This is a genomic window from Pseudomonas sp. BNK-7, assembly GCF_048072025.1.
GTDB classification, from domain to species: Bacteria; Pseudomonadota; Gammaproteobacteria; order Pseudomonadales; family Pseudomonadaceae; genus Aquipseudomonas; species Aquipseudomonas danubii.
Genome location: NZ_CP182252.1, coordinates 5464289 through 5687380, shown reverse-complemented (window position 1 = coordinate 5687380; position 223092 = coordinate 5464289). Strand labels below are relative to the sequence as shown.

Below are 223092 nucleotides of genomic sequence, written 5' to 3'. Positions count from 1 at the left end.
GCCGTAGTTAAAGTAATGTCGCTTGCCGTTGGCGATGATCGCCACTGCCATGCCGGGAATGCCCTGCTGTTGCATCAGCGGACGGATGGTGGCATCCACGGTGGTTTTCAGACGGCTGTCCTGGGGGGCTCGGCCAGGGCGTCGACGCTGCCGAGGAGCAGTACGCAGGCGCTGATGATGCCTAATCCGGTTGAGGTTTTATGGCGCATGATGGGCTGTTTTCCATGGGTTCTGATTTTTTTTGCCGCCTATTCCCAGCGGCTTTCCGGCTTCGGGGTTCTTTGCCCGAACCCCGGAGGCGCAGTGCTTGCGGAGTCTTTCCGGGAAGGGAGGACATGGTCAGCGCTGCGCGAGCGAGGCCAATGTAGGCAGTCTGCGCAGGATCGGCAAACGACGATATTTCGCAGGAGCCATTAGAAAAACTAGGGAATGCCCATGCTCCGTCCACACCTGCCCTTGAACGCGCTGCGGGCTTTCGAAGCCTCGGCCCGTCATTTGAGTTTCACCCGCGCCGCCATCGAACTCTGTGTGACCCAGGCGGCGGTCAGCCATCAGGTCAAGAGCCTGGAGGCCCAGCTCAACGTCACCCTGTTCAAGCGCTTGCCCCGGGGGCTGATGCTGACCAGCGAAGGCGAGACCCTGCTGCCGGTGCTGCGTGAGTGCTTTGATCGCATCGCCCAGACCCTGGGGCGTTTCGAGGGCGGGCACTACCGCGAAGTGCTGACGGTGGGGGCCGTAGGCACCTTTGCCGTGGGCTGGCTGTTGCCGCGCCTGGGGGATTTCCAGGCGCGCTATCCCTTTGTCGACCTGCGCCTGAGCACCAACAACAACCGTGTCGACGTGGCCGCCGAAGGCCTGGACTACGCCATCCGTTTTGGCACGGGAGCCTGGCACGGCATCGAGGCCCTGGAGCTGTTGCAGGCGCCGCTGTCGGTCTTGTGCATACCGCAGATCGCCCACCAGTTGCATAGCCCGGCGGATCTGTTGGGCCAGACCCTGTTGCGCTCCTATCGCACCGATGAATGGCCGCAATGGTTCCAGGAGGCGGGACTGGGCGGCGGCAGCCCCTTGCCCCAGAGCATTGTCTTCGACTCCTCCCTGGGCATGCTCGAAGCGGCCCTGCAAGGCCTGGGCGTGGCCCTGGCGCCGCCGCTGATGTTCGAGCGGCAACTGGCCAGCGGGGCGGTGGTGCAGCCGTTCGACATTGGTATCGTCACCGGCAGCTATTGGCTGACGCGCTTGCAGTCGCGGGCGCAAACCCCGGCCATGAGCGCCTTCAAGGCCTGGCTGCTGGAGGCGGTGGCCGCAGGCCCTCATCAATAGCGCCAATGCCCCGGCGTCCAGAGCTGCTGGCCGGTGTGGCCAGTGGCTTGGCTCAGCCCCGTGGGCCCGGCACAATCCTCGACCTTGCAGGGCAGGCGCCGGCATCGTGCCGATGGCCGGCATGCCCCGGGAGTGTGGAGGAAGGTGGATGCCCGTCTTGAAACAGCAGGACCAGGACCCGGACGCGATTGCACGTCCGGTATGTGCCCTGCGCATCTCGATGCAAGAAGAGCGCTGGGAACGGCCGTGGCACAGCCATCGCAAGGCCCAGTTGCTGTTTCCCGCGGGCGGTGTGCTCAGTTGCGAGAGCGCCGAGGGCCTGTGGCTGGCGCCGCCGCAGTGCGCGGTGTGGATTCCCAGCGCGATCGAGCATCGGGTCCAGGGGCTGGAGAACGCCCAGGGTTATTGCCTGTTGGTCGAGCCCGAGCACGCCCGGTCGTTGCCGCAGGCCTGCTGCACCCTGGTGATGTCGCCGCTGTTGCAGGAGTTGCTCAAGCGCTGTGCGCAACTGCCGTTCCTGTATGACCAGGACGGCGCCGCCGGGCGCCTGGTCGCGGTGACCCTGGATGAGCTGGCGGTCGCGCCCCGTGAGCAGATCCACCTGCCCATGCCCCGGTACGCACAGCTGCGGCGTCTGGCCCAGCAGATCCTTGAACAGCCGCAGCGGCGCCTGAGCCTTGGGCAATGGGGCGAGCAGATCGGCCTCAGCGAACGCAGCCTGAGCCGCTTGATCGTGGCCGAGACCGGCCTGAGTTTCGGTCGCTGGCAGCGCCAGTTGCACATCCTTCTGGGGCTCAAGCAATTGGGCCGGGGCGACTCGGTGGAGTGTGTGGCGCTGACCCTGGGCTATGACAGCGCCAGCGCCTTTATCCGCATGTTCAAGAAAGCCGTGGGCCAGCCGCCGGGGCGGTTTTTTGCCGAGCGTCGGCAAGCCCTGGAAAACCACGCCCTGTAGCCGCTGCCGAGCCCGCGAGGCTGCGAAAAGGCCCGCAGGGCCTTGCCTGGCGATGCCTGGTCAAATTCAAGATCGCGGTGGCCGCCAGGTCAGAGTGCCGCCTGTGGCAGTGGCAATATCTGGCTGGATTGGTCAATAACTTGTCGATCTCGGCTGATGCGGACAGTGGTTCTCGGGAAGATGATAAGCATTCTTGTTTGTCAGCTTCTGGAGGTGTTCCCATGTACTTCGATCATCAGCATTTTCCCCTGGTCTGGATGCGTCGCGCCGAAGGCGCAGGACAGCCGGTAGTCGACCCTTACCAGCAGCTGGAGGCGCTGACGCAGCGTGCCCAGGCTTTTGTCCTGATGAGCGATCTGATACCTGAGCCCGAGCAGCGCAACAGCGCTCAGGGCAAGGCGTTGCTCAAGCAGGGCTCGATGTGGACCAAGTGCAACAAGGCGGCGATCCGCCGCTGGATCAAGGCGATGATCGTCATCGCCCCGCAGCCGGAGAACCAGGCGCAGGTCGAGGCTTTTGCCAGGACCTATGAACAGTTCTGGGGCTACCCACTGCTGCACAGTGCCTCGCCGCTGGCCGCCGTCAGTTTGGCCCAGCAACTGCTGGCGCCGCCGCGCAGCAACCTGAACAACTGGTGAGGGCGGCGCGGCTGCCGTCAGCCGCGCAGGTGCTCGGGGACGTTGGCGGTGATCACCTTGCCCATGCTGACCCGGGGTTCAACCTGATACCCCAGGGCCTGGTAGAAGCCCTGCACCGCGGCGTTGCTGCTGAGGATCTGCAGGTTGATCTTCAGGCAGCCGCGGGCGCCCAGGGCCTGCTCGCCATGGCGCACCAGGGCCCGGCCGGTGCCGAGCCGGCGCTGTTGCGGGTCCACCGCCAGGGAGTACAGCCAGCCACGGTGGCCGTCGTAGCCGGCCATTAAAGTGCCGATGACCTGAGCTTCGGCCAGGGCGACGAAGAACAGCCCGTCATCCACGGCGAGCTTGCGGTCGATGGCCAGCTCCGGGGCGTTGTGGGCGGTGTCGTAACCGAAGACACGCTCCCACAGTTCGATCACCGGCTGGCGGTGCTGGGTGTTGCGGTACTCGACGAGTTGGATCATGGCGTGGGCTCGATAAAGGGTTGAGCACCGGAGCGCGGGTATGGCCGGTGGCAGGTTTCAGTCCTGGTGGCCGGGCCAGGTTTCGGTGGGGAAATAGGCCTCCAGCCCAGGTTCCTTGTGGTCCACGCCATCCCGGGTCCAGTAGCAGCTCAAGCGCGAGTAGTTGTCCAGGTCGCCACGGACCAGGCAGGTGGCGCTGTGCCCGGGCTCGCTGAAGCGCAACACATCGGCCTCGGCCATGGTGGCCCGCTCCACCTTGCCGATGGCGGTGGTGGTCTTGCCGTTGATGGTCTTGACCAGGGTCAGGGCCTGGTTTTCATAGCGGATCACCGCGGTGCCGGAGTAGGTCGGGCCGCCGTCCGGCTCCTTGCCGATCAGCATGAACTGGCCGGGCACCATGCTGTAGTAGACGTGCGGCTCCTGGTCCTGCTTCGGCGCGGCCTGGGCCGCGAGGCTGGCCAGCAGCAGGCCGAGAAGGGGGGCGCGGGAGAAATGCGGCATCGGTGCTCACTCCTGTTGAGGCGGGGGGCCATGATTCCAGACTTGGCGTTGCAGATAAATGCCCGGGCGGCTAGCGGTGTTCGATCACCAGGATTGCCGTGGTGTCGGCTTCCAGAGCTTCAAACACATGCGGCTGGTCGGCGCTGTAGCGGAGGTAGTCGCCGGCATTCAGGCTGATCGGGTTGTCCGCCGGCCCGGCCAAGGCCCGTCCACGGGCAATCACCAGGTGTTCCACGGTGCCCGGCAAATGCGCCTTGGATTGCCGCGGCTGGCCGGGCTGGACGTTGAGGCGGTACAGATCGCGCTGCGCTCCGGGTGGGCAGTGGTCTAGCAGGGTCGCCGCATAATGGGCGTCCTCGGCGTGGGCGGTGGTGCCTTCATGGGCACGGATGACCTTCAACTGATCCGCCGGCTGTTCGAAAAAACGTGTGACCTGCAGGCCCATGGCCTGGGCCAGGGCCCACAGGGTCTCGATGCTCGGGTTGCCCATTCCGGCTTCCAGCTGGGACAGGGTGGACTTGGCCACGGCCGCCCGCTTGGCCAGTTCCGAGACGGAAAAACCGGCGTTCAGACGTTCGCGCTTGATGGCTATGGCCAGCTGGCCAATGGGTGAAAGGGTGCTTGCTTCGTTCGTTTTGTCGTTCATTTGTCTGTTAAATCATCCTTGTTGCCCTTGACGCAGAGAAAATGCGATGTTCATTATATTGGATAAATGTTCGATATAAAAATAAAAGGAGTTTCCCGGATGATTGTGCGGTACAGGGCAAACTCATGGGGCTGAGCCTGCGGTTGGTGGTGATTCCGTATCACGAGATCTGCCTGATGATGCATTGCCTGGCCCATCTGCAACTGTGTTTGGGGGATTGGCTGGTGGCTGGGCAGACCCACCTGTTCGTCGAATCACCCCGCTGGTACAGCCGCTAGCGCCGGGCACTGTACGGGGGCGGTCACGCAAGGGGATCAGCGCCGTTGGCGGGCGCTGGGGTGTGGCGTCAGACCTTGAGCACCTTGCCGCTGGCGGCCACTGCCAACAGCAGCACGGCGATCAGGCCGAACGCCATGCTCAGGCTGCTGCCATGGGCAACGAAACCGATCACCGCGGGGCCGGCAAGGATGCCGGCATAGCCCAGGGTGGTGATGGCCGGTACGGCGATGCTCTCCGGCATGACCTGCTGTTTGCCCACGGCGCTGTAGAGCACCGGCACGATGTTCGAGCAACCCGCGCCCACCAGGGCATAGCCCAGCAGCGCCGCTTCCCAGGCCGGGGCCAGGGTCGCCAGCAGCAGGCCGGCGGCGGCGGTGCTGCCGCCGATGACGATCACCCGGCGCGCACCCAGGCGATGGACGATGGCATCGCCGGTCAGGCGGCCCAGGGTCATGGTCAGGGCAAAGGCGGCGTAACCCAGGCCGGCGTAGGCTGCATCCAGGTCGCGCTCGGCGGTGAGAAACACGGCGCTCCAGTCCAGCACCGCGCCCTCGGCGAGGAACACCACGAAGCACAGGCAGCCGATGAACAGCACCACGCCATGGGGCACGGCAAAGGCCGGGCCCGAGCTCTGGCTGCCGTAGGGCAGCATGTGCGGCGCGGCCTTGAGCAGCGCCAGCAGCGTCAGGACGATCACCACCAGGGTCGCGCCCAGCGGCGACAGGCCGAGGCCGAGCAAGGCGCTGACCCCCGCGGCACCGACGATCCCGCCCAGGCTGAACAGCCCGTGAAAGCCCGACATCATGGTCTTGCCGCTGGCCCGTTCGACGATCACCGCTTGCAGGTTGACCGTGGAGTCCACGCCACCCAGGCCGGCGCCGAACATGAACAGCGCCGCCATTAGCAGCGGGATCGAGCTCAGGGTCGCCAGCAGCGGCAGGGCCAGGCAGATCAGCAAGGTGCCACCGGCCATCACCCGGCGGCAGCCGAAGCGCCCGGCCAGGGCCCCGGCAATCGGCATCGCCAGGATCGAACCCACCCCCAGGCACAACAGCAGCAGGCCCAGGGTGGCTTCGTCGAGCCCGGCCCGGGCCTTGGCGTAGGGCACCAGCGGAGCCCAGGCGGCGATGCCGAAACCGGCGATGAAAAAGGCGATGCGGGTGGACATCTGTTCGAGGCGGCCGGGGGTGGCCTGCATGTGGGTGTTGCTGGCAGTCATAAAAATCCTTGGCGGTCAGGTGCCAGCGAGGGGGGCAACGCTGGCTGACCGGTTGTGCTGTCGCACCGATCCCTTGTTCATGCAGCCTGGTATCGGTGGCGCCTTCAGAAGGCTTCGAGGGTGGCCGGGGGGATTGTGACAAAACTAACGGTTGAAGGTTGCAGAAAAACCCAACCGGGGCCACGAACGGAACATTCGTCGCCGCCTCGGCAATGCTTGAGGCATTCCACGGCCGCTGCTGTTGGCGGAAATATTAGTGCGCAGGGGGCGCATCTATTGCGCATAATCGGCGGCTTTTGCACAAAATCATTCCACTGTGCGCCGTTGTTTTCCGGAGTTGCGCCGTTCATGAACACCAGTCTTGATGCCTATGACCTGAAGCTGCTCGCCGAGCTGCAACGCGATGCCAGTACCGCGCAAAGCGAACTGGGCCTGCGGGTCAACCTGTCCACGGCGGCGGTCAATCGGCGGCTCAAGCGCCTGATGGACGAGGGTGTGATCGAGCGCTACACCGCGCAAGTCGCCCCGGATGCCCTCGGCCATGAGCTGAGCATCATCGTCGAGGTGGAAGTGGAAAGTGAGCGCATCGACCAGATCGATGCGCTCAAGCGCAGTTTCCAGGCCTGTCCCCAGGTCCAGCAGTGCTACTACGTGGCCGGTGAATGCGACTTCGTGCTGATTTTCTGCGTGCGCAACATGGCCCAGTACACCCAACTGACCCGCGAACTGTTCTTTGGCAATGACAACGTCAAGCGCTTCAAGACCCTGGTGGCGATGAACCGGGTCAAGGTCGGGCTCCAGGTGCCCACCGACGGTTGAGGCTCAAGGGGTCTGCAGCGCCTCCAGCAGAAAATCGATGAACACCCGGACTTTCTGTGACAGGTGGCGCTGGCTGGGGTACAGCGCGTAGATCTGGCGGCTGGGCAGGCGTTGTTCCGGTAACACGCGCAGCAGTTGGCCGCTGTCCAGGAGCGGTTGGGCGACAAAGCCGGGCAGGGCGCCGATGCCCAGGCCGGCCACCAGCATGTCGCCGAGCAGCAGGCTGTTGTCCACGGCAAAGTGCACCGGCAGCTCCAGCCGAGTCTGGCCTTCCGGGCCCTCCAGTTGCCAGCGCCCGGGATGCTCCGCCAGCCGGTAGGCCAGGCAGCGGTGGCGATGCAGGTCGGCAATGGCGCTGGGCGTGCCCTGGGCCTGGAGATAGGCCGGCGCGGCACAGATCACCTGCTCAACCTGACCCAGGTGACGCGCGATCAAGGTCGAATCCTCCAGTTGCCGGCGAATCCGCAGGGACACGTCGAAGCCTTCGCCCACCACATCCAGCACCTGATCGTTGAGGGTCAGGTCCACCTGCAATTGCGGGTAGCGCTGCATGAAGGCCACCAGGATCGGCGACAGCACCTTGAGCCCGAAGGACAGCGGCGCATTGATCCGCAGGCGGCCACCGGGTTCGTGGCTGCCGGCCTGGGTGGCGCGCTCCAGGGCGTCCAGCTCATCGAGCAGATGACAGCATTCATTGAAGTAACTCTGCCCGGCTTCCGAGAGGCTCATGCGCCGGGTGGTGCGCAGGATCAGCAGGCTGCCCAGGCGCTCTTCCAGTTGCCGCACCTGCTTGCTGACGGCGGCGGTGGATTGCCCGAGATCGGCGGCGGCCTGGCTGAAGCTGGCCCGTTCCACCACCCGGCGAAAGGTGCGCATGGCCATCAGTACGTCCATATTGTTTCCCCTGGGTTGAATATCTATCCACGAATCGGCTGATTATCTCTGATTGATCCATCAATACCATGGGCACTTCATTTCACAGGAGTGTTGTCATGGCTCATCACGCAATGTCCAAAATCCTTCCTGGGGTGCTCGCCCTGGCCCTTTTCAGCGGTAGTTGCAGTGCCGCCACTGCGGCCCGGGCCGAGGTGGGGATCAGCCCTTGGGGGCCCAAGGATGAGATCGGTCGCTTGAACCTGATCACCCCCGAGTCCCGGGCGGCGATCATGGCCCGGGTCAGCGGCGAGCAGGCCTACGACCTGGCCGTGGATTATTTTGTCGGCATGCCCAGCTGGCAGGCCGCTGGAGATCCGCCCTATCAGATGTGGATGACCCATACGCCCCACGGCAATGTGGTCGCCGATCCGATGCAGGTCGGCGAACCGATGAACCAGCACGTCAGTTACAGCGGTTCGGCGGTATCGATGTACGCCCATATGGGCACCCATATCGACGCCCTCAACCACTTTGGCCTCAACGGCAAAATCTGGAACGGCTACCGCGCCGATCAGCATCTGGGGGACCGGGGCTGGAACGTCACCGGGGCGGAAAAACTGCCGCCGATCATTGCCCGCGGAGTGCTGATCGATGTGGCTGCGGCCAAGGGGCTGGAACAGCTGGCGGACAGCTACCGGGTGACCCGCGCCGACCTGCAACAGGCCCTGGCCAAACAGAAGGTGGCGCTGGAGAAGGGCGACGTGGTGCTGATCCGCACCGGGCGCATGCGTGACTACGACAATGCCCAGCGCTATATGGCCAACCCGCCGGGGCTGAGCCTGGATGCGGCGAAGTTCCTGGTGGAAGAGGGCGGCGCCATGGTGGTGGGAGCGGACAACCTCAGCTTCGAAACCTTCCCTTCCGAGGTCGAGGGCAATTACCTGCCGTTGCACACTTACCTGCTGGCGATGCAGGGCGCGCCGATCCTGGAGCTGGTGAACCTGGAAGGCTTGTCCCGGGACAAGGTCTATCAGTTCGCCTTTATCGGCGCCTCACTCAAACTGCGGGGTGCCGACGCGGCGCCGATCCGGCCCATGGCCTTGCCCATTCGCTAGCCTGGCGGATGGTTGTTCTTCAGCAGCGCGCGGTGTCCACCCAGGCTTCTTGGTTCCCCTGGCCGAGCCGCTGGATTGTCCGTAATGTCAGCGGCTCGGTTTTTTTCTGGAGGCGGTGTGATGGCGGCGTTCTACGATGCCCGGGGCAATATCTATGGCGTGGTGTCGCCCGAGGCGCTGCGCAGCCTGGGCATTGCCTTGCCCGATACGGCGGCGCAGGCGGCCCTGGACCGGCGGCGGTGGGCTGTGCAGGCCATCGCCGCGCTGTGTGACTGGGCGCCGGGAGCTCGGCCGCAAGGGGCCAAGGCTCATCGCTGTGACGGCTTGTTGGTGGGGCCGTTCCAGGCCGGTGCGCCTTTCGATCTGCTGATCGTTAATACCGACGGCACCCTGGCCGAGCGCAGCGGCAATGGCCTGACGATTTTTTCCCAAGCCCTCACCGAACAAGGGCTGATGGCGTTCGAAGGCGAGACGCTATTGCGGGTGCATCATGACCAGCGCGGTGGCGACTCGCCGGTGATCACGGCGGTGGAGCCGGCGCGGGTGGCGGGGGTGTCGGGGTTCTGGCTGGATCTCGGGCAGCCGTGCTTCGGACCTGAGGCGGTGGCAGCTGATGGGGTGCAAAGCCTGACCTTCAATGGTTGCCAACTGAGCCGGGTCGCGCCCTTGCAAGCGTTGAATGCGCAGTGGCAGCACAGCCAGTTCGTGCGTATCGGCAATCCCCATTGCGTGACCCTGGTGGAGGCGGCCGATGCTTTGCCGAGCAACCCGCAGATGCTCGAACCGCCGCTGTTCGAGGGCCTGACCCGTATCGCGTTCGCCCGGCCCATCGGCAACGGCCAGCCCTGTCCGGCCGGGGTCAACTTGCAATGGGCCATGCGCGCAGGTGAAGGGCGCATCGCGGCCCGGGTTTTCGAGCGTGGCGAAGGTCCCACCGCGTCGTCCGGCACCAGCGCCAGCGCTGTGGCTTGCGCGGCCTGGCGGGTGGGCTGGGTTCAGGCCGGACGGGTCGAAGTGCTGATGCCGGGCGGCACCGCGCCGTTGCTGTTGCAAGAGACCGATGGGGTGTTAACCCGGGTGAGCCTGTTTGGCACGGCGTGGGCCCTGGCTGACTGAGCAGGGCGCCGCCGTGGCGCTGGCCGGGTGCAAAACGGCTGGGGTTTATGTAGCGTGGCGGCAGTCGTGGCCTATCTCCCGATACCGCCCGCATTCATGGAAGGGATTCGACATGCAAAAAGGAATGCCCCGCCGCGCCTTGCTCAGAGGCTCGGTTATGGCTCTGGGGGCTTTAGTCGCTGGCAGCCTTGGCGGTTGCCTGACCAGCCAGCTGTACGAAAGCCGCGCCAGCAATGAGGTCTATACGGAAACCGTCAGCCAGTTCTACATCACGGCGGACGAGCAGAGCTTTGTCATCCTTGGCAAGAAGTACCACTACTTCGTGAGGGTCGATCCCGAGTTGCTCAAGGCCATCAAGTCGGATCTGCACGGAAAAATGCAGGCCGAGTTTTCGCAGATTCTCGTCAATGCGGGGCAGAACCTGGACGGTAACCTGCTCCTGAGAATTCCCGGGCTGGACCAGCTCGACGCCCAGCAGATCGAGGCAGCCAAGGCCTTGGGTTTCGTGGTGGCGAGGTCGCAGAACGCCCTGTTGCACCGCTATGCCATTCGCGGCAGCCGCTTTAAGTCCAAGCGGGATATCAGCGCCTATCAGGCCAACCCGTTGAACAACACCTACACCTTGCAGTTCTCGGCGTACCGGGAGAAGAGCAAGGTCGGCCAAGTGCTGTTGACGCCGGTGACCCTCACCGCAGACGGGGTGTTGACGATCCTCGCCCTGCCGCTGTTGCCGGTGGCGTTCATGGCGGCCCAGCCGTTTCGGGTCAAGTAAGCATCGCCACCGTCAGTCGCCGGCCAGTTGCACCTGGGCCATCTGCCGTTGCATCAGCACCTTGCCGTGGCGGATCGAATACAGCGGCAGGCCTTGGCTGCGGAGCATTTCGTAATCGCTGTCGGCCGAGAGGATCAGCAGGTTCGCCGGCCGACCTTCCTCAAGGCCGTAGCTTTCGCCCAGGGCCAGGGCCTTGGCGCTGTTGTCGGTGACCAGGTCCAGGGCGCTCTGCAGGTTGCTGTAGCCGAGCATGTGGCAGATGTGCAGGCCGGCTTCGAGCACCCGCAGGATGTTGCCGTTACCCAGGGGGTACCAGGGATCGACGATTGAGTCCTGGCCGAAGCAGACGTTCATCCCGGCATCCAGCAGCTCCTTGACCCGGGTCACGCCGCGGCGTTTCGGGAAGCTGTCGAAGCGCCCCTGCAGGTGGATGCTTTCGGTGGGGCAGGAGACAAAGCTGATGCCCGAGTGGCCCAGCAAGCGAAACAGCTTGGCGCAGTAGGCGTTGTCGTAGGAACCCATGGCGGTGGTGTGGCTGGCGCTGACCCGCGAGCCCATGCCGCGGCTGCGGGCTTCCTCGGCCAGCACTTCGAGAAAGCGCGAGTGCGGGTCGTCGGTTTCGTCGCAGTGCACGTCCACCAGGCAGCCTGTGCGTTCGGCCAGGTCCATGAGGAATTTCACCGAGCTCACGCCCTGGTCCCGGGTGTATTCGAAATGGGGGATGCCGCCCACCACATCGGCGCCCAGGCGGATGGCTTCCTCCATCAGCTCGCGGCCATTGCGGAACGATTCGATGCCCTCTTGAGGGAAGGCGACGATCTGCAGGTCGATCAGGTGCGCGCTTTGCTCGCGCACTTCCAGCATGGCCTTGAGGGCGGTGAGGTCGGGATCGGTGACGTCGACGTGGGTGCGCACGTGCTGGATGCCGTGGGCGGCCAGGGAGCGGATGGTTTTGTGGGCGCGGGCGCGGGTGTCTTCGGCGGTGATGGTGGCTTTGCGTTCGCCCCAGCATTCAATGCCTTCGAACAGGGTGCCGCTCATGTTCCAGCGCGGTTCGCCGGCGGTGAGGGTGGCGTCCAGGTGAATGTGCGGTTCGACGAAGGGCGGCACCACCAGGTTGCCGCCGGCATCCAGGTGTTCGGGGCCGAAGGCCGGGACGGCGCCGGAGGTGTCGGCGCCTTGCAGGACAATGCGGGCGATGCGGCCGTTTTCCAGGTGCAGTTGGTACAGACCTTCACGGTGGCGCAGGCGGGCGTTGGTGATCAGCATCGGAGCAGTTCCTCGGGTCGGGCAATCAGTGGTTCAGCCGTCGGATCAGGGCAGGTCCTTGTCCCACGGTCGTTGGACGGCCCCCGGTCAGGCGTTAATGCGCGGTGCGGCAGGGGCAGGGTGTTGCGTGACCGGGCCATGATAGACCCGGAAGGTGCCGGGTGAGCAAATCAGGCCTGGATGTCGGCGGCCTGGGGGACGCGTGCGCCCAGCATCGCGCTCAACAGGATGTAGCTCAGGCCGGCAGCCGCGATGCCCACCAGCGGCGCGACCCAGGGCGAGCAGAAAGCCGCCAGGGTGCCGAGGCCATAGGCGCACAGCCCTGGCCAGTTCCAGGCCGGCAGCTGGCTGTCGGCCAGACGCGGATAGCGGCCGCGCCAGCGATAGAAGAAGTCGGCCATGATCACCCCGCCAATCGGCGGAATCACCGTGCCCAGCAGCACCAGATAAGGCACCAGCAAGTCGTACATGCCGAGCATCGCCAGCAGGGTGCCGATCAGCGCGCCCACCAGGGTCACGGTCTTGCGCCGCTGGGTGCGCAGCAGGTTGCAGCCGGCCACGGCGAAGTTGTAGATGGTGTTGTCCTGGGTGCTCCAGATGTTCAGCAGCAGCATGGCCATGGCCGCCATGGCGAAGCCTTGCAGCAGCAAGACTTCCACCACGTCCGGCTGCTGGTAGACGATGGCGCCGTAGGCACCGATCAGCACCATCAGGCCGTTGCCGATGAAGAAACCGATCAGGCTGGCGCTCACCGCCACCCGCGCCGAGCGGGAGAAACGGGTCCAGTTGGTGGCCTGGGTGGCGCCGCTGACAAAGGTGCCGAACACCAGGGTCAGGGCGGTGGACAGGTCCATGGTGGCGCTGGGGCTGAGGGCCAGCAGGCCGTCGAGACCGCCGACCTGGGTGGTCGCCACCGTCATCGACAGCACCAGCAGCAGACCCATGGCCGGCACCGCGATCCACGACAGGATCTCCAGGCCGCGGTAGCCGATGTAGGCGGTGGCGCAGAAGGCCATGCCGAACAGCAGCATCAACCCCAGCACCGCGCCCGAATCCAGCTGGAAGTACTTGCCCAGCACCACTGCGGCGGTGGCGGTGCCCCAGGCGTACCAGCCGACCTGGGTCAGGCCGAGGATCAGGTCGCTGAGCTTGCTGCCCCGTTCACCGAAGCACAAGCGCCCCATCAGCACCGTGTTCAGCCCGCTCTTGAAGGCGATGTAGCCCAGGCTCGCGGCGTAGATCCCCAGCAGCAGGTTGCCGAGGACAATCACCATCAGCAGGGTGGTGAAGTCGAACGCCACCCCCAGCTTGCCGCCGGCGAACATGGTGGCGGTGAAGAAGGTGAAGCCCAGCAGCACCATGGCCATGGAGGCCAGGCCCTTGCGGGCGTGCGCTGGAACTTCGCTCAAGGGGTAGTCGTTGCCGGGTTCGTGCTGGGTCATGGGCCTGTCCCTGGTCGGAGTGATAGCCGGTTGTTGCAGCCAGCGTGCCAAGCGGCCTGACAACCGGGGGCTGCCCGGCAGGTATAGACGATCGCGGGCATTGAGCCACGAATGAGCGCCTGCAGCGGCACGAAAGCGGTGCAGGCAGCGTCATCTTGAGTCACGCCACGCCGCTGTGGATTAGTCGAACAGCACCTGGGTGGTCTTGCCTTGATGAAAGTCGAAGGCCTCCTGGATATCCCGTTCCACGGTGCGGCCCAGGGACAGGGGCGGCAACTGGTCGGGGGCGAAGAAACCGGCCTCGCTGGCTTCGCTGCCAGCCACGGGCGCCGGGCCGCCGTGGCGCTCGCAGAGAAAGTACAGCTTGTAGAAGTCGCGGTGATCGGCCTTGTAGGGGCCCTTGGCCTTGTGCCGGACGCCGTACAAGGCGCGTACCGACACCTCAAGCCCAGCCTCTTCGTGGATTTCCTTGATCACGTTCTCGCTGGCCGACAGGCCGACGTCGGCATACCCCCCGGGCAGGGCCCAGAGGCCGTCGTGCTGCTCGCGCACTAGCAGAATCTTGCCGTCCTCGATCAGCGCGCCGCGCACTTCGACCATCGGCGTCGAGTAGCGCTGGGCAAAGTCCGAGACCAGATCGGTGATGCGCTCCACGGGCACGTTGCCCAGTTGCGCGAGCATGTCGTGGGCGATGTCGGCGACTTCCTGGTAGCGCTCGCGGTCGTGCACGTCCTTGCAGAAGTGCAGGCCGGTGGAGGCGATGGCTTGCAAGCGTTTGGCGTGGGTCAGCCAGTGGCTTTCCATGGGTGGGGTTCCTGCGGCGTCAGAGAGAAGGCGCCTGTTTTAAGCCCTTGGCGCGCAGGGAGCAAGCACCACGCCGTGGCCGGCGGCGTGGTGCCGGTGGATCACCCCGGGAGGTCTTGCCGATGGCAACGCACTTGCTGGGTCGCGCTGCCCTGCAACGGTTGCGGCTTTTCGCAGCCTGGGCCGCGGCGGCTGCAGCGGTCGAGAAAGAAGCAGCCGCTGGGCAGCTTGCGGTTGCCCGGCAGTTCGGTGGGCGCCGAGACCTGGCTGTCCGCCAGGGGGGCGCCCAGGCGTGGCACCGCATCCAGCAGCAGTTGAGTGTAGGGATGGCGCGGCCGCTCCAGCACCTGTTCGGCGCTGCCCAGTTCGACGATCTGCCCCAGGTACATCACTGCCACCCGGTCGGCCATGTGCCGCACCACCGAGACGTTGTGGGAGATCAGCACAAAGGTCAGGCCGCGACTGCGTTGCAGGTCCGCCAGCAGGTTGAGGATCTGCGCCTGCACCGAGATGTCCAGGGCCGAGGTCGGTTCGTCGAGGACGATGATGTCCGGGTTCGACGCCAGGGCCCGGGCAATGGCGATGCGCTGGCGCTGGCCGCCGGAGAACTGGTGCGGGTAGCGCTCCAGGTATTCGCCGCGAATGCCCACCTGCTGCGCCACCGTGGCGGCGATCTCGCGCATCTGTGCGGCCGGGGTGTTGCCCAGGGCGAACAGCGGCTCGGTGATGATCTTCCAGATCGGCAGGCGCGGGTCGAGGGACGATTGCGGGTCCTGGAACACGATCTGCACATGGCTGTGGCGTTCGCGGTCGCTGGCGTAGGCCCAGCGCAGGTCGCCGCTGCTGGGCTGGACCAGGCCCATCAGCAGTTGCGCCAGGGTGCTCTTGCCGCAGCCGGACTCGCCGACGATGCCCAGGGTTTCCCCGGGGCGCAGTTCCAGGTCGATGCCGTTCAGCGCGTGGGCAAAGGCCCGGGGCCGGCCCAGCCAGTCATTGCTCAGGGGGAAACGCACTTGCACGTCGTTGAGCCGCAGCAGCGGCGGGTTGCCGGTTTGCGAGGCGGTGGTGGTCATTGGGCGGACTCCGGGGCGGCCAGCCAGCAGGCGCTCTTGCGCTGCTCGCCGGCGTTGATCGAATGCAGTGGTGGCCGTTGGGCACATATCGCCATGGCCTGCGGGCAGCGCTCGCGGAAGGTGCAGCCAGCGGGCAGGTGGGCGAGGTTGGGCACCTGCCCGGGAATGGTCAGCAGTGGCGCGCCGGGGGCCACCTGTTCCGGCAGGCCGCTGAGCAGGCCGCGGGTGTAGGGATGCTGCGGATCGAGCATGACCTGGGCGGTGCTGCCTTGCTCGACCACGGCGCCGGTGTACATCACATAGACCCGGTCGCAGAACTGCGAAACCACCGCCATGTCGTGGGTGATCAAGAGGATCGCGGTGCCCCGTTGCCGGGCCTTCTCGCGCAGCAACAGCAGCACCTGGCGCTGCACGGTGACGTCCAGGGCGGTGGTCGGTTCGTCGGCGATCAGCAGTTGCGGGTCGCAGGAGAACGCCAGGGCGATCATCACCCGCTGGCGCATGCCGCCGGACAGCTCGAACGGGTAGGCCTGCAGCACCTGCTCGGGGTCGGCGATGTGCATGTCGCGCAGCAGGGCGATGGCCTTGGCCCGGGCCTGGTCCTGGCTTAGGCGCTGGTGATGGATGATCACGTCGAGCATCTGCCGGCCGATGCGCCGGGTCGGGTTGAGGGCGGTCATCGGCTCCTGGAAGATCATCGCCGCGTCGCGGCCACGGATCTGCAGCAGCTGTTTTTCCGGGGTGGCGAGCATGTCGCGGCCCAGCAGCGACAGGCTGCCGGAGGTGATGCGGTAGCTGCGCTCGGGCAGCAGGCGCAGGCTGAGCATGGCGGTCACCGATTTGCCCGAGCCGGACTCGCCGACCACGCCGACGATTTCCCCCGGGTTGACGTGCAGCGACACGCCGTTGAGGGCCTGCACGTTGCTGCGGTAGGCGGGGAATTCCAGGCTCAGGTTATCGATGTTGAGAACGGCGGATGAGCTCATGGTCATTTCCCCTGTTGCCGTGGGTCGAGCAGGTCACGGATGCCGTCACCCAGCAGGTTGAACCCGGTGGCGGTGAACAGGATCGCCAGCCCGGGAAAGGTCGAGTACCACCAGTTGTCGAGGATGAAGTTGCGCCCGGTGGCCACCATCGCCCCCCATTCGGCGGTGGGCTGCTGCGCGCCCAGGCCAATGAAGCCCAGGGCCGAGGCCATGAGGATGGCGCTGCCGATGTCCAGGCTCAGTTGCACCAGCAATGGCGGCATGGCGTTGCGCCCCACGTGCCAGCTGACGATGTGCCAGCGCCCGGCGCCGTAGGTCTGGGCCGCCTTGACGTAGCCCATCTGGCGGATGCTCAGGGCCTGGCCCCGGGCCAGGCGCACGTAGAACGGAATGCGCACCAGGGTGATCGCCAGCATGGCGTTGAACAGGCTCGGGCCCAGGGCGGCGGCCAGGGCCATGATCAGCACCAGCGACGGCACCGAGAGCATGATGTCCATCAGGCGCATGATCAGGCTGTCGAAGCGCCCGCCGGTGATCCCCGACAGGCAGCCCAAGAGGCCCCCGGCCAGGCACGAGGCGAAGGCCACGAACAGGCCCACGCCCACCGACTGGCGGCTGCCGTGGAGCACCCGGCTGAACAGGTCGCGGCCGACTTCGTCGGTGCCGAACCAGTGGGCGGCGCTGGGGGCGGCCAGGCGCTGGGCCAGGTTCAGGGCGTTGGGGTCGTGGCTCGACAGCCAGGGAGCGAAGGCCATGCACAGCAGCACCAGCAGGGTCATGCACAGCCCGGCGATGGTCAGCGGGCTTTGCCGCACGCGGTAGCCCAGGTAGGCCAGGCGCGCGCGCCAGCCGTTGGCCTGGGCGACGGGCAGCGGCAGGGGAATGTTCAAGGGAGCGGACATCTCAATTTACCTCGCCAATGCGCGGGTCGATCACCCGGTACAACAGGTCGATCGCCATGTTCAGCAGCACATAAATGAATGACACCAGGATCGCGAAGCCCATCACCGCCGGGAAATCCAGGGCCTGGATCGACTTCACCACGTAGGCGCCCATGCCCGGCCAGGCGAACACCGTCTCGGTCAGCACCGCACCGTACAGCAGGTCGCCCAGGGTCAGGCCGAGCACCGTCACCGAGGGGATCAGCGCATTGGGCAGGGCGTGGCGCAAAATCACTGCCCAGCGCGACAGGCCGTAGGCCCGGGCGGTGCGGATGTAGTCCTCGCCGAGCTGGTCGAGCATCGCCGAGCGGATCTGCCGCGCCACCACCCCGAGGTTGACGAAGCCCAGGGTCACCGCCGGCAGGATCAGGTGCTGCAGGGCATTGAGGAACAGTGGAATATCCCCGGCCAGCAGCGAGTCGATCAGGTAGAAGCCGCTGATGGTTGGCGGCGGCTCCAGGCCCTCGTCCAGGCGCCCGCTGCCGGGCAGCCAGCCCAGGTTGCCGTAGAACAGCAGGATCAGCCCCAAGCCCAGCCAGAACGCCGGGGTGGAAATCCCGGTGACCGCCAGGGTGCGGGCGATCTGATCGATAAAGCGGTTGTGATAGACCGCCGACAGCACCCCCAGCGGCACGCCCACCAGCACCGACAGCAGCAGCGCCGCCAGGGCCAGTTCCAGGGTGGCCGGGAAGAAGGTCTGCAGGTCTTCCAGCACCGGGCGGCTGGTGCGGATCGAGGTGCCCAGGTCGCCGTGCAGCAGGTCGAGCATGTAGCGCCCGTACTGCTGGTACAGCGGCAGGTCCAGGCCCAACTGGTGGCGGATGTTCTGCACGATGGCATCGCTGGCCCGGTCGCCGGCGATCAGCCGCGCCGGGTCACCGGGAATCAGGTGCGAGATGGTGAAGGTAATCAGCGAAACCCCGACCACGACCAGCAACAGGCCGAGCAGGCGTTTGCGCAACATATTCAGGAAGGCCATGAGGCAACCTCGTTAACGCTTGACGAACGGCGGGGGCAACCGCGGTGCCCCGCCGGGGACACGGCAACCCGGCACCGACCCGGTTCAGGGGCCGGCGACGGGGACTGCAGGCGCGGTCCTACTTGCTGATTTCAGCGATGTTGAACACCTGTTCCAGCATCGGATGGAACACGTAGCCCTTCACCGAATCACGCATCGGCAGGCTGTAGTTCTTCTGGTACAGGTAGGCGTAGACGTTGTCCTTGAGGACGATCTTCTGCGCCTTCTGGTACAGCTCGATGCGCTTGGCGGTGTCGTTGGTGGCCGCCGCTTCGCGGATCAGGCTGTCCACTTCGGGGTTGCTGTAGAACGAGCGGTTGCCCGGCAGGCCCTGCAGGCTGGAGTCGAACCAGAAGTTCATGAACATGTAGGGGTCGGCGAAGTCCGGGCTCCAGGAGCCGATGGCCACGTCGTAGTCACCCTTGCCGACCCGTTCACGCATGGTGGCGTTGGCCAGTTTTTCCATCTTCAGGTTGATGCCCAGGGGCGCCAGGCCCGCTTGCAGGGTCAGGCCGATGGACTCCCAGTTGGCGTCCTTGTCCGAGTACAGGTAGGTCAGGTTGCTGATCTTCTGCGGGACCTTGGCCAGGCTGGCCTTGGCGCCGTCGAGGTTCTGCTGCATCAGCGGCAGGCTCGGGTCGTGGGACCACATGCCGTCGGGGATCGGCCCGTTCATCAGCTTGGCCTGGCCCTTGAGGATGCCGTCGACGATGCCTTTGTAGTCGATGGCCTGGACCAGTGCCTGGCGCGCCTCGACGTTGTTCAGGGGCGCACGCTGGTTGTTCAGGTACAGGTAGTTGACCCGCAGCGAGGGGAAGGTCTGGATCACCACCCCGGACTTGCCGGCCAGGGTGCCGAGCTGGTCTTCGGGCATGTCCTCGATGATGTCCAGGTCGCCGCGCTCCAGTTGCAGGCGGCGCACCGAGGCTTCGCTGATGATCTTGATCACCACCTTGTTCAGGCTCGGCTTGGGGCCTGCGTAGTAGCTGTTGGGCTCCAGCGTCAGCGACTGGCCCTTCTGCCAGTTGCTCAGGCGGAAGGCCCCGGAGCCGGCGGTGTGGGTCGACAGGTAGGCGTTGACGTCTTCGCCCTTGTTGGCCACGTCCGGGTTGATGATGCCGCCGCCGTTGTGGGCCAGGGTGTAGAGGAAGGGCGCGTAAGGCTTCTTCAGGGTGAAGCGCACGGTCAGCGGGTCGACCACGGCCACGCTCATGTCATCCGGGAAGGCCCCGGACGGGCCTTGCTTGAGCTGCATCAGGCGGTCGAAGGAGAACTTCACCGCCGCGGCATCCACCGGCTTGCCGTCGTCGAACTTGTTGCCGGGCTTGAGCTTGAAGTCCCAGGTCAGGTTGTCGGCGGAGGTGCTCCAGCTCTCGGCCAGGTCGCCCTGGACTTCGGTGCTGCCCTTGCCGTTCTCGACCTTGTAGGTCACCAGCTTCTGGTAGGCCGGGTAGGTCACGGCCCAGTCGTTGTTGTCGATGGTCACGGCCGGGTCGAGGGTCTGCGGGTCGGCGGCCTTGCCGATCATCAGGGTGTCCTTGGGCGCGGCGGCGCTGGCCGCCTGCCAGGCGCCCAGGCTCAGGGCGGCGCACAGCAGCGACAGGGCGACACGGGTGGACAGACGCACATCAGGGTTATTGCGCAGATTGGGGGTCATGCCGGTTTCCTTGATCATTCGATGTTGGGAAGTTCGTCAGGTTTTTTATAAAAGCTATAACCGGGCAGTTGTTGCTGAAGCGGTGTTGCAGTACGACCGGCTTGGGGCAGTTAGCTGCCTGTTGTTGTGGCCGGTTGGGGAACGGGAGATCAGTGTTCGAAGGGCTGGTCGTGCTCCTGGATCAGGGGGAAGTCCTCGGCGTTGGGCAGCTCGTAGTGCCACCACTCGGTGGGGATCGCCTCGAAGCCGGCGCTGAGCATGATCCCCAGCAGCAGCAGGCGATTGCGCTGCACCTGGGGCGGCAGGTCGCTGTAGAACTGGTGCGACTTGGGCTCCATGGCATCGAAGGCGGTGCCCATGTCCAGGGGCTCGCCAGATTCATCTACCAGGGTCAGGTCCACGGCCACGCCCCGGGTGTGGTGCGAGCCCAGGCGCGGGTCGCGCACGTAGTCCGGGTCGGGCAGAGCCTGCCACAGCAGCTGCTGGGCGTAGGCCGGGCGGTAGGCGTCGTAGATGCGCAGGCCCAGGCCAGCCATGCGCGCCAGCTGGCTGGCCTTGTACAGGCAGGCCGCGGCGTCCTTGTGCAGCAGGCAGCGGGCGTTGCGGTAGATCACCTGGCCGGCCAGGTTGTCGGCGCTGGCGTAGACCAGGTCGATTTCCAGTTGGTGGCGCTGGGCGTCGATTTCGACAAGGGGGCTGTTGTTCACTCACTCACTCCATCTTGGGGCACGCTTGAAGGTCAGGATTCGAACTGGCCGAAGGCTTCCTGCAACGCTCGGTTCTTCGCCAGGCGCTCATCCAGGCGCTCGCCATAGCCCTCGGCCACCGCGGACACCATCAGGTTGAACAGGCAGGTCAGCGGCGCCAGGGAATCCCAGAACTGGCCGACATCGGTTTTCAGTTGCAGCAGGTCCAGCGGGTAGTCCCGAGCCCAGGGGCATTGCAGGTCGGTGACCAGGGCCAGGGGCAGGGCGTTGGCGTTGGCTACTTCGCAGAAGGTCTGGGTGACGGCGGAGTAGGCGCGAAAGTCGGAAATGATCGCGTAGGGCTTGGCGAAGCCCGAGTTCAGGGTTTCCGCGTAGATGCCCGACAGGCCGTCGACGTAATAGACCTTGGGCCGGATGTATTCCAGGTGGCTGTGGAAGGCGTTGAGGATGCCCCGGGTCGACTGGATGCCGATGATGAACACCGCGTCGGCCTCGACGATCTGCCGCACGATGTCGGCGAACACCTGGCTGCGGGCCAGGCCGTAGACGTGCTGGATGGCCTCGATCTCGCGATGCATCGAGCGCTCCAGGGCGTCGTCCTGATGGGCTTCGCTGCGAAAGGCGCCGAGCCGGTCGGTGATCAGCCAGGAGGCCGGGGCATCGCCGCGCAGGCCTTGCTTGACGTCATCGAGGTTGCGGTAGCCCAACGAGCGCAGGAAGCGCCCCACGGAAATCCCCGTGGTGCCGGCTTGCTGGGCGATGCTGTCGGCGGTCTCGAAAGGCAACTGCTGGAGGTTGGCCAACAGGTAGGTGGCGATGCGCTTGCCGGTGGGCGTCAGGCTTGCAAACTGCTGTTCCAGGGTGACTTGGAAACTGTTCTTGTCCATGACCATCTCGCAAGGCGTTCGCGGGAAATGTTATTGAAGTTTCATTTTTGTAATTTGTGTTAGAAACATAACATCGGCCTTCGCGACAAAACAAGGCTTTTGTCCGACGGGGTCGTTTTCGGCAGAAAGTGACGCTGCTGGTTATCTTCAGTGGGCCGCAGGGGCTGCGTTCAACCAGTGCCCGAGGTCACGGATGGCTGTTTCCACACAGCTGCTACGACCGCTCCAGGTGCAGGCCAGCATCAGGTTGCGCGGCAGGTTGAAATCTTCCACCGCAAAGCCCTGGGCATCGCGGCCCTGGGCGTCGTGGGGTACTTGCTGGCGCAGGGTCGCGGGGCCGCTGAAGTAGGCCCACACCGGCTTGCCCAGGGCGATGGCCGCGCCCACTTCGAAGGCGGTGCCGGAATCCGGCTCCAGGCCGCGAAAGTCGTTGAGGTTGGCCAGCAGGGCGTCGCAGGCGCGGATCATGGCCAGGTTCTGCTGGCAGATCCACTGCGCGGTGGCTTCTGGCGAGAGGTTCTGCGGGGCCTGGTTATCCAGGGGGAACAGACCGTGCAGGCCCTGGGCGCTGCACAGTTGCTTGAGGTATTGGCCATGGGCCACGGCATCGCGGCGAAACACATCGAAACCGGCGAGGTAGATACGTGGGCTCATGGGCAGCTTCCTTGCGACCTGTAGATGGCTCGGCTTACTCGCCGCGGTAGATGCAGCCGCTGGTGCAGGTTTCGTGGATGCGAATCGCCGAAAGCTCCGGCAGCAGCGGCTTGAGTTCGTTCCAGATCCACTTGGCCAGGACTTCGCTGGTGGGGTTTTCCAGGCCGGGGATGTCGTTCAGGTAGTTGTGGTCCAGGCGCTCGTAGAGCGGCTTGAAGATGGCCTTGATTTCCGAGAAGTCGCGAATCCAGCCGGTGTGCGCGTCGACCTCGCCGCTGAGGTGGATTGCCACCTTGAACGAGTGGCCATGCAGGCGGCCGCACTTGTGGCCCTCGGGCACGAAAGGCAGGCGATGGGCGGATTCGAAGGTAAATTCTTTGAAGATTTCCACAGTGTCGGTCAGCTCTGTCAGGTGGCGTCGCCCGCGGGCGAGTTGAGGCAGGCGGCGAGTTTATCAGCTTGGCTCCCGGGCTGCGGAAAAACCCTGACTAAAGGGTCAGTGCGCGGCCTGGGGCAGCCTCACAGGCTTTGCAGGCGTTCGCCCAGGCGGTTCTGCGCCGCCAGTTCGAGGAACTCGTCGCCCAGGCGCCGGCTTTCGTCCATGGCGCTGAGCCAGTATTTCTGCCGGCCGGCGTCATCGCCCATGAAGCGCTTGAAGTCGTTGCGGTCCGGCAGCTTGCCGTAGGGCAGGCGCGCCAGGTATTCCTTCGACGGCGCCAGCAGCAGGACGTCGCGCAGGCGCTCCGGGCTGGCCCGGCGCCAGGGCAGGGTCTTGTCGAACCAGCCGGGAATCACCCGGTCGGTGAAGTGCGGGTAGAGCACGATGTCGCTGCCGCTGTAGGGCAGGTCCAGGTGGTAGTCCAGCAGGCCGCCGTCGCGGAAGGTGCCGGCCCCGGCGCCGGGCAGTTCGCGCACGCCCTGCATGACCATGGGGATCGAGCCCGAGGCCAGCAGCGCCTGGCGCAGGTTGCTGCGATCCAGAGGCACGAAGCGCGAAGGGAAGTCTTCCAGGGCGTGCAGCGGCGGTGCCAGGCGCGGGTCATGCAGCACCAGGCGTTCGAAGTGCCGGGACAGGCGCGCGCGGCCGCGCAGGTTGTCGGCGATCACCGAAGACAGGCCCAGGCCGAGGCGCCCGCGGTGATCGTCTGCCAGCAGGCCGTGGCTTTTGACCACCATGATGTTCAGTCGGTAGTGAGGGTTGTCGAGGATCGACGCATCGCGGCCATCGAGCAGGTCGTCGAGCATGCGCTGCGAACTGTGGCTGATCTGCGCCATGGTCACGCCCTTGGCGAAACTCTGGGCGTTGTACAGCTGGCCCAGGCGTCGGATGCCTTCGGCAGCGTCCGGCAGGCAGGCGCTGGCGAAGCGCCAGGAACCCACCGAGGCACCGATCAGCGAGCGTTCGCGGGGCACGGCGGGCAGCCATTCGCCGAACAGCGCCAGGTCCAGGCCCTGAATGCCCAAGGCCTTGGGGCCGCCGGCAGCGCCCGGCAAGGTGCCGACTTCACCGGCGTGCAGGCCTTGGCGGCGGATGCGGGCCAGGGCGCGAGGGCCGGCCTTGAGGGTCAGGGCGGGAAACTTGATATGGATGGCGGTCATACCGGGCTCACTCTTGAATCAGCCGCCGAGTATAGAGAACCCGGGCGCCGGGGGCCGAGTGAAAGTTCTGTCAGGCCCATGATGGCGATTCAGTTTCAATTAAGTTGCCTTGGGTATCGTCGGCGCCATCGGCCTTTGGCCACTGACCTTGGAGACCTGCCATGAAAACCCTGACCGCGCTGTTCAGCGCCAGCCTGATTGCTCTGACCACCAGCCTGGCCCATGCCCGCGACTTGGGCCCGGACGAAGCCCTGCGGCTGCGCGACGCTGGTACCATTGTGTCCTTTGAAAAACTCAATGCCACGGCCCTGTCCCGGCATCCTGGGGCGAGCATCAGTGAAACCGAGCTGGAAGAGGAGTACGGCAAGTACATCTACCAGGTTGAACTGCGCGACCCGCAAGGGCTGGAGTGGGACCTGGAGCTGGACGCCGTGACCGGCCAGGTACTCAAGGATCATCAGGACACTTAATGAACTCGACAATGCGCGCCGGCAGCCGGGTGGCCCTGGCGCTGTTGCTATTCTGCTCCCTGGCCGTGGCCCGCGATCTGGACCAGGACGAGGCCCTGCGCCTGCGCCAGCGGGGGGTGATCCTGCCCCTGGAGCAACTCCTGCAGCAAGCCATGGACCGCTATCCTGGCGCCAAGTTGCTGGAAGCCGAACTGGAAGAAAAACATGATGTGTACATTTATGAGGTTGAGCTGTTGACCCTGGACGGCGTGGTCCGTGAGCTGGACCTGGATGCCGCCACTGGGCGCCTGTTGAAAGATGAGGAAGACGACTGATGCGCCTGCTTGTGGTGGAAGATCACGTATCCCTGGCCGATGAACTGCTGGAGGGCTTGAAACTCCAGGGCTACGCGGTGGACTGGCTGGCCGACGGCCGCGATGCCCTGTACCAGGGTGCCAGTGAGCCCTATGACCTGATCATTCTCGACCTTGGCCTGCCCGGGGTCCCGGGGCTTGAGGTGCTGCGTCAATGGCGCGCCGGTGGTCTGGCGACCCCGGTGCTGATTCTCACCGCCCGCGGCTCCTGGGCCGAGCGCATTGAGGGCCTGAAGGCTGGCGCCGACGATTACCTGAGCAAGCCTTTTCACCCCGAGGAGTTGCACTTGCGGGTGCAGGCGCTGTTGCGTCGCTCCCACGGCCAGGCCAATCAGCAGACCTTGCAGGCCGCCGGGCTGCACCTGGATGAAGGCCGCCAATGCGTGGTCCGTGATGGCCAGGACGTGTTGCTGACCGCCGCGGAATTTCGTCTGTTGCGCTACTTCATGCTGCACCCGCAGCAGATCCTGTCCAAAAGCCATCTGGCCGAGCACCTGTACGACGGTGAAACCGAACGCGATTCCAATGTCCTTGAAGTCCACGTCAATCACCTGCGGCGCAAGTTGGGGCGCAGCGTGATCGAAACCCGCCGCGGCCAGGGCTACCTGTTCGGCGGGAGTGATTCGTGAGGTCGATCCAGCGGCGCCTGAGTCTGGGCCTGATCACGGTGATGCTGGTGGTCGGTCTGGTATTGGCGCAGACCAGCCTCTGGCTGTTTGAGGTGGGCCTGCAGCGTTACCTGGAGGCGGGACTTCAGGAAGACAGCGAAAGCCTGCTGCTGGCGTTGGTCCGGGGCCCGCAAGGTTTGCAATTGGACGAGCGTCGCCTGTCGCCTGCCTATCAACGGCCCTTTTCCGGGCATTACTTCCGTATCGATTTCGCTGATGTGCATTGGCGTTCCCGTTCCCTTTGGGATCAGGAGCTGCCGCAGCTGGAGCGCGCCGGCCTGCAAAGCGACCTGCAACTGGGGCCGGAAGGTCAGCAGCTACTGGTGCTGCGCAGCGACTACAAGCGCCTCGGGCAATCGATTTCCATCAGCGTGGCCCAGGATTACACCCCGGTGCGCGAGAGCTTCCAGCGAATGCGTCAGGTCGGTCTTGGCCTGGGGCTGGCCGGGTTGCTGCTGATTCTGCTGCTGCAGCGGATTACCGTGCGCCGGGCCTTGCGTCCCCTGGAGACCGCACGGGAGCAGATCGCCCAGTTGCAGCAGGGCCAGCGCTCGCAGTTGGACGCCCAGGTGCCGGTTGAACTGGAGCCGCTGGTGGCGCAGATCAACCATTTGCTGGCCCACACCGAAGACAGCCTGAACCGCTCGCGCAACGCCCTGGGCAACCTTGGCCACGCCTTGAAAACCCCTCTGGCGGTACTCCTGAGTCTGGCTTCGGGGCCCAAGCTCGAGGGTCACCCCGAGGTGCGCAGGGTGCTGCTGGAGCAATTGCAGCAAGTACAGCAACGCCTCAATCGCGAACTCAACCGCGCGCGGCTGGCGGGGGATGCACTGCCCGGGGTGCTGTTCGAATGCGATGCCGAACTGCCGGGCTTGCTGGCGACCTTGAACATGATCCATGGCGAGCACCTGGACTTGAGTTACCAGGCGCCACCGGGGCTGCGCTTGCCCTGGGACCGGGAAGACCTGCTGGAGCTGTTGGGTAATCTGCTGGACAACGCCTGCAAATGGGCCGATGCCCAGGTGCGCCTGAGCGTCGAGGAGCGGCCGCAGGGCTTTTGCCTGCGGGTGGAGGACGACGGCCCGGGCATTCCCGAAGCGCGGCGTAACGAGGTGTTCAGCCGCGGCGCACGGCTGGATGAACAAACCGATGGCCACGGGCTGGGCCTGGGCATCGTGCGCGACATAGTCGATGCCTGCGGCGGCCGCCTGAACCTGGGGGACAGCGAGTGGGGCGGCTTGCGGGTGGAGGTCGAGCTGCCCAAGCGCTGAACTTGCCTGGCGCTCGACCGCCGAACCCTGGCGGCCCTGCGTGCCGTTCGCAGCCTGCGGCAGCGGCTACAGCATCCGGTTTGGTGCCGGTGTAGCCGCTGCCGAGCCATGGCGAGGCTGCGACAAGGCCCGAAGGGCCTTTGGACAGGGTCAGACGCGGAACTGGTCCATCAGGCTCTGTTGCTGGTTGGCCAGGCTGTTGAGGGACTGGCTGACCCGCGCCGATTCATTGGCCTGTTCCGACAGCGACTCGGTGACATCGCGAATGGTCGCCACGTTGCTGTTGATCTCTTCGGCCACTGCGCTCTGTTGTTCGGCGGCGCTGGCGATCTGCAGGTTCATGTCGCTGATCACCGTCACCGCATCGCCGATCTGGCGCAGGGCGGTGACCGCCTGACCGACTTGCTCGACGCTGCCCTGGGCCTGGCGATGGCTGTTGTTCATCGACCCCACCACATCCCGGGTGCCGGTTTGCAGTTGCTCGATCACTTGGCGGGTTTCTTCCACCGATTCCTGGGTGCGCTGGGCCAGGTTGCGCACCTCGTCGGCGACCACCGCAAAACCGCGCCCGGCCTCTCCGGCGCGGGCCGCTTCGATGGCAGCGTTGAGGGCCAGCAGGTTGGTCTGCTCGGCAATCGAACGAATCACTTCCAGTACCGTGCCGATCTGTTCGCTGTTGGCGGCCAGACCTTCGACCTGGGTCATGGCGGCGCTCATGTCGGCGGCCAGTTGATCGATGCTGCGGGTGGTGCGGTCGATCACGGTCAGGCCCTGTTGCGTGGCCTGGTCGGCATCCCGCGCCGCCTGGGCCGCCTGGGCCGCGCTGCGGGCCACGTCCTGGGCGGTGGCGCTCATCTCGTGGGAGGCGGTGGCCACCTGATCCACCTGGCGATACTGCTGTTCCATGCCGGCGCTGGTCTGGGTGGCGATGGCCGATGACTGGTCGGCAGTGCCGCGGGCGTCCTGCACCGAGCGTTTCACTTCGGCAATGATCGGCTGCAGCTTGTCGAGGAAACGGTTGAACCAGCCGGCCAGTTGCCCCAGCTCGTCCTTGTTGTTGTATGCCAGGCGCCGGGTCAGGTCGCCTTCACCGCTGGCAATGTCTTCGAGCATGTGCGCCACGCCGAGAATCGGCCGGGTCACGCTGCGCGCCATCAGCCACACCAGCAGCAGGCCCACCACGGCAGCCAGCAGGCCCAGGCCCAGCTCCATCAGGGTGCCGCTGTTGTTGCTGGCGTCCAGTTCGCTTTTCAAGGCTTCGGCCGGACCCACCAGGACCTTTTCCGGCACATCCAGCAGCACGCCCCAGGGCTTGCCGCCAGGGATCGGGGTGAAGGGGGCGAGGACCTTGAGTTTCTGCTGGCTGTGCAGGCTGTGGGTCTGGGTGCTATCGGCCAGTTGGCGGATCAGTTCGGCGCCGTTGACGCTGTCGACACTGTCCAGGCGCTGGCTGAGCTTGCTGGCATCCGCGCTATAGCCGGCCAGCAGGCCTGCGGGGCTGAGGATACTGACGCTGGTCTGGCCGGCGTAGAGCTTCTGGCTGGCATCGCGGCTGATGGCCTGCAGGCTGTTGAGGTTGATGTCCACCGACAGCGAGGCGATGACTTTGCCGTTGACCAGCAGCGGGAAGACGATGCTGGTCATCAGCACCTTCTGGCCGTCGATGTCATAGAAGTAGGGCTCGATCACGCAGGGCTTGAGGGTGCTGCGCGGGCAGGTGAACCAGGCATTGGCCGGTTGGCCGCTGGGTCCGCTGCGGGTGTCGCTCATGTCGCTTTCCGGCAACGCCATGGAGGTCAGCTGGCCCGGGGTGGGTTGGGACCAGTACAGGGCGAAGCGGCCTTTTTCGTTGCTGCCCAATTCGCTCTGGCCGCTGAACAACTCGTCCTTGCCATCCAGGGCGTTGGCTTCGAACACCAGGGACAGGCCCAGCAGCTCGGGGTTGGCCTGCAGCGCCGACTTGACCTGGCGGGTCAGGTCTTCACGCAGGTCGAAGGCGTCGAGGAAACGTTTCTCGGCCTGTTCCCGCAGGAACAGCACCTGGCGGGAAAAGCCGTGGCCGTATTGATAGGCGTCCATGAACTGTTGGCGAATGCCCAGTGCCTGGACTTCACCCTGGGCTTCGATCCGCGCCTGGGCTGCTTCGTTGAGCATCTCCATGCTCGACGCTTTCACCAGCTCGGAGCTGTGCTCCATGCGATACAGCGAAAGCCCCACCAACAGCGACACGATGCCCAACAGGCAGAGTCCGGCCAGCAGGGTGATCTTCCATTGGATGGAAAGTTGTCTGAGCGACATGGAGGCGTCCTTTATTCGATAAATATCTGAGACTTTGCACTGTAACGGCCGACGAACGGCGTTCTTTAAACGCTTGTTCGAAATAAGCCGTGAGGCTCTGGGGCTGCGGTGCAGCCCGTCGGGAACGCGCGCCCTCGCCACGGCTACGGTGGGCTTGGGTGCTTCGCGCGCAAGCTTGCTCCTGCGGGCGGCGGGGTGCGGGTTTTGACAAGCTGGTTGCGCTGCTGCAAAGTGCGCGCCCTCTAATAAGAACCTCTTTCATCTCGATGTCGGCAGCCCGCTGCCTTCCGGTCGGTCACAGGCTTTTGCGCCTTTTTTAGCGGCGCAGTAATGAGGTAACGATGATTAACGCAGTAATTGCCGCGGTTGGCGTGATGCTGGTGCTCAGCCTGTCCCGCGTGCATGTAGTGATCGCCCTGATCATTGGTGCCCTGGTGGGCGGCTTGACGGGTGGCCTGGGGATCGAGGCTACCCTCAAGGCGTTCAACAGTGGTTTGGGTGGCGGTGCCACCGTGGCCCTGTCCTACGCCTTGCTCGGCGCCTTCGCCGTGGCCATCGCCAAGTCCGGCCTGGCCCATGCCCTGGCGGACAAGATCCTGATATTGGTGGATCGCCAGGACGCCCACGGCGGCGGCCAGGTCAAATGGCTGCTGATCGGCCTGTTGTGGGTGGTGGCGATTGCTTCGCAGAACATTCTGCCGATCCACATTGCCTTCATCCCACTGCTGGTGCCGCCGCTGCTCTATGTACTGACCAAGTTGCAACTGGACCGGCGGTTGATCGCCTGCGTCATCACCTTCGGCCTGATCACCCCCTACATGTTCTTGCCGGTGGGCTTCGGCAACATCTTCCTCAATGAGATCCTCCTGGCCAACGTGGCCCGCAGCGGGGTGGATATCAGCCATATCAATGTCACCCACGCCATGGGCATTCCCGCCCTGGGCATGCTCTGCGGCCTGCTGCTTGCGTTCTTCAGCTACCGCAAGAAGCGCGTGTACAACCTGGATCGGATCGAGAAAGTCGAGCAGGTGGCGGTGCAGTACAACCCGCGGACCCTGCTGGTGGCGGGGGCGGCGATCGTCGCTGCGTTCCTGATCCAGTTGCTGCTGGACTCGATGATTATCGGGGCTTTGTGCGGCTTCCTGATGTTCTCGGTGTCGGGCATCGTGCGCTGGCGCGAGACTGACGAGCTGTTCACCGAAGGCATGAAGATGATGGCCATGATCGGCTTCATCATGATCGCTGCCTCCGGGTTCGCCGAAGTGATGAAGGCCACCGGCGAGGTCAATTCCCTGGTGCAAGCCTCGGCGGCGTGGATCGGCCACAGCAAGGGCGTGGGGGCCTTGCTGATGTTGCTGGTGGGGCTGTTGGTGACCATGGGCATCGGTTCGTCGTTTTCCACGGTGCCGATCCTGGCCGCGATCTTCGTGCCCTTGTGCGTGCAGCTGGGTTTCAGCCCGTTGGCGATCGTTTGCATCGTGGGCACCGCCGGGGCGCTGGGTGACGCGGGCTCGCCGGCCTCGGATTCGACCCTGGGCCCGACCTCGGGGCTGAACATCGACGGTCAGCACCATCACATCTGGGACACCGTGGTCCCGACCTTCCTGCATTACAACCTGCCGCTGCTGGCCTTTGGCTGGGTCGCGGCCATGGTCCTCTGATTCCATCCCTCTCTATGCCGGAGCCGGCTTGCCGGTGAAGGCGTCCTTCAAGGCGCTGCAGGGTCTGCCGGCCCTCTAACCGGCAGGCCCGCTCCTGTGAGGTCGGGCTCAACTTTTGTTTTGGTGTGCCGTTAACGGCTTATCACACCAATAAAAAACCAAGAGTGAGCCCACTATGCGCTTGAGCCTGAAGGCCAAAGTCCTGTCCCTGGCGGTACTCCCGGTACTGCTGTTCGCGCTGGTGATCAGCCTGAGCACGGTGTTCATGTTGCGCCAGCAGGCCCAGAAAGAGGTTGAGGAAACCCGTAGTCGTCTGCTGGGCGAGGCCAAGACCACGCTGCAGAGCTATGTCGAAGTCGCCCTGAACACGATCAAGCCCCTGTATGACGCGGCGGCGCCCGGGGATCAGGCGGCCCGGGCCGAGGTGGTCAAGCTGCTGTCCAACATCACTTACGGCAAGGACGGCTACTTCTTCGGCTACGACTCCGAAACCGTCCGCCTGTTCAAGGGCAACAGCCCGGACGGCGTGGGCAAGAGTTTCAAGGACAATCGCGACCCCAACGGCGTTTATGTCAACCGCGAGCTGGTGCGCGTGGGCAAGGACGGCAGCCATTATGTGCAATACAGCTCGACCCAGCCGGGCAGCGACGTGCTGGTGCCCAAGCTGGGTTACACCGAGTACCTGCCCAAGTGGGACATGGTGCTGGGCACCTCGGTCAATCTCGACGGCATCGACGCCCAGGTGGCGGCGGTCCAGGACAGCGTCAACCAACGCATGGAAGGCATGGTCCTGAGCATCCTCGGGATCGCCGCGGTGGTGCTGCTGGTGATTGCGGCCCTGGGCCTGCTGGTGGCCAACACCATGCTGCGGCCGCTGAACCTGATGAAGGCCAACCTGGATGACATCGCCGCCGGCGAAGGCGACCTGACCCGGCGTCTGGCGATCACCAGCCAGGACGAACTGGGAGAACTGGCCGGTTCGTTCAACCGTTTTGTCGACAAGATCCACGGTCTGGTGCGCCAGATCACCGAGATGACCGGGCAGCTCACCGAGCTGGTGACCCAGGTTTCGGATCAGGCCCAGCGTTCGGAACAGGCCATGGAGCGTCAGCGCCACGAGACCGATCAGGTGGCCACGGCGATCAATGAAATGTCTTCGGCTGCCCAGGAAGTGGCGCGCAGTGCCCAGGGGGCGGCGGTGGCGGCGCAACAGACCGATGAGGAAGGCCAGGCGGCCAAGCGCGTGGTGGATGGCAGCATTCAGCAGATCCATGCCCTGGTCAGCGATATTCGCAACAGCGGCACTTCCCTGGACAGCTTGCAGCAGGACGTGACGTCGATCGTCAGCGTGCTGGATGTGATCCGCTCCATCGCCGAGCAGACCAACCTGCTGGCACTGAACGCGGCCATTGAGGCGGCCCGGGCCGGGGAGGCCGGGCGCGGTTTCGCGGTGGTCGCCGATGAAGTGCGGGCCCTGGCCAGCCGTACCCAGCAAAGCACCCAGGAAATCCAGGGCATGATCGATCGCCTGCAGCAGGGCACCCGGGTGGCGGTGGACGCCATGCGCCGCTCTAGCGACGCCGGCGATGGCACCTCGGTGAAAGCCAACGAGGCCGGTGCCTCGCTGGACACCATGGCTCAGCTGATTGGCACCATCAATTCGATGAACGCGCAGATTGCCAGTGCCGCCGAAGAGCAGACCGCAGTGGCCGAGGAGATCAACCGCAGCGTGCATCAGATTGCCGTGGCGGTGGACAGCGTGGCCGATGAAACCCAGCGCGGGGCCCAGACGTCACGCAGCCTGGCGGACCTGGGGCAGCGCCTGGGTCGGTTGGTGGGGCAGTTCCGGATCTGATGTTGTGCTCTGCCAGCCGCCCGGGGCGGCTGGCAAGAGCGCTGCGCTTCAGGCGCTGATGTCGCGCATCAACAGACCAAAGCGCAGGTCCACCTGATCGGGGATCGGCAGGTACACGGTGTGGCCATCCCCCGGGGCGACTTCGATGGCTTGGCCCTTGGCGTTCTGCAGTTCGTGCAGATCGAAATGGAAGTTGCCCTTGGGGGTCATCAGTTCCATGTGATCGCCCAGGGCGAAACGGTTCTTCACCTTCACTTCTGCCAGACGGTCACGGCGTTCGCCGGTGAGTTCGCCGACGAACTGCTGGCGTTCCGACACCGAGCTGCCGTTCTGGTAGTTCTGGTACTCGTCATGTACATGGCGCCGCAGGAAGCCTTCGGTGTAGCCGCGCTGGGCCAGGGATTCCAGATCGTTCATCAGGCTGCGGTCGAACTCGCGCCCGGCCGCCGCGTCGTCGATGGCCCGGCGGTACACCTGGGTGGTGCGCGCGCAGTAGAAGTGTGATTTGGTCCGGCCCTCGATCTTCAGCGAGTGCACGCCCATGCGGGTCAGGCGCTCCACGTGCTGCACCGCCCGCAGGTCCTTGGCATTCATGATGTAGGTGCCGTGCTCGTCCTCGAAGGCCGGCATCAGCTCGTCCGGGCGATTGGCTTCCTGGAGCAGGAACACCTGGTCGGTGGGTGCCCCCAGGCCCAGGGTCGGCTCCGGCTGGAAGGTCTGGACGATGTCCCCGAGGTTGTTCTCGGTGGCTGCTTCGGCCTTGTATTTCCAGCGGCAGGCGTTGGTGCAGGTACCCTGGTTGGCGTCGCGCTTGTTCATGTAGCCCGAGAGCAGGCAGCGTCCGGAATAGGCCATGCACAGGGCGCCGTGGACGAAGACTTCCAGCTCCATGGCCGGCACTTTCTGGCGGATTTCCTCGATTTCTTCCAGGGACAGTTCCCGGGACAGGATGATCCGGGTCAGCCCTTGCAGTTGCCAGAATTCGACGCTGGCCCAGTTCACCGTGTTGGCCTGCACCGAGAGGTGGATCGGCATGGCCGGGAAGTGCCGGCGCACCAGCATGATCAGCCCCGGGTCGGACATGATCAGCGCATCCGGGGCCATCTCGATGACAGGCTCCAGGTCCTTGAGAAAGGTCTTGAGCTTGGCGTTGTGCGGGGCGATGTTGACCACCACGTAGAAACGCTTGCCCTGGGCCTGGGCCTCGCGGATACCGAGGGCCAGGTTGGCGTGGTCGAATTCGTTGTTGCGCACCCGCAGGCTGTAGCGCGGTTGGCCGGCGTACACCGCATCGGCGCCGTAGGCGAAGGCGTAGCGCATGTTTTTCAGGGTGCCGGCGGGGGCCAGGAGTTCGGGCTTGGCGAGGAGCGTCATGGGGCTGTCGGTCGCAAAAGGTCGCGAGGGTAAGCCAGTGCTGGCGGGCATTCATTGATCTGGATCTATGTCTGATGCAGAAAAAACGCACTCGGCATCACGGCTGCGGACTAACCTCAGGACGCCGTGATGGGGCGTTGACTGATCTGGATCGGACATGAATCAAAACAACCTGCAAAACAAAAGCCTGCTGCTGTTACTGGTCCTGGTGACGGTGGCGTTCATCTGGATTTTGCTGCCGTTCTACGGAGCACTGTTCTGGGCGGTGATCCTGGGCATCGTCTTTGCTCCCTTGCAGCGCCGTCTGCAATTGAAGTTCGGCTGGCCGCGCAATCTCACGGCCTTGTGCACCCTGCTGATCTGCCTGGTGATCGCCATCTTGCCGGTGATCATCACCAGTGTGTTGCTGGTCCAGGAAGGGGCCGAGCTGTACAAGAAGATCGAAAGCGGTCAGTTGGACATCGCCGGCTACCTGGCCCAGTTCAAGCACAGCCTGCCACCCTACTTTCAGCACCTGCTGGATCGCTTGGGCCTTGGCGAGCTCAAGGGCTTGCAGGAGAAGACGGTCAAGAGCGCGATGCAGGGCAGTCAGTACCTGGCGACCCAGGCGTTCAGCTTCGGTCAGGGCACCTTCGAGTTCGTGGTGAGCTTCTTCATCATGCTCTACCTGCTGTTCTTCTTTTTGCGTGATGGCGCCGAACTGGCGCGCAAGATCCGCACCGCCGTGCCCCTGGCCGAGTACCAGAAACGCCGGCTGCAATTGAAGTTCAATCGGGTGGTAAGGGCTACGGTCAAGGGCAATGTGCTGGTGGCGGTGACCCAGGGCGCCCTGGGTGGAATGATCTTCTGGTTCCTGGATATTCCCAGTGCCTTGTTGTGGGCAGTGCTGATGGCATTTCTGTCATTGCTGCCGGCGGTGGGGGCGGGGATTGTCTGGGGGCCGGTGGCGGCGTACTTCCTGATCAGCGGAGCGATCTGGCAAGGGGTAGTGCTGGGGGTGTTCGGGGTGTTCGTGATCGGCCTGGTGGACAACCTGCTGCGGCCCATCCTGGTGGGCAAGGACACCAAGATGCCGGACTACCTGATTTTGATCTCGACCCTGGGCGGGCTGGCGATCTTCGGCCTCAACGGGTTTGTCATCGGGCCCTTGATCGCCGCGCTGTTCATGTCCAGTTGGGCGCTGTTCGTCGAAACCCGGCCTCGAGTGCAGTTGCCTTAGTAGTGGACCCTGTGCAGATCGAGTTGCCTGGACAGGGCCTGGGCGGCGGGCAGGGAGGTCAGCGGGCCGCTGACGGCTTCGCCGTCGCGTACCAGGTACCAGCAGGCCAGCAAGCCCAGTTGCCTGAGCGACGCGGGGACGGCACTGCCGATAACGGACATGATCTGAACCTTGGACATGACAACCTCCTCGATTGGCGAGGAGTTACCTTACAAAGCCTCAAGTGCTACGAAAAATCACCCAGTCTGATAGTGGACATTGATGCCGGTGCTAGCGGCTGCGGTCGTTCAGTCCACCACCTGATCGAGCATGTGCAGCACTTCCTGCTCATTGAGCAGGCCCTTGCGCACCAGATTCTGGGCCAGCAGCGAGAGAAACTTGGCGCAGCGATGGCCTTCCAGATGCTTGAGTTCGGTCAGGGCGTCGTACACCCGGCTGGAGGTGCAGAGGCCTTCGACGCGGTGGGGGTTTTGCGTGGGCATGGGGTCGTCCTTGTTGTTATGGGCCTGTGGCGAGCGGACTGGGTCGATCTTGCAGTCCTTGAATGACACAAACATGACAGTCCCGCGTTGCTCAGGGCCGTCGTGGGATCAGCGCACTATTCCCGGATTTGCAGGCAAATACTGTTCCAGTCGCGACATTGTTCGGGATTATTCAGACATCCGGGTGATGGCAAAATGCAACAGGCCCCGCTTCGAGGGCGGGGCCTGTGGTTGTTTCAGTGGACGGTTACCAGCGGCCGGGACGTGGGCCGTAGTAGTAATGAGGGTGGCCGTAGTAGCCCCGTGGCGGACCGTAGTACACCGGCGCCGGGCGGTAGTAGACCGGTTGTTGGACATAGACCGGTGCTGGCTGGTAGTAGACCGGCGGTGGTGGCGCGGCATACACCGGCTGGGGTTGCACATACACCGGCGCCTGCTGCACGTAGACCGGACGATCCTGGTTGGCGATCACCGAGCCCACAACGGCTGCACCGACAACTGCGCCCAGCGCTGCGGGGCCGGCCCAGCCACCACCGTGGGCCGATGCCTGGCCGGCGACAGCCAGTGCACCTATGAGCAGGGCAATCTTGGGGATTTTGGAAATCATGGTTGGTCCTCGGTTCAACCCCTGCGTTTATGGTCTGCACCAGACTCAAGAACTGACGCGGGGATACTGCTAAGACAGCGGTTTCTGGAAAATCTGCACAGCCGCTGAGTAAATATTGTGTAAGGTCTGTACCGGCCTCTTTACCGTCATCCCTGGGCGCTGCAGGGGCCTGCAAACCAGCGCCGATATGATCAGGCACAAGGGGCTTGGCTGACCAAGCCCGTCTATCCGAAAGTGCCCAGCGAGGAGATGAATATGCAAATGAACCCCAACAAAGACACCCAGTTGTGCATGTCGCTGTCCGGGCGTCCGGGGAACTTCGGCCTGCGTTTTCACAATCATCTGTATGAGCAGTTGGGGCTCAATTTCTACTACAAGGCCTTCAGCAGTCAGGACCTGCCTGGTGCGGTGCGGGGGATACGTGCGTTGGGGATTCGCGGCTGCGGCGTGTCCATGCCGTTCAAGGAGGACTGCATCGCCCTGGTGGATGAGCTGGATGCCTCGGCCAAGGCCATTGCTTCGATCAACACCATCGTCAATACCGACGGTCACCTGAAGGCTTACAACACCGATTACATTGCCGTGGCCCAGTTGCTGGCCGAGCACGACGTGCCACGGGAATCGACCTTCGCCCTGCGCGGCAGCGGCGGCATGGCCAAGGCGGTGGCCAGTGCCTTGCGTGATGGCGGTTATGCCCAGGGCGTGATCGTCGCGCGCAATGAAGTCACCGGGCGCGCCCTGGCCAGTGCCTTGGGATATGAGTGGCAGGCGGAGTTGGGCAGCCTGCGGCCGCAGATGCTGATCAACGTGACCCCGATCGGCATGAGCGGTGGCCCGCAAGCGCAGCAGTTGGCGTTCGAGGCCGAGGCGATTGCTGCGGCGGACCGGGTGTTCGATGTGGTGGCCGTGCCGTCGGAGACGCCGTTGATCCTGCGGGCCAGGGCCGAAGGCAAGCAGGTCATCACCGGGCTGGAGGTGATTGCGATTCAGGCCCTGGAGCAGTTTGTGCTGTATACCGGCGTGCGCCCGAGCGAGGAGCAGTTCCGCCAGGCCGTGGCCTTCGCCCGGGCCCTGTAGCCGCTGACGCAGGCTGCGACAAGGTTTGGGCGTCTGCCAGGGCGTCGCCCCTTTTTTGGGGGGCGATCGCAGTTTTCGGCAGCGGCTACGGGAGTCAGCCTTCGAGTTGGGCCAGACGTTCTTCCAGGGCGGCAATCCGCGCTTCCAGTTCTTCGATGCGCTCCACTGAAACCGCGCCGCCGGCGCTGCGCTCCACCGGGTTGCCGCGGGCGGCGAGGATCGCTTCGATATCCGCCGGGTCGCCCAGGGCGTGGGTGTAGCGGTCCTCGCGCTGGCCGGCCTGACGCGGGATGTGCAGGGCCAGGCCCCGGGCGATCAGGCGTTCGAGCTGGTGCAGGACTTGCTCGCTGTCTTCGAAATCGTGCATGCGCCCGCTGCGGGTCAGCAGTTCGTTGACCGTCTGCGGACCGCGCAGAAACATCAGGCCGCACAGGATCAACTGCGCCGGCACCAGTTCCAGGGCCTTGTCCAGGCGCTGCTCCCAGCGGTCGGCGCGGCTGCCCATGACCAACCGAGTGAAGCCCCGTGCTTCAAGGGCGCGCAGGCTCTGGCCGACCTGGCCCTGGGTCAGGTTCATCACCGGTTCGCGGCTGGTTTTCTGATTGCAGGCGATCACCAGGGCATTGAGGGTCAGGGGATAGGTTTCCGGGCTGGTGGCCTGCTTTTCGATCAACGAACCCAGAACGCGGATGTCGGTACTGCTCAGGCGCAGTGCTTCGCTGGGGGTGTCGTGCTCGTTGCTCATAAGTGCTGGTCCCTTGGTCACTGATGGATGAGGTCGTGGAAAACCCGGTGCATGGCGCGCTAAGGCGGTCTTGAGTTTTCCGTGGCCGAGTCGGCCTTCTTCGAGGGGCTCTGTTTTACCTTCACAAGCCGGTTCTGGCCATCAGAACTTGGTGGGGCGGGGATCGGGTTGCGGCGTTCAAGCAAGGCAAGGCCGCCGCGCAGTCGGCGCGGCGGCAGGTTTCAGCTGGATTGCGCAGCTTGTGCCGGTTCGGCTGCGGCCCGCGGCGTGGACGGCGCTGGGGGACTGGCGGCGGGTTCCAGGCACCGCTGGGCAAACCGGGCGATGCTGCGCAGGGCGTTCCTGGCAGAGCGCAGATAGAAGGCCTGCAACTGGAAGACATGCCAGCGCCCGTCGTGAATTTCCAGCTGGCAGGGCACGCCGGACGCCCGTGCCCGTTCGGCCAGGCGGATGGAGTCGGACAGCAGCAGTTCCTGGTCGCCGACCTGGATCAGCATCGGTGGCAGGCTGCGCAGGTCCGCTTCCAGAGGGCGATGTGAAAGCGTCTGTGCAGGGACGGCGTAGGCCTTGAGGGCCTGTTCCAGCCAGTCGCGGCGGATCATCGGGTCGACGGCGGATCGGGATTGAAGGCTGTCAGCGCCCAGGTCGGGATCGGTAACCGGCGAGAGCAGTATCAGCCCGGCCGCGAACGGCTCGCCGCGTTGCTTCAAGGTCAGCGCCAGTGCCAGCGCCAGGGCGCCCCCGGCAGAGTCACCAGCAATCAGCAGCTGTTGCGCCGGGCAGCCCTGGGCACGGATGGCGTCATAACAGGCCAGGCAGTCGTCCAGCGCGGCCGGGTAGGGATGCTCCGGTGCCAGTCGGTAGTCAGGCGCCCAGACGCGGCAGCCAGTCTCCCTGGCCAGGCGGCTGGTGACGCTGTAGTGGGTGTCCGGGTTGCCCAGGCAGAAGGCGCCGCCGTGCAGGTAGAGGATGACCGCGTTCGAGGTCCGGGCCTTGGGCTCGACGCACTGCACCGCCGACTGACCCAGGCTCGTGCGCTTGCGGATTACGCCCAGGCCACCGGGCATCAGCCAGGAGAGGGCGTTGACGAGCTTGCGCTGGCTCACCAGTTGCCGCGGCGGGCCGATCAGGGTCCTGAAACTGGCTCTCAGGAAAAGCCGCAAGAAAGCCGCGTTGCATCGTTCCAGCCAATCCCCGGGTGGGGCCACTCGCTGTCCATCGCTGGGCGAAAACGGCGCCTCCAGGGGGCTGGCAAATCGGTAGGCGGACAGTCCGCCATAGCGGGTCAGCCATCTGTAGCTCCAGGTGAAACCGGGCCAGTTGGTGCTGTTGTGCCCCTGTGCGTCGACATACCAGCTCTGGCAGCCGCTCCACACCGAGGTGGCCAGGCGGCGCTGGATGCGCCACTGAAAACGCTGGTAGGGCGACTCGTCCACCTCCAGGGTTTTCGCCGCGCTTTTGAGCAGCGCCCGGCGGGCCTTGATCACGTGGGATATCTGGCTTTCCAGCATGTGGATGATGGAGTTGTGGCCCAGGTTGGTGTTGGGGCCGTAGAGCATGAAGAAGTTGGGGAAGCCGGGCACGCTGAGCCCCAGGTAGGCTGCCGCGCCATGTTGCCAGGCCTGGTTCAGGTCGACCCCGCCGCGGCCGCTGATGCGCATCGGCGAAAGGAATTCGGTGGCGGCGAAGCCGGTGCCATAGATGATGGCGTCCACCGGGTGCTGCTGGCCGTCGAGGGTTGTGATGCCGTGCTCGGTAATGCGCTCGATGCCCTGGGTCAACAGCTCGACATGGGGGCTGGCGAAGGTTTTCAGGTAGTCGTTGGACAGCAGGATGCGCTTGCAGCCGATGGGATAGTCCGGGGTCATGCGCTGGCGCAGTTCGGGGTTGGGCACCGAGGCATTCAGCAGCTTGTGAAAAGGAATACCGACCACCCATTGGGTCAGGCTCTTGAGGCGGGTAAAGCCCAGGGCCCGGGATTCGAAATGCAGGTAGTAGGCGGCGCGCACCAGTTTGGCCCATAGCGGATGGCGGGCGAATCGCTGCTTTTCCTCCGGGCGGTAGGCGCGGTCGGCCTTGGGCATGATGTAGGCCGGGGAGCGCTGGAAGACCTTGAGCGCGGCCACCTGATCGGCGATCTGCGGAACGAACTGGATGGCCGAGGCGCCAGTGCCGATCACCGCCACCCGCTTGTTGGCCAGAGGGTAGTGATGGTCCCAGGCTGCGGAATGGAATACATGACCCTGGAAACTGTCCAGGCCCGGCAGATTGGGCAGGGCGGGGCGGCTCAGTTGGCCAGTGGCGCTGATCAGCAGGCGGCTGAAGTGCTCCTGGCCATCGCGGCAGATGACCTGCCAGCAACTGCTGGCTTCATCGAACCGGGCGTGGCGCACTTCGCTGCCAAAGTGGATGTGGCGCAGCAGGTCGTAGCGCTGGGCGCAATGCTGCAGGTAACCGTGGATCTCTGCCTGGGGGGCGAACACCCGGGACCAGTTCGGGTTGGGCTCGAAGGAAAACGAGTACAGGTGCGAAGGCACGTCGCAGGCGGCGCCGGGGTAGGTGTTGTCGCGCCAGACGCCACCGACGTCCTGGCCTTTCTCAAGAAGGATGAACTGATCGACCCCGGCCTTGCGCAGGGCGATGGCCATGCCCAGGCCGCCGAAGCCGCTGCCGATGATCAGGGCCTCAAGGGGCGCGGTTGGGCTGGAGGGTGGGGTGCAGGCAGGTGCTGATTGGGGCATGACGACCTCGTTGTTATTGTTGTGCGGCACTGGGTTGATCCTCCCGAGGCCACGTCCTTGTTTCTGTGGTGCAGCCCCGATCAGTGAAGCATGCAGGGAATAAAGTGCAGGCCCCATGCTGTAACGGGACAAGTGCTTTAGTATTTGGGCCAAATCAGCGGTTCATGAGTCCGACCCATGAGTATCCAGACCTACACCCGAGGACCTTCCAGCGCCTTGCTGCTGGTGAGCTTCGGCCGCGAAAAGGGCTTGCCAGTGTCGAGTTTGCTGGCCGGTTCGGGGTTGTCCCTGGAGCAGTTGCAGGACCCCAATAGCCTGTTGACGGCGGCTCAGGAACTGCAACTGGTGAGCAATCTGCTGGGTTTGCTGGGCAATCCCCGGGGCTTGGGTTACGTCGTGGGCGCGCGCTATCACTTCTCCAGCTACGGCCTGTTTGGCTATGGCCTGATCAGCAGTACGACCGCAGCGGATGCCTTGAACCTGGCCTTGCGCTTCTTACCCCTGACTTATGCCTTTGCCACGATCGGCTATCGATTGGAGCAGGAGCTGGGCGTGCTGACGTTTGCTGAGCCTGCGGTGGCGGACCCGGCGGTACGGGAGTTTCTGCTGCAGCGGGACATGGCCGCTGCGGCGGTATTGATGAAGGAGATTGTGGGCCCGGACTTTCGCCTGACGCGGTTTACCCGGTGCAATGGCCGTCCTGTGGCGCGCAGCAAGGGGGAGGTGGAGCAGATCCTCGGCCTGAGTCCCGCCTATCGGGCCGCGCAGCATGGCCTGGCCTTCGACCGGCGCTTCCTGACCCGGGCCTTGCCCCAGGCCAATCCACTGACGGTGTCGATGTGCGAGCAGATGTGTGCACAGTTGCTGGAGCGTCGTGCAGCGCCTCAGGGGGCTACGGCCCTGGTGCGCCAGTATCTTGAGGCCGCCCCCTCCGGCAGGGTACCGGACCTGCCGAGCATGGCGCGGTTGAGTCGGACCAGCGCGCGTACCCTCAAGCGTCGTTTGCGGGAGGAGGGCACGTCGTACCGGCAATTACAGAGCCAGCACCGCAGCGCTCGAGCACTGGAGCTATTGGGCAACCCGGCCTTGAGCCTGACGCAGATCGCCGAGCGGCTGGGCTTCAGCGACCTGTCGAGTTTTTCCCAGAGTTTCAAGCGCTGGTTTGGCGTCGCGCCCAGCGCCTATCGCCAAGGGCCGCCGGGATAAAGGCCCCGGGGTCGGCCGCTGTGGCTATAATCGCTGCTCGTTGTATTTCCGCCATCCATGTCGAGACTGTCATGACTATTTCCCTGTACGCCGCTTCCGTTCCTGTCTTCAAGCAAATGCTCAACGCCTTGAGCGATGTACTGCACAAGGCCGAAGCTCACGCCACGGCGAAGAATATCGAACCCAATGCCCTGCTCCAGGCGCGCCTGTATCCGGACATGTTCCCGCTGGTGCGTCAGGTGCAGATCGCCGTGGACTTCGCCAAGGGCGTATCGGCTCGCCTGGCCGAGGTCGAGTTGCCCAAGTACGACGATACTGAAGTCACCTTCGCCGACCTGCAGGCGCTGATTGCCAAGGTCCTGGCCTTTATCGAAGGCATCCAGCCTTCGCAGATCGATGGCAAGGAAGGCATCGAGATCGTCACCCGTCCGGGCACTCCGAAAGAGAAGCGCTTCAGTGGCCAGTCCTACCTGCTGACCTACGGCCTGCCGCAGTTCTTCTTCCACGTCACCACCACCTACGCGATCCTGCGTCACAACGGTGTGGAAGTGGGCAAGCGCGACTACATGGGCGCGTTCTAAGACGTCCTGCTGAAGAGCGGCACGACCCTTTCAGCGCGCATAAAAAAGCCCGGCCAGGTTGACCCTGGCCGGGCTTTTTAGTGGCCGTGAATCAGGCTGAGGCTTGCGCCTTGTCTTCCTGGGCCATGCACGCGGCGGCGGTGAAGAGCACGTCGGTGGAGGAGTTCAGCGCAGTTTCCGCCGAGTCCTGCAGCACGCCGATGATGAAGCCCACGGCCACCACTTGCATGGCGATTTCGCTGGGGATGCCGAACAGGCTGCAGGCCAGTGGAATCAGCAGCAGCGAGCCACCGGCGACACCGGAAGCGCCGCAAGCGCAGATCGCTGCCACCACACTGAGGAGCACGGCGGTCGGCAGGTCGACGGCGATGCCCAGGGTGTGCACGGCGGCCAGGGTCAGCACGGTGATGGTGATCGCTGCGCCGGCCATGTTGATGGTGGCGCCCAGGGGGATGGACACCGAATAGGTGTCTTCATGCAGGCCCAGGCGCTTGCTCAGCTCCAGGTTGACTGGAATGTTGGCCGCCGAACTGCGGGTGAAGAACGCGGTGATGCCGCTCTCGCGCAGGCAGGTCAGTACCAGCGGGAAGGGGTTGCGGCGGATCTTCCAGAACACGATCAGCGGGTTCATCACCAGGGCCACGAACAGCATGCAGCCGATCAGTACCGCCAGCAGGTGCAGGTAGCCCAGCAGCGCAGCGAAGCCGGAAGTGGCCAGGGTCGAGGCCACCAGGCCGAAAATCCCCAGGGGGGCGAAGCGGATCACTACACGTACGATGACGGTGACCCCGTTGGACAGGTCGTCGAGCACCGTGCGGGTGGTCTGGCCGGCGTGGCGGATGGCCACGCCCATGCCGATGGCCCAGGCCAGGATACCGATGAAGTTGGCGTTCATCAGGGCGCTGACCGGGTTGTCCACCACACTCAGCAGCAGGCTTTGCAGCACTTCGCTGATGCCGCCGGGAGCGGTGATGGCGACGTCCTGGGTCGACAGCACCAGGGCGGAGGGGAACAGGCTGCTGGCGATGACGGCTACCACGGCGGCAGCGAAGGTGCCCAGCAGGTAGAGCACCAGGATCGGCCGGATATGGGTTTCCTGGCCGTGCTTGTGGTTGGCGATTGAGGCCATCACCAGCACGAACACCAGGATCGGCGCCACGGCCTTGAGCGCCGAGACGAAGACCTTGCCGATAAAGGTGGTGGACTTCGCGGCCTCGGGTGCCAGCAGGGTCAGGGCGATACCGGCAATCAGGCCGATAACGATCTGCGTTACCAGGCTCAGGCGTTTGAGGAATTGCAGAAAGGAAGGGGGGGAAGCGCTCATAGCGGTATCTCTGTTTATTTTAATGTGCAGTGCATGCCGGGTGCCCCGGGCCGGAAGTGGCCCGGCTGCAGCGGCACCCATGGCTGCGGTGGTCAATGGCAACCGGCGATCGGGCGACTTAAGTGGCAGTGCGCGATCAGGCCTGTTTTTGGCAGGGGGCGGACTTTATCACAGCAGCCAGTGCTTCCCGCGTCGATGTGACGATCTGCCACTTGGCGCAGCAAGAAAAGCGGCGACGTGGCGGTTGCCCTGACCCGTACTCACTCTGTTAATATTCGTCACCCCCTTTTCCTATCCAGTCAGCGGGCCCTTCGGGCTATCGCTGCTGTCGCCGTTTCTGGAGTTCTTGATGTTGTTGCCCATCCTGCTGTTGTCGGCTGCGGGTTTTACCGTGCTGACCACGGAATTCATCATCGTCGGCCTGTTGCCGTCGATTGCCCGGGACTTGCAGGTCAGCGTGTCCCAGGCCGGCTTGCTGGTGACCCTGTTCGCATTCACGGTCGCCGCTTTCGGGCCCTTCCTGACCGCCTACTTCGCGCGTTTTCCGCGCAAGCAGCTGTTTATCAGCGTGCTGTTGATGTTTGGCCTGGCCAATACCCTGGCGGCGCTCGCACCGAATATCTGGGTGATGTCCCTGGCGCGACTGGTGCCGGCCCTGGGGTTGCCGGTGTTCTGGGCCCTGGCCAGCGAAACGGCCGTGGATATCGTCGGCCCGGACTACGCCGGGCGCGCCATTGCCAAGATCGGCTTCGGCATTGTTTGCGCCACGGTGTTCGGGATTCCCGTGGGCACCCTGATCGCCGATGCCTTTGGCTGGCGCAGCGCCTTTGGCCTGCTCGCTGTGGTGGCCTTCGGCAAGGCCTTGCTGCTGTGGGTCTACCTGCCGACAACCAAGGCGCATAACCAACAGGCGAGCCTGCGTTCGCAGTTTCGCATCCTGCGCAGCCCGCTGATGCAGGGGCATGTGCTGCTGTCGATTCTGGTGTTCAGCGGCATGTTCACTGCCTACACCTACCTGGCGGATATTCTCGAGCGCCTGGCGGGCTTCAACGGCACCGTGGTGGGCTGGTGCCTGATGGGCTTTGGCGCGGTGGGGTTGATCGGAAATTCCCTGGGCGGCCGGGCTGTGGACCGGCATCCGCTGATCGCTTCCATGGTGTTCTGTGGGTTGATGATCGGCGGCATGCTGGCCCTGGTGCCGAGCATTCATTCGACCCTGGGGTTGGCGGCAGCCATGGGTGTCTGGGGCGTGACCCAGGCAGCCCTGTTTCTGGTCAGCCATGTGCGGCTGATCAAGGCGGCGCCGCAAGCGCCGGCGTTCGCTGCGTCGCTGAACATCGCCGGGGCCAACCTGGGGATTGGCCTGGGGGCTATGGTCGGCGGTCGGGTGATCGACACCTTGGGGCTGGGTAGCCTGGGATTTGCAGCGTCCTGCTTCATTGTGCTGTCCATTGCCCTGGCGTTGCTGCTGATGAAGCTCAAGGCGCCGCACGCCTGTCCTTCCTGATCAGTGGTTGATGGGGGTGAACAGTTCCCGTCGGGCCCCTTCGGTAATGGCGACAATGCCGGGGTGCTTGACCTTGCGCTCCACGGAAATGGCGTAGAACGATTCAGTCACGGCATCGGTCTGGCCAATCAGATGCACGCCGTACTGTTGCCGGACCTCATCGGCAATCACGCTGGGGGCGATAAAGATCCCACTGCCGGACTGGCCGAAGGCCTGCATCAGAGCGCTGTCATCGAATTCGCCGATGATGCGCGGTTGCAATTGCTGTTCGGCGAACCAGCGCAGTAGGCGGCTGCGGACCACGGTTTCCTGGCCCGGGATCAGCAGCGGGGCGCCGTGCAGGCCCCGGGGAAAGTCCGCGCCGTGCAATCGCGCCAGTTCCTCGGTGGCGAAGAAACTGACGCCGCATTCTCCGAGTTTCTGGCTGTAGCCCTTGATGTCCAGATGCGAGGGCATGGGGCTGTCGGAGATCACCAGGTCCAGGCGTTGGATGGCCAGGTCTGCCAGCAGGCGCTCTAGTTTGTCTTCGCGACAGGTCAGGCGAATCGGGTCGCTGAGTTCCATGGTGGGCGCGATCAGGCGATAGACGATGGACTTGGGCACCACGTCTGCCACGCCGACGCGGAATTGGATCTGTTGCTCGTCGGGTCTGGCCCGAAGCATGGCTTCGAGTTCACCACCGAGCTGGAACATCTGTTCGGCGTAGGGCAGGGCCTGGCGCCCGGCTTCGCTCAGTTCCAGTTGGCGTCCGACCCGGTGAAACAGTTCGATGCCATAGGTCTGCTCCAGCAGGCTGATCTGGCCGCTGATGGTTTGTGGGGTCAGGTTGAGCTGCTCGCAGGCGCGGACGATGCTGCCGGTCTTGGCTACAACCCAGAAATAATGCAGTTGGCGGTAGTTGAGCATGGTGACTATCAGTTCGTGAAAAGCGAAGTATAACTGCTAAAAATACGAATTTTCCTGAAGTATTACTCTCCTTAGAATGCCCCGCTATCGACGGGGCCCCACTTGGCCACGCCCGTTCTATCGAGGAATACGGTATGTCATTCAAAAAACTGGGTGCAGCGTCGCTGCTGGCACTGTCTATGCTGACCCTGGCGGCTTGCGATCAGGCGGAAAAAAGCGCGCAACAGGTGCTGGACAAGGCGGCCGAGACTGCCAAGCAAGCCATCGACGATACTCACAAGGCTGCAGAGCAAGCGTTGAGTGACGCCACGCAAAGTGTGACCGGCAAGGAAAAACCACAGGAAGACGCGGCGAAGAAGCCGGAGTCGTCTCAGGAAATCTGATCTTTCATACAACCGATTCAGGATTGACCCATGGATTACCTCTTACAACTCGCTGCTAGCCCCACTGCTTGGGTCGCCCTGGCCACCCTGGTGGTGATGGAAATCGTGCTCGGCATCGATAACCTGATCTTTATTTCCATCCTCACCAACAAGTTGCCGGAAAAGCATCGGGCCAAGGCGCGGCGCATTGGTATTGGCATGGCGTTGTTCCTGCGTCTGGCGCTGCTCAGCACCATCGCCTTCATCGTCCAGCTCACCGAGCCGGTGATCGACGTCATGGGGCAGAGCTTCTCCTGGAAGGACATGATCCTGATTGCCGGTGGCCTGTTCCTGGTGTGGAAAGCCACCACGGAGATTCACCACAGCATGACTCCGGAGCCTGAGGCGGACAAAACCCAGGCATCGGGCGTGGCGATCGGCTTTGCTGCTGCGATTGGCCAGATCCTGTTGCTGGACATGGTGTTTTCCATCGACAGCATCATTACTGCCGTGGGCATGACCGAGCACTTGCCGATCATGATCATTGCGGTGGTGGCGTCGGTACTGGTGATGCTGCTGGCTGCCGAGCCGTTGGCCAAGTTCATCAATGACAACCCGACCGTGGTGATGCTGGCCCTGGGCTTCCTGATCATGATCGGCATGACCCTGATCGCCGAAGGTTTCGGCGCCCATGTACCCAAAGGGTATGTGTATGCGGCGATGGCGTTCTCGGCAGCCATTGAAAGCCTGAACATACTGGCTCGTCGGGTCCGTCAGAAGCGTCAGGCGGCGCAAGCCGAGGGCTGATTCGCAACCATGACAAACGGCCGTCTGCACTCCATGGAGTCAGGCGGCCGTGTTGTTTTCGGCAGGGCGGGAATGTTGATCAGTGGGCAGTGGCTGGGCGCCGGGCGGCTTTTCCAGTCTTGATGTCAGGGGTGGACTGCTGGGGCCGATGATGGTGACGGCGGGTGATGCGTAGCACGCCCCAGAGCATTGCGGCGGCTACGGCCAGCCAGCTCAGGATCAGCATCACTATCGTCGTTGTCAGGCTCATAAGTGCCTCCTTGATGCCCTGTCCAGGGCACACACTCTTACCAATGGTTAGTCTAGTAGTCTCTGTGTTTCAGGCTATTGACCAATAGTCGAGAGTCTTCGAACACTTCGCTCTATGGTTTTCAATTAACTGCCGCCTAACGCTATACCCTCGCCCGTGAGGGCCCTATGATCAAGGCCCCAGCCGGGACCGGGTCGTCCGGCGTTTGAATATAGAGAGCGATGATGGTGCGGGTATTTCCTCGATTTCGAGCGGCGTTGCTGGTCAGCGCCTGTGTCTTGAGCCTGGTCGGTTGTGCCGGCAGCGTGCAACCCGAGATCCAGCGCTTGCCGGAGCGGGTAGAGCTCAACAGCGTGCCGTTTTTCCGTGGAGAGATGTACCAAAGTGGCCCCGGAGCCTTGGCTGGCATGCTGTCGCAACAGGGCATCGTGATTACTCCGGGGTTGTTGGACAAACCCTTGCACCTGCCTGGCGCCGAGGCGCAATTGCAGCAGAACATGCTAAGCCTGGCGCGTGAGTACGGGATGGTGGTCTATCCCCTGGACGATCATCTAGCGTCCCTGCTGACCCAGGTGGCGGCAGGTTATCCGGTACTGGTGCGCTTTACCGAAGGTTCGACGTTCTGGGCTGAGCCGCGTTATGCGGTGTTGGCTGGCTACAACCGGGACAAGCAAACCGTGTTGCTGCGTGGAGCGAAAAGCCGTCGGCAACTGATGAGCTTTCGTGAGTTCGAGTCGTCCTGGAAGAGCGCCGGGAGCTTTGCGGTATTGATTCAGGCGCCCAACCAGTTGCCAGCCAAGGTCGATCGCCAGCGCTGGTTGAAAGCCGCCGATGAACTGGGGCAGGCCGGTCAGGAGCAAGCAGCAGCCAGGGCCAGCAAAGCGCTCGATAGCCACTGAAGCCTGCAGACAACAACGGCGCCATTGGGCGCCGTTGTTGTGCTTGAGTATCAGTGCGAGGCCTGAGGTGCTGCAGTCTGGCGGTTCTTGAGGTTCTTATCGGCCTTGTAGCGCAAGGCAACGTCCGGTACCGAGCCGCTCTTGCCGGTTTCTACCCAGTTGCGGATGCGGCTGGCGTCAGCGAAGTGGGTGTATTTGCCGAAGGCATCGAGAATCACCAGGGCTACCGGGCGATTGCCCATGCTGGTGACCAGCACCAGGCAGTGGCCGGCCTGATTGGTGAAGCCGGTCTTGGTGATCTTGATGTCCCATTTCTCCTTGTTGACCAGGTGGTTGGTGTTGCGAAAGCCCAGGGTGTAGTTGGGCTTGCGGAATGCCACGGTCTTTTCCTTGGTGGTACTCAGCTCGCTCAGTAGAGGGTACTTGCGGGCAGCCACCAGCAATTTGCTCAGGTCGCGAGCCGTGGAAACGTTATGGATCGACAGGCCGGTGGGTTCCACATAGCGGGTGTAGGTCATTCCCAGTGACTTGGCCTTGGCGTTCATCGCGGCGATGAAGGCCGGATAGCCTCCCGGGTAATGATGGGCCAGGCTGGCCGCGGCGCGGTTTTCCGAGGACATCAGGGCAATCAGTAGGGTGTCTCGACGGCTTAGTTCGCTTTTGAGCTTGACCCGGGAGAACACGCCCTTCATTTCTGGGGTGTCGCTGATGTTCATGGAGATGTGTTCGTCCAGCGGCAGCTTGGCGTCCAGAACCACCATGGCGGTCATCAGTTTGGTCACCGAAGCGATGGGCACCACGACGTCCGGATTGCTGGAATAGATGACTTTGTTGGTTTGCAGGTCCAGCAGCAGCGCGCTGCCGGATGCAATATGCAATTGTGAAGTGTCTCTTGGCGCCGCGGTGGTTTCGCTGGCGTCGACGCTGTGCGCGATCAAGGTGCCGGACACAGCAAACAATAAGCTGAGGATGGAGAGACGAATTTTCACGCGGGCGGACTCGATAATAATGGATATGCCGTTTGGCAACGGGCTTTTTCGGAAAAGCGTTACATTTTATGAGTATGGCTGAAGAACTGTCGATTGTTCTTCAGTGGTCAGTCGAAAACCCTTAAAAACCAAGAAAAAACACCGTTTTTTCCTGAGCGCTACTGCGGTTTCAGAATAGGCTGAGTGCGATCCTGAACGCTAAGATTCAGGGGCGATAAAGAGCGCTGTGGTGTTGTAACGTTGGCGCATAAAAAAACCCGCCATTGGCGGGTTTTTGTGCGCTGTCGAAAACTCAGCTGTGCAGCGATTCTGCGGCGTACAGGGTGTTTTCCAGCAGGCAGGCGCGGGTCATGGGGCCTACGCCACCAGGCACTGGAGTGATCCAGCCCGCGCGGGGCAGGGCGGTTTCATAAACCACGTCGCCCACCAGCTTGCCGTCTTCCTGGCGATTGATGCCGACGTCGATGACGATAGCGCCTTCCTTGATCCACTCGCCCTTGACCAGGCCTGGCTTGCCAGCAGCAACGACAACCAGGTCGGCACGGCCGACATGGCCAGCCAGATCCTTGGTGAAGCGGTGAGTGACGGTCACGGTGCAGCCAGCCAGCAGCAACTCCATGGCCATCGGGCGCCCAACGATGTTGGATGCGCCGACCACTACTGCATCCATGCCATACAGGTCGGCACCGGTGCTTTCCAGCAGGGTCATGATGCCTTTGGGAGTGCAGGGGCGTAGCAGGGGAATGCGTTGGGCCAAACGACCGACGTTGTAAGGATGGAAGCCATCCACGTCTTTGTCCGGACGAATGCGTTCTAGTAGTAGAGAGGCATCCAGGTGCTCAGGAAGTGGCAGCTGTAGCAGGACACCGTCGATGTTCGGGTCATCATTGAGGCGATCAATCAAGCCCGCCAGTGCTTCTTGAGTGGTGTCGGCGGGCAAGTCATAGGCTTGTGAAAGGAAGCCGACCTCTTCGCAGTCTTTACGCTTGTGCGAGACATAAACCTGAGAGGCCGGGTCGCTGCCGACCAGAATCACCGCGAGGCCCGGAGTACGCAGGCCTTGCTGGCGACGCTCGGCGACACGTTTGGCGATCTGCTGGCGCAGGCTAGCGGCGATCGCTTTGCCGTCGATTAGTTGTGCAGTCATGACGCGTGATTAACCATCGAGAGGGAGAGAAAAAGAGAACGTATTCTCGCATGTCGGAACGTGAGGGCAAAGGCGCTTGGTCTGCAAATTCCCCTAACTCCTTTAATTAAATGAATTTTTTTCAAAAAAGAGTTGACGACCTAAAGGCTCGCCTATAACATTCGTCGCACTTGTCGGGCACAGCCTAGCACTGGTTAAGAAAGTCGGGCAGAGTTGATGTTTGGCTCATAACGACTGAAAGCAATTAGTTTGTAATCGTTAAAGAATACAGATTAATAAGGCGCCCGTAGCTCAGCTGGATAGAGCATCCGCCTTCTAAGCGGATGGTCGCAGGTTCGAGTCCTGCCGGGTGCGCCATTAGGCAGCTTTGGCACAAGTAACGCAATATGGTGGGCGTAGCTCAGTTGGTAGAGCACAGGATTGTGACTCCTGTTGTCGTGGGTTCGATCCCCATCGTCCACCCCATATTCGAAGAAGGCGCCAGATTAATAGTCTGGCGCCTTTGCTTTAAAAGATTGTTAAGCGGACGTGGTGGAATTGGTAGACACACTGGATTTAGGTTCCAGCGCCGCAAGGTGTAAGAGTTCGAGTCTCTTCGTCCGCACCAATAAAGTAGCTAGTTAATAGCAGATTACGGCGCAGCACCTGAAAAGGGCTGCGCCGTTTTCGTTTTTGGGTCCGATATGTCTGGTGTTTCCACGCACAGTGGGGCGGCTGGGTTGGGCAATGGTTGGCCTTTGGTCGCTGGATGCTGGGATCTTGGCTATTGGTTGGTGTTTGTCAGGGAAGCTCTGGCCGGCTCCTTCTATATATAGAAGGGTTGGTGTAGAGGCTCTGGTTGGATTCGTAGTATTTGCTCTCATGGCGAGGCTCAATCCTTTGTCCTCGCCTTCACATTGTCGGCCGTTTTTTACCCGTTTTCAGTAGGGTGACTTCTTGAGTTTGACCCACTAGAATGCATGCCCTTGATTCTGGGGTCGGAAAACGGCCGGCTAACGTCTGTGCAACGAGGAATATCCATGCAAGTTTCTGTTGAAAATACTTCTGCTCTTGAGCGCCGCATGAGCATCACCGTGCCGGCTGAGCGCATCGAGAGCCAGGTCAACAAGCGTCTGCAGCAGACTGCCCAAAAGGCCAAAATTGCGGGCTTCCGTCCTGGCAAGGTTCCAATGAGCGTGATTCGTCAGCGTTATGAGGCTGATGCGCGTCAAGAAGCAGTGGGTGATGTGATCCAGGCTTCCTTCTATGAGGCCGTTGTTGAGCAGAAGCTGAACCCAGCTGGCGCTCCTTCGGTCGAGCCTAAGGTGTTGGAGAAGGGCAAGGATCTGGAATATGTTGCCACTTTCGAAGTCTTCCCAGAGTTCACGGTTGCCGGTTTCGAAAACATCGCCGTTGAGCGTCTGAGCGCTGACGTAGCTGATGCTGATCTGGACAACATGCTGGAGATCCTGCGTAAGCAGAATGTTCGCTTTGAAGTTGTTGATCGCGCTGCGCAGAACGATGATCAACTGAACATCGACTTCGTGGGTAAGGTTGACGGTGAAGCTTTTGCAGGCGGTTCGGCTAAAGGCACTCAGTTGGTACTGGGCTCTGGCCGCATGATCCCTGGCTTCGAAGACGGTCTGGTTGGCGCCAAGGCTGGTGAAGAGCGTGTCCTGAACCTGACCTTCCCTGAGAACTATCAGAACCTGGATCTGGCCAACAAGGCTGCCGAGTTCACCGTGACTGTTAACAGCGTTTCCGAGCCTAAGCTGCCTGAGCTGACTGAAGAGTTCTTTGCTCAATTCGGTATCAAGGAAGCCGGCCTGGAAGGTTTCCGTGCCGAAGTTCGCAAGAACATGGAGCGTGAGCTGCGTCAGGCCATCAAGTCCAAGGTGAAGAATCAGGTAATGGACGGTCTGCTGGCCTCCAACCCGATCGAAGTGCCAAAGGCGCTGCTGGACAACGAAGTTAATCGTCTGCGCGTTCAGGCTGTCCAGCAATTCGGTGGCAACATCAAGCCGGATCAGCTGCCTGCCGAGCTGTTCGAAGAGCAAGCCAAGCGCCGCGTAGTGCTGGGCCTGATCGTTGCTGAAGTTGTTAAGCAATTCGATCTGAAGCCTGATGAAGACCGCGTTCGCGAGCTGATCCAGGAAATGGCTTCGGCTTACCAGGAGCCTGAGCAGGTCGTGTCCTGGTACTACAAGAACGAGCAGCAATTGAACGAAGTCCGTTCGGTTGTGCTGGAAGAACAAGTTGTGGATACTGTTCTGCAGAAAGCTAGCGTGACCGACAAATCGGTCTCTTACGAAGAAGCGGTCAAGCCGGTAGAAGCACCTCAAGCCGACTGATTTTCTTCTCGTTCGAAGCACACACCATAAGCCAGCCTTCGCGCTGGCTTATGCGTATTCAAGACGTGACTATTTGGGAGTGACTGCAGAGCATGTTCCGTAATTCTTATATTCAGCAGAACTCTGATATCCAGGCCGCAGGCGGCCTGGTCCCGATGGTTGTCGAGCAGTCCGCTCGTGGCGAGCGCGCCTACGACATCTACTCGCGCCTCCTCAAGGAGCGAGTGATCTTTCTGGTAGGTCCTGTAGAAGACTACATGGCCAACCTGATTTGTGCGCAACTGCTATTCCTTGAAGCGGAAAACCCGGACAAGGACATCCATCTCTATATCAACTCCCCGGGCGGCTCGGTAACGGCTGGCATGTCGATCTACGACACCATGCAGTTCATCAAGCCTAACGTTTCAACCACCTGTATTGGTCAGGCATGCAGCATGGGTGCCTTCTTGCTGACGGCCGGTTCCCCTGGCAAACGTTTCTGCCTGCCAAACTCCCGAGTGATGATTCACCAGCCCCTGGGCGGTTTCCAAGGCCAAGCGTCGGATATAGAAATCCATGCCAAGGAAATCCTCTTCATCCGTGAGCGTCTCAACACGCTGATGGCCAAGCATAGCGGGCGCACTCTGGAAGAAATCGAGCGCGATACCAATCGTGATAACTTCATGAGCGCCGAAGCAGCGCGTGAGTACGGGTTGATCGATGAAGTAATCAACCAACGCCCCGCTTAAAATAAGCAGCTCAAAATAGGCTTGGTCAGTTGTTCTGATCAGTGGCGGGCTTGAAAAAGCCCGCAATAGCCTTCATCTTGTGTTGCAAGCCTATCGGATTTGGATCGAACGAATGACTGACACCCGCAACGGCGAGGACAACGGCAAACTGCTTTATTGCTCCTTCTGTGGCAAAAGCCAGCATGAAGTACGCAAATTGATTGCCGGCCCCTCGGTCTTTATCTGCGACGAGTGCGTCGACTTGTGCAATGACATCATCCGTGAGGAGGTGCAGGAAGCACAGGCCGAGAGCAGCGCGCATAAATTGCCTTCGCCTAAAGAAATCAGCGGCATCCTTGATCAATACGTGATTGGTCAGGAGCGTGCAAAAAAGGTTCTAGCTGTAGCGGTGTACAACCACTACAAGCGCCTGAATCAGCGTGACAAGAAAAGTGACGACGTCGAGCTTGGTAAGAGCAACATCTTGCTGATCGGCCCTACAGGTTCGGGTAAGACGCTGCTGGCGGAAACCCTGGCCCGTCTGTTGAATGTACCGTTCACGATCGCCGACGCAACCACCCTGACCGAAGCTGGTTATGTGGGTGAGGATGTCGAGAACATCATTCAGAAGTTGCTGCAGAAGTGCGATTACGACGTAGAAAAAGCTCAAATGGGCATCGTCTACATCGATGAAATCGATAAGATTTCCCGCAAGTCTGACAACCCTTCGATTACTCGGGATGTTTCCGGTGAAGGCGTTCAGCAAGCCCTGTTGAAGTTGATTGAAGGTACGGTTGCTTCCGTTCCGCCACAAGGTGGTCGCAAGCACCCGCAGCAGGAATTCCTGCAAGTCGATACTCGTAACATCCTGTTCATCTGTGGTGGCGCGTTCTCCGGGCTGGAAAAGGTTATTCAAAACCGCTCTACCCGTGGCGGCATTGGTTTCAATGCTGAAGTGCGTAGCAAGGAAGAGGGCAAGAAGGTTGGTGAGTCCCTGCGTGAAGTCGAGCCTGACGATTTGGTCAAGTTCGGTCTGATCCCGGAGTTCGTTGGCCGTCTGCCAGTCCTGGCGACCCTGGATGAGTTGGATGAAGCTGCATTGATTCAGATCCTCACTGAACCGAAGAATGCCTTGACCAAGCAGTACGCCAAGTTGTTCGAGATGGAAGGTGTTGATCTGGAGTTCCGCACTGACGCCTTGAAGTCAGTCGCCAAGCGGGCACTTGAGCGCAAGACAGGTGCTCGTGGCCTGCGTTCGATTCTCGAAGGTGTTCTGCTCGACACTATGTACGAGATCCCCTCGCAATCCGAGGTGAGTAAAGTAGTGATCGATGAAAGCGTCATTGAAGGCAAGTCCCAGCCACTGTACATCTATGAAAACAGTGAGCCGACGGCCAAGGCGGCGCCAGACGCGTAAGCGTCGCGCTGTTGGATTGAAAGAAGGGGCCTTCGGGCCCCTTTGCTTTTAGCGTCTTAAAGTGCTGTCTTTAAGCTTGTTTTTTTTACAGGCAGCCCCCATCTTGGTTTCAAGCTTACTTCCATCTGTTTACGGCCGTACGGCCGCCGTAGAGGCGAAATCATGAAGACAACCATCGAATTGCCTCTCCTGCCATTGCGTGATGTTGTGGTCTATCCGCACATGGTTATCCCGCTGTTCGTGGGGCGCGAGAAGTCGATCGAAGCCCTCGAGGCAGCGATGACGGGCGACAAGCAGATTCTCTTGCTGGCACAGAGAAACCCTGCTGATGACGATCCCGGTGAAGATGCACTCTATCGCGTAGGTACCATTGCAACTGTCTTGCAGTTGCTCAAGTTGCCTGATGGCACCGTCAAGGTGTTGGTTGAAGGCGAGCAACGCGGCGCTGTCGAACGCTTCAGTGAAGTTGATGGTCATTGCCGTGCCGAAGTCTCCCTGATTGACGAAGTAGATGCTCCTGATCGTGAGTCAGAGGTGTTTGTTCGCAGTCTGCTGTCCCAGTTTGAGCAATATGTGCAACTGGGTAAGAAAGTTCCTGCCGAGGTGTTGTCCTCCCTCAACAGTATCGACGAGCCAAGCCGCCTGGTGGATACCATGGCCGCGCATATGGCGTTGAAGATCGAGCAGAAACAGGAAATCCTCGAGATCATTGATCTGTCTGCTCGGGTCGAGCACGTCCTGGCATTGCTGGACGCCGAGATCGACCTGCTGCAAGTTGAAAAGCGCATTCGTGGCCGCGTCAAAAAGCAAATGGAACGCAGCCAGCGCGAGTACTACCTGAATGAGCAGATGAAGGCCATTCAAAAGGAGCTGGGCGATGGTGACGAGGGTCACAATGAAATCGAAGAGCTGAAAAAGCGCATCGATGCCGCCGGCCTGCCAAAAGATGCGATGACCAAAGCTCAGGCCGAGCTCAACAAGCTCAAGCAGATGTCGCCGATGTCTGCCGAGGCTACGGTGGTTCGCTCCTATATTGATTGGCTGGTTCAAGTGCCTTGGAAGGCCCAGAGCAAGGTGCGTCTCGACCTGGCGCGTGCCGAGGATATTCTCGACGCCGATCACTATGGTTTGGAGGAGGTCAAAGAGCGGATTCTCGAATATCTCGCCGTACAAAAGCGCGTGAAGAAGATTCGTGGTCCGGTGCTGTGCCTCGTCGGTCCTCCTGGGGTAGGTAAGACCTCTCTTGCGGAGTCGATCGCCAATGCGACCAACCGTAAGTTTGTGCGTATGGCGCTGGGTGGCGTACGTGATGAAGCGGAAATCCGTGGGCATCGTCGAACTTACATCGGTTCGATGCCAGGAAGATTGATTCAAAAGATGACAAAGGTTGGGGTTCGCAACCCGCTGTTCCTGCTCGACGAAATCGACAAGATGGGCAGTGATATGCGTGGTGATCCGGCGTCGGCGTTGCTGGAGGTTCTGGACCCTGAGCAGAACCACAACTTCAACGATCATTATCTGGAAGTTGATTACGACTTGTCCGATGTGATGTTCCTTTGCACCTCCAACTCGATGAATATTCCTCCAGCATTGCTGGACCGGATGGAGGTGATTCGTCTGCCTGGCTACACCGAGGACGAGAAGATCAACATCGCGGTCAAGTACCTGTCGCCCAAGCAGATTCAGGCCAATGGACTGAAGAAAGGCGAGCTGGAATTCGACCCCGATGCGATTCGCGACATCATCCGCTACTACACCCGCGAAGCCGGTGTGCGGGGCCTGGAGCGTCAGATCGCCAAGGTCTGCCGCAAGGCGGTGAAAGAGCATGCGATGGAAAAACGCTTCTCTGTTAAGGTCACTTCCGATCTGCTGGAACACTTTCTGGGCGTGCGTAAATTCCGCTACGGCCTGGCGGAGCAGCAGGATCAGATCGGCCAAGTGACCGGCCTGGCCTGGACTCAGGTAGGCGGTGAGTTGCTGACGATCGAAGCCGCTGTGGTTCCAGGCAAGGGTCAGTTGATCAAGACCGGCTCCCTGGGCGATGTCATGGTCGAGTCGATCACTGCCGCGCTGACCGTGGTACGCAGTCGTGCCAAGAGCCTGGGTATTCCCTTGGACTTCCACGAGAAGCGCGACACCCACATCCACATGCCGGAAGGGGCTACCCCTAAAGACGGCCCTAGCGCGGGCATAGGCATGTGCACGGCGTTGGTTTCGGCGCTGACCGGCATTCCTGTGCGGGCTGATGTAGCGATGACAGGGGAGATCACCCTACGCGGTCAGGTATTGGCCATCGGCGGGCTGAAAGAGAAATTACTTGCAGCTCATCGGGGTGGAATCAAGACGGTGATCATTCCTGAAGAGAATGTTCGCGATTTGAAAGAAATTCCTGACAATATCAAGCAGGATCTGCAGATTAAACCAGTTAAATGGATTGACGAAGTCCTGCAAATTGCGCTGCAATACGCGCCGGAGCCCTTGCCGGATGTGGCTCCCGAGATAGTTGCAAAGGACGAAAAACGCGAGTCTGACTCTAAGGAAAGAATTAGCACGCATTAGTACGCATTAGCCTGGGGGGCTTCCTTGACAGCTTTTTAGAGCCCTTGTTATAAAGCGGCTCTTAAGTGTCTGTAGGCCATTCAGCACTCGTTTTTGCTTTCACCAAAAAACTTAGAATCATACTCATAGATATGTAAGGGGACTTAGAGTGAACAAGTCGGAACTGATTGATGCTATCGCTGCATCTGCTGATCTCCCGAAAGCTGCTGCTGGCCGTGCGCTGGACGCAGTAATCGAATCCGTTACTGGCGCTCTGAAGGCCGGTGACTCTGTTGTTCTGGTTGGTTTCGGTACTTTCTCCGTAACGGATCGTCCAGCTCGTATCGGTCGCAACCCACAGACCGGTAAGACTCTGGAAATCGCTGCTGCTAAAAAGCCAGGTTTCAAAGCCGGTAAAGCACTGAAAGAAGCCGTAAACTAAGTTTCTTCAGGGTCTTTGCCCATCCGGGTCGGGGTCATGCCTGATCTGGCAGCGGGGCGCCAGTAGGCCGGTGCATCACCGGCCAATGCCGAGGGTCGCAGGTTCAGCTCTCGTCCGCTCCGCCAGTTACGAGAAGGCGCATCCTCGGATGCGCCTTTCTTCTATCCGGACTCTACCCACACTCCACGGTTGCTTAAATTGAAGTACAGCCGTTTCTGGGGGACGCATGCTGCAGAATATCAGGGACAACTCACAAGGCTGGATTGCCAAAACCATCATCGGGGTCATCGTCGCATTGCTGGCGTTGACCGGTTTCGATGCCATTTTCCAGGCCACTACCCATAACCAGGACGCGGCCAAGGTCAACGGCGAGGAAATCACTCAGAACGAGTTGAGCCAGGCCGTCGACATGCAACGTCGTCAACTGATGCAACAGTTGGGCAAAGATTTCGATGCCTCCCTGCTGGATGAGAAGATGCTGCGCGAAGCCGCGTTGAAAGGGCTGATCGACCGCAAACTGTTGCTGCAAGGTGCACAGGATTCCAAGTTTGCCTTCTCCGAGGGCGCGCTGGATCAGGTGATCCTGCAAACGCCGGAATTCCAGGTTGAAGGCAAATTCAGCCCTGAGCGTTTCGATCAGGTGATTCGTCAGTTGGGCTACACCCGTCTGCAATTCCGCCAGATGCTGGCTCAGGAAATGCTGATCGGTCAGGTGCGTGCCGGTCTGGCGGGCAGTGGTTTCGTGACCGATGCTCAGGTACTGGCGTTCGCTCGTCTGGAAAAACAGACTCGAGATTTCGCTTCACTGAGCATCAAGGCTGATCCGGCAGCGATCAAGCTGACCGATGACGAGGTCAAGGCCTATTACGATCAGCACGCCAAGGAGTTCATGACTCCCGACCAAGTGGTGATTGATTACATCGAGCTGAAGAAGGCTGCCTTCTTTGACCAGGTCAGTGTCAAGGACGAGGACCTGCAGGCGCTGTATCAGAAGGAAATCGCCAACCTGTCCGAGCAACGTCGTGCCGCGCACATCCTGATCGAAGTCAACGATAAGGTGAACGAGGCTCAGGCCAAGGCCAAGGTCGAAGAGATCCAGGCGCGTCTGGCCAAAGGCGAAAGCTTCGAGGCACTGGCCAAGGAATTCTCCCAGGATCCAGGCTCGGCTAATAACGGTGGCGACTTGGGCTATGCCGGTCCAGGTGTTTATGACCCAACCTTCGAGAAGGCGCTGTATGCGCTGAATAAGGATCAGGTCTCGGCCCCGGTGCGTACGGACTTCGGTTTCCACCTGATCAAGCTGTTGGGCATCGAAGCACCGGAAGTGCCGAGCTTCGCCAGTCTCAAGGACAAGCTGACCCGCGACTTGAAAACTCAGCAGGTCGAGCAGCGTTTCGTCGAGGCGACCAAGCAGCTGGAGGACTCTTCGTTCGAGGCCTCCGATCTGGCACAACCGGCTCAGGAACTGAAGCTGACTGTTCACACCTCCGCGCCATTCGGCCGTGACGGTGGCGACGGTATCGCTGCCAACCGTGCAGTGGTGCAAGCAGCGTTCAGCACCGAAGTCCTCGATGAGGGTTCCAACAGCACCGCCATCGAACTGGACCCGGAAACTGTCGTGGTGCTGCGAGCCAAAGAGCATCGCAAACCTGAGCAACTGCCTCTGGAAAGCGTCGCCAGTGCCATTCGCACGCAATTGGCCAAGGAGCACGCCAGTGCTGCGGCCAAGACCAAGGCTGAAGAGCTGATTGCCAGCTTGCGTGATGGCAAGACCGCGCTGAACAAGCCGGTTGATGGCCAGAACTGGAAAGTCGCACAAGCGGTGACCCGTGGTCAGGATGGTATCGATCCAACTGTTCTGCAGGCGTTGTTCCGCATGAGCAAGCCTGAGTCCAAGGACAAACCGACCTTCACTAGCGTGACCCTGCCTAACGGCAATCTGCTGGTGCTGCAGCTCAATGCCGTCAATGAAGCCGCTGCGCCGACCGAGGAAGAGAAGGCTCAATACCGTCGCTTCCTGGCCTCGCGGGTAGGGCAGCAAGATTTTGCTGCCTACCGCAAGCAGCTGGAAAACCAGGCGGACATCAAGCGTTACTAATGCCTGAACCGCAGTGTTGAAAAGACCCCGGCCGCAATGCCGGGGTCTTTTTTTGAGCTCGGATAAACCTCAGGTGCCGGTGGTGTGCCAGCGCTTGCGCGCATGCAGATAGGCCGCCTGATCGTTGTAACCCAGCTGTAGCGCAATCTGCGTCCGGGATTCGCCTTGCAATTCCAGATGCATTTCCAGCTCGGCGCGGGTCTGGTCCAGCAACTGGCGAAAACTCAGCCCCTGTTCCGCGAGACGTCGCCGCAGCGTGCGTGGGGTTTGATGCAGATGGGCACAAAGGCTTTCCAGGGTTACTGGATGGCCAGCCGCCAGGGCCTGACGACAGGCCCTGGCCACCTTGGCTGGCCAACCGCTCAGCCGTTGGTGCAGGGCCACCCGCCGATCCAGCTCTTCGCTCAACAGGTCGAGCATGCCGGCGTGGCGGGTCTGCAGTGGCAGTTGCAGGCTTTGCGGGTCGAAGTAGAAACGGTTGGCCCGGCAATCAAATTCGATACGGTCGCCAAACCAATGCTGGTATTGCGCGTGATAGTCGGGACGCGAATGGCTGAAGCAGGCCAGCACGGGCCGAACCGCAAGACCAGTACCACGCCGCAGTTGAGTGATGGACATGACTCCATAGTGTTCGATCAGGTAGCGGCTCAACTCCGCCGAGGTGTCGATATGGATTTCAACACCAGAACCTCGGGCATCGGTCACCCGTTGCACGCGATCGGTGTCCGAGCCTAACGGCGCATAGCGAACCCAGAATGCCATGGACGCGGCAACATCCGGGCAGTAGAGGCTGGCGTGGGCAATAACGTGCCAGTCCTGGGGTGTGAAGCGTTCGAACAGTTTGAGGCCTATGGCCGGCTCCAACGCTGCCGCGGCGCGCCATAGCTGTTCCAGGTGCAGCAGGTTGTAGTCCTGGTGCGAGGCGGTGCTCTGGTCATTGAGGAAGCGTTGCAAGACTTCGCCGAGGCGTCCTCGATGAAAGCGCGGGGCCGCTCGGTTGGCCGGATCTCGCTGGATTCTGTCCATTTCGCGCATAGAGAGGGCTGCCTTGCTGATCTCTAATGGTCGGGCGTTGCCCATAAGGATAAGAGCGAGAATGCCATGAACCACGATCTGATGACCAACAACCCCCTGTTGATCGTTTCGGCGATCTTTGTGTTTTTCATCCTCCTGGAAATAGCTTGTTCAGCCTTTCGCCAACCCCGTGGCCAGCGCCGCGACGTGCTGATCGAGGCGGTGGGCTCAAGCCTGTTGCTTGGCGTGACCTTTCCCCTGGTGATGTGGGCCAGCGGTGCGCTCATGGGCCTGGCACTGCCACAAGCCAAGGGCATGCTGGCGGATACGCCCTGGGTGCTTGGTCTGCTGTTGTTCCTGATCTTCGATGACATGACCCAATACTGGTGGCACCGCCTGACCCATCGTCTCCCCGCGCTGTATGCCCTGCACCGGGCTCACCATTCAGCGCCCTACATGAGCATTCGCATCGTTTATCGCAACAACAGCTTCTATTACCTGCTGATGCCAGGAATCTGGTTCTCCGGGGTGCTGATCTACTTGGGGCTGGCGCCGGTCTATTACGGTTACCTGATTCTCAAGATGACGGTGATCTTCGCCGCACACAGCAGCGTGGCCTGGGACGACAAGCTGTACCGCATCGGTTTTCTCCGGCCACTGATGTGGCTGGTGGAGCGAGTCTTTTCAACGCCTTCGACCCATTCGGCTCACCATGGCCTGAGCGCCGAGGATGGCGTGACCCACTACAAGGGCAACTTCGGTAACTTGCTGTTCCTCTGGGATGTGCTGTTTGGCACCGCGAAGATCACCCGCCGCCGGCCCGTTACCTTCGGTATCGAGCACTTGGCGCCGGTGAGCTGGAAGGAGGAGCTGTTCTGGCCGTTGGTACGCAGTCGCAAAGCCCGATCCGCTGCGCACGCAAAAGTGGATACTGCTTTGCAGACTGGCGCTTCGGCTGAAGGCTAGCGACCTGGCAGGCTCCGTTGCCGCGAGAACGCCCGATTGCCAAGGCTTGGGTCGAGGATCAGCGTCTGACTGGAAAGCCCTGGTGCCGGGCGTTCACCGCCACCACCAGGCTGATCAGCAACAGCGCGGCAATCACCCAGGGGAAGATCGCCACTCCCGGCCCTTGCAGCAGCAAGGCGCCACCCAGGCCGCCACCGGCGATCGCCAGGTTCCATAGGGTGACCAGCATCGACTGCGCAGTGTCAGCGTGCTCGCCTGCGGCCTTGGCCAGTGCGGTTTGCAGCAGGGTGGCCATACCGCCGAAGGACAGCCCCCAGATAGCGGTCGCCCCATAGATCGCCACTGGCCAGTCACCCAGCAGCCCCAGCATCAGGGTCGAGCCGATGAACAGCAGGCAACTGACCAGCACCAGTTGACGCAGCCAGCGATCGATCAGCAGGCCCACCAGCCAGATGCTCAACAATGCGGCCAGGCCAAATACCAGCAACACCCGCTCGATCTGCTCACCAAGCCCGACCGGCTGAAGAAAGGGCGCGATGTAGGTGTAGAGAATGTTGTGTCCCAGTACATAGGCAAAAGTCACGAACAGCACTGGTCGGATCCCCGGCAAGGCCAGGACTCGAGCCAGCGACAAGCGCTTCTGCGCGCGCAGCCCCGGGAAGTCCGGCACCTGAACCAGTACCCAGCCAATTAGCCCCAGGGTCAGCAAGGTCATGACAGCAAAGCTCATGCGCCAGCCCACCAGGTTGCCCAGCCAGGTTCCAGCGGGCATTCCCACCGACAGAGCCACCGGCGCGCCGAGCATGGCCAGCGTGATTGCCCGGCCTTGCAAGTGAGGCGCCACCATGCGGCTGGCATAGCCGGCCAGCAAGGCCCAGAGCAGGCCGGCGAAGACCCCGGCGAAAAAGCGTGCCACCAGAATCAGGCTGTAGTCACTGGAGAGGGCGGTAACACTGTTGACCAGGGCAAAGCCGGCGATGGCCAGCAACAGTAAGGGGCGCCGCCGCCAGCCCTGGGTGAGGATGATCAGCGGGATGGCGGCCAGTAGCGAACCCAGGGCATAGAAGGTCACCAGCTGGCCAATCAGTGCAGGTGAGACGCCAAGGTTGGCACTCATTTGTGGCAGCAGCCCAGCCGGCAGGGTCTCGGTCATCAGGGTAATGAAACCGGCGCTGGCGAGAGCCAGCAGGCCGCCGACAGGCAGGCGTTCGCGGGTCTCGGCGGGTGCTTGTAGCAGTTCACAGGCATTGGCGGAGTTGCTCATGGTCGGGCACCGTTGTGCAGGGGCAGAAATGAAGCTCACAGGGTAGGGTTCTGTGCATGGCGGAAAAATAGGCTAAGGTTCCGAACTTATCGGACACAGAAGTCCTTAATCGCAGGAGGCAGAATGGACTGGCTGGGCAGTATTCCGGTGTTCATGCAGGTGGCCGAGACACGTAGCTTTACCGAAGCGGGGCGGCTATTGGGAGTGTCCTCCTCAGCCGTGGGCAAGAGCATCGCGCGGCTTGAGGAGCGTCTGGAGACGCGCCTGTTCCATCGCACCACCCGCAGTATCAGCCTGACCGCCGAGGGGGCCGGGTTCCTCGAGCGCTGCCGCCGGATAGCTACCGAAGCGGAGGCTGCGGAGTTCCAGCTGTGCGATTCCTCCAGTGCGCCTGTAGGTAAGTTGCGGATCAGCGCTCCCCAAGTTCACGGGCTGTTGATGCCGGTACTGGCGGAGTTCATGCAGCTCTATCCACAGATCGAGCTGGACGTGGACCTTTCCGATCGCATGGTGGACGTGGTGGAGGAGGGGTTTGATCTGGTAGTGCGCACGGGCAATCCCAAGGACTCCCGGCTCCTGGCCCGACAATTGGGGCGCTTTCACATGGTGCTGGTGGGCAGTCCCGACTATTTCAAGCAGCGCGGCCTGCCGCAATGCCCCCAGCAACTGCGCGAGCACGCCTGCCTGCGGCACACCTTTCACCACACCGGCAAACTTGAGCCGTGGCCGTTCAAGCCCCAGGCCCACTTACCGGAACCGCTGCTGCCGACCCGCTTGACCAGCAGCTCCATCGAGGCTGTGGAACACGCTGCCCGCAGCGGTTTGGGTATCGCCTGTTTGCCGGATTTCATGGTGCAGGCGGCGGTTCGCCGGGGAGCGTTGCAGACAGTGCTCGACGAGTACCTGGAACACAGCGGCACGTTCTGGGTGCTGTGGCCATCGAGCCGGCATGCAGCGGCCAAGCTGAGGGTGTTGATCGAGCACTTGAGCGAGCGACTTTTTCCGGCAAACAACGGTCAGTAAACTTGTGTGAAATTTAAGACACCAATTACCTGCGCGGTGTGGCATTGATCTGTTGCACAATACGCGCCGGAGCGTTTTCCTCAGGATTTTCGATGTTTAGATCATTTCATCTGCGCGCCGCAGCCACGGCATTGCTGCTGTCCGCTGTCGCCGGTTGTTCGACGCACAAGACCGCCATCTACGAGCATGAAAGCTTCGATGATTCCGGCACTTTTTCGCGCAATTACCCGGTCAGCGATACCGCTTCCTGTGAAGCCGCACGCCGGGCTCTGCTGAGCCAGGGCTACATCATCACCAGCAACGACCCGAAGCTGGTCAGTGGCCACAAGAGCTTCCAGCAGACCGGTGAGACCCATCTGGAGATCAGCTTCAATGTGGTCTGTGCCCAGGATGGCAGCGGCGACCAACGTTCGACGGTGTTTGCCAACGCTTTGCAGGACCGTTATGCACTCAAGAAGGTGAACAACTCGGCGAGCCTGGGCGTCGGAGTGCTGGGTTCGGTGTCGATGCCGATCGGTTCCACCGACGACTCCATGGTCAAGGTGGCCAGTGAGACGGTGTCGTCCGCCAAGTTCTATGAGCGCTACTTTGCCTTGGTCGAGCTGTTTTTGCCCCAGGAAGTGAAGAAGGCTGCACATATCGAAGAGAAGCCCAAGGCTGATCTGGGGGTTCCCGAAAACAAGCCCGAGGCGGAACCCAAGCCTGAGTCCAAGCCACAGAGCGAAGTGATCGAGCCGAGTGCTGTGGTCGCACCGCTGGTGCCCGCCAATGAGCCTGAGCCAACGCTCTCCCAGCCCGTGGCTCCACCAGCGGAAGTCGCGCCGATTGTGCCGGCTGCCAGCAGCGAGCTGGCGCCTGCCAATCAAGCCGTCACTGCACCCCCCGCCAGCAGTCTGCCGCCGCCGACCGAGCCGATTCCCGCTCTGCCGGGCAGCGGGCACTGATCGGTTCCAGGGTGCTCGGGCCGACTCTTTAAAGTCGGCCCGATGTTTACATCGCGCTCGCCTTCGACTGCAATCATTGCCGTTGCATGGGTATCCACAGCTTAAATTTCTCACGGGCTGTTACGTTTTAACGACATAAATCTTGACCGGGGGGGTAGTATTTTTTCTGTCATCCCGGCACTTTATGCTGGTCCCGACAGTCATTAGGCACAGGGTTATTCAATCAACGGAAAAGGAGTCCGCCATGGACGAATACCAAGAGGAACTGCTGGAGTATCAAGCTTTTGAGCTCGATCCCCTGGAACCAGCAGAAGACGCCACCGAGCTGTAACGCCGGTGGCGTTTTTTTTAGCCGAATTGTCGGTGGCTGCGCCGGAATTCCCCCGGGGTCTGCCCGTTCCAACGCTTGAAAGCCCGTTGAAATGCCTCGGCTGAGGCAAAGCCCAACAGATAGGCGATCTCGCCGAATGCCAGTTCGGTATCGCGGATATAGGTCATGGCCAGGTCGCGGCGAGTGTCGTTGAGAATCGCTCGAAACTGCGTCCCTTCTTCCGCCAGCTTGCGCCGCAGGGTCCAGGTCGGCAGCTTCAGGCGCATCGCCACTTCTTCCAGGTCCGGCTCACGGCCACCGTTGAGCAGAGGGCCCAACAGCTGGATGATGCGTTCGCGCAGGCTGCGGGTCCGGGTCAACTGTTCCAGTTCTCTTTCACATAGCTGCACCAGATGCCGCCAGGTGCTGGGGCAATGCTCCGGATTGCGCAGGGCCAGGTTGGCCTGGCTCAAGCGCAGCTGGTTCTGTTCAGCACCGAACTGGATGGGCGTTGGGCCGAGCAGGGCATAGGCGTCGTGATAGTCCGGGCGCTCGAACTCGATGTCGATCTGCTCGGCATGAATGGCCTGGCCGCAAAGACTCGACAGCTGCTGAAGCCAGCCGGACATGATCGAGTCCACGACGAAACGGTTGTAGGCGTTGTAGGGGCTGATGGAATAAAAGCGCAGCCAGGCACCGTTGGCGTCTTCGTGAAAGCTCGACTGGCCGCGATAGTTGGAGCCGTACAAGGCCTCGAAACGGGTCAGGCAGCGAGCCGCTTCGCGCACGGTAGGGGCTTGCGCGGCAGTCACCCCAGCAAGGCCCATCTGGCTCAGGCGACTCAGGCGGCCCATGCGCAGACCCAGTGCCGGGTCACCGGTCAGCTGGATCGCCCCGTGGCCCAGGCGCATGTAGCGGGGGATCGACAAGCGTGCCCCGGCCTCCCCCAGCCTGGCGGCGTCCAGTGCGTATTGTTCCAGCAACGGTGTCGGGTCCAGCCCATGACTGCGTACCGCGTCCACCAGGCTGTGGACGAACCCCACCGAGAGGTCTCCCAGGCGCATCGGCGGCGTCTTCATCGACTACAACCAGATGTTCAGCAAGCGAGCACCCCGGGTGCCCTCGTCGGCAAAGGTCTGGCCATTGCTGTTGATAAAGCTCTGGCCGCTGCTGCGCTGGTCCCAGAACTGGCCACGCAGGAACACGCTGACCCCGGCACTGGCCAGGCTGCTGGGCGGGCGGGCAGTGAGGGTCAGGCGATGCCAGGCCTCGCCTTCGCTGGCTTCCTCGGGCTTGAGGCTGACTTCACTGGGGGTGGCGATGCTCTTGTAACCGCGCCAGGGTTTGTCCCAGCCGTCGCGGCCCATGACAAAGGCTGGGACTGCCACCAATTGAGTGCTCTGCTCATTGAGCTTGCGATAGTTTTCCGGGTACCAGCTGTCGCTGCCGATCAGTACGCCGAGCCGTCCGGCGGGGGTATCGATCACCCGTAGCGCTGTTTCGGTATCGCCCTTCAGGTAGCCGCTTTCGGCATAGGTCGGGTAGATCTGCCGCTGGGGCTGGCCCATGGGCAGGCCATCGCTGCCGAACACCAGGCTGCTGTTGTACAGGGCGCCGCTGCCAATCTGCAGGGTGCCCTGACTGACACTGGGCTCCGGCAGAATGATGGTGCCGGCCACCAGGGTCACCTGGAACTCCTTGGCCAGGCCGCCGAACAGCCACTGATAGTCCTTGGCCATTTTCTTCGCCTTCATGCGCAGATACGCATCGTCCAGGCGACTGTCGCCCCTGGCGCTGATCAGCGCCTTGAGAAACGGCAAGGGGTTGCTCACGGCCAGCCAGTTCATCGCTTCTTTCAAGGAGGTGGTCTGGTACAGCTCGTTCTTTTCACCACTGACCATCAGCCAGGTGCCGATATGCTCCGGTAGCACGACGATGGTCTTGGCGTTGACCAGGCCTTTGTCAGTGGCTTGCTGCAAGTAGGCCGCCAGCTTGCGATGCAGGCGTTCGATGTTCTGGTAGTCGGTGGGGAACAGTTCAGGCTGAATCGCCAGCAGGTTGCCATTATCGGCTGGCACGCCTTGATCCACCGCGAGCTGGATGCGCAGGTCCGACAGGTAGTGCGCCTCTGGACGGTCGCGAGTCCAGATTGCGTAGCGGGTGGCGGCTGCAAGCAGGGCCAGAGTGAGGGTGATGTAGAGAAGTTTGCGCATGGGGAAACAGTCAGCGGCCGTGTGCAGGAGTCGTCGACTAGGGTAGGGCCCGGGCCGACGCTTGCCAAGGGGCGCTGTGCGTTTGGATCAATAAGTTGTCAGTTACGGTCATTGAGCGCCGGATACTGTGCTCTTAGTCTGTGGAGCACTACCGATGGAAGACGCAGAGCTTCCACATTTTCCGTGATTGCCCGATCTGGAGTGACACCATGGCTGCCGCACCTTACCCGCACTTGCTGGCCCCCCTCGACCTGGGGTTCACCACCCTGCGCAACCGCACCCTGATGGGGTCCATGCACACCGGTCTGGAAGAGAAGCCCGGCGGTTTCGAGCGCATGGCGGCGTATTTTGCCGAGCGTGCCCGCGGCGGCGTGGGCCTGATGGTCACCGGCGGTATCGGTCCCAACGACGAGGGCGGGGTGTATTCCGGCGCTGCCAAACTGACCACCGAAGAAGAGGCCCTCAAGCACCAGATCGTCACTCGTGCGGTGCACGAGGCGGGTGGCAAGATCTGCATGCAGATTCTTCACGCCGGGCGTTATGCCTACAGCCCCAAGCAGGTCGCCCCTAGCGCGATCCAGGCGCCGATCAACCCGTTCAAGCCCAAGGAGCTGGACGAGGAAGGCATCGAGAAGCAGATCCGCGACTTCGTCACCTGCTCGACCCTGGCCCAGAAAGCCGAGTACGACGGCGTCGAAATCATGGGCTCGGAAGGTTATTTCATTAACCAGTTCCTGGCGGCCCACACCAACCACCGTACCGACCGCTGGGGCGGCAGCTACGAAAACCGCATGCGCCTGCCAGTGGAAATCGTTCGCCGGGTGCGTGAGGCGGTCGGTCCGAACTTCATCATCATCTTCCGCCTGTCGATGCTCGACCTGGTGGAAGGCGGCAGCACCTGGGAAGAAATCGTGCAGCTGGCCCAGGCCATCGAACAGGCCGGCGCCACCATCATCAATACCGGGATCGGCTGGCACGAAGCGCGAATTCCCACCATCGCCACCAAGGTGCCTCGCGCCGCATTCAGCAAAGTCACGGCCAAGCTGCGCGGTTCGGTGAGCATTCCGCTGATCACCACCAACCGCATCAACACCCCGGAAATCGCTGAGCAGATCCTCGCCGAGGGCGATGCCGACATGGTTTCCATGGCTCGGCCGTTCCTCGCCGATCCGGACTTCGTCAATAAAGCCGCCGCCGGTCGCGCCGACGAGATCAACACCTGCATCGGCTGTAACCAGGCGTGCCTGGACCATACCTTCGGCGGCAAGCTCACCAGTTGCCTGGTCAACCCCCGTGCCTGCCACGAGACCGAGCTGAACTACCTGCCGGTCACGCAGATCAAGAAGATTGCCGTAGTGGGGGCCGGCCCGGCGGGCCTGTCCGCCGCTACCGTGGCCGCTGAACGTGGCCATCAGGTGACCCTGTTCGACTCCGCCAGCGAGATCGGTGGCCAGTTCAACATCGCCAAGCGGGTGCCGGGCAAGGAGGAGTTCTATGAAACCCTGCGTTACTTCAAGCGCAAGCTGCAGACCAGCCATGTCGAGCTGTGCCTGAACACCCGGGTGGATGTGGAGCAACTGGTGGCCGGCGGTTTTGACGAAATCATCCTGGCCACCGGTATCGCCCCGCGTGTGCCGGCGATTCCCGGGGTGGAGCATCCCAAGGTCCTGAGCTACCTGGATGTGTTGCTGGAGCGCAAGCCGGTTGGCAAGAGCGTGGCAGTGATCGGTGCCGGTGGCATTGGCTTCGACGTTTCCGAGTTCCTGGTGCACCAGGGCGTGGCCACCAGCCAGGACCGTGAAGCGTTCTGGAAGGAATGGGGCATCGACACCCAGCTCGAAGCCCGTGGCGGCGTAGCGGGAATCAAGGCTGAGCCCCATGCACCGGCCCGTCAGGTGTTCCTGCTGCAGCGCAAGAAAACCAAGGTTGGCGACGGCCTGGGCAAGACCACCGGCTGGATTCACCGCACCGGGTTGAAGAACAAGCAGGTACAGATGCTCAACAGCGTCGAATACCTGAAGATCGACGACGCCGGTCTGCATATCCGCATTGGCGAGGCAGGAGAACCCCAGGTGCTGCCGGTCGACAACATCGTCATCTGCGCCGGTCAGGACCCGCTGCGTGAGCTGCAGGACGGCCTGCTGGCCGCAGGGCAGAATGTGCACTTGATCGGCGGCGCCGATGTGGCCGCGGAGCTCGACGCCAAGCGTGCCATCAATCAGGGCTCGCGCCTGGCGGCACAGCTGTAACGGCGTCAGCGACACGCAGCGGGCAAAGAGGCGCACTGGTAGACTGCGCCTCTTTGCATGTTGAACCTGACGCCGATGTCCTTTCCCGATTCCTTCGATTGGCTGCCCCAGGCACCGCTGCAACGGTTGGACCTGGACTGGCTGTCTCAAGCCGGGGTCGAGGTGGCGGTGCTGCGCCTGGACCTGATCGATCCACTGATCAGCGGCAACAAGTGGTTCAAGCTGACCGAGCACCTGGCAGCCGCACGCCAGTGTGGTGCCGCCGGCATCATCAGCCTGGGCGGTGCCCATTCCAATCATCTGCACGCCCTGGCCGCTGCCGGTCGACGTTTTGCCTTCCCCACGGTCGGGCTGTTGCGCGGCCATCCACAAGACACCCCGACCGTGCGCGACCTGCAGCGTTTCGGCATGCAGGTGCACTGGCTGGGTTACGCCGGTTACCGGAGGCGCCATGCCCCCGGTTTCTGGGCGCCTTGGCAGGCGCAGTACCCCGATCTGTATCCGGTGCCCGAGGGGGGCGGTGGCCTGGCGGGCGCTTCAGGCTGCCGGCCGTTGCTACAACAGGTGCAGCAACAGTTACCGGCCTTGGGCTGGAGCGACTATCACGGTTGGTGGCTGGCCGTCGGTACTGGCACCACCCTGGCTGGGTTGGTGCTGGCGGAGGCTGGCGTGCACCCGGTGTATGGCGCACTGGCAGTGCCTGCGGATCACGGGGTGGCGCAGCAGGTTGCGGATATTTTGCAGGAGGCCGGGCTGAACAGTGGGCGTTATGAGCTGCTGGACAGCAGTCGTGGCGGTTTTGCCAAGGTCGACGCAGAGTTGCGGGAGTTCATCCAACTGAGTGAGCGATACAGCGGCTTGCCATTGGAACCGCTGTACACCGGCAAGGCCCTGCTGGCCTTGCAGGCGCAGGTCCTGGCCGGGCGTTTTGCCGCGGGTAGCCGGTTGATCTTCGTGCATACCGGCGGCTTGCAAGGCCGCCGTGGATTCGCCGATCAGGCCTGATCCGGTTTGCGCCACATGCGTTGCAGGGTGTTATCGCGCATCACGTAGTGGTGATAGAGCCCGGCCAGGGCATGCAGTCCGATCAGCCAGTAGCCGAAGGTACCCAGCAGTTCGTGCCAGCCCTGGAGTTGTTTGGCCAGGTTTTTGTCCTCTGTCACCAGCAGCGGCAGATCGAAGCCGTAGAACATCACTTGATGGCCCTTGGCGCTGGTGGTCAGCCAACCGAGCAGCGGCATGGCGATCATGAACAGGTAGAGCGCCCAGTGCATGAGCGTCGCCAGCAGCCGTTGCCACTGGGGCGGGTTGGGCACGATCTTCGGTGCGACGCCCTGGGTGCGCGCGAACAGGCGCAGCCAGACCAGAACGAACACCGTCAGGCCGAGCATGAAGTGGGCTTCGACAATCAGCGTGCGAGCGCCGCTGCCCTTGGGAAAGATGCCGCGAAATTCGATACAGGCGTAAACCACCGCCAAGAGCACCAGCATCAACCAGTGCAGGGTGATCGTCATGCTGCTGTAGCGAGACTCAGTGTTTTTCCAGGGCATACGGGACATCCTCGGTCATCAGGTCTGAAGCCTCCGTTCTTGAATGACGGAGTGCTGTAACTGTAATCCGCTATCCGAGGGTTTGCCTGAGTCGACAGGGGCTTTTATCGCCCTTGCCAGGGCCCTGGCGGGGCAATGCCCGATAAAAAAACGGCGGTGCCAGGAGCGCCGCCGTTTGGTTGTGGAGCTGGGGCCTGATCAGTGGCTCTGGGGCATCTCTCCTCGGGCCAGGCGCTGGTTGATGTCGGCGATGACCTGAGGCAGATCGGCAATGGTGTCGATCATGTAGTGCGGGCGCGAAGCCTCGAACAGTTTATGGATGCGCTTGCGCTCGCTGGCCAGAGTGTCGCTGGCCAGGGCACGGAAGCCGTCATAGCTCAGGCCCAGGGCGTTGCCCGAGCAGATCAGGGCCACGGTCCACATGCCGGCGCGACGGCCTTCGAGAATCCCTGGCACGGTGTCGTCGATCTTCACGCAGGCGGCAACATCATCGATGCCCAGGGCGATCACATTGGCCAGGGCCTGGGCCGGCCAGGGGCGACCGTTGGGCACTTCGTCGGTGGCCACTACATGGTCGGCGACGTAGCCGTTGCTGGCGGCCAGGGCCACCACCTTGTCCATCACCTGCTTGGGGTAGCCGGAGCAGGAGCCGATCTTGATGCCTTGCTCGCGCAGCTTGGCAATCACTTCCAGGGCGCCGGGAATCAGTGCCGAATGCTCGGCGATTTTCTCGATCTGCAATGGCATGAAGCGCTCGTAGATGGCTGTGACGTCGGCATCGGTGGGTGTACGGCCGAAGACTTTACGGTAGCGCTCGGCCACCTCCGGCAGGTCGCACAGGGTGCGGATATGGTCCCACTTACCCATGCCCATGGGGCCGCGAGCTTCTTCGATAGACACCTGCACATCGAATTCGGCAAAGGCTTCGACAAAAATCTGCGTCGGAGCGAAGGAGCCGAAGTCCACCACGGTGCCGGCCCAGTCGAGGATCGCTGCTTGCAACTGAGAAGGGTTGCTGTAGTTCATGGTTTCAATGCCTGTGTAGGAGCGAGTTTGCTCGCGGAAAAAGGTTCGGGATCGCAGCGCCTGTTTCGCGAGCAAGCTCGCTGTTGCAGGCACGGCGGGGAGTCAGATGTTCTGGACTTCCATTTCCTGCAGTACCTCGGCGATGGCGGCGACGGCGGCCTGCATGCCGCGGCGGTCGACGTGACCGATGCAGCCCACGCGGAAGGTTTCGACTTGGGTCAGCTTGCCCGGGTAGAGGATGTAGCCCTTGGCCTTGACCCGTTCATAGAAGTCCTTGAACTGGTAACGCGGGTCTTGCGGGGCATGGAAGGTGACGATGATCGGCGCCTGGATTGCTTCCGGCAGAAAGCTGCGCAAGCCCAAGTTCCCCATGCCTTCCAGCAGTGTCCGACAGTTGTCGGCGTAGCGCGCATGGCGTGCCGGCAGGCCGCCTTCTTCGTTGTACTGCAGCAGGGCTTCATGTAACGCAGCGACCACGTGGGTCGGCGGGGTGAAGCGCCACTGGCCGGTCTTGGCCATGTAGCTGTGCTGGTCGTGCAAATCCATGGCCAGGGAATGGGCGTTGCCCGCCGCCTGGGCCAGGGACTCCTTGCGGGCGAAGACAAAACCCATGCCGGGCACGCCTTCCAGGCATTTGCCGGAGGCGGCGATCAATGCGTCGAAGGGGATTTCCCGGGCATCGATGGGCAGGGCGCCAAAGGAGCTCATGGCATCGATGATCAGGCGTTTGCCGTGGCGGGCCACGACCTGGGCGATCTCCGGCAGCGGGTTGAGGATGCCGGTGCTGGTTTCGCAGTGGATCAGGGCCACGTGGCTGATGCGGTGGTCGGCCTGGAGCAGGCGCTCGACGTCGGCGGCGGTGGTGGGTTCGTCCTCGGCGGTTTCAAAGGTGCTGAAGTCGCGGCCGAGCACTTCGCAGATTTTCGCCAGGCGCTTGCCGTAGGCACCGTTGATCAGCACCAGGACCTTGCCGTTGCGGGGCACCAGGGTGCCGATGGCGGCTTCCACGGCGAAGGTTCCGCTGCCTTGCAGGGGGACACAGTGGTGGCTGTCGGCGCCGTTGACGATGGCCAGCAGTTGCTGGCACAGGCTGGCTGTCAGTTGGTTGAAGCGGTCATCCCATGAACCCCAGTCCACCAGCATCGCCTGGCGGGTGCGGGCGGATGTGGTCAGGGGCCCGGGGGTAAGCAGGATTGGCTCGGCGATGCTCATGCTGTGTCCTCGAAAATGATGGGATGAAGCTACGGGGACTAAATTGCAGTTTGCCTTGTCATCAATCAAATTGTTTGTTGTTATGCCAGCCATCAGTGAGGCCGATAGCTATGAACCTGTTTCAACTCCGCGCATTCGACGCCGTGGCCCGTGAAGGCAGCTTCACCCGGGCCGCCGGGCGGCTGTTTATCAGCCAGCCGGCGGTGACCGGGCATATCAAGGCCCTGGAAGAGCATTACCAGATCACCCTGCTGCGGCGCACTGCGCGCCGGGTGGAGCTGACCGAGGAAGGCATCAAGCTGGCGGCCATCACCCGGGCCATGTTCGGCCTGGCCGAAGAGGCCCAGGCCATGCTCGAGGCCAACCGGCAATTGCTGACCGGGCGCCTGGAAGTGGCGGCGGATGGCCCGCACATGGTGATGCCGATGCTGGCCAGCCTGCGGGCGAAGTATCCGGGGGTGACGGTCAACCTGCGCCTGGGCAATGCCCAGGAAACCCTGGCGGCGCTGCTGTCGGAACACGCCGACGTGGCGGTGCTGACCGAAGTCGAGCCGCGCAAGGGCCTGCACCTGCAAAGCCTGGGTGAGTCGCGGATGTGTGCCCTGGTGCCCCAGGGGCATCCCTGGCTGGAGCTGCCCGAAGGCATTGCCATCGAACAACTGGATCAGGTGATCATGGTGCTGCGCGAACCCAGTTCCATCACCCGGCGCACCTTTGATGAGGCTTGCGTGTTGGCCAGGGTCCAGCCCCGCGTGCTGCTGGAACTGGACAGCCGCGAGGCGGTGACCGAAGCGGTGGCGGCGCAGTTGGGGGTCGGGATCGTCAGTTCAGTGGAAGTGGGGCACGACCCGCGGGTGTGCACGGTGCCGATTCGTGGCGCTGGCCTGATCAACCGGCACATGCTCGGTTGCATGGAACGGCGCCGTGACCTGCGCCTGATCCAGGCGTTTTTCGCCCTGGCTCCTGCCTGAGCGCCCCGTAGCAACTGGCTTGTCAGCGAAGAGGCCCGAGGGATCGCCTTCGCCGGCAAGCCGGCGCCTACGGAGCGGTGGGGGAGGCCAGGCTTTCGCGTACCAGATCGAGAAAGGTCGCGACGATCCGCCGTGAACTCTGCTCGCGCAGGCACACCAGGGTTTCGGTCATGCGCCGCTGGCAGTCGATGATCGGCAGGGCGCAGACCCGGGAGTCGGCGCCGAACTCCGCCGCCGAGACCACCCCCACGCCAATCCCCACCACTACCGCTTCTCGCGCGGCTTCCCGGCCCTCCACCTGGATCGTCGGGCGAATCCGCAGGCCGGCCCGGTTCATTTCCTCTTCCAGGGTCTGCCGGGTTACCGAGCCGACTTCCCGCAGCACCAGGGGCGTGTCGTCCAGGTCGGCCAGGCAGATGGACTGGCGATCGGCCCAGGGATGATTGCGCGAGACAAAGGCCACCATCGGGTCGTTGCGCAGGGTCAAGGACAGCAGGCGCTCGTCATCCACCTCCCGTCCCAGCAGGGCCAGGTCGGCCTGGTAGTTGAACAGACGCAGCAGGGATTCATCGGTGTTGCCGGTCTCGATCTTCACATTGATCCCGGGGTACAGCTCGCAGAACCGGGCGATCTGCGGCAGCACATGCACCGGGGCATCCACCGCCAGTACCAGGCTGCCGGTCTGCAAGGCCTGGGAATCCTGCAACAGTTCCTTGGCTTCGGCCTCCACCACGAACAGGCGCTGGGTGATGGCCAGCAGGCGTTCTCCCAGATCCGTGAGGCGTACCGAGCGTTTGTTGCGATGGAACAGGATGACGCCGAAGCGCTCTTCGAGCTTGCGCACCTGATCGGAAATCGCCGGCTGGGTGAGAAACAGGCGTTCGGCAGCCTTGGTGAAGTTGCCGTGCACGGCCACCGCATGAAAGGCCTTCAACTGTGCGTGGGAAACCGACATGGGCAGATCCTCTTACAAGCTGGACTTATATTTGAAATACGATAAATCGATTTCACTTATTAGTTGGTAATTGCTTCCATCTTTCAAGGCCCGGGTGACCCGTCAGTCGACCCGTACCCGGCCCTGATGCCTGTGCGTGCACCTCCAAGTCCCGAAACAGGGAAAGCAACAGGACTCATCTGACCAGCAGTGCCTGCCTCAAGGGCTCTGCTGCAGTGCTCAACAATAAAAAACACAGGCGTTTGCTCCTCATTCTGCCGGCACACTCACCCTGAGGTCAGAACCACAATGAATAAGCACAACGGCACCATCAAACGTTGGCGCGTGCAGATTTTCGCCATCACCTGGATCGCCTACGCGGCGTTCTACTTCACCCGCAAAGCCTTTTCCGTTGCCAAACTGGGGATCGCCGACGATCCCGACTTCACCCTCGACAAGATGGCCATGGCCAACCTCGATGCCATCTACCTGGCGGCCTACGCCGTGGGCCAGTTCACCTGGGGGATCTTCGCCGACCGTTTCGGCCCGCGGGTGGTGGTGCTGGGCGGCCTGCTGATCTCCGCGGCCGCGGCCCTGGTCATGGGCAGCTTCGCCACCTTGCCGGTGTTCGCCACGTGCATGCTGATCCAGGGGCTGGCGCAGTCCACCGGCTGGTCCGGGCTGTGCAAGAACATGGGCAGTTTCTTTCCTGCCCGGGAGCGTGGCCGGGTCCTGGGGCTATGGAGTTCCTGCTACGCCTTTGGCGGGCTGGTGGCGTCGCCCTTTGCCGGCTGGTGGGCCTATACCCTGATCGGCACCTGGCATGCGGCGTTCATCTCCAGCGCAGTGGTGGTGGGGCTGACGGCGGTGCTGTTTTTCATCTTCCAGCGCAACACCCCGCAGGATGTGGGTTTGCCGGCGGTGGAGCCATTGGCGCCACAGAGTGCCGAGGAGGAGGCCGCCGAGCGCCGCCTGAGTGTCTGGGAGCCGTTGCGGGAGATCCTGCGCAATCGCACGGTGCTGGTGCTCGGCCTGTCGTACTTCCTGCTCAAACCGGCGCGCTACGCGATTCTGCTGTGGGGACCGGTGATCGTTTATGAGCAGATGCCGTCGGTGGGCAAGGTGGGGGCGGCGATCGTGCCCACCACCTTTGAGCTGGCCGGGCTGCTGGGGCCGATCATGATCGGCCTGGCCTCGGACAAGCTGTTCGGTGCCCGGCGCATGCCGGCCTGTGTCCTCAGCCTCTTGGCGCTGACAGTGTCTCTGGCGCTATTCATGGGGGCGCTGCACACCGGCAGCGTGCTGCTGGTGATGCTGCTGCTGTTTTTCATGGGGCTGACCCTGTACGGGCCGGACTCGATGATCAGCGGCGCGGCGGCCATTGATTTCGGTTCGGCCAAGGCCGGGGCCACGGCCGCAGGCTTCGTCAATGGCTGCGGCTCGGTGGGGGCAGTACTGGGGGGCTTGTTGCCGGGCTATTTCGACACGGTGACGGTGTTCATCGTGTTTGCCGGCTGTGCCCTGGTCTCGGCGCTGTTGCTCATGCCGTTCTGGAACAGCCGACCCCATGGGAGCGAGCCGGTGCGCGGGCTCGTTCCCAATGGACCGTTGTTGATCAAGCCGTTGCGTTCCTGACTTTTCTGCCCCTTCGCCGGCAAGCCGGCTCCTACGAAGTGTTGTAGGCGCTGGCTTGCCAGCGCACCCACTTGCCGTTTTTTTCCTGGAGACTCACCCATGCGACCTTTCTGGCTGGAACAGGCCCTGCAACAGGAAACCCTGGACCCCTGTCCGCCTCTGCAGGGCGATACCACCTGCGAGGTGGCCATTGTCGGCGGCGGCTACACCGGTTTGTGGACCGCCATCATGCTCAAGGAGCAGAACCCCGGGCTGGATGTGCTGCTGATCGAGGCGGATATCTGTGGCGCCGGTGCCAGTGGGCGCAATGGCGGCTGTGCGCTGTCCTGGTCGGCCAAGTACTTCACCCTGGAGCGTCTGTTCGGCATCGAGGAGGCGGTGCGCCTGGTCAAGGAGTCCGAGCGCAGCATCCACGCCATCGGCGCATTCTGCGAGCGCTATGGAGTGGAGGCTCACTATCGCCTCGACGGTACCTTGTACACCGCCACCAACCAGGCCCAGGTCGGGTCCACCGACGGGGTGATCGCGGCCCTGGAACGCCGGGGCATCAATTCCTTCGAGAAGCGCCCCTTGGCCGATGTGCAGCGCATGGCCGGCTCCAGCCAGCACCTGGAAGGCTGGTACTCGCCGGCCGCCGCCAGTGTGCAGCCGGGGTTGCTGGTGCGTGGCTTGCGTCGGGTGGCCTTGCAATTGGGGGTCAGAATCCATGAGCACAGCGCCATGACCGGGTTGGAAGAAGGGCGCCCGGCGCGGTTGCGCACCCCTTCGGGACAGATCCGTGCCCAGCGTGTGGTGTTGGCGATGAACGCCTGGATGGCCCGGGCCTTTCCGCAGTTCGAACGCAGTGTGGCGATTGTTTCCAGTGACATGCTGATCACCGAGCCGCGTCCGCAACTGCTGCAGCAGATCGGCTTGACCAGCGGGGTGACGGTGCTGGATTCGCGGATCTTCGTGCACTACTACCACAACACTCCCGACGGCCGGATCATGCTCGGCAAGGGCGGCAACACCTTTGCCTACGGTGGGCGCATGTTGCCGGTGTTCGACCAGCCGTCGCCCTATGCCGGGTTGCTGCACAAGAGCCTGGGGCAGTTCTTCCCGGCCTTTGCCGAGGTGCCGGTGGCCGCGACCTGGAACGGTCCGTCGGATCGCTCGGTCACCGGGTTGCCCTTCTTCGGCCAGATGAGCCGCGCCGGCAACCTCTTCTATGGGTTCGGCTATTCCGGCAGCGGCGTGGGCCCCTGTCATATGGGAGGGCAGATTCTCGCATCCCTGGTCCAGGGCCTGGACAATCCCTGGACCCGTTCGCCCCTGGTCAACGGTCCCTTGGGTTACTTCCCCCCGGAGCCGATCCGCTACCTGGGCTCGCTCATGGTGCGCAACGCCATTCGCCGCAAGGAGCGGGCCGAGGATCATGGGCGTCGGCCGCGGCACCTGGATGTGCGTCTGGCGCGTTTCGCTGCGGCCGCTGGCAAGGCCGACAAGGGCTGAAGCCTGGTGGGGTAGGGCCGGTCGCTGACTTTTTGGTCGATCAGGGCCCTGAGGACGTATAAACTTGCCCATCGCGTCGGCCAAATCCAACTCGACGCCATAGATCAAGAGAGTGAGTAATGGGCGCACAGTGGAAGGTTAAACACAAAGAAGCGGCAGCCAACGCCAAGGGCAAGATCTTCGGCAAGCTGGTGAAAGAGATCACCATTGCCGCACGTAACGGCGCTGACGTCGCCACCAACGCCCACCTGCGGCTGGTGGTCGAACAGGCCAAGAAGGCCTCGATGCCCCGCGAGACCCTTGAGCGCGCCATCAAGAAAGGTTCGGGCCAACTGGGCGAGACCGTGCAGTACCACCGCGTGACCTACGAAGGTTTTGCCCCGCACCAGGTGCCGCTGATCGTTGAATGCGTGACCGATAACATCAACCGTACCGTGGCGGAAATCCGTGTGGCCTTCCGCAAGGGCCAACTGGGTGCTTCGGGCTCGGTGTCCTGGGACTTCAACCACGTGGGCATGATCGAAGCCTCGCCAGACAGCCCGGACGCCGATCCGGAACTGGCCGCCATCGAGGCCGGTGCTCAGGATTTCGAACCGGGTGAAGAGGGCGCGACCCTGTTCCTGACCGAGCCTGCGGACCTGGATGCCGTACAAAAGGCATTGCCCGAGCAAGGTTTCACCGTGTTGTCGGCCAAGCTGGGCTATCAGCCGAAGAACCCGGTGAGCGGCCTGAGCGATGAGCAGATGGCTGAAGTCGAGGCCTTCCTCGAAGGCCTGGACAACCATGACGACGTGCAGGACATGTTCGTCGGCCTGGCGGGTTAAGACCGCGATTCGCCGGCCAGCCGGCTCCTGCAAACCTCTGTAGGAGCCGGCTGGCCGGCGAAGCTGTTTTAAAGCCCCGCCAATTCCTCACAGACCTGGGTAAAGTCCGGTCGTGCCAGCACCTCTGGCTGACAGCAGCGCTGCACCAGCGCCGCCAGTTTCTGCCGCTGTTCCAGGCTCAGCGAGCCATCCCCGCGCTCCAGCAATTCTTCCAGCAAGACACCGAAGGCCCGCACTTCCAGGCGTTGCAGCGCCCGGCTTTGCGGGGTTTCGTCCTTGGCATGGAAGGACGCCGCGCCAAAATCCCCCAGCAGGCAGTCGCCTTGTTCATTCCACAGGGTGTTGTGGCCGTAGAGGTCGCCGTGGGTAATGCCCTGGGCATGCAGGTGGGCACCCACCGCAGCGATGCCGCGGGCGATTCGCAGAATCACGCCGGCACGGTAGTGCGCGTTATCCGGGTAGATATCCCGGGAGCAGGAATCCAGGCTCGGCAGCGCCGCAAGGTTGCGGTAGCTGGGGTCGATCAGTTGCATCACCAGTCCGTTCTGGCCCTGGGGATGCTCGACGATGCGGCCCTCGACCCGGATCAGGTTCGGATGTAACCCGGCACTGATACAGGCGTTCATTTCATGCAGCGGCGAGCCATCGCTGGTCATCTCGCCCTTGTACAGCTTGACCGCCACCGCGCGGGCGGGCTCTCCCGTCGGCTGCCACCACGCTTGGTGAATCACCCCGGAGGCGCCTTCGCCCAGGCGTTGCTCCAGGCGCAGTTCGTGCCAGGGGATGGTGCGGGTGGACTCCAAGGCCTGGGCGTCGGCCTCGGATTCCAGTGGATTGCCGGCATAGGCCAGCCAGGTCAGGCGCGGCAGGGCCAGGAGGAACGGCGGCAGCTCGGTCAGGCGGTTGGCGGCGATCCGCAGCAGCTCCAGGTTGTGGCACTGGCCCAGGCTCTGGGGCAGGGCGGTCAGGCGGTTGCCGGCCAGCATGAGCTTTTGCAGCAGCGGGCGCTGGCCCAGCTCTTCGGGCAGTTCACTGATGCGGTTGTCGGTGAGGATCAGCCAGCGCAACTGCGGCGGCAGGGCGGCGGCTGGGACCCGTTCGATGCGGTTGGCCTTGAAGCCGATCATGCTCAGTTGCGCGCAATGGCCGAGGCAGGCCGGTAGTTCACTGAACTGGTTGTCCGAGCAGAACAGGATGCGCAGGCGGGTCAGGCGATGCAGGTCGTCGGGCAGGCTGCTCAGTGCATTGCCGCTGAGGTTGAGGATTTCCAGCGAGTCGGCCAGATCGAAGATCTCCCGGGGGAACTCGGTCAGTCCACAGGACAGGTCCAGGCGCTTGATGCCGGCCAGCTGGCCGGCTCGCAGTTGAGCAAGGGTATCCATGAACAGCGTCAGTACTCGAAAGAAGGAGAAGGGCGGGGAGGATAAAGCAGATCGGCCGGTTTTGCTGCCTGGGCGGCGGTTGGCGTTTGCGCAACTGCAGAAAATCGGTGTCGAGCACCGACAGCATCAAGAACTGGGGTCGCCCGCTTCAGCTTGCAATGCTGACGCTTCATACCTTCGAACAAGTCCTGCCCGGATTTTCTGTACTTCGCTCAATTGCCCGCCAGCCCAGCTCGCCGTCACTGTGAATGCTCGATAAACATCGGCAGGATCAACGATGCAACGATCTCTCTGGCTACAAGAATTAGCGGATGAGCTCAGCCCAGCGCCTGCGCTGGAAGGCCACTGCAATGTGGACATCGCCATCATCGGCGGAGGCTTTGTCGGGTTATGGACAGCCTTGCGCATTCGCCAACTGGCTCCCGAAAAAACCTTAGCCATCCTCGAGCAGGACATCTGCGGCGCAGGTGCCTCAGGGCGCAATGGTGGCTTCGTCATGTCATGGTGGCCCAAGATCAGCTCCCTGACTGCGCTGTGCGGCGCAGCAGAGGCACTGAAGCTGGCTCGAGCTTCCGCGCAGGCCATTGAAGAAATTGAAATATTCTGCGAGCAACATGCCATTGATGCGCACTTCGTGCGGTCAGGCTGGTTATGGACGGCCTCAACCGAGGCCCAACGTGGCGCCTGGCAAAGCGTGCAGCACACCTGTGCAACATTGGGCGAGGATGTGTTCAGCAGTCTGAGCGACGCTGAGATCGCTCGCCGCTGCGGTTCCCCCATGCACTTGGAAGGTGTATTTGAGGCGGGCAATGCCACAGTGCATCCGGCTCGCCTGGTACGCGGTCTGCGCCGAGTGGCCCTGGAACAGGGGGTGCGCATTTTCGAAAACAGTCGGGTTCGGCAAATGGAACGCGGCCAACCCACGTGCCTGCACACTGACCACGGTCAGCTCCGAGCTCAACGCGTAGTCCTGGCCACCAATGCCTGGTCTGCCGAGTTACCGCAACTGCGCCGCAGTGTGTTGCCGGTCAGCAGCACCATCATCGCCACAGCGCCGATCCCCGAGCGCTTGCAGGCCATCGGCTGGACCGGCGGCGAAGCCATTACCGACTCCCAACAGATGGTCGACTATTACCGCACCACCCAGGACGGGCGAATCATCTTCGGCAAGGGCACCGGCCTGATGTCGTTTGCCAGCCGGGTCGGCACTCGCTATGACCAGTTGCCACAGTTGCATGCCGAGGTCGAAGAGGACTTTCGGCGCCTCTACCCGCAGCTTGCCGACGTGGCTATCGAACATCGCTGGTCGGGTCCCATCGACAGGACCTATGACAGCTTGCCCATGTTCGGCCGTCTGCAGGATGCGCCGCAGATCATCTACGGCGTGGGCTGGAGCGGCAATGGGGTCGGACCCAGCCATCTGGGGGGGCAGATTCTCGCCAGTCTGGCTCTGGACCTGGACAACCAATGGAGCCGCTGCGGCCTGGTCAATCGCTCCGTGCGCCGGTTCCCACCGGAACCCTTGCGCTACTGCGGCGGCCTGCTAGTGCGCAATGCCGTCAAGCGCAAGGAGCGTGCGCAGGCATTGGGTCGTGCACCATCCTGGCTGGCCCATTCGCTGAGCAAGCTGGCCCCCGCCGGCCTTGAAGACAAAAAACCTTGAATCAAAGGAGCCGTCATGAGCGCCCCGATTATCTTCAGCAACACTTCAGGCCTGGCGTTGGGAATGCCGGTTGATGTCAAACAACCCATCGGCGAGTTGGTGGCCAGGACTCGCATAAGCATGGAGGATGCTGGCGCGTCGTTACTGACCGGGGTCTGGGAATGCTCGCCTGGACGCTGGCGCCGCCAGGTACTGGAGCGCGAGTTCAGTCACTTCATAGTCGGATACGGCTTCTTTGTACCCGACCACGGCCCGGCGATAGAGATTCACGCCGGCGATGCAGTATTTTTTCCCGCAAACTGCCAAGGCGAGTGGGACATCCGCGAAACCGTCAGAAAGAGCTTCGTGATCATTCCTTGAAGGCAGCGATACGCTCGTGCACCCCGGCGACCTCGGCGCTGCGCAGGGCAAACCAGAGAATCGCCACGTCCTCGGTGTGATCCAGAGAGCGTCCGGTAATTTCCTCGATGCGCCGAATGCGATAGACCAGCGTCTGCTTGTGCACATGCAACACCTTCGCGGCGATCAGCCACGAGCGATTCTGCTGCAGGAATACCTGCAAGGTACGCAGCAATTGCGTGCCTTGCAGTTGGTCATACTCCAGCAGACTGCCCAGTACCCGTTGAAACGTCTGGTGCGCCCCCTCCAGGCTCTGTGCCAGCCATGGAGCCATCGTCTCGGTCTGCTCGTAGCATGCCAAGGGCTGCTCGGCGCTGGCATGCGCCAAGGCCAGACGCGCCTCTCGCAAAGCCTCAAGGCCGCGTTCGGCATGCCCCAGTGGGTTGCTCAGACCCAGGCACCTGTGCAGGCGCACCTGAACGGTCCGGGGGCTGTGCTCCCCCCATAGCAGCAGTAGCAGCTCGTCACCCTGCACGCGCATCAGCACCTTGGCCTCGGTCCGTGACAACAGGTCGTCCAGCTCGTCCAGTTCCCGACCGTCGTTGTGCATCACCGCAACGCGCAGATGCTCCGGCGACGCGCCAAACACTCGCAGACGCTCGGTCAGTTGACGAGCCGACAAGCGTTGCTGGAACAAATCATCAAGCAGTTCCGAGGTCAGTCGCAGATGCCGTTCCCGCTCGACCTGCAGTCGCTCCAGCTCGATACCCAAAACCGCCGCCATGTGATGCAACAAACCATAGTCCGGCAGGTTCTCGCCCTGCGCCACCAGGACACAAGGACGTCGACTGGGCATCAACATCAGCAGGACATCGTTGTCACCTGAGCGCCAGCGTTGCACCACAGGCACATTGCCCGAAGGCTTCAAGCGCTGCTGCAGCGCTGAGCGTTGTGCGGCAACGACTTCTGGAAGCCCTGCCAGATAGGGCTCCAGGGTGTGCGGATCGAGCAGCCTGAGGCTGGCTTTGACGTCTTTTTCCAGACGGTTCAAGAGCGCTTCGAGCCCCAAGCCCTGAATGCCCATGCGCGCACTCTCGTAGAGCCGAGTGATGGCCTGCCGACGCTCAACTTCTTCCTGTTGAGTGGCCTCGACAATGGCCCGGGTCACCGAGGAAAACGGCACACCGTACTCGGTCATCAGCAATGCGAAGCCCAAGGCATCGGCAGCGTCCTGCAGGCCTTGAAGATCCTCCGGTGCCTGCATGCTTTCGCCAATCATCAGCCCCGAGAGTCCGGCCGCCTGCAAGCGGTGTACATAACGCCACTGTTCCTGCGGCCCTGCGGGGATGCCCATTCCGGTGCTCATCAACAGCTCCCCGGGCCCCAGCCATTGCGCCGGGTCGTCCAACTCGCAGACGTGTGCCCAGCGAACCGGTCGGTCAACCCCCTGAGCCCCTCCGATGAGGCGCGTGCGCAATGCTGGAATCTGAATGATGTCGCTGACGGTCAATGACATGGCGTGTTCGATCAGGCCCGGGACTTGAAGGGCCACAGCATGCCACCCCGACACCCACCAGCAAAGCCCGCTCATACGAACGTACCAAGGCCAATCGCGGAATCCTAACTTGGTACGATTGCCGACGCGGCAGGCGACACTAAAACTCGTCCAGGTAGCAGCAGATCCTTTTTTGGACCTAGGCCTCAATCATCTGGAGACGCAAATAATGACTAAGAAACCGACTCTGCCATTGATGCTGCTGGCGTTGTCCTTCGTGACCACTTCGGCCCTTGCCGACCTCACGGTGGTGTCCCACGGAGGAGCGAACAAGGACGCCCAGGTTGCAGCGTTCTACAAGCCCTATCAGGCTGAACACGGTACGCGGATTATCGCTGGCGAGTTCAACGGCGAACTGGCCAAGATCAAAGTCATGGTGGACACCGGCAGTGTCTCCTGGGACGTCGTTGAAATGGAGCTGCCCGAGCTGGCTCGCGCCTGTGACGATGGCTTGCTGGAAGAATTCAGCGTCGACCCGAACCTGGCGAAAGACCTGCTTCCTGGTGCACTGCAAAACTGCGGCGCAGGCTTCTTTGTCTGGTCTACGGTGCTGGCCTACAACGCCGACAAGCTCACCAGCGCCCCGACCAGTTGGAAAGACTTCTGGGATGTGCAGAAGTTTCCCGGTAAACGCGGCCTGCGCAAGGGCCCGATGTACACCCTGGAATTCGCGCTCCTGGCAGATGGCGTAGCCCCAGAGGAGGTCTACAAGGTGCTGGCCACCGAGGCGGGACAGGATCGTGCATTCCGCAAACTCGATGAAATCAAGTCCAGCATCCAATGGTGGGAAGCCGGAGCCCAACCTCCTCAGTACCTGGCTTCTGGCGACGTGGTCATGAGCTCCGCCTACAGCGGCCGAATCAGCGCCGTACAGGGGCAGAGCAACCTGCGCATCGTCTGGAATGGCGGCCTGTATGACATGGACGCCTGGGCCATACCCCGTGGTGCGAAGAATCGTGAGCAAAGTCTCAAGTTCATCAACTACACCCTTGAAGCCGAGCAACAAAAAAATTACGCGCAGCACATTGCCTATGCACCGGTAAACCAGCGCGCCAATACCTTGCTCAGCGAGCAACGGCTCAGCGTACTGCCCGATCTGAAACAGCAGGTGGCAATGGATCCGACCTTTTGGGCCGACCATGGCGAGCAGTTGCACCAGCGCTTCAATGCCTGGGCCGCCAAATAGCGCTTGTTTTATCGTTCAGGCAGGAACGGTGCGCCGTTCCTGCCAGACGCCAACTCGATCGACATCCATCGACGCTTCCCCGAATGCTTCCAGCTCCTCGATCAATTGCCCATGAAGGGGCGAGCTGACGCCAAACGCCGATCACCGGGCCGGCCCGTGACCCTGGAGGAATTGCAAAAGGCTGACGATCGTTCGATAGAGCACGCGGCATTTACAGGCCAGCGTGCATGGCTCTGGCCAACCTGCGGAATGCGGCGGGGTGCCTGAGGTTCCGGACCTCGCCTGGCATCCACTCCAGGCTGTGGTGTTCAAAGGTCTTTTTGACTGCCTCGGTGGCCATCCTGCCCAAGGAGTTGCTTGAGTCAAAGTCGCTTTCCAGGGTGGCAATCAGATAGGCGCCTTTGGCGCTCCATTGGTTGAAACGCATCACATGCCGGTCATCCAGAATCACTGCGCCTTCTTTCTTGTCGTGCGAGAAGTAAAAGGCCAGGCTGTGACCCGGCTCGGTCCAACCTTTGAGGTACTTGAGCAAGGTTGCAAGGCGGACGCCGCGCACCAGGTTGAAGCCACTGTCAACCCGTTGCTGGCCGAAGTAGTAGCACTTGAAAATTACCTCCAGCGTTCGCTGGTGGTAATCCGTCGAGTGGCTCTTTTCGTAGAAGTGAAAGTCCGTGGGGTCGCCGATCAGTTCGTAGCCCTTTGCCGCGAATTCGGCGGGGGAGAACGCCAGCAGGCCAAACCGGTACGGATGTTCGAGCGTCAAGTTGCTCAGGTGCAGGTCAAGCAGCTGGAAAAAAGTCAGCGGCAGCCTGTGCATGCAGGTGTGCGCTGGCTCAGCCATGGGCCGGCCCGGGACCGATTACCTGCAATTGCCCGAGGCGGCTGCGGGTGCGCGCCAGGTCGATGGCGTGGCCGCCGAGACACTCGTGCAGCGGGCGCTGGCCGATCAGCAGCAGGCGTTTGTCCTGGTCGTAGAGCACGTCGATCAGGTTGATGAAGCGTTGCTGGGCGGCGATCGAGCATTCTCCCAGCTCCGGCAGTTCGTCGATGATCCAGGTGTCGAAGTGGCGACTCAGTTCCAGGTAGTCCATGACGGCCGTGGGCTGTTCGCACACATCGTTGAATTCAAAACGGATGCTGCGCTGCTGGATCTGGCGCACGGTCAATTGCCGGGCGCCTACTGTCAGTTGCGCCGCTGCGGCATGGCGCTCGGGCAGTTCCAGGGCCTGGCGCTGGGCCGGGGTGCCGGGCCACACATAGTGACCCTGGGTGAAGAGCTGCTGATCGTGGGAGCGGGCCTGGCTCCGGTAGTCGTGGGGGCCTCCCACCTCCATCACCTGCATGCGCCCGTTGATCAGTTCGATCACCGGCTTGAAGCGGGCGTGGTACAGCGGGTTGGGCAGCAGGCCCTCGGGGGCGTAGTTGGAGGTCAGTAACAGCGTGATGCCGCGGTTGAACAGGGCCTTGAACAGCCGGGTGATCAGCATCGCATCGCCAATGTCATGGACATGGAACTCATCGAAGCACAGCACTCGGCACTGGTTGAGCAGTTCATCCAGGGTGGTTTCCAGAGCGTCGGCCTGCTGCTGATGGCGGAACATGCCCTGGTGCAACCGGGCGAAGAAGTCGTGGAAGTGCAGGCGCTGTTTTTCGGCGATGGGCAAGGCGCGGAAGAAGCCGTCCAGCAACCAGCTCTTGCCCCGGCCGACGGCGCCGTACAGGTACAGGCTCTGGGCCTTGCCGGGGGATTGCATCAGGTCCTCGGCCTGCCGGGCCATGCAGTCGATCACCCGCAATTGGCTGTGGCTGAGGGTGTATCCCAGGTCCCGGGCCTTGTGGCGAAAGTAGTCATGGATCACGCCACCGGCACCGTTCGGGCGGCGCAAGGCTCGGGCGAACAGGCGTCGCCAGGGTGATTGAGTCTGTGCAGGTGTTGGCGGTAAAGCGGCCAATGGTGGTTACCCCGATGATTCCAGGCCGCCTACCTTAAAAGCGGCGCGACAATTTAACCAATAGAAAACCCAACAGCCAGTGATCTCGAAAAGGCATGGCGGCGATAGACGGTCATTCACACCGGGCAGGCCGATTAATACGCTAACTGGCAGTTTCGCCCGCGGTTGCTAACCTGATTTCAGCGAATGCTCCTCATAAGGATTGAGGCCTTGAATGGATATAAGGGTTTGGCAGTCATGAGCGCGTTGCTCAGCGCGACGGCAGGGGCCGCGGATTTGCAGGTGCAGGTCCGGGTCGATGTGCAGCGTGGCTGCCAGTTGGTGGGTCAGCAGCGGGAGGCGGGTGTCGAGCAACTCGGTACCTTGGACTTTGGCAGTACTGCGCGCCTGAACGATCCGGCGGGGCCTTTGGCTGCGGCATGGGTCAGTGGTCGTCTGCCACGCCTGGAGTGCAATCCCGATACCCCTTATCAGATGCGCATCGACGGCGGCCTGCATGGCGGTGTCGGCGAGGTGCGTTACCTGGCCAGCAACAGTGCGTTGGGCAAACCCATTCCTTATCGTCTCTACCAGGACTCGGCCCGGCGCATTGCGTTGCCGGTGAATGTCCCGGTCAGTGGACGGGTGCCGGACTCCGGTACTGTGGATCTGCCCCTGTACGGGCGCATTGAACCTCTGGCCGAGATTCCCCGGGCCGGGGGCTATTCCGATGTATTGAAGGTGACCCTGACCTGGTGAGGTCGGGGGTATGACAGCTGCCACGGGGGACCCGGGCAGAGCAGGGACAGCCGTTCAGGTTGAACGGCTCACGTGGGAGTCCTGATGGAACCGGGATGGGTGCAATGAAAGGCAGGACCTGGACGATCGTCGCCCTGGGCTCGCTGTGTCTGCTGGTTGATGATACCCAGGCGGCGATCAGCGGGCAGATCCAGGCGCGCCTGGTGATCACTGCCAGTTGTCAGGTGAGCAGTGGCGGCAGCGCGCCCTCCACGAACCCCATCAGCAACCTGGGCATGCTCGACTTCGGGCAGCAGGGGCCGACCTGGGTCAACCCCATCAAGGCCAGCCTCACCGACAGTGCCGAAGGCCAGTTGCAGGTGGCCTGCAATCCCTCGGTCACCGGTTTCACCGTGACCATCAATGGCGGCCTCAACGGCGACGGTACAACCCGGCGTTTGAGCAACGGACGCCAGACCATTCCCTATCGATTGTTTGTCGATGCATCCGGTAGCGACAGCTACAGCATCGGCCAGCAGCGCAATTTCGCAGTGAGCAGCGGCAGGCGGATTCCCATTCCGGTGTTCGGCTCTGTGGTCGCGAATACCCGCGCGGTTCCGGCAGGGGTCTACACCGACACCCTGACCATCACGCTGGATTGGTAACTCACGAGAGGACGCACATCATGCACGCGCTTGTATCCAGGATTGGCTGGCCCTTGTTGGGACTGGTCATGGTTTCCACGGCCAACGCCGCCACTACGGTCACCGGTCAGATCAGCTCGACCCTGATCCTCACCAGCAGTTGCCAGGTCAACGGGGTGGGCGGCAGCACCGGTCTGAACTTCGGCGCCTTGAACTTCGGCACCACCAACAGCCTGTTTACGACGGCCACTGGCCAGGTGCTGGGGGGCGGTGGCGGGGCTTTGTCGATTCTCTGCTCCAGCGGCACCACACCCAGCCTGACCATCCAGGGCGGCAACAATGACGGTATGTCCTCGGGTGGCACCCGGGCGTTGTACGACGGGGTGGCCAACTATGTGCCCTACGACCTGTACACCGACTCCGGCCACTCGCAGATCGTGGCGATCAATGGGGTGATCAACCTGGCGCCGAGCACCGGGGTCGCGCAGACCGTGAACCTCTATGGCCAGGCCGTGGGCAAGGCCGGGCTGCCGGCCGGCACCTACACCGATACGGTGTCCGTGCAGCTGACCTTCTGATGCCATGGCCAGCCAAGGTCTTGCGCTGTTTGCCCTGATCTGCGCCAGTGCCTGGCCGGCGTGGATCTGGGCGGCCACCAGCCAGAACTTCCAGGTCAGTGCCACCATCACCGCCGGTTGTCTGGTGGTGGGCGGTGTCAGCAACTACGGCAGCCTGTCCTTCGGCAGCCAGTCGGCGCTGTCCACCAGCACCGTGCGAGTGGCGTTGATCGGGGGCGTGCAATTGCAGTGCACACCGGGAGTGGCCCTGAACATGACCGTGGACGGCGGCCAGTACAACAGCAGCGGGCGACATATGCAGCTCAATAGCGGCAGTGCCCGGGTGGCCTATCAATTGTTTCGCGATGCGGCGTACAGCCAGAGCCTGGGCATAGGCCAGAGCGTGGCCGTGGCTTACAGCGATGCCAATAACATCAGCCTGCCGATTTACGGGCAGGTGCAGTTGCCGGGCAATCAGCCTGGGGGGACTTACAGCGATGTGCTGCAGGTGCAGCTGTCGTGGTGATGGGGCGAGTCGACAACCAGTCGGCAGGCGGACAAGGAGTAGCAGTATGCATTTACCTTTGCGGGGCCTTTGGGCCACCGGTTACCTGATACTGGCCGGAGTGTTGTCCGGCGTGCCCAGGGTCCAGGCCGCCAGCTCGGTGCTGATCTGGCCGATCGATCCGGTTCTGGAGGCGGATCAGCAAGCCAGTGCACTGTGGCTGGAAAACCGCGGTACTGAAACCGCCAACCTGCAGATCCGGGTGTTTGCCTGGAGCCAGAGCGGTTTTGCCGACCAGTACCAGAACCAGCGCGACGTCATCGGCAGCCCGCCGGTGGCGAAGATCGAACCCGGGCAGAAGCAACTGGTGCGCCTGACCCGAACCCGTGAGGTGCCGCCGGGGCAGGAGCTGGCGTACCGGATCATCATCGACGAGATTCCTTCGGCCAAGCCCATCACCCCGGAAGAGGGGGCCAAGAGTGCGGCGGCGATCCGCTTCCAGATGCGTTACTCGGTGCCGTTGTTCGCCTATGGCGCCGGGCTCTGGAGCAAGGAAGACACTTCCCGCCCTCGCGATCCCAAGGGCGCCGGTGTACCGGACCTGAGCTGGCGCAAAGTGGCGGTGGACGGCCAGACGTTTTTCGAGCTGCGTAACCAGGGGGCCGTGCACGCACGCCTGACCGATGTGGCGTTCAAGCAGGGCGGGCAGACCCGGCCGCTGGCGCCGGGCTTGCTCGGTTACGTGCTGCCCGGGGCGGTCATGCGCTGGCCGGTGACGGCCCCCCTGACAATGGATTCGACCCTGCAACTGCGGGTCAATGGCGCGCCGCAGGTGCAGAGTCTGGCGCCTGCGCACTGATCCACTGCAGTCATGCAAGCGCTTGCCAGGTGGCGCTCGGAAGAGGTACGGACGGATGCGAGCGCGGTGACGCATCCGCCTTGGGATGGAGATGTCCATAAATGGACTTGAACCCGCCATGAGCCAGGACGCTGCTCGTTGTTTGCGCTGCTGGAAAGGACTGATGGCTGGCCTGTGCGGTCTGATGCTGGCGCCTTTTTGCCAAGCTGGCGAGCTGCCGCCACCGCCCAGCAGCCTGGAGTCGCTGGCCGATGCGCAGTTGTTTCTGGAACTGGTGATCAATCAGATGAACACAGGGAAGGTGGTGGCGGTGGAGCAGCGTGCCGGACGATTGTTCATGCCGGTGCAGACGCTGCAGGAAACCGGCATCAAGCTGCCGGAGGGGCTGGGCAGCGAAGTCGATCTGGACAGCCTGCCGGGCCTGCACAGCGATTACGACAGTCAGGGCCAGCGCCTGCTGATTGATGTGCCGCCGGATTGGCTGCCGGAGCAGTTCATCGGCAGTCGCCAGGCCTATCCAAGGACACCGGCCCTGAGCAGCTTCGGCGCGCTGCTCAACTACGATCTGTACCTCAATGACACCGATGAAGGCGGCACCTACCTGGCGGCCTGGAATGAAGTGCGGCTGTTCGACACCTGGGGCACCTTGTCCAATACCGGGCAGTACCGGCGGACCTTATCCGGCGTTGCCAGCAGCTCGTTGAACAATGGGTATCGGCGTTATGACACCACCTGGCGTTTTTCCGATGAAGAACGCCTGCTGACCTATGAGGCGGGTGACGTGGTGAGCAGCGCCTTGCCCTGGAGCAGTTCGGTGCGTCTGGGTGGGGTCCAGCTGTCTCGGGATTTCGCCGTGCGCCCGGACCTGGTGACCTATCCCTTGCCGCAGTTTGCCGGTGAAGCGGCGGTGCCATCCTCCCTGGACCTGTTCATCAATGGCTACAAGTCCAGCAGCAGCGAGGTGCAACCGGGGCCTTACACCCTGACCAACATTCCCTTTATCAACGGGGCTGGGGAGGCAGTGGTGGTGACCACGGACGCCCTGGGGCGGCAAGTGTCGACCACGGTGCCGTTCTACGTTACCAGCAGCCTGCTGCAGAAGGGGCTGACGGATTTCTCGGTGGCCGCAGGGAACCTGCGCCGGGACTACACCCTGCGTGATTTTGGCTACGGCCCGGGTGCCACCTCCGGCAGCCTGCGCCATGGCCTGAGCGACAGCCTGACCCTGGAAGCGCATGCCGAAGCCTCGGACTCCCTGACGCTGGGCGGGGTGGGCGGCAATATGCGCCTGGGCAACTTCGGCGTGCTCAACACGGCGCTCAGCCAGAGCCGTTTTGACGGCAGCGGCGGTCAGCAGTTCAGCTTCGGCTACCAGTACAACAACCAGCGTTTCAGCCTGGCGTACCAGCGCATGCAACGTCGTGACCAGTATGCCGACCTGACGGTGGTCGACAGCCCCTACATCAGCCTCAGCCAGCGCAGCGAGCAACTGACCCTGAGCCTCAACCTGGATCGCTACGGCAGCCTGGGGGCCGGCTATTTCGATGTGCGGGCCGCCGACTCGAGCCGCACCCGGTTGTTGAACCTGACCTGGAGCAAGCCGCTGTGGCACAACAGCAGCTTCTACCTGTCGGCCAACCGGGAGATCGGCGATAGCCAGTGGGCGATGCAGGCGCAGCTGGTGATTCCCTTCGACTTGCACGGCAGCCTGAGCCTGAGCAACGAACGCAGCAAGACGGGGGAAAACCGCCAGCGGGTCAATTTCAGTCGTTCGGTGCCCCTGGAGGGCGGGGTTGGCTACAACCTGGGTTATGCCACGGGCAGCGGCGCCGACTATCGCCAGGCGGATGTCACCTGGCGCCTGCAGTCGGTGCGCCTGCAGGCGGGGGTCTATGGCACCCGCGATGCCGAGACCCGCTGGGCCGATGCCAGTGGCTCGCTGGTGTGGATGGACCGCCAGGTGTTCGCTGCCAACCAGATCGACGATGCCTTCGTGGTGGTCAGCACCGATGGTTACCAGGATATCCCGGTGCGCTATGAAAACCAGTTGGTGGGGCAGACTGACAAGAGCGGACACTTGCTGGTGCCCTGGAGCAGTGCCTATTACCGGGGCAAGTACGAGATCGATCCGTTGAACCTGCCGGCCAACGTCCAGACGCCGAATGTGGAGCAGCGAGTGGCGGTGCGTCGTGGCAGCGGCTATTTGCTGGAGTTTCCACTGACCCGGATCATCGCCGCCAGCGTGGTGCTGGTGGACGCCCAGCAACGGGAACTGCCCCTGGGCAGCACCGTGACCCATGAGCAGAGTGGGGCTCGGGCGGTGGTCGGCTGGGATGGGCTGGTGTATCTGGAGAATCTTTCGCAACACAACAGCCTGCAAGTCAGCCTGGCTGATGGCCAGAGCTGCCGTGCGCAGTTCGACATGGATCTGCAACAGCAGCAGGTGCCGTTGATCGGCCCGCTGGTCTGCCAGTAGTTGTGGCGTCACGAGGCAAGGGAGTGCTGAGGGTGGACAGGTTCAAGGGATGGCGACAGGCAATAGTGGGGCTGCTGGCGAGTCTGCTGACGCTGCAGGCCCAGGCGCTGTGCAACGCTGTCAGCACCGCACCGGCGGGGTTCGGCACTGTCAGCTCGATCCTGGTGCGTACCACTTCGCAGCCGGCTTCCACCACCAATGCGGGCTTGAGCTGCACTGGCTCGCTGTTGAGCCTGCTGGCCAGCAACGACCACTTCTACGCCACCATCACGTCCAGCACCAGCGGCATGGTCGGCCCCACGGGCGATGTCATCGGCTACACCCTGTACGCCAACAACAGCACCAGCTATCCGATCACTCGGGGCGTGCAGTTCGACTTCGCGCGCAACTCGATCATCGACCTCCTGGGCTTGCTGGGCAGCCCCACCGTGGCCAAGACCGTGCCCATCTACATGGGGACCATCACCGGCAGCAACGTAGCGGCAGGTGTCTACACCGAGAACCTGAGCATCTTCTGGAGCTGGAACTATTGCGCCGGGATCGGCGCACTGGGGGTCTGCCTGGGACGGGACATCGGCAGCGGCACCCAGGCGCTCACGGTGAACATGACGGTGTCCAACGATTGCGTGATCACCGCGCCGAACATCAGTTTCGGCAGCGCGCCGGTGGTCAGTGCCTTCGCCACGGTCACCGGGCAGACCATCAACCTGTCCTGCACCAAGGGCAGTGCCTATACCGTGGGCTTGAGCGACGGCCAGCAACCCGTGAGCGCGGGAGGGCGACGGCGGATGATTTCCGGCAGCAACTACCTGGCCTACGACATTTTCAAAAGTGCCGGCAACACCCGTTGGGGCAGCGTTGGCAGTGCCCGACGCTCCAGCACCGATGCCGAAGTGAACCCGGGCAATGGCCTGGGTACCGGCAGCCAGATCTTCAACTACAACGCCAGGATCTACACCGACCAGAACACGCCGCCCGCGGGCACCTACATCGACAACGTGGTGCTGGACGTGGGGTTCTGAAGGCCTACAAGGGTATTTCCACCGGGCCGACCATGGCGTAGTTGTAGCCCCCGCCGGACCAGTACTGTGCCTGCAACGGGCCGTCACGGCGGCTACCACGGGGTAGCAGGGTGTTCTGCGGTCCTGGCGGGCGGATGTAGAAGCTGACTTTGCGCCCCTCGCGATCCTGGTACAGAACCATTGCCGCCGGCCCTTGTTCGGTACTGAGCAGGCGCCCGCTGACCGCTTTGAAGCCAGCGTCGTGCAGGTCCGGCAGCGGGCTGGCCTGGGTGAAGTAGCGATCCAGCCAGGCTTGCATGGCACCGTTGTCCTGGACCTTGAAGTCCGCCGGCAGGATGCCTTGCTCGGCGAACAGGCGATACGCCTGGAGGGCATCGGTCATCGGCAGCACGCTGTTGCCGGCCAGGGTCAGCTCCCGGGCCTGCCAGCCGCTCAGACCGCCAACCCCGACCGCCACGAGCAGTGCCGCGGCACTGGCCAAGCGCCGCAAGCCCCGCTGCTGGTAGCGCGTACGGATCAGCGTCGGCTCCAGCGCCGGGTTGGGCGCTTGCAGCAGGGCGCCACCGAGGGCGGCCCGCAGGTGCTGGGCATCCTGCTGCCAGGCCTGGACCTGAGCTGCCGTCTGCGGATGGTTGGCCAGGTAACTGTCCAGCACCCGGCGGTCCGCTTCGCTGAGCTGGTGATCGACGTAGGCGTGCAGGTCGCTGTCGCTGGGGGGCAGGCTGATCATTTGAGTATCCGTAGAGAGGGGCTGCTGATTTCGCCGTCGCTGAGTTGGCGCAGCGCCTGGCGGGCCCTGGACAGGCGCGACATCACGGTGCCGACGGGGACCTGGAGGATCTCTGCCACTTCCTTGTAGCTCAAGCCCTCCACCGAGACCCAGAGCAGCAGGGCGCGTTGCTCGGCGTTCAGGCGGTCGAAAGCGGCCAGGGTCGACTGGGCGACTACGGTGCGCTCCACCGAAGGCTGGGCGTCGTCACGGCCGGTAAAGAATTCGAGCATGCGTGCGTAACGCCGGGAGCGTCGGTGGGCATCAAGAAACTGCCGGTAGAGGATGGAAAACAGCCAGGCTCGCAGATCGCCTTCGGGGCGTTTATGGGCCCGACTCGACAAGGCGCGCTCCAGGCAGGACTGCACCAGATCGTCGGCGCTGCTGGGCTGGCGCGTCAGGGACAGGGCAAAGCGCCTGAGGCGGGGGAGCAGCAGGCGTAGCTGTTCGTCGAAATCGTTCATGAAGTCCTGCAGGTGCTGGGCCAGTCACTAGGCTTGGGACTAGGAAGACGCGCTGCCTCGCAGGTTATTCCACAGACGCGCAAATAAATATCGGGCTGTGGAATAACCGGCACCGGGCTGCGTCTGACTGGTCCTGGTCCCTTGTGGCCCCGCGTACTGGAGATGTCCATGGTTGCCCCATCCTCGCCACCCGATCGTCCGCCCTTGAGTGCTGTCAGCCTGACCTTGCGCCTGGGGGCCATTGCCTGGGTGGTGGCCGCCGCTGCCGCGGCGCTGGCCTACGTGCACGGCAACTTCGACCCGCAACGCCTGACTCCCAAGGCCCTGGTGGATGTGCTGGAGACCAATAACGGCGTGCATCCGGGGTTTCGCCGCAACCACGCCAAGGGCGTGTGTGTCATCGGTTACTTCCAGAGCAGTGGCGAGGCCCGGGCCTACTCCACGGCACAGGTGTTCAGCGAGGCGCAAACGCCGGTGGTGGGGCGTTTTGCCCTGCCCAGCGGCAACCCCTATGCGCCGGACAGCAGCGTGCCGATCCGCAGCCTCGCGTTGCGTTTCCTCCAGGCCAACGGCCAGCAGTGGCGCACGGGAATGAACAGCATGCCGGTGTTTCCGGTGGGCACTCCCGAGGCGTTCTATCAACTGCAGCAGGCCAGTTCCCCTGATCCAGCCACGGGCAAGCCGGACCCGACCAGGGTGCCGGCGTTCTTTGCCGCTCACCCGGAGGCTGGGCCCTTTCTGCAATGGGTCAAGAGCGCCAAGCCTTCAGCCAGTTATGCCAGTGAAAGCTACAACGGGATCAACGCGTTCTACCTGGTGGATGGCAGCGGCAAGCGCCAGGCGGTGCGCTGGGGCGTGGTCCCCGAGACCGGTGAGGCGCCAGCCCCGGGCAGTGCTCCGCAAGGCGCGGACTACCTGGAACAAGACCTGACGCAGCGCCTGGCTCAAGGGCCGTTGCGCTGGCGTTTGCAGATCACCCTGGCGGCGCCCGATGACCCCACCCATGACGCCAGCAAGGCCTGGCCCGCAGAGCGTCCGGTGATCAATGCCGGGACCCTGGTGCTGCAAGGCACCCAGCCGCAGAACAGTGGCCAGTGCCGGGACATCAATTACGACCCGCTGATTCTGCCCAATGGCATCCAGGCCTCCGATGATCCCCTGCTGGCAGCACGCTCTGCTGCCTACGCCAGTTCCTACCTGCGTCGCACCAGCGAAGTCAGTCAATTGCCCTCCGCCCAGGAACCGCGTCCATGAATAGCCACCCTCAACACTTCGCCCCGCTGGCGCGCCTGCTGCACTGGCTGATGGCGCTGATGATCATTGCCATGCTGTTTATCGGTGCCGGCATGGTGACCTCGGTGTCCGCCCGTCATGAGTGGCTGATCCACCTGCACAAGCCGTTGGGCATCGCCATTCTGCTGTTGGCGGCGGTGCGCCTGTTTGTGCGTTTTTCCACTCGACAACCGCCGCTGCCGGCAGACTTGCCGGGCTGGCAGGTGTTGGCGGCCAAAGCCTCCCATGTGCTGCTGTACGCCCTGATGCTGGGCTTGCCGGTACTGGGCTGGGCCATGATTTCGGCGGCCGGGGACCCGGTGATGCTGAGCGGTTCGTTGCAGTTGCCGGCGATCCTGCCGGCCAATGCCCAGGTGTTCGCTCTGTTGCGCAAGGCCCATGGCTACCTGGCTTATCTGCTGTTCCTGACGGTGTTGCTGCATCTGGCGGCGGCACTGTTCCATGGCTGGGTCCGCCGAGACGGGGTATTGCAGAGCATGCTGCGGGGGCGGGTTTGAGTCCCCCTTGAGCAAGCCTGCTGTGTCGTTCAAATGGCACAGCGAGCCTCGGTCCGAGCTTTCCCGGGGTTCAGGCTCCACAGCCAATAGACCAGTGCCAGGCTGTTGATAGCGGCTCCCAACAGGCAGACCCCGATCCAGCCGGCCCAGGCGTAGGTGGCGGTGGCGGCAATCGAGCCGCCGGCGCTGCCCAGGGAGTAGAACAGCATGTAACCGGCGGCCAAGCGGCTCTGGGCTTGCGGGCGCACGCTGTAGATCAGGCTCTGGCTGGTGACGTGGACGGCCTGCAAGCCCAGGTCGAAGGTGATGACTCCCAGTAGCAGTGCCCACAGGGACGATTGGGTAAAGGCAATGGGCAGCCAGGACAGCAACATCAACGCCAGGGCCAGGCCGCTGGTCCACTGTGCCAGGCCGCGATCCGCCCAGCGCCCGGCCCGTGCCGCGCCCAGGGCGCCGGCGGCCCCGGCCAGGCCGAACAGGCCGATTTCGGTGTGAGACAGCGACAGCGGCGGGGCGCTCAGAGGCAGTACCAGCGGGGTCCACAAGACGGTGCCCGCGGCGAAGATCAACATCGCCAGCACTGCACGGTCGCGCAGCACTTTTTCTTCCCTGAACAGTTGCAGCAGCGAGCCGAGCAATTGCCCGTAGCGTTGCACTGCGGGTGGCTGTTCAACTCTGGGCAGCACTCTCCACAGGGTCAGGGCCACCAGCAGGGTCAAGCCGGCCGACAACAGATAGACCGAACGCCAGCCGGCCAGATCGGCCATGGTTCCGGCCACGGTGCGGGCCAGCAGAATGCCCACCACGATGCCGCTGGTCACCATGCCGACCACCCGTCCACGCTGGGCTGTGGGTGCCAGGTTCGCGGCATAGGCCACCAGAACCTGGGTCACCACCGCCAGCAGGCCGGTGCCGGCCATGCCCAATAGCAGCCAGGCGCTGTTGGGGGCCAGGGCCACCATTAGCAAGGCCAGCACTGAAAGCAGAGTCTGGGTGACGATCAGTCGCCGGCGGTTGAGCAGGTCGCCCAAAGGCACCAGCAACAGCAGCCCCAGGCCGTAGCCCACCTGGGTCAGGGTGATGATGATGCCCACCGTGGCCGGCGGCAGGTCGAAGGTTCGGGCCATGGCGTCCAGAAGCGGCTGGGCGTAGTAAACGTTGCCCACCGCCAGGCCACAGGCGATGGCGAACAGCAGCACCACCCGTGGTGAAAGAATCGAGGGGGCAGGAGGGGAAGGATCGCGTGACATGTCGGGCTCCGTATCTGGTTTCGTTATAAAACCAGTTGTACGGTAGAGGTCGTGGTTTTATATTGCAACCACTTTTCTGTGGCCCGAACGGAGACTGCCCAGCATGGTTAAACGCACCAGCCTGCAAGATGCCGAGTGCCCGGTGGCCCGCTCACTGGATGCCATCGGTGATTGGTGGTCGTTGCTGATTGTGCGGGATGCCTTTGACGGCATCCGTCGCTTTGGCGAGTTCCAGCGCAACCTTGGCATGGCCAAGAACATTCTTGCCGCACGTTTGCGCACCCTGGTGGAACACGGGGTTTTTGAAGTGGTGCCGGCCTCTGATGGCAGTGCCTACCAGGAGTACGTGCTGACGCCAAAGGGCAAGGGGCTGTTTCCCCTGATCATCGGCTTGCGCCAATGGGGCGAGGCGTTTTTCTACGAGGAGGGCGAGGCGCATTCGCGAATGGTCGACCGGGAAACCGGGCAACCGTTACGTGCGCTGGAACTGCGTGCGGCGGATGGGCGCTTGCTGGGGCCGGAGGATTGCCGACGGGTGCCGGCTGGCGCCGATGAGTGACGACTGCGCAAATGCTCGCGCAGTCGCCAGTCGGGTTCAGCGCAGGTGGTCCACTAGGTCGGCAAGGGTGCTCATGACATCCTTGCCCAGCTGCATGGAGCGCTTGCCGGACCAGCCGGTGACGGGGTTGGGGTTATCGTCGTGGTCCTTGAAAGGCATCTCCAGGGTCAGCGCCAGGCAGTCGTATTTCTCCCCGACGGCATTGCAGGCCAGGGTCATGTTGGCCTCTCCGGGATTGTCCCGGGCGTAGCCGTGGGTAGTCTGGAAGTCTCGGGTCTGGCGCTTCAAGTGGCTGCGAAAATGCTCTTCGAGTCGCGCCAGGCGTGGCGTGTAGCCTGGGTTGCCCTCGCAGCCGGCGGTGAAGACGTGAGGAATTTCTTCATCGCCGTGCACATCAAGAAACAGGTCGACGCCGTACTTTTCCATCTGCTGCTGGACGAACAGCACTTCCGGGCTCAGTTCCTGGCTGGCGTTCTGCCAGGCGCGATTCAGGTCCTGGCCCTTGGCGTTGGTGCGCAGGTGGCCGTGGAACGCGCCGTCCGGGTTCATGTTGGGCACCAGGTACAGATCGGCCTTTGCCAGCAGCGAGTTGAGCTCCGGGTCATCCCGGTGCTGCAGGCGTTCGATCACGCCTTCCATGAACCATTCGGCCATGTGCTCGCCGGGATGCTGTTGGGCAATGATCCAGATCTTGCGCTGTCCTTCCTTGCCGCTGCCCTTGCGCAGAAGCTGGATATCCCGGCCTTCGACGCTTTTGCCCACTGCCAGCAGTTCGGTGTCGGCCTTGCTCAGGGCTTGATCGATCAGCCAGTCGTGGCGCCCGCGACTGTAGGGCTCGAAGTAGGCGAACCAGGCGTGAGTCTGGGTGGCCTCCAGATTGAAACGCAGGGCGTCACCTTCGAAGATCGTCGGTACGCGAAACCAGTTCACATGGTCATAGGAAGCGACGGCCTGGTAGCCGGTCCAGGCTTTGTTGTAGGAGGACTGGCTGGCGTTGGTCAGGCGGAACCAATGTTCCTGGCCGACATGCAGGCCACTGACCTTGAAGTGAAACCACTGGAAGTGCGGACTCTGGGTATCCGGGCGGATGGCCAGCAGTGCCTGCAGCGGATTGCTGATGTCCAGCACGTTGATATTGCCGCTGTCGAAGTCGGCAGTAATTTGAAACGAAGTGTGATTACCCACGGTCATGGTCGGTCCCTGTATAGGATTGTTATGACCGCTACTCTACACACTGAGGGGGGTAATAGAAGGGGGGCGTCGTCCTTGACGCAGAAGCAGCTTAGTGGCTATGCGATTGATTCTCAAGCGCTACTTTTGTCTTTCCAGGCCATTTAGCACGGCTGCTATCTTGCAAAAGGACATTCTTTTGCTATCATCGCCGCCATTATTTTAGCTGCATCCACGTCTTCATTAGCCTGAAGCCAAGCCAGAAAACTGGCAAAAAAAAGACCCGGCAAAAAGCCGGGTCAAAAACCGTGATTAGCCTGATGAGGAGATAATCCAAAGGTCCGACCTAAGGTCCTTTGGGCTATCGACTGATCTCGCGACCAGTTGCTTGCAATAATAATCATTATCATTTGCAAGTCAAATGTTTTTCCCTGCCCTTCGGAAAATATTTTTCCATTTCTCCTGTTTCCGCTGTTTTTTCCTTGCCGGCGCCTCAGCTGGACTCAAAGCGCTGACTTTCCAGGGACTTGTCCACCAGGGCTTTGGCCAGGTCGATCATGTGCACCACGGAAAAAGCCAGGTCACGCTTGGCCCCCCGCAGATTGTCGGCCGCGTCATAGGCGGTGGCTGCTGCACAGCGCAGCAGATCGGATGCGTGGATCATGGCTTCCTCGCTGCTGAGGTTGCGCCTGACCTCGAAAAACTTCTCTTCCTTGTCCGATCCGGTCAGCGCGGGCTTCAAGTAGTAGTCCATCGCCCGTCGTGCTGCGTGGCTGCCCTTGAGTGAATTCAATGTGGTCTCTGTATCGAGCTCCGGCACGTCCTTGCTGCTTGCGTTCATAAAGTGTTCCGTCCTGTTTGAGAAAAGGAAAGAGGGGTATGAACTAGATTAATACGTATTGTAATTGTGACGAGATTTCAAATACTACAAGTTGTGTGTTGAGGCCGGAAATACACAACGTATTGTTCAGTCCATGGACAAATGGATCGAGTTGGTCAAAGCCAACATGAAAGGCCGCAAGGTCACACAGGAAAAACTCGCCGAGCGTCTGGGCATGTCTCAGGGTGGTATCGGTCATTGGTTGAGCAAACGCCGTCAGCCAAAGATCGAAGACATGAATCGGGTGCTTGAAGAGATCGGCATGGGCTTTCTGGAAGTTGCCCTGGTGGTCCGCGAGAAACCCATGCTCGGTGACGATGGCGAACCCCTGGTGAACGAGCCTTCACTGTTGCACAAGTACAATCCGTACTTCCGTTATCCGGTGAGCGATTGGCGAGCTGCTGGGGAAGTTCGTGAAGATGGCAAGTCAGCCTATGTACCGGAGCGCTATGAGCTTTCCGATTATCAGGCTCAAGGCGCGGCGTTTTGGCTGGTGGTAGTCGGTGACGCAATGATTGCGCCCAGCGGCTTGAGCATCAGTCAGGACATGCTGATTCTGGTGGACCCGGCTATTACCGCCGAACCTGGGAAGTTGGTGGTCGTACAGTGTCCCGGTAATGCCGAGGCGATCTTTCGTAAGTGGGTGAAAGAGGGCAGTCAGCATTATCTGGTTCCCCTCAATCCCACCTATCCGAAGATGCTCTACAGCGACGAGTGCCGGGTTATTGGTGTAGTCGTACAAGCTACTGCGAAGTTTTAACTTGCTTGAAAGGCCCCTTCCTACAGCTAGGAAGGGGCTTTCTTATTGGTGGGTTTACTCCAACTCTACCAACGCACTGCCTTCACTAACCATTTCGCCTTCCTGGCAATACAGTGCCTTGATGACACCTGCCTGGGGCGCGCGGATGCTGTGTTCCATCTTCATCGCCTCCAGCACCACCAGTTGCGCGCCGGCTTCGACGCTTTGCCCGGCGCTGACCAGCACCCGCACGATGCTGCCGTTCATGGGCGCAGTAAGTCCGCCCTGGTGACTGTGACTGGCATCGGCTGCAGCAATCGGATCGTAAGCCGTGACGCTGTGCATCTCGCCCTGCCAGTGCAGGTACAGAGTGTCACCACGGCGAATGGCGCGATGTTCACGACGCAACCCTTGTTGCTCTACCCACAGGTGTTCACCTTGCAACTGGAAGGCTGGCGAGCGAGCGCCCAGGCTGATGGCCTGATCCTGTCCGGCACAGCTCAGGTGCAGGCTGGTCTGGGCCGGTAACGCGCTGCGCCAGCCATTGACTGCCGACCATGGGGACTGCAGGTCGTCGCTACGCACCCGTTCCGGCTGGCTTTGTGTGAATGCCTGTGCGGCCGCTTGCCAGAAGTCCGCGCCGAGTTCGCAGGGCGCTGGCAGTAATTGTTCCTGATAGCGTGGGATAAATCCGGTATCCAGTTGCGCCTCGGCGAACGCTGGATGGGCAATGATGCGCCGCAGGAACGCCAGGTTGGTTTTCAGGCCACCGATGGCGAACTCGTCCAGCATGCTCAACAGGCGCAGACGAGCCTGCTCGCGGTTTTCGCCCCAGGCGATCAGCTTGCCCAGCATCGGATCGTAGAAGGGCGACACGCTATCGCCTTCCTCGACCCCGCTGTCGACCCGACGGCCCGGGCCAGCGGCGGATTCGCGATACAACTCCAGGCGCCCGGTCGCGGGAAGGAAGTCGTTGCCCGGGTCTTCGGCATACAAGCGCACTTCAATGGCGTGCCCCAGCAGCGGGACCTGTTCCTGGCTGATGGGCAGGGCTTCACCCTGGGCCACGCGTATTTGCCAGGCCACCAGATCGAGGCCGGTAATGGCTTCGGTAACCGGGTGTTCCACCTGCAGCCGGGTATTCATTTCCATGAAGAAGAATTCGCCGCGAGCATCCAGGAGAAACTCCACGGTGCCGGCGCCGACGTAGCCGATGGCCTGGGCCGCGCGCACGGCGGCTTCGCCCATGGCCTTGCGCAACTCGGGGCTGAGGCCGGGAGCGGGGGCTTCTTCGACCACTTTCTGGTGACGCCGCTGGATCGAGCAGTCGCGCTCGTTGAGGTACAGGCAGTTGCCGTGTTGGTCGGCGAACACCTGGATCTCCACGTGGCGGGGCTTGAGCAGGTACTTTTCCACCAGCATCCGCGAATCGCCAAAGGATGATTGGGCTTCACGCTGGGCCGAGGCCAGGGCTTCGGCCAACTGGCTGACGTCCTCGACCACTTTCATGCCCTTGCCGCCGCCGCCAGCGGTGGCCTTGAGCAGCACCGGGTAGCCGATGCGCTCGGCGGCACTGCGGAAGGTTTCCAGGTCCTGGGCTTCGCCGTGATAACCCGGCACCAGAGGTACGCCGGCGGTTTCCATCAGTGCCTTGGCCGCCGACTTGCTGCCCATGGCGTCAATGGCCGAGGCGGGCGGGCCGAGAAAGATCAGGCCCGCCGCTTCGATGGCTCGGGCAAAACCGGCGTTTTCCGAGAGAAAGCCGTAACCGGGGTGGATGGCCTGGGCGCCGCTGGCCTTGGCCGCAGCGATCAGCTTGTCGATCTGCAAGTAACTGTCGGCGGCCTTGCTGCCCCCCAGGTCGACGCGGATATCTGCCTCGCGGCTGTGCCGGGCATTGCGGTCGGTGGCGCTGTGCACGGCCACGGTGGTCAGGCCCAAGGCCTTGGCGGTGCGCATCACGCGGCAGGCGATCTCGCCACGGTTGGCCACCAGTAAAGTGTCTAGAACGGGGGCGCTCATCAGCGGGACTCCTTGGTCGTGGGCTCGGACTGCCAACTGGGCGGGCGTTTTTCCAGGAAGGCCCGCAGGCCTTCCTGGCCTTCGGCGCTGACCCGAATCCGCGCGATGGCATTTTCGCAGTAGCGACGCAGGGCTGTGGTGAGGGCGCCATTGCCCACTTCTCGCAGCAGGTCCTTGCTGGCACGCATGGCTTGGGGGCTGTTGAGCAGCAGATTGTCGATCCATTGGGTGACTTGCTGTTCCAGCTCGGCAGCCGGGTAACTCTCCGCCAGCAAGCCGATTTCCCGTGCCCGTTGGCCGCCAAAGCGCTCGGCGGTGAGGGCGTAACGTCGGGTGGCGCGCTCGCCAATGGCCTGGACCACAAAGGGACTGATGACCGCTGGCGCCAGGCCAATGCGGACTTCCGACAAGCAGAACTGCGCATCGTCGGTACCGATTGCCATGTCGCAGCAACTGATCAGGCCCAGGGCGCCACCAAACGCTGCGCCTTGCACCACGGCCAGGGTCGGGATCTTCAGCTTGGCCAGGTTGTACATCAACTCCGCCAGTTCCCGGGCGTCGTCGAGGTTGGTCTGGTAGTCGAGTTCGGCGGACTGCTGCATCCAGGCCAGGTCGGCGCCGGCACTGAAGTGCTTGCCGCGTCCGCGCAGCAGCAGGAAGCGCAGGCTCGGGTCGCTCTGCACCTGATCCAGGGCCAGGATCAGCTCGCGGATCATCTCGGCGTTGAAGGCGTTGTTCTTGGTTTCGCGGCTGAGCCACAGGGTGGCGAAGCCACGAGGGTCACGCAGCAGTTCCAGGGTATTGAAGTCGCTCATGTTCTTCTCGCGCAGGATTACATGCGGAACACGCCGAAGCGGCTCTGTTCGATGGGTGCATTAAGGGCCGCAGACAGGGCCAGGGCCAGGACGTCACGGGTCTGTGCCGGGTCGATGACGCCGTCGTCCCATAGCCGGGCGCTGGAGTAGTAAGGGTGCCCCTGGTGCTCGTATTGATCGAGGATCGGCTGTTTGATCTCGGCTTCCTGGGCGGCGTCGAAAGGGTGTCCGCCGCGTTCCGCCTGCTCGCGCTTGACCTGGACCAGCACCCCGGCCGCCTGTTCGGCCCCCATCACGCCAATCCGCGCGTTGGGCCACATCCACAGAAAGCGTGGATCGTAGGCGCGACCGCACATGCCGTAGTTACCGGCCCCGAAGCTGCCGCCGATGATCACGGTAAATTTCGGCACCTTGGCACAGGCCACCGCGGTGACCAGCTTGGCGCCGTGCTTGGCGATGCCGCCAGCCTCGTATTTCTGGCCCACCATGAAGCCGGTGATGTTCTGTAGGAACAGCAGGGGAATCCCGCGCTGGCAGGCCAGTTCGATGAAGTGCGCGCCTTTTTGCGCGGCTTCGGCGAAGAGGATGCCGTTGTTGGCGAGGATGGCGATAGGGTAGCCATGCAGGTGAGCGAAACCGCAGACCAGGGTGGTGCCGAACAGGGCCTTGAATTCATCGAACAACGAGCCGTCCACCAGCCTGCTGATGACTTCGCGTACATCGAAGGGCTGCTTGGGATCGGCCGGCACCACGCCGTAAAGCTCTTCACGGGCATACAGCGGAGCGAGCGGGGTGCGTTGCTGCAACTGGCCCTGCTTGTGCCAGTTGAGGTTGGCCACGCTGCGCCGGGCCAGGGCCAGGGCGTGTTCATCGCTGTCGGCGTAGTGGTCGGCAACCCCGGAAATCTTGCAGTGCACGTCGGCGCCGCCCAACTCTTCGGCACTCACCACCTCGCCGGTGGCAGCTTTTACCAGGGGCGGGCCGGCGAGGAAGATGGTGGCCTGTTCACGAACCATGATGGCTTCGTCGGCCATGGCCGGCACGTAGGCTCCGCCGGCGGTGCAGGAACCCATGACCACGGCGATCTGCGGAATGCCCTGGGCGCTCATGTTGGCCTGGTTGAAGAAGATCCGGCCGAAGTGCTCGCGGTCCGGGAATACTTCGTCCTGGCGCGGCAGGTTGGCGCCGCCGGAGTCCACCAAGTAGATGCAGGGCAGGCGGTTCTGTTGGGCGATGGTCTGGGCCCGCAGGTGTTTCTTTACCGTCAGCGGGTAGTAGGAGCCGCCTTTCACCGTGGCGTCGTTGGCCACGATCATGCATTCGATGCCTTCTACCCGACCGATGCCGGCAATCACGCCGGCGGCGGGCACGTCTTCGCCATAGACCTCGTAGGCGGCCAGGGGGCTGACTTCAAGAAACGGCGAGCCAGGGTCGAGCAGGCGGTTGATACGCTCGCGCGGCAGCAGTTTGCCCCGGGAAGTGTGGCGCTCCTGGGCCTTGGCACCACCGCCTTGCTGGACCTGGGCGAGCAGGGTATGCAGGGCGTCGACTTGGGCCAGCATGCTGGCCGCGTTCTGCGCGAACTCGGGGGATTTCGGGTTGAGCTGAGACTTCAGAATCATGGGAGGGCCTACGGCAGCTTCAAGCGACACGCTTCAAGCTGCAAAAGTAAGTCGGTATTACGGCAGCTTTGGCTTGCCGCTCGTAGCTCGCAACGTGCGGCTGCTCTTACTTGGTTTCGTTGAACAGTTCGCGACCGATCAGCATGCGGCGGATTTCGCTGGTGCCGGCGCCGATTTCGTAGAGCTTGGCGTCACGCAGCAGGCGGCCCGCGGGGAATTCGTTGATGTAGCCGTTGCCGCCAAGGATCTGGATCGCATCCAGGGCCATCTGGGTGGCACGTTCGGCGCTGTAGAGAATCACCCCGGCGGCGTCCTTGCGGGTGGTTTCGCCACGCTCACAGGCCTGGGCCACGGCGTACAGGTAGGCGCGGCTGGCGTTGAGCTGGGTGTACATGTCGGCGATCTTGCCCTGGATCAACTGGAACTCGCCGATGCTCTGACCGAACTGCTTGCGGTCGTGGATGTAGGGCACCACCAGGTCCATGCAGGCTTGCATGATCCCGGTCGGGCCGCCGGAGAGCACCACGCGCTCGTAGTCCAGGCCGCTCATCAGCACTTTGACCCCGCCGTTGAGCACGCCGAGGATGTTTTCCTCCGGCACTTCCACGTCATCGAAGAACAGCTCGCAAGTGTTGGAGCCGCGCATGCCCAGCTTGTCGAACTTGTTGCTGCGGCTGAAGCCCTTCCAGTCACGCTCGACGATGAAGGCGGTGATGCCGTGGGGGCCCTTTTCCAGGTCGGTCTTGGCGTAGATCACGTAGGTGTTGGCGTCGGGGCCGTTGGTGATCCAGGTCTTGCTGCCGTTGAGGACGAAGTGGTCACCGCGCTTGTCGGCGCGCAGCTTCATCGACACCACGTCGGAGCCGGCGTTGGGTTCGCTCATGGCCAGGGCGCCAATGTGTTCGCCGCTGATCAGCTTGGGCAGGTATTTGCTCTTTTGCTCATGGTTGCCGTTGCGGTTGATCTGGTTCACGCAGAGGTTGGAGTGGGCACCATAGGACAGTGCCACCGAGGCGGAGCCGCGGCTGATCTCTTCCATGGCCACCACGTGGGCCAGGTAACCCAGCCCGGCGCCGCCGTATTCTTCCGCTACGGTAATGCCCAAGAGGCCCATGTCGCCGAACTTGCGCCACATGTCGGCGGGGAACAGGTTGTCGACATCGATCTGTGCCGCCCGAGGAGCCAGTTCCGCCTTGACGAAGGCCTGGACCTGTTCGCGCAGCATGTCAATGGTTTCACCGAGGGCGAAGTTCAGGGTCGGGTAACTCATGGCGGGGCACCTTCAAACTTGTTTTTATTGAGGGAATGGGCTGCAGAGAGCGGCGCTGTCTAGCTCTCACCTTTACGTTAACGTAAACCTGCGACCGAAGGCTGTCAATCGCCCTTTACGTAAACGTCAACTTGCGCCAGAGTAGCAGGGCTTTCGATTGGAGCCAGGCTTTTTCGCACCATCGGCCAGGCTCCTGAACACCCACTAATAAAGACAATAGGGGTCGTCATGGAACACTCGGGTTTCCAGCCGGATCGCAGTTACACCCGTGGTACGCAAGACAAGCCATTGCTGGCGCTGACCATCGGTCAGGCCTTCGACAACACCGTCGCTGCCTATCCCCAGGGGGAAGCCCTGGTGGTGCGTCATCAGCAGTTGCGCTACAGCTGGCAGCAACTGCGCGAGGCCGTCGACCTGCATGCCAGGGCGCTGCTGGCCTTGGGGCTGAAGACGGGGGATCGACTGGGGATCTGGGCCCCCAACTGCGCCCAGTGGTGCATCGCCCAATTTGCCAGTGCCAAGATCGGCGCGATCCTGGTGAACATCAACCCGGCCTATCGCAGTTCCGAGCTGGAATATGTGCTCAAGCAGTCCGGCTGCCAGTGGCTGATCTGCGCCGGAGCCTTCAAGACCTCTGACTACCACGGCATGCTGCAGGGGCTGATCCCTGAATTGGCGGAGCAATCCATCGGTCAATTGCACTGTGAACGCCTGCCCGAGTTGCGTGGGGTGATCAGCCTGGATGCCCAGCCGCCCTCCGGCTTTCTGCCCTGGTCGCAACTGACGGCCCTTGCCGCTGGAGCCACCGCCGAGCAATTGCAGGCGCGCCAGGACAGCCTGGATTTCGATCAGCCGGTGAATATCCAGTACACCTCCGGCACCACCGGTTTCCCCAAGGGCGCGACCCTGAGTCACTACAACATCCTCAATAACGGTTACATGGTGGGGGAGAGCCTGGGCCTGACCGCGGCAGATCGGCTGGTGATCCCGGTGCCGCTGTATCACTGCTTCGGCATGGTCATGGGCAATCTGGGTTGTATCACCCACGGCACCACCATGATCTACCCCAACGATGCCTTCGACCCGTTGCTGACCCTCAGTACCGTGGCCGAGGAGCGGGCTACCGGCTTGTATGGGGTGCCCACCATGTTCATCGCCATGCTTGACCAGCCCAGGCGTGGTGAGTTCGACCTGTCGAGCCTGCGTACCGGGATCATGGCCGGTGCCACTTGTCCGATCGAGGTGATGCGCCGGGTCATCAGCGAGATGCACATGAGCGAGGTGCAGATCGCCTACGGCATGACGGAGACCAGTCCGGTGTCGTTGCAGACCGGTCCTGCCGATGATCTGGAGTTGCGGGTCACCACCGTGGGCCGTACCCAGCCGCACCTGGAGAGCAAGATCATCGACGAGGCCGGCAATCTGGTGCCCCGGGGCACCATCGGTGAACTCTGCACCCGGGGTTACAGCGTCATGCTCGGTTACTGGAACAACCCCCAGGGCACCAGCGAGTCCATCGATCAGGCGGGCTGGATGCACACCGGCGACCTGGCCACCATGAACGAGCAGGGTTATGTGTGCATTGCCGGGCGCAACAAGGACATGATCATCCGCGGTGGCGAGAATATTTACCCGAGGGAGCTGGAAGAGTTTTTCTTCACCCATCCCGCCGTGGCCGATGTACAGGTGATCGGCATTCCCTGCGCCAGGTACGGTGAGGAAATCGTCGCCTGGATCAAGTTCCACCCCGGGCATTGCGCCAATGAAGTCGAGCTGCAGGCCTGGTGCAAGGAGCGCATCGCCCACTTCAAGACGCCGCGTTACTTCAAGTTCGTCGAGGAGTTTCCGATGACGGTAACCGGCAAGATCCAGAAATTCCGCATGCGCGAAATCAGCATCGAGGAGTTGCGCGAGCAGGTGAGCAGGGTGTGAGCATTGCTGGAGCGTGCATCTGGACGGGTGCACGCTTTATGGGCGAGAAGGGCAGGCAAAAGCTAAATTGCAGAAAGCACAAAGGGGAGCCGAAGCTCCCCTTTAATTTGTCGTTGCGTGCTCTTTTTTTATTATTGAGGGGCGGTCTATTGTTGTTTTTGGCAACCGTGGCCCTTTACCGCTGTTTTTGGCGATCCCCATCCGGGATCAAGAGCAAACGTATTTTTTTGAGCGCTGATCTAACGTGTCGCCAGGGCGATCCAACCAGTTCGGGAGCTACCTCAAGGGTAGTTTTATTGTTCTCTGACCGGTTGCGGGTGGCTCTTGCAAGCCCTCCTGCACATCACATCCTCTCCAAAAAAATCTGTTAGCTGCGTCTCTGCCGTGTTGTTTTTGTTATGTCAGAGTCGTTACGTCTTATTTTTATTAGGTTTGCTGCTTTTTATTCTTGTTATGCCATAGAGATAGCAGGAGCCGTGCCAACTTTTTAAAGTCCTTTAAAATCAATGGCTTGATGTTTTTGTAGGACAATCTGCATCGCAATAAAATCGACAAACTGTTTCCGTGTTACTCGTTCCCGCCACCGTTTAGAGCGGCCGGTAACACCCGGCCGCACATTGGCTCACCCGGCGCTACGTGCCTTGGCCACACGAGAACCGCTGGGACGGCCCAGCACCGTGCAGATCTGCCGGCCAGCATCGATCAGGCGATCCATGTCGATACCGCTGTGTATGCCCAGGCCGTTGAGCAGGTACAGCACATCCTCGGTAGCAACGTTACCGCTAGCGCCCTTGGCATAGGGGCAGCCGCCGAGGCCGGCGATCGAACTGTCGAACACCGCGATGCCCTCCAGCAGACTGGCGTAGACGTTGGCCAGGGCTTGGCCATAGGTGTCGTGGAAGTGGCCGGCGAGCTTCTCCCGTGGCACCTGGGCGCTCACCACTTCGAACATTCTGCGGGTGGCGCCGGCGGTGCCGGTGCCGATGGTGTCGCCCAAGGACACTTCGTAGCAGCCCATGGCGTACAGCTCACGGGCCACCAGGGCCACTTGCTCCGGGGCTACCTCACCTTCGTAAGGGCAGCCCAGCACACAGGACACATACCCGCGCACGCTGACGCCATGCTGCTTGGCGGCCTCCATGATCGGCACGAAGCGCTGCAGGCTTTCGCTGATGGAACAGTTGATGTTGCGCTGGGAGAAGGATTCCGATGCGGCGGCGAACACCGCGACTTCCTTGACCCCCGCCGCCAGGGCGTCTTCGAAGCCCCGCAGGTTCGGCGCCAGCGCGCCGTAGACCACCCCCGGCTTGCGCTGGATGCGGGCGAAGACCTCGGCCGAACCGGCCATCTGCGGTACCCACTTGGGCGAGACGAAACTGCCGACTTCTATATAGCCCAGGCCTGCCGCCGTCAGGGCATCGACCAGTTGCACCTTGTCATCGACGCTGATGGGCTGGGCTTCGTTCTGCAGACCGTCGCGGGGGCCCACTTCGATCAGGCGTACATGGCTGGGGAGTGACATTCAGGTTCACCTTCTATGAGGGAGGGCGGATGCCGGCGCGAGCGGCGCAGGTGTCCCAAGGATTATTGTGCGGTGCTTTTCTGGTTCTGGATGGTTTGTTCCAGCGCCTGGGTACAGCGCTCTTCGGCGGTGTCCAGTTCCAGCTTCATCTGTTCGATGTCGAGCAACTGCTGTTCGAGCTGCTCTCGCCGTTCGCCGATTTTCGCCAGCATGCTGTGCAACTGCTTCAGGTTGCCGCTGCTGGGGTCGTAGAGCTCGATGAGTTCACGGCATTCGGCCAGGGAAAAGCCGATGCGCTTGCCCCGCAGGATCAGCTTCAGACTGACTTTGTCCCGTGGGGAGTAGATGCGTTCCTGGCCGCGACGCTCAGGGGCCAGCAGGCCCTGCTCTTCATAGAAGCGTATGGCCCGGGTAGTGATGTCGAGCTCGCGGGCGAGGTCGGAGATGCTGTAGGTCTGGCTGCTCATGGAGGCGCTCAAGGTGGGACTTGGCGCTAAGCTAAAGGCAGGTTTACGTATACGTCAAGCAATCCGCGTCGATCCCGTTCGCCGGCAAGCCGGCTCCTACAGTGAGGGCTTGCCGGCGAAGGGGTCAGGCTGTCTGCTGGTCGAGTTTCTTTTCGTGGGCGGTCACCTGTTGGCACAGCTCGATCATCTGTTCGCGCATCCAACGGTTGGCCGGGTCCTGGTCGGTGCTTTCGTGCCAATAGAGGTGGGTTTCCACCGGTGGTACATCATTGACCGGCAGATTGAAGGCCTGCAGGTCATGGCGTCGGGCAAAACGTTCCGGGACGGTCATGACCATGTCGGTTTGTTGCAACACTTGTGAAGCCATCAGGTAGTGCTGGGAGCGCAGGGTGATCTTGCGCTGGATGCCCATCTTGCCCAGCGCCAGGTCGACATGGCCCAGGCCGCTGCGACGGCTGGAAATATGGATGTGGGTCAGGGACAGGTAGTCGTCCAGGGTGAACTTTTCCTTGCCGGCCAGGGGGTGGCCCTTGCGCATGGCGCACACGTAACGGTCTTCCATGAGCTTGACGTGGCGCACCTGGGGGTCGGTGTTGAGGGGGGCGTCCACGGCAAAGTCCAGGCGCCCGGCTGCCAGTTCCTTGGTGGTCTCCCGGCGCTTGGAGAGGAAACTCTCGATGATCACCGCCGGTGCCAGGCGGCGCAGGCGCTGGAACAGGGGGGGCAGGATCACTGCCTCGGTCAGGTCGGTCATGCTGATGCGGTAGGTCTTGACCGCTTGCAGAGGGTTGAAAATCCGACTTTCCTGGACTGAAACCCGCAGCAGTGACAATGCATTGCGCACCGGACCGATGATGTTCTGTGCCATGGGGGTGGGCACCATGCCCTGGGCGGTCCTGACGAACAGCGGATCATTGAAGGTCTCGCGCAGACGCGCCAGCGCGTTGGACACCGCCGGTTGGGTGATGCCGACGATCTGCCCGGCGCGGGTCAGGTTGGCTTCGGTGTAGATCGCGTCGAAAACGATGAAGAGGTTGAGGTCGACCTTGCTCAGATTCATGGCGCTGCACTCTTATTGTTAGGGCCTGTGAGGGAGGCTCGGAGGCCTTTCGGATCAGCCGATCATATATCGGTGATGAATGTTAATACACGCCGAGAATAGGCTAGGTAAATTTTCGTAGCTGATCTAGCATCGATTTCAGTCCCCCAACACCCGTTCTTCACAAAGGTAGAACTGCCCATGGAATTCGCCTATTCCCCCAAGGTTCAAGAGCTGCGTGAGCGCGTCACCGCGTTCATGGATGCCTATGTTTATCCGGCTGAAGCGGTCTTCGAGCGTCAGGTTGCCGAAGGTGATCGTTGGCAGCCGACCGCCATCATGGAAGAGCTCAAACTCAAGGCCAAGGCTGAAGGTCTGTGGAATTTGTTTCTGCCTGAGTCGGAACTGGGGGCCGGCCTGACCAACCTTGAATATGCGCCACTGGCGGAGATCATGGGCCGATCGCTGCTGGGCCCCGAGCCGTTCAACTGCTCGGCGCCGGATACCGGCAACATGGAAGTGCTGGTGCGTTATGCCAGCGAAGAACAGAAGCAGCGCTGGCTGGAGCCGCTGCTGCGTGGCGAGATCCGCTCCGCGTTCGCCATGACCGAGCCGGATGTGGCTTCCTCCGACGCCACCAACATGGCGGCCCGCGCGGTGCGCGACGGCGATCAGTGGATCATCAACGGCAAGAAGTGGTGGACCTCGGGCGCCTGTGATCCGCGTTGCAAGATTCTGATCTTCATGGGCCTGAGCAATCCGGATGCGCCGCGTCATCAGCAGCACTCGATGATCCTGGTGCCGGTGGATACCCCCGGGGTGAAGATCGTCCGTCCACTGCCGGTGTTTGGCTACGACGATGCGCCGCATGGTCACGCCGAAGTGTTGTTCGACAACGTCCGCGTACCTTATGAGAACGTGTTGCTGGGAGAGGGGCGTGGTTTCGAGATTGCCCAGGGCCGCCTCGGCCCGGGCCGCATTCACCACTGCATGCGTTCCATTGGCATGGCCGAGCGGGCGCTGGAATTGATGTGCAAGCGTGCGGTGAATCGCACCGCGTTCGGCAAACCGCTGGCTCGCCTGGGGGGCAATATCGACAAGATCGCCGACTCGCGGATGGAGATCGACATGGCTCGGCTGCTGACCCTCAAGGCGGCCTACATGATGGACACCGTGGGTAACAAAGTGGCCAAGAGCGAGATTGCCCAGATCAAGGTAGTGGCGCCGAATGTGGCCCTGCGGGTGATCGACCGGGCGATCCAGATTCACGGTGGGGCCGGGGTATCCAATGACTTCCCATTGGCCTACATGTACGCCATGCAGCGCACCTTGCGCCTGGCCGATGGCCCGGATGAAGTACACCGCGCGGCCATTGGCAAGTACGAAATCGGCAAGTATGTGCCGAAGGAAATGCTGCGCAGCAGCCATTGATGATCATGCAGCCGGCCTGCCGGGCGACGCCTGTGGCAGGCCGGTTGCTGTGTATTCAGTACACCCAGACTTCTACGCGCCGGTTCTTGATCCGGCCCTCGTCGGCGTTGTTGGCCGCCACTGGCAGCTCAGCGCCGAAACCGCGGATCTCGCGAAACACCACGCCGCTTTTCACCAGTTCCCTGCGCACTGTCATGGCCCGCAGCTTGGACAGCAGGGCAGCGCGTGCCGGGTCGCTCTTGGCATCCCCGAATCCGGCCAGAGTGACGTGCCGGTTCATCTTGGCGTGCTGGCGCAGGTAATCCAGGACGCGATTCAGGTCCTGGCGTGCCTTGTTGTCCAGATTGGCGCTGCCCTCCTCGAAGCGAAAGTTCACGCTCAGGCGTTGCGCATCCCGGCTCAGTTGCTGGTAGGCCTTGGGCATCTGTGGGCTGGGCGTTACCCGCATGGCTTGCACGGTCTGGGCGACAAAGCCGTTGGCGGCGACGATGGCCTGGCCTTTGGCGCTCTGGGAAAAACTCACCAGGGCGTCCGCCCAGGGGTTCTGCCCATTGGGCGGCAAGTACAGGTACAGACGCCGCGACAGTGGGTAGTCCTCAGTGGCGATCAGACTGTTGAGGGGCGGCATGGGCTGGGAGTCACCGTCGATAATCGCCACGGCCTTGGCCTGGCGTACGTAGGGCAGACCGATGAAGCCGATGCCTTGAGGGTCCCGGCTCACCGCGTCCGACAGCTGTTCGCTGGACTCGAAACGCTTGGCCGCCGGGTTCAACGCCTTGCCGCGACGGCTGAGGACCAGCTCCTTGAAGGTGTCGTAGGTGCCGGACTGATCATCCCGGGCATACAGGTGGACCGGCCCGCCCGTGCTCCCCAGCTCTTCCCAGGTCTTGATCTCGCCACTGAACAGGCGGGCCAGTTGCTCGGTGCTTAACTGGCTCAGCGGATTGTGCGGATGAAGGATGATTGCCAGACCGTCGATGGCGATGACCTGTTCGGCGCCAGGGCTTTTCAGGTCTCCCAGGCTTTCCAGCTCCACCAGTTCGCTGTCCTTGATCGGTCGGGAGGCGGCCGCAATATCGGCCTGGGCGTTTTTCAGTGCGCTAAAGCCGGTGCTCGAACCGTGGGCGGCAACGTCCACTCTGACTGTCCGACCTTGGGCGCTCTGTCCTAGAACGCGTTTCTCATTGTCCTTGCCACCGCCCTCGATCCTGACGTTGTGCAGGCCCTGTTGTTCAAGCAAGCCCTTGACCAGCGCCGGGCCAAGCTGGGCGCCGATGGTGTTGGAGCCCTGGATACGCAGCACGGCGGCATTGTCGGGCGCCAGGGGCAAGGCGGCGAACACTGACCAAGGCAGGGCATAGCAAACAAAGCCGATCAGAAACAGGCTGATGGTCCGGCACCAGATATCTCGTTCACTGACGGTGGAAGCGCGGGGCATGGCGGCACTGGCCTTCTATAAAGAAAGAGGAGAGTGCTGGCGAGATTAAGTCAGGGAGGTGACAGGTATGTGACGAGCGGCACTTTCTGGCGATAAATGGCGAAAGTCCTACATCGTAAATAGCTGTTTTCTCTAGATTTTTTGAGACTTGTCCTAAAGACCAGTCTTCGGAGGCTGCGTAGAGTTGGCAACTTTGTCTGGCGGGGATTGGGGCGACTGCCAACGCGTCATCCCCCCGCAGATGCCTCGGCAGTGTTGTGCTGCTATTTCGTAGTAAGCAAAGGAGTTACAAATGAGTGCCTGGTTCGAGCTGAAGCAGTATGGCAGTGGTGCATGCAGATTCTTGCTGAAGACAAAGGAGGCGCAGACCATGCTTCAAAGCGACCGATTCCCTTGCCGGGACAGTGCCGAGGCGGCTCTCGGCCTGTTCCGCGCACACTGCGCTTCTCCTGAGCGCTACGTCAAGAAAATTTCATCGGGCGGTAAACCTTATTTCAAGCTCAAGGCCGGCAAGGAAGTGATTCTGGTCAGTCATTTGTACGACTCGGAGCCTACTCTCGAGAGCGCCATCAACGCCATCGCAGCAGCTGGCACCACTGAACGGGTTGAAGTGGTCCAAATGTAAGCGGTAGTAAAAAGCCCATCTTGCGATGGGCTTTTTTGTGCCTGTGAATCAGCTCAACTCGAGCCAGATCGGCGCATGGTCAGAGGGCTTTTCCATGCCCCGCAGTTCATAGTCGACGCCGGCGTCCTTGACCCGGGGCAGCAGCCCCTGGGATGCCATGATCAGATCGATGCGCAGGCCACGCTTGGGTTCGTCCTCGAAACCGCGACTGCGGTAGTCGAACCAGCTGAAGCGATCGTTCACCTCGGGGTTCAGGTGACGGAAGCTGTCTACTAGACCCCAGTTCTTCAAGCGTGCCATCCACTCGCGCTCTTCCGGCAGGAAGCTGCATTTGCCGGTCTTGAGCCAGCGCTTGGCATTTTCGGCGCCGATGCCGATGTCGCAGTCTTCCGGGGAAATATTCACGTCACCCATGACCACCAGGGGCTGGTCGTTGCTAAAGCGATTTTCCAGCAGGTGCTGCAGGTCATGGTAGAAGCGTTCCTTGGCCGGGAACTTGGTGGGATGGTCGCGGCTTTCACCTTGGGGGAAGTAGCCGTTCATGATGGTCACCGGCGTGCCGTTGGCATCGGCGAAAGTACCCCAGATAAAACGCCGCTGGGCGTCTTCGTCATCGCCCTCGAAGCCTTTATGCACGGCCAGTGGTGCCTGGCGCGAGAGCAGGGCGACACCGTAATGGCCCTTCTGGCCGTGGTAGTGCACGTGGTAGCCCAGGGCCTGGACGTCGGCGAGGGGAAACTGCTCGTCGGCGACCTTGGTTTCCTGCAGGCCGATCACGTCCGGCTGGTGTTTGTCGATCAGCGCCGCCAGCTGATGGGGGCGGGCGCGCAGCCCGTTGATATTGAACGAGACGATCTTCATGGTCGGCGGTCCTGGCAAAACAGCGATGCTAGCTGACTACGCCCGGGTCGACCAGCATGGCAGCCCCGCGAATGCGCTGCTAATGTCCTTGAGCGTGGGAACGATCAGCGCCGCGCCAGGTTCGTAATAACAAGAGTGCGGCCATTCGAGCCGGGCCCAGGGGAGAGTGACCGACATGCCTGATACCGCCAACGCCATCGCCGATATCCATATGCTCGACAGCGGCTATTCCCGTGAAGCGCGGTCGCTGCTGTACCAGGCCTATCGCCATGAGCCGACCTTCGGTTTCATTTTCGAATCCGAGCGTGCCGGTTATGAACAGCGGGTGCGGGCCACGGTGCGTGAGCTGGTGAAACAGCATTTTCTGCAAGACCTGCCGGCCATCGGCCTACTGGTCAACGACCGCTTGATCGGCATTGCCCTGATCGCCCCACCGCAACGCCGCCTGGGCATTACCGAAAGCTGGGCCTGGCGGTTGCGCATGGTGCTGAGTACCGGGTTTCGTTGCACGCGGCGATATCTGGAGTACCACGAGGCGGTGCAGGCCTGCCTGCCCGGCGATGCGGTCCATGTCTTGCCATTGCTAGGCGTGCACCCGCAATTCCAGGGGCAGCATTTCGGCGAACAGCTGCTGGAGGCGGTGCACAATTGGTGTGCTGTGGATGAGCATTCCCAGGGCGTGGTGCTGGATACGGGTAATCCGCGCTATCTGGAGTTCTATAAACGCCAGGGTTATGAAGAGATCGGAGAGATCGCGGTAGGGCCGGTCCGCGAGCACGTATTCTTTCATCCGAACCCGCAACTCTTACAAAGAGCAACAGCCTGATATAGAACTTTCCCAGCACTTGAGCGCTCTATCGCCCCCCCAAGCTCGTGATAGCATCCGCGCCTATGAAGTTTCCAGGAAGATTTACCAGCGGCTTTTTGCTGTTGTTCACAAGCTGTGCGGCGCTGGCGCAGAGCGAATTGGATGTCAGGGTAAAGCCCGCCAATGACGAGCTGAAAGCCAATGTGGAAGGTTACATTGGCGGTGTCGGTGATCGTGATGAAGAAGCCCTGCTGCGATTCAGCCGGGGCGCCGAGGAGCAGGCGAAGAAAGCCGCCCAGGCATTGGGCTACTACCAGCCCCGTATCGAAAGCGAAGTGCGCGGCGGCGAGAAACCCCGCCTGTTGTTGCGTATCGACCCCGGCGAGCCGGTGCATCTGCGCAATGTGACGATCCGGGTCGAAGGCCCGGCAGCGTCCCTCAAGTCCTTCCGCACCCCTGACAGTGACCAGCTCAAGCCTGGCGCTGTGCTCAATCATGGCCGTTACGAAGATGCCAAGCGCCTGATTCAGAACCAGGCCTCGCGCTACGGTTTTTTCAGCGGACGTTTTACCCGCCAGCAATTGTCGGTAGACCCCCTGGCCGGGGTGGCGGACATCGAACTGGTGTATGACAGCGGTCCGCGTTACGCCCTGGGCAAGGTCAGCTTCACCGGGGACTCGTTGTTCGACGAAGACCTGTTGCGGCGCATGGTGCCCTTCAAGAACGGTGCTCCCTACGACTCCGAGCTGATTGCCGAACTCAACCAGGCGCTACAGTCCAGCGGCTATTTCGAGGGCGTGCGGGTCGATGCCGCGCCCACTGCTGCCGAGCACGAGGTGATTCCAGTGGCGGTCCTGCTGGAAACCCGCAAGCCCCGGACTATGGGGCTTGGCCTGGGTTACTCCACTGACGTCGGCCCCCGGGTCAAGGCCAACTGGACCCGACACTGGGTCAATCCCCAGGGTCACAGTTATGGCTGGGAGGCTGAAGTCTCCCAGCCCCGGCAGAACGTCGGCCTGTGGTATGACATTCCCCTGGACCCGCCGCTGACCGACAAGCTGCGCTTCGCCGGTGGTTATCAGAATGAAGAAATCTCCGGCACCGATACCCTGAGTAAGCTGCTCACAGTGGGCCCCGAGTGGCACAGCAAGTTGCCCAGCGGCTGGCAGCGCGTGGTCTCGCTGAAGTATCAACGTGAGGAGTATCGCCTTGGGGACGACTCGGGCCTGAGTAATCTGCTGATGCCTGGCCTGACCTATTCCTACCTGCGCAGCGACAATCGTATCGATCCGCACAACGGTTATCGCATTCAATTCGATACCAAGCTGGCCAAGGAAGGCGTGGGCTCCGACACCAACCTGTTGTACGGAACGGTCCTGCTCAAAGGCCTGACAACGGCCTGGGACAATCACCGCTTTCTGGGGCGTGTGCAGTTCGGAGGTAGCGCCACCAACGGTTACAAGTCCATTCCGCCGTCCTTGCGCTTCTTCGCCGGTGGCGACCAGAGCGTGCGTGGTTACGACTACCAGACTCTGTCCCCGAAGAACTCCGAAGGGGATCGCATTGGCGGTCGTTACATGGTGGCTGGCAGTGTCGAGTATCAGTACTCCATTGCCGAGAAATGGCGGATCGCGACCTTTGTCGATCAGGGCAACTCGTTCAACAAACTGGAGCTACCGAACCTCAAGACCGGGGTTGGTGTGGGGCTGCGCTGGGTGTCGCCGGTAGGGCCGATCCGGGTCGACCTGGCCCACGCGATGAATGACGACGGTGGGATTCGCTTGCACTTTTCCATGGGGCCAGAGCTTTGAAGCGCACCTTGAAGATAACGCTGCTGGCGATTCTTGCGCTGGTGATCCTGACCCTCTTGGCCTTGACCACGGTGCTGGGGACCCAGGCTGGCAGCCGCTGGGCCCTGGGCCTGGTGCCGGGGCTGACCCTGGACAATTTCCAGGGCCATCTGGGTAGCCAGTGGAGCACAGACCATCTGCTCTGGCAGCAGGACGGCAGCCGGGTTGAACTCGATTCGGTGAAATTTGCCTGGTCTCCTGCCTGCCTGTTGCGCATGACCCTGTGCATCGAGCAGTTGGAGGCCGATCAGGTCAGCCTGCAGTTCGCTCCCAGCAACGATGCCGAAGAAAGCACAGGGCCCATCAGCCTGCCGGAACTGCGTCTGCCCGTGGCCATCGAGCTGGGACAAGTACGGGTCGGCCGCTTGTTGTTCAACGGCAGTGAAGAGCTCAAGGGGCTGCAACTGGCGGCGCGCTGGACCGCTCAAGGCTTGCAGATCGACTCGGTGCACCTGCAGCGCGATGACCTGAGCCTCGACCTGTCCGGCCTGTTGCAACCCAGTGGCGACTGGCCCCTGACGGCTCAGGGCACCCTCGGCTTGCCCGCTCCTGGCGGTGGTCCCTGGGCGCTGGCTATGCAGGTCGAAGGCGATCTGCTCAAGACCCTGAAACTCAAGGCCGACAGCAGTGGCTATCTGCAAGGGCAGTTGAGCGGTGAGCTGCAACCCCTGGTGGAGAACCTGCCGGCGCAAGTGCGGATCATTGCCAGTGGCTTCAAGGCCAGCGCTGACTTGCCGGACACCCTGCAACTGGATCAGTTGGAACTGACCGGCAAGGGGGACTTGAAAAACGGCTACCGGCTCGACGGCAAGGCCAGTCTGCCGGCGGAGCAAGGGCCGGTGGCTCTGCTGTTGCAAGGCAAGGTCGACGCCAAGGGCGCACAGATTGCCACGCTGGAGTTGCGGGCCAACGACAAGCAGAGCCTCAATCTCAGCGGTCAGCTTGATTGGAGCCAAGGCTTCTCGGCCGAGGCCAAGCTTGCCTGGCTGGATTTCCCCTGGCATCGCCTTTACCCATTGATCGAAGAACCGGCCGTGGCGCTGCGCAGCTTCAATGCAGAAGTGGCCTATCGGGATGGCAACTACCTGGGCAACTTCAAGGGTGACCTGGATGGCCCGGCAGGCGCCTTCAGCTTGAGCAGTCCCTTCAGTGGCGACCTGAGCAAGATCTTCCTGCCGCAATTCCAACTCACGGCCGGACAAGGCAAGGCCCAGGGGCACCTGAACCTGCAATTTGCCGACGGTGTGGCCTGGGATACGGCGCTGGAACTGTCGGCCATCAACCCGGCCTATTGGCTGGCCGAGTTGCCCGGTACCCTGGCCGGCCCTTTGCGCAGCCAGGGGGAAATGAAGAACGAACAGCTCAAGGTCACGGCCGACCTCGACCTCAAGGGGCGCCTGCGGGGGCAGCCGGCCGTGCTGCTGGCCAAGGCCGACGGAGCAGGGGAGCAATGGAACCTCAGTGCCCTGGATATCCGCCTGGGGGACAACCGCATCAACGGCTCCGGCAGCCTGCAGCAGAAAATCGCCGGCCAGCTGGACATCAAGCTGCCGCGTCTGGGCCAGCTATGGCCGCAGTTGCGCGGGCAACTCAATGGCCGGGTAGATCTGGCAGGCACGCTCAAGGCGCCACAGGGCAAGGTGGACCTCTCGGGGCAGCAACTGGCCTTTGCCGACAACCGCCTGCAAAGCCTCAAGCTGGGGGCGACTCTCGACGGCGCGCAACAGGCCCAGGTGGATCTCAAGGGCAGTGGAATTCAGGCCGGAGACACCCAGCTTGGCACCCTGACCCTGGCCGGCCAGGGCGATATCAAAAAACAGAAACTGCAACTGGATTTGCAAGGCCCACTGTTGAAACTGGCCCTGGGGCTGGACGGCGCGCTGGATCAGGGCAACTGGCGGGGGCGCCTGGCCAGTGGCGATGTACAGACCGGCGGCCAGGACTGGAAACTGCAGAACCCGGCGAAGCTGGAGCGTTTGGCCAATGGCACCCTCAACTTTGGCGCCCATTGCTGGACCAGCGGCGATGCCAGTCTGTGTGGCGAAGACCAGCGATTGATGCCCGATCCGAAGCTGCGTTATCACCTCAAGCGTTTCCCCATCGACAGCCTGGCTCAATGGCTGCCCAAGGATTTCGCCTGGAAGGGCATGCTCAATGCCGAGGTACAGTTGGACCTGCCCGCCAGCGGTCCCAAAGGCCAGATCCTGCTGGATGCCAGTGGTGGCACCCTACGGGTCAAGGACAAGGGTCAGTGGCTGGACTTCCCCTATCAGGCGTTGAAGCTCGACACCCGCCTCAACCCGCGACGCATCGATACCCAGTTGCAGTTCGACGGCGGCAAGTTGGGCGAACTGATGGTCCAGGCACAGATCAATCCGTTGCCCAAAAGCAAACCGTTGTCCGGGGAGTTCCGCCTCAGTGGTCTGGATCTGTCCGTGGCACGGCCGTTTGTGCCCATGGTGGAGAAACTCAGTGGCAACCTGAACGGCAGTGGTCGCTTGTCTGGCGGGCTGTTGGCGCCTCAGGTCAACGGCAATCTGCAACTCAGTGGCGGTGAGGTCTCCGGTTCCGAGCTGCCCATCAGCCTTGAAGACTTGCAATTGAGCGCGCAGATCATGGGCGAGAGCGTGCAACTCAACGGCGGCTGGAAAAGCGGCAAGGCCGGGCAGGGCAACCTCAATGGCAATATCGCCTGGGGGCGAGCCTTGGCGGTGGACCTGAGCCTCAAGGGCACGCAGTTGCCCGTCACTGTCGAGCCCTATGCCGCGCTGGAAATGGCTCCGGACCTGAAGATTTCACTGCAAGACGACAAGCTGGCAATCAACGGCAAGGTGCTGATCCCCAAGGGGCAGATCACCGTACGCGAATTGCCGCCCTCGACGGTCAAGGTTTCCGATGACACGGTCATCGTCGGCCAGCAGACCGACGAAGGTAAGAAGCCCATGGCCATGGCGATGAACATCGATGTGGAGGTGGGCCAGGACAAACTCAGCTTTGCCGGGTTCGGACTTACCGCCAACCTGCGGGGGCATGTGCACATTGGCGACAACATGGATACCCGCGGCGAGCTGTGGCTCAACGACGGTCGTTATCGGGCCTATGGCCAGCGCCTGACGGTGCGTCGTGCACGGTTGCTGTTTGCCGGCCCCATCGACCAGCCGTACCTGGATATCGAGGCGGTGCGCCAGACCGACGACGTGATTGCCGGCATCCGCTTGAGTGGCAGCGCCGAGCAACCGGCGACGCAGATCTTCTCCGAGCCGGCCATGAGTCAGGAACAGGCCTTGTCCTACCTGGTACTGGGACGGCCGCTGAGCTCTACCGGTGAAGACAACAACATGCTGGCCCAGGCGGCCCTGGGCCTGGGTTTGATGGGCAGCGCCGAGCTCACCGGCGGCATTGCCAAGAACCTGGGCATCCAGGACTTTCAGCTGGACACCCAAGGCAGTGGCAACAGCACCAGCGTGGTGGCTAGCGGCAATATTTCCGAGAAACTCAGTCTGCGTTATGGCGTCGGGGTCTTCGAACCCGCCAGCACCATTGCCTTGCGCTACAAACTGAGCAAGAAGGTCTACCTGGAAGCGGCCAGCGGTTTTGCCAGCTCCCTGGACATCTTCTACAAGCGCGACTTCTAAGGCTCGCTGCCAAAGGGGGCATGGCCCCCTTCTTGTCCACACCACCTCTCCCTGATCGAACAAGGCGCCCGCCGGTTTTCAAGCCGGCGGCGCTGCGCCGTTGATCAAGCAAATAAACAGCAAGCTAATCACTGCGTTGACATTGGCTGCCTAGGCAGTAATATCTCGACACACACTCTCTGCCTAGGCAGCTAACTGGTGGTCAGATGAAGCATTTCAAACCCGACGACTTTCACAATTGCCATCTCGGCTTGCTGCTGGGGCGTGCCGCCCTGCTCAAGGACCGGATCATTGACACCCACATGGAGCCCCACGGCATCACTGCCGCGCAGTTCAAGGTGCTGATCATCATGGCCCAGTTCGGCGTCGATACCCCGGCCGAATTGTGCCGCCACCTGTCCCTGGACAGCGGTTCGATGACCCGCATGCTCGACCGCCTGCAGCAGAAGGACTTCCTGGCGCGTCAACGCTCGGAGGACGACCGGCGCCAGGTGCGCCTGGTGCTGACCGAGGAAGGTCGCAAGCTTGCTGATCGGCTGCCTTACATCGGTGCCAATGCAATGAACCAGTTGGCGGGTGCCATCTCTCCCGAGGAGTTGCGCACCCTTGAGCAGATTCTCAAGAAAATTTTGCTGGCTGCCGGTGACCCGATCACCATCCTGCGTTTAGGTGAAAAATGAGCAGTAAAACCTCGCGTACCCGCCTCAGCCTGGTGCTGTTGGCCATGAGTCTGGCCGGTTGTGCCAATTACAGCGGCCTGGATACCTCCGGCGTAAGCCTTGAGGCGAAAAGCCTCGCAGCTGGACAGTCTCTCAACGGTGTGACTTTGTCGCCGGCAGCCTGGCCACAAAGTGACTGGTGGAAAAGCCTGGGCGATACCCAGCTTGACGGGCTGATCCAGGAAGCCCTGCGGGACAGCCCGGACATGCAGATCGCCAGTGCCCGTGCCCATCAGGCCAGTGCTGCGGCTTATGCCGCGGATGCCGGGCGGATGCCGACCCTGGATGCCAGTGCCGGTATCAGCCGCTCGCGCCTGGCCCGTGACCAGGACCCGCTGGGGCAGGGCGGGGCCTATTCCACGGTGCGCAACATTGGCGCCAGCTTCAATTACAACTTCGATCTCTGGGGGGGCCAGCGCGCGGCCTGGGAAGCAGCGCTGGGGCAGGCCCGAGCCGCTGAAGTCGACCGCCAGGCAGCGAGTCTGACCCTGGCCGCCGATGTAGCGCGTGCCTACAGCGACCTGGGGCGTGCGCATATCGTGTACGACCTGGCGAACGAGGACCTCAAGCGTACCCGGCAGATGCTCGACCTGAGTCGCCGTCGCCTGGACTCCGGGATCGACAGTCAGTACCAGTACCAGCAGACCGAAAGTCTGGAGGCCAGCTCCCAGGCCAGCCTGATCGACGCCGAGAAGCAATTGCAGAGCGCGAAGATCGCCTTGGCTGTGTTGCTCGGCAAGGGGCCGGATCGGGCCGATGACATCTCCCGGCCCAAGGTCCTGCAAGCCAGCGCCGTAGCCCTGCCTTCGACGCTGCCCGCTGAACTGCTGGGGCGCCGGCCTGATCTGGTGGCGGCTCGCTGGCGGGTGGAAGCGGCGAGCAAGAACATCGATGCCAGCAAGACCCGTTTCTACCCCAACCTCAACCTCAGTGCGCGAGCGGGCACCGAGGCGTTGCTGGGGGATGCGCTGTTCGGTTCCGCCAGTCGCTTCTTCAGTATCGCGCCGACTGTCTCGCTGCCGATTTTCGACGGCGGGCGGCTGCGGGCTGACCTGGACGCCCGGGATGCCGACTACGACCTGGCAGTCGCGCAATACAACAAGACCCTGGTGGCTGCCCTGGGGGATGTCAGCGACAGCATCTCCCAACTGCGGGAAATCGGACGGCAGATCGTCGCCCAGCAGCACGCCACCGACATCGCTCAGGACTCTTACAACACCGTGGTCCAGCGTTTCGGCTCCGGGATCGGCAACTACCTGGACGTGCTGAGCATTGAGCAGCAACTGCTGCAGGCCCAGCGCCAGCTGGCCACGCTGAATGCTCAGCAGATCGATCTGTCGATTCAATTGATGCAGGCGTTGGGGGGCGGCTTCGGTGCCCATAACCTGGCTTCGGTCGACCCAGCCCCAGTTCCTCAGACTAAATAATTCGAGGTATTTGTCATGGCCACTGCCGACACTCAAGCAACCGAATACACCCCGGACGCCGGTAACTCCCGCAAGCGCAAAGTCATGCTCCTGGGGCTGACGGCCATCGTCATTCTCGGCGGTCTGGGCGTGTTCGCCTGGCACGAACTTTATGGGCGCTGGAATGAAAGCACCGACGATGCCTATGTCAACGGCAACGTCGTGGAGATCACCCCGCTGGTCACCGGCACTGTGGTCAGCATCGGCGCCGACGATGGTGATCTGGTGCATGAGGGCCAGGTGCTGATCAACTTCGATCCCAACGATGCCCAGGTCGGCCTGCAGAGTGCCGAGGCCAATCTGGCCCGCACCGTACGCCAGGTGCGTGGCTTGTACAGCAACGTTGATGGCATGCGGGCTCAAGTGGCGGCGCAGAAGGCCGAAGTGCAGAAAGCCCAGGACAACTTCAATCGCCGCAAGAACCTCGCGGCCAGCGGAGCGATTTCCCAGGAGGAACTGTCCCACGCTCGTGATGACCTGACCTCGGCACAAAATGCCCTGGCCAACGCCCAGCAGCAGCTCAACACCACCAATGCCCTGGTGGACGACACCGTAGTCTCCAATCACCCGGATGTGCAGGCCGCGGCCGCGCAGTTGCGCCAGGCCTACCTGAACAACGCCCGCAGTACGCTGATTGCGCCAGTGACCGGTTATGTGGCCAAACGCACCGTGCAACTGGGCCAGCGGGTCCAGCCGGGCACTGCACTGATGGCGGTGATTCCCCTGGACCAGCTGTGGATCGACGCCAACTTCAAGGAAACCCAGCTGCGTGACATGCGCATTGGCCAGCCGGTAGACATCGAGGCCGACATCTATGGCAGCGATGTGAAGTACAGCGGCACCATCGATAGCCTCGGCGCCGGCACCGGTAGCGCCTTTGCCCTGTTGCCGGCGCAGAACGCCACCGGTAACTGGATCAAGATCGTGCAGCGTGTGCCGGTGCGTATCCACATCAATGCCGAGGAGCTGGCCAAGCACCCGCTGCGGGTCGGCCTGTCGACCCTGGTGAACGTCAACCTGCGGGATCAGAGCGGCCCGGTACTGGCCCAGCAACCACCGCAAAAGGCTTCCTTCAGCACCAACGTCTATGACCGTCAGTTGGGCGAGGCCGATGCTCTGATCGCCCGTCTGATCCACGACAACAGCGCGACCATCGGCAAGACGGCCCAGCGCTGATTCGCCAATCCGTCAACCCTGGTGTCGTCTAGAGACCAGGGTGCCAGCCCAGTTCCTAAGGATTCGCGATGAGCAATAACGCGTCTTTCACGCCTCCCAGCCTGCTGCTGAGCACCATCGGCCTATCACTGGCGACCTTCATGCAGGTGCTCGATACCACCATCGCCAACGTGGCGTTGCCGACCATCTCTGGCAACCTCGGGGTGAGTTCGGAGCAGGGTACCTGGGTCATTACCTCGTTCGCCGTGAGCAACGCCATTGCCTTGCCACTGACCGGCTGGCTGAGCCGGCGTTTCGGTGAAGTGAAGCTGTTTATCTGGGCCACCCTGCTGTTTGTGCTGGCCTCGTTTCTCTGCGGTATTTCCACCTCGATGCCCGAACTCGTTGGCTTTCGGGTGCTGCAAGGGGTGGTAGCAGGTCCCCTGTATCCCATGACCCAGACCCTGCTGATTGCCGTCTACCCGCCCGCGAAGAGGGGGATGGCCCTGGCGCTGCTGGCCATGGTCACGGTGGTGGCGCCGATTGCCGGGCCGATACTCGGTGGCTGGATCACCGACAGCTACAGCTGGCCGTGGATCTTCTTTATCAATGTGCCGATCGGCCTGTTTGCTGCCTGGGTGGTTCAGCAGCAATTGAAGGCGCGACCGGTGGTGACCAGCCGCCAGCCGATGGACTATATCGGCCTGCTGAGCCTGATCGTCGGGGTCGGTGCCTTGCAGATCGTTCTCGACAAGGGCAACGACCTGGACTGGTTCGAGTCCAACTTCATCATCGCCGGCACGCTGATCTCGGTGATTGCCCTGGCGGTGTTCGTGATCTGGGAAATGACGGATCGGCATCCTGTGGTCAACTTGCGGCTGTTCGCCCATCGCAACTTCCGCATCGGCACCATCGTGCTGGTGGGCGGTTACGCCGGGTTCTTCGGGATCAACCTGATCCTGCCGCAATGGTTGCAGACCCAGATGGGCTACACCGCCACTTGGGCCGGTCTGGCCGTGGCACCGATTGGCATTTTGCCGGTGCTGATGTCGCCCTTTGTCGGCAAGTACGCCCACAAGTTCGACCTGCGCCTGCTGGCTGGCCTGGCGTTCCTGGCCATTGGCCTGAGCTGCTTCATGCGTGCCGGATTCACCAATGAGGTGGACTTCCAGCACATCGCCCTGGTGCAGCTGTTCATGGGGATTGGTGTGGCGCTGTTCTTCATGCCGACCCTGAGCATCCTCATGTCCGACCTGCCGCCGCACCAGATCGCCGACGGCGCGGGCCTGGCGACCTTCCTGCGGACGCTGGGGGGTAGCTTTGCGGCGTCTCTGACGACCTGGATCTGGATTCGTCGGGCGGATCAGCACCATGCCTACATGAGCGAAAGCATGAGCATCTTCGATCCGGTCACCCGGGACGCGTTGAACAACCTCGGCGGTGCCAGCACCCAAGCCTACGCGCAGTTGGACCAAGTGCTCACCAGCCAGGCGTACATGCTCTCGACCGTGGACTATTTCACCTTGCTGGGCTGGGGGTTCATGGGCCTGATTCTGTTGGTGTGGCTGGCCAAGCCACCGTTTGCCGCCAAGGCCGGCCCGGCGTCGGCGGGGCATTGATGCCCATTGTCGTATGAGCTGGCTTGCCAGCGAAGGCGTCCGTAAGGGCGATGCAAGGCTTGCTGGCCACTTCGCCGGCAAGCCGGCTCCTACGGTGGGGCATTTGTTGTAGGGGCTACTTGCCGGCGAAGGCGTCTGTTCAGGACGAACCGGGCAACGCCAGCTGCGTGGGTACGAAATCGAACGCAGCCAGTTGGAAACCCTGCTCGTCCACTTGCAATGCCCAGCCCTGTCGATCCCAGTCCCCCAGCACGATGCGTTTGGCGGCCTGTTGGCCAATCTGCAACTTGTGAATCGCCGGGCGGTGGGTATGGCCATGAACCAGGGTGCCCACTCCATGTTCGCGCATGACCCGCGGTATTTCGTCCGGGGTCACATCGACAATGTCGTTGGCTTTCATGCGCGTCTGGGCGCGACTTTCGTTGCGCAGCTTGCGCGCCAGCTTGCGCCGGGTGCGCAAGGGCAGGTGCCGCAGAATCCACAGGCTCAACGGGTTGCGCAGGTAACGACGCATGCGCATGTAGGCTTCGTCGCGGGTGCACAGGCTGTCGCCGTGCATCAGCAGTACCGGCTCACCGTAGAAGTCGACGACGCTGGGGTCCTTGAGCAGGGTGGCGCCGGCTGCCTTGCAAAAGGCCTGGCCGAGCATGAAGTCGCGATTGCCATGCATCAGGAAGACCTGGGTACCGCTGTCGCTGAGTTCGCGCAGTGCCTGGCAAATGGAAAGCTGGTAGGGGGTCATGGCATCGTCGCCGATCCATACCTCGAAGAAGTCCCCGAGGATGTACAGCGCCTCGGCGGCGCGGGCGCGCCCACCGAGTAAATCCAGAAACGCCCGGGTAATGTCCGGGCGTTCCTCTTCCAGATGCAAATCTGAAATCAGCAGTATCACTCAATGATCTCGGCTTTCTCGATGATCACGTCTTCTGCGGGTACGTCCTGGTGGCCGGATTTCATGGTGGTGGCCACGCCTTTGATCTTGTCGACCACTTCAGTGCCGGCGATCACTTTACCGAATACTGCGTAGCCCCAGCCTTGAACGGTCTTGCCGCTGTGGTTGAGGAAGCTGTTGTCGGCGACGTTGATGAAGAACTGCGCGGAGGCCGAATGCGGCTCCATGGTACGGGCCATGGCGACGGTGTACTTGTCGTTGGAAAGGCCGTTGTCCGCTTCGTTCTGGATGCTTGGACGCTTGTCTTTCTTTTCTTTCATGCCAGGTTCGAAGCCGCCGCCCTGGATCATGAAGTTACCGATGACGCGGTGAAACACGGTGTTCTCGTAGTGCCCGGCTTTCACGTATTCGACGAAGTTGGCCACGGTCAACGGGGCTTTCTCGGCGTTCAATTCCAGCACGATCTCGCCGTGGTTGGTGGTCAGTTTGACTTGGGTCATGGTCGGTACTCTTTATAAGGAGAAGCGTTTTCAAGAAAATCCTGGGTGGCGGGGCACGCATGCGGTCCGCACCGATTTGGCCATCCTGCAGCCAAGGAGCGCAGTTTAGCGTGACCGCCATGAATTTCGAGGCTGTTTTTTCACTTGCACGCTATTAATAGCCGCAGTTTTAAAGCTGCGCTCTGTCAGGCACTTGACAGCATCGGCTATGATACTCGTTTTGATTTATCAGGCCGCACCCGGCCGCGCACTTGTACGTTCAAGGATCCTATGAGCAAGCCCACTGTCGACCCTACCTCGAATTCCAAGACTGGACCGGCCGTACCGGTCAACTTCCTGCGCCCGATCATCCAGGCGGACCTGGACTCGGGTAAGCACACACAGATCGTGACCCGCTTCCCTCCGGAGCCCAACGGTTACCTGCACATCGGTCACGCCAAGTCGATCTGCGTGAATTTCGGCCTGGCTCAGGAGTTCGGTGGTGTCACCCACCTGCGCTTTGACGACACCAACCCGGCCAAGGAAGACCAGGAGTACATCGACGCCATCGAAAGCGACGTCAAGTGGCTGGGCTTTGAGTGGTCCGGTGAAGTGCGCTATGCCTCGCAATATTTCGACCAACTGCACGACTGGGCCGTGGAACTGATCAAGGCAGGCAAGGCCTACGTCTGCGACCTGACTCCCGAGCAAGCCAGGGAGTACCGCGGTAGCCTCACCGAAGCGGGCAAGAACAGCCCGTTCCGCGAGCGTTCGGTTGAAGAGAACCTGGACTGGTTCGCCCGCATGCGTGCCGGCGAATTCCCGGACGGTGCACGGGTGCTGCGGGCCAAGATCGACATGGCCTCGCCGAACATGAACCTGCGCGACCCGATCATGTATCGCATCCGCCATGCCCATCACCACCAGACCGGTGACAAGTGGTGCATCTACCCCAACTACGACTTCACCCACGGCCAGTCGGACGCCATCGAAGGCATCACCCATTCGATCTGCACCCTGGAATTTGAAAGCCACCGTCCGCTGTACGAATGGTTCCTCGAGCACTTGCCAGTGCCGGCGCACCCGCGTCAGTACGAATTCAGCCGCCTGAACCTGAACTACACCATCACCAGCAAGCGCAAGCTCAAGCAACTGGTGGACGAGCAGCACGTGAATGGTTGGGACGACCCGCGCATGTCGACCCTGTCGGGCTTCCGCCGCCGCGGCTACACCCCGGCATCGATCCGCAACTTCTGCGAGATGGTTGGCACCAACCGCTCCGACGGCGTGGTCGATTACGGCATGCTGGAATTCAGCATCCGCCAGGACCTCGACGCGAATGCCCCGCGCGCCATGTGCGTGCTGCGTCCGTTGAAAGTCGTGATCACCAACTACCCGGAAGACCAGGTCGAGAACCTCGAACTGCCGCGTCATCCGCAGAAAGAAGAACTGGGCGTGCGCAAGCTGCCGTTCGCCCGTGAAATCTACATCGACCGTGATGACTTCATGGAAGAGCCGCCAAAGGGCTACAAGCGCCTGGAGCCCAACGGTGAAGTGCGGCTGCGCGGCAGCTACGTGATCCGTGCTGACGAAGCGATCAAGGATGCCGAGGGCAATATCGTCGAGCTGCGTTGCTCCTACGATCCGGACACCCTGGGCAAGAACCCTGAAGGCCGCAAGGTCAAGGGCGTGATCCACTGGGTGCCGGCTGCCGCCAGCGTCGAGTGCGAAGTGCGCCTGTACGATCGTCTGTTCCGTTCTCCGAACCCGGAGAAGGCCGAGGACAGCGCGAGTTTCCTGGACAACATCAACCCTGACTCCCTGCAAGTGCTCACTGGTTGTCGTGCCGAACCCTCGCTGGGCAACGCACAGCCGGAAGACCGTTTCCAGTTCGAGCGCGAAGGCTACTTCTGCGCGGATATCAAGGACTCGAAACCCGGTGCTCCGGTATTCAACCGTACCGTGACCCTGCGCGACTCCTGGGGTCAGTGATTCAGTCAAGGAACTAACGTGCTAACGATCTACAACACGCTCACCAAGAGCAAAGAAGTCTTCAAGCCTTTGGATGGCAACAAGGTGCGCATGTACGTGTGCGGCATGACCGTGTACGACTACTGCCACCTGGGGCACGGCCGCAGCATGGTGGCCTTCGACCTGATTACCCGCTGGCTGCGTTTCAGCGGTTATGACCTGACGTACGTGCGCAACATCACCGATATCGATGACAAGATCATCAATCGTGCCAATGAGAACGGTGAGTCCTTCGAGGCCTTGACCGAGCGTATGATCGCGGCGATGCACGAGGACGAGGCGCGGCTGAATATCCGCAAGCCGGACATGGAACCGCGGGCCACCGACCATATCCCTGGCATGCACGCGATGATCCAGACCCTGATCGACAAGGGTTATGCCTACGCTCCGGGCAATGGCGACGTGTACTACCGCGTCGGTAAGTTCATGGGCTATGGCAAGCTGTCGCGCAAGAAGATCGAAGACCTGCGCATCGGTGCGCGGATCGAAGTGGATGAGTCGAAGCAGGACCCGCTGGACTTCGTGCTGTGGAAAGCCGCCAAGCCGGGCGAGCCGAGCTGGGAGTCGCCGTGGGGGGCTGGTCGTCCGGGCTGGCATATCGAGTGCTCGGTGATGTCCACCTGCTGCCTGGGTGAGACCTTCGACATTCACGGCGGTGGCAGCGATCTGGAGTTCCCGCACCACGAGAACGAGATTGCCCAGAGCGAGGCGGCGACCGGCAAGACCTACGCCAATGCCTGGATGCACTGCGGCATGATCCGCATCAATGGCGAGAAGATGTCCAAGTCCTTGAACAACTTCTTCACCATTCGCGACGTGCTCGACAAGTACCATCCGGAAGTGGTGCGTTACCTGCTGGTGGCCAGCCACTACCGCAGCGCCATCAACTACTCGGAAGACAACCTCAAGGACGCCAAGGGCGCGCTGGAGCGTTTCTATCACGCGCTCAAGGGTCTGCCAAAGGTCGCTCCGGCCGGTGGCGAAGTCTTCGTCGAACGTTTCACCCAGGTGATGAACGACGACTTCGGTACTCCGGAAGCCTGTGCCGTACTGTTCGAGATGGTGCGTGAGATCAACCGCCTGCGTGAGAGCGATATCGATGCGGCGGCGGGTCTGGCAGCGCGTCTGAAAGAGCTGGCCAGCGTGCTGGGCGTGCTGCAACTGGAAGCCGATGACTTCCTGCAGGCCGGTGCTGAAGGTCGGGTCGATGGGGCACAGGTCGAGGCGCTGATCCAGGCCCGTCTGGCAGCCCGTGCCAACAAGGATTGGGCTGAGTCCGACCGTATTCGCGATCAGATCACCGCCATGGGCGTGATTCTGGAAGACGGCAAGGGCGGTACGACCTGGCGCCTGGCTGACTAAGCTGGCGTTTGCTGCAACAAGAAACCCGCCTGGTGCGGGTTTTTTGTTGCCCTTCGAACAGTGCCAGATCAGGCCAGCGAGGCGAGGCGCTCCACTGTGTCCGGGTAGCGTTCCACCAGGCGCATCAAGGTCGTGGCCTGGGCGTTGGGTGTGGCGCGGCCTTGTTCCCAGTTTTCCAGGGTACGGGTGTTGGTCCGCAGGTACATGGCGAATACCGAGCGCGAGAGATTGAGTTGCTGGCGGATGTTCATCACCTCGGTGGCAGTGATGGGGGGCAGTTTGTCCAGCTTCACTTTATGGCTGCGCAGGGTGATCTTGCCCTGGCGTTCCTGGGTGAGGGCGTCGATGCCTTCTACCAGTTCGGAAAAGATGTCACGTTTGGTCATGTCTTCTGGCCTCGATTTCACGTTCCAGCAGTTGTTTGAGCTGTTGTCGCTGCTGCGGTAGCAGGTCGTCCATCTGCTCCTTGTCGAACAGGGTGAAGAGCCAGAACTGCGCCCCTCCGGACCACCAGTAATAGATCACCCTCAGCCCGCCACGCCTGCCCTTGTTGCGTCGCTCATTGACGAAACGCATCTTGCGCAAGCCGCCAGTGCCCTGAATCAGAACCCCTGCGTACGGGTGGCGCAGCAACTCGATCTGCAGTTCGCAGAACAGCTCGTCGTCAAGGAAGTCCTTTCGGTATCGTGCAAATGCCGGTAGTTCAATAAACAGAGCATTCATTTCATACGCTTCCTGCGTATAGACTGGATGACGCTGCAGCTTTGGTCAAGGCCCGCTGAGCGCCGCGTTTGATCTGGCAACAGTCTATGCCTGCGGCATTGGGCTGAATGTCGGAGCGGGCCGACGTGACAGGAAGGGCGATTCCGAGTTTCGCTGGGAAGAGGGGAGGGCAGGGCTCTGAAATGCAAAACGGCACCCGAAGGTGCCGTTCTGTTTGTTGCGTTGAAACCTAAGCGATCAACCCGCCAGGCCGGAGTGCTGGACCAGGGTCAGCAGCGGCTGTGGGTATACGCCGAGGAAGAACGCCAGGACCGCGATGGCCAGCAGCATGACGCCACCGGCTTTCTGTTCCCAGTGCAGTTGGGCATCGACGCGACGCAGGTTCGGCTCGATCAGGTACAGGGTGACCATCACTCGCAGGTAGTAGAAGACGCCGATGGCGCTGCCCATGACCAGGGAACCGACCAGCCACCATTGATGCGCTTCGACACCGGTCGCGATGATGTAGAACTTGCCGATGAAGCCTGCGGTCAGCGGGATACCGGCCAGGGACAGCATCATCACGGTGAGGACGGCGGTCAGGTACGGACGGCGCCAGAACAGGCCGCGGTACTCGTACAGGGCGTCGGCATCACGGCCTTTGTACGGCGAAGACATCAGGGTGATCACACCGAAGGCGCCAAGGCTGGTGATCACGTAGGTGACCAGGTAAACGCCGATGGCTTCCATGGCCAGGCCCTTGCTCGCCACCAGGGCGATCAGCAGGTAGCCGAAGTGAGCGATGGACGAGTAACCCAGCAGACGCTTGAGGTTGCTCTGGGTCAGCGCCAACAGGTTGCCCACCAGGATCGAGGCGATGGCGATCACGGTCAGCACGTTGCTCAGGACACCGCTGCTGGCCACTGGCGACAGCTGGAACAGACGCACCAGTACCGCGAACACCGCTACCTTGCTGGCGGTGGCCAGGAAGGCGGCGACCGGGGCCGGGGCGCCTTCGTAGACGTCCGGAGTCCACAGGTGGAAAGGCACCAGCGACAGTTTGAAGGCCAGGCCGATCAGCATCATGCCCAGGCCCAGTTGCGCCAGCGGGCTTGGCAGCCCAGTGGCGGCCAGGGCTTGACCGATACCGCTGAAGCTCAGGCTGCCGGCTTCTGCGTAGAGCAAGGCCATGCCGAACAACAGGAAGCCCGAACCGGCGGCCGACAGCACCATGTACTTGATGCCGGCTTCCAGGGAGCGCTTGTTGAAGAAGGCATAGGCCACCAGGCCGTAGACCGGTACCGAAAGCAGCTCCAGGCCGATGAACAGGCCGGCCAGGTTCTGCGCGCTGACCAGTACCAGACCACCGGCGGCGGCCAGCAGGATCAGCAGGTACAGCTCTTCTCGGTTGCCCGGGTAACCGCTGCTGCCGTCGCCCAGGTAGGCGTGGGCCAGGGTGACGCAGGCCAGGGTGGCCACCAGGATCAGGGCCATGTACAGGCAGGCGAACTGGTCGATCTGCAACAGCGGGGTCACTGCCAGCGGTGCCACTTTCAGCACCGGGAAAATCGACAGCAATGCCAGGTTCAGACCGGCCACCGACAGCAGGAAGGTCTGGGCGTGGTTGCGCCGCCAGGCGATCGCCAGCATCACCACCACAAGGGTGGCGCTGGTGATCAGCAGCGGCGCCAGGGCTATAAAGTGTTGAATCGTAAAGTCCATAGCGCTCTTACCGGGCCGAAGCGAGTTGAGTGAAGGCGGTGCTGAGCCATTGCTGCACGCCATGCATGGTGGCGGCAGAGGTATCGAGGAACGGTTGCGGGTACACGCCGATGTAGATCAGCAGTACCGCCAGTCCCAGCACCATGATCAGTTCGCGAGCATCCATGCCGTGCAGTACCGCGTCCGACTTGGACGGGCCGAAGTAGGCACGGTGGATCATGATCAGCGAGTAGACCGAGCCGAACACTAGGCCGGACGTCGCGATCGCAGTGATCCATGGCGCGCTGACGAAGGTACCAATCAGGATCAGGAACTCGCCGACGAAGTTGCCGGTGCCCGGCAGGCCGAGAGAGGCGGCTGCAAAGAACAGGCTGATAGCCGGCAGGTAGGCGATACGCGACCACAGGCCGCCCATTTCACGCATGTCGCGGGTATGGGTGCGTTCGTACAACTGGCCGCTGAGGATAAACAGCGCGGCTGCCGAAACACCGTGGGCCAGCATCTGGATCACCGCGCCCTGCAGGGCCTGCTGGCTGCCGGAGTAGATCCCGATCAGCACGAAGCCCATGTGGGAAACGCTGGAGAAGGCGATCAGACGCTTGATGTCGGTCTGGGCGAAGGCCAGGAAGGCGCCGTAGAAGATGCCGATCAGACCCAGGGTCATGGCGATCGGTGCGAACTCTGCCGAAGCATTGGGGAACAGCGGCAGGGCGAAACGCAGCAGGCCATAGGCCGCCGTCTTCAACAGGATACCCGCCAGGTCCACGGAACCGGCGGTCGGTGCCTGGGCGTGAGCGTCAGGCAGCCAGGAGTGGAACGGCACCACCGGCAGCTTCACCGCGAAGGCGATGAAGAAGCCGAGCATCAGGATGTACTCGGTGGCGGTGGACATCTTGCTCTTCAGCAGCTGGGCGTAATCGAAGGTGATCACCCCGGTGTTGTTGAAGTTGACCAGCACCAGGCCCAGGATCGCCACCAGCATGATCAGGCCGGAAGCCTGAGTGAAGATGAAGAACTTGGTTGCTGCGTAAATCCGGGTTTTCTTGCCGTCTGCCGAACTGTGACCCCAGAGCGCGATGAGGAAGTACATCGGCACCAGCATCATTTCCCAGAAGAAGAAGAACATGAACAGGTCCAGCGCGAGGAACACGCCGACCACACCGCCCAGGATCCACATCAGGTTCAGGTGGAAGAAGCCCACGTGACGCTGAATCTCTTTCCAGGAGCAGAGTACCGAGAGGATACCCAGCAGGCCGGTCAGCAGGATCATCAACAGCGACAGGCCGTCCAGGGCCAGGTGCACGTTGATGCCGAAGCGCTCGATCCAGACATGCTTGAACTCGATGGCCCAAGTTGGATCGGCGCCAGGCGCCGGAGCATATGAATAGTTACCGTGGGCCCACAGCCAGAGGCCGAGAGCGAGTTCCAGGGTCATGGTCAACAGCGCAATCCAGCGGGGGAGGGTGGCGCCGAAGCGCTCACCCAGCCAGCACAGCAGGCCGCCGATGAAGGGGATCAGGATTAGCCAAGGCAGAATCATGACGGGCTCAATTCCTTTCGCAAGTTCGCAAGGTTCATATCAGACCGCTACCAGCACAATGGCGCCGATGACCAGCACGGCACCGGCTGCCATCGAGGCGGCGTACCAACGCAGTTGACCGGTCTCGGTACGGCTCAGGGAGTTGTGACCCCCTTTGGCCATACGCGGGATCAAACCGATGGTCTGATCGAGCGGGTCCTTGCGCAGTACATGGCTGATGGCCAGGTATGGCTTGACGAACAGTTTGTCGTAGATCCAGTCGAAGCCCCAGGCGGCGAACCACCAGGCCGAGAGCAGACGCCCGATGCCGCTGTTGGCGATGGCGGTCACAACGCGACGCTTGCCAAGGAACAACAGGGCGGCCAGCAGGATACCGGCCAGGGCGATGGCGCCCGAGGCGATTTCCAGGCTGTGCTTGGCTTCGCCACCGGCATGACCGACGCTCAGCGGCAGTACACCATGCAGGGGCGGAGTGATCATCGCGCCGATCCCGGTGGACAGCACGATCAGCACCACCAGCGGCAGCCAGTGGGAAATCCCGTGGCCGGCGTGGGCTTCGGTCTTGGCTTCACCGTGGAAGGTGATGAAGATCAGGCGGAAGGTATACAGCGAGGTCATGAACGCACCCACCAGGCCGGCGTACAGCAGGCCGTGGTTGCCGCTGGCGAAGGCTTCCCAGAGGATCTCGTCCTTGGAATAGAAGCCCGCGGTCACCAGAGGCAGGGCCGCCAGGGCTGCACCACCGACGATGAAGCTGGCGTAGGCCAGAGGCAATTTCTTCCACAGGCCGCCCATTTTGAAGATGTTCTGCTCGTGGTGGCAGGCAACGATCACCGCACCGGAAGCCAGGAACAGCAGGGCCTTGAAGAAGGCGTGGGTCATCAGGTGGAAGATCGCACCGTCCCAGGCGCCAACGCCCAGGGCCAGGAACATGTAGCCGATCTGGCTCATGGTGGAGTAGGCGAGGATCCGCTTGATGTCGGTCTGCACCAGCGCGGCGAAGCCGGCCAGTACCAGGGTCACGCCACCCACCAGGCCCACCAGGTGCAGGATTTCCGGCGCCAGGGTGAACAGACCGTGGGTACGGGCGATCAGGTAGACGCCGGCGGTGACCATGGTCGCGGCGTGGATCAGTGCCGAAACCGGGGTCGGACCGGCCATCGCGTCCGCCAGCCAGGTCTGCAGCGGCAGTTGTGCGGATTTGCCCACGGCGCCGCCCAGCAGCATCAGGGTCGCCAGGGTGATCCAGAAGTCGCCGGCCTGGAATTTCTGCGGTGCCAGCACCAGCAGTTCCTGGACGTTCAGCGTGCCCACCTGTTGGAACAGAATGAACAGGCCGATGGCCATGAACACGTCGCCGATACGGGTGACGATAAAGGCCTTGAGTGCGGCATTACCGTTGTTGCGGTTGCTGTAGTAGAAACCGATCAACAGGTAGGAGCACAGGCCCACGCCTTCCCAGCCGAAGTACAGGAACAACAGGTTATCGCCCAGCACCAGGAACAGCATGCTGGCGATAAACAGGTTGGTGTAGGCGAAGAAGCGCGAGTAGCCGGCTTCACCGCGCATGTACCAGGACGCGAACAGGTGGATCAAAAAGCCCACGCCCACCACCACACCCAGCATGGTCACGGACAGACCATCCAGGTACAGGGCGAAGTTCGGCGCGAAACCGTCCACCGACATCCACTGCCACAGCACCTGGGTGTAGTGACCACCCTCGGGCGGCGCGACGTTGAATTGCCAGATCACGTAGGCGGCCACGATGGCCGATAGGCCAATGGAGCCGACGCCGATCAGGGCCGAGAGGTTTTCCGAGAGGCGTCCCCGGGAGAACGACAGCAGCAGGAAACCGATCAGGGGGAATACGAAAGTCAGAAAGAGAAGGTTCATCCGCGCATCTCGCTGGCTGCATCGATATCGAGAGTGTGGAAGCGGCGGTACAGCTGCAGCAGGATCGCCAGGCCAATACTGGCCTCGGCGGCTGCCAGGCTGATCACCAGGATGAACATCACTTGTCCATCCGGTTGCGCCCAGCGGGCGCCCGCAACGATGAAGGCCAATGCCGAGGCGTTCATCATCACTTCCAGGCTCATCAATACGAAGAGGATGTTACGGCGGACCATCAGGCCGACCAGACCGAGGCAGAACAGGATGCCGGCAACTGCCAGGCCATGTTCCATCGGGATAGTACCGAGAGGGATAGTAGGCATCGTGTTACTCCTTCGCCTCGTTGCGGCCCAAGTGGAACGCCGTGACGGCTGCGGCGAGCAGCAGCATCGAGGCGAGTTCGACCACCAGCAGGTAAGGGCCGAACAGGCTGATGCCCACGGCCTTGGCGTCGACGGTGGTTTGACCGATACCGGCACCGCTCTGGTGGCTGAACAATACGTACAGCAGTTCAGCCAGCAGCAGGGCGGCGAGAATCACCGGGCCGATCCAGATGCCGGGCGTGAGCCAGATGCGCTCTTGCTGGGCCGCGGCCGGGCCGAGGTTGAGCATCATCACCACGAACACGAACAGCACCATGATGGCGCCGGCGTAGGCGATCACTTCCAGGGCACCGGCGAACGGTGCGCCGAGGCTGAAGAAGGTCATGGCCACGGCGATCAACGAAATGATCAGGTAGAGCAGGGCGTGCACAGGGTTGGTGTTGGTGACCACGCGCAGCGTGGAAACAACGGCAACACCTGATGCGAAATAGAAAGCGAATTCCATCGTTCTTCCTTAAGGCAGCAAGCTCTTCACGTTGATCGGCTCGGCTTCATTCTGCGCGGAGCCTTTTGGCTTACCGGCAATGGCCATACCTGCAACACGATAGAAGTTGTAGTCAGGGTTCTTTCCGGGACCGGAGATCAAGAGATCCTCTTTCTCGTAAACCAGGTCCTGACGTTTGAACTCGGCCATCTCGAAATCCGGTGTTAGCTGGATTGCGGTGGTCGGACAGGCTTCCTCGCAGAGACCGCAGAAAATGCAGCGTGAGAAGTTGATGCGGAAGAAGTCCGGGTACCAGCGACCGTCTTCGGTTTCAGCTTTCTGCAGCGAGATGCAACCCACAGGGCAGGCCACGGCGCACAGGTTGCAGGCTACGCAACGCTCTTCGCCATCGGGGTCGCGAGTCAGGACGATACGGCCACGGTAGCGTGGCGGCAGGTACACCGGCTCTTCGGGGTATTGCAGGGTGTCGCGTTTGCGAAAGCCGTGACCGAACACCATCACCAGGCTGCGCAACTGGGTACCAGTACCCTTAACGATGTCGCCAATATATTTGAACATGGGTCAAATCCTCACTGAACCGCGCCCGCAGGCGTGTTCAACAACACAAGCGCAGCGGTCACCAGCAAATTGATCAGGGTCAGCGGCAGGCAGAATTTCCAGCTGAAGTCCATCACCTGGTCATAACGCGGGCGCGGGATAGAGGCGCGCAGCAGGATGAACAGCATGATGAAGAACGCGGTCTTCAAGGCGAACCAGACGAAGGACAGTTGCGGCAGGATGCCGAACGGACCGTGCCAGCCACCGAAGAACAGGGTGACCAACAGTGCCGAGATCAAGATGATGCCGATGTACTCACCAACGAAGAACATGCCCCATTTCATGCCGGCGTATTCAATGTGGTAACCGTCGGCCAGTTCCTGCTCCGCTTCCGGCTGGTCGAAGGGGTGACGGTGAGTCACGGCCACGCCAGCGATGAAGAAGGTACAGAAGCCGAAGAACTGCGGAATGATGAACCACAGGTTCTGCGCCTGGTACTCGACGATGTCGCGCATGTTGAAGGAACCGACCTGAGCCACGATGCCCATCAGCGCCAGGCCCATGAACACTTCGTAGGACACGGTCTGGGCCGAGGCCCGCAAGCTGCCCAGCAGGGCGAACTTGTTGTTACTCGACCAGCCGGCGAACAGCACCGCGTAGACCGACAGGCCAGCCATGGCGAAGAAGAACAGCAGGCCGATGTTCAGGTCCGCGACGCCCCAGGTCGGGGTGATCGGGATGATCGCGAAGGCGATCAGCAGGGCAGACATGGCGACCACCGGTGCCAGGGTGAAGATCACCTTGTCGGCAAACGGCGGGGTCCAGTCTTCCTTGAAGAACATCTTCAGCATGTCGGCGGCGATCTGGAACATGCCGAACGGGCCAACGCGGTTCGGACCGTAACGGTCCTGCCACCAGCCCAGCAGGCGACGTTCGACGAAGCTCAGCAGCGCACCGGCGATGACCACCGCCAGCAGGATCACGACGGCCTTGACGACCGTCAGGATCACGTCGATCACTTCAGGGGTAAACCAACTCATTGCGCCGCCTCCTGCAGACCGTCAACGGATTTGCCAAAGAACGCCGGAGGAATCCCCGCCAGACCGGCAGGCAGGCCCACCAGGCCAGCACCCAGCTCTTCGTTGATGCGCAGTGGCAGACGCAGGGTCTGGCCGGCTACGTTCACCGCGAGCAGGGCACCGTCGTTGACACCCAGGCGATCGGCTTCGGACTTGGCCAGGGCCACGTAGGCCGCCGGAATGCGTTCCTGTACCGGAGCGGCTTTCGAAGAGTTCTCTTCGCTGCCGAACAGGTGATAGAACGGCACCGCTTGCCAGGTGCCCTGAGCCGGAGAGAAGGCCCGCGGTACGCTGGCGAACCAGTTGAGACGGTCGCCCTGGCTTTCGATCAGGCGAGTACCCGGATCACCGGCACGCAGATGGCCGCCGACTTCGTCCTGGAACTTGTTCCAGGCTTGCGGCGAGTTCCAACCCGGCGACCAGGCGAACGGCACTTGCGAGCGCGGTTCGGCGGAGCCCGAGTAACCTTCCATGGAGTAGGCGAAGGCGGTATCCGGGTCTTGCGGGGTGCGCGGTTCATGCACGCTCTGGTTGGCGCGCATGGCGGTACGGCCGCTGTAGCGCAGCGGTTCGCGGGCCAGTTTCAGGCCTTTGATACGGAACGCTGCGGAAGGTGCCGCGTCGATGATGGAAGCCAGTTGCGGGGTGCTCGCGGCACAGGCAGCGGTCACGTGGTCCAGCTGGGTCCAGTCCACCGGCTTGTTCAGCAGAGTGCTGCGCAGGGCATGCAGCCAGCGCCAGCCTTCGTGGACCATGATGCTGGCGTCCAGGTAGGTCGGATCGAAGACCTGGAAGAAGCGCTGGGCGCGACCTTCCTGGCTGACCAGGGTGCCGTCGCCTTCGGCGAAGCTGGCCGCCGACAGCACCAGATGCGCGCGCTCCACGGTGGCGGTCTGTTGATGATCGGCAACGATCACCACCTTCGCCGCGTTCAGTGCGGCATCCACCTTGGCTGCGTCGGTGCGGGTGTACAGGTCGTTTTCCAGGACCACGATGGCGTCGGCCTTACCGTCGATCACCGCCTGCAGGGCCGCGTCCACGGATTCGCCACCGAGCATGGCCAGGCCGAGGCTGTTGGCCTCTGGCACGATCAGGCTGATGGAGCCGGCTTTGTCGCGCAGCTTCAAGGCTTTGGCGATGTTCGCTGCAGCTTCGATCAGCGCCTTGGAGCCCAGGGATGTACCGGAAATGATCAGTGGGCGCTTGGCCGCCAGCAGAGCTTCGGCAATACGCTTGGCCAGTTCCAGGGCTTCGCTGTCCAGGCCTTCCACGGCAGGGGCGCTGGCGTCGATGGCGTGGGCCACGGCGAAACCGATGCGCGCCAGGTCGTCCGGAGCGGCGTGTACACACTCCTCGGCGACGTCGTCGAGCTTGGTTTCAGCCAGGCTGGCAATGAACAGCGGGTTCAGCGCGTGCTGGCCGATGTTCTTCACGGCGGCGTCGAGCCAAGGCTGGACGCGCATGGCGTCGGCCATTTCCTCTGCCTTGCCCTTGACCGACTGGCGCAGGGCCAGGGCCATGCGTGCGGCGGTTTGGGTCAGGTCTTCGCCAAGGACGAAGATGGCATCGTGGTCTTCGATCTCGCGCATGTTCGGAACCGGCAGCGGACTGTCGTTCAGCACCTGCAGAACCAGGCGGATGCGCTCCAGTTCAGAAGCTTCGATACCACTGTAGAAGTGCTCGGCACCGACCAGCTCACGCAGGGCGTAGTTGCTTTCCAGGCTGGCGCGAGGCGAGCCGATACCGACGATGTTGCGACCGCGCAGCAGGTCGGCCGCCTGGTCCAGGGCCTGGTCCAGAGTCAGCTTGGTGCCATCGGCCAGTCGTGGCTGGCGCGGACGGTCCTTGCGGTTGACGTAGCCGTAGCCGAAACGGCCACGGTCGCAGAGGAAATACTGGTTCACCGAACCGTTGTAGCGGTTCTCGATGCGCCGCAGCTCGCCGTAGCGCTCACCCGGGGAGATGTTGCAACCGCTGGAGCAGCCATGGCAGATGCTCGGCGAGAACTGCATGTCCCACTTGCGGTTGTAGCGCTCGGAGTGAGTCTTGTCGGTGAACACACCGGTCGGGCAGACCTCGGTGAGGTTGCCGGAGAACTCGCTTTCCAGGGTGCCGTCTTCAACACGACCGAAGTACACGTTGTCGTGGGCGCCGTAGACGCCCAGGTCGGTGCCGCCGGCGTAGTCCTTGTAGAAGCGCACGCAGCGATAGCAGGCGATGCAGCGGTTCATTTCGTGGGAAATGAACGGGCCGAGGTCCTGGTTCTGGTGGGTGCGCTTGGTGAAGCGATAACGGCGCTCGTTGTGGCCGGTCATCACCGTCATGTCTTGCAGGTGGCAGTGACCGCCTTCCTCACAGACCGGGCAGTCGTGGGGGTGGTTGGTCATCAGCCATTCGACAACGCTGGCGCGGAAGGCCTTGGATTCTTCATCGTCGATGGAGATCCAGGTGTTGTCAGTGGCTGGGGTCATGCAGGACATGACGATACGACCACGGGTGTCGTTCTCGTCGGTGTACTGCTTGACCGCGCACTGGCGACAGGCACCAACGCTACCGAGAGCGGGGTGCCAGCAGAAATAAGGGATGTCGAGGCCTAGTGACAGACAAGCCTGTAACAGGTTGTCCGCCCCATCGACTTCGAGCGCTTTGCCGTCTACGTGGATAGTGGCCATGGTTCAAAGTTCTTCGTTGGCCCGGTGTCAGCGGGCGTGGCTAATGGAATCTTGTTATGCGTGCGAGTCAACACAGCCGTTCACGGCGTCATCGCACGTCGAGCGCAGGGCACGGACCCTGCGCCCTCATCTAAGTGTTACGCGCCGACTACGATCGGTCGGGCCAGAGGCGGGACGGCGGCGCTGGTGGGCGCGATGCCGGCTTCGAACTCTGGACGGAAATACTTGATGGCACTGCCCAAAGGCTCCACGGCACCCGGTGCGTGAGCACAGAAGGTCTTGCCTGGGCCGAGGAACCCCACCAGACCCAGCAGGGTCTCGATGTCGCCTTGCTGGCCCTGGCCGTTCTCCAGAGCCATCAGCAGTTTGACGCTCCATGGCAGGCCATCACGGCAAGGGGTGCAGAAGCCGCAGGATTCACGGGCGAAGAATTGCTCCATGTTGCGCAGCAGCGACACCATGTTGACGCTGTCGTCCACCGCCATGGCCAGGCCGGTACCCATGCGGGTGCCCACTTTGGCGATGCCGCCGGCGTACATTTGCGCATCCAGGTGTTCCGGCAGCAGGAAGCCGGTACCGGCGCCGCCGGGCTGCCAGCACTTGAGCTTGAAGCCGTCGCGCATGCCGCCGGCGTAGTCTTCGAACAGCTCGCGTGCGGTTACGCCGAAGGGCAGCTCCCACAGGCCAGGGTTCTTCACTTTGCCGGAGAAGCCCATCAGCTTGGTGCCGTGGTCTTCGCTGCCTTCGCGGGCCAGGGATTTGTACCACTCCACGCCGTCGCCGATGATCGCCGGCACGTTGCACAGGGTCTCGACGTTGTTCACGCACGTCGGCTTGCCCCACACGCCTACGGCAGCAGGGAAGGGCGGCTTGGAGCGTGGGTTGGCGCGACGGCCTTCCAGGGAGTTGATCAGTGCGGTTTCTTCACCGCAGATGTAACGCCCGGCGCCGGTGTGGACGAACAGCTCGAAATCGAAACCGCTGCCCAGGATGTTCTTGCCCAACAGGCCGGCGGCCTTGGCTTCCTCCACGGCACGCCGCAGGTGCTTGGCGGCGGTGGTGTATTCGCCGCGCAGGAAGATGTAGCCGCGGTAGGTCTTCAGTGCACGGGCACTGATCAGCATGCCTTCGATCAGCAGATGGGGCAGTTGCTCCATCAGCATGCGGTCCTTCCAGGTGTTGGGTTCCATTTCGTCCGCGTTGCACAGCAGGTAGCGGATGTTCATGGATTCGTCTTTGGGCATCAGGCCCCACTTCACGCCAGTGGGGAAGCCCGCACCGCCGCGACCCTTGAGGCCGGCATCCTTGACGGTCTGGACGATGTCGTCCTGGGACAGGTCGGCGAAAGCCTTGCGCGCCGCCGCGTAACCGTTCTTGGCCTGGTACTCGTCGAACCATACCGGCTCGCCGTCGTCACGCAGACGCCAGGTCAGGGGGTGGGTTTCTGCGGTACGCGCAATGCGGTTCGCAGGGCCGAAAGAGGTCAGGGTCATACGTAGCCCTCCAACAGTTTGGCCACGCCAGCAGGCTGTACGTCGCCGAAAGTGTCGTCGTCGATCATCAGCGCCGGGGCCTTGTCGCAGTTGCCCAGGCAGCACACCGGCAGCAGGGTGAAGCGGCCATCGGCGGTGGTCTGGCCGAGGCCGATGCCCAGCTCGCTCTGAATCTGGCTGACCACGGACTCGTGGCCGCCGATGTAGCAGACCATGCTGTCGCAGACGCGAATGATGTGGCGGCCCACTGGCTGACGGAAGATCTGGCTGTAGAACGTCGCCACGCCTTCAACGTCGCTGGCGGGGATGCCAAGGATCTCGCCGATGGCGTAGACCGCGCCGTCCGGCACCCAGCCACGTTCCTTCTGGACGATCTTCAGGGCTTCGATCGACGCCGCGCGCGGGTCTTCGTAGTGATGCATCTCGTGCTCGATGGCCGAGCGCTCTGTTTCGCTCAGGGCGAAACGGTCTGTCTGGATAAGCGTGCTGTTCATGCTTAGCGGTCCACGTCGGCCATAACGAAGTCGATACTACCCAGGTACGCGATCAAGTCCGCGACCATGCTGCCGCGGATCACCGAAGGGATCTGCTGCAGGTGGGCGAAGCTTGGGGTGCGAATCCGGGTGCGGTAGCTCATGGTGCCGCCATCGCTCGTCAGGTAATAACTGTTGATGCCCTTGGTCGCTTCGATCATCTGGAAGGATTCGTTGGCCGGCATCACCGGGCCCCACGAAACCTGCAGGAAGTGCGTGATCAAGGTTTCGATGTGCTGCAGGGTGCGCTCTTTCGGCGGCGGCGTGGTCAGCGGGTGATCCGCCTTATACGGGCCTTCCGGCATGTTGCGCAGGCACTGGTCGATGATCTTGATGCTCTGGCGCATCTCCTCGACGCGAACCATGCAGCGGTCGTAGGCGTCACCGTTGGCCGCCAGTGGAACTTCGAACTCGAAGTTCTCGTAGCCGGAGTACGGACGGGCCTTGCGCAGGTCGAAATCGCAGCCGGTGGAACGCAGGCCGGCACCGGTGACGCCCCACTCCAGGGCCTCCTTGGTGTTGTAGGCGGCGACACCGATGGTCCGACCCTTGAGGATGCTGTTCTGCAGGGCAGCCTTGGTGTACTCGTCGAGGCGTTTGGGCAGCCATTCGACGAAGTCCTTGACCAGCTTTTCCCAGCCGCGGGGCAGGTCGTGGGCGACGCCGCCGATGCGGTACCAGGCCGGGTGCAGACGGAAGCCGGTGATGGCTTCGATCACGGTGTAGGCACGCTGACGGTCGGTGAAGGTGAAGAACACCGGAGTCATGGCACCGACGTCCTGGATGTAGGTACCCAGGAACAGCAGGTGGCTGGTGATGCGGAAGAACTCGGCCATCATGATGCGGATGACGTCGACCTTCTCCGGTACCTTGATGCCGGCCAGCTTCTCGACCGAGAGCACGTACGGCAGGTTGTTCATCACCCCGCCGAGGTAGTCGATACGGTCGGTGTAAGGGATGAAGCTGTGCCAGGACTGACGCTCGGCCATTTTCTCAGCACCACGGTGGTGGTAGCCGATGTCCGGAACGCAGTCGACGATCTCTTCACCGTCCAGCTGCAGGATGATGCGGAACGCACCGTGGGCAGACGGGTGGTTCGGGCCCAGGTTGAGGAACATATAGTCCTCGTTGGCACCGGAACGCTTCATGCCCCAGTCTTCTGGACGGAAGCGCGCGGCTTCTTCTTCCAACTGCTGCTTGGCCAGGGTCAGGCTGAACGGGTCGAACTCGGTGGCGCGGGCCGGGAAGTCCTTGCGCAGCGGGTGACCTTCCCAGGTCGGCGGCATCATGATCCGCGAAAGGTGAGGGTGGCCGGCAAAGTCGATGCCGAACATGTCCCAGACTTCACGCTCGTACCAGTTGGCATTGGGCCAGATACCGGTCACGGTCGGCAGACTGAGGTCGCCTTCGGACAGGGCCACCTTGATCATCACGTCGCTGTTACGTTCGATCGACAGCAAGTGGTAGAACACGCTGAAATCGGCACTCGGCAGGCCTTGACGCTTGGTGCGCAGGCGCTCGTCCACGCCATGCAGGTCATAGAGCATGACGTACGGCTTGGGCAGGTTGCGCAGGAAGGTCAGGATTTCAACGAGTTTGGAGCGGGTAACCCACAGCACCGGCATGCCGGTACGGGTGGCCTGGGCGGTGAACGCCTCAGGGCCAAAACGGTTATTGAGTTCGACGACCACATCCTGGTCGTCAGCCTTATAAGGCGGGATGTACAGAGCACTGCCTGTAGTCATGGTTTTTTATCGCTTTCGGTCAACGTAAAGAGTGAAGCCAGTGTCGTTTCTTTGTCAGAACAGATCTGGATCAGACTTCGTCAGGGCTGCGCAGGTTGGTGACCTGAATACGCTGTTCGCGGCGCTGCTCCTTTTGCGACGGCATCTCGGCGCGATATACGCCTTGATCACCGACGACCCAGGACAGTGGGCGACGCTCCTGGCCAATGGATTCTTGCAACAGCATCAAGCCTTGCAGGAATGCTTCGGGGCGGGGCGGGCAGCCAGGTACGTAGACGTCCACGGGCAGGAACTTGTCCACCCCCTGAACTACGGAGTAGATGTCGTACATGCCACCGGAGTTGGCGCACGAACCCATGGAGATAACCCATTTAGGCTCGAGCATTTGCTCATAGAGACGCTGGATGATCGGCGCCATCTTGATGAAGCAGGTGCCGGCAATAACCATGAAATCCGCCTGACGCGGCGATGCCCGGATAACCTCGGCGCCAAAGCGCGCGATGTCGTGGGGCGCCGTGAAGGCAGTGGTCATTTCCACGTAGCAGCAGGACAGACCGAAGTTGTACGGCCACAGGGAGTTCTTACGCCCCCAGTTGACCGCGCCGCTCAGCACGTCTTCCAGCTTGCCCATGAAGATGTTTTTGTGGACCTGATCCTCTAACGGATCGGAAACGGTTTCCCGTTCGCCGATCGGGTACTGATCGTTAGGAGCATCGGGGTCGATCCTGGTGAGATTGTATTGCATCGCCAAAGCCTCATTGTTTTAGCTTCGCCTGCCGCTTACGACGACCTTCCGGAGCCCAGTCAAGAGCCCCCACTCGCCAAAGGTAGACAAGACCTGCCAACAGAATTGCTATGAAAACGAGAGCTTCGACGAATCCGGTCCAGCCGCTTTCGCGGACGGACACAGACCAGGCAAAGAGAAAGAGGGCTTCGATATCGAAGATCACGAAGAGCATCGCGACCAGATAGAATTTGGCTGAGAGCCGCAAGCGGGCGCCACCGGTAGGTAGCATGCCGGACTCGAACGGTTCGTTTTTGCTGCGGCCCCAGGCTTTTGACCCGAGGAGGCTGGAGACGCCGAGCATGAAGGCACAAAGGCCGACAACACCCAGAAGGAAAATGGCAAAGCCCCAGTTGTGGGCCATGAGTCCTGTCGCTTCGGGCATGCTGGTAATCCTTAACAGAGAGCAAGAGTCTCTGAGCTTGATAAAGAAATAAAGCAGTGACGATATGTCGCAGCGCAATCAATCGCGCTGATTTTATGGCTAAACACCGGGCAAGTAAAATTTCTAAAGCGAAATTGTTTATCGTAATAAGGACATAGCTCACCTCTGTAGCCCCGTAAGCCGCGGCCTGTGGGCATTAGGGGAGGTTTTGTTAATTATGTTTTGTTGCTGCTGCAACGAAAGTTATAGCGGCTAAATGATAATCAATATTGTTTAGGTGTTGTTTTAATCTGCTTTCCTTCGGGGAGTGGGAAAGTTGCTTGTTATATCCCTGTTACTGCAAGTAGCAGGGGCGCACCTTTTAACCTGTTTCGCTCTGGGTAACACCGCTCTGGATCAATGTTTGGCGAGCTTTCTTGCAGGGGTCGGGCGTCTCGAGGTTTTTGAGGGGGTTGCAGGGGAGCGGTTCGCCGGCAAGCTGGCTGCTGCAGGTTTGGCGGGCAAAAAAACGCCCCGAACCAGTCGGGGCGTCAGTTGTACAGCAATGCAGTTGTTTTTACCGGGCCTGCATTGGCCGCTCGATCAAGGCGCGAGGCCTGGGATCAATGGAACTGCTCTTCTTCGGTGGAACCGGTCAGAGCGGTTACCGAGGACGAACCACCCTGGATCACGGTAGTCATGTCGTCGAAGTAGCCGGTGCCCACTTCCTGCTGGTGAGCCACGAAGGTGTAGCCTTTGGCGGCGTCAGCGAATTCCTGCTCTTGCAGCTTCACGTAGGCAGTCATGTCGTTGCGGGCGTAGTCGTGCGCCAGGTTGAACATGCTGTGCCACATGTTGTGGATACCGGCCAGGGTGATGAACTGGTGCTTGTAACCCATGGCGGACAGTTCGCGCTGGAACTTGGCGATGGTCGCGTCGTCCAGGTTTTTCTTCCAGTTGAAGGAAGGCGAGCAGTTGTACGACAGGATTTGGTCCGGGTATTCCTTCTTGATCGCTTCGGCGAAGCGACGAGCTTCGTCCAGGTCCGGCTTGGCGGTTTCGCACCAGATCAGGTCGGCGTACGGAGCGTAAGCCAGGCCGCGGGCGATCGCTTGATCCAGGCCGGCTTTCACTTTGTAGAAGCCTTCCTGGGTGCGGGTGCCGGTCACGAACGGCTGGTCGTACGGGTCGCAGTCCGAAGTCAGCAGGTCAGCAGCGTTGGCGTCGGTACGGGCCAGGATGATGGTCGGTACACCGGCAACGTCTGCCGCCAGGCGGGCAGCGGTCAGCTTCTGTACGGCTTCCTGGGTTGGAACCAGCACCTTGCCGCCCATGTGGCCGCACTTCTTCACGGAAGCCAGTTGGTCTTCGAAGTGAACGCCGGCGGCGCCCGCTTCGATCATGCTCTTCATCAGCTCGTAGGCGTTCAGCACGCCGCCGAAACCGGCTTCAGCGTCGGCCACGATTGGCGCGAAGTAGTCGATGTAGCCGTCGTCGCCCGGGTTCTTGCCGGCTTTCCACTGGATCTGGTCGGCACGACGGAACGAGTTGTTGATGCGCTTGACCACGGTCGGAACCGAATCCACCGGGTACAGCGACTGGTCGGGGTACATGGATTCGGCGGAGTTGTTGTCCGCAGCCACTTGCCAGCCGGACAGGTAGATGGCCTGGATGCCGGCTTTGACCTGTTGAACAGCCTGGCCGCCGGTCAGGGCGCCCATGCAGTTGACGAAATCTTTCTCAGGACGGAAGGACGGCTTGGCACCTTGGGTGACCAGGTTCCAGAGCTTCTCGGCGCCCATGCGTGCCAGGGTGTGCTCGGGTTGGACCGAACCACGCAGACGGACCACGTCGGCAGCGGAATAAGTGCGAGTCACGCCTTTCCAGCGCGGGTTTTCAGCCCAGTCTTTTTCAAGGGCTGCAATTTGCTGTTCGCGTGTCAGTGCCATGGAGATAAACCTCGTCGCGTCTTGTGTAAAAAGTCGTTCTTGGTTGGAGAATTCCGGCTCCGCCGATCACGCGTCGTAACGTTGCGTGGAAGGCTGCTCGCTGACCAGGAAGCTTAGGCGGTCCAGTCGGGTCTGGCGGGGATGGCGACGGGTGAACGATGGGCTCGAGGGGAGAGTGAGCAGGTGAAGGCGAGCTGCGGTGCGCATGCGGGCGTCGTGGGCCTTGGTGCGTTCCATCAGTGTGTTGCCGATCGACCTAAATACGCTTCCGTCCCTCGGGACAACTTCGTTCCAGTCGCAATCTCGTCAAACACACCTTGTGGGCAGTACAGACACGAATCGGCTCAGGTGGGTAGGTTAGAGCGGCGATCCGAAGGCCCTTGCCAGGGCCCCTGATTAGCGGGAGCGAGGCCATCATGCCCGCGGTTTTTTGGCTCGTCAAATGTTTTGTAGTGCTTTTTTTATGGCACTACATCTTTGGTCTAGTACGACTAATCAGTCAGTTTTTGGTGCTTTAGTCCAAGGCGTCGACCTTGACGCGCAAGGTCATGTCATCCCGTCCTTGAGTCGAGTAGCTGCGGCCCAGGGCCTGCTTGTCGGCCTGGGTCTGGCGATTGACCCCGGCCAGGGTGATCCACTCGCCGAGGCGCCCACTGACAGTTGTGTCGGTACTTTGCACGTTCACTACATCAGGGCGTTCCTGGCTCATACGGTCGCGGTTGGTGCTGATACTCAGGTGCACGGTCTCGCCGGTGACGCTGGCTGTCACGTAGAAGCCCTGGGTGACGTTGCGGTATTGGGTCTGGTTTTGCAGGCGACCGTAGGGATCGGTCTGGGTGGTGGTCAGGGGCACGCTCTGGCCAACCTGGATCAGCGCCGGCACGCCTTCGCTGGCCTGGATCTGCTGTATGCCGCCGTCGCGGCTCTCGGTGCTGCGATTGATGATGCGCGTTTGCGGTGCACCATTGACCGAATAGCCCTGGTTGTCCTGGAAGTTGTTCTCGTTGGTGTCGACGGTGATCAGCAGACGCTTGGCCGCGGTATCCAGTTGCGCAATGAAGGCCCGGAGTTCGGCGATCTTGCCCGGCTCGGCGTTGACGATCAGTTGGTTGCCATAGGCGCTGACCTTGCCGTCCTTGCCCAGAAAATTCTGCGCCACCGGCAGCAGGTCGGCGCTGGTGCGGTTGTTGAGGGGCACGATCTCGGTGGCGGCCATGACCGAGCAGCTGAAGGTCAGCAGCAGCGTCGTGAGCAAGGTGCGTAGGGACATATCCGTTATCTCCGCGAGTAGCTGGCGTAAAGCCTTGAGTTTGACACTTTGTCGGCTTTGGGTGGGGCAAGTTGAATCCTAGACGGCAAAACGCCCCGGCATCCTGGTCTTGCGCCTGGTGGGCGCAAGGGGATGGCGGGGCGTTCGCTCTGGCCATTGCCGCTGGGGCTTGTCGGTCAGGCGCCGCGAACCATGTCGACGTGGGGGATTCCCGCTTCGAGGAATTCCTCGCTGACAATCGAGAAGCCCAAGCGCTCGTAGAACGGTGTGGCCTGGACCTGGGCGCTGAGCATCTGTTGCTTCAGGCCGCGCTTCTCGGCTTCGTCGATCACTGCGCGCATCAGCGCATCGCCGACCTTGAGGCCGCGCCAGTCCTTGAGTACCGAGACCCGGCCGACATGGCCGTCCGGCAGCAGGCGCGCGGTACCGATAGGGAAATCACCCTCGCAGGCCAGAAAGTGCACCGCGCTGTCGTCGTCGGCGTCCCACTCCAGTTCGGGCGGAACCGATTGCTCGGCAATGAACACTGCTTCACGAATGCGCCGGATCTCGGCGTTATCCTTTTGCCAGTCTGCGACACGTACGTGAATCTTATTCATCGGCAAACCCCAGGCTCCCTTGCTTGACCAGTTCACACAGCAGGCCGCGCCCATCTTCATCCGCCAGCCAAGGGCCGAGGTTGTCGATATGCAGGGCGTCGGCGGCGCAAATCATTTTCAGCAGCTCGCGCAGTTTACCGGGAAGCAGGCGACTTTGGCCGCTGGCGAACAGCAGCAGGTCTTCATCGACCTCCGACCAGGCCAGGCGTGCGCTTGGATTGCGGATCAGGATCGCGCCCTGTTCCAGGCTGCCCAGCAGGTCGTCCTCTTCCAGTTCCGGGCCGACCACCAGTTCCGGGTAGCGTGGCTCGGTCATGAACTGGCCGAACCAGGTCAGCAGCAGGCGTTCGTCGCTCATGTGCTCGGCCAGCAGGCCCTTGAGGCGATCGAGGGCGTCCTGCTGGATCTGGTGCGGGTCGCTGGCCGGCTGCACGTCGGCGTCGGTGTAGCGCTCTTCGTCCGGCAGGAACTGGCCGAGGAAGTCGGTGAAGTGAGTCAGCACTTCAGCGGCGCTCGGGGCGCGGAAGCCCACTGAGTAGGTCATGCAGTCGTTCAGCGCGACGCCGTAGTGGGCCAGGCGTGGGGGCAGGTAGAGCATATCGCCCGGCTCCAGGACCCAGCTTTCGGTCTCTTCGAATTCGGCGAGGATGCGTAGGTCCGCGTGCTGCAGCAGCGGGCTCTCGGAGTCGCACATCTGGCCGATCTTCCAGTTGCGCTTGCCGTGGCCTTGCAGCAGGAACACGTCGTAGTTGTCAAAGTGCGGGCCGACGTTACCGCCCGGTGCGGCGAAGCTGATCATCACGTCATCGATACGCCAGCTCGGCAGGAAGCGGAAGTGCTCCAGCAGCTCGGCGACTTCCGGGACGAACTGGTCCACGGCCTGGACCAGCAGGGTCCAGTCGCGCTCTGGCAGCTTGCTGAACTCGTCTTCGGCGAACGGGCCGCGGCGCAGTTCCCATGGACGTTCGCCTTTCTCGATCACCAGGCGCGATTCGACTTCTTCTTCCAGGGCCAGGCCGGCCAGTTCGTCAGGTTCGATCGGGCTTTCGAAGTCAGGCAGGGCCTGACGGATCAGCAGGGGCTTCTTCTGCCAGTAGTCACGCAGAAATTCCCGTGCAGTGATGCCGCCCAGAAGTTGAAGTGGAATGTCAGGATTCATTTGTAACCTATTGAAAAAGTTTACTTTTCTAGCAGGAATAAAAACGCCCGGCGCGGCCGGGCGTCAAAAGGTCGAGCAGTCGGTCAGATGCGCTTGGCCTGGGCCGCGGCATTGCCGATGTAACTGGCCGGGGTGAGCTGCTTCAGCTCGGCCTTGGCCGCGGCCGGCATGTCCAGCCCGTCGATGAAAGTCTGCAGCGCTTCAGGGCTGATGCCCTTGCCGCGGGTCAGTTCCTTGAGCTTTTCGTACGGATTTTCGATGTTGTAGCGACGCATCACGGTCTGAATCGGCTCGGCCAGGACTTCCCAGCAAGCGTCCAGGTCTTCGGCGATCCTCGAAGCGTTGAGCTCCAGTTTGCTGATGCCTTTTAGGCTGGCTTCGTAGGCGATCACGCTGTGAGCGAAGCCCACGCCCAGGTTGCGCAGGACGGTGGAGTCGGTCAGGTCGCGCTGCCAGCGTGAGATCGGCAGCTTGCTCGCCAGGTGCTGGAACAGGGCGTTGGCGATCCCCAGGTTGCCTTCGGAGTTTTCGAAGTCGATCGGGTTGACCTTGTGCGGCATGGTCGAGGAACCGATTTCGCCGGCAATGGTGCGTTGCTTGAAGTAGCCCAGGGAGATGTAGCCCCAGATATCGCGATCGAAGTCGATCAGGATGGTGTTGAAGCGGGCGATGGCATCGAACAGCTCGGCAATGTAGTCGTGCGGCTCGATCTGCGTGGTGTAGGGGTTGAAGGCCAGGCCCAGCTCGTCTTCGATGAAGGCGCGGGCATTGGCTTCCCAGTCGATGTCCGGATAGGCCGACAGGTGGGCGTTGTAGTTGCCCACGGCGCCGTTGATCTTGCCCAGCAGCGGTACGGCGGCGACCTGAGCGATCTGGCGCTCCAGACGGTACACGACGTTGGCCAGTTCCTTGCCCAGGGTGGTCGGCGAGGCCGGCTGACCGTGGGTGCGCGACAGCATCGGCACTTCGGCGAAGCGGATCGCCAGTTCGCGGATGGCGTTGGCGGTCTGGCGCATCAGCGGCAGCATCACGTCATCACGGCCTTCGCGCAGCATCAGGGCGTGGGACAGGTTGTTGATGTCCTCGCTGGTGCAGGCGAAGTGGATGAATTCACTGACGTTGGCCAGCTCAGGCAGCTTGGCGGCTTGTTCCTTGAGCAGGTACTCGATGGCCTTGACGTCGTGGTTGGTGGTGCGCTCGATCTCTTTGACGCGCTCGGCGTGCTCCAGGGAGAAGTTCTCTGCCAGGGCATTGAGGACGGCGTTGGCTTCGGCGGAGAACGCCGGCACTTCGCTGATGGCGCTGTGGGCGGCCAGGCGCTGGAGCCAGCGCACTTCAACGAGGACGCGAGCACGGATCAGGCCGTATTCGCTGAAAATGGGGCGCAGGGCCTGGGTTTTGCCGGCGTAGCGGCCGTCAACAGGGGAAACCGCAGTGAGCGAAGAGAGCTGCATGGGGTGTTCTCGGACAGTCGGGCAACGAAATGGGGCGCGTATCATACATGAAAATATCCGCAGGTCCGTTGCCAACTGACCAGCGTCTTACGCGCAGCTCTTGAAAAATCAGGCGCAGCTCAGCTGCTGCGCATCAATGGATAAAGCTCTTTGAGCAATTTGCGCCGGCTGATCACCAGTTGCCAGCGATGGCCGCCCAACTGGCGCCACAGGCGTGCGGAACGAATGCCGGCCAGCAGCAGGGCGCGAATTTTCGAGGCATTGCTCGGTTGCTGCAGGTTGCGCATGTCGCCATGTACCTGAATGCGCTGGCGCAGGGTGCTCAGGGTGTCCTGGTACAGCCCGCCGCACGCGGCAATGACGTTTTCGTGGGCCGGGCCGAAGTGTTCGACCTGGGACTGGATCTGCGGCAGGCGCTTGCCGATGGTTTCCAGCAGGTCTTCGCGCTTGGCCAACTGACGTTCCAGGCCAAGCATCGACAAGGCGTAACGCAGCGGCTCGCGTTGCAGAGTGCTGGGGTCGCGCTCCAGGGCGCCGATCAGGGCGCGGTAGCCCTCGCGCAGGTTGATGTCGTCGCCGCCATAGACTTCCAGGGTGTCCTTCGGATCACGGATCAGCAGGCTGCCGAGCATGCAGCTCAAGGCAGCTTCGCTGACCTGGCCGGTCTTGGCGATGCGGTCCACCAGCACCGCTGCGAGGAATACCCCACCCAGCGCCGTCAGTTGCTCCTGAATCGGGCTCATGGACGGACGTCCTTGCTGCTCCAGGGTTCGGCGACTTCGATGACGCCGCCGCCAAGGCAGATTTCACCGTCGTAGAACACCACGGACTGGCCGGGGGTTACGGCGCGCTGCGGGTCGTCGAAGGTGGCGCGGTAGCCGTTGGCGGTCTTTTCCAGGGTGCAGGGCTGGTCGCTCTGGCGGTAGCGCACCTTGGCGGTCAGGCGCCGTGGCTGGCTCAGGTCGATAGGGTTGACCCAATAGATGTCGGAAGCCAGCAGGGCGCGAGAGAACAGCCATGGGTGATCGTTGCCCTGGCCAACGATCAACTCGTTGTGCTCCAGGTCCTTGATCAACACGTACCACGGCTCTTCGCCGGCGTCTTTCAGGCCGCCGATGCCCAGGCCCTGGCGTTGGCCGATGGTGTGGTACATCAGGCCGTGATGGCGGCCGATGACTTCACCTTCGGTGGTCTTGATCTCGCCGGGCTGGGCCGGCAGGTATTGCTTGAGGAAGTCGCTGAAGCGCCGCTCACCGATAAAGCAGATGCCGGTGGAGTCTTTCTTCTTTGCCGTGGCCAGGTCGTGTTTCTCGGCGATGGCGCGTACTTCGGGTTTTTCCAGCTCGCCCACCGGGAACAGGGTCTTGGCGATCTGCTCGCCGCCAACGGCATGCAGGAAATAGCTCTGGTCCTTGTTCGGGTCCAGGCCCTTGAGCAGTTCAGTGCGGCCGTCGATGTCGCGACGGCGCACATAGTGGCCGGTGGCGATCAGGTCGGCGCCGAGCATCATGGCGTAGTCGAGGAACGCCTTGAACTTGATTTCGCGGTTGCAGAGGATGTCCGGGTTCGGCGTGCGACCGGCCTTGTATTCGGCCAGGAAGTGCTCGAACACGTTGTCCCAGTACTCGGCGGCGAAGTTGGCGGTGTGCAGCTTGATGCCAAGCTTGTCGCACACGGCCTGGGCATCCGCCAGGTCGTCCATGGCGGTGCAGTACTCGGTTCCGTCGTCTTCCTCCCAGTTCTTCATGAACAGGCCTTCCACCTGGTATCCCTGCTCCATCAGCAGGAGGGCGGAAACGGAAGAATCCACGCCGCCGGACATGCCGACAATGACGCGCTTCTTTTGGGTGTCAGAAGGGGCTGGATCACGCATAGGAATTCAATGGGTGTCTTGAAAAAGGACGCGATTCTAACAGGCTGAGGCCTGCAAGGCTAAAACTGCGGTTAAAGCATTGGTCGGATCAGCGCCAGGCTGTGCAGTTGGCCGTCCAGGTAATCGTCCAGGCACTGCAGGATCAGCTCGCTGCGCCAGTTGGCCCGTTGCTCCAGCAGTTGCTCGCGGCTCATCCAGCGTGGGCCGATGATGCCGTCGTCCAGCTGATAGTCCGGACGGTGGCGCAGTGGCTTGGCGGCGAAGCACACGCGCTGGTAGGTCACGCCGTTGCTGGGGGCGGTGTACAGGTAGATGCCGACCACGCCGGTCAACTCCACGTCCCAGCCGGTTTCCTCCAGGGTTTCGCGGATGGCCGCCTGGAGCAGGCTTTCATTGGCATCCAGGTGTCCGGCAGGCTGATTGAGCACGGCCTGTTCGCCCGAGTATTCCTCGACGAACAGGAAGCGGCCCTGGTCTTCGACGATGGTGGCGACAGTGATATGGGGTTGCCATTCCATAAGGGCACTCCTTTATAAGAGGCGGGCATTTTAGGCGGCGGCTTGTCGGCGAAGCGAGCGCCGCATGTCCGGCGTGGAGGCGTTCGCCGACAAGCCGGCTGCTTGTGGGCCCAGAAGCACAAACCCCGGCGCGGGGCCGGGGTTTGTGTGTTCGCTTCTGCTTACACCAGCGCAGCGATGGCCGCGTTGAGGGTGGTGCTCGGGCGCATGGCCTGGCTCACCAGCTCAGGGTTGGCGCTGTAGTAGCCACCGATGTCCACAGGCTTGCCCTGTACGGCGTTGAGCTCGGCGACGATGGTCGCTTCGTTCTCGGTCAGGGTCTTGGCCAGGGTGCTGAACTGCGCTTGCAGGGCAGCATCCTCGGTCTGGGCGGCCAGGGCTTGTGCCCAGTACAGCGCCAGGTAGAAGTGGCTGCCGCGGTTGTCGATGTTGCCGACTTTGCGCGATGGCGACTTGTTGTTGTCGAGGAACTGACCGGTAGCCTGGTCCAGGGTCTTGGCCAGTACCAGGGCTTTCGGGTTGTTGTAGGTGTTGCCCAGGTGCTCGAGGGAAGCGGCCAGGGCCAGGAACTCACCCAGGGAATCCCAGCGCAGGAAGTTCTCTTCCAGCAGCTGTTGCACGTGCTTCGGGGCCGAACCGCCGGCGCCGGTTTCGAACAGGCCGCCACCGTTCATCAGTGGCACGATCGACAGCATCTTGGCGCTGGTGCCCAGTTCCATGATCGGGAACAGGTCGGTCAGGTAGTCGCGCAGTACGTTGCCGGTCACCGAGATGGTGTCCTTGCCGTCACGGGTGCGGGCCAGGGTGAACTTCATGGCTTCAACCGGGGACATGATGCGGATGTCCAGGTCGCTGGTGTCGTGATCCTTCAGGTAGGCCTGAACTTTTTCGATCATCACGCCGTCGTGGGCGCGCATCGGGTCCAGCCAGAAGATCGCTGGGGTGCTGCTGGCGCGAGCACGGTTGACGGCCAGCTTGACCCAGTCCTGGATCGGTGCGTCTTTGGTCTGACACATGCGGAAGATGTCGCCGGATTCGACTTTCTGCTCCAGCAGCAGCTTGCCTTGGCTGTCGGTCACACGAACCACGCCATCAGCCTTGATTTCGAAGGTCTTGTCGTGGGAGCCGTACTCTTCGGCTTTTTTCGCCATCAGGCCAACGTTCGGCACGCTGCCCATGGTGGTCGGATCGAACGCGCCATTGGCTTTGCAGTCTTCGATCACGGCCTGGTAGATGGTGGCGTAGCAACGGTCCGGGATCACTGCCTTGGTGTCGTGCAGTTGGCCGTCGGTGCCCCACATCTTGCCGGAGTCACGGATCATCGCCGGCATCGAGGCGTCGACGATCACGTCGCTCGGCACGTGCAGGTTGGTGATGCCTTTATCGGAGTTGACCATGGCCAGGGCCGGGCGGGCTGCATAGACGGCCTGGATGTCGGCTTCGATCGCGGCTTGCTGATCGGCCGGCAGGGCCTTGATGCGGGCGTACAGGTCGCCGATGCCGTTGTTCAGGTTGAAGCCGATTTCTTGCAGGACGGCGGCGTGCTTGCTCAGGGCGTCCTGATAGAACTCGGCAACGATCTGGCCGAACATGATTGGGTCGGAGACTTTCATCATGGTGGCTTTGAGGTGCACCGACAGCAGTACGCCTTGTTTCTTGGCGTCTTCGATTTCGGCGGCGATGAAGGCGCGCAGGGCCTTTTTGCTCATCACGGCGCAGTCGAGGATCTCACCGGCTTGCACGGTGGTTTTTTCTTTCAGGACGGTGGCGGTGCCGTCTTGGGCGATCAGTTCGATCTTGACGCTGTCTGCGGCTTCGATCAGGGCGGCTTTTTCGCTGCCGTAGAAGTCGCCGTTGCTCATGTGGGCAACGTGGGACTTGGAGTCCTTGGCCCAGGCGCCCATCTTGTGCGGGTGCTTGCGCGCGTAGTTCTTCACCGACAGCGGAGCGCGGCGGTCGGAGTTGCCTTCACGCAGGACCGGGTTCACGGCGCTGCCCTTGACCTTGTCGTAACGCGCCTTGGCGTCTTTGTCGGCGTCGCAGGTCACGGTTTCCGGGTAGTCCGGCAGGGCATAGCCCTGGGCCTGCAGTTCCTTGATCGCGGCTTGCAGTTGCGGTACCGAGGCGCTGATGTTCGGCAGCTTGATGATGTTGGCTTCCGGGGTAACGGCCAGTTCGCCCAGTTCGGCAAGGTGGTCCGGTACCGCTTTGGCACCCAACTGCTCAGGGAAGCTGGCGAGGATGCGGCCGGCCAGGGAGATGTCGCGGGTTTCCACGGCGATATCAGCCGAAGCGGTGAAGGCTTCTACGATAGGCAGCAGGGAATAGGTGGCGAGGGCCGGGGCTTCGTCGGTGAAGGTGTAGATGATCTTCGAGCGGGTGGGCATATTCGGATTAACTCTCTTCTTTGCTAAAGCGTGCGCAGAAACTCGAGGTGCGCCGGGTAAGCGCTTTCGTTCAAAGGTCATCCATGAGCCGAATGTCGAGGTTTCTTCGCGGTGATGTTGGGTGCATCAGTCGAGCGTCAAGCGGGTGGGCTGCGGTAACAACCCGGCTTTGGGCGGCCATTCTCGGCTTGTTTTTTTCGGTAGCAGAGCGTTCGGCCGTCGTGACTCTGTGGTCAGCGGCGGCATTATACATAGGTAGCTAGCAAAACGCCGATGCTTCATAGGAGCCCGTTCTCGTCCATTGGTCTAAAGGTCGCAGGCGGGGGGTAGGCGTAGAGTCGCTCGAGGTGCTCGATTTTGGCACTTTTCCCTTTGCTTTCAGGCTTGTAGGCCGCGAACTGTGCAGCTTTCACGGCATATGGGTGGAACATGAGGTTCCCGTCCAGATTCAACTGGGTTACGCTCGAACGCAGCCAGATGTTCAATCCACACAACGGAGTTCAGCATGGGATACAAGAAGATTCAGGTTCCAGCAGTCGGCGACAAAATCACCGTCAACGCAGACCATTCTCTCAATGTTCCTAACAACCCGATTATTCCTTTCATCGAAGGCGACGGTATTGGTGTTGATATCAGCCCGGTCATGATCAAGGTTGTCGATGCTGCGGTTAAGAAGGCTTACGGCGGCGAACGCAAGATTTCCTGGATGGAAGTGTATGCCGGGGAAAAAGCGACTCAAGTGTACGACCAGGATACCTGGCTGCCTCAGGAAACCCTGGACGCGGTGAAGGACTACGTGGTTTCCATCAAGGGCCCGCTGACCACTCCGGTCGGTGGTGGCATCCGTTCCCTGAACGTGGCCCTGCGTCAACAGTTGGACCTGTATGTATGCCTGCGCCCGGTGCGCTGGTTCGAAGGCGTGCCTAGCCCGGTGAAAAAGCCTGGCGATGTGGACATGACCATCTTCCGTGAAAACTCCGAAGACATTTACGCCGGTATCGAATGGAAGGCCGGTACGGCAGAAGCCACCAAGGTCATCAAGTTCCTTAAAGAAGAAATGGGCGTCACCAAGATCCGTTTCGACGAAAACTGCGGTATCGGCGTCAAGCCGGTTTCCCTGCAGGGCACCAAGCGTCTGGCGCGCAAGGCGCTGCAGTATGTAGTGGATAACGACCGCGACTCGCTGACCATCGTCCACAAAGGCAACATCATGAAGTTCACCGAAGGTGCCTTCAAAGAGTGGGCCTATGAAGTGGCGGCTGAAGAGTTCGGCGCAACCCTGCTGGACGGCGGTCCTTGGATGCAGTTCAAGAACCCGAAAACCGGCAAGAACGTCATCGTCAAGGATGCTATCGCTGACGCCATGCTCCAGCAGATCCTGCTGCGTCCGGCCGAATACGATGTGATCGCCACCCTCAACCTCAACGGTGACTACCTGTCCGACGCCCTGGCGGCGGAAGTGGGTGGTATCGGTATCGCTCCGGGTGCCAACCTTTCTGACACCGTGGCCATGTTCGAAGCGACCCACGGCACCGCGCCCAAGTATGCCGGCAAGGACCAGGTCAATCCGGGCTCGCTGATTCTCTCCGCGGAGATGATGCTGCGCCACATGGGCTGGACCGAAGCGGCCGACCTGATCATCAAGGGCACCAACGGCGCCATCTCGGCCAAGACCGTGACTTATGACTTCGAGCGTCTGATGGAGGGAGCGACCCTGCTGTCTTCGTCGGCATTCGGTGATGCACTGATCTCGCACATGTAAGCGAATTTGGGCTGAAAGCAAACCGGCCGACTCAATCCCTTGAGTCGGCCGGTTTTTTTATGACTGGATGTTGGATGAATCAGCTCAGGGCGCTTTCGGTCTGGACCTCGGCGGTGACGATTTCGCCGGGTACCTTCAAGGCGCTGATTTTGATTGCATGCAGCCCCTTGGGGCCTTGGATGATCTCGAAGCTCACTGCCTGCCCGGCTTTCAAGGTCTTGTAGCCATCCATATCGATGGCCGAGTAATGGGCAAACAGATCGTCAGTCTTGCCCTCCTCATTAATAAAGCCATAACCCTTGGCATTGTTGAACCACTTGACCTTACCGCTAGCCATACTCATATCCCTCTGCAACAGACTCCATCACTGGAGTATCATCCAGTTCATCCGCCGCCAAACTTGGTAAAAAGGTTGACGCCGCGGACGTTTATTACCCAATGTGGGCCCTATTGGTTGTAACACCGTTTTGCCGATAGTCAAGGTGACCCGGCGGTCGGAGTTGAATTCCGTCCAGGGCGCCCCCACCACTGTATTTGCACAACTGACGAACCTTTCTTTCCATGCATGCAATCAGCCAGATTCGACTAACATTCAATCAGGATCGCCCGGACTTGCACGACGACGATTCCGCTGGCTTGGCTGTACAGGAAGCTAAGCCTGCGTTACAGGCGCCGCCGATGTACAAGGTGGTTTTGTTCAACGATGACTACACCCCGATGGATTTCGTCGTCGAAGTGCTCGAGATGTTTTTTAACCTGAATCGCGAGCTGGCGACCAAGGTCATGCTGGCCGTCCATACCGAAGGGCGGGCAGTGTGTGGATTGTTTACCCGCGACATCGCCGAGACCAAGGCCATGCAGGTCAACCAGTACGCCCGGGAAAGCCAGCATCCGCTACTCTGTGAAATCGAGAAGGACGGTTAACGCCGACCACTTGGGTATGAGGTGAAGCTATGTTAAACCGCGAGCTCGAAGTCACCCTCAATCTCGCCTTCAAGGAGGCCCGTTCGAAGCGTCATGAATTCATGACCGTCGAGCACCTTCTGTTGGCTCTTTTGGATAATGAGGCCGCCGCCACCGTTTTACGTGCCTGCGGAGCAAACCTCGACAAACTCAAGCACGACCTGCAGGAGTTCATCGACTCCACCACGCCGCTGATTCCTGTGCACGACGAGGATCGCGAGACTCAGCCAACCCTGGGTTTCCAGCGTGTGCTGCAACGTGCTGTCTTTCATGTACAGAGCTCGGGCAAGCGTGAAGTCACCGGCGCCAATGTGCTGGTGGCAATCTTCAGTGAGCAAGAGAGTCAGGCAGTCTTCCTGCTGAAACAGCAGAGCGTTGCCCGTATCGATGTGGTCAATTACATCGCCCATGGCATTTCCAAGGTGCCTGGGCATGGTGATCATTCTGAAGGTGAACAGGATATGCAGGACGAAGAGGGTGGTGAGTCGTCTTCTTCGGGCAATCCTCTGGATGCCTATGCCAGCAACCTCAATGAATTGGCCCGTCAAGGGCGGATTGACCCGTTGGTGGGTCGCGAGCAGGAGGTGGAGCGCGTTGCGCAGATCCTCGCTCGTCGACGCAAAAACAATCCGTTGTTGGTGGGTGAGGCGGGTGTGGGCAAGACCGCCATTGCCGAAGGCTTGGCCAAGCGCATTGTCGACAATCAGGTTCCAGATCTGCTGGCCAATAGCGTTGTCTATTCCCTGGATCTCGGGGCGTTGCTGGCGGGTACCAAATACCGTGGCGATTTCGAGAAGCGCTTCAAGGCGTTGCTGGGCGAATTGAAGAAGCGTCCTCAGGCAATTCTGTTCATTGACGAGATCCATACCATTATCGGTGCCGGTGCGGCCTCGGGTGGGGTAATGGATGCCTCGAATCTGCTCAAGCCGCTGCTGTCCTCGGGTGATATCCGTTGCATCGGTTCGACCACCTTCCAGGAATTCCGTGGGATCTTCGAGAAGGACCGGGCCCTGGCTCGGCGCTTCCAGAAGGTCGATGTGTCCGAGCCTTCGGTCGAGGACACCATTGGCATCCTGCGCGGTCTCAAAGGTCGCTTCGAGCAGCATCACAGCATCGAATACAGTGATGAAGCCCTGCGTGCCGCGGCTGAACTGGCCTCGCGCTACATCAATGACCGGCATATGCCGGACAAGGCCATCGACGTCATCGACGAGGCGGGCGCCTACCAGCGTCTGCAGCCGGCCGAGAAGCGCGTGAAGCGCATCGAGGTGGCTCAGGTCGAGGATATCGTGGCGAAAATTGCCCGTATTCCGCCAAAACATGTCACCAGTTCCGATAAAGAGCTGCTGCGCAACCTTGAACGCGATCTCAAGTTGACGGTGTTTGGCCAGGATGCGGCGATTGATTCGCTGTCTACCGCCATCAAGTTGTCCCGTGCGGGCCTGAAGTCTCCGGACAAACCGGTGGGTTCGTTCCTGTTCGCCGGTCCTACCGGTGTCGGCAAGACCGAAGCGGCCCGGCAGTTGGCCAAGGCCATGGGTATCGAACTGGTGCGCTTCGACATGTCCGAGTACATGGAGCGGCACACCGTATCGCGCTTGATTGGTGCGCCTCCCGGCTACGTCGGTTTCGACCAGGGTGGCTTGCTGACCGAAGCGATCACCAAGCAGCCGCATTGCGTATTGCTGCTCGATGAAATCGAGAAGGCGCATCCGGAAGTCTTCAACCTGCTGCTGCAGGTGATGGATCACGGCACCCTGACCGACAACAACGGGCGCAAGGCGGATTTCCGCAATGTGATCGTCATCATGACCACCAACGCCGGTGCTGAAACCGCGGCGCGAGCCTCTATCGGCTTCACTCATCAGGATCACTCTTCCGATGCCATGGAAGTGATCAAGAAGAGCTTTACGCCAGAGTTCCGCAACCGTCTGGACACCATTATCCAGTTCGGTCGCCTGAGCCACGAAGTGATCAAGAGCGTGGTGGACAAGTTCCTTACCGAGCTTCAAGCGCAGTTGGAAGACAAGCGCGTACAGTTGGAAGTGACCGATGCCGCTCGCAGCTGGCTGGCCGCCGGTGGTTACGACGTGGCCATGGGTGCACGCCCGATGGCGCGTTTGATCCAGGACAAGATCAAACGTCCCCTGGCCGAGGAGATCCTGTTTGGCGAATTGTCCGATCATGGCGGTGTGGTACACATCGACATCAAGGATGGCGAGTTGACCTTCGATTTCGAGACCACGGCGGAAATGGCTTGATGGCCGCGTAACGCAGCAGTACCGCCAAAGGCACCGGAGGGTGCCTTTGTGCTATCTGGGGTTTGCCGGTTTATTCGAGACGAACAAAAACGCCCGGCATAACCGGGCGTCTTGTATTGACTTGCTTAGCGAGCGCGGTAAGTGATGCGCCCTTTGCTCAAGTCATAGGGCGTCAGCTCGACGCGCACTTTGTCACCGGTAAGAATACGAATGTAGTTCTTGCGCATCTTGCCGGAAATATGCGCGGTTACGACGTGCCCATTTTCCAACTCCACACGAAACATGGTGTTGGGCAGGGTGTCGACGACAGTGCCTTCCATTTCGAAGCTGTCTTCTTTCGACATGCAGTAAAGCCCTCGGTGTCCAATGAATGGCCCGGTGCAACTGCGCCAGGCAAAAGCGGCGTGCATTGTGCCCGAAAAGTGGGGTTTAAGCCAAGACCTTCTAGTTGAGGATCACCCATCTCTGGTTAACCAGCAGCTCTATGGGGCGATATTGGGTCTTGTAGTTCATCTTTTTGCAGTTTTTGATCCAGTAGCCGAGGTACACCGCGTCCAGTCCCAGGCGCAGGGTTTCGCCGATTTGCCAGAGGATCGCGTAGCGCCCCAGGCTGCGGCGCTCTTCATCGGGTTCATAGAAGGTGTAGACCGCCGAAAGCCCGTTGGGCAATAGATCGGTAACGGCCACTGCCAGCAGGCGCCCCTCCAGGCGGAACTCGTAGAAGCGGGAAAACGGCAGGTCACGCACCAGGAAGGTCGAGAATTGGTCGCGGCTGGGGGGGAACATGTCGCCGTCGGCGTGGCGTTGCTCGATGTAGCGTTGGTAAAGGTCGAAGTACTCTTCGCTGAAGCCAGGTTTGGCCGCTTGTACGCTCAGGTCGCTGTTGCGTTTGAGAATGCGTTTTTGCTGACGATTGGGTAGGAACTGCGCCACTGGAATGCGCGCCGGGACGCAAGCGTTGCAGTTTTGGCAGTGGGGGCGGTACAGGTGATCGCCGCTGCGACGAAACCCCATTTCCGACAGATCTGCGTAGACATGCACGTCCATGGGCTGGCTGGGATCGAGGAACAAGGTGGTGGCCTGTTCGTCGGGCAGGTAGCTGCAAGAATGGGGTTGAGTGGCATAAAACTTCAGGCGCGCCAACTCGGTCATGAGTCAACCCTCGGAATAAGCTTTGAAATTAAGTGTAAGCCACAGCCGTCAAACCCGCCTAGGAAACCCATGTGGCGCGGCTCGGCTGATCCAGGTGGCGCGCGAGGTAGTCGGCGAACTCGGGGCGGGAAATGGAGCGCGCACCCAGGCTGTGCAGATGCTCGGTAGGCATCTGGCAGTCGATCAATACAAATCCCCACTCCTTCAGATGCTGTACCAGAGTGGCGAATCCGAATTTCGAGGCGTTGTCGGCACGGCTGAACATCGATTCGCCAAAAAACAGTTGGCCCATGGCCAGGCCGTACAGCCCTCCCACCAACGTGCCTTGATCCCAGACTTCCACCGAATGGGCATAGCCGCGCTGATGCAATTGCAAATAGGCCTGTTGCATCGCCTCGCTGATCCAGGTGCCGTCGGCATAAGCCCGAGGTGCTGCGCAGGCACTGATGACCGCAGCGAAGTCCTGGTCGAATGTCACTTGATAGCGCTGTTTGCGCAACAGCTTGCCCAGGCTGCGGGAGACATGCAGCTCGTCCGGCAGTAGCACGGTGCGTGGGTCGGGGGACCACCAGAGGATCGGTTGCCCCTCGGAAAACCAAGGGAAGCAGCCGTGACGATAGGCCTGAATCAGGCGATCGGCGGACAGATCGCCGCCCGCAGCCAGCAGCCCGTTGGGCTCGCGCATGGCCTTTTCCAATGGGGGGAAATCAAGCTTGTTGCGTTGTAACCAGGTCAGCATGGCATCCAGACTTACGGCAGGGGAGGGCGGTGGCGGGCCGATGATGGCCCGCCACAAGCGTAGGGCGAGGGCTTAGTTGTCGTCGAGGAATTTTTCTGCGTCCAGAGCTGCCATGCAGCCGGCACCGGCGGACGTAATGGCCTGGCGGTAGACGTGATCGGCCACATCGCCGGCGGCGAATACTCCCGGGATGCCGGTGGCGGTGGCATTGCCTTCGCTGCCACCCTTGATCAGCAGGTAGCCGTCACGCATCTCCAGTTGCCCCTGGAACAGGTCGGTATTGGGCTTGTGGCCGATGGCGATAAATACCCCGGCCAACGCCAGGTCCTTGGTGGCTCCGCTGTGGCTGTCCTTGAGGCGGGCGCCGGTCACGCCGCTAGCATCACCCAGCACCTCGTCCAGATGCTGGTTCCAATGCAGGCGGATATTGCCGTTGGCGGCCTTGTCGAACAGTTTGTCCTGGAGGATTTTCTCTGCGCGGAGCTTGTCGCGCCGGTGCACCAGGTGCACTTCCTTGGCGATGTTGGACAGGTACAGAGCCTCTTCAACGGCGGTATTGCCACCACCCACCACTGCCACCACCTGATTGCGATAGAAAAAGCCGTCGCAGGTGGCGCAAGCGGAAACCCCTTTGCCGGCAAACGCTTCTTCCGATGGCAGGCCCAAGTACTGCGCCGACGCGCCGGTGGCGATGATCAGCGCGTCGCAACTGTAGGTACCGCTGTCGCCGATGAGGATAAACGGCCGTTGCTGCAACTGAGCGGTGTGGATGTGGTCATAGACGATCTGGGTGTCGAAGCGCTCCGCGTGTTTCTGCATGCGCTCCATCAGCACCGGGCCGGTCAGGCCTTCGACGTCACCAGGCCAGTTGTCGACATCGGTGGTGGTGGTCAGTTGGCCACCGGCTTGCAAGCCGGTGATCACTGTCGGTTTGAGGTTGGCGCGCGCGGCATAAACGGCGGCGCTGTAACCGGCAGGGCCAGAGCCCAGAATGATCAGGCGTGAATGCTTCGCTTGGTTCATAAAAACACCTCATAAGCCTTTGTCACAAAAGAGAATGCATGCTCCAATTGAACAGTGCGTATTACGCAATTGGCTATGCTTAACAGACTGTTCTGACGTGGCATGGTGTGAACAAACCCGTACAATACGACGATGTACCAGGCTTATTCAGAATTGCACCGTTTCAGAAGCAAGGGGCAGAGTGTTAAAAGTAGCCCCAGTTACGCCGGTCAACTTTATTTACCTGCTCGGATTGAGCAGTATCTTGTAGTCAATCACCCGTTGGACGCGCTTATGGCGCAGGAAAAGACGCGTTTTGAAGAAATCCACCGCAGCACCTAAACCTGTTGTTCCGCTCTGGCGTCAGCAATTGCACTACCGGCTCAAGGAAGGTGCATTGATCGCCATTGGAGCCCTGTGCCTGTTCTTGATGATGGCACTTTTGACCTACGGTAAAGATGATCCGGGTTGGAGTCATAACAGCAAGATCGAAGATGTGCAGAACTTCGGCGGTCCCGCCGGCTCTTACAGCGCCGATATCCTGTTCATGGTGTTGGGTTACTTCGCTTATATCTTCCCGTTGCTGTTGGCGATCAAGACTTACCAGATCTTCCGCCAGCGCCATGAACCCTGGCAGTGGAGCGGCTGGCTGTTTTCCTGGCGGCTGATTGGCCTGGTGTTCCTGGTGCTGTCCGGCGCTGCGCTGGCCCATATCCATTTTCATGCCCCCACCGGCCTGCCTGCCGGTGCCGGTGGTGCCCTGGGCGAAAGCCTGGGTGACCTGGCCAAGAATGCCCTGAACGTGCAGGGCAGTACCCTGATGTTCATTGCCCTGTTCCTGTTCGGCCTGACGGTGTTCACCGACCTGTCGTGGTTCAAGGTGATGGACGTCACCGGCAAGATCACTCTCGACTTGTTCGAACTGTTCCAGGGCGCGGCCAATCGTTGGTGGGATGCTCGCGTTGAGCGCAAGCAACTGGTGGCGCAATTGCGCGAAGTGGATGCCCGGGTCGATGAGGTGGTGTCCCCGAGCATTGCCGACAAGCGCGAGCAGGCCAAGGTCAAGGAGCGTCTGATCGAGCGCGAGCAGGCTTTGAGCAAGCACATGTCCGAGCGCGAGAAGCAGGTGCCGCCGGTGATCACGCCGGTAGCGGTCAAACCGCCAGAGCCCAGCAAGCGCGTGCAGAAAGAGAAGCAGGCGCCGCTGTTCGTCGACAGCGCGGTGGAAGGCACCTTGCCGCCGATCTCGATTCTTGACCCGGCGGAAAAGAAACAGCTCAATTATTCGCCCGAATCCCTGGCGGCCGTCGGCCATCTGCTGGAGATCAAGCTCAAGGAGTTCGGCGTCGAAGTTGCGGTGGATTCCATCCATCCCGGCCCGGTGATTACCCGTTACGAAATCCAGCCGGCGGCCGGGGTGAAAGTCAGCCGTATCGCCAACCTGGCCAAGGACCTGGCCCGTTCCCTGGCGGTGACCAGTGTGCGGGTGGTGGAAGTGATTCCCGGCAAGACCACCGTGGGCATCGAGATCCCCAACGAAGACCGGCAGATCGTGCGCTTCTCTGAAGTGCTCTCGACCCCGGAATACGACAACTTCAAATCCCCGGTCACCCTGGCCCTGGGCCATGACATCGGCGGCAAGCCGATCATCACCGACCTGGCGAAGATGCCGCACCTGTTGGTGGCCGGTACCACAGGTTCCGGTAAGTCGGTGGGGGTCAACGCGATGATCCTGTCGATCCTGTTCAAGTCCGGCCCGGAAGACGCCAAGCTGATCATGATCGACCCGAAGATGCTCGAACTGTCGATCTACGAAGGCATTCCGCACCTGCTGTGCCCGGTGGTCACCGACATGAAGGACGCAGCCAACGCTCTGCGCTGGAGCGTGGCGGAGATGGAGCGGCGCTACAAGCTGATGGCCAAGATGGGGGTGCGCAACCTTTCGGGCTTCAACGCCAAGGTCAAGGAAGCCATCGACGCCGGCACACCACTGGCCGATCCGCTGTACAACCGCGAAAGCATCCACGACGAAGCGCCGCTGCTGACCAAGTTGCCGACCATCGTCGTGGTGGTGGACGAATTCGCCGACATGATGATGATCGTCGGCAAGAAGGTTGAAGAACTGATCGCCCGTATCGCCCAGAAGGCCCGGGCCGCCGGTATCCACTTGATCCTCGCGACCCAGCGGCCGTCGGTGGACGTGATCACTGGCCTGATCAAGGCCAACATCCCGACCCGCATGGCGTTCCAGGTGTCGAGCAAGATCGACTCGCGGACCATCATCGACCAGGGCGGCGCCGAACAACTGCTGGGCCACGGTGACATGCTCTACATGCCGCCGGGCACCAGCCTGCCGATTCGCGTCCACGGCGCCTTCGTCTCCGACGATGAAGTGCACCGCGTGGTGGAGGCCTGGAAACTGCGGGGCGCGCCGGAATACAACGACGACATCCTCAACGGTGTCGAAGAGGCGGGCAGCGGTTTCGAAGGCAGTAGCGGCGGTGGCGACGGCGATGATCCGGAAGCTGACGCGCTCTACGACGAAGCCGTGCAGTTCGTCCTGGAAAGCCGCCGGGCCTCGATCTCGGCGGTACAGCGCAAGCTGAAGATTGGCTACAACCGCGCTGCCCGGATGATCGAGGCCATGGAAATGGCTGGGGTGGTGACGGCGATGAACACCAACGGCTCCCGCGAAGTGCTGGCGCCGGGCCCGATGCGCGACTGATCCCTGTTTCGTTTTCAGCGGCGTGATGCCACGCCGCTCGCATACCCATCCAATTTATGAGGAATTCCATGCGCCTGATTCGCATGTTGCTGCTGCCGGTACTGGCTGTGACCTCCCTGTCGGTCCACGCCGACCCCAAAGACGTGGCGCGCCTGACCCAGTTGCTGGAAAAGTCCCAGACCCTGACCGCGCGTTTCTCCCAACTGACCCTGGACGGCAGCGGCACCCAGTTGCAGGAAACCGCCGGCGAAATGTCCCTGCAGCGCCCGGGCCTGTTCTACTGGCACACCGATGCGCCACAAGAACAGCTGATGGTTTCCGACGGCCAGAAAGTTTCCCTGTGGGACCCGGACCTGGAGCAGGTGACCATCAAGAAGCTCGACCAGCGCCTGACCCAGACTCCGGCCCTGCTGTTGTCCGGTGATGTGTCGAAGATCAGCGAAAGCTTCGACATCACCTCCAAGGAGGCCGGTGGCGTGATGGACTTCACCCTCAAGCCGAAAACCCGCGACACCCTGTTCGACAGCCTGCGCCTGTCGTTCCGCAACGGCATGATCAACGACATGCAGTTGATCGACAGCGTCGGCCAGCGCACCAATATCCTGTTCACCGGGGTCAAGGCCAACGAAGCGATCCCGGCGTCCAAGTTCAAGTTCGACATCCCCAAGGGTGCCGATGTGATCCAAGAGTAAGCAGCCGCAACCGCAAGGTTTCGAAGGTAGTCCATGGACCTGTTTCGTAGTGCCCCGATCGCCCAGCCACTGGCCGCACGCTTGCGTGCGACCAACCTGGACGAGTACGTCGGTCAGCAGCATCTGCTGGCTCGGGGCAAGCCGCTGCGTGAGGCCCTGGAGCAGGGTGCCCTGCATTCGATGATCTTCTGGGGCCCTCCGGGAGTGGGCAAGACCACCCTGGCGCGGCTGCTGGCGGAAGTCTCGGATGCTCACTTCGAAACCGTCTCGGCGGTGCTGGCCGGGGTCAAGGAGATCCGCCAGGCGGTGGAAATCGCCAAGCAGCAGGCCGGGCAATACGGACGGCGGACCATTCTGTTTGTCGATGAAGTGCATCGTTTCAACAAGTCCCAGCAGGATGCCTTCCTGCCCTACGTGGAAGACGGCACGCTGATCTTTATCGGTGCCACCACGGAAAACCCGTCCTTCGAACTCAACAATGCGCTGCTGTCCCGGGCCCGGGTCTATGTGCTCAAGAGCCTGGATGAAGCGGCCCTGGGCACCCTGATACAGCGCGCCCTGACTGAGGAGCGCGGTCTGGGCAAGCGCCAGTTGCGCCTGAGCGACGAAGGCTTCCAGATGCTGCTGTCGGCGGCCGATGGCGATGGCCGGCGCATGCTCAATCTGCTGGAGAACGCCTCGGACCTGGCGGAAGACGGCGGCGAGATCGGCGTTGATCTGTTGCAAAGCCTGCTGGGGGATACCCGCCGGCGTTTCGATAAGGGCGGCGAAGCCTTCTACGACCAGATTTCCGCGTTGCACAAATCGGTGCGCGGCTCCAACCCCGACGGCGCCCTGTACTGGTTTGCGCGCATGCTCGACGGCGGCTGCGACCCGCTGTACCTGGCCCGGCGCGTGGTGCGCATGGCCAGCGAGGACATCGGCAACGCCGACCCGCGGGCGCTGAGCCTGTGCCTGGCGGCCTGGGATGTGCAGGAGCGCCTGGGCAGCCCCGAAGGCGAGCTGGCGGTGGCCCAGGCCATTACCTACCTGGCCTGTGCGCCGAAAAGCAACGCCGTGTACATGGGCTTCAAGGCCGCCATGCGCGCCGCTGCCGAGCACGGCTCCCTGGAAGTGCCGATCCACCTGCGCAACGCCCCGACCAAGCTGATGAAGCAGTTGGGTTACGGCGACGAGTACCGCTACGCCCATGACGAGCCGGATGCCTACGCCGCCGGTGAAGACTATTTCCCCGAAGAGCTCGAGCCTTTGCCGCTCTACCAGCCGGTGCCCCGTGGCCTGGAACTGAAGATCGGCGAGAAGCTCAAGCACCTGGCCGCCCTGGACCGGGCCAGCCCCTTGCAGCGGAGAAAACCGTGATCCCCCTGATCCTCGCAGTTTCCGCCGGCGGCGTGGCCGGTACCCTGTTGCGCTTCACCACGGGCAACTGGATCAACGCCAATTGGCCGCGGCACTTCTATACCGCGACGCTGGCCGTTAATATCGTGGGCTGCCTGCTGATCGGCGTGTTGTACGGACTGTTCCTGGTCCGTCCGGAAGTGCCGATCGAAGTGCGTGCCGGTTTGATAGTGGGCTTCCTCGGTGGCCTGACGACTTTTTCATCCTTTTCACTGGATACCGTGCGTCTGCTGGAAAGCGGACAAGTGGCGCTGGCCCTGGGCTATGCGGCACTGAGCGTATTCGGCGGGCTGCTTGCTACCTGGGCCGGCCTGTCCTTGACCAAACTTTGATAAACGAGAGAACGACATGCTCGATTCCAAACTGTTACGTAGCAACCTCCAGGACGTAGCGGATCGTCTGGCATCCCGCGGCTTTGCCCTGGATGTGGCACGCATCGAAGCGCTGGAAGAACAGCGCAAGACCGTGCAGACCCGCACCGAGCAACTGCAGGCTGAACGTAACGCGCGCTCCAAGTCCATCGGCCAGGCCAAGCAACGCGGCGAAGACATCGCCCCGCTGATGGCCGACGTTGAGCGCATGGGGAACGAGCTGAGCACCGGCAAGGCCGAGCTGGAAAACATCCAGAGCGAACTGGACTCGATCCTGTTCGGCATTCCCAACCTGCCTCACGAATCGGTGCCGGTGGGTGAAGACGAAGACGGCAACGTTGAAGTGCGCCGCTGGGGCACCCCGACCACCTTCGACTTCCCGATCAAGGACCACGTGGCCCTGGGCGAAACCCACGGCTGGCTGGATTTCGAAACCGCGGCCAAGCTGTCCGGCGCGCGCTTCGCCCTGTTGCGCGGCCCTATCGCCCGTCTGCACCGCGCCCTGGCGCAGTTCATGATCAACCTGCACACCGGCGAGCACGGCTACGAAGAGGCCTACACTCCGTATCTGGTGCAGGCTCCGGCCCTGGTGGGCACCAGCCAGCTGCCGAAGTTCGAGGAAGACCTGTTCAAGATCACTCGCGAAGGCGAAGCCGATCTGTACCTGATCCCGACCGCCGAAGTGTCCCTGACCAACATCGTGGCCGGCGAGATCCTCGATCCGAAGCAACTGCCGCTGAAGTTCGTCGCCCACACCCCGTGCTTCCGCAGCGAGGCCGGTGCTTCGGGCCGCGACACCCGCGGCATGATCCGCCAGCACCAGTTCGACAAGGTCGAGATGGTCCAGGTGGTCGAACCTTCGACTTCGATGGAAGCCCTGGAAGGCCTGACCGCCAACGCCGAAAAGGTCCTGCAACTGCTGCAACTGCCGTACCGCGTACTGGCCCTGTGCACCGGCGACATGGGCTTCAGCGCGGTCAAGACCTACGATCTGGAAGTCTGGGTGCCGAGCCAGGACAAGTACCGCGAGATCTCCTCGTGCTCCAACTGCGGCGACTTCCAGGCCCGTCGCATGCAGGCGCGCTTCCGCAACCCGGAAACCGGCAAGCCGGAGCTGGTTCACACCCTCAACGGTTCCGGCCTGGCCGTGGGCCGCACCCTGGTGGCGGTGCTGGAAAACTATCAGCAGGCCGACGGCTCGATCCGTGTGCCGGACGTGCTGAAACCGTACATGGGTGGTCTTGAGGTCATCGGCTAAATGGAATATCTGCCGCTGTTTCACAACCTTCGCGGCAGTCGTGTGTTGGTGGTCGGTGGAGGGGAGATTGCCTTGCGCAAATCCCGTCTGCTGGCCGATGCCGGTGCGCAGCTGCGAGTGGTCGCACCTGAAATAGAAGCGCAATTGCAGGAACTGATCGTCGCCAGCGGCGGTGAGTCCCTGCTGCGCGGGTATGTCGAGGCCGACCTCGACGGCTGCATCCTGATCATCGCCGCCACCGACGACGAATCCCTCAATGCCCAGGTTTCCGCCGATGCCCATCGGCGTTGCGTCCCGGTCAATGTGGTGGACGCGCCGGCCCTGTGCAGCGTGATCTTTCCCGCTATCGTCGACCGTTCGCCGCTGGTCATCGCGGTCTCCAGCGGCGGCGATGCACCGGTGCTGGCGCGCCTGATCCGGGCCAAGCTGGAAACCTGGATTCCTTCCACCTACGGCCAGTTGGCCGGGTTGGCGGCGCGTTTTCGGGCCCAGGTCAAAGGACTGTTTCCGGATGTGCAGCAGCGCCGGGCGTTCTGGGAGGATGTATTCCAGGGCCCCATCGCTGATCGCCAACTGGCGGGGCAGGGCGCGGAGGCCGAACGTCTGTTGCAGGCCAAGATTGCCGGCAAGGCGCCCCATGCGCCGGGCGAGGTGTATCTGGTGGGTGCGGGCCCGGGTGATCCGGACTTGCTGACCTTCCGCGCCCTGCGCCTGATGCAACAGGCCGACGTGGTGCTCTACGACCGTTTGGTGGCGCCGGCGATTCTCGACCTGTGCCGCCGCGATGCCGAGCGCATCTACGTTGGCAAGCGCCGCGCCAATCATGCCGTGCCTCAGGAGCAGATCAACCAGCAACTGGTGAACCTGGCCCGGCAAGGCAAACGCGTGGTGCGGCTCAAGGGTGGCGATCCGTTCATCTTTGGTCGTGGCGGCGAAGAGATCGAAGAACTGGCGGCCCACGGCATTCCATTCCAGGTGGTGCCGGGGATTACCGCGGCCAGCGGTTGCTCGGCCTATGCCGGGATTCCCCTGACTCACCGCGACTACGCGCAGTCGGTGCGCTTTGTCACCGGCCACCTCAAGGACGGCACCAGCAACCTGCCCTGGAGCGACCTGGTGGCACCGGCCCAGACCCTGGTGTTCTACATGGGCCTGGTGGGCTTGCCGACCATCTGCGAGCAACTGATCAAGCACGGGCGCAGCGCCGACACGCCGGCGGCCCTGGTTCAGCAGGGCACCACCAGCAACCAGCGAGTGTTCACCGGCACCCTGGCCAACCTGCCGGCGCTGGTGGCGGAGCACGAAGTGCACGCGCCGACCCTGGTGATCGTTGGCGAAGTGGTCCAGCTGCGCGAGAAGCTGGCCTGGTTCGAAGGCGCTCAGTCCGAGGTCTGAAAAGCTTCGCCGGCAAGCCGGCTCCTACAGATCCCACTGTTGTAGGAGCCGGATTGCCGGCGAAAGCGTCCTCAACCCCTGCACCACACCCCCATCCCGCTCAACCGTTGCCGATCATGGCCGCGACTGAAGTCCTGCAACGGCCCCTTTGGCACGATCCCGGTCGGATTGATGGTGCTATGGCTGGCGTAGTAGTGCCCCTTGATATGGACGAAATCCACCGTTTCGGCAATTCCCGGCCACTGATACAGCTCCCGCAGCCAGTTCGACAGGTTCGGGTAATCGGCTATCCGCCGCAGGTTGCACTTGAAGTGGCCGTGGTACACCGCATCGAAACGGATCAGCGTGGTGAACAGCCGCACATCGGCTTCGGTCAGGTACTCGCCAGCCAAGTAGCGTTGTTTTCCCAGTAACGCTTCCAAAGCGTCCAGCTCGGCAAAGACATCATCGAACGCCGTCTCATAGGCCTGTTGTGACGTGGCGAACCCAGCGCGGTAAACGCCATTGTTCAGCGCGGGGTAGATGCGTGCGTTGAGTTCATCGATGCGTGCGCGCAATGGCTGCGGATAAAAATCCAGGTCATTGCCGGTCAGGCCGTCGAAGGCGCTGTTGAACATGCGGATGATCTCCGCCGACTCGTTGCTGACGATGCGCTGTTGCTGCTTGTCCCACAGCACCGGCACGGTGACGCGACCGGTGTAGTCGGCGCTGTCGGCGGTATAACGCTGGTGCATGAAATCAAAGTGATCCAGCGCATCACCGCTGGAGCCGTAGGCGCTGTCGAAGGTCCAGCCGTGCTCGCGCATCAGCCAGCTGACCACCGAGACATCGATCAACTGTTCCAACCCTTTGAGCTTGCGCAGGATCAGCGTGCGATGGGCCCAGGGGCAGGCCAGGGAGACATACAGATGATAGCGCCCGGCCTCGGCGACAAAGCCGCCTTCGCCGCTGGGGCCCGGGCGGCCATCGGCGGTGACCCAGTGCCGGCGTTGCGCCTGTTCCCGTTGGAAGGCGCCGTCCTTGCCGCTTTCGTACCACTGGTCATGCCAGCGCCCATCGATCAGCAGTCCCATGGAATGCTCCTCAGCTATTGTGCGTTGGAGTGCAGTCTATGCCCCTGGGTTCGAACAAAAAGCGCAAAGCATGGGCGGTTTTGATCGATTAAATCGATCTGTCCCGGGCATCCCAATACTGCTGGGCCAGCGCGAAGGCCTGCTCCCGCGGCGTGCCCAAACCGCGCAAGGCCAGGGCCATGGTCGCCAGCAGGGCCAGTTGCGGGTAACTGTCCTCAACATCACCGCGCCACAGCGCCAGGAGGTGCTCGGGTTCCAGGCTGGCCGGCTTCACATGGCGTTGTGCCGACAATGCCGGCCACTCTTCGTCCCAGCTAACCCCACCGGTGCTGCCGTACAGATGGCTGGTGGTGTCCGGGTTGATCTCGATCTCGCCGCCGTCGCCCTTGATCACGATGACGTTGTCCCCCAGCAGGCCGCTGGCATCGCGGTGCACCGCCTGGTAGCCGGGGTGGAAGATGCTCTGCAGGCCGCAACGGGCGCCCAGGGGGTTGAGCAGGCGCGCCAGGGAATGGATCGGTGAGCGCAGGCCAAGGATGTTGCGCAAATCGATCATCCGTTGCAGCTGGGGCGCCCAGTCGCCTAGCGGCATGAAGGCCAGGTTGCCCTGGTCCAGTGCCTGGCTGACCGATGACCAGTCACGGCACAGGGGAATCCCCAGGGGCTCCAGCAACTGTTCGGTGTACAGGCGCCCGGCGGTATGGGCGCCGCCGCCGTGGAGCAGGATGCGCACGCCGCTCTGCGCCAGGCACTTGGCCGCCAGCAGGTACCAGGGCAGATGACGCTTCTTGCCGGCGTAGGTCGGCCAGTCGAGGTCCAGGGCGATCGCCGGGGCGTTGAGGCGTTCGCGCAAGGCTTCGGTAAAGCCCGCCAGCTCTTCCGGGCTTTCTTCCTTGTGCCGCAGCAGCATGAGAAAGGCGCCCAGCTGAGTGTCCTCCACCTTGTCGTCCAGTAGCATGCCCATGGCTTCCCGGGCTTCCTCGCGGGTCAGGTTGCGCGCACCGCGCTTGCCTTTGCCCAGGATGCGCACGAACTGGGCAAAAGGGTGTTCTTGCGGGGTCTGGGTGAGCAGGGGGGCGAAATCGTTCATAGGCAATTGGTCGGCTTTGGCAGGCCCGCCAGCTTGGCGGCAAGTTTGGCGGGAGTGCCTTTGAACAGTCGGTTCAGGTGCAGGCTGTTGCCCTTGTCCGGGCCCAGCTTGAGGGCGGTGTACTTGATCAGCGGGCGGGTGGCCGGGGACAGCTGGAACTCTTTATAGAAGCCCTGCAGCAGTTCGAGGATTTCCCAATGCTCCGCGCTCAGCTCCAGCTCTTCGTTGGCGGCCAGGGCTTGGGCTACGTCGGCGGACCAGTCGTCGAGATTGACCAGGTAACCGTCCTTGTCCAGTTCGATGGCGCGAGCGCCCACAGTCAGGGTACTCATAGCCAGGTATTGACCTTGTCATGCTCAATCGACAGCTCGACGAAGCCTGGGTAATCCACCGCACGGGCCCAGGTCGGCAGCGCCAGTCCCCGGGCTTGCAAGTCCTCTTCCAGCACATACAGCTTCAGGCCGCTGCGGGCGCCCAGTTCGCCGTAAAGAGTGGTGCCCGGCTGCAGGGCATAGGCGGCATCGCCGCACAGCAGCAGGCCATCGGCGCTGCCCAGCAGGCGCAGGCAACTGCTCAGGCGGGTGTCGGTGAAGGGCGAGTGGGACAACACGTGCAAGGTCGACATCAGAGGGTAATCACCTGGTCAAAACGGTCGATGATCCCGGCCAGTTCCGGGGCGTTGAGCAGCTGTACCGCGTCAAGGCTCAAGGTTGCCGGGTCCAGACCACGAGCAGCAAGGCTGGCGCTGCAGGCAAACAGTTCGTCGACGCCGAACAGCGACAGCGCCTGCAGGTTGGCGCTCAGGTCTTTCTGGCGCAGCAGCGACGCCTGTTGCCCCGGCGCCAGTTGCAGCACGCCATCGTCGAGAAACAGCAGGCCGATCGGCAGGTCGAAGGCGCCGCCGGCCAGGACGATATCCAGGGCCTCGCGGGCACCAGGGCCGGACCAGGGCGCCTGACGGCTGATCAACAACAGGGATTTGGCCATCTCACGCCCCTCCAAAACAGATCAGGCGGTCGGCGGCCTGTACCGCGTCATGCAATTGCCCGAGCCCCGACAGTTCCCAGGGCGCCTCGACGTTCACCGCCGTGCGCTGATAGCGCTGGGCTTCGTCGGCGTTCAACACACCCCGGCGCAGGGCGGCGGCGATGCACACCACGCCATCGAGCTGATGCTGCTCGACAAATTCGCGCCATTCCCGGGGCATGTCCTGTTCGTCCTGGGGCGTGACGATGCTGTTGGCGGCGTTGTAGACGCCGTCCTGGTAGAAAAACAGCCGGACAATCTCATGCCCGCCCGCCAGCGCCGCCTGGGCGAACAGCAGGGCGCGGCGTGAGGACGGCGCGTGAGCGGCGGAGAACAGGGCGATGGCGAACTTCATGACGGACTCGATGGATAAAACTGCGGCCATGATAAAGCTTTCTCCGTGGATCGGCTAAACCCCTTTCGTCCCGAAGGCTCTGGCTCCGGGAGCTCAGGACATATCGGGTAAAGCTTTGCCCGGGCCCTGAAGCAGCAACCAGGGATAGACTCGCGCCTTCAATCAACCTGGGACAAGGAGCAAGGGATGATGGATTTGAATTCGGCGGTGGTGGTGGTCACCGGTGCCGGTCGTGGTCTGGGCGCGGCACTGGCCATCAGTCTGGCGGACCTGGGCTGCAAACTGATTCTCTGTGGGCGCAACCCTGAAGCCCTGGCGCAGGTGAGTGCGGCCATTGAGACGCGCACCGGCCAGGCCGCCGATTGCGTGGTGGTGGATCTGGCCAGCAGCGACAGCGTCAAGGCGGCCCTGGCGGAGATTCATGTGCGTCAGCCCCAGGTGGACATTCTGATCAATAACGGCGCCATGTGGCTGGAGGCCAGCGAGCAGCCCCACAGCGCGGCCGAGGTCACCGGAGTGATCGATGCGGCCCTGACGGGCACCTTCCTCCTGACCCAGGGCCTGATGCCGGCGCTCAAGGCCTCGCAGCGCCCGGACATCGTCACCATCGGCTCCATCAGCGGCCTACCCAATGCCCCCCTGCACAGCGTGTCGCTGCCGTTCTATGCGGCCAAGCACGGGCAACTGGCCCTGGCCGACGGTCTGCGCCAGGTGCTCAAGGGCACGCCGGTGCGCTCGCTGTGTGTGCATCCGCCGTATCTGGAGGATATTTCGCCGCTGGACCCGGCCTGGCAGCAGGTTCCGGCACGACAGAAGGGCGAGCAGGGCACCAACCGTGACGTGGTGGAAGCGGTGGTCTTCGCCCTGACCCGACCGCGGCACATCAGCCTGTCATCGATCGTCATCGATACCGACAGCGGCGGTCTGTTCGACTGATGGACGTACAGGTCAGCGGGTCTTGTAGCCCAGTTGCCAGCGGCGCGGAATCTTCAATGATGCCACCCCTAGCAATGCTGCAAACAACCCGCTGACATACAGCGCCTTGAGCCCCAGGTGCTGTTCCAGCAAGGCCCCCAGCACCGCTCCGGCGAACATCCCGCTCCACGGCACCAGCTGTACCCGCCAGCCGTTGCGCCGTTCGCCGAGTACCCAGCGCCCCAGCCCGCGGCCAAAGCGCGACAGGGCCCCGGTGACGTAGGTCAGGCCGATGGGCAGGCCGTTCACTTCCTCCACCGCCGCATTGAGCATGCCCATGGCGATGATGGCCGCCAGCAGGGCCGGCAATTGCTGCTCGAAGGGCCAGGCGGCGGAGGCGCAGAGCAAGGCGCCAATGCTCAGCAGCAAGGGCAGGGCGCGGTGCCCGGCCAGGCGGCTGACCACCACGCCCAGGGCGTTGCCGACGACAAAGGTCGCCACCAACAGCAGCAGGCGCAGCACCAGGGCCGGTTCGCCATCGCTGATGGCCACCGCCATGCGCGTGGTGTTGCCGCTCATGAAGGACACGAAATCCCCGGTGGCCATGAAGCCGATGGCGTCGGTCATGCCAGCCAGCACCGAAAGGCAAGCCACCAGCCCGAGGCCGACCCGCCCGCGCCATTTCTGCGTGTGCTGCAGGGCGGCGCTGGCCGATTGGGTGGAAGTCGAAGGCAACATCGTCGGTTCTCCTGAACAGGGACTACGGGGGACGCGTGCAGGTCAAGGTTGTGGATCGAGAGGATGCAGGGCGCAGTATTCATCCCACGGCATGCCGGCCATTTCCGCCACTTCCCTGTGCACTTCAAGGCGCTGGGCGTGGAATTCCTCGGGGCTGGCGGCGGTCAGTTGCAGGCTCAACTCCCAGGCGAACAGCCCCAGGCGCTCGGCTTCGGCTTCAAAGGCTTCATGCAGGCGTTCGTTGCGGTACTGCTCGGGCGTCTCGCCCTTGACCTGGGCCTCCAGCGGATTGAGCTTGTCCAGGGCTTCGCGCAGTTCGGGGCGGGCGGCGAGAAATCTTTCCAAGGCTATTTCGTGGTGCAGGGCATCGGCGGGCATCGGGGCTCCTTGAGGGGAACGGGCAGTCTTCAGGCATCAAGCCCGGGACAGGGGGTGTGCTGGCATTTCACTGCGTATCTGCTGCAGATCCTTGTGCGGGATCACGTAGGTGCGGGCGAGCATATCGCCTATTCGCTGGCAGCGGCTTGATTCCACGCAGGCCATCAGCGGGACAAAGGCGAACGCGGCCTCAAGATAGCGGGTGGCGCTTCTGATCAGTACCTGGATCAGCGTCGGCGGCGTTCCGGCGGCGTTGATCACCACCAGGCCCAGGGCACACTTGCCGGGCGTGCGGCCCTTGAAGAAATACTCCCAGGCCACGAAGTACAAGGGCCAGACCAGCATGAACAGCATTGAGTGCAGGTAGGGCTCCAGCCCCGTCTGTTGCTCGAGGTCGAGCAAGCGTCTGACCGGCTGCAACGCCAGCACCCCGTGCAGGCTCAGCGACAGGAGCACATACACCGCCAGCGCCAGCACCTGGTCGAGCATGAAGGCGGCGGCGCGGCGCAGGATCAGTCGGGTTCTTGAGACTTCCATGGTCGATTCCAGAGTTTTTTCCATCATGTCGGGCGCAGTGTAATCCCCGCAGGGCGGGGAGTAGCAGTGGTTTTGGCGGGGGCCTACTGCACCCGCACCGAGTCAGCTGACCACGGGCTGTTCGCGACCGATCTCGCTGCGCAGTTGGGCAATCAGGTGCAGGCAGTGGGTGAGCCCCGGCGACGGCTCGCCGACCCGGCGGCTGAGGATGATCGGCGAGGTGGCCTCGGGTTCCTGCAGCGGGCAAAAACCGATGTCGTCGCGATGCAGCACCTGCACCGAGGCCGGCACCAGGGTGATGCCGATCCCGGCGCCCACCAGGCCGATGGCGGTCTGCAATTCGTTGGTCCACTGGGCGATCTTCAGGTTCAGGCCACGGGCACTGAACAGCGCGATCACATGGTCGGCGTAGCTCGGGCGCGGGTTGGCCGGATACAGCACGAAGGGCTCGTTGGCCAGTTGCTCAAGGCTCAGCTCTTGTCCCAGCAAGGGATGGCCGGCGGGCAGGGCGACTACCAGTCGGTCCTCGGTCAGCACCCTCTGCACGATGGCCGGGTCGTCGATGTGAATCCGCCCGAAGCCGATATCGATGCGTCCCGCCTTCAAGGCTTCCACCTGTTGCAGGGTGGTCATTTCCGACAATCCCAGTTCCAGCTCCAGGGTCTCGTTGCTGCGCAGGCGGCGGATCAGTTGCGGCAGCACGCCGTACAGGGTCGAGGGAGCAAAACCGATGCCCAGCCAGGTCTTGTGCCCCAGGCCGATGCGCCGGGTGTTGTCGCAGACCTTGCCCAACTGCTCCAGCACCCGGTTGGAATGCTCATAGAAAAACCGCCCGGCGGCGGTCAGGCGCAGCGGCCGGCCACGCTCCAGCAACAGCACCCCCAACTCGTCTTCCAGTTGCTGGATCTGCCGGCTCAAGGGCGGTTGGGCAATGTGCAGGCGCTCGGCGGCGCGGGTGAAGTTGAGGGTTTCCCCCAGCACCTGGAAGTAGCGCAGATGACGCAGTTCCATGACAGCTCTCCAGTGGTGATGTGCATACCTTAAAGGTATCAAGCCAGACCAATTCTATATTGGAACCCCGGAAAAAGCCGGGACAGAATCGAGCGCAGAACTTCAAGAACCTCACGGGTATGGACATGCACGCTTCTGCCATTGAATCGATCGAAACGATCATCGTCGATCTGCCGACCATTCGCCCCCACAAGCTGGCCATGCACACCATGCAGAACCAGACCCTGGTGCTGATCCGCCTGCGCTGCGCCGACGGCATCGAAGGCCTGGGGGAATCCACCACCATCGGCGGCCTGGCCTATGGCAACGAAAGCCCGGACAGCATCAAGACCAACATCGACCGCTTCTTCACCCCGCTGCTGATCGGTCAGGACGCCAGCAACATCAACGCCGCCATGCTGCGCCTGGAGCAGAGCATCCGCGGCAACACCTTCGCCAAGTCCGGGATCGAAAGCGCCTTGCTCGATGCCCAGGGCAAGCGCCTCGGGCTGCCGGTCAGCGAACTGTTGGGCGGCCGGGTGCGCGATGCGCTGCCCGTGGCCTGGACCCTGGCCAGCGGCGACACCGCCAAGGACATCGCCGAAGCCGAGAAGATGCTCGACCTGCGCCGCCACCGCATCTTCAAGCTGAAGATCGGTGCCGGTGAAGTGGACCGCGACCTGGCCCATGTGATCGCCATCAAGAAGGCCCTGGGCGACCGCGCCAGCGTGCGGGTCGACGTCAACCAGGCCTGGGACGAAGCTGTGGCCCTGCGCGCCTGCCGCATCCTCGGCGGCAACGGCATCGACCTGATCGAGCAACCGATTTCCCGCAACAACCGCGCCGGCATGGTGCGCCTGAATGCCAGCAGCCCGGCGCCGATCATGGCCGACGAATCCATTGAATGTGTGGAAGACGCCTTCAACCTGGCCCGGGAAGGCGCGGCCTCGGTGTTCGCCCTGAAGATCGCCAAGAACGGCGGCCCCCGCGCCACCCTGCGCACCGCGGCGATTGCCGAGGCGGCGGGTATCGGCCTGTACGGCGGCACCATGCTCGAAGGCGGCATCGGCACCCTGGCCTCGGCCCACGCCTTCCTGACCCTGAACAAACTGAGCTGGGACACCGAGCTGTTCGGCCCGCTGCTGTTGACCGAGGACATCCTCGCCGAGGCGCCGGTGTACCGGGATTTCCACCTGCATGTCTCACGGGCACCGGGCCTTGGCCTGAGCCTGGACGAAGAGCGCCTGGCGTTCTTCCGTCGCGACAAAACCACCCCCGTGCTGCATCACACCTGAGGAGGGCTGCATGCTATTCCACGTGAAAATGACCGTGAACCTGCCGGTCGACATGAACCCCGAGCGCGCCGCGCAACTGAAGGCCGAGGAAAAGGCCCTGGCCCAGCGCCTGCAGGCCGAAGGCAAGTGGCGCCACCTGTGGCGCATTGCCGGGCTGTACGCCAACTACAGCGTGTTCGACGTCGACAGCGTGCAGGAACTGCACGACACCCTGATGCAATTGCCGCTGTACCCGTACATGGCCATCGAAGTTAACGCCCTGTGCAGGCATCCTTCGTCCATTCATGAGGATGACCGCTGAGTTCGCATCAGCCCGTTCACCACTCTAATAAATACAAGATGAGGATTAATCATGAACGTCAGAATTTCCCAGACTGCCAGCGCTCAACGTTTTCTTGAAGAAGCCAGCGGCCAGTTCACCGAAGGCGGCAACCCCCGGGCCAAGGCCATCGTCTACCGCATCCTGCGGGACACCGTGAACATCATCGAAGACCTGAACGTTACCCCGGAAGAGTTCTGGAAAGCCGTCAACTACCTCAACGTCCTCGGCGCCCGCCAGGAAGCCGGTCTGCTGGCCGCGGGCCTGGGCCTGGAGCACTACCTGGACCTGCTGATGGACGCCGCCGACGAACAGGCCGGCAAGACCGGCGGCACCCCGCGCACCATCGAAGGCCCGCTGTACGTGGCCGGCGCGCCCTTGAGCCAGGGCGAGGCGCGCCTGGACGACGGCCTCGATCCGGGCGTGGTGCTGTTCATGCAAGGGCAGGTGACCAACACCGCCGGCCAGCCCCTGGCCGGGGCTGTCGTCGATGTTTGGCACGCCAACACCGGCGGCACCTATTCCTACTTCGACGGCAGCCAGTCGGAGTTCAACCTGCGCCGGCGCATCGTCACCGACGCCGAGGGCCGCTACCGTTTTCGCAGCATCGTGCCGTCCGGCTACGGCTGCCCGCCGGAAGGCCCGACCCAGCAACTGCTGGATCAACTGGGGCGTCACGGCCAGCGCCCGGCGCACATCCACTTCTTCATCTCCGCCGATGACCATCGCCACCTGACCACCCAGATCAACCTGGACGGCGACCCCTACCTGCACGACGACTTCGCCTACGCCACCCGCGACGAGCTGATCGCCAAGATCACCTTCAGCGAGGACCAGGCCCGGGCCAAGGAGTTGGGCGTGAGCGGCCGCTTCGCGGAAATTCACTTCGACTTCACCCTGCAGTCCTCGGCCCAGCCGCAAGAACAGCAGCGCCACGAACGGGTGCGTGCCCTGGAGGACTGAAACGCCGACCCTGCTTGACCCGGCCACGGAGCACCGACCCAGGTGCCCGTGGCTTTTGCCGTTATGCCTGGCCTGACGAGACTGCGTTGCGTGCCTGAAACGCAGACCTGATAAGCACCATCAGAGTGACCCGATCATGCAAATGCATCTGTTGAGTGAACGCAGCCGCGTGTTTGTTCAAGCCGATCCCCATGCCGTGTCCGGTTACGTCAATCAGCACGTGGGCAGCCACTGCATCCGCCTGCCCCGGGCCGGCCAGCCCCAGGCCAGCCTGCAGCACCGGGCCCTGGCCAGCCTGGATTTGTGCAGCATCAGCTACGGCGGCAGCGTGCGCGTCACCTCGCCGGCGCTGGAAAGCATCTACCACCTGCAGGTGCTGCTGCGCGGCCACTGCCTGTGGCGCAGCCGCGACCAGGAACACTGCTTCGCCCCGGGGGAACTGCTGCTGATCAACCCCGACGACCCGGTGGACCTGACCTATTCCGACGACTGCGAAAAATTCATCATCAAGATTCCCACGCCCCTGCTGGAAGCCGCCTGCCAGGAACAGCGCTGGCAGTACCCGGGGCAGGGCGTGCGCTTTCTGCGCCAGCGTTACCAACTGCAGGAACTGGAAGGCTTCGTACCTCTGCTCAGCCTGTTGTGCCAGGAGTCCGAAGCCCTGGAGGCCATGCCCAAGGTGCAAGAGCACTACGCGCACATCCTGGTGAGCAAACTGCTGGGCCTGATGCAGACCAATGTCCAGCGCGGCACCCTGAGTGCCTCGGCGGCGACCTTCGAACGCATTGCCGACTACATCGAGCGCAACCTCAAGCGCGACATCGGTTGCGAAGAGCTGGCGCAACAGGCGTGCATGAGCCTGCGTTCGCTGTACGCGCTGTTCGAACGCAACGTCCGCACCACGCCGAAGCACTACATCCGCCAGCAGAAACTGCAACGGGTGCACGCCTGCCTCAGCGACCCATACAGCCCGGTGCGCAACGTCACCGAACTGGCCCTGGACTTCGGCTTCCTGCACCTTGGGCGTTTTGCCCAAAGCTACCGCCAGCAATATGGCGAACTGCCCTCCGACACCCTCAAGCGTCGCCACTGACCGGCCCTTCCGACCTGTGCCTGGCGATCGCCAGCCGAACCTTTAGCGGCCTTGGAATCCTTGCGTCCCTTCGGGCCGTTCGCAGCCTGCGGCAGCGGCTACACCCCTGTAGCCGCTGCCGAGCTTGCGAGGCTGCGAAGAGGTCCGCAGGACCTTGCCTGGCGATCGCCAGTCGAGCCTTTAGCGGCCTTGAGACCCTTGCGTCCCTTCGGGCCGTTCGCAGCCTGCGGCAGCGGCTACACCCCTGTAGCCGCTGCCGAGCCTGCGAGGCTGCGAAAAGGTCCGCAGGACCTTGCCTGGCGATCGCCAGCCGAACCTTTAGCGGCCTTGAGATCCTTGCGTCCCTTCGGGCCGTTCGCAGCCTGCGGCAGCGGCTACACCCCTGTAGCCGCTGCCGAGCCTGCGAGGCTGCGAAAAGGTCCGCAGGACCTTGCCTGGCGATCGCCAACCGAGCCTTTAGCGGCCTTGAGACCCTTGCGTCCCTTCGGGCCGTTCGCAGCCTGCGGCAGCGACTACAGAGCAATCTGCAGAAAACGGATACAGGTCTGCACGCATCGGCTATTGCCCTGCCAACCCCCGTCCTAGCATGGCCCTGCCTGAATAAAAACAATGGAGGCGGCGGCCATGTCCCTGCGACCCGAATACCTGCATTCCCTGCTTGAAGAAGACCCCGACCAGGGCGTCTACCGCTGCAAGCGGGAGATGTTCACCGACCCCCGGCTGTTCGACCTGGAGATGCAGCACATCTTCGAAGGCAACTGGCTGTACCTGGCCCACGACAGCCAGATCCCCAATCCCAACGACTACTACAGCACCACCATGGGCCGGCAGCCGGTGTTCATCGCGCGCAACAAGAACGGTGAACTCAACGCCTTCATCAACGCCTGCAGCCATCGCGGCGCCATGCTCTGCCGGCACAAGACCGGCAACAAGGCGTCCTTCACCTGCCCGTTCCACGGCTGGACCTTCAACAACACCGGCAAACTGCTCAAGGTCAAGGACCCGGCCGCCGCCGGCTACCCGGCCAGTTTCAACTGCGAAGGCTCCCACGACCTGACCCGCGTCGCGCGCTTTGAGTCCTATCGCGGCTTTCTGTTCGGCAGCCTCAACCCCGACGTATTGCCCCTGGTGGAGCACCTGGGGGAGTCGGCGAAGATCATCGACATGATCGTCGACCAGTCCGCCGACGGCCTGGAAGTGCTGCGCGGCTCCTCCAGCTACATCTACGAAGGCAACTGGAAGCTCACCGCCGAGAACGGCGCCGACGGCTACCACGTCAGCTCGGTGCACTGGAACTACGCCGCCACCCAGAACCAGCGCAAGCAGCGCGAAGCCGGGGAAGACATCCGCACCATGAGCGCCGGCACCTGGGCCAAGCAGGGCGGTGGCTTCTACTCCTTCGACAAGGGCCACATGCTGCTCTGGACTCGTTGGTCCAACCCCGAGGACCGGCCGCTGTACGAACGCCGCGACGAGCTGGCCCGGGACTTCGGCCAGGCCCGGGCCGACTGGATGATCGAGAACTCGCGCAACCTGTGCCTGTACCCCAACGTCTACCTGATGGACCAGTTCAGCTCGCAGATCCGCATTGCCCGGCCGATCTCGGTGGACCGCACCGAAATCACCATCTACTGCATTGCGCCCAAGGGCGAGAGCGATGAAGCCCGGGCCCGGCGCATCCGCCAGTACGAAGACTTCTTCAACGTCAGCGGCATGGCCACCCCGGACGACCTGGAGGAGTTCCGTTCCTGCCAGCTCGGCTACCAGGGCAGCACCACGGCCTGGAACGACATGTCCCGTGGCGCCGAGCACTGGGTCCAGGGGGCGGACGACGCAGCGAAAGAAATTGACCTGCAGCCGATCCTCAGCGGCGTGCGCACCGAGGACGAGGGCCTGTTCGTGATGCAGCACAAGTACTGGCAGCAGACCCTGCTGGCGGCCCTGGAGCGTGACGCTTCACGCCGGATCGATGTGGAGGCCGTGCAATGACTGTTTCCTACGACACCGTGCGCGATTTCCTGTACCGCGAAGCCCGCTACCTGGACGACAAGGACTGGGACAGCTGGCTGGAACTCTACGCCCCGGACGCGACCTTCTGGATGCCCTCCTGGGACGACAGTGACCAGTTGACCGAAGACCCGCAGCGGGAAATCTCACTGATCTGGTACGGCAACCGCAGCGGTCTGGAAGACCGGGTGTTCCGCATCAAGACCGAGCGCTCCAGCGCCAGCATTCCCGACACCCGCACCTCCCACAACCTGAGCAATATCGAGCTGCTGGAGCAGGGCGACGGCCTGTGCAAGCTGCGCTTCAACTGGCACACCCTGAGCTTTCGCTACAAGACCGTGGACAGCTACTTCGGCTGCAGCTTCTACACCCTCGACCTGCGCGGCGAAAACCCGCTGATCCTGGCCAAGAAAGTCATCCTGAAGAACGACTACGTTCGCCAGGTCGTCGATATCTACCACCTCTGAGGCGACTGCCATGAGCCATCAAATCGCACTCAATTTCGAAGACGGCGTGACCCGTTTCGTCAACGCCAACCCGGGCGAAACCGTGGCCGACGCCGCCTACCGCCAAGGCATCAACATCCCCCTGGACTGCCGCGACGGCGCCTGCGGCACCTGCAAGTGTTTTGCCGAGGCGGGGCGCTACGAGCTGGGCGAGGACTACATCGAAGACGCCCTGAGCGCCGATGAGGCCGAGCAGGGTTTTGTCCTCACCTGCCAGATGCGCGCCTTGAGCGATTGCGTGGTGCGGGTGCCGGCTTCGTCCCAGGTCTGCCGCGCCGGGCAGGCTACGTTTCAGGCCAACATCAGCGCGGTGCGCCAGCTGTCCGCCAGCACCATTGCCCTGTCGATCAAGGGCGAGGCCCTGAGCCAGCTGGCGTTCCTGCCAGGACAATACGTCAACCTCGGGGTGCCCGGCAGCGAACAGACCCGGGCCTATTCCTTCAGCTCCTTGCAGCGCGACGGCGAGGTCAGCTTCCTGATCCGCAATGTGCCCGGCGGCCTGATGAGCAGCTTCCTCACCGGTCTTGCCAAAGCCGGCGACAGCATGACCCTGGCCGGGCCCCTGGGCAGCTTCTACCTGCGGGATATCCGCCGCCCCCTGCTGTTGCTGGCCGGCGGCACCGGGCTGGCGCCGTTCACCGCCATGCTGGAGAAAATCGCCGAGCAGGGCAGCGAGCACCCGCTGCATTTGATCTACGGCGTGAGCAACGATTTCGACCTGGTGGAGCTGGAGCGCCTGGAAGACTTTGCCGCGCGCATCCCGCAGTTCAGCTTCAGCGCCTGCGTGGCCAACCCCGAGAGCCAGTACCCGCGCAAGGGCTACGTGACCCAGCACATCGAGCCGGTGCACCTCAACCAGGGTGATGTGGACGTGTACCTGTGCGGCCCGCCGCCGATGGTCGAGGCGGTGAGCCAGTTCATCCGCGAGCAGGGCATCGCCCCGGCGAATTTCTACTACGAAAAGTTCGCCGCCAGCGCCGCCTGAAGGGCGCCTCGCCGCTGTAGGCGCTGGCTTGCCAGCGAAGGCGTCGACAAGGGCGCTGCAAGGCTCAAGGACCCCTTCGCCGGCAAGCCGGCTCCTACGTCGGGTGGCGTGCTCTCCATCTTTTTGCATCCACGAGGTTTCCATGAACCGTTTCCACAACCAAGTCGCCCTGGTCACCGGCGCCGCCCAAGGCATCGGCCGTCGCGTTGCCGAACGCCTGGCCGAAGAAGGCGCTCGCGTGGTGCTGGTGGACCGCTCCGAACTGGTCTTCGAACTGGCCGCCGAACTGACCCCACGCTTCCCGGTCCTGGCCCTGACCGCCGACCTGGAGCAGTACCGCGAATGCAGCCGAATCATGGCGGCGGCCATCGCCCACTTCGGCCGCCTCGATGTCCTCATTAACAACGTCGGCGGCACCATCTGGGCCAAGCCCTTCGAACACTACGAGCCCGCGCAGATCGAAGCCGAAGTCCGTCGCTCGCTGTTCCCGACCTTGTGGTGCTGCCACGCCGCCTTGCCGCAGATGCTGGAGCAGGGCAGCGGGGCCATCGTCAACGTCTCGTCCATCGCCACCCGCAGCCTCAACCGCGTGCCCTACGGCGCGGCCAAGGGCGGGATCAACGCACTCACCGCCTGCCTGGCCTTCGAAACCGCCGGCCGTGGCGTGCGGGTCAACGCCACCGCTCCGGGCGGCACCGAAGCCCCGCCGCGGCGCATTCCGCGCAACAGCGCTGAACAAAGCCCTGAGGAGCAAGTCTGGTACCAGCAGATCGTCGATCAGACCCTCGACAGCAGCCTGATGAAACGCTACGGCAACATCGACGAACAAGCCGCAGCCATCCTGTTTCTGGCCTCCGCCGAAGCCTCCTACATCACCGGCACAGTGCTGCCGGTGGGCGGCGGCGACCAGGGCTGAGGGGCAACCTCCTGCTGACTGACCGACCTGTAGGAGCCGGCTTGAGAGATCGCGTTCGCCGGCAAGCCGGCTCTTACGGCAATCGCGTATTGGATTGGCTTTCGCACGGGAGGTAGGTTGGGGATTGTGTGCGCCGAAAATTAATCCTGAGGATTTATTATTAATCCAGGGGTTGAATATTCATCGGCAGATGGTTCTTAATGCACCACACAGGCAACGGCTGTTCATGGGAATCCCCGGCCGGCCGTGAATGCTCAAGGACGCGAGGCACACATGAACCCAACCCTTCCTTTGTTTCATCAGCAACCCTACCTGCAAACCGTGCAATGCCAGATCCACCGGCTTGAACGGGACGATTCGGGTGCGCCCTTCGCTCTATTGAGCGAGACGGTGTTCTATCCCCAGGGCGGCGGCCAACTGGGGGATCGGGGGCTGCTGACCCTCAGCGAACCCGGGGCCGGTGATGTGCCGCAGGTGATCGAGATCGCCACCACCAAAAGGAAGGACGACGAGATCAGGCATTACCTGAAGCTGGATGACGCCGGGTTCGCGCAACTGCAATCACTGGTGCCGGGGCAGGGGGTGACGGCGACCCTGGACTGGTCCCTGCGCTATCAGCAGATGCGCATTCATTCGGCCATGCACCTGATGCACTGCCTGCTGGAGCAGACACTGGGGCGCTCGATTCCACACCCGGTCCGCTCGCCGTTGAATGACCAGGGCGGGGAAAATCACTATGAGTTCATGGGCGAGTTCGATGAGCAGAGCCTGGAGCGCGCTACGCAAGAGTTGAATCGCTTTTGCGCGGCCGGTCATGCCGTCAGAACCCAGGCCGACACCGACAAAGGACCAGGCTATCGCTGGTGGCAATGCGGCGAGTGGTCGATCCCCTGTGGTGGCGTGCATGTCGGCAATACACGAGAGATAGGGGCCGTCACTGCCAGCATGAAAATCAGGAAGAACACCACCCGGGTCGCTGTTTCGTTCGCGGTAGAGGCTGAGTAAATGTCGGAGAACCAGCAGGCCTTTGGCGCGTTTCTCACCCAGTTGCGCCTCGAAAGCGGCCACCTGAAGATTTCAACTTTTCTGGAAACCGTGAACATTCCGTTTTCCGCCAACCACTACCGGGACGTCGAGGCAGGACGCAAGCACCTGAGCCTTGAGTCAGCCGTCGAACTGCATGACCAACTGGGCATCGTCCCCGCCAGCAAGTCGAGCTTCGATTACTACTGGCATTACTTTCGTGACTTGTTGCCGGCCCCCGTGCACGAAATGCTGTTTGGCAAAGGGGTGGAGGTCAAGGATCTTTCCGCCATGCTCGAGGTGCGCGAACACGACTCCAAGCTGCTGCGCCGCGCCTTGAGCCTGAGCCGCTACGAACGTGAGTTCATCGTCACCGAAGAGATCATTGCAGCCTTCAAGGAACACTTCGAACTGCTGCCGTTGATGACCTATCTGTACATGGTGGACAGCGCCTCGGTGGCCGAAATCCAGGCGGTGTGCCAGCAGCTCGGCCTGGCCTACGACGCGCGTACCGAAGCCTTCCTGAGCCTTGTGGCCAAGGAGCGCAGCACCCCGCAGTCACCCTTCGTGCGCCATGCCCCCACCTTGAGAATGCCCAGAACCGCAGAGGCCCTGGCGCTCAAGGACCGGTTCCTGCGTCACGAGATCGATCGATCGTTGACCAAGCCCGAGCAAAGCGAATATTTCAATGTGTCCGGATCATTCAAGTACAGCGCGATGGTCACGCTCAAAGCGGCGGACATCGAAGAGATCCAGGACCGTCTTGTCGATCTGTTTTCAGTGATCGAAGTGCACAACAAATCTTCCGGACAACTGGAAGACCCAGGGGCTGATCCCTACTTCTTCGGGCTGGTGGTGTCGGGCCGCCCGGAGTACGACGGGCGCGGCGGGGCGCTCGAAAAAAAACAGCAGGGGATGAAGCAGGCGCTGGCCGCTGCCACCCATGGCCACAGCCGAGCTGCGGGTGGAGACGGCCCAGGCGGCGCTATGACCTGTTCTGGGGAATGGCATAGGGCAGGGTGATGGGCGGCGCGTCCTGCAAAGGCCGCGAAGACTGCGCCATCAGATAACCGATGATCTGCGCCGAGCTGAGCTCGATATGCAACAGGTCTTCATCGTCAAACCACGCGTTGGGCCAGAAGATCAGGTCCGAGGCATTGGCTTCGGGGAAGTTGGTTTCCAACAGGCCCAGGGCGTAGTCCGTATCAGACTCCGTGCCCTCGCTTTGGCAGATGAAATCCGCCACGGCGCATGCTTCGTCGAAGCTCAGGTCGTCAACGTAGCGCTCTTGATGAAAGGCCGTGCGCAGAAAGTTCTCCGCGCTGGTATGGCTGTGCATGTCGCGAAATTCGTGGAACTCGAAAGGCCGGCCGGCGTGGCTGTTCCATTGCTGGATCAGCGCACTGATCTCGGGGCTTTCCCGTTCCTGGTTGTCCCAGATCTGGTCGAGGATCTGCTTGAGCAAGTCCTTCATCAACGCCCGTATTTTCGGCGTCGCGGGTGTTGGTTTCAGCCGTTCCGGCATGGCCATGGGGGTCTCCCTGATTGTTATTTCATGCGGCTGGCGGAGGGGCCGCCAGCCCCCCGATTCCCGAGCGGCGCACAGGATAGGCCCTTCGCGCCGCCGACTAAAGCGCTGGCCCCAGCCGCAACAACGCACACAACCCGCCCTCAGGCCGATTGCGCAATTCCAGACGGCCACCGATCTTGCTGACGATCATCTGCACAATCGCCAGCCCCAGCCCGGCGCCATGGGCGTTGCCCTGGCTGTAGAAACGCTCCAGCAAACGTCCGCGTTCCTCTTCGTTGATACCGGGCCCGGCATCTTCCACGCACAGGTGCATCGCGCCATCGGCCTGGGGCCGCAGGCCGACCCGCACCTCGCTGCCCGCGGGGGCAAAGTTCAGGGCGTTGGTCACCAGGTTCTGCAGGGCAATGGCCAAAGCCACCGGGTCGGTGTCGATCAGGCAGCCTTCGTCGCCTTCGAGCACCAGTTCAACATCCTTCTCCAGGGCCAAAGGCGTCAGCTCCGCCAGCTCTTCGCGCACCAGGGCGCTGAGGTCAATGCGGCTCAGGCGCGGGTTGCTCAGCTGCGGCTCGATGCGCGCCATGGTCAGCAGCTGACTGCCGATGCGGGTGGCGCGGTCGACGCCGCTCACCAGAAAATCCAGGGCTTCCTGGCGTTGCTCCGGGCTGCCGGCGCTCTGGGCGTTCTGCGCGTGAATCCGCAGGATCGCCAGGGGCGTGCGCAGTTCATGGGCGGCGTCGGCAATAAAGCGCCGCTCGCGCTCCAGCAGGCTGTCGATCTGGGCCAGTAACTGGTTGAGGGCGGTCTGCATCGGTTCCAGGTCCTGGGGCAGGGGCTTGAGCCCGAGCGGCTGCAAGGTGTCGCTGCTGCGCCCGCGAATGGCCCGGGCCATGGCCCGCAGCGGCGCCAGGCCCCAGCCGATGGTCAGCCAGATCAGCAGCGCCAGCAGCGGCACGCCGATCAGGGTCGGCCACAGGGTATGGCGCACGATGCGCTGGATCAGGTCCTGGCGAATGTCATCCCGTTCGCCGACCCAGATCAGCAGGCCCTGCTGCGGGTCGGCCAGGAGAAAGGCGCACCATTCCTTGCCGTTTTCCAGGATGTCGTGGGCCCCCAGGGTGGTGGGTGGCGCCTCCAGCAGCGGGGCCTCGGCGGAGCGCATCAGCAACTGGCCATCGTCGCGCCACACCTGGAAGGTCAGGCGGGTTTCATAGGGGTGGGCGGCGCCGTCCACGCCGACCCGGCTCATGGCCTGGTCGAAGGCCTGGTGCAGGCGCTCCCAGTCCGCCGCGTCCGTCTGTTGAGCCGGGTCGCGCTGGCGCAGCACCCCTTGCAGCAGCCGCGCGCTCTGGGCCAGCTGGGCGTCGTAGACCTCTTCGATTTCGTGGTGGCTGTCGCGCAGCACCAGCCAGCTGATCAGCAAATCCCCCAGCAGCACCAGGACCAGGACCGGCAGCAGAATCCGCGTGCGCACCGAGTTCATGGCTTGAGCTCCAGCACATAACCGACGCCGCGCACGGTGCGGATCAGTTCGCTGCAGAGCTTCTTGCGCAGGTTGTGGATCAGCACTTCCAGGGTGTTGCTCTCGACCCGGTCCTGCCAGCCGTACAGCGCCCGGGACAGGCGTTCGCGGGTCACCACCTTGCCCGGGCGCACCATCAGCTGATGCAGCAACTGGTATTCCATGGGGGTGAGCACCACCTCGGCGTCCTGGTAATGCACCTGCTGGTTGGCCGGGTCGAGGCAGATACCGGCGTGCTCCAGCAGCGGCTGGGCACGACCCTGGCTGCGGCGCAGCAGGGCGCGGACCCGGGCCTTGAATTCCTCGACATCGAAGGGCTTGACCAGGTAGTCGTCGGCCCCGGCATCCAGCCCGGCGATGCGCTCGGCGGTGCCGTCGCGGGCGGTGAGAATCAGCACCGGCAGGTCCTGGCGGGCGGCGCGCAATTGCTGGAGCAATTCCAGGCCGTCGAGCCGCGGCAGGCCCAGGTCCAGCAGCAACAGGTCGAAGCTTTCCGTGCGCAGGGCATGCAGGGCGCTGGCGCCGTCCTGCAGCCAGTCCAGGGTGTAGCCTTCGGCGCTCAGGGCCACGCGGATGCCCTGGCCGAGGGCACGATCATCTTCGACAAGCAGCAGGCGCATGGGGTGTTCTCGGTTGGGCGGGGGGCAGGGAAGGGGCGCATGATGACGCCGGCCAGGGGCTGCCGGCAGGGGGTTTAGGCGGGGAAAATGTTACCGCGCGTTGCCAACTAAGCTTTCACTAAGCTTGGTTTTGCACAGTGGAATCTCCCCCATTACCGGAGCGTTTCTCTATGCGCAAAGTCCTGCTGCTGTCCCTGGTTCTCGCCAGCCCCCTGGCCATCGCCGGCCCGCAATGCACCACCGCCGAACGCTCGCAATGGCAAGACCCGCAAGCCTTCCAGGACCAGCTCAAGGCCCAGGGCTACCAGATCAGCAAGTTCAAGGTCACCGACGGCAACTGCTACGAGATCTACGGCTTCGACAAGGACCAGCGCAAGGTCGAGATCTACCACGACCCGGTCACCGGCAAGGCGGTGAAGACCGAGATCAAAGGCTGATGCCGCACGCGTCCCTGCGGCTGTGGGACCCGCTGGTGCGACTGTTTCACCTGTCCATCGCCGGGGTCTTTATCGGCAACTACTTCTTCAATGAAGCCGGTGACGACTGGCACGTCTGGCTCGGTTACTACGCCATGGCCTGGCTGCTGTTGCGCACAGTCTGGGGATTTGTCGGGCCGCGCAGTGCGCGCTGGTCCGACTTCTGGCCGACCCGGGCCCGGCTGGCGCGGCATCTGCGCTCGCTGTGGGCCGGGCGCCCCGAGCACCGCCTGGGGCATTCACCCCTCGGGGCTTTGGTGATGCTGCTGATGCTGCTGGCCCTGGTGCTGATCGGCGTCAGCGGTTTCTTGATGGAGGAGGTCGATGCCTTGTGGGGCGCCGACTGGCCGCTGCAAGTGCACGAAACCAGCGCCGATGTGCTGCTGGGCCTGGTGCTGCTGCATGTGTGCGCGGCGATTTTTGAAAGCTTCCAAGTGCGCGACAACCTGCCGTTGTCGATGCTCACCGGCCGCCGCCGACCCTTGCCGGGTCCTGAGCGGCGCTGACGTTTTCCCTTGTTCCCAACCGGCACTTGCCACGGGCTCCTTTATGCGTGCGCTGTCCTTTCGCCTGAGCTTCATCTGCAGCAGCCTGCTCTTGGCCGCCGTCTTTATCGCCGCCTGGCGCAGCCATCCGCCTCATCAACTGGCGCCGTTTGCCCAGGCTGCGCTCAGCAGCGATTCGGCTACGACCGACAGTACGCCGCAATACAACAGCCGCTTCGTCTCCTCGGACCTGGATGACTTCGTGCATTCGTCCTCGGTGACCGCCTTGCCCGGCGGCGACCTGATGGCCGTGTGGTTCGCCGGCTCCCGAGAGGGCGCCGCCGATGTGCAAGTGCGCAGCGCACGCTTTGACGCCCAGAGCGGCGAGTGGGGCGCCGAGCAGGTGCTGGCCACCCGCGAATCGACCCGTGACGGCACCGGGCGCTACATCCGCAAGCTCGGCAACCCGGTGATCGCCCTGGGCCCGGATCAGCGCCTGTGGATGTTCTACGTTTCGGTGTCGGTGGGCGGTTGGGCCACCAGCGCCATCAACCTGATGGTCTCCGACGACCTGGGGCGCAGCTGGTCGGCGCCGCGACAGCTGGTGACCTCGCCGTTCTTCAACATCAGCACCCTGGTGCGCGCCGCGCCGGTGTTCCATGCCGACGGCGCCATCGGCCTGCCGGTGTACCACGAGTTCATGGGCAAGTTCGCCGAGTACCTGTACCTGAGCGCCGATGGCGCGGTGATCGACAAATTCCGCATCAGCCGTGGCAAGCACTCCCTGCAACCGACCATCGTGCCCCTGGACGAACGTCGCGCCGTGGCCATGCTGCGCTACGCCGGCGACACCCACCACAAGGTCCTGGCCAGCCGCACCGAAGACGCCGGGCAGACCTGGAGCGAGCCCTATCCGCTGCAACCGTCCAACCCCAACTCGTCCCTGGCGGCGGTGGGCACCGACGACCAGGGCCTGCTGGTGGCCCTCAACGACCTGCAGGACGGGCGCTTCAGACTCAGCCTGTACGGCACCGACGCCGGCCTCAGCCAATGGCGCCCCCTGGTGGAACTGGACCAGTCCCCCGATCCCCTGGGCCAGCCGTTTTCCCACGAGGCCTACAAGGACATCATCGGTGAAGGCTTCCGCGCTTCCAGCGGCGCCCGGCGCCTGCCCCTGGAACAGCGCTTCTTGAGCAACCTCGACTACCGGGTGTGCAAGCCCCAGGGCTGCGACTTCGAGTACGAATACCCCTACTTCAGCCGCGGGGCGGACGGCCTGTACCACCTGGTCTATTCCTGGAACAACACCTTTATCAAGCACGTCAGCTTCAACGCGGCGTGGCTGGCGGAGCGCCTGTGATGCTGTCCCTGTGGCAAGCCCACCTGTGTTTTATCCTCCTGGGTTTCGTGCTGCTTGGCAGCCTGCGCCTGACCGCGCCCTGGCGGCCCTGGCTGCTGCCCGTGCTGGCCCTGCTCAGCTTCATCCCGCTGAACCAACTGCCGCTGGCGGCCTATGTGCGCAGCTTCACCGATGACTTGGCCATCAGCACCCTGGTGCTGCTGGGCTGGGTCAGCCTGCGGCACTTGGGGGTGATTGCGCCCTTGCCAGCCAAACACCGGGCGCAGGTCCTGCTGCTGTTTATCGGCCTGACCCTGAGCCTGTACCCCGCGACCCTGGGCCTGACCTATTTCGACCCCTACCGCTGGGGCTACAACCCACGGCCGATGATCGTGCTGATGGGCCTGGCGACGCTGGTGCTGCTGTGGCAGCGCAACCTGCTGGGGGTGCTGATGCTGGCGGCCGGGACCCTGGCCTTCGCCCTGCGTCTCAAGCCTTCGGAAAACTACTGGGACTACCTGCTGGACCCGCTGCTGGCGGGCTACTGCCTGATCGCCGGCAGCGGCGGGCTGCTGCTGTGGCTGTGGCGCCGCGTCACCCAGCGCAACCGCGGGCAGCCCCTTGCCGGGTAAACCAACCGGCCGCGCCGCGGCCTTCGACAACACCACACAGAGGTCAATGATGGGCGGGTTGCAATCACGCCGCCTGCGCTACGGCGCGGGCGCAATCGGGCTGGTATTCGGCTTGCTGGCACTGCTGCGGCTGCTGTTCGCCGTGGGGTTTTCCGGGGTGGACCTGAGCGCCGCCGACCAGCGCGAGGCCATCCTCCAGACCCTCGGTATCGGCCTGCGCTTCGACCTGCGCCTGACCCTGCTGCTACTGCTGCCCCTGGCCCTGCTGGCCTGGCTGCCGCGCTGGAACCTGCTGCGCCAGCCGGCCTTGCGCTGGCTGGCCCGGGCCTACCTGCTGCTGGTGCTGGGCGGGGTAGGGCTGCTGTACATCATCGACTTCGGCCACTACGCCTACCTCGGTGTGCGCATCAACGCCACCGTACTGCGCTACCTGGACGACGCACAGATCTCCCGGCAAATGCTCTGGGAAAGCTACCCGGTGCTGTGGATCGTCCTCGCCTGGGGCAGCGCCCTGGCCCTGTGGTGCTACGCCTTGCTGCGCCTGGAACGCCTGACCCTCGACCGCCCGGCGCAACCCCTGGGCCGCTGGTCCCTGGCCAGCGTCAGTACCCTGGGCATTGCCGCCGTGTTCCTCGCCCTGCTGGGCCGGGTGGAAAACCTCAACCTGGAAAACCCCGTGCCCCTGCGCTGGAGCGACGCCTACTTCTCCGGCAACAGCCAGATCGCCGCCCTGGGCCTGAACCCCGTGCTGTTCTTCTACGACACCCTCAAGGCCGGCCAGGCCCAGTACGACGAAGCCCAAGTGCGCCAACACTACCCGGCCCTGGCCCGCTACCTCGGCGTCGACCACCCGGACCCACAGCGCCTGAACTTCACCCGCCAACAAGGCGTGCAGCCGTACCGCATCGACCGCCCCCGGCCGCCCAACGTCATCTTCGTCATGCTCGAATCCCTCGGCACCAGCGCCGTGGGCGCCTACGGCAACCCGCTCAACCCCACCCCCAACCTCGACCGCCTGGCCCGCCAGAGCTGGTTCTTCAAACACTTCTACGTCCCGGTCACCGGCACCGCCAAGACCGTGTGGGCCAGCATCACCGGCGTGCCCGACGTCACCCGCCAAGAGACCGCCACCCGCCAGCCCCTGATCACCCGCCAACACAGCCTGATCAACGCCTTCAGCGACTACCACAAGCTCTACCTGATCGGCGGCAACGCCGGCTGGGCCAACATCAACGGCCTGATCCGCCAGAGCATCGACAACGTGCTCCTGTACGACGAAAGCCACTGGCAATCGCCCCTGGTGGACGTCTGGGGCATCTCCGACCTCGACCTGTTCAAGGAAAGCGACCGCCTGCTGCGCGCCATCCCCCAGGACCAACCCTTCTTCGCCTACCTGCAAACCTCCGGCAACCACCGCCCGTTTACCATTCCCAAGGACAACGATGGCTTCCAAGCCCAGGACCTACCCCTGGAACAAGTCCAGGCCGCCGGTTCCCGCAGCCTTGCGCAATACAACGCCGTGCGCCTATTGGACTTCAACATCGGCCGGCTAATGGAGATCGCCAAGGCGGGGGGCTACTACGACAACACGATTTTCGTGTTCTTCGGCGACCACAACACCCGCATCAGCCAGATCCCCCACATGGCCCCCGCGTTTGAACAGCTGGGGCTGGAGAGCAACAACGTACCGCTGCTGATTCATGCCCCAGGGATGTTGCAGCCCAGAGTGATCGAAGAAGCCGTCGGTCTCGCCGACCTGCTGCCCACCGTAGCCGGCATGGCCGGGATGCCCTTCACCAATGGCGCCATGGGGCGGGACATACAACAGCCTGCACCGGAGGGGGAGCGGGTGGTGCCGCTGGTATTGAGGGAAGGGACCTTTCCGGTGATTGGCGGCGTGACCAAGGATTTTTTGTTGCAGATGCAGCACGACGGCAGTGGTGCGACCTTGCATGATTTGGCGTCGAGCACCCCGCGGGAGGATGTGGCCCAGGAGCATCCGCAGGAGTTTGAACGGTTGCTGGAGTTGACGCGGGGGATGCATGAGGGGGCGCGGTTGATGCTTTATCGGAATGTTCGGTGACCCCGCACAGCCATCGGTTGACGCCAGCCCGTGTAGGAGCTGGCTTGCCAGCGAAGGCGGCCGTAAGACCGCCACCAAACCTACCAACCAGCCGCTCTGACGCCCTAAACCAGGGAGTCATTCCATCACATTGGGCTTTGCTTCAGATTGGCCTGATACCGCTCCTTCACTTCAGCCACGCTCAGCCACTTGCGTTGCGAATGCACCACCCGATGGCAATTGGCACACAACAACGCCAAATCAGCGAGCTTAGTTTTGTCACCCGGCTGGAGCGTGTGCAGAGGTTTAGTGTGGTGGACGTCAATCACCCCCTCCACATCTGCACCATAGGTTTGGCTGAAGTTAAAACCACATGCCTCACACTGCAGCGCCCCGTGCTGCTTCAGCGCCTCTTCCTTTTTGCGCTTAACGATTTTCTTGTCTCTTTCCCGTACCCGATGTACCCGAGTGAGCACTTTGCCTTCCTCTGCTTCGAAGAAGCCCGGGTCATCCGCTGCACTTAAATCGATAGGGCTAACTGGAATCGTCTGAACATTGGCATTGATCGCTGCCACAACCTCAGCAAGACGCTCCGAGTCATTGGCAAACTCCAGCCACACCAACTGCTCATCCTTATTGCCTTTCGCAAGCCCCGTACGGCCGTTATTGGTGTAGCTCGGGTCCCAACGACGGAAGTTATTGAGCTTCATGCACACACCGTTGGCATTGCGAAAACTCTGGTTCTTGCTCACTCCGGTGGCATTACCAATGAGATTGAGAGCCTGTGATAACGCCAAAACATCCGGATGATTCACACCGGGTAACCCGTTGCGGTGAAGGAGATACAGGTTTAGGGCAAGAACGAGCTCGTCGCGGCTCCAAGCAGGGTTGGATTGATTGCTGATAGGTGCAGAGGTCATGCGGGGGGCTATCCGTAGGTTTCCCGATTCGCTGTACGAAACAGCGTAAGAGGCCGTAAGGATATTCTTTTCCCAACTGGTTTGGGAGTTCAGTAGTGAGTAGGAAAGGGGGCGTAGTAGGGGAGGGACGCGTTGCCTTTCACCACGTGTCTATGGCCGTGGCTGGGCAGTGAGAGAGCTTAAGCAATATCGAAGGGCTACAGCATCGGTAGGAGCTGGCTTGCCAGCGAAAGCGGCCTAACAGAAGCGGGGCAAATCATTCTTCACCCCGCTTCCATATTTTTCGGACTTCTGAGTATCTAGTCGATTACCGAGTCTGCGCCGGTCTGTTGGCATCCAGCAACGAATCCACCACTGCTCTAGCCATCTCCACCGAATGGATCATCGACCAAATCAATCCACGCTCCACACCACTGGCGCGCTCGGTGATTTCATCGCTGACCTGTACCGCACAGTCCAGCAGCAACGACACATGCACCAAGGCTTCTTCGGCATTGATGCCGGGGCGGACACTGAACATGGATTGATGACCTACGGACGTCGGCACGGTGTCTTTCAGACTATTCAGGATCGAGGTTTCAGCGCTATGCGCCGCCAAGGCCAAGCGAATGCGCTGGGTGTCGAGATCGTGTTCGGGGGTTCTGAATTGTCCAGGTAAGGACAGGGGCGGATCGGGAACGAGCTTTTTCATGGTGCATCTCCAATGTGAATGGAGCTGCCAGCGATCGCTGCTAAACGAAGGAGTGGCAGCTGTACGCAGGTTAGCAGACCGGTCACATTGGAAACCGGCGCACCCGAAGGTGCCCTGCGCACAGCCACCATAAAAAGCAGAAGAAAAACTCTGCAACAGGTGACGTCGATGCGCCCAATGTGATGATTCGAGCTGCTAAACCCGATCACTGATATGCAGTGATGAACCGAGCCTAGCCAGCCGAAGTATCAGGCGCAAGCGGGTTGGATTCTCTAGGAAAAGTCGCTCAATAGAAAGGGACTAGCCTTACAAGGAGTTGTGAACTGAGTAGGGAATATGGCACCTGAAGGGTAGAGATGAAGGTGGTTAGTCTTCGTTAGCCGTCCAGTGATGGCAGGATTGAGTACGCCATCACCGGTAGAGGAAACGTAACTAATGACACCTACAAAGCTGACTCGCCTTCTGCCAGTCGGTTGGCAAAATATTGCGCCGTCTCTGGGTCGGTACAGTACAAGTAGCAGCCCTTCATTCCTCTGGTCATCAAGGTCCGGTAGGTGTTCTTGATGATGAGATCAGTCTCTTGCTGTGCGAAGTCGGGTTGTTCCTTCATCAGCCTTTTCCAGCCACGAATTGTCTTGTCGTATTTGTCTCGCGCTTTGGGGGATGTCACTACCTTTCCATCGCGCACGATCAAATCTGGCCCGATGATCACACCGATATAATCCACCTCTAACCCTTGGCAGGTGTGAATACAGCCGACCTGATCCACGGATTTATCCGCGATGATCCACAGACTGCCGTCTTGATCCAGGTTCCATTGGCGGGCGTAGTGTTCACCGATTTCAATGTCTTTGGCTTTAGGGTCTTTCTTGCTGCTCCATGGCCAGCAGTAACCTGCGACGACACGCGCCTTGTTTCCGTGGTTCTTTTGTTCGATTGCCTCATGCATTGCTTGTGGCGAGTCGAACACTTTGAACTCGTACTCACTGGCATCGAGTATTGGGTTCGCGGTTTTGCGAATGCCCAGCACGTCATCTAGCCATGCCAAGTAACCATCGGAGCCACTGCAACGGAACTGGGAAGACAAGGTGTATTCCTCCACCGTTGCCCCTCGGGCCTCAGCAAACTCTCGGATTGCTTGTTTGCTGCCAATATCCTTAAGGGTTACGCGTTGATCCTCGTCGATAAAAAACACTGAGCATTTAGCGGACCCAATTAGTTCTTTGATCTGGTTTTCACCCTCGTTGCCATAAAAGCCGCTTTTCTCATTCAGCCTGTGGGCTTCATCAATGATCAGCGCGTCGTAAAAGTCAGGCTTGATCTCGGTATAGGCCCCCGAGCCGGAGAAAAGACTGGAGAACTTGGTGGGCTTGACAGTGCCAACCAGTTTCTTCTCATACACGGCACGTGGGGCGGCATTTTTTGAGACATACCTACTCATCAGCCGTAAGGCCGTGAGCCTAACCAACAGATTGATGGCCACTACTGTCTTTCCAGTACCTGGGCCACCTTCAATGATCAGCACCTTTGGAGCATCGGCAGAGGCCTCTGCGACTGCTTCAAGTACCGACTCGAAGACGGTCTTTTGATCATCAATCAAAACGAACTCAGGCTTGCCCTCCATCAGCCCGCTCAGTGCTTCAGCCAACGCTTTGGAGGGGCGGCTCTTACCGCTAGAAAGCTCGTAAAGAACGTCTTGGTTGTCGCCGTAATAGATGTGCTGTTTGAGGAAACTTCTCAGTTTCGTCAACTCGTCAGGACCTTTTAGGAATAAAGGCGCCTTGCTGGTATAGGCGTCGTAGTGAGCCGAGTTGATAACACCATCGCTGACATAGTTATGTAGGTAAGCGCATGGGTGGATTTTGATGCCTTGGTCATAGACGGCTTCATTGAATCCTTCCAGCAAAGTGGCGTAAGACCACACCTGATAGGAAGGATGAATGGTTTCAACATGACTGCCACCCAGCGCGGTTTTTACGATCGCATCTTTACTGGTGGCGCTGGCTTTGCTCCATTGCTTCAGTTCCACCAACACGGCATTTTTACCCTGGTTCTGGTCGTGGCCTGTCAGCAAGAAATCGATGCGTTTCATGGATTGCGGAATATGTAGCTCAATGGCCACTCCGGCATCCTCCGGCAGATCCTTATCCCGTAGAACCTTGGCCATGTAAGTGAGCGATCCCTGCCAAGATCGGATCTCTGAAGCCGCCACTTTCTTGCCAGTGGCTTCTTTAAAGTGCTTGAGGATCACCTCTTCAATATCGTTGTTGTCGCAAACATCGAGGAATTGTTGTTTGGTCGCCGAATAAACGATCACAAGTGGTCCTTAGAGCCCAAGGGGTCAGAGTTGGTCGTACTTCTTGCTGGTGCTTTTGGCTTTGTCGACGGGGTACTTCTGGCCGTTCAACGCGAGTTTGTTTGTCACTGCTTCGTTCAGATCGACGCCCAGTACTGTGCTTAGTCGTACGAGGTACATGAGTACGTCGGCCAATTCATCCTTCACGGCTTGAGCGGTTTCTGGACGCTTGGCTGCGTCCTTGGCGTCGGCTTCGCTCATCCATTGGAAGATTTCGCAGAGTTCTCCGGTTTCTCCGGTGAGTGCTAGAAGCAGGTTTTTTGGGGAGTGGAATTGCTGCCAGTCGCGATCGTCTGCGAAGCGCTGTAGAGCCGCTGCGAGGCGATAGACATCGACCAAGGGGGGAAGGGTATCAACGGCTGTGCTCACAATCTTGCCTCTGGTTGACCGGAACTAGGTAATTAGGTCTTGAATCAGAAATCGAGAGACGGATTGTAGGAGATTTCGCTTTTTGAGGAAGTTTTTTTACTGGTATTCGTTAATGAATGGTTGTGAAACTCTTCTTTGAGGTGGATCGATGGATGAAAGCCCGCGCCAAGCGGGCTATTCTAAAGCCCCGTCGTTTCATATTGATCTGAGTAGACTTATTTCTGGTTTTTATATTTTGGTTGTCTGATTTTTAGGATCAAATTCACTCGTGAGAGATTGATGGCTACTAAAAGCTGTCAGCCAAATGCATTTTTGAAGTTTGGCAGAAATAATGTGCTGAAATATTTATGCATTTAGATCGATGATGTTTACTGAATCTCGCTCAAGATAGAGGCCTTGATTGTGTAGCATATGGCTCGCGTTTGAATATTGTACGCCATACGCAACAGTTACCTGTTCTCTGAGAAAGGATGGTGGAAGCTCTTTGATTACAGTGACGTCGGTTTTGTTGGCGATGGTAACTAGTTTTTCTGATAGTTCTAGCTCTAGAGCAAGGTTTTTAATCTTCTCTCCGTGAAGTTTGGCTTCAGCGGTCTCTAGCTCTTTCTTCTTTATTTCCATGTCTACTTCGTGAATTTCTTTAGCCCGTTTTTCTTGTTGGATTGCCTGGTATAAAGCAATCCCTCCTTCGAAAATAGCTCCTAAGGGGCTGTTTCTTTTTACTTCCTTTAGTTCTAGGCCGACTTGCTCTTGCTTGTTGACTAACGAACGACCCAAAATCCTGAATTTGTTGTTCGCTACACGAGCGCAAACCAATGGTCTAGTGGTTTTTTCAAATGTGGTAAAAAAAGCAGAAAGAAGGCGAGATAGTCTTATGTTTTCTCGTCCGTCTAAAGTTGAAATATCTAGACGTTGAGTGTCGTTAAGGCTTTGTATTTTTTCGATGTCTAGAAAAATCTGGTCTTTTTGTTTTTTGTATTTTTCAAGTGACTTCTTGAGATCGTCGTCTGAAAACTGCTTTTTTTTCTCCCCTCGCTTTGCTGCTGCTTCATAGCTTTTTTCTGCTTGCTTGTTAGCAAGGTCAATGACAGCAGCTTCAGTAGCTTGTAGGCCAAAACTTTGAAGGTTTTCATATAAATAGCTGATGTTGTTTAGGCTGAGCGGGCCTATATGGTTTCTCTTTAAAAATGAATTTACTGTGTTGAATATGCGATATAAGCAGTTGAATTCATAAATATTGCTGTTTGGCGATAAAGGTATCGGCATACCTATTGAGTAGAATAGCTTTGCCGCGAAAGGCTCGCTAAGCAAGTTCATTTCTGAATATCTTTCGTATAAGGGTAGTGAGTGATCAAATATGAATATGTCTTCAGGGCTGACGCCTTGATTTATTGCTGAGCAAATGGAGTTTAGTAGTTCAAATTTGTAATATACAGTGTTGAGTTTCTTGAGGAAGCTAGCAATTTCCCATGGGTACATGGGCTCATCTCGCCGTTGAGAGAATTTAACCTTTATTCTCGTGCTAACGTCTTTGTAATCGTAGTCGTCAAACATATAATGTTCCAAACATTGAGTTTGCTGATGGTCAGAGAGTTGCTAGTGCTATCGTCTTGGTGTACGTACAGAATGCATGTTTCACATGATTGAAAGTTAACGTGATGCAGTCCTAGCAAGCAATGGCGTTTTGCCATTTTTTTAGGGTTTATGGCTTTGGCAGCATCAGCAACGCCCTCTATCTCCCTGCGATTTTGCTATCCTGCGCCCCTTTTCCCCACCGCAAGGAACGCAGGCATGACCCAGCCCATTGGCAGCAGTCCACAAACAAGGGCTGGCCAACAGCGTCACCTGCCACACCTCCTGTTCCGTCTGACCACAGCACTCCTGCTAGGCCTCGGGCTCATCACCCCCACCGCCCAAGCCAACCCCACCACCACCTATCGCGGCACCCTCGGCGACACCCCGGTTGAACTGGCGCTCACCTACGACTCTCAATACGGCGGCGGTATGTCCGGCTATTGGTTTTCCGAATCCGAGCGCCTGCCCATGGCGTTGGAGTCCACGCCTTTCCATCCCGGCTCCGCGCTCTTGATCAACATCATGGACAACCCGACCCTGCCGGCGACGGCGGTGTCGTTGCAGCCGTTCGCCGAGGGGGCAGAGGCGCTGCAGGGCAGTCTGGTGGATTTGCGCACGGGCACGCAGCAGCCGTTGCAGTTGCAGCGGGTGACGCGTTTTGGCGGCAGTCAGCGGGAGGCGTTTGAGGGGGAGTTGCTGCAGCCGGTGTTCGATCGGGATTTCTATTTCAGTGTGCATGCCGCGCGCAAGGCCGGGGAGGAGGTGGCGCAGGTGGATAGCATCCGGGTGATCAGCCGGGCCACTGGCAAGCGGGTGCAGGAGATTGGCGGGCAGTGGTGTCTGTCGTCCGTGGGCACCAGGACGCTGACCTTCGGGCATTTTCATGACGAGGCGCGGATGGACTTTCAGGTCCAGGGCTATCGCGTGGGGGAGGCGGATGGCCGGGTGTGGTGCTCGCCCACGCAGTATTACCTGTACAACCGGGATCTGCGGACCTATCGGCGCCATCCGCAGTTGGAGCAGTTCGCTGCGGACGGCGATCTGCGCTTTTCCCCCAGTGGGCAGATGGAATTCAGCAAGCAGGACTTCATCAATTACGACCAGCGCACTCGGCGTTGGGATTATTACCGGGTGATCACCCCTGAGCGTCTGGAATATCTGTCGTCGGGCGAGGAGCGTTTCTGATGCGTGGGTTTGATTTTGCTCGGGGGCTGGTGGTGCTGGTGTTGGCGCTGTGGCTGTTGCCGGCGCAGGCGTCCCATGGGGTGTATGAGGGGACCTTGGGCAAGCAGGCGATTGTCTTGACCCTGGGCAGCCAGAATGCGGTCTACCAGGGCACTTATGCCTATCAGCGCTATCGCACGCCGATCCGCCTCAAGCCGACCTTCAGCTACAGCAACAAGACGCTGGCCATGGATGAGCTGGACGAGCAGGGCTTGCCGGTGGCGCGTCTGCAGTTCAATGACTTGCTGAACTCCCGCCAGCAGGAGCAGGTGCGCGGCACCTGGACCAGTTATCGCACGGGCAAGACCTTGCCCATTGCGCTGAAGCTGGTGGGCCTGGTGGATTCGGATCGCTCGTGGCCGCAGCCGGTCACCACGCTGTTGCAGAGTGCTTCCACTAAACGCTGGTATTTCCAGGTGCCGATGCCGGGCAATGATCAGCGGATCACGACGCTGGAGGTGATGGACAAGGCCACCGGCAAGTTGCTGGTGAGCCTGGCGATCGCGGCACCGGGCTGTCCGAATCAGGGGGTGGATACCTTGCAGTTGCAGGGTGAGGGGGAGCAACTGCGGATTGCTTTCAAGGACTGCACGTTTCCGGGGTTTCGGTGGAATGAGGGCGGTGGGAGCTTTGCGCCGTTGCCTTGAGGCCCGTTCGTTTGCGCCCTTTGGGGACGTGGCGGCTGGTGGATTAGATGAGTCTGGTGTTGAACCTGGAAGTTGTGGAGCCTCGTATGGACGACAAGCAATCCCCTGTGCTGATTCAGGTGTACATGGCCGATGACGATGGCGCCGTTCGCGAGGAGTTGCTGGCGCGGCGCATCGATGAGGATACCTACGAGTTGCTGTCTTCACCGGGGCTGGCGCAGAACCTGGCGCGGGGCGATATCGTTTCCATCCGCAATCCCGATGCGCCGGCGCAAGTGCTGAAGCGCGGCGGGAATTTCTGCATTCAGATCTATGCCGATTACATTGATCCGACGGTGATCAGTGCGCTTGAAAACGAGGTCGCTGGTGAACTGAGCGGAACCCTGGACGGGCTGTTCGAGGGGAACCTGTCATTCGCTGTTCCTGCAAGGAATGGCATGGACCGTATCAATGCGGTGTTCGATCGCTTCCGCGAGCAAACCGGGATCGAGTGGTACTACGCCAATGTCTATAAAAACCTCGATGACGATGAGGACGAGACGCTGTTGAACTGGTGGTTGGACTGCTGATCTTTCCCGGGGCCTGGGCATGCCACCCAACAAACCGACCAAGTAAGCGACCAAGTCAGCACCCGGTAGTGCTCCAGCGGCCGTTCTGTGGTGTGGGCCTGCATGGGCGTGGGGGAGCGCTAATCGTCCAACAGCGTGTTGGACGATTGAGACTTTTGTACTGGCATTGGAAAGAGGCGGGCCGACCTTTTGTTTGCTCAATCGTTGGGTGTGCTTTTTACCGGCGAGGGCGTGCTTGAGGACGCCTTCGCCGGCAAGCCGGCTTCTGCGGTGGATGTAGGAAGGGTCTGTCTTTTCTGTAAGGCAGGCTGGAGGCGCTGATTGCGGTGCTGTTCTGTGGGATAACCATCAGCGCAACCCTGGACGTACTGATCGATACCAGGGCGTATCCCACGCAGAGAGGTCGTAGCCATGGGCCAGGAAATGCGGCTGTTTCAAGAGGACTTGCTTAAGGCGGTTGCCGATATGAGCGCCGGTAAGGCTGTGCGCTCAGTGACGCTGTCCGTGGCGACTCGTCGCCAAGGATGGGCGGGAGACGCGCAAGGTGTGTTTGTCGAGATTTTGATGGCTGGCCTGTGCCGGCGCTGCAGTTTTTCCGGCAAGCCACAACGCCCGGGATTTCGTGGGCGTTGTAGCCGCTGCCGCAGGCTGCGATCGGCCCCGTAGGGGCCGTCTGCATCAGAAACTCACTGAAGCACTCAACCGCGCCGTCAACGGCGCGCCCTGGAACAGGTAGTCGTCGCCCATGTATTCCCCTGCATCGCGCCAGTAGCGTTTGTCGAACAGGTTGTCCACGGTCAGGCGGAACACCGTCTCGTAACCGTCAATGCGGGTGCTGTAGCGGCTGCCGATGTTGAAGATGGCGTAGGCGCCGGTGGCGACGTTGCCCTGGCGGTCGGCGTATTTGCTGCCGCTGTATTGCATGCCGCCCAGCAGGGCCAGGCCGTCGAGCCAGGGCAGGGCGTAGTCGCCTTGGAGGCTGGCTCGCAGGCGGGGGACGTTGAGGGTTTGGTGGCCTTCGTGGGCCGGGGTGCCGGTGTCCTCGACTCGGGAGCGAATCGCCGCGACGCTGGCGGCAATCTGCAGGCGCTGGGTGGCCCAGCCGTTGGCGGAGAGCTCCAGGCCGGTGTTCTTTTGCTGGCCCTGCTGGACGTAGGTGAAACCGCCAGCAGCATCCGGGCGCGAGTACTGGTAGGCCTGGCGCATCTGGAACAGCGCGGCGCTAAAACTCATGCGCTGCCAGTCGTACTTGACCCCGGCTTCGATCTGCCGCGAGACGGTGGGGGCCAGGGTGTCGCCACTGTTACTGGCGAACCAGGGCGCCTGACCGCCCAGGCTCAAGCCCTTGCTGTATTGGGTGTACAGCGACAGTTCGCTGATCGGTTTGTAGATCAGCGCGGCCTGGGGCAGGAATACATAGCGTTGGGTGTGGCGATCGCGCACGCCGTCCTTGTCGAAGCTCTCTTCGTCGAGGCGTACTTCGCGCCCGCCGAGAACGGTCTGCCACTGTTCGTTGAAGCTGATGCGATCGCTGAGGAACAGACCGTATTGGCGGCTGTCGAGGCGTTTGTGGGAGTCATTGAGGGCGCCGTTGTAGCGGGCGAAGTTTTCCGGCTCGCTCTGGATATTGCCCGTGCCAATCCATTGGTTGATGGACTCGCGCCGGTCCACCACGCGGCGAAATGCACTGGTCCCCACGCTCAACTCATGGCCCAGGCCCGCTGCGTCGAAGCGGCCATTGAGCACTGCCTGCACTTCATCGTTGCGCCGGGTGTCGTCGGGGCTGCGGAAGTCGTAGATGTCGTAGTTGCCTTCGGGGCTGAAGTAGTTGCCGTTGGCATTGATGCAGCCGGTGGTGCAGCCGCCCCAGGCAAACGAACTGTAGTCATCGATCACCACCCGGCTGCGGGACGCGCTGAGGCTGCCGGTCCAGTCATCGTTGAAGCGGTACTCGAAGTTGCCACCGATGTTCAGCGATTCATTGGTCACAGGCTTTGAGCCGCTCTGGTGTCCCAGGAGTCTTTTCGGCGAGGCGTGGTGGGGCAGGCTGGAGCCACCCAGCAGTTGATAGCCCGGGGCCGAGCGCTGCTGCTTGTTCTGGTATTCGATATCCAGTTGCAGCAGGGCGTCGGGGCTGATGTTCCAGTCGAAGGCCAGGGAGGCGAAGTCGCGCTGGCCATTGGTGTGTTCGACATAGGAGTGCAGGTCTTCATGGGCCAGGTTGGCGCGCAGGCCGAACTGCTGTTCGCTGCCGAACCAGCCGCCCACGTCGGTGGCCAGGTAACCGCTGCCGCGGTCGTCGGTGGAGACGGTCACCGAACGAATGTCCGTGGGCCGCTTGGTCACGTAGTTGACCAGGCCGCCGGGCTCGCTGACCCCGCTTTGCAGGCCGGAAAGGCCCTTGAGCAGTTCCACCCGCTGTTTGTTTTCCAGGGCGACGTTCTGCTCGCCGGTGATGGTGCGGTTGTTGATCTTGTAGCTGCTGGCCGCGTTCAGCGAGAAACCGCGCACCTCGAAATTTTCGTAATAGCCCACCGGCGCGTAGCTCTGGCCCACCGAGGCATCGTTCTTCAGCACGTCGCTGAGCAGCCGGGCCTGCTGGTCGAGGATCATGTCTTCGTTGATCACGCTGATGGAGGCCGGGGTGTCCAGCAGCGGCGTTTCGCTGAAGCCGCCCACCGAGGCGCTGTCGGCGCGATAGCCGTATTGCTCTTCGCCACTGACGGTCTGGGTCGGTAACTGGGTGCCGCTGGCGTTGGCCACCGCGTGGCTACCGGCCAGCAGCAGGCCCAGGGTCAGGCGATTGAAAGGCAATCCTGTGGAGCTGGCGCGTGTGGGGGGCGTCGGGTGAGTCCGGCTCATGAACAATCCTAGAAGGCGACGCTGTCCCCATGGCAGAAGCCGGGGGAGGTTCCTGAGAAGGCTACGATCGTCGACCTGAGTGTGTAGTGAGGAACAGCGCGGGAGCCCTGCGGGCATCAGGCAAGGGCCTGGCGGTTGCCGCTGGGTGCTGTCGGGCAGGCGCCATCATACAAGCTGCGGCGCGGGGGTAAAGGCGGGAGAGGGATTGGCTCAGGTTACCGAGGGGGGCGGCCCTGATGCATGAAAAGAAACGGCGTTACCGGTCAGGTTCAGGGGCGTTCATTTGCAGGGATTCGATCTGTTGTTCCAGGGTTGCAATCTTGCCCAGCAGGATATTGATGAGTTTCTTGTCGTGGCTACGGGCTTCGGTGGCGACCAGCGACTTTTCCAGTCGGTCGACGATTTCATTGTTCATGCTGCGGTTTTCCTGCTTGGCGATGCGCTTGACTTGGGTGTGAAGCTCACCAGGCAGGCGAACGATGAATTTTTGAGCGGGGGCGCACATGCCGGACCTCGGGTGATATCAAAAAGAAACATCATAGAAAGGTCGGGGCAGGCAGGGCTTCAAGAAAATTCTGAAAAAACAGCAAGATCGGGCTTAGTTTCGCTGAGCAGGCTTGGCGATCCGCCGGGCCGAATCCGGGCATTGCGCCCCATCGAGCCAGGCCCCTCAATCAAGAGTCGGGGGCCAGGCCGCCAGGCTCCTCGCCAGCGCTAACGGCCGTTGGCAACCGGGCCTCTGGCCGCTGGCTGAAGCCCGGTGATCGACCTTAACGCCGATCCAGCCACACCGTCTGCGCATTGCAGAACTCGCGCACGCCGAAGTGCGACAGCTCGCGGCCGAAGCCGCTTTTCTTCACCCCGCCGAAGGTCACCCGGGGGTCGCTGGCGCTGTAGCCGTTGATGAACACGCCGCCGGTTTCCAGTTCGTCGGTCATCTGCCGGGCCCGTTCCAGGTCCTGGGTGAAGATCGTCGCGGTGAGGCCGAACTCGCTGTCGTTGGCCAGCGCCAGGGCGTGTTGCGCGTCCCGGGCGCTGATGATGGCGGCCACCGGGCCGAACAGTTCCTGCCTGAAGGCGGTCATCTGCTCGGTGACGTCGGCCAGCACCGTGGGCTGATAGTAGTTGCCGGCGCCTTCGACCTTGTCGCCTCCCAACAGCAGGGTGGCGCCTTCGGCCAGGGTCGCCTGGACTTGCTGGTGCAGCTCGTCACGCAGGTCGAAGCGGGCCATGGGGCCGAGGTAGGTGTCGCTGGCCAGCGGGTCGCCCATCACCAGGGCGCGGGTGGCCTCGACGAATTTGCGGGTGAATTCCGCGACCACCCCTTGCTCGATGATCAGGCGCTTGGCGGCGGCGCAGACCTGGCCGGTGTTCTGGTAGCGGCCGATCACCGCGGCCTTGACCGCTTCGTCGAGGTCGGCGTCGTTGAGCACGATAAAGGGGTCGGAACCGCCCAGTTCCAGTACGCATTTCTTCAGCGCGGCGCCGGCCTGGGCGCCGATGGCGATGCCGGCGCGCACGCTGCCGGTCAGGGTCACGGCGGCGATGCGGCGGTCGGCGATGGCGCGGGACACGCCGTCCGGGGTGACGTTGAGCAGCTCGAACACGCCTTCAGGGAAACCGGCGCGCTGCATGACGTCCAGCAGCAGGTAGGCGCTGCCCATGACGTTCGGCGCGTGCTTGAGCACGTAGGTGTTGCCGGCCAGCAGCGCCGGCACCGCGCCGCGCAGCACCTGCCAGATCGGGAAGTTCCACGGCATCACCGCCAGCAGCGGGCCCAGGGGGCGGTACTCGATGCGCGCCTTGTTGTTTTCCACCAGGGTCGCTTCCGGGGCCAGCATGGCCGGGCCGTGCTCGGCGTACCACAGGCACAGCTGGGCGCACTTCTCGATTTCGCCGCGGGCCTGGGGCAGGGGCTTGCCCATTTCCTGGCTGATCATCCGCGCCATGGTGTCGCTGTTGTCCCGCAGGGCCTGGGCCAGGGCGGTCAGGTGCGCGGCGCGGGCGGCGACGCTCTGGCGCTTCCACAGGGCAAAACCGCGGGCGGCGCGCTCCAGGGCGGCGTCGCTTTCAGCTTCGGACTGGTAGGGGTAGGCGCCGATCTGCTCACCGCTGGCGGGGTTGATCGACAAGGCGTGGGTGTGGCTGGAAACAAGGTTCATGGCACCGTCCTGCAAGGTGGGAATGACGGCAGGTTACGGTGCTGGCTCTTTGCTGAAAACTGAATAATATTGAGCGAGTCATTCACGTTTGGAGAATGCTGTGGATCTGGTCCAGCTGGAAATTTTCAAGGCCGTTGCCGAGCAGGGCAGCATCAGCGCCGCCGCGCAGTTGATCCACCGGGTGCCGTCGAACCTCACCACGCGGATCAAGCAACTGGAGCAGGACCTGGGGGTGGAGCTGTTCATCCGCGAAAAAAGCCGCCTGCGCCTGTCGCCCGCCGGGTGGAACTTCCTCGACTACGCCCGGCGCATTCTCGATCTGGTGGCCGAAGCGCGCCTGACCGTGGCCGGCGAGGAACCCCAGGGCCCGTTTGCCCTGGGTTCCCTGGAGAGCACGGCGGCGGTGCGCATCCCGGCGCTGCTGGCGGCCTACAACCAGCAATACGCCAAGGTCGAACTGGACCTGTCCACCGGCCCTTCGGGGACCATGATCGACGGCGTGCTCTCCGGGCGTCTGGTGGCGGCCTTCGTCGACGGCCCGGTGCGCCACCCGGCCCTGGAAGGGCTGCCGGTGTTCGAGGAAGAAATGGTCCTGATCGCGCCCCTGGGGCACGCGCCCATCACCCGAGCGCGGGAGGTCAACGGCGAAAGCATCTACGCCTTTCGCGCCAACTGTTCCTACCGCCATCACTTCGAAAGCTGGTTCACCCAGGACGCCGCGGTGCCGGGCAAGATCCACGAAATGGAGTCCTACCACGGCATGCTGGCCTGCGTCAGCGCCGGTGCCGGGCTGGCGCTGATGCCCCGCAGCATGCTGGAAAGCATGCCCGGCTGCGCCACGGTGAGCGTCTGGCCGCTGTCGCCGCGCTTTCGCTTCCTGCGCACCTGGCTGGTCTGGCGGCGCGGCACCGTGTCCCAGAGTTTGAGCAGTTTTGTGAAGCTGCTGGAGGAGCGGGGGGCGGTGCTGGCGCAGGAGTGAATTGCTTGGGTTGCGGGCTTGGCTGAATCAACCCCAGTTCAATCGTCGACTATGTCGACGTAGGATTTGAAGAACCAATCAGGAATCTCTTCTGTCCGGTACTCCAACTGCGTGCCATCGGTGATCTCCGCCAACAGGACGGCGCTGTCGCCTGAGTTGTCGAAGATATAGGCCCGGCTGCTGCAGGCCACCGCCTCTGGCAGCAGGTTCAGCGATTTTGCATAGCGCTCGCGGACTTTCTCGGGTTCGACCGGGTGTCCGCCTTCCTGAACACGAATCTCCACGCGGTTAATGTTGATTTCGGGATCTTCTGTGGAGACGAAGTAGAGGTAGGTCCGGTATCCGCGAGCTCGGGCCTCCCTCATGAACTCAACCTTGCTGGGATGAGACATCACTGTTTCAAAGGTAAAGCTGACGCCCTTGTCCAGCAGGTGTTGGCGGATGAAATCGGAAAGTACGGAAGCGAGATAAGAATCGATCCGAACATCTCGGTAGTCGACTTTTGTCTGCAACAGGCCAATCTTTTCAGCTTGTTCAGTCAGCCCTTTACTAACGATCAGGTAGTGCTGGGCATGAAAGGCGTGAAGCTCCGACAATGTTGTGTCAATGCCGAAGATCGCCAGGTCGATGCAACCGCTGGTTTTTGCTTCTCGTTCGAGTTCATCGGCATTCACGTAAGCCTTGATTAGAGTGGGGTTCAAGTTGCCCTTGATGGTACTTTTGCCTGACCCGTTGGGTCCCGCGAAAACACGCAATCTAGGCACGGCCACGGGCGGTTTACCCGTCGATCCGACGCACAGTGATCACTTCACCCACCTTCACCTTATGGCGCGGCTTGGCCTTGGCTACCACGGTTTTACTGCCATCGGGCGACATGCGCACCAGATCCCCGGCGTCGATGCGCAAGACCCCATGCGGGCTTACTGATAGGGCCCGAACATAGGCTGTCTGAGTCGCATTTTTGGCCTGGTCTGGAACGAGGCGCTCCAAGGCATCCAACTCTCGGTCCGAAACGTTTTTTGCTTTCATGGACGTTCTCCGGGCAAGCATCCGCTAGTGCAACGGTTGACGATGCAGAATAGCGCCAACCGGGCCACTATGACAGAACTCGGCAACGCCTCTTTGCCACAGCTCATGTGCGGCCAGGGCCGAAGTTGGTTGGCCTTCAAGGTCAGCAGCATGTTCAGCCCCAGCCAGGCGAGGTAGGCGCACCGTACTATTTCAACAGGTCGAAACTCAGTTCCGACACGGCGATCAAGGCTCCCAGATCGAAGGTCAGGAGGTTATCGGTGATGGACATGGGCAGGGTTTCAGGCCGCGATGGATGCGCAGCAGGCCAGCCTCAGGCCTTGCACCGGACCAGCGCCAGATACACCCCCGAGCCTTTCCCGGGTTCGATGTAATGCGCGTCGTCCAGGTCGGCTATCCGGGTTGGTTTCATCACCAGTTCCAGCTCCGGTGCGCCGGCATACCATTCGTTGTTGTCGTTCAGGCCATTCTCGAAAGCGGCGAGAAACGCCGGGCAACTGTCGAACTTGCCGTAGCTGTAGTTGCCTTGCTGGTCGCTGTAGAAGCGTGAGTAGCTCAGCAGCACGATGCCCCAGCGCTCGATGCGCTCATCGGGACTGGTGCGGGGGATCTGCTTGACCAGGTCCTTGCGGATTTCCCAGATCTTGTAATAGGCATTCTTGTTGTTGTGCACCACCTTGAACTCGATGGCGGTTGCGGCCTCTTCGCCGTAGCTGTCCTCGACCCAGATATCCACCTTGCGCCGCTCGGCGGCGATCAGCCAGCGCGGGACGTTGCTGCGCGCAACGCTGATGTTGCTGGGGCGGTAGTCATCGCGTTGATCCAGCTGGCCGCCGAGGCCGAAGTGCTCGCGATTGATGTCCAGCAACGCCGCCGATTCCAGGCTCAACCAGAGTTCGGGAGCGGCGCTGACCATGATGGATTTGAGGATGCGCTGGCGCTCGTCTTTTTTCAGGTGATTGAGCAGCAGTTCGGTAAAGCCGGGAACAAAGGACATGAGATCTCCTTATCAGGTCCGAAAGGGTGGAGCGGTGAGGTTGACGCTGTTCTGTAGGAGCGAGCTTGCTCGCGATGATCTCCAAAGCGCCACAGGTTTCCTGTGAGTGCGGGTTATCGTTGACGTCCTTCGCGAGCAAGGGCAGCCGGTGTTCAGTATGGGCCACGGGGTTCCGGGATGCCCAGTTGCTGTTGCCGGGCTTCGATCTGTTGGTCCACGGCGCGTTTGCCACTGTGCAACTTCAGGTGCTGCAGGCTGGGCGGCAGCTGTTGCTCGATCAGGGCCAGCAGGTCCACTTGTGGGATCTTGATCAGGCGCAGGTCGGCGATTGTCGAGGTGTGCAGGTGGTTGATCAGCCCCAGGTTCTTGAGGTTGATCAGGCTCAGCTTGCGCAACTGCGGCGCACCGCTCAGGTCCAGTTGGCCGAGTTGCGCCTGGTCCTCGATCTTCAGCGCTTCAAGCTGTGGAAAGCCGTCCAGGTCCAGGCGGTTGAGGCCGCGCACCCGCATGATCTCCAGCTCCTTGACCTGCGGGTTGCGCAGCTCCGGCATCTGCTCGCGGCTGCCGAAGGTCACCGAGAGGCTGCGCAGGCCGCTCATGCCGGCGACCATTCCCAGGGGCGCCTTGGCCGGCATGCGGTGCAGGTCCAGGTGGCTGATGCCCGGGCACTGGCTGAGCACGTCCAGGTGATGGGTTTGTACGCTGAGGGACAGGGTGTGCAGCTCGGGCATGGCGGCCAGTGGCGCCAGGTCGATGGCCGGGCCTTTGTCCAGGGACAGGCGCAGTGTTTGCAACCGCCTCAAGTTGGGCAGGGCCAACAGGCCCGGCAGTTCGGCGCTGATGACCTGCAGGGCAAAGTCCCTGACCCGGTGCAGGCTGCCAATGGCCTCGAAGTGCTCCAGGCTGTCGAGGCAATCCAGGCTCAGGGACTGCACATGGGGCAGGGCCAGCAACACCCGGGCATCGAACGCGCTGCCCGGGTAATGGCTGTAGAAACGCACCTTGAGGCGTTCACCGAAACGGGCGCAGAGCGTGTCGAGCTGACTCAGCAGTGCGCCGTTGTACTGTTCGGCCTTGGCGAACTGGACGATGACCTGGGCCTGGTCATCGGCCTCCAGGCGGGCGCTCACCTGCAGTTCCAGGTCGGCCTGGCTGGGGGCTTGAATTCGATGGGGAAACATCGGCGGTCCTTGATGATTTTCGCCGCGGCATCATGCCATTGCGCACGCTTCATCACCATCTGCGCGCAGGCCCGGCCAGCTGCCGGGCCGCCTTTCCGGAAGCGTTACGGGTCGACCTGACCCATCAGCTCGGCCACCGATTCCGGGCGCTTGGCGTAGCGCTGGGCCAGCACCGCGCAGACCATCAGCTGGATCTGGTGGAACAGCATCAGGGGCAGAATCAGCACGCCCATGGTGCTGCCGGCGAACAGCACCTGGGCCATGGGCACGCCGGTGGCCAGGCTCTTTTTCGAACCGCAGAAGAGGATGGTGATGCGGTCTTCCTGGTCGAAGCCGAACAGCTTGCCGAGAAAGCTCGAGGCCAGCAGCACCAGGGCCAGGAGGATGCAGCAGGCCACCACCAGCCCGCCCAGTTCCCACAGCGGGATCTGGTGCCAGATGCCTTCGTTCACCGCCTCGCTGAAGGCGCCGTAGACCACCAGCAGGATCGAGCCCTGATCGACGAAGCGCAGCCAGTGCTTGTTGCGCCCGACCCAGGCGCCGATCCAGCGCCGGGCGATCTGCCCGGCGATGAATGGCAGCAGCAGTTGCACGCTGATCTTGATGATTGCATCCAGGGTCGAGCCGCCTTCGCCGTGCACGTTCAGCAGCAGGGTGACCAGGAGCGGGGTGAGGAAGATCCCGAACAGGCTCGACGCCGCGGCGCTGCAGATGGCCGCCGGGATATTGCCCCGGGCCAGGGAGGTGAAGGCGATCGCCGATTGCACCGTGGCCGGCAAGGCGCACAGGTAGAGCATGCCCAGGTACAGGTCGTTGCCCACCAGCGGCGACAGCAGCGGCTTGAGCGCCAGCCCCAGGACCGGAAACAGGATGAAGGTCAGGCTGAACACCAACAGGTGCAGGCGCCAGTGACCGGCCCCGGCGATGATCGCATCGCGCGACAGCTTGGCGCCGTGGAGGAAGAACAGCAGGCCGATGGCGAGGTTGGTCAGCCAGCCGAAGCCGACCGCCACCTGGCCGCTGGCCGGCAGGAAGCTGGCCAGCAGGACCACGCCGATCAGGGTCAGGGTGAAGTTGTCGGGCAAAAGACGTGAGCGAGTCATAGCGGTTTCATCCGGGGGTTGCCAAGTGCAGTGGGGCGACTCTAACGTGGCTGCGGTTTACCGACTAACGCCAAGGAGCCCATTAATGCCGCCTAAAGGACATGAAAAGATCGTCCGCCGCAGTATTCCCGGGCTGCCGAGTCTGCCGCGACCGGTGTACGGGCGCACCGAATCCTTGCCCAACCGGGCCCTGACCCGGCGCCACAGTCACCCCTGGGTGCAATTGTCCTATGCGATCCAGGGCGTGCTGGAGATCCAGACCAACGCCGGGCGCTTTGTCGCTCCGCCACAGCGCGCGGTGTGGATTCCCGCCGGGGTGCCGCACCGGGTGTTCAGCTCGCCGCGCACCGAAATGCGCAGCCTGTACCTGGATTGCCGCGTCACCGCCTGGGCGGCCACCGACAGCTGCCAGGTGCTGGCGGTCAGCAGCCTGTTGCGGGAACTGATCCGCGCCTTCAGCGAATTGCCGGTGGAGTATGTCGAGGACAGCGCCGACGGCCGCCTGGCCCAGGTGCTGCTGGACCAGCTGGCTGCCGCGCCGCAACTGGACCTGATGCTGCCGCTGCCCCTGGACGCGCGCTTGCGCACGATCTACCGCAGCCTGCAGGCGCACCCGGAGCAGCCGACCACCCTGGGTCAATGGAGCCAGAAGCTCGGGGTTACGGAGAAGACCCTCAGCCGCCTGTTTCTCAAGGACACCGGGCTGACCTTTCGCGCCTGGCGCCAACGCTTGCGCCTGCTCGGCGCCCTGACCCCGCTGGAGCAGGGCGAGCGAGTCACCGATGTGGCCCTGGCCTGCGGCTATGACTCGACCTCGGCGTTTATCGCCGCGTTTCGCCAACAGTTCGATGCCACCCCCGGCGAGTTCTTCCGCGACCTCTGAACCCCCGCGATTCCTGTAGCCGCTGCTGAGCCCGCGAAGCTGCGCAAAGGTCCGCAGGACCTTGCTTGACGACCTCCCGTCGAACCTCAATCGATCTTAAGAACCCTACGTCCCTTCGGGCCGTTCGCAGCCTGCGGCAGCGGCTACAGGGTGCGACGGTGCGACGGTGCGGCAGGTGCGGCAGGTGCGGCAGGTGCGACGATGCGACGGTGCGACGATACGACGATACGACAGACGCGACAGACGCGGCAGGTCAGGCCTTTGATGGGCGCAGCAGTGCGATCTGCTCCGGCGGCACCAGGGTCCGCAGGGTCTTGTACAGGGCCCGGGTTTCCAGCAGGTTCCAGATCCGCAGCAGGGTTTCCAGGGCGTCCAGCGGCTTGCTGATGAAGTCCCGCGCGCCCAGGGCCAGGGCCCGCAGGCGGGTGTCGCGGGTGGCGTCGGCGGTGAGCACCAGGATCGGCAGGTAGTCGTGGGCCGGAATCCGCCGGTTGAGCTGTTCGAGCACGGCAAAACCGTCGAACTCGGGCATGTGCAGATCGAGGATCACCAGGTCCGGCTCGAAGCTGTTGAACAGTTCCAGGGTGCGCAGCGGCTGGGTGCTGCTCAGGACGTTGTGCAGGCCTTCGCGGGCCAGCAGCTGTTCCATCAGGTCGAGGTTGGGGCGCTGATCATCGACGATGAGGATGCGCATATCGGCAGTCATAGGGGCTCCGCTAAACAGGCGTCCAGGTGGGCGAAGAACGCCGGGATGTGAATGGGCTTGGTGAGAATCGCCGTGGCGCCGGCTTCCAGCAGGCTGCGCTGGGTCAGCTCGCTGGCGTCGGCGGTGATCATCAGGATCGGCGTGCTGGCGGTGCTGCCGGAGGCCCGCAGCCGTTGCAGCACTTCCAGGCCTTGCAGGTCCGGCAGGTTGACGTCCAGCAGGATCATCTGCGGTGAGTGCTGGCGGGCCAGGTCCAGGCCCAGCTGGCCCTGCATGCTCGACAGCAACTGAATACCCGGACGGCGCTGCAGCAGGGTTTCGATCAGCGCCAGGCTTTGCAGGTTGTCTTCGATGCAGAGGATCTTGCCCCGATAGGGGCTGGGCGTGGGCAGCGTCGGCGGCTTCAGCGCCGGGGTGGCCAGGGGCGTTGCGAGCGGGGCATCGGGCAGGCGCACACAGGGCAGTTCGAGGATGAAGCGGCTGCCGCTGCCCATTGTGCTGTGCACCTCCAGGCTGCCGTCCATCATCTCCAGCAGGCTCTTGCTCAGGGCCAGGCCCAGGCCGGTGCCTTCGACCTTGGGATCGGCGTCCAGGCGTTCGAAAGGCTTGAACAGGCGTTGCAACTGGTCGGCGGCAATCCCGGCCCCGGTGTCGATCACGGCAATGCGCAGGCGCGCTTCTTCCAGGGTCACCTCGATGCTGACCCGGCCCTGGGCGCGGTTGTACTTGATGGCGTTGGACAGCAGGTTGAGCAGGACCTGGATCAGGCGTTGGCGATCGGCAATCACCCCGCTGTCGGCGGGCAGTTCCGGCAAGGCGCTGAGCTGGATGCCGGCGTCGGTGGCCATCGGCGACACCAGGGTCAGGGCCTCATGCAGCACCGCCGCCAGGGGCATGGGTTCGACGTTCAGCGGCAGGCGCCCGGCTTCGATGCGGGCGATGTCCAGCACCTCGTTGATCAGCCCCAGCAGGTGCTGGCCGGCCCGCAGGATATGCCCGACCTGGGGGCGCTGGCCGGCGCTGGAGTCCATGTCGAGCAATTGCGCGAAACCGAGGATGGCATTGAGCGGCGTGCGCAGTTCGTGGCTCATGCGCGAGAGGAACTCGCTCTTGGCGCGGCTGGCGCTTTCGGCTTCTTCGCGGGCGGTGCCCAGGGCGATTTCCGCGGCGCGGCGGTCGGTGATGTCCCGAGTGATCTTGGAGAACCCCCGCAGGGCGCCGCTGGCGTCGTATTGCGCGGTGATCACCACGCTGGCCCAGAAGCGGCTGCCGTCCTTGCGGCAGCGCCAGCCTTCTTCCATGTAGTGGCCGTGGGCGGTGGCTTCGCGCAGGGCCATGTCCGGGTGCTGCGGGCATTCCTCCGGCAGGTAGAACAGGGAGAAATGGCGGCCGATGATTTCCTGGTCGCGGTAGCCCTTGATCCGTTCGGCACCGAAGTTCCAGGTGGTGACCATGCCGGCGGTGTCCAGGGCGAAGATCCCGTAGTCCTTGACCCCGTCGATGATCAGCCGCAGGCGTTCCTCGTTGTCGCGCAGGGCGCGCTCGCGCTCGGCCAGCAGTTGCCCGGCTTCCACCAGACGCGTGCCCAACTGGCCGATCTCATCCAGCTCCGGGGCTTGCGGCAGCAGCGGCTGACCCAGGGCCAGGCGCTGGGCGTTGCCCTGGACCTGCTGCACCCGGGTGACGATGCCCCGGGACAGCAGCAGCACCGCGACGATGGCGCCAAACAGCCCGCAACCGGCGGCCAGCAGGGTGGCGAACAGCAGGCGCATGCGGGTTGCCGCCGCGGCCGCGGTGCGTTCGGCCAGCAGCGCGTCCTCGTGGATGCGCATGGCGCTGATCTGCTCACGCAGCACGTCCAGCACCTGCTTGTTGTCGATGAGGATCGCGGTCAC

209 protein-coding genes, 3 tRNA genes and 2 pseudogenes (2 of these 214 only partly in view) are annotated in these 223092 nt (G+C 62.1%); 97 read left to right on the top strand and 117 right to left on the bottom strand.

Annotated features, from left to right (window positions below):
* Positions 1-186, bottom strand: the 5' end (the start) of a protein-coding gene (gene ampC / locus ACMGF8_RS25685; RefSeq protein ID WP_416760377.1) for a class C beta-lactamase. The gene continues 963 nt to the left of window position 1, outside the view; the window shows 186 of its 1149 coding nt (coding positions 1-186); it begins with the start codon at positions 184-186; the stop codon falls past the left edge of the window.
* 249 nt (positions 187-435) lie between these two features.
* Here ampC and ACMGF8_RS25680 point away from each other — a divergent pair, with 249 nt between their 5' ends.
* From ACMGF8_RS25680 to ACMGF8_RS25670, 3 genes are all read left to right on the top strand, one after another.
* On the top strand, positions 436-1323 hold the full coding sequence (locus ACMGF8_RS25680; RefSeq protein WP_102864608.1) for a LysR substrate-binding domain-containing protein: 888 nt from the start codon (positions 436-438) through the stop codon (positions 1321-1323).
* A gap of 148 nt (positions 1324-1471) precedes the next feature.
* On the top strand, positions 1472-2278 hold the full coding sequence (locus ACMGF8_RS25675; protein WP_416757667.1) for an AraC family transcriptional regulator: 807 nt from the start codon (positions 1472-1474) through the stop codon (positions 2276-2278).
* Between the two features lie 221 nt (positions 2279-2499).
* Positions 2500-2916, top strand: a complete 417-nt coding sequence (locus ACMGF8_RS25670; protein WP_115580546.1) for a hypothetical protein — start codon at positions 2500-2502, stop codon at positions 2914-2916.
* Between the two features lie 17 nt (positions 2917-2933).
* Here the strand turns inward: ACMGF8_RS25670 and ACMGF8_RS25665 are convergent, their stop codons facing one another.
* From ACMGF8_RS25665 to ACMGF8_RS25655, 3 genes are all read right to left on the bottom strand, one after another.
* Entirely contained in the window at positions 2934-3380 is a 447-nt protein-coding gene (locus ACMGF8_RS25665) for a GNAT family acetyltransferase (RefSeq protein WP_102864611.1), read from the bottom strand.
* Positions 3381-3437: 57 nt separating this feature from the next.
* Positions 3438-3881, bottom strand: coding sequence for a hypothetical protein (locus ACMGF8_RS25660; RefSeq protein ID WP_060840237.1), 444 nt, complete (start codon positions 3879-3881; stop codon positions 3438-3440).
* A 70-nt stretch (positions 3882-3951) separates the two neighbouring features.
* Positions 3952-4527: a helix-turn-helix domain-containing protein gene (locus ACMGF8_RS25655; RefSeq protein ID WP_102864612.1), complete on the bottom strand. Its 576-nt coding sequence runs from the start codon at positions 4525-4527 to the stop codon at positions 3952-3954.
* A gap of 125 nt (positions 4528-4652) precedes the next feature.
* Here ACMGF8_RS25655 and ACMGF8_RS25650 point away from each other — a divergent pair, with 125 nt between their 5' ends.
* Positions 4653-4805, top strand: coding sequence for a hypothetical protein (locus tag ACMGF8_RS25650; protein ID WP_162884076.1), 153 nt, complete (start codon positions 4653-4655; stop codon positions 4803-4805).
* 68 nt (positions 4806-4873) lie between these two features.
* Here ACMGF8_RS25650 and ACMGF8_RS25645 read toward each other — a convergent pair whose 3' ends face one another.
* Positions 4874-6025 (bottom strand): MFS transporter, encoded by a 1152-nt coding sequence (locus tag ACMGF8_RS25645; protein WP_129405812.1) that lies wholly within the window; start codon positions 6023-6025, stop codon positions 4874-4876.
* Between the two features lie 348 nt (positions 6026-6373).
* Between ACMGF8_RS25645 and ACMGF8_RS25640 the strand changes: the two genes are divergently transcribed.
* A complete protein-coding gene (locus tag ACMGF8_RS25640; RefSeq protein WP_102864614.1) occupies positions 6374-6844 on the top strand; it encodes an Lrp/AsnC family transcriptional regulator in 471 nt (156 codons plus the stop codon).
* 3 nt (positions 6845-6847) lie between these two features.
* Here ACMGF8_RS25640 and ACMGF8_RS25635 read toward each other — a convergent pair whose 3' ends face one another.
* Positions 6848-7738: a LysR family transcriptional regulator gene (locus ACMGF8_RS25635; RefSeq protein ID WP_102864615.1), complete on the bottom strand. Its 891-nt coding sequence runs from the start codon at positions 7736-7738 to the stop codon at positions 6848-6850.
* A gap of 98 nt (positions 7739-7836) precedes the next feature.
* On the opposite strand from ACMGF8_RS25635, the gene ACMGF8_RS25630 reads away from it, so the two are divergent.
* The 3 genes from ACMGF8_RS25630 (at position 7837) to ACMGF8_RS25620 (ending at position 10723) form a co-directional block, all read left to right on the top strand.
* On the top strand, positions 7837-8835 hold the full coding sequence (locus ACMGF8_RS25630; protein WP_102864616.1) for a cyclase family protein: 999 nt from the start codon (positions 7837-7839) through the stop codon (positions 8833-8835).
* A gap of 120 nt (positions 8836-8955) precedes the next feature.
* A complete protein-coding gene (locus ACMGF8_RS25625; protein ID WP_416757663.1) occupies positions 8956-9951 on the top strand; it encodes a diaminopimelate epimerase in 996 nt (331 codons plus the stop codon).
* Positions 9952-10063: 112 nt separating this feature from the next.
* Positions 10064-10723 (top strand): hypothetical protein, encoded by a 660-nt coding sequence (locus tag ACMGF8_RS25620; protein WP_416757661.1) that lies wholly within the window; start codon positions 10064-10066, stop codon positions 10721-10723.
* 12 nt (positions 10724-10735) lie between these two features.
* On the opposite strand, the gene codA is transcribed toward ACMGF8_RS25620, so the two are convergent.
* From codA to ACMGF8_RS25555, 13 genes are all read right to left on the bottom strand, one after another.
* Positions 10736-11992, bottom strand: a complete 1257-nt coding sequence (gene codA, locus ACMGF8_RS25615) for a cytosine deaminase (protein WP_250330031.1) — start codon at positions 11990-11992, stop codon at positions 10736-10738.
* Between the two features lie 170 nt (positions 11993-12162).
* On the bottom strand, positions 12163-13434 hold the full coding sequence (codB, locus tag ACMGF8_RS25610) for a cytosine permease (RefSeq protein ID WP_416757659.1): 1272 nt from the start codon (positions 13432-13434) through the stop codon (positions 12163-12165).
* A gap of 180 nt (positions 13435-13614) precedes the next feature.
* A complete protein-coding gene (locus tag ACMGF8_RS25605) occupies positions 13615-14238 on the bottom strand; it encodes an NUDIX hydrolase (RefSeq protein ID WP_115580541.1) in 624 nt (207 codons plus the stop codon).
* 101 nt (positions 14239-14339) lie between these two features.
* Positions 14340-15311, bottom strand: a complete 972-nt coding sequence (locus ACMGF8_RS25600) for an oligopeptide/dipeptide ABC transporter ATP-binding protein (RefSeq protein ID WP_416757657.1) — start codon at positions 15309-15311, stop codon at positions 14340-14342.
* Complete coding sequence (locus ACMGF8_RS25595; protein ID WP_060840222.1) at positions 15308-16303, bottom strand: ABC transporter ATP-binding protein; 996 nt, start codon at positions 16301-16303, stop codon at positions 15308-15310. The genes ACMGF8_RS25600 and ACMGF8_RS25595 overlap by 4 nt, the downstream gene beginning before the upstream one ends.
* On the bottom strand, positions 16300-17199 hold the full coding sequence (gene ddpC, locus ACMGF8_RS25590; protein ID WP_416757655.1) for a D,D-dipeptide ABC transporter permease: 900 nt from the start codon (positions 17197-17199) through the stop codon (positions 16300-16302). Before ddpC ends, ACMGF8_RS25595 begins: the two co-directional genes overlap by 4 nt.
* A 1-nt stretch (position 17200) precedes the next feature.
* Complete coding sequence (locus tag ACMGF8_RS25585) at positions 17201-18217, bottom strand: ABC transporter permease (RefSeq protein WP_207166262.1); 1017 nt, start codon at positions 18215-18217, stop codon at positions 17201-17203.
* Between the two features lie 118 nt (positions 18218-18335).
* A complete protein-coding gene (locus ACMGF8_RS25580; protein ID WP_416757652.1) occupies positions 18336-19913 on the bottom strand; it encodes an ABC transporter substrate-binding protein in 1578 nt (525 codons plus the stop codon).
* Between the two features lie 149 nt (positions 19914-20062).
* Positions 20063-20620 (bottom strand): D-alanyl-D-alanine dipeptidase, encoded by a 558-nt coding sequence (gene ddpX / locus ACMGF8_RS25575; RefSeq protein WP_115580536.1) that lies wholly within the window; start codon positions 20618-20620, stop codon positions 20063-20065.
* A gap of 32 nt (positions 20621-20652) precedes the next feature.
* Entirely contained in the window at positions 20653-21513 is an 861-nt protein-coding gene (locus tag ACMGF8_RS25570; RefSeq protein WP_115580535.1) for a MurR/RpiR family transcriptional regulator, read from the bottom strand.
* A 141-nt stretch (positions 21514-21654) separates the two neighbouring features.
* Entirely contained in the window at positions 21655-22161 is a 507-nt protein-coding gene (locus ACMGF8_RS25565) for a nucleoside 2-deoxyribosyltransferase (RefSeq protein ID WP_115580534.1), read from the bottom strand.
* A gap of 34 nt (positions 22162-22195) precedes the next feature.
* A complete protein-coding gene (gene queD, locus ACMGF8_RS25560; RefSeq protein WP_011062303.1) occupies positions 22196-22552 on the bottom strand; it encodes a 6-carboxytetrahydropterin synthase QueD in 357 nt (118 codons plus the stop codon).
* 128 nt (positions 22553-22680) lie between these two features.
* Positions 22681-23760: a patatin-like phospholipase family protein gene (locus ACMGF8_RS25555; RefSeq protein WP_416757649.1), complete on the bottom strand. Its 1080-nt coding sequence runs from the start codon at positions 23758-23760 to the stop codon at positions 22681-22683.
* A 161-nt stretch (positions 23761-23921) separates the two neighbouring features.
* Here ACMGF8_RS25555 and ACMGF8_RS25550 point away from each other — a divergent pair, with 161 nt between their 5' ends.
* The 4 genes from ACMGF8_RS25550 to ACMGF8_RS25535 are packed head-to-tail and all read left to right on the top strand — an operon-like array spanning position 23922 to position 26522.
* Positions 23922-24230: a PepSY domain-containing protein gene (locus ACMGF8_RS25550; RefSeq protein ID WP_123394635.1), complete on the top strand. Its 309-nt coding sequence runs from the start codon at positions 23922-23924 to the stop codon at positions 24228-24230.
* A complete protein-coding gene (locus ACMGF8_RS25545) occupies positions 24230-24544 on the top strand; it encodes a PepSY domain-containing protein (protein WP_102864629.1) in 315 nt (104 codons plus the stop codon). Before ACMGF8_RS25550 ends, ACMGF8_RS25545 begins: the two co-directional genes overlap by 1 nt.
* Positions 24544-25212: a response regulator transcription factor gene (locus ACMGF8_RS25540; protein ID WP_102864630.1), complete on the top strand. Its 669-nt coding sequence runs from the start codon at positions 24544-24546 to the stop codon at positions 25210-25212. Before ACMGF8_RS25545 ends, ACMGF8_RS25540 begins: the two co-directional genes overlap by 1 nt.
* Positions 25209-26522: a sensor histidine kinase gene (locus ACMGF8_RS25535; protein ID WP_102864631.1), complete on the top strand. Its 1314-nt coding sequence runs from the start codon at positions 25209-25211 to the stop codon at positions 26520-26522. Before ACMGF8_RS25540 ends, ACMGF8_RS25535 begins: the two co-directional genes overlap by 4 nt.
* 150 nt (positions 26523-26672) lie before the next feature.
* Here ACMGF8_RS25535 and ACMGF8_RS25530 read toward each other — a convergent pair whose 3' ends face one another.
* Together ACMGF8_RS25530 and ACMGF8_RS25525 are read right to left on the bottom strand one after the other, a co-directional pair.
* Positions 26673-27428, bottom strand: coding sequence for a methyl-accepting chemotaxis protein (locus ACMGF8_RS25530; RefSeq protein WP_371826206.1), 756 nt, complete (start codon positions 27426-27428; stop codon positions 26673-26675).
* A 102-nt stretch (positions 27429-27530) separates the two neighbouring features.
* A pseudogene (locus ACMGF8_RS25525) lies at positions 27531-27677 on the bottom strand (HAMP domain-containing protein); the annotation flags it as partial.
* A 1487-nt stretch (positions 27678-29164) separates the two neighbouring features.
* On the opposite strand from ACMGF8_RS25525, the gene ACMGF8_RS25520 reads away from it, so the two are divergent.
* The 3 genes and pseudogenes from ACMGF8_RS25520 to ACMGF8_RS25510 all read left to right on the top strand — a co-directional run bounded on the left by ACMGF8_RS25520 (position 29165) and on the right by ACMGF8_RS25510 (position 32336).
* Entirely contained in the window at positions 29165-30481 is a 1317-nt protein-coding gene (locus ACMGF8_RS25520; protein ID WP_207168104.1) for a Na+/H+ antiporter family protein, read from the top strand.
* Between the two features lie 175 nt (positions 30482-30656).
* Positions 30657-31478, top strand: a pseudogene (locus ACMGF8_RS25515) (cache domain-containing protein); the annotation flags it as partial.
* 36 nt (positions 31479-31514) lie between these two features.
* The gene (locus ACMGF8_RS25510) at positions 31515-32336 is read left to right on the top strand and encodes a methyl-accepting chemotaxis protein (RefSeq protein ID WP_416760374.1); all 822 of its coding nucleotides are present in this window, start codon (positions 31515-31517) and stop codon (positions 32334-32336) included.
* Between the two features lie 48 nt (positions 32337-32384).
* On the opposite strand, the gene yegQ is transcribed toward ACMGF8_RS25510, so the two are convergent.
* The gene (yegQ, locus tag ACMGF8_RS25505) at positions 32385-33710 is read right to left on the bottom strand and encodes a tRNA 5-hydroxyuridine modification protein YegQ (protein ID WP_102864635.1); all 1326 of its coding nucleotides are present in this window, start codon (positions 33708-33710) and stop codon (positions 32385-32387) included.
* A 157-nt stretch (positions 33711-33867) separates the two neighbouring features.
* On the opposite strand from yegQ, the gene ACMGF8_RS25500 reads away from it, so the two are divergent.
* Positions 33868-34929 (top strand): AI-2E family transporter, encoded by a 1062-nt coding sequence (locus ACMGF8_RS25500; protein ID WP_102881844.1) that lies wholly within the window; start codon positions 33868-33870, stop codon positions 34927-34929.
* Here the strand turns inward: ACMGF8_RS25500 and ACMGF8_RS25495 are convergent.
* The 3 genes from ACMGF8_RS25495 to ACMGF8_RS25485 form a co-directional block, all read right to left on the bottom strand.
* Entirely contained in the window at positions 34926-35108 is a 183-nt protein-coding gene (locus tag ACMGF8_RS25495) for a hypothetical protein (RefSeq protein ID WP_416757645.1), read from the bottom strand. The two genes, ACMGF8_RS25500 and ACMGF8_RS25495, sit on opposite strands and share 4 nt — an antisense overlap.
* Positions 35109-35216: 108 nt before the next feature.
* Positions 35217-35411 carry a hypothetical protein gene (locus ACMGF8_RS25490; protein WP_102864963.1) on the bottom strand — a complete coding sequence of 65 codons (195 nt, stop codon included), beginning with the start codon at positions 35409-35411 and terminating at the stop codon, positions 35217-35219.
* Between the two features lie 247 nt (positions 35412-35658).
* Positions 35659-36018 (bottom strand): hypothetical protein, encoded by a 360-nt coding sequence (locus tag ACMGF8_RS25485; protein WP_102864638.1) that lies wholly within the window; start codon positions 36016-36018, stop codon positions 35659-35661.
* Between the two features lie 255 nt (positions 36019-36273).
* Between ACMGF8_RS25485 and ACMGF8_RS25480 the strand changes: the two genes are divergently transcribed.
* Positions 36274-37095 (top strand): shikimate 5-dehydrogenase, encoded by an 822-nt coding sequence (locus tag ACMGF8_RS25480; RefSeq protein ID WP_207166255.1) that lies wholly within the window; start codon positions 36274-36276, stop codon positions 37093-37095.
* A gap of 94 nt (positions 37096-37189) precedes the next feature.
* On the opposite strand, the gene ACMGF8_RS25475 is transcribed toward ACMGF8_RS25480, so the two are convergent.
* The gene (locus ACMGF8_RS25475) at positions 37190-37840 is read right to left on the bottom strand and encodes a YceH family protein (RefSeq protein WP_102864640.1); all 651 of its coding nucleotides are present in this window, start codon (positions 37838-37840) and stop codon (positions 37190-37192) included.
* Between the two features lie 221 nt (positions 37841-38061).
* Positions 38062-40581, bottom strand: a complete 2520-nt coding sequence (locus ACMGF8_RS25470; protein ID WP_416757642.1) for a flavin-containing monooxygenase — start codon at positions 40579-40581, stop codon at positions 38062-38064.
* Positions 40582-40758: 177 nt separating this feature from the next.
* On the opposite strand from ACMGF8_RS25470, the gene ACMGF8_RS25465 reads away from it, so the two are divergent.
* Both ACMGF8_RS25465 and ACMGF8_RS25460 read left to right on the top strand, forming a co-directional pair.
* Positions 40759-41787, top strand: a complete 1029-nt coding sequence (locus tag ACMGF8_RS25465) for an AraC family transcriptional regulator ligand-binding domain-containing protein (protein WP_416757640.1) — start codon at positions 40759-40761, stop codon at positions 41785-41787.
* A gap of 71 nt (positions 41788-41858) precedes the next feature.
* Positions 41859-42368 (top strand): DUF1993 domain-containing protein, encoded by a 510-nt coding sequence (locus ACMGF8_RS25460; protein WP_102864642.1) that lies wholly within the window; start codon positions 41859-41861, stop codon positions 42366-42368.
* Between the two features lie 91 nt (positions 42369-42459).
* Here the strand turns inward: ACMGF8_RS25460 and sstT are convergent, their stop codons facing one another.
* Entirely contained in the window at positions 42460-43692 is a 1233-nt protein-coding gene (sstT, locus tag ACMGF8_RS25455) for a serine/threonine transporter SstT (protein ID WP_416757638.1), read from the bottom strand.
* Between the two features lie 349 nt (positions 43693-44041).
* Here sstT and ACMGF8_RS25450 point away from each other — a divergent pair, with 349 nt between their 5' ends.
* Complete coding sequence (locus ACMGF8_RS25450; RefSeq protein WP_102864644.1) at positions 44042-45199, top strand: MFS transporter; 1158 nt, start codon at positions 44042-44044, stop codon at positions 45197-45199.
* On the opposite strand, the gene nhaR is transcribed toward ACMGF8_RS25450, so the two are convergent.
* Positions 45200-46105, bottom strand: a complete 906-nt coding sequence (gene nhaR, locus ACMGF8_RS25445; RefSeq protein ID WP_102864645.1) for a transcriptional activator NhaR — start codon at positions 46103-46105, stop codon at positions 45200-45202.
* A 134-nt stretch (positions 46106-46239) separates the two neighbouring features.
* Here nhaR and ACMGF8_RS25440 point away from each other — a divergent pair, with 134 nt between their 5' ends.
* Positions 46240-46488, top strand: coding sequence for a hypothetical protein (locus tag ACMGF8_RS25440; RefSeq protein ID WP_102864646.1), 249 nt, complete (start codon positions 46240-46242; stop codon positions 46486-46488).
* Positions 46489-46518: 30 nt separating this feature from the next.
* Positions 46519-47274 (top strand): TerC family protein, encoded by a 756-nt coding sequence (locus ACMGF8_RS25435; RefSeq protein ID WP_102864647.1) that lies wholly within the window; start codon positions 46519-46521, stop codon positions 47272-47274.
* Positions 47275-47353: 79 nt separating this feature from the next.
* Here ACMGF8_RS25435 and ACMGF8_RS25430 read toward each other — a convergent pair whose 3' ends face one another.
* Complete coding sequence (locus ACMGF8_RS25430; protein WP_162884075.1) at positions 47354-47524, bottom strand: hypothetical protein; 171 nt, start codon at positions 47522-47524, stop codon at positions 47354-47356.
* A 224-nt stretch (positions 47525-47748) separates the two neighbouring features.
* Here ACMGF8_RS25430 and ACMGF8_RS25425 point away from each other — a divergent pair, with 224 nt between their 5' ends.
* Entirely contained in the window at positions 47749-48423 is a 675-nt protein-coding gene (locus tag ACMGF8_RS25425) for a PA2778 family cysteine peptidase (protein ID WP_102864965.1), read from the top strand.
* A 50-nt stretch (positions 48424-48473) separates the two neighbouring features.
* Here the strand turns inward: ACMGF8_RS25425 and pbpG are convergent, their stop codons facing one another.
* The gene (pbpG, locus tag ACMGF8_RS25420; protein WP_416757634.1) at positions 48474-49412 is read right to left on the bottom strand and encodes a D-alanyl-D-alanine endopeptidase; all 939 of its coding nucleotides are present in this window, start codon (positions 49410-49412) and stop codon (positions 48474-48476) included.
* Between the two features lie 292 nt (positions 49413-49704).
* Positions 49705-50559 carry a bifunctional methylenetetrahydrofolate dehydrogenase/methenyltetrahydrofolate cyclohydrolase FolD gene (gene folD, locus ACMGF8_RS25415; RefSeq protein WP_102864649.1) on the bottom strand — a complete coding sequence of 285 codons (855 nt, stop codon included), beginning with the start codon at positions 50557-50559 and terminating at the stop codon, positions 49705-49707.
* 280 nt (positions 50560-50839) lie between these two features.
* On the opposite strand from folD, the gene ACMGF8_RS25410 reads away from it, so the two are divergent.
* From ACMGF8_RS25410 to ACMGF8_RS25370, 9 genes are all read left to right on the top strand, one after another.
* Positions 50840-50916, top strand: a tRNA-Arg gene (locus ACMGF8_RS25410).
* Positions 50917-50948: 32 nt separating this feature from the next.
* Positions 50949-51024: transfer RNA gene (locus ACMGF8_RS25405), tRNA-His, on the top strand.
* Positions 51025-51081: 57 nt separating this feature from the next.
* Positions 51082-51166, top strand: a tRNA-Leu gene (locus ACMGF8_RS25400).
* A 412-nt stretch (positions 51167-51578) separates the two neighbouring features.
* A complete protein-coding gene (gene tig, locus ACMGF8_RS25395) occupies positions 51579-52889 on the top strand; it encodes a trigger factor (protein WP_102864650.1) in 1311 nt (436 codons plus the stop codon).
* A gap of 92 nt (positions 52890-52981) precedes the next feature.
* The gene (gene clpP, locus ACMGF8_RS25390) at positions 52982-53617 is read left to right on the top strand and encodes an ATP-dependent Clp endopeptidase proteolytic subunit ClpP (RefSeq protein ID WP_207166252.1); all 636 of its coding nucleotides are present in this window, start codon (positions 52982-52984) and stop codon (positions 53615-53617) included.
* Between the two features lie 112 nt (positions 53618-53729).
* Positions 53730-55013, top strand: a complete 1284-nt coding sequence (gene clpX, locus ACMGF8_RS25385) for an ATP-dependent Clp protease ATP-binding subunit ClpX (protein WP_102864651.1) — start codon at positions 53730-53732, stop codon at positions 55011-55013.
* A 162-nt stretch (positions 55014-55175) separates the two neighbouring features.
* Entirely contained in the window at positions 55176-57572 is a 2397-nt protein-coding gene (lon, locus tag ACMGF8_RS25380) for an endopeptidase La (protein ID WP_102864652.1), read from the top strand.
* Between the two features lie 148 nt (positions 57573-57720).
* The gene (locus ACMGF8_RS25375) at positions 57721-57993 is read left to right on the top strand and encodes an HU family DNA-binding protein (RefSeq protein WP_011062271.1); all 273 of its coding nucleotides are present in this window, start codon (positions 57721-57723) and stop codon (positions 57991-57993) included.
* Between the two features lie 226 nt (positions 57994-58219).
* Positions 58220-60091, top strand: a complete 1872-nt coding sequence (locus ACMGF8_RS25370; protein ID WP_102864653.1) for a SurA N-terminal domain-containing protein — start codon at positions 58220-58222, stop codon at positions 60089-60091.
* A gap of 69 nt (positions 60092-60160) precedes the next feature.
* On the opposite strand, the gene ACMGF8_RS25365 is transcribed toward ACMGF8_RS25370, so the two are convergent.
* Positions 60161-61126 carry an AraC family transcriptional regulator ligand-binding domain-containing protein gene (locus ACMGF8_RS25365; protein WP_416757629.1) on the bottom strand — a complete coding sequence of 322 codons (966 nt, stop codon included), beginning with the start codon at positions 61124-61126 and terminating at the stop codon, positions 60161-60163.
* Positions 61127-61192: 66 nt separating this feature from the next.
* Between ACMGF8_RS25365 and ACMGF8_RS25360 the strand changes: the two genes are divergently transcribed.
* A complete protein-coding gene (locus ACMGF8_RS25360) occupies positions 61193-62071 on the top strand; it encodes a sterol desaturase family protein (protein WP_102864655.1) in 879 nt (292 codons plus the stop codon).
* Positions 62072-62129: 58 nt separating this feature from the next.
* Here ACMGF8_RS25360 and ACMGF8_RS25355 read toward each other — a convergent pair whose 3' ends face one another.
* Positions 62130-63335: an MFS transporter gene (locus ACMGF8_RS25355; RefSeq protein WP_207166248.1), complete on the bottom strand. Its 1206-nt coding sequence runs from the start codon at positions 63333-63335 to the stop codon at positions 62130-62132.
* 123 nt (positions 63336-63458) lie between these two features.
* Between ACMGF8_RS25355 and ACMGF8_RS25350 the strand changes: the two genes are divergently transcribed.
* Positions 63459-64358, top strand: a complete 900-nt coding sequence (locus tag ACMGF8_RS25350) for a LysR family transcriptional regulator (RefSeq protein WP_102864657.1) — start codon at positions 63459-63461, stop codon at positions 64356-64358.
* Positions 64359-64450: 92 nt separating this feature from the next.
* A complete protein-coding gene (locus tag ACMGF8_RS25345) occupies positions 64451-65302 on the top strand; it encodes a DUF2242 domain-containing protein (RefSeq protein ID WP_207166247.1) in 852 nt (283 codons plus the stop codon).
* Between the two features lie 348 nt (positions 65303-65650).
* Here the strand turns inward: ACMGF8_RS25345 and ACMGF8_RS25340 are convergent, their stop codons facing one another.
* Together ACMGF8_RS25340 and ACMGF8_RS25335 are read right to left on the bottom strand one after the other, a co-directional pair.
* Entirely contained in the window at positions 65651-66691 is a 1041-nt protein-coding gene (locus ACMGF8_RS25340; RefSeq protein WP_102864660.1) for an AraC family transcriptional regulator, read from the bottom strand.
* Between the two features lie 3 nt (positions 66692-66694).
* Positions 66695-67825 (bottom strand): carbon-nitrogen hydrolase family protein, encoded by a 1131-nt coding sequence (locus ACMGF8_RS25335; RefSeq protein WP_416757625.1) that lies wholly within the window; start codon positions 67823-67825, stop codon positions 66695-66697.
* A gap of 209 nt (positions 67826-68034) precedes the next feature.
* Here ACMGF8_RS25335 and ACMGF8_RS25330 point away from each other — a divergent pair, with 209 nt between their 5' ends.
* Together ACMGF8_RS25330 and ACMGF8_RS25325 are read left to right on the top strand one after the other, a co-directional pair.
* The gene (locus ACMGF8_RS25330; RefSeq protein ID WP_207166246.1) at positions 68035-70074 is read left to right on the top strand and encodes an NADPH-dependent 2,4-dienoyl-CoA reductase; all 2040 of its coding nucleotides are present in this window, start codon (positions 68035-68037) and stop codon (positions 70072-70074) included.
* Positions 70075-70149: 75 nt separating this feature from the next.
* Positions 70150-71079 (top strand): 1-aminocyclopropane-1-carboxylate deaminase/D-cysteine desulfhydrase, encoded by a 930-nt coding sequence (locus ACMGF8_RS25325; RefSeq protein ID WP_416760371.1) that lies wholly within the window; start codon positions 70150-70152, stop codon positions 71077-71079.
* On the opposite strand, the gene ACMGF8_RS25320 is transcribed toward ACMGF8_RS25325, so the two are convergent.
* The 3 genes from ACMGF8_RS25320 to ACMGF8_RS25310 all read right to left on the bottom strand — a co-directional run bounded on the left by ACMGF8_RS25320 (position 71070) and on the right by ACMGF8_RS25310 (position 73862).
* Positions 71070-71624, bottom strand: a complete 555-nt coding sequence (locus ACMGF8_RS25320; protein WP_207166245.1) for a cytochrome b — start codon at positions 71622-71624, stop codon at positions 71070-71072. The two genes, ACMGF8_RS25325 and ACMGF8_RS25320, sit on opposite strands and share 10 nt — an antisense overlap.
* 198 nt (positions 71625-71822) lie before the next feature.
* On the bottom strand, positions 71823-72650 hold the full coding sequence (gene phnX, locus ACMGF8_RS25315) for a phosphonoacetaldehyde hydrolase (protein ID WP_110652855.1): 828 nt from the start codon (positions 72648-72650) through the stop codon (positions 71823-71825).
* 102 nt (positions 72651-72752) lie between these two features.
* Positions 72753-73862, bottom strand: a complete 1110-nt coding sequence (locus ACMGF8_RS25310; protein ID WP_102864665.1) for a 2-aminoethylphosphonate--pyruvate transaminase — start codon at positions 73860-73862, stop codon at positions 72753-72755.
* A 110-nt stretch (positions 73863-73972) separates the two neighbouring features.
* Here ACMGF8_RS25310 and ACMGF8_RS25305 point away from each other — a divergent pair, with 110 nt between their 5' ends.
* Positions 73973-74833 (top strand): LysR substrate-binding domain-containing protein, encoded by an 861-nt coding sequence (locus tag ACMGF8_RS25305; RefSeq protein WP_102864666.1) that lies wholly within the window; start codon positions 73973-73975, stop codon positions 74831-74833.
* Between the two features lie 67 nt (positions 74834-74900).
* Here ACMGF8_RS25305 and ACMGF8_RS25300 read toward each other — a convergent pair whose 3' ends face one another.
* Complete coding sequence (locus tag ACMGF8_RS25300; protein WP_102864667.1) at positions 74901-75788, bottom strand: LysR substrate-binding domain-containing protein; 888 nt, start codon at positions 75786-75788, stop codon at positions 74901-74903.
* 189 nt (positions 75789-75977) lie between these two features.
* Here ACMGF8_RS25300 and ACMGF8_RS25295 point away from each other — a divergent pair, with 189 nt between their 5' ends.
* The 3 genes from ACMGF8_RS25295 to ACMGF8_RS25285 all read left to right on the top strand — a co-directional run bounded on the left by ACMGF8_RS25295 (position 75978) and on the right by ACMGF8_RS25285 (position 79717).
* Entirely contained in the window at positions 75978-77402 is a 1425-nt protein-coding gene (locus ACMGF8_RS25295) for an MFS transporter (protein WP_258009286.1), read from the top strand.
* Positions 77403-77501: 99 nt separating this feature from the next.
* Positions 77502-78893, top strand: coding sequence for an FAD-dependent oxidoreductase (locus ACMGF8_RS25290; RefSeq protein ID WP_250330045.1), 1392 nt, complete (start codon positions 77502-77504; stop codon positions 78891-78893).
* A gap of 119 nt (positions 78894-79012) precedes the next feature.
* Positions 79013-79717 (top strand): YebC/PmpR family DNA-binding transcriptional regulator, encoded by a 705-nt coding sequence (locus ACMGF8_RS25285; RefSeq protein ID WP_060840179.1) that lies wholly within the window; start codon positions 79013-79015, stop codon positions 79715-79717.
* Between the two features lie 68 nt (positions 79718-79785).
* Here the strand turns inward: ACMGF8_RS25285 and ACMGF8_RS25280 are convergent, their stop codons facing one another.
* The gene (locus tag ACMGF8_RS25280) at positions 79786-81099 is read right to left on the bottom strand and encodes a leucine-rich repeat-containing protein kinase family protein (RefSeq protein WP_416757620.1); all 1314 of its coding nucleotides are present in this window, start codon (positions 81097-81099) and stop codon (positions 79786-79788) included.
* 277 nt (positions 81100-81376) lie between these two features.
* Between ACMGF8_RS25280 and ACMGF8_RS25275 the strand changes: the two genes are divergently transcribed.
* Positions 81377-82762: an NAD(P)/FAD-dependent oxidoreductase gene (locus ACMGF8_RS25275; RefSeq protein ID WP_416757618.1), complete on the top strand. Its 1386-nt coding sequence runs from the start codon at positions 81377-81379 to the stop codon at positions 82760-82762.
* A 15-nt stretch (positions 82763-82777) separates the two neighbouring features.
* Complete coding sequence (locus ACMGF8_RS25270) at positions 82778-83122, top strand: cupin domain-containing protein (RefSeq protein WP_102864672.1); 345 nt, start codon at positions 82778-82780, stop codon at positions 83120-83122.
* On the opposite strand, the gene ACMGF8_RS25265 is transcribed toward ACMGF8_RS25270, so the two are convergent.
* Positions 83112-84653 (bottom strand): PucR family transcriptional regulator, encoded by a 1542-nt coding sequence (locus tag ACMGF8_RS25265; RefSeq protein ID WP_416757616.1) that lies wholly within the window; start codon positions 84651-84653, stop codon positions 83112-83114. The two genes, ACMGF8_RS25270 and ACMGF8_RS25265, sit on opposite strands and share 11 nt — an antisense overlap.
* 172 nt (positions 84654-84825) lie before the next feature.
* Here ACMGF8_RS25265 and ACMGF8_RS25260 point away from each other — a divergent pair, with 172 nt between their 5' ends.
* A complete protein-coding gene (locus ACMGF8_RS25260; RefSeq protein WP_416757614.1) occupies positions 84826-85842 on the top strand; it encodes an ABC transporter substrate-binding protein in 1017 nt (338 codons plus the stop codon).
* Positions 85843-86053: 211 nt separating this feature from the next.
* Here ACMGF8_RS25260 and ACMGF8_RS25255 read toward each other — a convergent pair whose 3' ends face one another.
* Complete coding sequence (locus ACMGF8_RS25255) at positions 86054-86683, bottom strand: hypothetical protein (protein WP_416757612.1); 630 nt, start codon at positions 86681-86683, stop codon at positions 86054-86056.
* Positions 86676-87794 (bottom strand): cell division protein ZapE, encoded by a 1119-nt coding sequence (zapE, locus tag ACMGF8_RS25250; protein WP_416757610.1) that lies wholly within the window; start codon positions 87792-87794, stop codon positions 86676-86678. The genes ACMGF8_RS25255 and zapE overlap by 8 nt, the downstream gene beginning before the upstream one ends.
* 237 nt (positions 87795-88031) lie before the next feature.
* Between zapE and ACMGF8_RS25245 the strand changes: the two genes are divergently transcribed.
* The 7 genes from ACMGF8_RS25245 (at position 88032) to ACMGF8_RS25215 (ending at position 94574) form a co-directional block, all read left to right on the top strand.
* A complete protein-coding gene (locus ACMGF8_RS25245) occupies positions 88032-88532 on the top strand; it encodes a spore coat U domain-containing protein (RefSeq protein ID WP_102864675.1) in 501 nt (166 codons plus the stop codon).
* Between the two features lie 104 nt (positions 88533-88636).
* Complete coding sequence (locus tag ACMGF8_RS25240; protein ID WP_339069945.1) at positions 88637-89176, top strand: spore coat U domain-containing protein; 540 nt, start codon at positions 88637-88639, stop codon at positions 89174-89176.
* A gap of 20 nt (positions 89177-89196) precedes the next feature.
* On the top strand, positions 89197-89733 hold the full coding sequence (locus ACMGF8_RS25235; RefSeq protein ID WP_102864676.1) for a spore coat U domain-containing protein: 537 nt from the start codon (positions 89197-89199) through the stop codon (positions 89731-89733).
* A gap of 4 nt (positions 89734-89737) precedes the next feature.
* Positions 89738-90238 (top strand): spore coat U domain-containing protein, encoded by a 501-nt coding sequence (locus ACMGF8_RS25230; protein ID WP_102864677.1) that lies wholly within the window; start codon positions 89738-89740, stop codon positions 90236-90238.
* A 46-nt stretch (positions 90239-90284) separates the two neighbouring features.
* Positions 90285-91076 (top strand): molecular chaperone, encoded by a 792-nt coding sequence (locus ACMGF8_RS25225; RefSeq protein WP_102864678.1) that lies wholly within the window; start codon positions 90285-90287, stop codon positions 91074-91076.
* A 118-nt stretch (positions 91077-91194) separates the two neighbouring features.
* A complete protein-coding gene (locus ACMGF8_RS25220; protein WP_416757606.1) occupies positions 91195-93552 on the top strand; it encodes a fimbria/pilus outer membrane usher protein in 2358 nt (785 codons plus the stop codon).
* A 32-nt stretch (positions 93553-93584) separates the two neighbouring features.
* Positions 93585-94574 (top strand): spore coat U domain-containing protein, encoded by a 990-nt coding sequence (locus ACMGF8_RS25215; RefSeq protein ID WP_115580514.1) that lies wholly within the window; start codon positions 93585-93587, stop codon positions 94572-94574.
* 4 nt (positions 94575-94578) lie between these two features.
* On the opposite strand, the gene ACMGF8_RS25210 is transcribed toward ACMGF8_RS25215, so the two are convergent.
* Entirely contained in the window at positions 94579-95304 is a 726-nt protein-coding gene (locus ACMGF8_RS25210) for an anti-sigma factor family protein (RefSeq protein ID WP_221811532.1), read from the bottom strand.
* Positions 95301-95807, bottom strand: coding sequence for an RNA polymerase sigma factor (locus tag ACMGF8_RS25205; protein WP_102864682.1), 507 nt, complete (start codon positions 95805-95807; stop codon positions 95301-95303). The genes ACMGF8_RS25210 and ACMGF8_RS25205 overlap by 4 nt, the downstream gene beginning before the upstream one ends.
* Before the next feature lie 168 nt (positions 95808-95975).
* On the opposite strand from ACMGF8_RS25205, the gene ACMGF8_RS25200 reads away from it, so the two are divergent.
* Positions 95976-97061, top strand: coding sequence for a catalase family peroxidase (locus ACMGF8_RS25200; RefSeq protein WP_115580512.1), 1086 nt, complete (start codon positions 95976-95978; stop codon positions 97059-97061).
* Positions 97058-97597, top strand: a complete 540-nt coding sequence (locus tag ACMGF8_RS25195) for a cytochrome b (RefSeq protein WP_102864684.1) — start codon at positions 97058-97060, stop codon at positions 97595-97597. The genes ACMGF8_RS25200 and ACMGF8_RS25195 overlap by 4 nt, the downstream gene beginning before the upstream one ends.
* Positions 97598-97626: 29 nt before the next feature.
* Here ACMGF8_RS25195 and ACMGF8_RS25190 read toward each other — a convergent pair whose 3' ends face one another.
* Complete coding sequence (locus ACMGF8_RS25190) at positions 97627-98847, bottom strand: MFS transporter (protein ID WP_207166237.1); 1221 nt, start codon at positions 98845-98847, stop codon at positions 97627-97629.
* A 103-nt stretch (positions 98848-98950) separates the two neighbouring features.
* Here ACMGF8_RS25190 and ACMGF8_RS25185 point away from each other — a divergent pair, with 103 nt between their 5' ends.
* Positions 98951-99406, top strand: a complete 456-nt coding sequence (locus tag ACMGF8_RS25185) for a winged helix-turn-helix transcriptional regulator (protein WP_102864686.1) — start codon at positions 98951-98953, stop codon at positions 99404-99406.
* Positions 99407-99442: 36 nt separating this feature from the next.
* On the opposite strand, the gene ACMGF8_RS25180 is transcribed toward ACMGF8_RS25185, so the two are convergent.
* Positions 99443-100597: a M14 family metallopeptidase gene (locus tag ACMGF8_RS25180; protein ID WP_102864687.1), complete on the bottom strand. Its 1155-nt coding sequence runs from the start codon at positions 100595-100597 to the stop codon at positions 99443-99445.
* A gap of 472 nt (positions 100598-101069) precedes the next feature.
* Positions 101070-101417 carry a DUF6124 family protein gene (locus ACMGF8_RS25175; RefSeq protein WP_102864688.1) on the bottom strand — a complete coding sequence of 116 codons (348 nt, stop codon included), beginning with the start codon at positions 101415-101417 and terminating at the stop codon, positions 101070-101072.
* A 133-nt stretch (positions 101418-101550) separates the two neighbouring features.
* Between ACMGF8_RS25175 and ACMGF8_RS25170 the strand changes: the two genes are divergently transcribed.
* Complete coding sequence (locus ACMGF8_RS25170; RefSeq protein WP_102881807.1) at positions 101551-102216, top strand: LexA family protein; 666 nt, start codon at positions 101551-101553, stop codon at positions 102214-102216.
* 54 nt (positions 102217-102270) lie between these two features.
* On the opposite strand, the gene ACMGF8_RS25165 is transcribed toward ACMGF8_RS25170, so the two are convergent.
* The 4 genes from ACMGF8_RS25165 to ACMGF8_RS25150 all read right to left on the bottom strand — a co-directional run bounded on the left by ACMGF8_RS25165 (position 102271) and on the right by ACMGF8_RS25150 (position 107924).
* Positions 102271-104217: an acetyl/propionyl/methylcrotonyl-CoA carboxylase subunit alpha gene (locus ACMGF8_RS25165; RefSeq protein ID WP_416757600.1), complete on the bottom strand. Its 1947-nt coding sequence runs from the start codon at positions 104215-104217 to the stop codon at positions 102271-102273.
* Positions 104217-105032 carry a gamma-carboxygeranoyl-CoA hydratase gene (locus ACMGF8_RS25160; RefSeq protein WP_416757598.1) on the bottom strand — a complete coding sequence of 272 codons (816 nt, stop codon included), beginning with the start codon at positions 105030-105032 and terminating at the stop codon, positions 104217-104219. The genes ACMGF8_RS25165 and ACMGF8_RS25160 overlap by 1 nt, the downstream gene beginning before the upstream one ends.
* 17 nt (positions 105033-105049) lie before the next feature.
* A complete protein-coding gene (locus tag ACMGF8_RS25155; RefSeq protein WP_115580507.1) occupies positions 105050-106654 on the bottom strand; it encodes a carboxyl transferase domain-containing protein in 1605 nt (534 codons plus the stop codon).
* A 106-nt stretch (positions 106655-106760) separates the two neighbouring features.
* A complete protein-coding gene (locus ACMGF8_RS25150) occupies positions 106761-107924 on the bottom strand; it encodes an isovaleryl-CoA dehydrogenase (RefSeq protein ID WP_115580506.1) in 1164 nt (387 codons plus the stop codon).
* Positions 107925-108152: 228 nt separating this feature from the next.
* Here ACMGF8_RS25150 and ACMGF8_RS25145 point away from each other — a divergent pair, with 228 nt between their 5' ends.
* A complete protein-coding gene (locus ACMGF8_RS25145) occupies positions 108153-109856 on the top strand; it encodes an AMP-binding protein (protein WP_102881803.1) in 1704 nt (567 codons plus the stop codon).
* Between the two features lie 622 nt (positions 109857-110478).
* Here the strand turns inward: ACMGF8_RS25145 and ACMGF8_RS25140 are convergent.
* The 3 genes from ACMGF8_RS25140 to ACMGF8_RS25130 all read right to left on the bottom strand — a co-directional run bounded on the left by ACMGF8_RS25140 (position 110479) and on the right by ACMGF8_RS25130 (position 112905).
* The gene (locus ACMGF8_RS25140) at positions 110479-111378 is read right to left on the bottom strand and encodes a hydroxymethylglutaryl-CoA lyase (protein WP_170003889.1); all 900 of its coding nucleotides are present in this window, start codon (positions 111376-111378) and stop codon (positions 110479-110481) included.
* Positions 111379-111440: 62 nt separating this feature from the next.
* A complete protein-coding gene (locus ACMGF8_RS25135) occupies positions 111441-111845 on the bottom strand; it encodes a MerR family transcriptional regulator (protein WP_102864696.1) in 405 nt (134 codons plus the stop codon).
* Between the two features lie 124 nt (positions 111846-111969).
* Positions 111970-112905, bottom strand: coding sequence for a LysR family transcriptional regulator (locus ACMGF8_RS25130; protein ID WP_102864697.1), 936 nt, complete (start codon positions 112903-112905; stop codon positions 111970-111972).
* Positions 112906-113085: 180 nt separating this feature from the next.
* Between ACMGF8_RS25130 and ACMGF8_RS25125 the strand changes: the two genes are divergently transcribed.
* Positions 113086-114315 (top strand): acyl-CoA dehydrogenase, encoded by a 1230-nt coding sequence (locus ACMGF8_RS25125; RefSeq protein ID WP_416757593.1) that lies wholly within the window; start codon positions 113086-113088, stop codon positions 114313-114315.
* A gap of 55 nt (positions 114316-114370) precedes the next feature.
* Here the strand turns inward: ACMGF8_RS25125 and ACMGF8_RS25120 are convergent, their stop codons facing one another.
* Complete coding sequence (locus ACMGF8_RS25120; protein ID WP_416757591.1) at positions 114371-115753, bottom strand: substrate-binding domain-containing protein; 1383 nt, start codon at positions 115751-115753, stop codon at positions 114371-114373.
* Between the two features lie 292 nt (positions 115754-116045).
* Between ACMGF8_RS25120 and ACMGF8_RS25115 the strand changes: the two genes are divergently transcribed.
* Entirely contained in the window at positions 116046-116378 is a 333-nt protein-coding gene (locus ACMGF8_RS25115) for a YegP family protein (RefSeq protein ID WP_102864700.1), read from the top strand.
* A gap of 48 nt (positions 116379-116426) precedes the next feature.
* Here the strand turns inward: ACMGF8_RS25115 and xthA are convergent, their stop codons facing one another.
* On the bottom strand, positions 116427-117239 hold the full coding sequence (gene xthA / locus ACMGF8_RS25110; protein WP_102864701.1) for an exodeoxyribonuclease III: 813 nt from the start codon (positions 117237-117239) through the stop codon (positions 116427-116429).
* Positions 117240-117414: 175 nt separating this feature from the next.
* On the opposite strand from xthA, the gene ACMGF8_RS25105 reads away from it, so the two are divergent.
* From ACMGF8_RS25105 to ACMGF8_RS25075, 7 genes are all read left to right on the top strand, one after another.
* The gene (locus ACMGF8_RS25105; protein WP_110596189.1) at positions 117415-118065 is read left to right on the top strand and encodes a GNAT family N-acetyltransferase; all 651 of its coding nucleotides are present in this window, start codon (positions 117415-117417) and stop codon (positions 118063-118065) included.
* A gap of 65 nt (positions 118066-118130) precedes the next feature.
* Positions 118131-119858, top strand: coding sequence for an autotransporter assembly complex protein TamA (locus ACMGF8_RS25100; RefSeq protein WP_102864702.1), 1728 nt, complete (start codon positions 118131-118133; stop codon positions 119856-119858).
* A complete protein-coding gene (locus ACMGF8_RS25095) occupies positions 119855-123532 on the top strand; it encodes a translocation/assembly module TamB domain-containing protein (protein ID WP_416757587.1) in 3678 nt (1225 codons plus the stop codon). The genes ACMGF8_RS25100 and ACMGF8_RS25095 overlap by 4 nt, the downstream gene beginning before the upstream one ends.
* Positions 123533-123738: 206 nt before the next feature.
* Positions 123739-124212: a MarR family winged helix-turn-helix transcriptional regulator gene (locus tag ACMGF8_RS25090; RefSeq protein ID WP_102864704.1), complete on the top strand. Its 474-nt coding sequence runs from the start codon at positions 123739-123741 to the stop codon at positions 124210-124212.
* Positions 124209-125678 (top strand): efflux transporter outer membrane subunit, encoded by a 1470-nt coding sequence (locus ACMGF8_RS25085; protein ID WP_416757585.1) that lies wholly within the window; start codon positions 124209-124211, stop codon positions 125676-125678. The genes ACMGF8_RS25090 and ACMGF8_RS25085 overlap by 4 nt, the downstream gene beginning before the upstream one ends.
* A 15-nt stretch (positions 125679-125693) precedes the next feature.
* Positions 125694-126893 (top strand): HlyD family efflux transporter periplasmic adaptor subunit, encoded by a 1200-nt coding sequence (locus ACMGF8_RS25080; RefSeq protein WP_416757583.1) that lies wholly within the window; start codon positions 125694-125696, stop codon positions 126891-126893.
* Between the two features lie 68 nt (positions 126894-126961).
* Positions 126962-128491, top strand: coding sequence for a DHA2 family efflux MFS transporter permease subunit (locus ACMGF8_RS25075; RefSeq protein WP_102864707.1), 1530 nt, complete (start codon positions 126962-126964; stop codon positions 128489-128491).
* A 139-nt stretch (positions 128492-128630) separates the two neighbouring features.
* On the opposite strand, the gene lpxH is transcribed toward ACMGF8_RS25075, so the two are convergent.
* Both lpxH and ACMGF8_RS25065 read right to left on the bottom strand, forming a co-directional pair.
* Positions 128631-129383, bottom strand: a complete 753-nt coding sequence (gene lpxH, locus ACMGF8_RS25070; protein WP_102864709.1) for a UDP-2,3-diacylglucosamine diphosphatase — start codon at positions 129381-129383, stop codon at positions 128631-128633.
* On the bottom strand, positions 129380-129883 hold the full coding sequence (locus tag ACMGF8_RS25065; RefSeq protein ID WP_016965727.1) for a peptidylprolyl isomerase: 504 nt from the start codon (positions 129881-129883) through the stop codon (positions 129380-129382). The genes lpxH and ACMGF8_RS25065 overlap by 4 nt, the downstream gene beginning before the upstream one ends.
* A gap of 270 nt (positions 129884-130153) precedes the next feature.
* Between ACMGF8_RS25065 and ACMGF8_RS25060 the strand changes: the two genes are divergently transcribed.
* Together ACMGF8_RS25060 and cysS are read left to right on the top strand one after the other, a co-directional pair.
* Positions 130154-131854, top strand: coding sequence for a glutamine--tRNA ligase/YqeY domain fusion protein (locus ACMGF8_RS25060; RefSeq protein WP_102864710.1), 1701 nt, complete (start codon positions 130154-130156; stop codon positions 131852-131854).
* A gap of 18 nt (positions 131855-131872) precedes the next feature.
* Entirely contained in the window at positions 131873-133255 is a 1383-nt protein-coding gene (gene cysS / locus ACMGF8_RS25055; protein WP_102864711.1) for a cysteine--tRNA ligase, read from the top strand.
* Between the two features lie 68 nt (positions 133256-133323).
* On the opposite strand, the gene ACMGF8_RS25050 is transcribed toward cysS, so the two are convergent.
* From ACMGF8_RS25050 to ACMGF8_RS24935, 24 genes are all read right to left on the bottom strand, one after another.
* Positions 133324-133641: a helix-turn-helix domain-containing protein gene (locus ACMGF8_RS25050; RefSeq protein ID WP_102864712.1), complete on the bottom strand. Its 318-nt coding sequence runs from the start codon at positions 133639-133641 to the stop codon at positions 133324-133326.
* Positions 133628-133978, bottom strand: coding sequence for a toxin (locus tag ACMGF8_RS25045; RefSeq protein WP_416757578.1), 351 nt, complete (start codon positions 133976-133978; stop codon positions 133628-133630). The genes ACMGF8_RS25050 and ACMGF8_RS25045 overlap by 14 nt, the downstream gene beginning before the upstream one ends.
* A 237-nt stretch (positions 133979-134215) precedes the next feature.
* Positions 134216-135679: an NADH-quinone oxidoreductase subunit NuoN gene (gene nuoN / locus ACMGF8_RS25040; RefSeq protein WP_015636299.1), complete on the bottom strand. Its 1464-nt coding sequence runs from the start codon at positions 135677-135679 to the stop codon at positions 134216-134218.
* Between the two features lie 7 nt (positions 135680-135686).
* Positions 135687-137219, bottom strand: coding sequence for an NADH-quinone oxidoreductase subunit M (gene nuoM, locus ACMGF8_RS25035; RefSeq protein WP_416757575.1), 1533 nt, complete (start codon positions 137217-137219; stop codon positions 135687-135689).
* 39 nt (positions 137220-137258) lie between these two features.
* On the bottom strand, positions 137259-139112 hold the full coding sequence (gene nuoL / locus ACMGF8_RS25030; protein WP_102864714.1) for an NADH-quinone oxidoreductase subunit L: 1854 nt from the start codon (positions 139110-139112) through the stop codon (positions 137259-137261).
* A complete protein-coding gene (gene nuoK / locus ACMGF8_RS25025; RefSeq protein WP_016964784.1) occupies positions 139109-139432 on the bottom strand; it encodes an NADH-quinone oxidoreductase subunit NuoK in 324 nt (107 codons plus the stop codon). Before nuoK ends, nuoL begins: the two co-directional genes overlap by 4 nt.
* A 4-nt stretch (positions 139433-139436) precedes the next feature.
* Positions 139437-139937, bottom strand: coding sequence for an NADH-quinone oxidoreductase subunit J (gene nuoJ, locus ACMGF8_RS25020; protein ID WP_102864715.1), 501 nt, complete (start codon positions 139935-139937; stop codon positions 139437-139439).
* A gap of 9 nt (positions 139938-139946) precedes the next feature.
* Positions 139947-140495, bottom strand: coding sequence for an NADH-quinone oxidoreductase subunit NuoI (gene nuoI / locus ACMGF8_RS25015; protein ID WP_003223795.1), 549 nt, complete (start codon positions 140493-140495; stop codon positions 139947-139949).
* 11 nt (positions 140496-140506) lie between these two features.
* Positions 140507-141514, bottom strand: coding sequence for an NADH-quinone oxidoreductase subunit NuoH (gene nuoH, locus ACMGF8_RS25010; protein ID WP_102864716.1), 1008 nt, complete (start codon positions 141512-141514; stop codon positions 140507-140509).
* On the bottom strand, positions 141511-144225 hold the full coding sequence (gene nuoG, locus ACMGF8_RS25005) for an NADH-quinone oxidoreductase subunit NuoG (RefSeq protein WP_416757571.1): 2715 nt from the start codon (positions 144223-144225) through the stop codon (positions 141511-141513). The genes nuoH and nuoG overlap by 4 nt, the downstream gene beginning before the upstream one ends.
* A 137-nt stretch (positions 144226-144362) precedes the next feature.
* Positions 144363-145718, bottom strand: a complete 1356-nt coding sequence (nuoF, locus tag ACMGF8_RS25000; protein ID WP_416757569.1) for an NADH-quinone oxidoreductase subunit NuoF — start codon at positions 145716-145718, stop codon at positions 144363-144365.
* Positions 145715-146212: an NADH-quinone oxidoreductase subunit NuoE gene (gene nuoE / locus ACMGF8_RS24995; RefSeq protein WP_011062188.1), complete on the bottom strand. Its 498-nt coding sequence runs from the start codon at positions 146210-146212 to the stop codon at positions 145715-145717. The genes nuoF and nuoE overlap by 4 nt, the downstream gene beginning before the upstream one ends.
* Before the next feature lie 2 nt (positions 146213-146214).
* Positions 146215-147996 (bottom strand): NADH-quinone oxidoreductase subunit C/D, encoded by a 1782-nt coding sequence (nuoC, locus tag ACMGF8_RS24990; RefSeq protein WP_102864719.1) that lies wholly within the window; start codon positions 147994-147996, stop codon positions 146215-146217.
* Positions 147997-148066: 70 nt separating this feature from the next.
* Positions 148067-148741, bottom strand: a complete 675-nt coding sequence (locus tag ACMGF8_RS24985; protein ID WP_011062186.1) for a NuoB/complex I 20 kDa subunit family protein — start codon at positions 148739-148741, stop codon at positions 148067-148069.
* Between the two features lie 10 nt (positions 148742-148751).
* On the bottom strand, positions 148752-149165 hold the full coding sequence (locus ACMGF8_RS24980; RefSeq protein ID WP_011062185.1) for an NADH-quinone oxidoreductase subunit A: 414 nt from the start codon (positions 149163-149165) through the stop codon (positions 148752-148754).
* 602 nt (positions 149166-149767) lie between these two features.
* Entirely contained in the window at positions 149768-151093 is a 1326-nt protein-coding gene (aceA, locus tag ACMGF8_RS24975) for an isocitrate lyase (protein WP_025126589.1), read from the bottom strand.
* Positions 151094-151607: 514 nt separating this feature from the next.
* A complete protein-coding gene (locus ACMGF8_RS24970) occupies positions 151608-152363 on the bottom strand; it encodes a secretin N-terminal domain-containing protein (RefSeq protein ID WP_213665648.1) in 756 nt (251 codons plus the stop codon).
* Positions 152364-152539: 176 nt separating this feature from the next.
* Positions 152540-152962, bottom strand: a complete 423-nt coding sequence (locus ACMGF8_RS24965; RefSeq protein ID WP_102864721.1) for a GNAT family N-acetyltransferase — start codon at positions 152960-152962, stop codon at positions 152540-152542.
* A complete protein-coding gene (locus ACMGF8_RS24960; protein WP_102864722.1) occupies positions 152955-154121 on the bottom strand; it encodes a cupin domain-containing protein in 1167 nt (388 codons plus the stop codon). The genes ACMGF8_RS24965 and ACMGF8_RS24960 overlap by 8 nt, the downstream gene beginning before the upstream one ends.
* A gap of 83 nt (positions 154122-154204) precedes the next feature.
* Positions 154205-155575 (bottom strand): adenylosuccinate lyase, encoded by a 1371-nt coding sequence (purB, locus tag ACMGF8_RS24955; protein WP_102864723.1) that lies wholly within the window; start codon positions 155573-155575, stop codon positions 154205-154207.
* A gap of 119 nt (positions 155576-155694) precedes the next feature.
* A complete protein-coding gene (hflD, locus tag ACMGF8_RS24950) occupies positions 155695-156318 on the bottom strand; it encodes a high frequency lysogenization protein HflD (protein ID WP_025126594.1) in 624 nt (207 codons plus the stop codon).
* Positions 156315-157448: a tRNA 2-thiouridine(34) synthase MnmA gene (gene mnmA, locus ACMGF8_RS24945; RefSeq protein ID WP_102864724.1), complete on the bottom strand. Its 1134-nt coding sequence runs from the start codon at positions 157446-157448 to the stop codon at positions 156315-156317. The genes hflD and mnmA overlap by 4 nt, the downstream gene beginning before the upstream one ends.
* Before the next feature lie 71 nt (positions 157449-157519).
* Positions 157520-157966 carry an NUDIX hydrolase gene (locus ACMGF8_RS24940; protein WP_115580497.1) on the bottom strand — a complete coding sequence of 149 codons (447 nt, stop codon included), beginning with the start codon at positions 157964-157966 and terminating at the stop codon, positions 157520-157522.
* Between the two features lie 161 nt (positions 157967-158127).
* A complete protein-coding gene (locus tag ACMGF8_RS24935) occupies positions 158128-160353 on the bottom strand; it encodes an NADP-dependent isocitrate dehydrogenase (RefSeq protein WP_416757561.1) in 2226 nt (741 codons plus the stop codon).
* Positions 160354-160858: 505 nt separating this feature from the next.
* Between ACMGF8_RS24935 and icd the strand changes: the two genes are divergently transcribed.
* On the top strand, positions 160859-162115 hold the full coding sequence (gene icd / locus ACMGF8_RS24930; RefSeq protein WP_102864727.1) for an NADP-dependent isocitrate dehydrogenase: 1257 nt from the start codon (positions 160859-160861) through the stop codon (positions 162113-162115).
* A gap of 79 nt (positions 162116-162194) precedes the next feature.
* Here icd and cspD read toward each other — a convergent pair whose 3' ends face one another.
* Positions 162195-162452, bottom strand: a complete 258-nt coding sequence (gene cspD / locus ACMGF8_RS24925) for a cold shock domain-containing protein CspD (protein ID WP_102864728.1) — start codon at positions 162450-162452, stop codon at positions 162195-162197.
* Between the two features lie 224 nt (positions 162453-162676).
* Here cspD and clpS point away from each other — a divergent pair, with 224 nt between their 5' ends.
* Together clpS and clpA are read left to right on the top strand one after the other, a co-directional pair.
* Entirely contained in the window at positions 162677-163039 is a 363-nt protein-coding gene (gene clpS, locus ACMGF8_RS24920; protein WP_011062173.1) for an ATP-dependent Clp protease adapter ClpS, read from the top strand.
* Between the two features lie 29 nt (positions 163040-163068).
* Positions 163069-165339, top strand: coding sequence for an ATP-dependent Clp protease ATP-binding subunit ClpA (gene clpA / locus ACMGF8_RS24915; RefSeq protein WP_102864729.1), 2271 nt, complete (start codon positions 163069-163071; stop codon positions 165337-165339).
* 125 nt (positions 165340-165464) lie between these two features.
* Here clpA and infA read toward each other — a convergent pair whose 3' ends face one another.
* The 4 genes from infA to trxB form a co-directional block, all read right to left on the bottom strand.
* A complete protein-coding gene (infA, locus tag ACMGF8_RS24910) occupies positions 165465-165683 on the bottom strand; it encodes a translation initiation factor IF-1 (RefSeq protein WP_002553999.1) in 219 nt (72 codons plus the stop codon).
* Between the two features lie 100 nt (positions 165684-165783).
* The gene (locus tag ACMGF8_RS24905) at positions 165784-166491 is read right to left on the bottom strand and encodes an arginyltransferase (protein WP_102864730.1); all 708 of its coding nucleotides are present in this window, start codon (positions 166489-166491) and stop codon (positions 165784-165786) included.
* 58 nt (positions 166492-166549) lie between these two features.
* A complete protein-coding gene (aat, locus tag ACMGF8_RS24900; RefSeq protein WP_416757557.1) occupies positions 166550-167230 on the bottom strand; it encodes a leucyl/phenylalanyl-tRNA--protein transferase in 681 nt (226 codons plus the stop codon).
* Positions 167231-167302: 72 nt separating this feature from the next.
* A complete protein-coding gene (gene trxB, locus ACMGF8_RS24895) occupies positions 167303-168253 on the bottom strand; it encodes a thioredoxin-disulfide reductase (RefSeq protein WP_115580494.1) in 951 nt (316 codons plus the stop codon).
* A 295-nt stretch (positions 168254-168548) separates the two neighbouring features.
* On the opposite strand from trxB, the gene ACMGF8_RS24890 reads away from it, so the two are divergent.
* The 6 genes from ACMGF8_RS24890 to cysG all read left to right on the top strand — a co-directional run bounded on the left by ACMGF8_RS24890 (position 168549) and on the right by cysG (position 176071).
* Positions 168549-170957 carry a DNA translocase FtsK gene (locus ACMGF8_RS24890; RefSeq protein WP_102864733.1) on the top strand — a complete coding sequence of 803 codons (2409 nt, stop codon included), beginning with the start codon at positions 168549-168551 and terminating at the stop codon, positions 170955-170957.
* 68 nt (positions 170958-171025) lie between these two features.
* On the top strand, positions 171026-171649 hold the full coding sequence (gene lolA, locus ACMGF8_RS24885) for an outer membrane lipoprotein chaperone LolA (protein ID WP_102864734.1): 624 nt from the start codon (positions 171026-171028) through the stop codon (positions 171647-171649).
* 33 nt (positions 171650-171682) lie between these two features.
* The gene (locus tag ACMGF8_RS24880) at positions 171683-173008 is read left to right on the top strand and encodes a replication-associated recombination protein A (protein ID WP_115580493.1); all 1326 of its coding nucleotides are present in this window, start codon (positions 171683-171685) and stop codon (positions 173006-173008) included.
* Positions 173005-173379 (top strand): fluoride efflux transporter CrcB, encoded by a 375-nt coding sequence (crcB, locus tag ACMGF8_RS24875; RefSeq protein WP_041119048.1) that lies wholly within the window; start codon positions 173005-173007, stop codon positions 173377-173379. Before ACMGF8_RS24880 ends, crcB begins: the two co-directional genes overlap by 4 nt.
* Before the next feature lie 16 nt (positions 173380-173395).
* Positions 173396-174676 carry a serine--tRNA ligase gene (serS, locus tag ACMGF8_RS24870; RefSeq protein ID WP_102864736.1) on the top strand — a complete coding sequence of 427 codons (1281 nt, stop codon included), beginning with the start codon at positions 173396-173398 and terminating at the stop codon, positions 174674-174676.
* Positions 174677-176071: a siroheme synthase CysG gene (gene cysG, locus ACMGF8_RS24865; protein WP_416757553.1), complete on the top strand. Its 1395-nt coding sequence runs from the start codon at positions 174677-174679 to the stop codon at positions 176069-176071.
* A gap of 71 nt (positions 176072-176142) precedes the next feature.
* On the opposite strand, the gene ACMGF8_RS24860 is transcribed toward cysG, so the two are convergent.
* The 6 genes from ACMGF8_RS24860 to tusD form a co-directional block, all read right to left on the bottom strand.
* Complete coding sequence (locus ACMGF8_RS24860; RefSeq protein ID WP_416757551.1) at positions 176143-177144, bottom strand: glutathione S-transferase family protein; 1002 nt, start codon at positions 177142-177144, stop codon at positions 176143-176145.
* Positions 177145-177232: 88 nt separating this feature from the next.
* Positions 177233-178234 carry a glycosyl transferase family protein gene (locus ACMGF8_RS24855; protein ID WP_416757549.1) on the bottom strand — a complete coding sequence of 334 codons (1002 nt, stop codon included), beginning with the start codon at positions 178232-178234 and terminating at the stop codon, positions 177233-177235.
* Positions 178231-178566: a TusE/DsrC/DsvC family sulfur relay protein gene (locus ACMGF8_RS24850; RefSeq protein WP_016966956.1), complete on the bottom strand. Its 336-nt coding sequence runs from the start codon at positions 178564-178566 to the stop codon at positions 178231-178233. The genes ACMGF8_RS24855 and ACMGF8_RS24850 overlap by 4 nt, the downstream gene beginning before the upstream one ends.
* On the bottom strand, positions 178563-178859 hold the full coding sequence (gene tusB, locus ACMGF8_RS24845) for a sulfurtransferase complex subunit TusB (RefSeq protein WP_207166219.1): 297 nt from the start codon (positions 178857-178859) through the stop codon (positions 178563-178565). The genes ACMGF8_RS24850 and tusB overlap by 4 nt, the downstream gene beginning before the upstream one ends.
* Positions 178859-179221, bottom strand: coding sequence for a sulfurtransferase complex subunit TusC (gene tusC, locus ACMGF8_RS24840; RefSeq protein ID WP_102864741.1), 363 nt, complete (start codon positions 179219-179221; stop codon positions 178859-178861). Before tusC ends, tusB begins: the two co-directional genes overlap by 1 nt.
* Before the next feature lies 1 nt (position 179222).
* On the bottom strand, positions 179223-179615 hold the full coding sequence (tusD, locus tag ACMGF8_RS24835) for a sulfurtransferase complex subunit TusD (protein WP_250330171.1): 393 nt from the start codon (positions 179613-179615) through the stop codon (positions 179223-179225).
* A 186-nt stretch (positions 179616-179801) separates the two neighbouring features.
* Between tusD and ACMGF8_RS24830 the strand changes: the two genes are divergently transcribed.
* Positions 179802-180551, top strand: coding sequence for an SDR family oxidoreductase (locus tag ACMGF8_RS24830; RefSeq protein WP_207166218.1), 750 nt, complete (start codon positions 179802-179804; stop codon positions 180549-180551).
* 12 nt (positions 180552-180563) lie between these two features.
* Here the strand turns inward: ACMGF8_RS24830 and ACMGF8_RS24825 are convergent, their stop codons facing one another.
* From ACMGF8_RS24825 to ACMGF8_RS24810, 4 genes are all read right to left on the bottom strand, one after another.
* Positions 180564-181268, bottom strand: coding sequence for a YoaK family protein (locus tag ACMGF8_RS24825; protein ID WP_416757545.1), 705 nt, complete (start codon positions 181266-181268; stop codon positions 180564-180566).
* 42 nt (positions 181269-181310) lie between these two features.
* The gene (locus ACMGF8_RS24820; RefSeq protein ID WP_110596116.1) at positions 181311-181646 is read right to left on the bottom strand and encodes a DUF6388 family protein; all 336 of its coding nucleotides are present in this window, start codon (positions 181644-181646) and stop codon (positions 181311-181313) included.
* Between the two features lie 36 nt (positions 181647-181682).
* Entirely contained in the window at positions 181683-182183 is a 501-nt protein-coding gene (locus tag ACMGF8_RS24815) for an RDD family protein (protein WP_250330073.1), read from the bottom strand.
* A 102-nt stretch (positions 182184-182285) separates the two neighbouring features.
* The gene (locus tag ACMGF8_RS24810; RefSeq protein ID WP_305949539.1) at positions 182286-183194 is read right to left on the bottom strand and encodes a LysR family transcriptional regulator; all 909 of its coding nucleotides are present in this window, start codon (positions 183192-183194) and stop codon (positions 182286-182288) included.
* Positions 183195-183319: 125 nt separating this feature from the next.
* Between ACMGF8_RS24810 and ACMGF8_RS24805 the strand changes: the two genes are divergently transcribed.
* From ACMGF8_RS24805 to ACMGF8_RS24760, 10 genes are all read left to right on the top strand, one after another.
* Positions 183320-184468 (top strand): muconate cycloisomerase family protein, encoded by a 1149-nt coding sequence (locus ACMGF8_RS24805; RefSeq protein ID WP_180988469.1) that lies wholly within the window; start codon positions 183320-183322, stop codon positions 184466-184468.
* A 10-nt stretch (positions 184469-184478) separates the two neighbouring features.
* The gene (gene catC, locus ACMGF8_RS24800) at positions 184479-184769 is read left to right on the top strand and encodes a muconolactone Delta-isomerase (RefSeq protein WP_016966965.1); all 291 of its coding nucleotides are present in this window, start codon (positions 184479-184481) and stop codon (positions 184767-184769) included.
* Between the two features lie 51 nt (positions 184770-184820).
* A complete protein-coding gene (gene catA, locus ACMGF8_RS24795) occupies positions 184821-185750 on the top strand; it encodes a catechol 1,2-dioxygenase (RefSeq protein ID WP_060840106.1) in 930 nt (309 codons plus the stop codon).
* Between the two features lie 136 nt (positions 185751-185886).
* Complete coding sequence (locus ACMGF8_RS24790; RefSeq protein ID WP_416757541.1) at positions 185887-186843, top strand: AraC family transcriptional regulator; 957 nt, start codon at positions 185887-185889, stop codon at positions 186841-186843.
* 624 nt (positions 186844-187467) lie between these two features.
* A complete protein-coding gene (gene benA, locus ACMGF8_RS24785) occupies positions 187468-188832 on the top strand; it encodes a benzoate 1,2-dioxygenase large subunit (protein WP_416757539.1) in 1365 nt (454 codons plus the stop codon).
* Positions 188829-189317 (top strand): benzoate 1,2-dioxygenase small subunit, encoded by a 489-nt coding sequence (gene benB / locus ACMGF8_RS24780; protein WP_102864750.1) that lies wholly within the window; start codon positions 188829-188831, stop codon positions 189315-189317. Before benA ends, benB begins: the two co-directional genes overlap by 4 nt.
* 10 nt (positions 189318-189327) lie before the next feature.
* Entirely contained in the window at positions 189328-190341 is a 1014-nt protein-coding gene (gene benC, locus ACMGF8_RS24775) for a benzoate 1,2-dioxygenase electron transfer component BenC (protein WP_250330077.1), read from the top strand.
* 142 nt (positions 190342-190483) lie between these two features.
* Positions 190484-191257 carry a 1,6-dihydroxycyclohexa-2,4-diene-1-carboxylate dehydrogenase gene (locus ACMGF8_RS24770; protein ID WP_102864752.1) on the top strand — a complete coding sequence of 258 codons (774 nt, stop codon included), beginning with the start codon at positions 190484-190486 and terminating at the stop codon, positions 191255-191257.
* A 273-nt stretch (positions 191258-191530) separates the two neighbouring features.
* The gene (locus ACMGF8_RS24765; RefSeq protein WP_250330078.1) at positions 191531-192262 is read left to right on the top strand and encodes an alanyl-tRNA editing protein; all 732 of its coding nucleotides are present in this window, start codon (positions 191531-191533) and stop codon (positions 192260-192262) included.
* Positions 192263-193303: a hypothetical protein gene (locus tag ACMGF8_RS24760; protein WP_416757536.1), complete on the top strand. Its 1041-nt coding sequence runs from the start codon at positions 192263-192265 to the stop codon at positions 193301-193303.
* Here the strand turns inward: ACMGF8_RS24760 and ACMGF8_RS24755 are convergent.
* The 3 genes from ACMGF8_RS24755 to ACMGF8_RS24745 all read right to left on the bottom strand — a co-directional run bounded on the left by ACMGF8_RS24755 (position 193266) and on the right by ACMGF8_RS24745 (position 195950).
* Positions 193266-193811 (bottom strand): hypothetical protein, encoded by a 546-nt coding sequence (locus tag ACMGF8_RS24755; protein WP_250330080.1) that lies wholly within the window; start codon positions 193809-193811, stop codon positions 193266-193268. The genes ACMGF8_RS24760 and ACMGF8_RS24755 overlap by 38 nt on opposite strands.
* A gap of 97 nt (positions 193812-193908) precedes the next feature.
* Positions 193909-195291 (bottom strand): ATP-binding protein, encoded by a 1383-nt coding sequence (locus tag ACMGF8_RS24750; RefSeq protein ID WP_250330081.1) that lies wholly within the window; start codon positions 195289-195291, stop codon positions 193909-193911.
* On the bottom strand, positions 195288-195950 hold the full coding sequence (locus ACMGF8_RS24745; RefSeq protein WP_060840095.1) for a response regulator: 663 nt from the start codon (positions 195948-195950) through the stop codon (positions 195288-195290). The genes ACMGF8_RS24750 and ACMGF8_RS24745 overlap by 4 nt, the downstream gene beginning before the upstream one ends.
* Before the next feature lie 170 nt (positions 195951-196120).
* On the opposite strand from ACMGF8_RS24745, the gene ACMGF8_RS24740 reads away from it, so the two are divergent.
* From ACMGF8_RS24740 to ACMGF8_RS24720, 5 genes are read left to right on the top strand one after another with little or no spacing between them, the layout of a single operon-like run.
* Positions 196121-196387, top strand: a complete 267-nt coding sequence (locus tag ACMGF8_RS24740) for a PepSY domain-containing protein (RefSeq protein ID WP_060840094.1) — start codon at positions 196121-196123, stop codon at positions 196385-196387.
* The gene (locus ACMGF8_RS24735; RefSeq protein ID WP_115580476.1) at positions 196387-196932 is read left to right on the top strand and encodes a cytochrome b/b6 domain-containing protein; all 546 of its coding nucleotides are present in this window, start codon (positions 196387-196389) and stop codon (positions 196930-196932) included. Before ACMGF8_RS24740 ends, ACMGF8_RS24735 begins: the two co-directional genes overlap by 1 nt.
* Positions 196933-196975: 43 nt before the next feature.
* Entirely contained in the window at positions 196976-198271 is a 1296-nt protein-coding gene (locus ACMGF8_RS24730; protein ID WP_416757532.1) for a sialidase family protein, read from the top strand.
* Positions 198271-198882: a hypothetical protein gene (locus tag ACMGF8_RS24725; RefSeq protein ID WP_416757530.1), complete on the top strand. Its 612-nt coding sequence runs from the start codon at positions 198271-198273 to the stop codon at positions 198880-198882. Before ACMGF8_RS24730 ends, ACMGF8_RS24725 begins: the two co-directional genes overlap by 1 nt.
* 49 nt (positions 198883-198931) lie before the next feature.
* Positions 198932-200965 (top strand): LTA synthase family protein, encoded by a 2034-nt coding sequence (locus ACMGF8_RS24720; RefSeq protein WP_416757528.1) that lies wholly within the window; start codon positions 198932-198934, stop codon positions 200963-200965.
* 125 nt (positions 200966-201090) lie between these two features.
* On the opposite strand, the gene ACMGF8_RS24715 is transcribed toward ACMGF8_RS24720, so the two are convergent.
* The 5 genes from ACMGF8_RS24715 to ACMGF8_RS24695 form a co-directional block, all read right to left on the bottom strand.
* Complete coding sequence (locus ACMGF8_RS24715) at positions 201091-201864, bottom strand: HNH endonuclease (protein ID WP_416757526.1); 774 nt, start codon at positions 201862-201864, stop codon at positions 201091-201093.
* A 307-nt stretch (positions 201865-202171) separates the two neighbouring features.
* Positions 202172-202555 (bottom strand): DUF6124 family protein, encoded by a 384-nt coding sequence (locus tag ACMGF8_RS24710; protein ID WP_416757524.1) that lies wholly within the window; start codon positions 202553-202555, stop codon positions 202172-202174.
* 442 nt (positions 202556-202997) lie between these two features.
* A complete protein-coding gene (locus ACMGF8_RS24705) occupies positions 202998-204872 on the bottom strand; it encodes a DNA/RNA helicase domain-containing protein (RefSeq protein ID WP_414159840.1) in 1875 nt (624 codons plus the stop codon).
* Between the two features lie 24 nt (positions 204873-204896).
* A complete protein-coding gene (locus ACMGF8_RS24700) occupies positions 204897-205280 on the bottom strand; it encodes a nucleotide pyrophosphohydrolase (RefSeq protein ID WP_103407237.1) in 384 nt (127 codons plus the stop codon).
* A gap of 345 nt (positions 205281-205625) precedes the next feature.
* Entirely contained in the window at positions 205626-206834 is a 1209-nt protein-coding gene (locus tag ACMGF8_RS24695; RefSeq protein WP_416757522.1) for a hypothetical protein, read from the bottom strand.
* A gap of 237 nt (positions 206835-207071) precedes the next feature.
* Between ACMGF8_RS24695 and ACMGF8_RS24690 the strand changes: the two genes are divergently transcribed.
* The 3 genes from ACMGF8_RS24690 (at position 207072) to ACMGF8_RS24680 (ending at position 209295) form a co-directional block, all read left to right on the top strand.
* Positions 207072-208040, top strand: a complete 969-nt coding sequence (locus ACMGF8_RS24690; RefSeq protein WP_416757520.1) for a hypothetical protein — start codon at positions 207072-207074, stop codon at positions 208038-208040.
* The gene (locus ACMGF8_RS24685) at positions 208040-208726 is read left to right on the top strand and encodes a hypothetical protein (protein WP_416757518.1); all 687 of its coding nucleotides are present in this window, start codon (positions 208040-208042) and stop codon (positions 208724-208726) included. Before ACMGF8_RS24690 ends, ACMGF8_RS24685 begins: the two co-directional genes overlap by 1 nt.
* An 86-nt stretch (positions 208727-208812) precedes the next feature.
* Positions 208813-209295 (top strand): DUF4265 domain-containing protein, encoded by a 483-nt coding sequence (locus tag ACMGF8_RS24680; RefSeq protein WP_416757516.1) that lies wholly within the window; start codon positions 208813-208815, stop codon positions 209293-209295.
* Positions 209296-209973: 678 nt separating this feature from the next.
* Here the strand turns inward: ACMGF8_RS24680 and ACMGF8_RS24675 are convergent.
* From ACMGF8_RS24675 to ACMGF8_RS24665, 3 genes are all read right to left on the bottom strand, one after another.
* Positions 209974-212157 (bottom strand): TonB-dependent siderophore receptor, encoded by a 2184-nt coding sequence (locus ACMGF8_RS24675; protein ID WP_305949555.1) that lies wholly within the window; start codon positions 212155-212157, stop codon positions 209974-209976.
* Between the two features lie 256 nt (positions 212158-212413).
* The gene (locus ACMGF8_RS24670; protein ID WP_115580463.1) at positions 212414-212662 is read right to left on the bottom strand and encodes an Arc family DNA-binding protein; all 249 of its coding nucleotides are present in this window, start codon (positions 212660-212662) and stop codon (positions 212414-212416) included.
* Between the two features lie 265 nt (positions 212663-212927).
* Positions 212928-214319, bottom strand: a complete 1392-nt coding sequence (locus tag ACMGF8_RS24665) for an aldehyde dehydrogenase family protein (RefSeq protein ID WP_102864772.1) — start codon at positions 214317-214319, stop codon at positions 212928-212930.
* Positions 214320-214419: 100 nt separating this feature from the next.
* Between ACMGF8_RS24665 and ptrR the strand changes: the two genes are divergently transcribed.
* Complete coding sequence (gene ptrR / locus ACMGF8_RS24660) at positions 214420-215298, top strand: putrescine utilization regulator PtrR (protein WP_250330096.1); 879 nt, start codon at positions 214420-214422, stop codon at positions 215296-215298.
* Positions 215299-215336: 38 nt separating this feature from the next.
* Here ptrR and ACMGF8_RS24655 read toward each other — a convergent pair whose 3' ends face one another.
* The 5 genes from ACMGF8_RS24655 to ACMGF8_RS24635 form a co-directional block, all read right to left on the bottom strand.
* On the bottom strand, positions 215337-216068 hold the full coding sequence (locus tag ACMGF8_RS24655; RefSeq protein ID WP_207166192.1) for a zeta toxin family protein: 732 nt from the start codon (positions 216066-216068) through the stop codon (positions 215337-215339).
* Between the two features lie 7 nt (positions 216069-216075).
* A complete protein-coding gene (locus ACMGF8_RS24650) occupies positions 216076-216327 on the bottom strand; it encodes a hypothetical protein (protein WP_207166191.1) in 252 nt (83 codons plus the stop codon).
* Positions 216328-216640: 313 nt separating this feature from the next.
* Positions 216641-217324: a hypothetical protein gene (locus tag ACMGF8_RS24645; protein WP_129405759.1), complete on the bottom strand. Its 684-nt coding sequence runs from the start codon at positions 217322-217324 to the stop codon at positions 216641-216643.
* 152 nt (positions 217325-217476) lie between these two features.
* A complete protein-coding gene (locus ACMGF8_RS24640) occupies positions 217477-218505 on the bottom strand; it encodes a hypothetical protein (RefSeq protein WP_416757511.1) in 1029 nt (342 codons plus the stop codon).
* Between the two features lie 104 nt (positions 218506-218609).
* Positions 218610-219608, bottom strand: a complete 999-nt coding sequence (locus ACMGF8_RS24635; RefSeq protein WP_102864776.1) for a bile acid:sodium symporter family protein — start codon at positions 219606-219608, stop codon at positions 218610-218612.
* Between the two features lie 85 nt (positions 219609-219693).
* Between ACMGF8_RS24635 and ACMGF8_RS24630 the strand changes: the two genes are divergently transcribed.
* On the top strand, positions 219694-220491 hold the full coding sequence (locus tag ACMGF8_RS24630; RefSeq protein ID WP_416757509.1) for an AraC family transcriptional regulator: 798 nt from the start codon (positions 219694-219696) through the stop codon (positions 220489-220491).
* 253 nt (positions 220492-220744) lie between these two features.
* On the opposite strand, the gene ACMGF8_RS24625 is transcribed toward ACMGF8_RS24630, so the two are convergent.
* Positions 220745-221197, bottom strand: coding sequence for a response regulator (locus tag ACMGF8_RS24625; RefSeq protein ID WP_060840076.1), 453 nt, complete (start codon positions 221195-221197; stop codon positions 220745-220747).
* Positions 221194-223092 carry the 3' portion of an ATP-binding protein gene (locus ACMGF8_RS24620; protein WP_060840075.1) on the bottom strand. It continues 429 nt past the right edge of the window, so only the last 1899 of its 2328 coding nucleotides appear in the window; the start codon falls outside the window, past its right edge; it ends in the stop codon at positions 221194-221196. Before ACMGF8_RS24620 ends, ACMGF8_RS24625 begins: the two co-directional genes overlap by 4 nt.

What these genes read in the sequence shown, in the direction of transcription:
- ACMGF8_RS25680 (WP_102864608.1), top strand. Translation starts at nt 436, where the DNA reads ATGCTCCGTCCACACCTGCCCTTGAACGCGCTGCGGGCTTTCGAAGCC.
- ACMGF8_RS25675 (WP_416757667.1), top strand. Translation starts at nt 1,472, where the DNA reads ATGCCCGTCTTGAAACAGCAGGACCAGGACCCGGACGCGATTGCACGT.
- ACMGF8_RS25670 (WP_115580546.1), top strand. Translation starts at nt 2,500, where the DNA reads ATGTACTTCGATCATCAGCATTTTCCCCTGGTCTGGATGCGTCGCGCC.
- ACMGF8_RS25665 (WP_102864611.1), bottom strand. Translation starts at nt 3,380, where the DNA reads ATGATCCAACTCGTCGAGTACCGCAACACCCAGCACCGCCAGCCGGTG.
- ACMGF8_RS25660 (WP_060840237.1), bottom strand. Translation starts at nt 3,881, where the DNA reads ATGCCGCATTTCTCCCGCGCCCCCCTTCTCGGCCTGCTGCTGGCCAGC.
- ACMGF8_RS25655 (WP_102864612.1), bottom strand. Translation starts at nt 4,527, where the DNA reads ATGAACGACAAAACGAACGAAGCAAGCACCCTTTCACCCATTGGCCAG.
- ACMGF8_RS25650 (WP_162884076.1), top strand. Translation starts at nt 4,653, where the DNA reads ATGGGGCTGAGCCTGCGGTTGGTGGTGATTCCGTATCACGAGATCTGC.
- ACMGF8_RS25645 (WP_129405812.1), bottom strand. Translation starts at nt 6,025, where the DNA reads ATGACTGCCAGCAACACCCACATGCAGGCCACCCCCGGCCGCCTCGAA.
- ACMGF8_RS25640 (WP_102864614.1), top strand. Translation starts at nt 6,374, where the DNA reads ATGAACACCAGTCTTGATGCCTATGACCTGAAGCTGCTCGCCGAGCTG.
- ACMGF8_RS25635 (WP_102864615.1), bottom strand. Translation starts at nt 7,738, where the DNA reads ATGGACGTACTGATGGCCATGCGCACCTTTCGCCGGGTGGTGGAACGG.
- ACMGF8_RS25630 (WP_102864616.1), top strand. Translation starts at nt 7,837, where the DNA reads ATGGCTCATCACGCAATGTCCAAAATCCTTCCTGGGGTGCTCGCCCTG.
- ACMGF8_RS25625 (WP_416757663.1), top strand. Translation starts at nt 8,956, where the DNA reads ATGGCGGCGTTCTACGATGCCCGGGGCAATATCTATGGCGTGGTGTCG.
- ACMGF8_RS25620 (WP_416757661.1), top strand. Translation starts at nt 10,064, where the DNA reads ATGCAAAAAGGAATGCCCCGCCGCGCCTTGCTCAGAGGCTCGGTTATG.
- codA (WP_250330031.1), bottom strand. Translation starts at nt 11,992, where the DNA reads ATGCTGATCACCAACGCCCGCCTGCGCCACCGTGAAGGTCTGTACCAA.
- codB (WP_416757659.1), bottom strand. Translation starts at nt 13,434, where the DNA reads ATGACCCAGCACGAACCCGGCAACGACTACCCCTTGAGCGAAGTTCCA.
- ACMGF8_RS25605 (WP_115580541.1), bottom strand. Translation starts at nt 14,238, where the DNA reads ATGGAAAGCCACTGGCTGACCCACGCCAAACGCTTGCAAGCCATCGCC.
- ACMGF8_RS25600 (WP_416757657.1), bottom strand. Translation starts at nt 15,311, where the DNA reads ATGACCACCACCGCCTCGCAAACCGGCAACCCGCCGCTGCTGCGGCTC.
- ACMGF8_RS25595 (WP_060840222.1), bottom strand. Translation starts at nt 16,303, where the DNA reads ATGACCATGAGCTCATCCGCCGTTCTCAACATCGATAACCTGAGCCTG.
- ddpC (WP_416757655.1), bottom strand. Translation starts at nt 17,199, where the DNA reads ATGTCCGCTCCCTTGAACATTCCCCTGCCGCTGCCCGTCGCCCAGGCC.
- ACMGF8_RS25585 (WP_207166262.1), bottom strand. Translation starts at nt 18,217, where the DNA reads ATGGCCTTCCTGAATATGTTGCGCAAACGCCTGCTCGGCCTGTTGCTG.
- ACMGF8_RS25580 (WP_416757652.1), bottom strand. Translation starts at nt 19,913, where the DNA reads ATGACCCCCAATCTGCGCAATAACCCTGATGTGCGTCTGTCCACCCGT.
- ACMGF8_RS25570 (WP_115580535.1), bottom strand. Translation starts at nt 21,513, where the DNA reads ATGGTCATGGACAAGAACAGTTTCCAAGTCACCCTGGAACAGCAGTTT.
- ACMGF8_RS25565 (WP_115580534.1), bottom strand. Translation starts at nt 22,161, where the DNA reads ATGAGCCCACGTATCTACCTCGCCGGTTTCGATGTGTTTCGCCGCGAT.
- ACMGF8_RS25555 (WP_416757649.1), bottom strand. Translation starts at nt 23,760, where the DNA reads ATGACCGCCATCCATATCAAGTTTCCCGCCCTGACCCTCAAGGCCGGC.
- ACMGF8_RS25550 (WP_123394635.1), top strand. Translation starts at nt 23,922, where the DNA reads ATGAAAACCCTGACCGCGCTGTTCAGCGCCAGCCTGATTGCTCTGACC.
- ACMGF8_RS25545 (WP_102864629.1), top strand. Translation starts at nt 24,230, where the DNA reads ATGAACTCGACAATGCGCGCCGGCAGCCGGGTGGCCCTGGCGCTGTTG.
- ACMGF8_RS25540 (WP_102864630.1), top strand. Translation starts at nt 24,544, where the DNA reads ATGCGCCTGCTTGTGGTGGAAGATCACGTATCCCTGGCCGATGAACTG.
- ACMGF8_RS25530 (WP_371826206.1), bottom strand. Translation starts at nt 27,428, where the DNA reads ATGGAACAGCAGTATCGCCAGGTGGATCAGGTGGCCACCGCCTCCCAC.
- ACMGF8_RS25510 (WP_416760374.1), top strand. Translation starts at nt 31,515, where the DNA reads ATGACCGGGCAGCTCACCGAGCTGGTGACCCAGGTTTCGGATCAGGCC.
- yegQ (WP_102864635.1), bottom strand. Translation starts at nt 33,710, where the DNA reads ATGACGCTCCTCGCCAAGCCCGAACTCCTGGCCCCCGCCGGCACCCTG.
- ACMGF8_RS25500 (WP_102881844.1), top strand. Translation starts at nt 33,868, where the DNA reads ATGAATCAAAACAACCTGCAAAACAAAAGCCTGCTGCTGTTACTGGTC.
- ACMGF8_RS25495 (WP_416757645.1), bottom strand. Translation starts at nt 35,108, where the DNA reads ATGTCCAAGGTTCAGATCATGTCCGTTATCGGCAGTGCCGTCCCCGCG.
- ACMGF8_RS25490 (WP_102864963.1), bottom strand. Translation starts at nt 35,411, where the DNA reads ATGCCCACGCAAAACCCCCACCGCGTCGAAGGCCTCTGCACCTCCAGC.
- ACMGF8_RS25485 (WP_102864638.1), bottom strand. Translation starts at nt 36,018, where the DNA reads ATGATTTCCAAAATCCCCAAGATTGCCCTGCTCATAGGTGCACTGGCT.
- ACMGF8_RS25480 (WP_207166255.1), top strand. Translation starts at nt 36,274, where the DNA reads ATGCAAATGAACCCCAACAAAGACACCCAGTTGTGCATGTCGCTGTCC.
- ACMGF8_RS25475 (WP_102864640.1), bottom strand. Translation starts at nt 37,840, where the DNA reads ATGAGCAACGAGCACGACACCCCCAGCGAAGCACTGCGCCTGAGCAGT.
- ACMGF8_RS25470 (WP_416757642.1), bottom strand. Translation starts at nt 40,581, where the DNA reads ATGCCCCAATCAGCACCTGCCTGCACCCCACCCTCCAGCCCAACCGCG.
- ACMGF8_RS25465 (WP_416757640.1), top strand. Translation starts at nt 40,759, where the DNA reads ATGAGTATCCAGACCTACACCCGAGGACCTTCCAGCGCCTTGCTGCTG.
- ACMGF8_RS25460 (WP_102864642.1), top strand. Translation starts at nt 41,859, where the DNA reads ATGACTATTTCCCTGTACGCCGCTTCCGTTCCTGTCTTCAAGCAAATG.
- sstT (WP_416757638.1), bottom strand. Translation starts at nt 43,692, where the DNA reads ATGAGCGCTTCCCCCCCTTCCTTTCTGCAATTCCTCAAACGCCTGAGC.
- ACMGF8_RS25450 (WP_102864644.1), top strand. Translation starts at nt 44,042, where the DNA reads ATGTTGTTGCCCATCCTGCTGTTGTCGGCTGCGGGTTTTACCGTGCTG.
- nhaR (WP_102864645.1), bottom strand. Translation starts at nt 46,105, where the DNA reads ATGCTCAACTACCGCCAACTGCATTATTTCTGGGTTGTAGCCAAGACC.
- ACMGF8_RS25440 (WP_102864646.1), top strand. Translation starts at nt 46,240, where the DNA reads ATGTCATTCAAAAAACTGGGTGCAGCGTCGCTGCTGGCACTGTCTATG.
- ACMGF8_RS25435 (WP_102864647.1), top strand. Translation starts at nt 46,519, where the DNA reads ATGGATTACCTCTTACAACTCGCTGCTAGCCCCACTGCTTGGGTCGCC.
- ACMGF8_RS25430 (WP_162884075.1), bottom strand. Translation starts at nt 47,524, where the DNA reads ATGAGCCTGACAACGACGATAGTGATGCTGATCCTGAGCTGGCTGGCC.
- ACMGF8_RS25425 (WP_102864965.1), top strand. Translation starts at nt 47,749, where the DNA reads ATGGTGCGGGTATTTCCTCGATTTCGAGCGGCGTTGCTGGTCAGCGCC.
- folD (WP_102864649.1), bottom strand. Translation starts at nt 50,559, where the DNA reads ATGACTGCACAACTAATCGACGGCAAAGCGATCGCCGCTAGCCTGCGC.
- tig (WP_102864650.1), top strand. Translation starts at nt 51,579, where the DNA reads ATGCAAGTTTCTGTTGAAAATACTTCTGCTCTTGAGCGCCGCATGAGC.
- clpP (WP_207166252.1), top strand. Translation starts at nt 52,982, where the DNA reads ATGTTCCGTAATTCTTATATTCAGCAGAACTCTGATATCCAGGCCGCA.
- clpX (WP_102864651.1), top strand. Translation starts at nt 53,730, where the DNA reads ATGACTGACACCCGCAACGGCGAGGACAACGGCAAACTGCTTTATTGC.
- lon (WP_102864652.1), top strand. Translation starts at nt 55,176, where the DNA reads ATGAAGACAACCATCGAATTGCCTCTCCTGCCATTGCGTGATGTTGTG.
- ACMGF8_RS25370 (WP_102864653.1), top strand. Translation starts at nt 58,220, where the DNA reads ATGCTGCAGAATATCAGGGACAACTCACAAGGCTGGATTGCCAAAACC.
- ACMGF8_RS25365 (WP_416757629.1), bottom strand. Translation starts at nt 61,126, where the DNA reads ATGCGCGAAATGGACAGAATCCAGCGAGATCCGGCCAACCGAGCGGCC.
- ACMGF8_RS25360 (WP_102864655.1), top strand. Translation starts at nt 61,193, where the DNA reads ATGAACCACGATCTGATGACCAACAACCCCCTGTTGATCGTTTCGGCG.
- ACMGF8_RS25355 (WP_207166248.1), bottom strand. Translation starts at nt 63,335, where the DNA reads ATGAGCAACTCCGCCAATGCCTGTGAACTGCTACAAGCACCCGCCGAG.
- ACMGF8_RS25350 (WP_102864657.1), top strand. Translation starts at nt 63,459, where the DNA reads ATGGACTGGCTGGGCAGTATTCCGGTGTTCATGCAGGTGGCCGAGACA.
- ACMGF8_RS25345 (WP_207166247.1), top strand. Translation starts at nt 64,451, where the DNA reads ATGTTTAGATCATTTCATCTGCGCGCCGCAGCCACGGCATTGCTGCTG.
- ACMGF8_RS25340 (WP_102864660.1), bottom strand. Translation starts at nt 66,691, where the DNA reads ATGAAGACGCCGCCGATGCGCCTGGGAGACCTCTCGGTGGGGTTCGTC.
- ACMGF8_RS25335 (WP_416757625.1), bottom strand. Translation starts at nt 67,825, where the DNA reads ATGCGCAAACTTCTCTACATCACCCTCACTCTGGCCCTGCTTGCAGCC.
- ACMGF8_RS25330 (WP_207166246.1), top strand. Translation starts at nt 68,035, where the DNA reads ATGGCTGCCGCACCTTACCCGCACTTGCTGGCCCCCCTCGACCTGGGG.
- ACMGF8_RS25325 (WP_416760371.1), top strand. Translation starts at nt 70,150, where the DNA reads ATGTCCTTTCCCGATTCCTTCGATTGGCTGCCCCAGGCACCGCTGCAA.
- ACMGF8_RS25320 (WP_207166245.1), bottom strand. Translation starts at nt 71,624, where the DNA reads ATGCCCTGGAAAAACACTGAGTCTCGCTACAGCAGCATGACGATCACC.
- phnX (WP_110652855.1), bottom strand. Translation starts at nt 72,650, where the DNA reads ATGAACTACAGCAACCCTTCTCAGTTGCAAGCAGCGATCCTCGACTGG.
- ACMGF8_RS25310 (WP_102864665.1), bottom strand. Translation starts at nt 73,862, where the DNA reads ATGAGCATCGCCGAGCCAATCCTGCTTACCCCCGGGCCCCTGACCACA.
- ACMGF8_RS25305 (WP_102864666.1), top strand. Translation starts at nt 73,973, where the DNA reads ATGAACCTGTTTCAACTCCGCGCATTCGACGCCGTGGCCCGTGAAGGC.
- ACMGF8_RS25300 (WP_102864667.1), bottom strand. Translation starts at nt 75,788, where the DNA reads ATGTCGGTTTCCCACGCACAGTTGAAGGCCTTTCATGCGGTGGCCGTG.
- ACMGF8_RS25290 (WP_250330045.1), top strand. Translation starts at nt 77,502, where the DNA reads ATGCGACCTTTCTGGCTGGAACAGGCCCTGCAACAGGAAACCCTGGAC.
- ACMGF8_RS25285 (WP_060840179.1), top strand. Translation starts at nt 79,013, where the DNA reads ATGGGCGCACAGTGGAAGGTTAAACACAAAGAAGCGGCAGCCAACGCC.
- ACMGF8_RS25280 (WP_416757620.1), bottom strand. Translation starts at nt 81,099, where the DNA reads ATGGATACCCTTGCTCAACTGCGAGCCGGCCAGCTGGCCGGCATCAAG.
- ACMGF8_RS25275 (WP_416757618.1), top strand. Translation starts at nt 81,377, where the DNA reads ATGCAACGATCTCTCTGGCTACAAGAATTAGCGGATGAGCTCAGCCCA.
- ACMGF8_RS25270 (WP_102864672.1), top strand. Translation starts at nt 82,778, where the DNA reads ATGAGCGCCCCGATTATCTTCAGCAACACTTCAGGCCTGGCGTTGGGA.
- ACMGF8_RS25260 (WP_416757614.1), top strand. Translation starts at nt 84,826, where the DNA reads ATGACTAAGAAACCGACTCTGCCATTGATGCTGCTGGCGTTGTCCTTC.
- ACMGF8_RS25255 (WP_416757612.1), bottom strand. Translation starts at nt 86,683, where the DNA reads ATGGCTGAGCCAGCGCACACCTGCATGCACAGGCTGCCGCTGACTTTT.
- ACMGF8_RS25245 (WP_102864675.1), top strand. Translation starts at nt 88,032, where the DNA reads ATGAGCGCGTTGCTCAGCGCGACGGCAGGGGCCGCGGATTTGCAGGTG.
- ACMGF8_RS25240 (WP_339069945.1), top strand. Translation starts at nt 88,637, where the DNA reads ATGAAAGGCAGGACCTGGACGATCGTCGCCCTGGGCTCGCTGTGTCTG.
- ACMGF8_RS25235 (WP_102864676.1), top strand. Translation starts at nt 89,197, where the DNA reads ATGCACGCGCTTGTATCCAGGATTGGCTGGCCCTTGTTGGGACTGGTC.
- ACMGF8_RS25230 (WP_102864677.1), top strand. Translation starts at nt 89,738, where the DNA reads ATGGCCAGCCAAGGTCTTGCGCTGTTTGCCCTGATCTGCGCCAGTGCC.
- ACMGF8_RS25225 (WP_102864678.1), top strand. Translation starts at nt 90,285, where the DNA reads ATGCATTTACCTTTGCGGGGCCTTTGGGCCACCGGTTACCTGATACTG.
- ACMGF8_RS25220 (WP_416757606.1), top strand. Translation starts at nt 91,195, where the DNA reads ATGAGCCAGGACGCTGCTCGTTGTTTGCGCTGCTGGAAAGGACTGATG.
- ACMGF8_RS25210 (WP_221811532.1), bottom strand. Translation starts at nt 95,304, where the DNA reads ATGATCAGCCTGCCCCCCAGCGACAGCGACCTGCACGCCTACGTCGAT.
- ACMGF8_RS25205 (WP_102864682.1), bottom strand. Translation starts at nt 95,807, where the DNA reads ATGAACGATTTCGACGAACAGCTACGCCTGCTGCTCCCCCGCCTCAGG.
- ACMGF8_RS25200 (WP_115580512.1), top strand. Translation starts at nt 95,976, where the DNA reads ATGGTTGCCCCATCCTCGCCACCCGATCGTCCGCCCTTGAGTGCTGTC.
- ACMGF8_RS25195 (WP_102864684.1), top strand. Translation starts at nt 97,058, where the DNA reads ATGAATAGCCACCCTCAACACTTCGCCCCGCTGGCGCGCCTGCTGCAC.
- ACMGF8_RS25190 (WP_207166237.1), bottom strand. Translation starts at nt 98,847, where the DNA reads ATGTCACGCGATCCTTCCCCTCCTGCCCCCTCGATTCTTTCACCACGG.
- ACMGF8_RS25185 (WP_102864686.1), top strand. Translation starts at nt 98,951, where the DNA reads ATGGTTAAACGCACCAGCCTGCAAGATGCCGAGTGCCCGGTGGCCCGC.
- ACMGF8_RS25180 (WP_102864687.1), bottom strand. Translation starts at nt 100,597, where the DNA reads ATGACCGTGGGTAATCACACTTCGTTTCAAATTACTGCCGACTTCGAC.
- ACMGF8_RS25175 (WP_102864688.1), bottom strand. Translation starts at nt 101,417, where the DNA reads ATGAACGCAAGCAGCAAGGACGTGCCGGAGCTCGATACAGAGACCACA.
- ACMGF8_RS25170 (WP_102881807.1), top strand. Translation starts at nt 101,551, where the DNA reads ATGGACAAATGGATCGAGTTGGTCAAAGCCAACATGAAAGGCCGCAAG.
- ACMGF8_RS25165 (WP_416757600.1), bottom strand. Translation starts at nt 104,217, where the DNA reads ATGAGCGCCCCCGTTCTAGACACTTTACTGGTGGCCAACCGTGGCGAG.
- ACMGF8_RS25160 (WP_416757598.1), bottom strand. Translation starts at nt 105,032, where the DNA reads ATGAGCGACTTCAATACCCTGGAACTGCTGCGTGACCCTCGTGGCTTC.
- ACMGF8_RS25155 (WP_115580507.1), bottom strand. Translation starts at nt 106,654, where the DNA reads ATGATTCTGAAGTCTCAGCTCAACCCGAAATCCCCCGAGTTCGCGCAG.
- ACMGF8_RS25150 (WP_115580506.1), bottom strand. Translation starts at nt 107,924, where the DNA reads ATGAGTTACCCGACCCTGAACTTCGCCCTCGGTGAAACCATTGACATG.
- ACMGF8_RS25145 (WP_102881803.1), top strand. Translation starts at nt 108,153, where the DNA reads ATGGAACACTCGGGTTTCCAGCCGGATCGCAGTTACACCCGTGGTACG.
- ACMGF8_RS25140 (WP_170003889.1), bottom strand. Translation starts at nt 111,378, where the DNA reads ATGTCACTCCCCAGCCATGTACGCCTGATCGAAGTGGGCCCCCGCGAC.
- ACMGF8_RS25135 (WP_102864696.1), bottom strand. Translation starts at nt 111,845, where the DNA reads ATGAGCAGCCAGACCTACAGCATCTCCGACCTCGCCCGCGAGCTCGAC.
- ACMGF8_RS25130 (WP_102864697.1), bottom strand. Translation starts at nt 112,905, where the DNA reads ATGAATCTGAGCAAGGTCGACCTCAACCTCTTCATCGTTTTCGACGCG.
- ACMGF8_RS25125 (WP_416757593.1), top strand. Translation starts at nt 113,086, where the DNA reads ATGGAATTCGCCTATTCCCCCAAGGTTCAAGAGCTGCGTGAGCGCGTC.
- ACMGF8_RS25120 (WP_416757591.1), bottom strand. Translation starts at nt 115,753, where the DNA reads ATGCCCCGCGCTTCCACCGTCAGTGAACGAGATATCTGGTGCCGGACC.
- ACMGF8_RS25115 (WP_102864700.1), top strand. Translation starts at nt 116,046, where the DNA reads ATGAGTGCCTGGTTCGAGCTGAAGCAGTATGGCAGTGGTGCATGCAGA.
- xthA (WP_102864701.1), bottom strand. Translation starts at nt 117,239, where the DNA reads ATGAAGATCGTCTCGTTCAATATCAACGGGCTGCGCGCCCGCCCCCAT.
- ACMGF8_RS25105 (WP_110596189.1), top strand. Translation starts at nt 117,415, where the DNA reads ATGCCTGATACCGCCAACGCCATCGCCGATATCCATATGCTCGACAGC.
- ACMGF8_RS25100 (WP_102864702.1), top strand. Translation starts at nt 118,131, where the DNA reads ATGAAGTTTCCAGGAAGATTTACCAGCGGCTTTTTGCTGTTGTTCACA.
- ACMGF8_RS25090 (WP_102864704.1), top strand. Translation starts at nt 123,739, where the DNA reads ATGAAGCATTTCAAACCCGACGACTTTCACAATTGCCATCTCGGCTTG.
- ACMGF8_RS25085 (WP_416757585.1), top strand. Translation starts at nt 124,209, where the DNA reads ATGAGCAGTAAAACCTCGCGTACCCGCCTCAGCCTGGTGCTGTTGGCC.
- ACMGF8_RS25080 (WP_416757583.1), top strand. Translation starts at nt 125,694, where the DNA reads ATGGCCACTGCCGACACTCAAGCAACCGAATACACCCCGGACGCCGGT.
- ACMGF8_RS25075 (WP_102864707.1), top strand. Translation starts at nt 126,962, where the DNA reads ATGAGCAATAACGCGTCTTTCACGCCTCCCAGCCTGCTGCTGAGCACC.
- ACMGF8_RS25065 (WP_016965727.1), bottom strand. Translation starts at nt 129,883, where the DNA reads ATGACCCAAGTCAAACTGACCACCAACCACGGCGAGATCGTGCTGGAA.
- ACMGF8_RS25060 (WP_102864710.1), top strand. Translation starts at nt 130,154, where the DNA reads ATGAGCAAGCCCACTGTCGACCCTACCTCGAATTCCAAGACTGGACCG.
- ACMGF8_RS25050 (WP_102864712.1), bottom strand. Translation starts at nt 133,641, where the DNA reads ATGACCAAACGTGACATCTTTTCCGAACTGGTAGAAGGCATCGACGCC.
- ACMGF8_RS25045 (WP_416757578.1), bottom strand. Translation starts at nt 133,978, where the DNA reads ATGAATGCTCTGTTTATTGAACTACCGGCATTTGCACGATACCGAAAG.
- nuoN (WP_015636299.1), bottom strand. Translation starts at nt 135,679, where the DNA reads ATGGACTTTACGATTCAACACTTTATAGCCCTGGCGCCGCTGCTGATC.
- nuoM (WP_416757575.1), bottom strand. Translation starts at nt 137,219, where the DNA reads ATGATTCTGCCTTGGCTAATCCTGATCCCCTTCATCGGCGGCCTGCTG.
- nuoL (WP_102864714.1), bottom strand. Translation starts at nt 139,112, where the DNA reads ATGAACCTTCTCTTTCTGACTTTCGTATTCCCCCTGATCGGTTTCCTG.
- nuoK (WP_016964784.1), bottom strand. Translation starts at nt 139,432, where the DNA reads ATGCCTACTATCCCTCTCGGTACTATCCCGATGGAACATGGCCTGGCA.
- nuoJ (WP_102864715.1), bottom strand. Translation starts at nt 139,937, where the DNA reads ATGGAATTCGCTTTCTATTTCGCATCAGGTGTTGCCGTTGTTTCCACG.
- nuoI (WP_003223795.1), bottom strand. Translation starts at nt 140,495, where the DNA reads ATGTTCAAATATATTGGCGACATCGTTAAGGGTACTGGTACCCAGTTG.
- nuoH (WP_102864716.1), bottom strand. Translation starts at nt 141,514, where the DNA reads ATGAGTTGGTTTACCCCTGAAGTGATCGACGTGATCCTGACGGTCGTC.
- nuoG (WP_416757571.1), bottom strand. Translation starts at nt 144,225, where the DNA reads ATGGCCACTATCCACGTAGACGGCAAAGCGCTCGAAGTCGATGGGGCG.
- nuoF (WP_416757569.1), bottom strand. Translation starts at nt 145,718, where the DNA reads ATGACCCTGACCTCTTTCGGCCCTGCGAACCGCATTGCGCGTACCGCA.
- nuoE (WP_011062188.1), bottom strand. Translation starts at nt 146,212, where the DNA reads ATGAACAGCACGCTTATCCAGACAGACCGTTTCGCCCTGAGCGAAACA.
- nuoC (WP_102864719.1), bottom strand. Translation starts at nt 147,996, where the DNA reads ATGACTACAGGCAGTGCTCTGTACATCCCGCCTTATAAGGCTGACGAC.
- ACMGF8_RS24985 (WP_011062186.1), bottom strand. Translation starts at nt 148,741, where the DNA reads ATGCAATACAATCTCACCAGGATCGACCCCGATGCTCCTAACGATCAG.
- ACMGF8_RS24980 (WP_011062185.1), bottom strand. Translation starts at nt 149,165, where the DNA reads ATGCCCGAAGCGACAGGACTCATGGCCCACAACTGGGGCTTTGCCATT.
- aceA (WP_025126589.1), bottom strand. Translation starts at nt 151,093, where the DNA reads ATGGCACTGACACGCGAACAGCAAATTGCAGCCCTTGAAAAAGACTGG.
- ACMGF8_RS24970 (WP_213665648.1), bottom strand. Translation starts at nt 152,363, where the DNA reads ATGTCCCTACGCACCTTGCTCACGACGCTGCTGCTGACCTTCAGCTGC.
- ACMGF8_RS24965 (WP_102864721.1), bottom strand. Translation starts at nt 152,962, where the DNA reads ATGAATAAGATTCACGTACGTGTCGCAGACTGGCAAAAGGATAACGCC.
- ACMGF8_RS24960 (WP_102864722.1), bottom strand. Translation starts at nt 154,121, where the DNA reads ATGAATCCTGACATTCCACTTCAACTTCTGGGCGGCATCACTGCACGG.
- purB (WP_102864723.1), bottom strand. Translation starts at nt 155,575, where the DNA reads ATGCAGCTCTCTTCGCTCACTGCGGTTTCCCCTGTTGACGGCCGCTAC.
- hflD (WP_025126594.1), bottom strand. Translation starts at nt 156,318, where the DNA reads ATGAGCCCGATTCAGGAGCAACTGACGGCGCTGGGTGGGGTATTCCTC.
- mnmA (WP_102864724.1), bottom strand. Translation starts at nt 157,448, where the DNA reads ATGCGTGATCCAGCCCCTTCTGACACCCAAAAGAAGCGCGTCATTGTC.
- ACMGF8_RS24940 (WP_115580497.1), bottom strand. Translation starts at nt 157,966, where the DNA reads ATGGAATGGCAACCCCATATCACTGTCGCCACCATCGTCGAAGACCAG.
- ACMGF8_RS24935 (WP_416757561.1), bottom strand. Translation starts at nt 160,353, where the DNA reads ATGCCCACCCGCTCGAAGATCATCTACACCTTCACCGACGAAGCCCCG.
- icd (WP_102864727.1), top strand. Translation starts at nt 160,859, where the DNA reads ATGGGATACAAGAAGATTCAGGTTCCAGCAGTCGGCGACAAAATCACC.
- cspD (WP_102864728.1), bottom strand. Translation starts at nt 162,452, where the DNA reads ATGGCTAGCGGTAAGGTCAAGTGGTTCAACAATGCCAAGGGTTATGGC.
- clpS (WP_011062173.1), top strand. Translation starts at nt 162,677, where the DNA reads ATGCATGCAATCAGCCAGATTCGACTAACATTCAATCAGGATCGCCCG.
- clpA (WP_102864729.1), top strand. Translation starts at nt 163,069, where the DNA reads ATGTTAAACCGCGAGCTCGAAGTCACCCTCAATCTCGCCTTCAAGGAG.
- infA (WP_002553999.1), bottom strand. Translation starts at nt 165,683, where the DNA reads ATGTCGAAAGAAGACAGCTTCGAAATGGAAGGCACTGTCGTCGACACC.
- ACMGF8_RS24905 (WP_102864730.1), bottom strand. Translation starts at nt 166,491, where the DNA reads ATGACCGAGTTGGCGCGCCTGAAGTTTTATGCCACTCAACCCCATTCT.
- aat (WP_416757557.1), bottom strand. Translation starts at nt 167,230, where the DNA reads ATGCTGACCTGGTTACAACGCAACAAGCTTGATTTCCCCCCATTGGAA.
- trxB (WP_115580494.1), bottom strand. Translation starts at nt 168,253, where the DNA reads ATGAACCAAGCGAAGCATTCACGCCTGATCATTCTGGGCTCTGGCCCT.
- lolA (WP_102864734.1), top strand. Translation starts at nt 171,026, where the DNA reads ATGCGCCTGATTCGCATGTTGCTGCTGCCGGTACTGGCTGTGACCTCC.
- ACMGF8_RS24880 (WP_115580493.1), top strand. Translation starts at nt 171,683, where the DNA reads ATGGACCTGTTTCGTAGTGCCCCGATCGCCCAGCCACTGGCCGCACGC.
- serS (WP_102864736.1), top strand. Translation starts at nt 173,396, where the DNA reads ATGCTCGATTCCAAACTGTTACGTAGCAACCTCCAGGACGTAGCGGAT.
- cysG (WP_416757553.1), top strand. Translation starts at nt 174,677, where the DNA reads ATGGAATATCTGCCGCTGTTTCACAACCTTCGCGGCAGTCGTGTGTTG.
- ACMGF8_RS24860 (WP_416757551.1), bottom strand. Translation starts at nt 177,144, where the DNA reads ATGGGACTGCTGATCGATGGGCGCTGGCATGACCAGTGGTACGAAAGC.
- ACMGF8_RS24855 (WP_416757549.1), bottom strand. Translation starts at nt 178,234, where the DNA reads ATGAACGATTTCGCCCCCCTGCTCACCCAGACCCCGCAAGAACACCCT.
- ACMGF8_RS24850 (WP_016966956.1), bottom strand. Translation starts at nt 178,566, where the DNA reads ATGAGTACCCTGACTGTGGGCGCTCGCGCCATCGAACTGGACAAGGAC.
- tusB (WP_207166219.1), bottom strand. Translation starts at nt 178,859, where the DNA reads ATGTCGACCTTGCACGTGTTGTCCCACTCGCCCTTCACCGACACCCGC.
- tusC (WP_102864741.1), bottom strand. Translation starts at nt 179,221, where the DNA reads ATGGCCAAATCCCTGTTGTTGATCAGCCGTCAGGCGCCCTGGTCCGGC.
- tusD (WP_250330171.1), bottom strand. Translation starts at nt 179,615, where the DNA reads ATGAAGTTCGCCATCGCCCTGTTCTCCGCCGCTCACGCGCCGTCCTCA.
- ACMGF8_RS24830 (WP_207166218.1), top strand. Translation starts at nt 179,802, where the DNA reads ATGATGGATTTGAATTCGGCGGTGGTGGTGGTCACCGGTGCCGGTCGT.
- ACMGF8_RS24825 (WP_416757545.1), bottom strand. Translation starts at nt 181,268, where the DNA reads ATGTTGCCTTCGACTTCCACCCAATCGGCCAGCGCCGCCCTGCAGCAC.
- ACMGF8_RS24820 (WP_110596116.1), bottom strand. Translation starts at nt 181,646, where the DNA reads ATGCCCGCCGATGCCCTGCACCACGAAATAGCCTTGGAAAGATTTCTC.
- ACMGF8_RS24815 (WP_250330073.1), bottom strand. Translation starts at nt 182,183, where the DNA reads ATGGAAGTCTCAAGAACCCGACTGATCCTGCGCCGCGCCGCCGCCTTC.
- ACMGF8_RS24810 (WP_305949539.1), bottom strand. Translation starts at nt 183,194, where the DNA reads ATGGAACTGCGTCATCTGCGCTACTTCCAGGTGCTGGGGGAAACCCTC.
- ACMGF8_RS24805 (WP_180988469.1), top strand. Translation starts at nt 183,320, where the DNA reads ATGCACGCTTCTGCCATTGAATCGATCGAAACGATCATCGTCGATCTG.
- catC (WP_016966965.1), top strand. Translation starts at nt 184,479, where the DNA reads ATGCTATTCCACGTGAAAATGACCGTGAACCTGCCGGTCGACATGAAC.
- catA (WP_060840106.1), top strand. Translation starts at nt 184,821, where the DNA reads ATGAACGTCAGAATTTCCCAGACTGCCAGCGCTCAACGTTTTCTTGAA.
- ACMGF8_RS24790 (WP_416757541.1), top strand. Translation starts at nt 185,887, where the DNA reads ATGCAAATGCATCTGTTGAGTGAACGCAGCCGCGTGTTTGTTCAAGCC.
- benA (WP_416757539.1), top strand. Translation starts at nt 187,468, where the DNA reads ATGTCCCTGCGACCCGAATACCTGCATTCCCTGCTTGAAGAAGACCCC.
- benB (WP_102864750.1), top strand. Translation starts at nt 188,829, where the DNA reads ATGACTGTTTCCTACGACACCGTGCGCGATTTCCTGTACCGCGAAGCC.
- benC (WP_250330077.1), top strand. Translation starts at nt 189,328, where the DNA reads ATGAGCCATCAAATCGCACTCAATTTCGAAGACGGCGTGACCCGTTTC.
- ACMGF8_RS24770 (WP_102864752.1), top strand. Translation starts at nt 190,484, where the DNA reads ATGAACCGTTTCCACAACCAAGTCGCCCTGGTCACCGGCGCCGCCCAA.
- ACMGF8_RS24765 (WP_250330078.1), top strand. Translation starts at nt 191,531, where the DNA reads ATGAACCCAACCCTTCCTTTGTTTCATCAGCAACCCTACCTGCAAACC.
- ACMGF8_RS24760 (WP_416757536.1), top strand. Translation starts at nt 192,263, where the DNA reads ATGTCGGAGAACCAGCAGGCCTTTGGCGCGTTTCTCACCCAGTTGCGC.
- ACMGF8_RS24755 (WP_250330080.1), bottom strand. Translation starts at nt 193,811, where the DNA reads ATGGCCATGCCGGAACGGCTGAAACCAACACCCGCGACGCCGAAAATA.
- ACMGF8_RS24750 (WP_250330081.1), bottom strand. Translation starts at nt 195,291, where the DNA reads ATGAACTCGGTGCGCACGCGGATTCTGCTGCCGGTCCTGGTCCTGGTG.
- ACMGF8_RS24745 (WP_060840095.1), bottom strand. Translation starts at nt 195,950, where the DNA reads ATGCGCCTGCTGCTTGTCGAAGATGATCGTGCCCTCGGCCAGGGCATC.
- ACMGF8_RS24740 (WP_060840094.1), top strand. Translation starts at nt 196,121, where the DNA reads ATGCGCAAAGTCCTGCTGCTGTCCCTGGTTCTCGCCAGCCCCCTGGCC.
- ACMGF8_RS24735 (WP_115580476.1), top strand. Translation starts at nt 196,387, where the DNA reads ATGCCGCACGCGTCCCTGCGGCTGTGGGACCCGCTGGTGCGACTGTTT.
- ACMGF8_RS24730 (WP_416757532.1), top strand. Translation starts at nt 196,976, where the DNA reads ATGCGTGCGCTGTCCTTTCGCCTGAGCTTCATCTGCAGCAGCCTGCTC.
- ACMGF8_RS24725 (WP_416757530.1), top strand. Translation starts at nt 198,271, where the DNA reads ATGCTGTCCCTGTGGCAAGCCCACCTGTGTTTTATCCTCCTGGGTTTC.
- ACMGF8_RS24720 (WP_416757528.1), top strand. Translation starts at nt 198,932, where the DNA reads ATGGGCGGGTTGCAATCACGCCGCCTGCGCTACGGCGCGGGCGCAATC.
- ACMGF8_RS24715 (WP_416757526.1), bottom strand. Translation starts at nt 201,864, where the DNA reads ATGACCTCTGCACCTATCAGCAATCAATCCAACCCTGCTTGGAGCCGC.
- ACMGF8_RS24710 (WP_416757524.1), bottom strand. Translation starts at nt 202,555, where the DNA reads ATGAAAAAGCTCGTTCCCGATCCGCCCCTGTCCTTACCTGGACAATTC.
- ACMGF8_RS24695 (WP_416757522.1), bottom strand. Translation starts at nt 206,834, where the DNA reads ATGTTTGACGACTACGATTACAAAGACGTTAGCACGAGAATAAAGGTT.
- ACMGF8_RS24690 (WP_416757520.1), top strand. Translation starts at nt 207,072, where the DNA reads ATGACCCAGCCCATTGGCAGCAGTCCACAAACAAGGGCTGGCCAACAG.
- ACMGF8_RS24685 (WP_416757518.1), top strand. Translation starts at nt 208,040, where the DNA reads ATGCGTGGGTTTGATTTTGCTCGGGGGCTGGTGGTGCTGGTGTTGGCG.
- ACMGF8_RS24680 (WP_416757516.1), top strand. Translation starts at nt 208,813, where the DNA reads ATGGACGACAAGCAATCCCCTGTGCTGATTCAGGTGTACATGGCCGAT.
- ACMGF8_RS24675 (WP_305949555.1), bottom strand. Translation starts at nt 212,157, where the DNA reads ATGAGCCGGACTCACCCGACGCCCCCCACACGCGCCAGCTCCACAGGA.
- ACMGF8_RS24670 (WP_115580463.1), bottom strand. Translation starts at nt 212,662, where the DNA reads ATGTGCGCCCCCGCTCAAAAATTCATCGTTCGCCTGCCTGGTGAGCTT.
- ACMGF8_RS24665 (WP_102864772.1), bottom strand. Translation starts at nt 214,319, where the DNA reads ATGAACCTTGTTTCCAGCCACACCCACGCCTTGTCGATCAACCCCGCC.
- ACMGF8_RS24650 (WP_207166191.1), bottom strand. Translation starts at nt 216,327, where the DNA reads ATGAAAGCAAAAAACGTTTCGGACCGAGAGTTGGATGCCTTGGAGCGC.
- ACMGF8_RS24645 (WP_129405759.1), bottom strand. Translation starts at nt 217,324, where the DNA reads ATGTCCTTTGTTCCCGGCTTTACCGAACTGCTGCTCAATCACCTGAAA.
- ACMGF8_RS24640 (WP_416757511.1), bottom strand. Translation starts at nt 218,505, where the DNA reads ATGTTTCCCCATCGAATTCAAGCCCCCAGCCAGGCCGACCTGGAACTG.
- ACMGF8_RS24635 (WP_102864776.1), bottom strand. Translation starts at nt 219,608, where the DNA reads ATGACTCGCTCACGTCTTTTGCCCGACAACTTCACCCTGACCCTGATC.
- ACMGF8_RS24630 (WP_416757509.1), top strand. Translation starts at nt 219,694, where the DNA reads ATGCCGCCTAAAGGACATGAAAAGATCGTCCGCCGCAGTATTCCCGGG.
- ACMGF8_RS24625 (WP_060840076.1), bottom strand. Translation starts at nt 221,197, where the DNA reads ATGACTGCCGATATGCGCATCCTCATCGTCGATGATCAGCGCCCCAAC.